This window comes from Agromyces mangrovi (genome assembly GCF_030296695.1).
GTDB lineage: Bacteria > Actinomycetota > Actinomycetes > Actinomycetales > Microbacteriaceae > Agromyces > Agromyces mangrovi.
Map to the genome: position 1 here is coordinate 1700830 of NZ_AP027737.1, position 227152 is coordinate 1927981.

210 protein-coding genes, 20 pseudogenes and 1 riboswitch (2 of these 231 running past the window's edge) are annotated in these 227152 nt (G+C 71.6%); of the genes and pseudogenes, 123 read left to right on the top strand and 107 right to left on the bottom strand.

Annotated features, from left to right (window positions below; genetic code table 11):
• The 6 genes and pseudogenes from QUE38_RS08065 to QUE38_RS08085 form a co-directional block, all read left to right on the top strand.
• Window positions 1-609 carry the end of a hypothetical protein gene (locus tag QUE38_RS08065; RefSeq protein ID WP_286311425.1) on the top strand. The gene continues 1479 nt to the left of window position 1, outside the view, so the window shows 609 of its 2088 coding nt (coding positions 1480-2088); the start codon falls outside the window, past its left edge; the stop codon is at window positions 607-609.
• Window positions 610-692: 83 nt separating this feature from the next.
• On the top strand, window positions 693-2138 hold the full coding sequence (locus tag QUE38_RS08070) for an MFS transporter (protein ID WP_286311427.1): 1446 nt from the start codon (window positions 693-695) through the stop codon (window positions 2136-2138).
• Window positions 2139-2388: 250 nt separating this feature from the next.
• Window positions 2389-4476 (top strand): glycoside hydrolase family 3 N-terminal domain-containing protein, encoded by a 2088-nt coding sequence (locus QUE38_RS08075; protein ID WP_286311428.1) that lies wholly within the window; start codon window positions 2389-2391, stop codon window positions 4474-4476.
• A pseudogene (locus tag QUE38_RS17530) lies at window positions 4473-4904 on the top strand (family 1 glycosylhydrolase); the annotation flags it as partial. The gene QUE38_RS08075 and the pseudogene QUE38_RS17530, both read left to right, overlap by 4 nt.
• 218 nt (window positions 4905-5122) lie before the next feature.
• The gene (locus QUE38_RS17535; protein WP_350227611.1) at window positions 5123-5713 is read left to right on the top strand and encodes a family 1 glycosylhydrolase; all 591 of its coding nucleotides are present in this window, start codon (window positions 5123-5125) and stop codon (window positions 5711-5713) included.
• A 7-nt stretch (window positions 5714-5720) separates the two neighbouring features.
• The gene (locus QUE38_RS08085; protein ID WP_286311429.1) at window positions 5721-6737 is read left to right on the top strand and encodes a Gfo/Idh/MocA family protein; all 1017 of its coding nucleotides are present in this window, start codon (window positions 5721-5723) and stop codon (window positions 6735-6737) included.
• Between the two features lie 81 nt (window positions 6738-6818).
• Here QUE38_RS08085 and QUE38_RS17540 read toward each other — a convergent pair.
• A pseudogene (locus tag QUE38_RS17540) lies at window positions 6819-7999 on the bottom strand (SDR family NAD(P)-dependent oxidoreductase).
• Here QUE38_RS17540 and QUE38_RS08095 point away from each other — a divergent pair.
• Window positions 7998-8579, top strand: a complete 582-nt coding sequence (locus tag QUE38_RS08095; protein WP_286311430.1) for a TetR/AcrR family transcriptional regulator — start codon at window positions 7998-8000, stop codon at window positions 8577-8579. The pseudogene QUE38_RS17540 and the gene QUE38_RS08095 overlap by 2 nt on opposite strands.
• Window positions 8580-8587: 8 nt before the next feature.
• On the opposite strand, the gene QUE38_RS08100 is transcribed toward QUE38_RS08095, so the two are convergent.
• The 4 genes from QUE38_RS08100 to QUE38_RS08115 all read right to left on the bottom strand — a co-directional run bounded on the left by QUE38_RS08100 (window position 8588) and on the right by QUE38_RS08115 (window position 12770).
• Complete coding sequence (locus QUE38_RS08100; protein ID WP_286311432.1) at window positions 8588-9514, bottom strand: siderophore-interacting protein; 927 nt, start codon at window positions 9512-9514, stop codon at window positions 8588-8590.
• Window positions 9515-9626: 112 nt separating this feature from the next.
• Entirely contained in the window at window positions 9627-10862 is a 1236-nt protein-coding gene (gene ligD, locus QUE38_RS08105; protein ID WP_286311434.1) for a non-homologous end-joining DNA ligase, read from the bottom strand.
• Window positions 10863-10966: 104 nt separating this feature from the next.
• A complete protein-coding gene (locus tag QUE38_RS08110; protein ID WP_286311436.1) occupies window positions 10967-11527 on the bottom strand; it encodes a hypothetical protein in 561 nt (186 codons plus the stop codon).
• A 232-nt stretch (window positions 11528-11759) separates the two neighbouring features.
• A complete protein-coding gene (locus QUE38_RS08115; RefSeq protein WP_286311438.1) occupies window positions 11760-12770 on the bottom strand; it encodes an MBL fold metallo-hydrolase in 1011 nt (336 codons plus the stop codon).
• A 272-nt stretch (window positions 12771-13042) separates the two neighbouring features.
• Here QUE38_RS08115 and QUE38_RS08120 point away from each other — a divergent pair, with 272 nt between their 5' ends.
• From QUE38_RS08120 to QUE38_RS08130, 3 genes are all read left to right on the top strand, one after another.
• Entirely contained in the window at window positions 13043-14125 is a 1083-nt protein-coding gene (locus tag QUE38_RS08120; protein ID WP_286311440.1) for an AI-2E family transporter, read from the top strand.
• Window positions 14126-14522: 397 nt separating this feature from the next.
• Window positions 14523-14888 (top strand): DUF2316 family protein, encoded by a 366-nt coding sequence (locus QUE38_RS08125; protein ID WP_286311441.1) that lies wholly within the window; start codon window positions 14523-14525, stop codon window positions 14886-14888.
• A 59-nt stretch (window positions 14889-14947) separates the two neighbouring features.
• On the top strand, window positions 14948-15442 hold the full coding sequence (locus tag QUE38_RS08130) for a GNAT family N-acetyltransferase (protein ID WP_286311443.1): 495 nt from the start codon (window positions 14948-14950) through the stop codon (window positions 15440-15442).
• A 183-nt stretch (window positions 15443-15625) separates the two neighbouring features.
• Here QUE38_RS08130 and QUE38_RS08135 read toward each other — a convergent pair whose 3' ends face one another.
• From QUE38_RS08135 to nirD, 6 genes and pseudogenes are all read right to left on the bottom strand, one after another.
• Window positions 15626-15892: a DUF6457 domain-containing protein gene (locus tag QUE38_RS08135; protein WP_286311445.1), complete on the bottom strand. Its 267-nt coding sequence runs from the start codon at window positions 15890-15892 to the stop codon at window positions 15626-15628.
• A 287-nt stretch (window positions 15893-16179) separates the two neighbouring features.
• Window positions 16180-16680 (bottom strand): annotated as a pseudogene (gene mobA, locus QUE38_RS17545) (molybdenum cofactor guanylyltransferase); the annotation flags it as partial.
• A 73-nt stretch (window positions 16681-16753) separates the two neighbouring features.
• Window positions 16754-18445, bottom strand: a complete 1692-nt coding sequence (locus QUE38_RS08145) for an FAD-dependent oxidoreductase (protein WP_286311447.1) — start codon at window positions 18443-18445, stop codon at window positions 16754-16756.
• Window positions 18442-20595: a molybdopterin oxidoreductase family protein gene (locus tag QUE38_RS08150; protein ID WP_286311450.1), complete on the bottom strand. Its 2154-nt coding sequence runs from the start codon at window positions 20593-20595 to the stop codon at window positions 18442-18444. Before QUE38_RS08150 ends, QUE38_RS08145 begins: the two co-directional genes overlap by 4 nt.
• Window positions 20596-20694: 99 nt before the next feature.
• Window positions 20695-22119: an MFS transporter gene (locus QUE38_RS08155; RefSeq protein WP_286311452.1), complete on the bottom strand. Its 1425-nt coding sequence runs from the start codon at window positions 22117-22119 to the stop codon at window positions 20695-20697.
• A 104-nt stretch (window positions 22120-22223) separates the two neighbouring features.
• Window positions 22224-23321, bottom strand: coding sequence for a nitrite reductase small subunit NirD (nirD, locus tag QUE38_RS08160; RefSeq protein ID WP_433996961.1), 1098 nt, complete (start codon window positions 23319-23321; stop codon window positions 22224-22226).
• Between the two features lie 347 nt (window positions 23322-23668).
• Between nirD and nirB the strand changes: the two genes are divergently transcribed.
• From nirB to QUE38_RS08185, 4 genes are read left to right on the top strand one after another with little or no spacing between them, the layout of a single operon-like run.
• Complete coding sequence (gene nirB, locus QUE38_RS08170) at window positions 23669-26353, top strand: nitrite reductase large subunit NirB (RefSeq protein WP_286311453.1); 2685 nt, start codon at window positions 23669-23671, stop codon at window positions 26351-26353.
• A 1-nt stretch (window position 26354) separates the two neighbouring features.
• Window positions 26355-26645: a hypothetical protein gene (locus tag QUE38_RS08175; RefSeq protein WP_286311454.1), complete on the top strand. Its 291-nt coding sequence runs from the start codon at window positions 26355-26357 to the stop codon at window positions 26643-26645.
• Window positions 26642-27415, top strand: a complete 774-nt coding sequence (gene cobA / locus QUE38_RS08180; RefSeq protein ID WP_433996962.1) for a uroporphyrinogen-III C-methyltransferase — start codon at window positions 26642-26644, stop codon at window positions 27413-27415. The genes QUE38_RS08175 and cobA overlap by 4 nt, the downstream gene beginning before the upstream one ends.
• Window positions 27416-27432: 17 nt before the next feature.
• Window positions 27433-28674, top strand: a complete 1242-nt coding sequence (locus QUE38_RS08185; RefSeq protein ID WP_286311456.1) for a uroporphyrinogen-III synthase — start codon at window positions 27433-27435, stop codon at window positions 28672-28674.
• A 48-nt stretch (window positions 28675-28722) separates the two neighbouring features.
• Here the strand turns inward: QUE38_RS08185 and QUE38_RS08190 are convergent, their stop codons facing one another.
• From QUE38_RS08190 to QUE38_RS08200, 3 genes are read right to left on the bottom strand one after another with little or no spacing between them, the layout of a single operon-like run.
• Entirely contained in the window at window positions 28723-29127 is a 405-nt protein-coding gene (locus tag QUE38_RS08190; protein ID WP_286311457.1) for a VOC family protein, read from the bottom strand.
• Window positions 29128-29131: 4 nt separating this feature from the next.
• Window positions 29132-29620, bottom strand: a complete 489-nt coding sequence (locus QUE38_RS08195; protein ID WP_286311459.1) for a helix-turn-helix transcriptional regulator — start codon at window positions 29618-29620, stop codon at window positions 29132-29134.
• Between the two features lie 9 nt (window positions 29621-29629).
• The gene (locus QUE38_RS08200) at window positions 29630-30019 is read right to left on the bottom strand and encodes a DUF1294 domain-containing protein (protein WP_286311460.1); all 390 of its coding nucleotides are present in this window, start codon (window positions 30017-30019) and stop codon (window positions 29630-29632) included.
• Between the two features lie 44 nt (window positions 30020-30063).
• On the opposite strand from QUE38_RS08200, the gene QUE38_RS08205 reads away from it, so the two are divergent.
• From QUE38_RS08205 to QUE38_RS08215, 3 genes are all read left to right on the top strand, one after another.
• On the top strand, window positions 30064-30984 hold the full coding sequence (locus QUE38_RS08205; RefSeq protein WP_286311461.1) for an EamA family transporter: 921 nt from the start codon (window positions 30064-30066) through the stop codon (window positions 30982-30984).
• Between the two features lie 102 nt (window positions 30985-31086).
• Entirely contained in the window at window positions 31087-31695 is a 609-nt protein-coding gene (locus QUE38_RS08210) for a DUF2087 domain-containing protein (protein ID WP_286311463.1), read from the top strand.
• Window positions 31692-32507 carry a maleylpyruvate isomerase N-terminal domain-containing protein gene (locus QUE38_RS08215; protein WP_286311465.1) on the top strand — a complete coding sequence of 272 codons (816 nt, stop codon included), beginning with the start codon at window positions 31692-31694 and terminating at the stop codon, window positions 32505-32507. Before QUE38_RS08210 ends, QUE38_RS08215 begins: the two co-directional genes overlap by 4 nt.
• A gap of 61 nt (window positions 32508-32568) precedes the next feature.
• On the opposite strand, the gene QUE38_RS08220 is transcribed toward QUE38_RS08215, so the two are convergent.
• Together QUE38_RS08220 and QUE38_RS08225 are read right to left on the bottom strand one after the other, a co-directional pair.
• On the bottom strand, window positions 32569-33735 hold the full coding sequence (locus QUE38_RS08220; RefSeq protein ID WP_350227638.1) for a leucyl aminopeptidase family protein: 1167 nt from the start codon (window positions 33733-33735) through the stop codon (window positions 32569-32571).
• The gene (locus tag QUE38_RS08225; RefSeq protein WP_286311467.1) at window positions 33639-34085 is read right to left on the bottom strand and encodes a M17 family peptidase N-terminal domain-containing protein; all 447 of its coding nucleotides are present in this window, start codon (window positions 34083-34085) and stop codon (window positions 33639-33641) included. The genes QUE38_RS08220 and QUE38_RS08225 overlap by 97 nt, the downstream gene beginning before the upstream one ends.
• Window positions 34086-34189: 104 nt before the next feature.
• Between QUE38_RS08225 and QUE38_RS08230 the strand changes: the two genes are divergently transcribed.
• The 3 genes and pseudogenes from QUE38_RS08230 to QUE38_RS17550 form a co-directional block, all read left to right on the top strand.
• Window positions 34190-35755, top strand: coding sequence for an SLC13 family permease (locus tag QUE38_RS08230; RefSeq protein WP_286311469.1), 1566 nt, complete (start codon window positions 34190-34192; stop codon window positions 35753-35755).
• 3 nt (window positions 35756-35758) lie between these two features.
• Window positions 35759-36382: a DUF2510 domain-containing protein gene (locus QUE38_RS08235; RefSeq protein ID WP_286311470.1), complete on the top strand. Its 624-nt coding sequence runs from the start codon at window positions 35759-35761 to the stop codon at window positions 36380-36382.
• A gap of 28 nt (window positions 36383-36410) precedes the next feature.
• Window positions 36411-37157, top strand: a pseudogene (locus QUE38_RS17550) (oxygenase MpaB family protein); the annotation flags it as partial.
• A 173-nt stretch (window positions 37158-37330) separates the two neighbouring features.
• Here the strand turns inward: QUE38_RS17550 and QUE38_RS17555 are convergent.
• From QUE38_RS17555 to QUE38_RS08250, 3 genes and pseudogenes are all read right to left on the bottom strand, one after another.
• Window positions 37331-37885, bottom strand: coding sequence for a GNAT family N-acetyltransferase (locus QUE38_RS17555; RefSeq protein WP_350227613.1), 555 nt, complete (start codon window positions 37883-37885; stop codon window positions 37331-37333).
• A 1-nt stretch (window position 37886) separates the two neighbouring features.
• A complete protein-coding gene (locus QUE38_RS08245; protein ID WP_286311474.1) occupies window positions 37887-38846 on the bottom strand; it encodes an AI-2E family transporter in 960 nt (319 codons plus the stop codon).
• A gap of 345 nt (window positions 38847-39191) precedes the next feature.
• A pseudogene (locus QUE38_RS08250) lies at window positions 39192-41317 on the bottom strand (S9 family peptidase).
• A gap of 98 nt (window positions 41318-41415) precedes the next feature.
• Here QUE38_RS08250 and QUE38_RS08255 point away from each other — a divergent pair.
• The gene (locus QUE38_RS08255) at window positions 41416-41835 is read left to right on the top strand and encodes a VOC family protein (protein WP_286311476.1); all 420 of its coding nucleotides are present in this window, start codon (window positions 41416-41418) and stop codon (window positions 41833-41835) included.
• Window positions 41836-41862: 27 nt separating this feature from the next.
• On the opposite strand, the gene QUE38_RS08260 is transcribed toward QUE38_RS08255, so the two are convergent.
• The 3 genes from QUE38_RS08260 to QUE38_RS08270 all read right to left on the bottom strand — a co-directional run bounded on the left by QUE38_RS08260 (window position 41863) and on the right by QUE38_RS08270 (window position 44645).
• Entirely contained in the window at window positions 41863-42546 is a 684-nt protein-coding gene (locus QUE38_RS08260; protein WP_286311478.1) for an HAD hydrolase-like protein, read from the bottom strand.
• 86 nt (window positions 42547-42632) lie between these two features.
• Window positions 42633-43328, bottom strand: a complete 696-nt coding sequence (gene nucS / locus QUE38_RS08265) for an endonuclease NucS (RefSeq protein ID WP_286311480.1) — start codon at window positions 43326-43328, stop codon at window positions 42633-42635.
• Between the two features lie 9 nt (window positions 43329-43337).
• Entirely contained in the window at window positions 43338-44645 is a 1308-nt protein-coding gene (locus QUE38_RS08270; protein ID WP_286311482.1) for an MFS transporter, read from the bottom strand.
• A 183-nt stretch (window positions 44646-44828) separates the two neighbouring features.
• On the opposite strand from QUE38_RS08270, the gene QUE38_RS08275 reads away from it, so the two are divergent.
• Together QUE38_RS08275 and QUE38_RS08280 are read left to right on the top strand one after the other, a co-directional pair.
• Window positions 44829-45902 (top strand): LacI family DNA-binding transcriptional regulator, encoded by a 1074-nt coding sequence (locus QUE38_RS08275; RefSeq protein ID WP_286311485.1) that lies wholly within the window; start codon window positions 44829-44831, stop codon window positions 45900-45902.
• Window positions 45903-46368: 466 nt separating this feature from the next.
• The gene (locus QUE38_RS08280; protein WP_286311487.1) at window positions 46369-47592 is read left to right on the top strand and encodes an amidohydrolase; all 1224 of its coding nucleotides are present in this window, start codon (window positions 46369-46371) and stop codon (window positions 47590-47592) included.
• Window positions 47593-47889: 297 nt separating this feature from the next.
• Here QUE38_RS08280 and QUE38_RS08285 read toward each other — a convergent pair whose 3' ends face one another.
• The 3 genes from QUE38_RS08285 to QUE38_RS08295 form a co-directional block, all read right to left on the bottom strand.
• Window positions 47890-48369 carry a 2'-5' RNA ligase family protein gene (locus QUE38_RS08285; RefSeq protein WP_286311489.1) on the bottom strand — a complete coding sequence of 160 codons (480 nt, stop codon included), beginning with the start codon at window positions 48367-48369 and terminating at the stop codon, window positions 47890-47892.
• Between the two features lie 290 nt (window positions 48370-48659).
• Window positions 48660-49898: an MATE family efflux transporter gene (locus QUE38_RS08290; RefSeq protein WP_350227640.1), complete on the bottom strand. Its 1239-nt coding sequence runs from the start codon at window positions 49896-49898 to the stop codon at window positions 48660-48662.
• Between the two features lie 292 nt (window positions 49899-50190).
• On the bottom strand, window positions 50191-50565 hold the full coding sequence (locus QUE38_RS08295) for a YccF domain-containing protein (protein WP_286311491.1): 375 nt from the start codon (window positions 50563-50565) through the stop codon (window positions 50191-50193).
• Window positions 50566-50708: 143 nt separating this feature from the next.
• On the opposite strand from QUE38_RS08295, the gene QUE38_RS08300 reads away from it, so the two are divergent.
• Together QUE38_RS08300 and QUE38_RS08305 are read left to right on the top strand one after the other, a co-directional pair.
• Complete coding sequence (locus tag QUE38_RS08300) at window positions 50709-52715, top strand: M13 family metallopeptidase (RefSeq protein ID WP_286311492.1); 2007 nt, start codon at window positions 50709-50711, stop codon at window positions 52713-52715.
• Window positions 52716-52803: 88 nt separating this feature from the next.
• Complete coding sequence (locus QUE38_RS08305) at window positions 52804-53709, top strand: serine hydrolase (RefSeq protein ID WP_286311496.1); 906 nt, start codon at window positions 52804-52806, stop codon at window positions 53707-53709.
• On the opposite strand, the gene QUE38_RS08310 is transcribed toward QUE38_RS08305, so the two are convergent.
• From QUE38_RS08310 to QUE38_RS08325, 4 genes are all read right to left on the bottom strand, one after another.
• Window positions 53710-54501: an esterase/lipase family protein gene (locus tag QUE38_RS08310; RefSeq protein WP_286311498.1), complete on the bottom strand. Its 792-nt coding sequence runs from the start codon at window positions 54499-54501 to the stop codon at window positions 53710-53712.
• Window positions 54501-55055, bottom strand: a complete 555-nt coding sequence (locus QUE38_RS08315; protein ID WP_286311500.1) for a hypothetical protein — start codon at window positions 55053-55055, stop codon at window positions 54501-54503. Before QUE38_RS08315 ends, QUE38_RS08310 begins: the two co-directional genes overlap by 1 nt.
• 90 nt (window positions 55056-55145) lie before the next feature.
• On the bottom strand, window positions 55146-55580 hold the full coding sequence (locus QUE38_RS08320; protein ID WP_286311502.1) for an NUDIX domain-containing protein: 435 nt from the start codon (window positions 55578-55580) through the stop codon (window positions 55146-55148).
• A complete protein-coding gene (locus QUE38_RS08325; RefSeq protein WP_286311506.1) occupies window positions 55577-58156 on the bottom strand; it encodes a bifunctional lysylphosphatidylglycerol flippase/synthetase MprF in 2580 nt (859 codons plus the stop codon). The genes QUE38_RS08320 and QUE38_RS08325 overlap by 4 nt, the downstream gene beginning before the upstream one ends.
• Before the next feature lie 130 nt (window positions 58157-58286).
• Here QUE38_RS08325 and QUE38_RS08330 point away from each other — a divergent pair, with 130 nt between their 5' ends.
• Window positions 58287-59672, top strand: a complete 1386-nt coding sequence (locus QUE38_RS08330) for a glycine--tRNA ligase (RefSeq protein ID WP_286311508.1) — start codon at window positions 58287-58289, stop codon at window positions 59670-59672.
• A 138-nt stretch (window positions 59673-59810) separates the two neighbouring features.
• On the top strand, window positions 59811-60959 hold the full coding sequence (locus QUE38_RS08335; RefSeq protein WP_286311511.1) for a carbohydrate-binding domain-containing protein: 1149 nt from the start codon (window positions 59811-59813) through the stop codon (window positions 60957-60959).
• Window positions 60960-61077: 118 nt separating this feature from the next.
• Here QUE38_RS08335 and QUE38_RS08340 read toward each other — a convergent pair whose 3' ends face one another.
• Window positions 61078-62310 carry an ATP-binding protein gene (locus QUE38_RS08340; RefSeq protein WP_286311512.1) on the bottom strand — a complete coding sequence of 411 codons (1233 nt, stop codon included), beginning with the start codon at window positions 62308-62310 and terminating at the stop codon, window positions 61078-61080.
• Between the two features lie 234 nt (window positions 62311-62544).
• Between QUE38_RS08340 and QUE38_RS08345 the strand changes: the two genes are divergently transcribed.
• The 3 genes and pseudogenes from QUE38_RS08345 to QUE38_RS08350 form a co-directional block, all read left to right on the top strand.
• Window positions 62545-62862 carry a lipocalin-like domain-containing protein gene (locus QUE38_RS08345; protein WP_350227615.1) on the top strand — a complete coding sequence of 106 codons (318 nt, stop codon included), beginning with the start codon at window positions 62545-62547 and terminating at the stop codon, window positions 62860-62862.
• 8 nt (window positions 62863-62870) lie between these two features.
• Window positions 62871-63008, top strand: a complete 138-nt coding sequence (locus QUE38_RS17560) for a hypothetical protein (protein ID WP_350227616.1) — start codon at window positions 62871-62873, stop codon at window positions 63006-63008.
• Between the two features lie 43 nt (window positions 63009-63051).
• Window positions 63052-63249, top strand: a pseudogene (locus QUE38_RS08350) (serine hydrolase); the annotation flags it as partial.
• Between the two features lie 113 nt (window positions 63250-63362).
• Here the strand turns inward: QUE38_RS08350 and QUE38_RS08355 are convergent.
• Both QUE38_RS08355 and QUE38_RS17565 read right to left on the bottom strand, forming a co-directional pair.
• A complete protein-coding gene (locus QUE38_RS08355) occupies window positions 63363-63818 on the bottom strand; it encodes a hypothetical protein (protein ID WP_286311899.1) in 456 nt (151 codons plus the stop codon).
• Between the two features lie 51 nt (window positions 63819-63869).
• A pseudogene (locus tag QUE38_RS17565) lies at window positions 63870-64010 on the bottom strand (hypothetical protein); the annotation flags it as partial.
• A gap of 176 nt (window positions 64011-64186) precedes the next feature.
• Between QUE38_RS17565 and QUE38_RS08360 the strand changes: the two are divergent.
• The 3 genes from QUE38_RS08360 (at window position 64187) to QUE38_RS08370 (ending at window position 68891) form a co-directional block, all read left to right on the top strand.
• A complete protein-coding gene (locus QUE38_RS08360) occupies window positions 64187-65716 on the top strand; it encodes an ABC transporter substrate-binding protein (protein WP_286311513.1) in 1530 nt (509 codons plus the stop codon).
• 946 nt (window positions 65717-66662) lie between these two features.
• Complete coding sequence (locus tag QUE38_RS08365) at window positions 66663-67916, top strand: hypothetical protein (protein ID WP_286311516.1); 1254 nt, start codon at window positions 66663-66665, stop codon at window positions 67914-67916.
• Window positions 67917-67961: 45 nt separating this feature from the next.
• On the top strand, window positions 67962-68891 hold the full coding sequence (locus QUE38_RS08370; protein ID WP_286311518.1) for an alpha/beta hydrolase: 930 nt from the start codon (window positions 67962-67964) through the stop codon (window positions 68889-68891).
• Window positions 68892-69053: 162 nt separating this feature from the next.
• Here the strand turns inward: QUE38_RS08370 and QUE38_RS08375 are convergent, their stop codons facing one another.
• The gene (locus tag QUE38_RS08375) at window positions 69054-70034 is read right to left on the bottom strand and encodes an alpha/beta hydrolase (RefSeq protein ID WP_286311519.1); all 981 of its coding nucleotides are present in this window, start codon (window positions 70032-70034) and stop codon (window positions 69054-69056) included.
• Window positions 70035-70464: 430 nt separating this feature from the next.
• Between QUE38_RS08375 and QUE38_RS17570 the strand changes: the two are divergent.
• The 3 genes and pseudogenes from QUE38_RS17570 to QUE38_RS08385 all read left to right on the top strand — a co-directional run.
• Window positions 70465-70854: pseudogene (locus QUE38_RS17570) on the top strand (hypothetical protein); the annotation flags it as partial.
• A 488-nt stretch (window positions 70855-71342) separates the two neighbouring features.
• Window positions 71343-71735 carry a hypothetical protein gene (locus QUE38_RS08380; protein ID WP_286311521.1) on the top strand — a complete coding sequence of 131 codons (393 nt, stop codon included), beginning with the start codon at window positions 71343-71345 and terminating at the stop codon, window positions 71733-71735.
• Window positions 71736-71820: 85 nt separating this feature from the next.
• Window positions 71821-72723 carry an AlbA family DNA-binding domain-containing protein gene (locus QUE38_RS08385; RefSeq protein WP_286311522.1) on the top strand — a complete coding sequence of 301 codons (903 nt, stop codon included), beginning with the start codon at window positions 71821-71823 and terminating at the stop codon, window positions 72721-72723.
• A gap of 4 nt (window positions 72724-72727) precedes the next feature.
• On the opposite strand, the gene QUE38_RS08390 is transcribed toward QUE38_RS08385, so the two are convergent.
• Both QUE38_RS08390 and QUE38_RS08395 read right to left on the bottom strand, forming a co-directional pair.
• A complete protein-coding gene (locus QUE38_RS08390; RefSeq protein WP_286311524.1) occupies window positions 72728-73585 on the bottom strand; it encodes an aldo/keto reductase in 858 nt (285 codons plus the stop codon).
• Between the two features lie 107 nt (window positions 73586-73692).
• A complete protein-coding gene (locus QUE38_RS08395; RefSeq protein ID WP_286311525.1) occupies window positions 73693-74607 on the bottom strand; it encodes a hypothetical protein in 915 nt (304 codons plus the stop codon).
• 181 nt (window positions 74608-74788) lie between these two features.
• On the opposite strand from QUE38_RS08395, the gene QUE38_RS08400 reads away from it, so the two are divergent.
• The 7 genes from QUE38_RS08400 to QUE38_RS08430 all read left to right on the top strand — a co-directional run bounded on the left by QUE38_RS08400 (window position 74789) and on the right by QUE38_RS08430 (window position 82913).
• Window positions 74789-75556 carry a hypothetical protein gene (locus QUE38_RS08400; RefSeq protein WP_286311526.1) on the top strand — a complete coding sequence of 256 codons (768 nt, stop codon included), beginning with the start codon at window positions 74789-74791 and terminating at the stop codon, window positions 75554-75556.
• A gap of 52 nt (window positions 75557-75608) precedes the next feature.
• Window positions 75609-76202 (top strand): Fic family protein, encoded by a 594-nt coding sequence (locus QUE38_RS08405; RefSeq protein WP_286311527.1) that lies wholly within the window; start codon window positions 75609-75611, stop codon window positions 76200-76202.
• A complete protein-coding gene (locus QUE38_RS08410) occupies window positions 76202-76837 on the top strand; it encodes a Fic family protein (protein ID WP_286311529.1) in 636 nt (211 codons plus the stop codon). The genes QUE38_RS08405 and QUE38_RS08410 overlap by 1 nt, the downstream gene beginning before the upstream one ends.
• Window positions 76834-79218, top strand: coding sequence for a beta-galactosidase (locus tag QUE38_RS08415; protein WP_286311531.1), 2385 nt, complete (start codon window positions 76834-76836; stop codon window positions 79216-79218). Before QUE38_RS08410 ends, QUE38_RS08415 begins: the two co-directional genes overlap by 4 nt.
• Before the next feature lie 208 nt (window positions 79219-79426).
• A complete protein-coding gene (locus tag QUE38_RS08420) occupies window positions 79427-80242 on the top strand; it encodes a glycosyl hydrolase family 2 protein (RefSeq protein ID WP_286311533.1) in 816 nt (271 codons plus the stop codon).
• Window positions 80224-82368, top strand: coding sequence for a glycosyl hydrolase (locus tag QUE38_RS08425; RefSeq protein ID WP_286311535.1), 2145 nt, complete (start codon window positions 80224-80226; stop codon window positions 82366-82368). The genes QUE38_RS08420 and QUE38_RS08425 overlap by 19 nt, the downstream gene beginning before the upstream one ends.
• Window positions 82369-82421: 53 nt before the next feature.
• Complete coding sequence (locus QUE38_RS08430) at window positions 82422-82913, top strand: MarR family winged helix-turn-helix transcriptional regulator (RefSeq protein WP_286311537.1); 492 nt, start codon at window positions 82422-82424, stop codon at window positions 82911-82913.
• 30 nt (window positions 82914-82943) lie between these two features.
• Here QUE38_RS08430 and QUE38_RS08435 read toward each other — a convergent pair whose 3' ends face one another.
• Entirely contained in the window at window positions 82944-83726 is a 783-nt protein-coding gene (locus tag QUE38_RS08435) for a GntR family transcriptional regulator (protein WP_286311539.1), read from the bottom strand.
• Between the two features lie 150 nt (window positions 83727-83876).
• Here QUE38_RS08435 and QUE38_RS08440 point away from each other — a divergent pair, with 150 nt between their 5' ends.
• From QUE38_RS08440 to QUE38_RS08495, 13 genes and pseudogenes are all read left to right on the top strand, one after another.
• A complete protein-coding gene (locus QUE38_RS08440) occupies window positions 83877-84956 on the top strand; it encodes a substrate-binding domain-containing protein (protein WP_286311541.1) in 1080 nt (359 codons plus the stop codon).
• Between the two features lie 32 nt (window positions 84957-84988).
• Complete coding sequence (locus tag QUE38_RS08445) at window positions 84989-86002, top strand: ABC transporter permease (protein WP_286311543.1); 1014 nt, start codon at window positions 84989-84991, stop codon at window positions 86000-86002.
• The gene (locus QUE38_RS08450; protein ID WP_286311544.1) at window positions 85999-86766 is read left to right on the top strand and encodes an ATP-binding cassette domain-containing protein; all 768 of its coding nucleotides are present in this window, start codon (window positions 85999-86001) and stop codon (window positions 86764-86766) included. Before QUE38_RS08445 ends, QUE38_RS08450 begins: the two co-directional genes overlap by 4 nt.
• A gap of 141 nt (window positions 86767-86907) precedes the next feature.
• Window positions 86908-87816, top strand: coding sequence for an alcohol dehydrogenase catalytic domain-containing protein (locus tag QUE38_RS08455; RefSeq protein WP_286311546.1), 909 nt, complete (start codon window positions 86908-86910; stop codon window positions 87814-87816).
• Window positions 87809-88831 carry a class II fructose-bisphosphatase gene (gene glpX / locus QUE38_RS08460; RefSeq protein WP_286311547.1) on the top strand — a complete coding sequence of 341 codons (1023 nt, stop codon included), beginning with the start codon at window positions 87809-87811 and terminating at the stop codon, window positions 88829-88831. The genes QUE38_RS08455 and glpX overlap by 8 nt, the downstream gene beginning before the upstream one ends.
• Window positions 88832-88940: 109 nt before the next feature.
• A complete protein-coding gene (locus QUE38_RS08465; protein WP_286311549.1) occupies window positions 88941-90296 on the top strand; it encodes an MFS transporter in 1356 nt (451 codons plus the stop codon).
• Window positions 90297-90324: 28 nt separating this feature from the next.
• Window positions 90325-91173 (top strand): class II fructose-bisphosphate aldolase, encoded by an 849-nt coding sequence (locus QUE38_RS08470; RefSeq protein ID WP_286311551.1) that lies wholly within the window; start codon window positions 90325-90327, stop codon window positions 91171-91173.
• 11 nt (window positions 91174-91184) lie between these two features.
• Window positions 91185-92630 (top strand): FGGY-family carbohydrate kinase, encoded by a 1446-nt coding sequence (locus QUE38_RS08475; protein WP_286311553.1) that lies wholly within the window; start codon window positions 91185-91187, stop codon window positions 92628-92630.
• Window positions 92627-94075, top strand: a complete 1449-nt coding sequence (locus tag QUE38_RS08480; RefSeq protein ID WP_286311555.1) for an FGGY family carbohydrate kinase — start codon at window positions 92627-92629, stop codon at window positions 94073-94075. Before QUE38_RS08475 ends, QUE38_RS08480 begins: the two co-directional genes overlap by 4 nt.
• 111 nt (window positions 94076-94186) lie before the next feature.
• The gene (locus QUE38_RS08485; RefSeq protein WP_286311556.1) at window positions 94187-95527 is read left to right on the top strand and encodes an FGGY-family carbohydrate kinase; all 1341 of its coding nucleotides are present in this window, start codon (window positions 94187-94189) and stop codon (window positions 95525-95527) included.
• A 148-nt stretch (window positions 95528-95675) separates the two neighbouring features.
• A pseudogene (locus tag QUE38_RS17575) lies at window positions 95676-95876 on the top strand (sulfatase-like hydrolase/transferase); the annotation flags it as partial.
• A 56-nt stretch (window positions 95877-95932) separates the two neighbouring features.
• Complete coding sequence (locus QUE38_RS08490) at window positions 95933-97159, top strand: sulfatase-like hydrolase/transferase (protein ID WP_286311558.1); 1227 nt, start codon at window positions 95933-95935, stop codon at window positions 97157-97159.
• Window positions 97160-97222: 63 nt separating this feature from the next.
• On the top strand, window positions 97223-97927 hold the full coding sequence (locus QUE38_RS08495; RefSeq protein WP_286311560.1) for a carbohydrate ABC transporter permease: 705 nt from the start codon (window positions 97223-97225) through the stop codon (window positions 97925-97927).
• Here QUE38_RS08495 and QUE38_RS08500 read toward each other — a convergent pair.
• Window positions 97918-98052 carry a hypothetical protein gene (locus tag QUE38_RS08500; protein WP_286311563.1) on the bottom strand — a complete coding sequence of 45 codons (135 nt, stop codon included), beginning with the start codon at window positions 98050-98052 and terminating at the stop codon, window positions 97918-97920. The two genes, QUE38_RS08495 and QUE38_RS08500, sit on opposite strands and share 10 nt — an antisense overlap.
• Window positions 98053-98054: 2 nt before the next feature.
• On the opposite strand from QUE38_RS08500, the gene QUE38_RS08505 reads away from it, so the two are divergent.
• Window positions 98055-98867: a carbohydrate ABC transporter permease gene (locus QUE38_RS08505; RefSeq protein ID WP_286311564.1), complete on the top strand. Its 813-nt coding sequence runs from the start codon at window positions 98055-98057 to the stop codon at window positions 98865-98867.
• 65 nt (window positions 98868-98932) lie between these two features.
• The gene (locus QUE38_RS08510; RefSeq protein WP_286311566.1) at window positions 98933-100213 is read left to right on the top strand and encodes an ABC transporter substrate-binding protein; all 1281 of its coding nucleotides are present in this window, start codon (window positions 98933-98935) and stop codon (window positions 100211-100213) included.
• A gap of 79 nt (window positions 100214-100292) precedes the next feature.
• Here QUE38_RS08510 and QUE38_RS08515 read toward each other — a convergent pair whose 3' ends face one another.
• Window positions 100293-101324: a LacI family DNA-binding transcriptional regulator gene (locus tag QUE38_RS08515; RefSeq protein ID WP_286311568.1), complete on the bottom strand. Its 1032-nt coding sequence runs from the start codon at window positions 101322-101324 to the stop codon at window positions 100293-100295.
• A gap of 42 nt (window positions 101325-101366) precedes the next feature.
• Window positions 101367-101840: a DUF6069 family protein gene (locus QUE38_RS08520; protein ID WP_286311570.1), complete on the bottom strand. Its 474-nt coding sequence runs from the start codon at window positions 101838-101840 to the stop codon at window positions 101367-101369.
• Window positions 101841-102266: 426 nt separating this feature from the next.
• On the opposite strand from QUE38_RS08520, the gene QUE38_RS08525 reads away from it, so the two are divergent.
• Window positions 102267-102449, top strand: a complete 183-nt coding sequence (locus QUE38_RS08525; protein WP_286311573.1) for a helix-turn-helix domain-containing protein — start codon at window positions 102267-102269, stop codon at window positions 102447-102449.
• Here QUE38_RS08525 and QUE38_RS08530 read toward each other — a convergent pair.
• Entirely contained in the window at window positions 102420-102887 is a 468-nt protein-coding gene (locus QUE38_RS08530; protein WP_286311574.1) for a nitroreductase/quinone reductase family protein, read from the bottom strand. The two genes, QUE38_RS08525 and QUE38_RS08530, sit on opposite strands and share 30 nt — an antisense overlap.
• Before the next feature lie 72 nt (window positions 102888-102959).
• Window positions 102960-103691, bottom strand: coding sequence for a sulfite exporter TauE/SafE family protein (locus QUE38_RS08535; protein WP_286311576.1), 732 nt, complete (start codon window positions 103689-103691; stop codon window positions 102960-102962).
• A 149-nt stretch (window positions 103692-103840) separates the two neighbouring features.
• Here QUE38_RS08535 and QUE38_RS08540 point away from each other — a divergent pair, with 149 nt between their 5' ends.
• Window positions 103841-104569, top strand: a complete 729-nt coding sequence (locus QUE38_RS08540) for an SDR family NAD(P)-dependent oxidoreductase (protein ID WP_286311577.1) — start codon at window positions 103841-103843, stop codon at window positions 104567-104569.
• A gap of 12 nt (window positions 104570-104581) precedes the next feature.
• On the opposite strand, the gene QUE38_RS08545 is transcribed toward QUE38_RS08540, so the two are convergent.
• Entirely contained in the window at window positions 104582-104902 is a 321-nt protein-coding gene (locus tag QUE38_RS08545) for a DMT family transporter (RefSeq protein ID WP_286311579.1), read from the bottom strand.
• A gap of 9 nt (window positions 104903-104911) precedes the next feature.
• A riboswitch (guanidine-III (ykkC-III) riboswitch) is annotated at window positions 104912-104976 on the bottom strand.
• Between the two features lie 165 nt (window positions 104977-105141).
• Here QUE38_RS08545 and QUE38_RS08550 point away from each other — a divergent pair.
• The gene (locus QUE38_RS08550) at window positions 105142-105492 is read left to right on the top strand and encodes a hypothetical protein (protein ID WP_286311581.1); all 351 of its coding nucleotides are present in this window, start codon (window positions 105142-105144) and stop codon (window positions 105490-105492) included.
• 107 nt (window positions 105493-105599) lie between these two features.
• Here the strand turns inward: QUE38_RS08550 and QUE38_RS08555 are convergent, their stop codons facing one another.
• The 4 genes and pseudogenes from QUE38_RS08555 to QUE38_RS08570 all read right to left on the bottom strand — a co-directional run bounded on the left by QUE38_RS08555 (window position 105600) and on the right by QUE38_RS08570 (window position 108842).
• The gene (locus QUE38_RS08555) at window positions 105600-106673 is read right to left on the bottom strand and encodes a hypothetical protein (RefSeq protein WP_286311584.1); all 1074 of its coding nucleotides are present in this window, start codon (window positions 106671-106673) and stop codon (window positions 105600-105602) included.
• An 8-nt stretch (window positions 106674-106681) separates the two neighbouring features.
• The gene (locus QUE38_RS08560; protein WP_286311730.1) at window positions 106682-107656 is read right to left on the bottom strand and encodes a glutamyl-tRNA reductase; all 975 of its coding nucleotides are present in this window, start codon (window positions 107654-107656) and stop codon (window positions 106682-106684) included.
• Window positions 107657-107721: 65 nt separating this feature from the next.
• Window positions 107722-108225, bottom strand: a pseudogene (locus tag QUE38_RS08565) (hypothetical protein); the annotation flags it as partial.
• Window positions 108147-108842 carry a hypothetical protein gene (locus QUE38_RS08570; protein WP_286307384.1) on the bottom strand — a complete coding sequence of 232 codons (696 nt, stop codon included), beginning with the start codon at window positions 108840-108842 and terminating at the stop codon, window positions 108147-108149. The gene QUE38_RS08570 and the pseudogene QUE38_RS08565, both read right to left, overlap by 79 nt.
• A 151-nt stretch (window positions 108843-108993) precedes the next feature.
• On the opposite strand from QUE38_RS08570, the gene hemE reads away from it, so the two are divergent.
• The 10 genes from hemE (at window position 108994) to QUE38_RS08620 (ending at window position 117983) form a co-directional block, all read left to right on the top strand.
• Window positions 108994-110103, top strand: a complete 1110-nt coding sequence (gene hemE, locus QUE38_RS08575) for a uroporphyrinogen decarboxylase (RefSeq protein WP_433996888.1) — start codon at window positions 108994-108996, stop codon at window positions 110101-110103.
• Window positions 110091-111716: a protoporphyrinogen/coproporphyrinogen oxidase gene (locus QUE38_RS08580; RefSeq protein WP_286307386.1), complete on the top strand. Its 1626-nt coding sequence runs from the start codon at window positions 110091-110093 to the stop codon at window positions 111714-111716. The genes hemE and QUE38_RS08580 overlap by 13 nt, the downstream gene beginning before the upstream one ends.
• 100 nt (window positions 111717-111816) lie before the next feature.
• Window positions 111817-112221, top strand: coding sequence for a YtxH domain-containing protein (locus tag QUE38_RS08585; protein ID WP_286307387.1), 405 nt, complete (start codon window positions 111817-111819; stop codon window positions 112219-112221).
• A 16-nt stretch (window positions 112222-112237) separates the two neighbouring features.
• Window positions 112238-112645 carry a phage holin family protein gene (locus QUE38_RS08590; protein WP_286307388.1) on the top strand — a complete coding sequence of 136 codons (408 nt, stop codon included), beginning with the start codon at window positions 112238-112240 and terminating at the stop codon, window positions 112643-112645.
• A complete protein-coding gene (locus tag QUE38_RS08595; protein WP_286307389.1) occupies window positions 112635-112925 on the top strand; it encodes a DUF3618 domain-containing protein in 291 nt (96 codons plus the stop codon). Before QUE38_RS08590 ends, QUE38_RS08595 begins: the two co-directional genes overlap by 11 nt.
• Window positions 112926-112968: 43 nt before the next feature.
• Complete coding sequence (locus QUE38_RS08600; protein WP_286307390.1) at window positions 112969-114078, top strand: class I SAM-dependent methyltransferase; 1110 nt, start codon at window positions 112969-112971, stop codon at window positions 114076-114078.
• A 156-nt stretch (window positions 114079-114234) separates the two neighbouring features.
• Window positions 114235-114963 carry a hydrogen peroxide-dependent heme synthase gene (gene hemQ / locus QUE38_RS08605; RefSeq protein ID WP_286307391.1) on the top strand — a complete coding sequence of 243 codons (729 nt, stop codon included), beginning with the start codon at window positions 114235-114237 and terminating at the stop codon, window positions 114961-114963.
• Between the two features lie 109 nt (window positions 114964-115072).
• Window positions 115073-116224, top strand: coding sequence for a ferrochelatase (locus QUE38_RS08610; RefSeq protein ID WP_286307392.1), 1152 nt, complete (start codon window positions 115073-115075; stop codon window positions 116222-116224).
• Window positions 116221-117171: a hydroxymethylbilane synthase gene (gene hemC / locus QUE38_RS08615; RefSeq protein ID WP_286307393.1), complete on the top strand. Its 951-nt coding sequence runs from the start codon at window positions 116221-116223 to the stop codon at window positions 117169-117171. Before QUE38_RS08610 ends, hemC begins: the two co-directional genes overlap by 4 nt.
• Complete coding sequence (locus tag QUE38_RS08620; RefSeq protein WP_286307394.1) at window positions 117168-117983, top strand: uroporphyrinogen-III synthase; 816 nt, start codon at window positions 117168-117170, stop codon at window positions 117981-117983. Before hemC ends, QUE38_RS08620 begins: the two co-directional genes overlap by 4 nt.
• Window positions 117984-118031: 48 nt before the next feature.
• Here QUE38_RS08620 and QUE38_RS08625 read toward each other — a convergent pair whose 3' ends face one another.
• A complete protein-coding gene (locus tag QUE38_RS08625) occupies window positions 118032-118949 on the bottom strand; it encodes an SDR family NAD(P)-dependent oxidoreductase (RefSeq protein WP_286307395.1) in 918 nt (305 codons plus the stop codon).
• Window positions 118950-119070: 121 nt separating this feature from the next.
• Between QUE38_RS08625 and hemB the strand changes: the two genes are divergently transcribed.
• From hemB to QUE38_RS08640, 3 genes are all read left to right on the top strand, one after another.
• The gene (gene hemB, locus QUE38_RS08630) at window positions 119071-120069 is read left to right on the top strand and encodes a porphobilinogen synthase (protein ID WP_286307396.1); all 999 of its coding nucleotides are present in this window, start codon (window positions 119071-119073) and stop codon (window positions 120067-120069) included.
• Window positions 120066-121454 (top strand): glutamate-1-semialdehyde 2,1-aminomutase, encoded by a 1389-nt coding sequence (hemL, locus tag QUE38_RS08635; RefSeq protein WP_286307397.1) that lies wholly within the window; start codon window positions 120066-120068, stop codon window positions 121452-121454. The genes hemB and hemL overlap by 4 nt, the downstream gene beginning before the upstream one ends.
• Window positions 121455-121603: 149 nt before the next feature.
• The gene (locus tag QUE38_RS08640) at window positions 121604-121972 is read left to right on the top strand and encodes a hypothetical protein (protein WP_286307399.1); all 369 of its coding nucleotides are present in this window, start codon (window positions 121604-121606) and stop codon (window positions 121970-121972) included.
• Window positions 121973-122020: 48 nt separating this feature from the next.
• On the opposite strand, the gene QUE38_RS08645 is transcribed toward QUE38_RS08640, so the two are convergent.
• Window positions 122021-122401, bottom strand: a complete 381-nt coding sequence (locus QUE38_RS08645) for a DUF1304 domain-containing protein (RefSeq protein WP_286307401.1) — start codon at window positions 122399-122401, stop codon at window positions 122021-122023.
• Between the two features lie 197 nt (window positions 122402-122598).
• Between QUE38_RS08645 and QUE38_RS08650 the strand changes: the two genes are divergently transcribed.
• From QUE38_RS08650 to QUE38_RS08660, 3 genes are read left to right on the top strand one after another with little or no spacing between them, the layout of a single operon-like run.
• Entirely contained in the window at window positions 122599-124047 is a 1449-nt protein-coding gene (locus tag QUE38_RS08650) for an aldehyde dehydrogenase family protein (RefSeq protein WP_286307403.1), read from the top strand.
• Window positions 124047-125255: an L-2-hydroxyglutarate oxidase gene (gene lhgO / locus QUE38_RS08655; RefSeq protein ID WP_286307406.1), complete on the top strand. Its 1209-nt coding sequence runs from the start codon at window positions 124047-124049 to the stop codon at window positions 125253-125255. The genes QUE38_RS08650 and lhgO overlap by 1 nt, the downstream gene beginning before the upstream one ends.
• Window positions 125256-125259: 4 nt before the next feature.
• Window positions 125260-125706: a flavodoxin family protein gene (locus QUE38_RS08660; protein ID WP_286307408.1), complete on the top strand. Its 447-nt coding sequence runs from the start codon at window positions 125260-125262 to the stop codon at window positions 125704-125706.
• A 111-nt stretch (window positions 125707-125817) separates the two neighbouring features.
• On the opposite strand, the gene QUE38_RS08665 is transcribed toward QUE38_RS08660, so the two are convergent.
• From QUE38_RS08665 to QUE38_RS08705, 9 genes are all read right to left on the bottom strand, one after another.
• A complete protein-coding gene (locus QUE38_RS08665; RefSeq protein ID WP_286307410.1) occupies window positions 125818-126105 on the bottom strand; it encodes a putative quinol monooxygenase in 288 nt (95 codons plus the stop codon).
• Complete coding sequence (locus QUE38_RS08670) at window positions 126102-127157, bottom strand: uroporphyrinogen decarboxylase/cobalamine-independent methonine synthase family protein (RefSeq protein ID WP_286307413.1); 1056 nt, start codon at window positions 127155-127157, stop codon at window positions 126102-126104. The genes QUE38_RS08665 and QUE38_RS08670 overlap by 4 nt, the downstream gene beginning before the upstream one ends.
• 14 nt (window positions 127158-127171) lie before the next feature.
• On the bottom strand, window positions 127172-127636 hold the full coding sequence (locus tag QUE38_RS08675; RefSeq protein WP_286307415.1) for a GlcG/HbpS family heme-binding protein: 465 nt from the start codon (window positions 127634-127636) through the stop codon (window positions 127172-127174).
• Window positions 127636-128421 (bottom strand): alpha/beta fold hydrolase, encoded by a 786-nt coding sequence (locus QUE38_RS08680; RefSeq protein ID WP_286307418.1) that lies wholly within the window; start codon window positions 128419-128421, stop codon window positions 127636-127638. The genes QUE38_RS08675 and QUE38_RS08680 overlap by 1 nt, the downstream gene beginning before the upstream one ends.
• Window positions 128422-128489: 68 nt before the next feature.
• Window positions 128490-128939: a VOC family protein gene (locus QUE38_RS08685; protein ID WP_286307421.1), complete on the bottom strand. Its 450-nt coding sequence runs from the start codon at window positions 128937-128939 to the stop codon at window positions 128490-128492.
• A complete protein-coding gene (locus QUE38_RS08690; RefSeq protein WP_286307423.1) occupies window positions 128936-129745 on the bottom strand; it encodes a fumarylacetoacetate hydrolase family protein in 810 nt (269 codons plus the stop codon). The genes QUE38_RS08685 and QUE38_RS08690 overlap by 4 nt, the downstream gene beginning before the upstream one ends.
• Window positions 129746-129764: 19 nt before the next feature.
• A complete protein-coding gene (locus QUE38_RS08695) occupies window positions 129765-131243 on the bottom strand; it encodes an NAD-dependent succinate-semialdehyde dehydrogenase (RefSeq protein ID WP_286307425.1) in 1479 nt (492 codons plus the stop codon).
• Window positions 131240-132226, bottom strand: a complete 987-nt coding sequence (locus QUE38_RS08700) for a VOC family protein (protein ID WP_286307427.1) — start codon at window positions 132224-132226, stop codon at window positions 131240-131242. Before QUE38_RS08700 ends, QUE38_RS08695 begins: the two co-directional genes overlap by 4 nt.
• Before the next feature lie 14 nt (window positions 132227-132240).
• A complete protein-coding gene (locus tag QUE38_RS08705) occupies window positions 132241-132711 on the bottom strand; it encodes a MarR family winged helix-turn-helix transcriptional regulator (protein WP_286307429.1) in 471 nt (156 codons plus the stop codon).
• A 157-nt stretch (window positions 132712-132868) separates the two neighbouring features.
• Between QUE38_RS08705 and QUE38_RS08710 the strand changes: the two genes are divergently transcribed.
• On the top strand, window positions 132869-134434 hold the full coding sequence (locus tag QUE38_RS08710; protein WP_286307431.1) for an arylsulfatase: 1566 nt from the start codon (window positions 132869-132871) through the stop codon (window positions 134432-134434).
• A 99-nt stretch (window positions 134435-134533) separates the two neighbouring features.
• Here the strand turns inward: QUE38_RS08710 and QUE38_RS17580 are convergent, their stop codons facing one another.
• The 5 genes and pseudogenes from QUE38_RS17580 to QUE38_RS08730 form a co-directional block, all read right to left on the bottom strand.
• The gene (locus QUE38_RS17580; protein WP_350227641.1) at window positions 134534-134890 is read right to left on the bottom strand and encodes an ABC transporter ATP-binding protein; all 357 of its coding nucleotides are present in this window, start codon (window positions 134888-134890) and stop codon (window positions 134534-134536) included.
• A 21-nt stretch (window positions 134891-134911) separates the two neighbouring features.
• Window positions 134912-135444: pseudogene (locus QUE38_RS17585) on the bottom strand (ATP-binding cassette domain-containing protein); the annotation flags it as partial.
• Window positions 135441-137525, bottom strand: coding sequence for a dipeptide/oligopeptide/nickel ABC transporter permease/ATP-binding protein (locus tag QUE38_RS08720; protein WP_286307433.1), 2085 nt, complete (start codon window positions 137523-137525; stop codon window positions 135441-135443). The gene QUE38_RS08720 and the pseudogene QUE38_RS17585, both read right to left, overlap by 4 nt.
• On the bottom strand, window positions 137522-138466 hold the full coding sequence (locus tag QUE38_RS08725; protein ID WP_286307436.1) for an ABC transporter permease: 945 nt from the start codon (window positions 138464-138466) through the stop codon (window positions 137522-137524). The genes QUE38_RS08720 and QUE38_RS08725 overlap by 4 nt, the downstream gene beginning before the upstream one ends.
• 56 nt (window positions 138467-138522) lie before the next feature.
• Window positions 138523-140040 carry an ABC transporter substrate-binding protein gene (locus tag QUE38_RS08730; RefSeq protein ID WP_286307438.1) on the bottom strand — a complete coding sequence of 506 codons (1518 nt, stop codon included), beginning with the start codon at window positions 140038-140040 and terminating at the stop codon, window positions 138523-138525.
• Window positions 140041-140325: 285 nt separating this feature from the next.
• Between QUE38_RS08730 and QUE38_RS08735 the strand changes: the two genes are divergently transcribed.
• Complete coding sequence (locus tag QUE38_RS08735) at window positions 140326-141228, top strand: LysR family transcriptional regulator (protein WP_286307440.1); 903 nt, start codon at window positions 140326-140328, stop codon at window positions 141226-141228.
• A gap of 25 nt (window positions 141229-141253) precedes the next feature.
• Here QUE38_RS08735 and QUE38_RS08740 read toward each other — a convergent pair whose 3' ends face one another.
• Window positions 141254-141838: a carboxymuconolactone decarboxylase family protein gene (locus tag QUE38_RS08740; RefSeq protein ID WP_286307442.1), complete on the bottom strand. Its 585-nt coding sequence runs from the start codon at window positions 141836-141838 to the stop codon at window positions 141254-141256.
• A gap of 141 nt (window positions 141839-141979) precedes the next feature.
• Here QUE38_RS08740 and QUE38_RS08745 point away from each other — a divergent pair, with 141 nt between their 5' ends.
• Together QUE38_RS08745 and QUE38_RS08750 are read left to right on the top strand one after the other, a co-directional pair.
• Window positions 141980-144799 (top strand): glycoside hydrolase family 78 protein, encoded by a 2820-nt coding sequence (locus QUE38_RS08745; RefSeq protein WP_286307444.1) that lies wholly within the window; start codon window positions 141980-141982, stop codon window positions 144797-144799.
• On the top strand, window positions 144796-145221 hold the full coding sequence (locus tag QUE38_RS08750) for a cupin domain-containing protein (protein WP_286307447.1): 426 nt from the start codon (window positions 144796-144798) through the stop codon (window positions 145219-145221). Before QUE38_RS08745 ends, QUE38_RS08750 begins: the two co-directional genes overlap by 4 nt.
• Before the next feature lie 96 nt (window positions 145222-145317).
• On the opposite strand, the gene QUE38_RS08755 is transcribed toward QUE38_RS08750, so the two are convergent.
• Genes QUE38_RS08755 through QUE38_RS08770 form a run of 4 tightly spaced genes read right to left on the bottom strand, consistent with a single transcriptional unit; the run spans window position 145318 to window position 149927 of the window.
• Window positions 145318-146259: an NADP-dependent oxidoreductase gene (locus QUE38_RS08755; RefSeq protein WP_286307449.1), complete on the bottom strand. Its 942-nt coding sequence runs from the start codon at window positions 146257-146259 to the stop codon at window positions 145318-145320.
• A 1-nt stretch (window position 146260) separates the two neighbouring features.
• Window positions 146261-147298 carry an Ldh family oxidoreductase gene (locus tag QUE38_RS08760; RefSeq protein WP_286307451.1) on the bottom strand — a complete coding sequence of 346 codons (1038 nt, stop codon included), beginning with the start codon at window positions 147296-147298 and terminating at the stop codon, window positions 146261-146263.
• Between the two features lie 23 nt (window positions 147299-147321).
• Complete coding sequence (locus QUE38_RS08765; protein WP_286307454.1) at window positions 147322-149022, bottom strand: thiamine pyrophosphate-dependent enzyme; 1701 nt, start codon at window positions 149020-149022, stop codon at window positions 147322-147324.
• Between the two features lie 5 nt (window positions 149023-149027).
• Entirely contained in the window at window positions 149028-149927 is a 900-nt protein-coding gene (locus QUE38_RS08770; protein ID WP_286307456.1) for an amidohydrolase family protein, read from the bottom strand.
• 220 nt (window positions 149928-150147) lie between these two features.
• Between QUE38_RS08770 and QUE38_RS08775 the strand changes: the two genes are divergently transcribed.
• The gene (locus QUE38_RS08775) at window positions 150148-151026 is read left to right on the top strand and encodes a siderophore-interacting protein (protein WP_286307458.1); all 879 of its coding nucleotides are present in this window, start codon (window positions 150148-150150) and stop codon (window positions 151024-151026) included.
• Between the two features lie 24 nt (window positions 151027-151050).
• The gene (locus QUE38_RS08780) at window positions 151051-151266 is read left to right on the top strand and encodes a tautomerase family protein (protein WP_286307460.1); all 216 of its coding nucleotides are present in this window, start codon (window positions 151051-151053) and stop codon (window positions 151264-151266) included.
• Window positions 151267-151287: 21 nt separating this feature from the next.
• Here the strand turns inward: QUE38_RS08780 and QUE38_RS08785 are convergent, their stop codons facing one another.
• The 3 genes from QUE38_RS08785 to QUE38_RS08795 all read right to left on the bottom strand — a co-directional run bounded on the left by QUE38_RS08785 (window position 151288) and on the right by QUE38_RS08795 (window position 153904).
• Window positions 151288-152118 (bottom strand): ABC transporter permease, encoded by an 831-nt coding sequence (locus QUE38_RS08785; RefSeq protein WP_286307462.1) that lies wholly within the window; start codon window positions 152116-152118, stop codon window positions 151288-151290.
• A complete protein-coding gene (locus tag QUE38_RS08790; protein WP_286307464.1) occupies window positions 152118-153152 on the bottom strand; it encodes an ABC transporter ATP-binding protein in 1035 nt (344 codons plus the stop codon). The genes QUE38_RS08785 and QUE38_RS08790 overlap by 1 nt, the downstream gene beginning before the upstream one ends.
• Before the next feature lie 62 nt (window positions 153153-153214).
• On the bottom strand, window positions 153215-153904 hold the full coding sequence (locus QUE38_RS08795; RefSeq protein ID WP_286307465.1) for a siderophore-interacting protein: 690 nt from the start codon (window positions 153902-153904) through the stop codon (window positions 153215-153217).
• A 266-nt stretch (window positions 153905-154170) separates the two neighbouring features.
• Between QUE38_RS08795 and QUE38_RS08800 the strand changes: the two genes are divergently transcribed.
• The 10 genes and pseudogenes from QUE38_RS08800 to QUE38_RS08845 all read left to right on the top strand — a co-directional run bounded on the left by QUE38_RS08800 (window position 154171) and on the right by QUE38_RS08845 (window position 161998).
• Entirely contained in the window at window positions 154171-155190 is a 1020-nt protein-coding gene (locus QUE38_RS08800; protein WP_286307466.1) for a siderophore ABC transporter substrate-binding protein, read from the top strand.
• Between the two features lie 27 nt (window positions 155191-155217).
• On the top strand, window positions 155218-156237 hold the full coding sequence (locus QUE38_RS08805; protein ID WP_286307467.1) for an ABC transporter permease: 1020 nt from the start codon (window positions 155218-155220) through the stop codon (window positions 156235-156237).
• Between the two features lie 193 nt (window positions 156238-156430).
• Window positions 156431-156817: pseudogene (locus QUE38_RS08810) on the top strand (iron chelate uptake ABC transporter family permease subunit); the annotation flags it as partial.
• A 47-nt stretch (window positions 156818-156864) separates the two neighbouring features.
• A complete protein-coding gene (locus QUE38_RS08815; RefSeq protein ID WP_286307469.1) occupies window positions 156865-157248 on the top strand; it encodes an iron chelate uptake ABC transporter family permease subunit in 384 nt (127 codons plus the stop codon).
• On the top strand, window positions 157245-158003 hold the full coding sequence (locus QUE38_RS08820; RefSeq protein WP_286307471.1) for an iron ABC transporter ATP-binding protein: 759 nt from the start codon (window positions 157245-157247) through the stop codon (window positions 158001-158003). The genes QUE38_RS08815 and QUE38_RS08820 overlap by 4 nt, the downstream gene beginning before the upstream one ends.
• 160 nt (window positions 158004-158163) lie before the next feature.
• A complete protein-coding gene (locus QUE38_RS08825; protein WP_286307475.1) occupies window positions 158164-159777 on the top strand; it encodes a sodium-dependent transporter in 1614 nt (537 codons plus the stop codon).
• Window positions 159774-159941 carry a methionine/alanine import family NSS transporter small subunit gene (locus QUE38_RS08830; RefSeq protein WP_286307477.1) on the top strand — a complete coding sequence of 56 codons (168 nt, stop codon included), beginning with the start codon at window positions 159774-159776 and terminating at the stop codon, window positions 159939-159941. Before QUE38_RS08825 ends, QUE38_RS08830 begins: the two co-directional genes overlap by 4 nt.
• Window positions 159942-159983: 42 nt before the next feature.
• Window positions 159984-160886 (top strand): LssY C-terminal domain-containing protein, encoded by a 903-nt coding sequence (locus QUE38_RS08835; protein ID WP_286307478.1) that lies wholly within the window; start codon window positions 159984-159986, stop codon window positions 160884-160886.
• The gene (locus QUE38_RS08840; RefSeq protein ID WP_286307481.1) at window positions 160886-161425 is read left to right on the top strand and encodes a hypothetical protein; all 540 of its coding nucleotides are present in this window, start codon (window positions 160886-160888) and stop codon (window positions 161423-161425) included. The genes QUE38_RS08835 and QUE38_RS08840 overlap by 1 nt, the downstream gene beginning before the upstream one ends.
• A 39-nt stretch (window positions 161426-161464) precedes the next feature.
• A complete protein-coding gene (locus QUE38_RS08845; protein WP_286307484.1) occupies window positions 161465-161998 on the top strand; it encodes a YbhB/YbcL family Raf kinase inhibitor-like protein in 534 nt (177 codons plus the stop codon).
• Window positions 161999-162022: 24 nt separating this feature from the next.
• Here QUE38_RS08845 and QUE38_RS08850 read toward each other — a convergent pair whose 3' ends face one another.
• Both QUE38_RS08850 and trhO read right to left on the bottom strand, forming a co-directional pair.
• On the bottom strand, window positions 162023-162580 hold the full coding sequence (locus QUE38_RS08850) for a GNAT family N-acetyltransferase (RefSeq protein WP_286307486.1): 558 nt from the start codon (window positions 162578-162580) through the stop codon (window positions 162023-162025).
• On the bottom strand, window positions 162577-163530 hold the full coding sequence (gene trhO / locus QUE38_RS08855; protein WP_286307488.1) for an oxygen-dependent tRNA uridine(34) hydroxylase TrhO: 954 nt from the start codon (window positions 163528-163530) through the stop codon (window positions 162577-162579). The genes QUE38_RS08850 and trhO overlap by 4 nt, the downstream gene beginning before the upstream one ends.
• A 166-nt stretch (window positions 163531-163696) precedes the next feature.
• On the opposite strand from trhO, the pseudogene QUE38_RS08860 reads away from it, so the two are divergent.
• Window positions 163697-164727: pseudogene (locus QUE38_RS08860) on the top strand (enoyl-CoA hydratase/isomerase family protein).
• 19 nt (window positions 164728-164746) lie between these two features.
• Here QUE38_RS08860 and QUE38_RS08865 read toward each other — a convergent pair.
• Both QUE38_RS08865 and QUE38_RS08870 read right to left on the bottom strand, forming a co-directional pair.
• Complete coding sequence (locus QUE38_RS08865; protein WP_286307490.1) at window positions 164747-166183, bottom strand: HipA domain-containing protein; 1437 nt, start codon at window positions 166181-166183, stop codon at window positions 164747-164749.
• Window positions 166180-166437: a helix-turn-helix transcriptional regulator gene (locus QUE38_RS08870; RefSeq protein ID WP_286307492.1), complete on the bottom strand. Its 258-nt coding sequence runs from the start codon at window positions 166435-166437 to the stop codon at window positions 166180-166182. Before QUE38_RS08870 ends, QUE38_RS08865 begins: the two co-directional genes overlap by 4 nt.
• A gap of 143 nt (window positions 166438-166580) precedes the next feature.
• Between QUE38_RS08870 and QUE38_RS08875 the strand changes: the two genes are divergently transcribed.
• The 7 genes and pseudogenes from QUE38_RS08875 to QUE38_RS08905 all read left to right on the top strand — a co-directional run bounded on the left by QUE38_RS08875 (window position 166581) and on the right by QUE38_RS08905 (window position 172381).
• Complete coding sequence (locus QUE38_RS08875; protein ID WP_286307493.1) at window positions 166581-166949, top strand: ArsR/SmtB family transcription factor; 369 nt, start codon at window positions 166581-166583, stop codon at window positions 166947-166949.
• On the top strand, window positions 166946-167401 hold the full coding sequence (locus tag QUE38_RS08880; protein WP_286307495.1) for an SRPBCC family protein: 456 nt from the start codon (window positions 166946-166948) through the stop codon (window positions 167399-167401). Before QUE38_RS08875 ends, QUE38_RS08880 begins: the two co-directional genes overlap by 4 nt.
• Before the next feature lie 57 nt (window positions 167402-167458).
• Window positions 167459-167797, top strand: a complete 339-nt coding sequence (locus tag QUE38_RS08885) for a YciI family protein (protein WP_286307497.1) — start codon at window positions 167459-167461, stop codon at window positions 167795-167797.
• A 26-nt stretch (window positions 167798-167823) separates the two neighbouring features.
• Window positions 167824-169362 carry an MmgE/PrpD family protein gene (locus QUE38_RS08890; protein WP_286307500.1) on the top strand — a complete coding sequence of 513 codons (1539 nt, stop codon included), beginning with the start codon at window positions 167824-167826 and terminating at the stop codon, window positions 169360-169362.
• Between the two features lie 49 nt (window positions 169363-169411).
• Window positions 169412-170309 (top strand): annotated as a pseudogene (prpB, locus tag QUE38_RS08895) (methylisocitrate lyase).
• 92 nt (window positions 170310-170401) lie between these two features.
• The gene (locus tag QUE38_RS08900) at window positions 170402-171532 is read left to right on the top strand and encodes a bifunctional 2-methylcitrate synthase/citrate synthase (RefSeq protein ID WP_286307502.1); all 1131 of its coding nucleotides are present in this window, start codon (window positions 170402-170404) and stop codon (window positions 171530-171532) included.
• Window positions 171533-171820: 288 nt separating this feature from the next.
• Entirely contained in the window at window positions 171821-172381 is a 561-nt protein-coding gene (locus QUE38_RS08905; RefSeq protein ID WP_350227462.1) for a thioesterase family protein, read from the top strand.
• Window positions 172382-172438: 57 nt separating this feature from the next.
• On the opposite strand, the gene QUE38_RS08910 is transcribed toward QUE38_RS08905, so the two are convergent.
• Window positions 172439-173560, bottom strand: coding sequence for an AI-2E family transporter (locus tag QUE38_RS08910; RefSeq protein WP_286307504.1), 1122 nt, complete (start codon window positions 173558-173560; stop codon window positions 172439-172441).
• 20 nt (window positions 173561-173580) lie between these two features.
• Window positions 173581-174084, bottom strand: a complete 504-nt coding sequence (locus tag QUE38_RS08915; protein WP_286307506.1) for an SRPBCC domain-containing protein — start codon at window positions 174082-174084, stop codon at window positions 173581-173583.
• Window positions 174085-174205: 121 nt separating this feature from the next.
• On the opposite strand from QUE38_RS08915, the gene QUE38_RS08920 reads away from it, so the two are divergent.
• Complete coding sequence (locus QUE38_RS08920; RefSeq protein ID WP_286307508.1) at window positions 174206-174568, top strand: hypothetical protein; 363 nt, start codon at window positions 174206-174208, stop codon at window positions 174566-174568.
• Here the strand turns inward: QUE38_RS08920 and QUE38_RS08925 are convergent.
• Window positions 174565-176120, bottom strand: a pseudogene (locus QUE38_RS08925) (phytoene desaturase family protein). The gene QUE38_RS08920 and the pseudogene QUE38_RS08925 overlap by 4 nt on opposite strands.
• Window positions 176121-176166: 46 nt before the next feature.
• A complete protein-coding gene (locus tag QUE38_RS08930) occupies window positions 176167-176598 on the bottom strand; it encodes a winged helix-turn-helix transcriptional regulator (protein WP_286307510.1) in 432 nt (143 codons plus the stop codon).
• 111 nt (window positions 176599-176709) lie between these two features.
• Between QUE38_RS08930 and QUE38_RS08935 the strand changes: the two genes are divergently transcribed.
• The 4 genes from QUE38_RS08935 to QUE38_RS08950 all read left to right on the top strand — a co-directional run bounded on the left by QUE38_RS08935 (window position 176710) and on the right by QUE38_RS08950 (window position 178517).
• Entirely contained in the window at window positions 176710-177075 is a 366-nt protein-coding gene (locus QUE38_RS08935) for a DoxX family protein (protein ID WP_286307512.1), read from the top strand.
• A gap of 83 nt (window positions 177076-177158) precedes the next feature.
• Window positions 177159-177614 carry a hypothetical protein gene (locus QUE38_RS08940; protein WP_286307514.1) on the top strand — a complete coding sequence of 152 codons (456 nt, stop codon included), beginning with the start codon at window positions 177159-177161 and terminating at the stop codon, window positions 177612-177614.
• A 4-nt stretch (window positions 177615-177618) separates the two neighbouring features.
• Window positions 177619-178152 carry a putative immunity protein gene (locus QUE38_RS08945; RefSeq protein WP_286307517.1) on the top strand — a complete coding sequence of 178 codons (534 nt, stop codon included), beginning with the start codon at window positions 177619-177621 and terminating at the stop codon, window positions 178150-178152.
• 209 nt (window positions 178153-178361) lie between these two features.
• Window positions 178362-178517, top strand: coding sequence for a hypothetical protein (locus QUE38_RS08950; protein ID WP_286307519.1), 156 nt, complete (start codon window positions 178362-178364; stop codon window positions 178515-178517).
• 7 nt (window positions 178518-178524) lie between these two features.
• On the opposite strand, the gene QUE38_RS08955 is transcribed toward QUE38_RS08950, so the two are convergent.
• The 3 genes and pseudogenes from QUE38_RS08955 to QUE38_RS08965 form a co-directional block, all read right to left on the bottom strand.
• A complete protein-coding gene (locus QUE38_RS08955; protein ID WP_286307521.1) occupies window positions 178525-179004 on the bottom strand; it encodes an RNA polymerase sigma factor in 480 nt (159 codons plus the stop codon).
• A 38-nt stretch (window positions 179005-179042) separates the two neighbouring features.
• Entirely contained in the window at window positions 179043-179693 is a 651-nt protein-coding gene (locus QUE38_RS08960; protein WP_286307524.1) for a hypothetical protein, read from the bottom strand.
• A 100-nt stretch (window positions 179694-179793) separates the two neighbouring features.
• Window positions 179794-180785 (bottom strand): annotated as a pseudogene (locus tag QUE38_RS08965) (LysR family transcriptional regulator).
• Between the two features lie 215 nt (window positions 180786-181000).
• Between QUE38_RS08965 and QUE38_RS08970 the strand changes: the two are divergent.
• Window positions 181001-184615 (top strand): bifunctional proline dehydrogenase/L-glutamate gamma-semialdehyde dehydrogenase, encoded by a 3615-nt coding sequence (locus tag QUE38_RS08970; protein WP_286307525.1) that lies wholly within the window; start codon window positions 181001-181003, stop codon window positions 184613-184615.
• A 105-nt stretch (window positions 184616-184720) separates the two neighbouring features.
• On the opposite strand, the gene QUE38_RS08975 is transcribed toward QUE38_RS08970, so the two are convergent.
• The 3 genes from QUE38_RS08975 to QUE38_RS08985 form a co-directional block, all read right to left on the bottom strand.
• The gene (locus tag QUE38_RS08975) at window positions 184721-185086 is read right to left on the bottom strand and encodes a GntR family transcriptional regulator (RefSeq protein ID WP_286307527.1); all 366 of its coding nucleotides are present in this window, start codon (window positions 185084-185086) and stop codon (window positions 184721-184723) included.
• A gap of 26 nt (window positions 185087-185112) precedes the next feature.
• Window positions 185113-185550 carry an Lrp/AsnC family transcriptional regulator gene (locus QUE38_RS08980; protein ID WP_281883235.1) on the bottom strand — a complete coding sequence of 146 codons (438 nt, stop codon included), beginning with the start codon at window positions 185548-185550 and terminating at the stop codon, window positions 185113-185115.
• Window positions 185551-185655: 105 nt separating this feature from the next.
• Window positions 185656-185913 carry a hypothetical protein gene (locus QUE38_RS08985; RefSeq protein ID WP_286307536.1) on the bottom strand — a complete coding sequence of 86 codons (258 nt, stop codon included), beginning with the start codon at window positions 185911-185913 and terminating at the stop codon, window positions 185656-185658.
• 482 nt (window positions 185914-186395) lie between these two features.
• Between QUE38_RS08985 and QUE38_RS08990 the strand changes: the two genes are divergently transcribed.
• The 4 genes from QUE38_RS08990 (at window position 186396) to rocD (ending at window position 190034) form a co-directional block, all read left to right on the top strand.
• Window positions 186396-186653 (top strand): hypothetical protein, encoded by a 258-nt coding sequence (locus QUE38_RS08990; RefSeq protein WP_286307538.1) that lies wholly within the window; start codon window positions 186396-186398, stop codon window positions 186651-186653.
• A gap of 122 nt (window positions 186654-186775) precedes the next feature.
• Window positions 186776-187570 carry an LLM class F420-dependent oxidoreductase gene (locus QUE38_RS08995; RefSeq protein WP_286307540.1) on the top strand — a complete coding sequence of 265 codons (795 nt, stop codon included), beginning with the start codon at window positions 186776-186778 and terminating at the stop codon, window positions 187568-187570.
• 359 nt (window positions 187571-187929) lie between these two features.
• A complete protein-coding gene (gene ddaH, locus QUE38_RS09000; RefSeq protein ID WP_286311733.1) occupies window positions 187930-188715 on the top strand; it encodes a dimethylargininase in 786 nt (261 codons plus the stop codon).
• Window positions 188712-190034 (top strand): ornithine--oxo-acid transaminase, encoded by a 1323-nt coding sequence (gene rocD / locus QUE38_RS09005; RefSeq protein ID WP_286307543.1) that lies wholly within the window; start codon window positions 188712-188714, stop codon window positions 190032-190034. Before ddaH ends, rocD begins: the two co-directional genes overlap by 4 nt.
• Window positions 190035-190054: 20 nt before the next feature.
• On the opposite strand, the gene QUE38_RS09010 is transcribed toward rocD, so the two are convergent.
• Window positions 190055-191326 carry an MFS transporter gene (locus QUE38_RS09010; protein ID WP_286307544.1) on the bottom strand — a complete coding sequence of 424 codons (1272 nt, stop codon included), beginning with the start codon at window positions 191324-191326 and terminating at the stop codon, window positions 190055-190057.
• 101 nt (window positions 191327-191427) lie between these two features.
• On the opposite strand from QUE38_RS09010, the gene QUE38_RS09015 reads away from it, so the two are divergent.
• Together QUE38_RS09015 and QUE38_RS09020 are read left to right on the top strand one after the other, a co-directional pair.
• Window positions 191428-192945, top strand: a complete 1518-nt coding sequence (locus QUE38_RS09015) for a peptide MFS transporter (RefSeq protein WP_459076948.1) — start codon at window positions 191428-191430, stop codon at window positions 192943-192945.
• 20 nt (window positions 192946-192965) lie between these two features.
• A complete protein-coding gene (locus QUE38_RS09020) occupies window positions 192966-193793 on the top strand; it encodes a polyprenol monophosphomannose synthase (protein WP_286307547.1) in 828 nt (275 codons plus the stop codon).
• On the opposite strand, the gene QUE38_RS09025 is transcribed toward QUE38_RS09020, so the two are convergent.
• Both QUE38_RS09025 and QUE38_RS09030 read right to left on the bottom strand, forming a co-directional pair.
• Complete coding sequence (locus QUE38_RS09025) at window positions 193728-194927, bottom strand: ROK family protein (RefSeq protein WP_286307548.1); 1200 nt, start codon at window positions 194925-194927, stop codon at window positions 193728-193730. The two genes, QUE38_RS09020 and QUE38_RS09025, sit on opposite strands and share 66 nt — an antisense overlap.
• Window positions 194928-195012: 85 nt before the next feature.
• The gene (locus QUE38_RS09030) at window positions 195013-195612 is read right to left on the bottom strand and encodes a TetR/AcrR family transcriptional regulator (RefSeq protein ID WP_286307552.1); all 600 of its coding nucleotides are present in this window, start codon (window positions 195610-195612) and stop codon (window positions 195013-195015) included.
• A 141-nt stretch (window positions 195613-195753) separates the two neighbouring features.
• Between QUE38_RS09030 and QUE38_RS09035 the strand changes: the two genes are divergently transcribed.
• Window positions 195754-198009 (top strand): glycoside hydrolase family 3 C-terminal domain-containing protein, encoded by a 2256-nt coding sequence (locus tag QUE38_RS09035; RefSeq protein WP_286307554.1) that lies wholly within the window; start codon window positions 195754-195756, stop codon window positions 198007-198009.
• A gap of 53 nt (window positions 198010-198062) precedes the next feature.
• On the opposite strand, the gene QUE38_RS09040 is transcribed toward QUE38_RS09035, so the two are convergent.
• Together QUE38_RS09040 and QUE38_RS09045 are read right to left on the bottom strand one after the other, a co-directional pair.
• Window positions 198063-198680 carry a TetR/AcrR family transcriptional regulator gene (locus QUE38_RS09040; RefSeq protein ID WP_286307557.1) on the bottom strand — a complete coding sequence of 206 codons (618 nt, stop codon included), beginning with the start codon at window positions 198678-198680 and terminating at the stop codon, window positions 198063-198065.
• Window positions 198681-198802: 122 nt separating this feature from the next.
• On the bottom strand, window positions 198803-199171 hold the full coding sequence (locus tag QUE38_RS09045) for a DUF2255 family protein (protein WP_286307559.1): 369 nt from the start codon (window positions 199169-199171) through the stop codon (window positions 198803-198805).
• Window positions 199172-199355: 184 nt separating this feature from the next.
• On the opposite strand from QUE38_RS09045, the gene QUE38_RS09050 reads away from it, so the two are divergent.
• The gene (locus QUE38_RS09050; RefSeq protein ID WP_286307561.1) at window positions 199356-200405 is read left to right on the top strand and encodes a zinc-binding dehydrogenase; all 1050 of its coding nucleotides are present in this window, start codon (window positions 199356-199358) and stop codon (window positions 200403-200405) included.
• On the top strand, window positions 200405-201391 hold the full coding sequence (locus QUE38_RS09055) for an aldo/keto reductase (protein ID WP_286307563.1): 987 nt from the start codon (window positions 200405-200407) through the stop codon (window positions 201389-201391). Before QUE38_RS09050 ends, QUE38_RS09055 begins: the two co-directional genes overlap by 1 nt.
• A 185-nt stretch (window positions 201392-201576) precedes the next feature.
• Here the strand turns inward: QUE38_RS09055 and QUE38_RS09060 are convergent, their stop codons facing one another.
• Window positions 201577-202443, bottom strand: coding sequence for a helix-turn-helix transcriptional regulator (locus tag QUE38_RS09060; RefSeq protein WP_286307565.1), 867 nt, complete (start codon window positions 202441-202443; stop codon window positions 201577-201579).
• 60 nt (window positions 202444-202503) lie between these two features.
• The gene (nhaA, locus tag QUE38_RS09065) at window positions 202504-204372 is read right to left on the bottom strand and encodes a Na+/H+ antiporter NhaA (protein ID WP_286307567.1); all 1869 of its coding nucleotides are present in this window, start codon (window positions 204370-204372) and stop codon (window positions 202504-202506) included.
• 171 nt (window positions 204373-204543) lie between these two features.
• Here nhaA and QUE38_RS09070 point away from each other — a divergent pair, with 171 nt between their 5' ends.
• Entirely contained in the window at window positions 204544-205068 is a 525-nt protein-coding gene (locus tag QUE38_RS09070) for a hypothetical protein (protein ID WP_286307569.1), read from the top strand.
• A gap of 319 nt (window positions 205069-205387) precedes the next feature.
• Here the strand turns inward: QUE38_RS09070 and QUE38_RS09075 are convergent.
• The 5 genes and pseudogenes from QUE38_RS09075 to QUE38_RS09095 form a co-directional block, all read right to left on the bottom strand.
• Window positions 205388-206635: pseudogene (locus QUE38_RS09075) on the bottom strand (alpha-hydroxy acid oxidase); the annotation flags it as partial.
• 52 nt (window positions 206636-206687) lie between these two features.
• Window positions 206688-207515, bottom strand: coding sequence for a FadR/GntR family transcriptional regulator (locus tag QUE38_RS09080; protein ID WP_286307570.1), 828 nt, complete (start codon window positions 207513-207515; stop codon window positions 206688-206690).
• Window positions 207516-207711: 196 nt separating this feature from the next.
• The gene (locus QUE38_RS09085) at window positions 207712-208287 is read right to left on the bottom strand and encodes a hypothetical protein (protein ID WP_286307572.1); all 576 of its coding nucleotides are present in this window, start codon (window positions 208285-208287) and stop codon (window positions 207712-207714) included.
• A gap of 66 nt (window positions 208288-208353) precedes the next feature.
• Window positions 208354-209049, bottom strand: a complete 696-nt coding sequence (locus QUE38_RS09090; RefSeq protein WP_286307573.1) for a response regulator — start codon at window positions 209047-209049, stop codon at window positions 208354-208356.
• Window positions 209046-210176, bottom strand: coding sequence for a sensor histidine kinase (locus QUE38_RS09095; protein WP_286307575.1), 1131 nt, complete (start codon window positions 210174-210176; stop codon window positions 209046-209048). Before QUE38_RS09095 ends, QUE38_RS09090 begins: the two co-directional genes overlap by 4 nt.
• Window positions 210177-210377: 201 nt before the next feature.
• Between QUE38_RS09095 and QUE38_RS09100 the strand changes: the two genes are divergently transcribed.
• On the top strand, window positions 210378-211040 hold the full coding sequence (locus QUE38_RS09100) for a hypothetical protein (RefSeq protein ID WP_286307578.1): 663 nt from the start codon (window positions 210378-210380) through the stop codon (window positions 211038-211040).
• Between the two features lie 87 nt (window positions 211041-211127).
• On the opposite strand, the pseudogene QUE38_RS09105 reads toward QUE38_RS09100, so the two are convergent.
• Together QUE38_RS09105 and QUE38_RS09110 are read right to left on the bottom strand one after the other, a co-directional pair.
• A pseudogene (locus QUE38_RS09105) lies at window positions 211128-212047 on the bottom strand (2-hydroxyacid dehydrogenase).
• Window positions 212048-212087: 40 nt separating this feature from the next.
• Window positions 212088-213053 (bottom strand): NYN domain-containing protein, encoded by a 966-nt coding sequence (locus tag QUE38_RS09110; RefSeq protein ID WP_286307580.1) that lies wholly within the window; start codon window positions 213051-213053, stop codon window positions 212088-212090.
• Window positions 213054-213182: 129 nt separating this feature from the next.
• Between QUE38_RS09110 and QUE38_RS09115 the strand changes: the two genes are divergently transcribed.
• Together QUE38_RS09115 and QUE38_RS09120 are read left to right on the top strand one after the other, a co-directional pair.
• Window positions 213183-214148: an aldo/keto reductase gene (locus QUE38_RS09115; protein ID WP_286307581.1), complete on the top strand. Its 966-nt coding sequence runs from the start codon at window positions 213183-213185 to the stop codon at window positions 214146-214148.
• Between the two features lie 69 nt (window positions 214149-214217).
• Complete coding sequence (locus QUE38_RS09120) at window positions 214218-214886, top strand: TetR/AcrR family transcriptional regulator (protein ID WP_286307583.1); 669 nt, start codon at window positions 214218-214220, stop codon at window positions 214884-214886.
• Window positions 214887-214953: 67 nt separating this feature from the next.
• Here the strand turns inward: QUE38_RS09120 and QUE38_RS09125 are convergent, their stop codons facing one another.
• From QUE38_RS09125 to QUE38_RS09150, 6 genes and pseudogenes are all read right to left on the bottom strand, one after another.
• Window positions 214954-215922: a serine hydrolase domain-containing protein gene (locus tag QUE38_RS09125; RefSeq protein ID WP_286307585.1), complete on the bottom strand. Its 969-nt coding sequence runs from the start codon at window positions 215920-215922 to the stop codon at window positions 214954-214956.
• On the bottom strand, window positions 215919-217352 hold the full coding sequence (locus QUE38_RS09130) for a rhamnulokinase (RefSeq protein ID WP_286307587.1): 1434 nt from the start codon (window positions 217350-217352) through the stop codon (window positions 215919-215921). Before QUE38_RS09130 ends, QUE38_RS09125 begins: the two co-directional genes overlap by 4 nt.
• A complete protein-coding gene (locus tag QUE38_RS09135; RefSeq protein ID WP_286307589.1) occupies window positions 217349-219385 on the bottom strand; it encodes a bifunctional aldolase/short-chain dehydrogenase in 2037 nt (678 codons plus the stop codon). The genes QUE38_RS09130 and QUE38_RS09135 overlap by 4 nt, the downstream gene beginning before the upstream one ends.
• Before the next feature lie 11 nt (window positions 219386-219396).
• Window positions 219397-220314: an alpha/beta hydrolase fold domain-containing protein gene (locus QUE38_RS09140; protein WP_286307592.1), complete on the bottom strand. Its 918-nt coding sequence runs from the start codon at window positions 220312-220314 to the stop codon at window positions 219397-219399.
• A gap of 180 nt (window positions 220315-220494) precedes the next feature.
• Window positions 220495-221660 (bottom strand): annotated as a pseudogene (gene rhaI, locus QUE38_RS09145) (L-rhamnose isomerase).
• A 29-nt stretch (window positions 221661-221689) separates the two neighbouring features.
• Window positions 221690-222079: an L-rhamnose mutarotase gene (locus tag QUE38_RS09150; protein WP_286307594.1), complete on the bottom strand. Its 390-nt coding sequence runs from the start codon at window positions 222077-222079 to the stop codon at window positions 221690-221692.
• 122 nt (window positions 222080-222201) lie between these two features.
• Here QUE38_RS09150 and QUE38_RS09155 point away from each other — a divergent pair, with 122 nt between their 5' ends.
• Window positions 222202-222984: a nucleotidyltransferase domain-containing protein gene (locus QUE38_RS09155; protein WP_286307596.1), complete on the top strand. Its 783-nt coding sequence runs from the start codon at window positions 222202-222204 to the stop codon at window positions 222982-222984.
• 12 nt (window positions 222985-222996) lie between these two features.
• On the opposite strand, the gene QUE38_RS09160 is transcribed toward QUE38_RS09155, so the two are convergent.
• The 3 genes from QUE38_RS09160 to QUE38_RS09170 form a co-directional block, all read right to left on the bottom strand.
• Window positions 222997-223902, bottom strand: coding sequence for a carbohydrate ABC transporter permease (locus QUE38_RS09160; RefSeq protein ID WP_286307597.1), 906 nt, complete (start codon window positions 223900-223902; stop codon window positions 222997-222999).
• Window positions 223899-224831 (bottom strand): carbohydrate ABC transporter permease, encoded by a 933-nt coding sequence (locus tag QUE38_RS09165; protein ID WP_286307599.1) that lies wholly within the window; start codon window positions 224829-224831, stop codon window positions 223899-223901. The genes QUE38_RS09160 and QUE38_RS09165 overlap by 4 nt, the downstream gene beginning before the upstream one ends.
• A gap of 104 nt (window positions 224832-224935) precedes the next feature.
• On the bottom strand, window positions 224936-226258 hold the full coding sequence (locus QUE38_RS09170) for an ABC transporter substrate-binding protein (RefSeq protein ID WP_286307601.1): 1323 nt from the start codon (window positions 226256-226258) through the stop codon (window positions 224936-224938).
• Between the two features lie 262 nt (window positions 226259-226520).
• Between QUE38_RS09170 and QUE38_RS17905 the strand changes: the two genes are divergently transcribed.
• Together QUE38_RS17905 and QUE38_RS09175 are read left to right on the top strand one after the other, a co-directional pair.
• Window positions 226521-227021, top strand: coding sequence for a glycoside hydrolase family 78 protein (locus QUE38_RS17905; protein WP_459076949.1), 501 nt, complete (start codon window positions 226521-226523; stop codon window positions 227019-227021).
• Window positions 226937-227152, top strand: a pseudogene (locus QUE38_RS09175) (family 78 glycoside hydrolase catalytic domain) (its annotated part continues 834 nt past the right edge of the window); the annotation flags it as partial. The gene QUE38_RS17905 and the pseudogene QUE38_RS09175, both read left to right, overlap by 85 nt.

A 227152-nucleotide genomic window follows, 5' to 3' on the forward strand; every position in this document is an offset into this window, starting at 1 on the left:
CTGCACCTCGGCCCGCCCATCATGCCCGCCCAGGAGTTCTACGACTCCCGGACCACGACCGATCCGACCTACGAACTGGCCTACTGGTGGTGGGGGCTCGAGATCGCGCAGCGCTGGCGCGAGCGGGCCGGGCGCCGACGGGACGAGGCCTGGACCGACGTGCAGCGCCGCCTCGCGACGCCGAAGGTGGTCGACGGATGCTACGTCGCCGTCGCCACCGACGAGCCGATGCGCCGAGACGACCATCCGTCGCTGCTCATGGCGCTCGGCTTCGTGCCGGAGACGCCGATCATCGACCCCGAGATCATGTCGGCGACGCTCGACGACGTCTGGGACGACTGGCAGTGGCCGACCGCCTGGGGCTGGGACTTCCCGGTCATCGCCATGACCGCGACCCGGCTCGGACGCGGAGGGCTCGCCTTCGACGCGCTCCTGCGCGACGAGGTGAAGAACACCGTCACCCCGGTCGGCCACAACCCCCAGATGGGCGCGATCCTGCCGCTCTACCTGCCCGGCAACGGCTCGCTGCTCGCCGCGGTCGCGCTGATCGCGCAGACCGGAACCGCCGCGCCCGGATGGACCGTGCGCGCGGAGGGCTTCCCCGCCTGACGGCCCCCGCCGCGGACCACGACCCCGACCGAACCCGAACCGCACCACCCGCAGTCACACCCCGCTCGATCAAGGAGGATCACATGACCGACCACACCACCCCCGGCGCCGACCCGGGCGCCGCCGGCGCCACCGTCGTCGACGTCGCACCGCCGCCCACGACACCGACGAAGGCGGACGGCGCGCTGCCCAGGGCCTTCTCACTGCGATTCTCGACGCGCGGCATCTCGCTCGCGGTCGACGTGATCGTGATGATGCAGCTCACGTTCTACGCCACCGACATCGTGGGACTGCCGGCGGCGCTCGTCGGAGGCATCTTCCTCGCGGCGAAGCTCTTCGACGGGTTCACCGACCTGTTCGTGGGATTCGTGATCGACCGCACCAAGAGCCGCTGGGGCAAGGCGCGCCCGTACGAGCTGTTCATCATCCCGGCGTGGCTGCTGACGGTGGCGATCTTCTCCACGCCGGACATGGACACGTTCTGGCAGGCCGCGTACCTGTTCGTCATGTACGCGCTCATCCAGTCGGTGTGCCACACCGTGCTGAACGGATCGGAGGGCGTCTACCTCAAGCGCTCGCTGAAGGGTGAGGTGCGCTACGCCAAGGTGCTGGCGCGCCAGGGCGTGTTCATCATCCTGGTCGCCGGAGTCGCGAGTGTGATCCTGCCGATGCTCATGGCCACGTGGGGGACGGAGCCGGGCGGCTGGACCCGCATCGCGCTCGTCTACGCGGTGCCCATGATGATCCTCGGCCTGGTGCGCTTCTTCACGGTGAAGGAGCTGCCCGAGGACGAAGTCGACGCCGCGACCGAGCAGCGCGTGAGCGTGAAGGATGCCCTGAAGGCGCTGGTACGCAACAAGTACATCTTCATCATCGCGGCGATGGTGCTGCTCTCGAACATCATCGCCAACATGAACACGATCGTGGGGGCGTACTTCTTCAAGTACGTCCTCGGCGACCTCGCCCTGCTCTCGATCGTCGCGCTCGCCGGGCTCATCATGCCGGTGATCTACCTGCTCTTCCCGTTGGCAGTACGCACCATCGGCGCCGTGAACTTCCTGCGCGTCGGACTCGCCCTGGCGATGGTCGGCTTCGCGCTCGTCGCGTTCTTCCCGACCTCCCTCGTGGCGGTCGCGGCGGGACAGCTGCTCGGCTCGTTCACGTCCATCGTGACGCTGCTGGTCGGGTTCTTCGTGATCCAGGCCATGAGGTACGGCGAGTGGAAGACCGGGCGACGCATCGACGCCGTGACGAACTCGGTGACCAGCTTCACCTCCAAGATCGGGTCGGGCCTCGCATCGGCGGGCGTGGGCCTCATGATGGGCATCGTCGGCTACAACGGTCTCGCCGCCTCCCAGACCGCGGAGGCAGAGGGGATGATCGTCGGCCTCTACTCCTGGGTGCCGTTCGTCCTCACCGCGGGGATGCTGGCCATCTCGTTCACCTACAAGCTCGACCGCCACACCGGGGCGATTGAGACCGACCTGGCCGCCGGCATCCACGCCGACACCAGCGAGCTGAAGCTCTAGCCCGACCCACCCGACCCCCGAACACGCACCGAGAGGACCAGAGAATCGTGTCGATGCTCGCACAGGAGCGCTCCCAGGATCCCGCCGCCGACATCGGCGCACGAGTCGAGGACCTGCTGTCGCAGATGACCCTCGAGGAGAAGGCCGGCCAGTTGAGCCAGTACTTCTACTTCGGGTTCGGCGAGGTGCCCGCCGACCTCGACATCGATGCGCTCCCCCGGAGCAGCAGGCGTACGTACGCCAGCCGCAGATGGTCGAGGCGGCCGTCGCGGCCGGCGGCGCGGGGTCGGTGCTGTTCGTCAAGGAGCCGGGTCTCGCCAACCGGCTCCAGCGGCTCGCGGTCGAGGAGAGCCGTCTCGGGATCCCGCTCATGTTCGGGTTCGACGTGATCCACGGGCTGCGGACCGTGTTTCCCGTGCCCGTCGCTCTCGCGGCGTCGTGGGATCCCGAGACGATCGAGCGCTCCCAGGCGGTCGCGGCACGCGAGGCCCGGGCCGCGGGCATCCAGTGGACGTTCGCGCCGATGGTCGACGTCACGCGGGACGCGCGCTGGGGCCGCATCATCGAGGGCGCCGGCGAGGACCCGTACCTCGGCTCCGCCGTCGCCGCGGCGCAGGTGCGCGGGTTCCAGGGCGACCTCGGACCCGACCGCGTGCTCGCCGGGCCCAAGCACCTCGCGGGCTACGGCGCATCCCAGGGCGGGCGCGACTACGACGAGGCCGAGATCTCCGACTCGGAGCTGCGCAACGTATACCTCCCGCCGTTCCGGGCGGCGGTGGATGCGGGCGCCGGCACCGTGATGAGCGCGTACATGGACCTGAACGGCGTGCCGGCCAGCGGCAACCGCTGGCTGCTCACCGAAGTCCTCCGCGACGAGCTCGGCTTCGACGGGTTCGTGGTGTCCGACGCGAACGCGGTGAAGTCGCTCGAGACGCAGCACTTCGCCGCCTCGCCGACGGATGCCGCGGTCCGTGCCGTCTCGGCGGGACTCGACATGGAGATGTGCATGTTCGACCCGGCGTTCCGCACCCTGCCGCAGGCGGTCGCCGACGGCCTCGTCGACGAGGAGGTCATCGACCGGGCCGTGCGACGGGTGCTCGCCGCGAAGTTCCGGCTCGGCCTCTTCGAGCAGCCGTACGTCGACGAGGGTGCGGCGGATGCGCTGCTCGGCGCGCCCGCGCACCGGGCGGCGGCCCGGGAGGCGGCGGAGCGCTCTGTCGTACTGCTGAAGAACGACGGGGCACTGCCGCTCGAGGCATCCGCCCTCGGCTCGATCGCCGTGATCGGGCAGCTGGCCGACAGCAAGCGGGACACGCTCGGACCGTGGGTGTTCGACCACGTCACCGACGATGCCGTCACCGTGCTGGAGGGCGTGCGCTCGCGCGTCGGTGACGACGTACGGGTCGTGCACGCGCCCGGGGCGGGCATCCCGGGGCGGATGTTCCCGTCGATGTTCGACCGGATGGACCCGACCGTCGAGCACACCCCGGACGACCACGACGACGAGGCCGAGATCGCCCGTGCGGTCGCGCTCGCCGAGGCATCCGACCTCGCCCTCGTGGTCGTCGGCGAACGGCAGAACCAGGTCGGCGAGAACGCATCGCGAGCCACGCTCGACCTGCCCGGCCGCCAGCTCGAGCAGCTCCAGCGCATCGCCGCCACCGGAACCCCGGTCGTGCTCGTCGTGATGTCGGGCCGGCCGCTCGACCTGCGCTGGGCCGACGAGGAACTGCCCGCGATCGTGCAGGCCTGGTACCCCGGCACGAGCGGCGGCGACGCGGTCGCGGCCGTGCTCTTCGGCGACGTCTCGCCTGCGGGGCGGCTGCCGTTCACCTGGCCGCGTCACGTCGGCCACGTGCCCATGCACTACGCGCACCTGCGCACCTTCGACCCCGAGCAGCAGGGCCGGCGGTACTGGGAGGAGCCGTCGACACCCCTGTACCCGTTCGGGCACGGCCTCGGGTATGCGACGTTCGCGTACTCGGGACTGCGGCTCGACCGCGAGCGGATCCGCGTGGGCGAGCAGGTGCAGGTGCGGGTGGATGTCACGAACGAATCCGGACGCGACGCCGACGAGGTCGTCCAGCTCTACGTGCACCAGCGGCACGGGCGAGCATCGCGGCCGGTGCGCGAGCTCAAGGGCTTCCGTCGCATCCGACTCGCCGCCGGCGAGACCCGCACGGTCGGGTTCGACCTCGGCCCCGACGAGCTCCGGTACTGGAGTGCGTCCGACCGCGACTGGGTGCAGGACGCCACGACCGTCGACGTCTGGGTCGGTGGCGACTCGACCGCGGACCTCGCCACCGCATTCACCGTCACCGAAGGAGCCGACCGATGACCGCAGCCGCATTCCCGGAATCGTTCCTCTGGGGAGCGTCGACCGCCCCGCACCAGATCGAGGGCAACAACGTCAACAGCGACTGGTGGGCACGCGAGGGCATGATGCCCGGCATGGAGCCGAGCGGCGACGCCTGCGACAGCTACCACCGGTACGCCGAGGACATGCGCCTGCTCGCCGACGCCGGGCTGAACGCCTACCGCTTCGGCATCGAGTGGGCCCGGATCGAACCCCGCCCGGGGCAGTTCTCGCGGGCGGAGCTCGCCCACTACCGGCGGATGATCGAGACCGCGCAGTCGTTCGGACTGACGCCTGTGGTGACCCTGCACCACTTCAGCAGCCCGCGCTGGTTCGCCGAGGCGGGCGGCTGGGGCGGGCCGGAGGCGATCGACCGGTTCGCGGCGTACGTGACCGAGGTGACCGGCATCCTCGACGGCGTGGAGTGGGTGGCGACCATGAACGAGCCGAACATGCTCGCCATGATGCTGATGATGGAGGAGGCGATGCGCTCGGGCCGGCTGGAGGAGTGGCAGAGCCCGACCGTCGACGGCGAACCCGATCGCGACCGGATCGCCGCGTCGCTGCCGGTGCCGACCCCGAGCACGGCCGCCGCTTCGTGGAGGCGCACCACGCGGGACGCGACATCGTGCGCGCCCGAACCGGCGCCCGGGTGGGCTGGACGATCGCCAACCAGGCGTTCACCGCCACGCCCGGCAACGAGGGGAAGCTCGTCGAGGTTCGCCACGACTGGGAGGACCTGTACCTCGACGCGTCGGCGGGCGACGACTTCATCGGCGTGCAGTCGTACTCGACGCAGCAGGTCGACGAGAACGGCGTCGTGCCGCACCCGGAGCACCCCGACAACACGCTGGTGGGCACCGCGTACCGGCCGGACGCCCTCGGCATGGCGGTGCGCCACGCGTGGGAGCGCACCGGCCTTCCGGTGCTCGTCACCGAGAACGGCATCGCCACCGCCGACGACGCGCGGCGCATCGCCTACACGCGCGAGGCGCTCGCAGGCTTGGCGGATGCCATGGCGGACGGCGCCGACGTGCGGGGATACCTGCACTGGTCGGCGCTCGACAACTACGAGTGGGGTCACTGGACGCCCACCTTCGGACTGATCGCGGTCGATCGCGAGACGTTCGTGCGCACGCCGAAGCCGAGCCTCGCCTGGCTCGGCGGTGTGGCGCGGTCGCACGGGGCCGGCCTCCTCGAGGCGGCGTCCACGGCATGATGGGCGCATGAACGCCCCATCCGACCCCGATCCGGATGCCGCGCCGGGCGCGCCCGTGCGCATCGGCGTGCTCGGCGCGGCGCGCATCGTGAGGAGTGCGCTGCTCGAGCCCGCACGCGGGGTCGACGGCGTGCGGGTCGCCGCGGTCGCCGCACGTGATCGCTCGCGGGCCGAGGCGTACGCCGCCGAGCGCGGCATCGCGACCGTGCACGGGTCGTACGAGGCGCTGCTCGCCGATCCCGACCTCGATGCGGTCTACGTGCCGTTGCCGGCGGCGCTCCACGCGGACTGGACGCTCGCCGCGGTCGCCGCCGGCAGGCACGTGCTCTGCGAGAAGCCGTTCACGAGCAACGCGGCGGCGGCGGAGCACGTCGCCGCCGTCACCGCCGGTTCGGGTCGCGTGGTGATGGAGGCGTACCACTCGCACTTCCATCCGCTGTACGGGCGATTGCGGGAGATCATCGCATCGGGCGAGCTCGGACGCGTGGAGTCGGCGCGGGCGGGGTTCTGCGTCCCGATCCCGCCCGGTCGGGACATCCGCTGGAACCTCGCGCTCGGCGGGGGCGGCCTGCTCGACGTGGGCACCTACGCAGTGCGCGTGCTCACCGAGCTGTTCGGGGAGTCGCCCGAGGTGCGCGATGCCCGTGCCTGGCTCAGGGACGGCGTCGACCGGCGGCTCGACGCCACGCTCGCGTTCGACGGCGGCGTGACCGGAGAGGTCGTCTCGTCGATGTGGTCCCGGCGGCTCCTGGCGATGTCGCTCGAGGTGCGCGGGGACGCGGGCCGCATGCGCGTGAGCTTCCCCTACCACCCGCAGATGGGCACCCGCATCCGCGTCTCCGGCAGGTCGGGCCGTCGCGTCGAACGCACCGACCGGCGCTCGACCTACGCGTTCCAGCTCGAGGCGTTCCGCGACGCGGTGCGCGGCACGCGACCGGTGGAGACGGATGCCTCGGCGGCGGTCGCCCACCTGCGCACGCTCGACGCGATCCACGCGGCCGCGGGGATGGCGCCCCGCCCGTAGGCGGACGACGACGGGCCGGTGGGATGCTCCGACGCATCCGACCGGCCCGTCAGGGGCGCACCCGTGCGCGGGCGCAGCGGATCAGGTCGCCGACCAGCCGCCGTCCGATGCGAGCACGACGCCGTTGATGTTCACGCCGTCGTCGCTCAGCAGGAACGTGATCGAGGCGGCGAGAGCCTCGGCCTCGGCGGCATCCGGCAGCACCGCCATCGCCTGGCGCACGCGCTGGGCACCGAGCGGCGACGCGAACGTGGCCTCGATGTTGGTGATGGTCGGGCCGGGGGCCACGGCGTTCACGCGCAGGCCGGACGGGCCGTACATGAACGCGGTCGACTTGGTGAGGCCGACGACCGCGTGCTTCGACGCGGTGTAGGCGACGCCCGCGGCGGAACCGCGCAGTGCGGCCTCGGAGGCGGTGTTCACGATCGAGCCCTTGCCCTGCGACAGCATCGTGGGGATGACCGCGCGCGAGAGCTTCATGGTGCCGTCGACGTTCACGCGCATGACGCGCTCCCAGACGGCGTCGGTGAGCTCGCCGAGGGGGTCATGTCGTCCATGATCCCGGCGATGTTGGCGAGGCCGTCGATGCGCTCGCCCGCGGCGGCGACGATCTCGGCGACCTTCGCGTCGTCGGTGATGTCGGCGACGAGGGTGACGATGTCGGCGTCGGGGAACTCGGCGGCGAACTCGTCGAGGCGCTCCTGCGAGACGTCGACGGCGATCACGCGGCCGCCCTCGCGCGCGACGCGCGACGCGGTCGCACGGCCGATGCCCGAGCCGGCGCCGGTGACGATGATGGTCTTGCCGCTGAAGCGGCCCTGGTCGATGCGCTCCTCCCACTCGGGGATCTCGACCTCGGGCACGGATGCCTCGTCGGCGTCGTCCTCCTCGGTGGCCTCGGGTGCCGCGGGGGCGCCCTCGGGCACGTCGCCGGCGGCGGCGCGCGCGACGAGCTCGGCGACCAGCTCATCGCTGAACTGGCCCTTGCTCAGCTTGACGAGCCGCTTCAGCGCGAGACGGCTGACGGGCTTCAGCACGTCGGCGCTCTGGCCGGACTGCGCGAGCAGGTCGCGCATGATCGGCCCGCCGACTGGGTGCGCCAGCCAGGTCTTGATGGAGTCGTTGGCGGTGAGTTCCTTGGGGGTGCTCATGGGGGAGTTTCCTTCACTTGAGGCGTCGTCGATGTCGCACGAGTCGGCATCCGGGGGCATCCGATGGCGCTTCCACCGGACATCCTTGTCCGGTAGTAGTCTAACTCGCATGCCGACCGACGGGGAAGGGTTCGCCCAGGGCCGAAAGGCCAACCGCGGGCCGAGCGCTGGCCCGGAGAATCGGCGGGCCCTCGTCGCCGCCGCGCGCGAGGTGTTCGCCGAGCAGGGGCTGACCGCGCCGCTGTCGGCCGTGGCCCGCCGCGCCGGCGTCGGGCAGGGGAGCCTCTACCGGCACTTCCCCGACCGGGTGGCGCTCGCGCTCGCCGTGTTCGACGAGAACCTCGACGCGCTCGAGGCCGTCGTCGCCCCGCCCGACTCGACGCTCGACGACCTGATCGAGCTCGTCATCGCGCAGGCGATGGTGTCGACCGCGATCATCGAGCTGCTCCGGTCGCAGCGGCACGACGAGCGCGTCGCCGAGCTGGGGGACCGCCTGCACGCGGTCGTCGCGACCGCGCTCGACCGCGAGCACGACGCCGGCCGCATCGGCGCGCATGTCACGGTCGACGACGTCGAGCTCGCGATCAGCATGCTCGCCCAGGTGCTGCCGGGCACGGATGCCGCGGAGCGGCGCGCGATCGCGACGCGCGCGTGGGCCCTGTTCCACGCGGCCTTCGCGCCGCGCGGCTGACGCGTCGGCTAGTTGCCGACCGGCACGCGCGGGCCGCCGGGTCGCCCGCCGCCGGGTCGACCGCCGCCGGGTCGACCACCGCCGCGCGGCGGCTCGCCCTCGGCTTCCGCGAGCTCGGCCTTCCACTTCCGGAACCCGTCCTCGGTGCGACCCCGCCGCCAGTACCCCGAGATCGAGACCTGGTCGCGGGTGAGGCCGCGCTCGCGCATGAGGTACGGGCGCAGGCTGTGCATCGTCTCGCCCGCCTCGCCGTGCACGAACGCCTGGACGCGACCGTCGGGCCAGTCGAGGTCGCGCACGGCCGCGAGGAGCGGGCCGCCGCCGGACGCGTCGGCATCGGGCTCGCTCGCGCCGTCGGCGTCGTGGGTGGCCGCCGACGACTCGCGGTGCACGTACGTGACCGTCGCGCCTGCCGGGAGGTCGAGGGCCGGCTCGCCGTCGGCCGCATCGACCAGCAGCACGATGCGCGCGACCGCATCTGCGGGCAGCACGTCGATTGCCGCCATGATCGCCGGCATCGCCGACTCGTCGCCGACGAGCAGGTGCCAGTCGGCGTCGGGGTCGGGCGCGTACGCGCCGCCGGGGCCGTTCACGAGCAGCGTGTCGCCGGGCTCGGCGGCCGCCGCCCACGGGCCGGCGACGCCCTCGTCGCCGTGGATCACGAAGTCGATGGCGAGCGTGCCCGCGGTCACGTCGGGGAAGAGCGCCGTGTACGTGCGCACGTCGGGCAGTTCCTCGGGCGGCACGGTGCCGCGCAGCGCGCGCAGGTGGAGCGGTTCGGGCAGCGGCACGCCCGGCTTCGGGAAGACGAGCTTCACGTAGCGGTCGGTGAAGCGGCTCTCGGCGAAGGCCGACAGGTCGTCGCTGTGGAAGTACAGGCGACGCACGTCGAGCGTCACCCAGGTGCTGCCGGTGACGGTCAGGCGAGTCGGCACGTGGTCTCCTTCGGTGGCGGATGCGGCCAGCATCCGACTCTGCCACAGTCGTCGCCGGTTCCCGCCATCGTCGGGTGCACGGTCAGCCTGCACGATCGGCAGGGTCGTGCGGTCACGGGTCGTCGGGGCGGCGCCCGGCCCATGGGTCGTAGTCGACCTCGAGCGGCTCCTGCTCGGGCCGCTCGGCCTCCGGGACGTGCTGGAGGTTGACGCGGATGCGGTACCAGAGCGAACTCGACCCCCGCATGCCGTCGACGAGCACATCGGCCGGATGCAGCTGGGCGACCACGCCCGCGTGCCGCGCCTTCCACCGCTCGAGCCCGTCGCGGGCCTCCTCCTTCGTCTTCGCCCGGGCGATCTCGACGAGCGGCATGGTTGAGGCGCGCCGACCCGAACCGTCGCCGCGGCGGGGCGGCTTCTCGGCCGGGCCGAGGCGCTCGGCGAGCTCGAGCAGCGGGCCGAGGCTGCCCGCCGCGTCGTCGATGCCCGCCCACGGGTCGCCGCGGTCGGCGAACCGCTCGAGCACGGTCGGCACGGTGAACGCCTCCGGACGCGAGCCCGGGACCTCGCTCCAGTCGAGCGGCGTCGAGACACGGGCATCCGCCGTCGGCCGCACTGAGTACGCCGACGCGACCGTGCGATCCTTCGCGTTCTGGTTGAAATCGACGAACACGCTCTCGCCGCGCTCCTCCTTCCACCAGCGGGCGGTCGCGAGGCCCGGTGCGCGGTCGGCGATCTCGCGGGCGAGCGCCTCGGCGGCGAGCCGCACCTCGTGGAAGTCGTGCCGCGGCCCGATGCGGGCGTAGACGTGCATGCCGCGCGAGCCCGACGTCTTCGGCCACCCGATGAGGCCGTGCTCGGCGAGGACCTCGTTGGCGAGCATCGCGACGTCGACGATCTGCCGCCAGTCGACCCCGGGCATCGGGTCGAGGTCGACGCGCAGCTCGTCGGGGTGGTCGAGGTCGGTCGCACGCACCGGATGCGGGTTGAGGTCGACGCACCCCAGGTTCACGACCCACGCGAGCCCCGCGGCATCCGTCACCACGGCTTCCTCGGCCGACGTGCCCGAGGCGTAGTGCAGCGTCGCCGAGCCGACGAAGTCGGGGCGATGCTCGGGCACGCGCTTCTGGAAGAACGCCTCGCGGTCGATGCCCTTCACGAAGCGCTTGAGCACCATCGGGCGGTCGCGCACGCCGCGGAGCGCGCCGTCGGCGACCGCGACGTAGTAGCGCACGAGGTCGAGCTTGGTCAGCCCGGCGTCGTGGAAGACGACGCGATCGGGACTCGAGACGCGCACCTCATGGCCCGCGACCTCGAGCAGTTCCTGCTTCCTCGCCGGGGAGGCCACGGGATCAGCGTATTGCCAGCGGCTGGCGCGCGGGAGGGTTGCGCCCCCGGACAAGCGGAACGCCCACGTCAGCGTGCGACGTGGGCGTTCCGTGAATGCGTTCCCTACAGGACGAAGAGCGCGAGGCAGTCCTTCTCCGCGGTCGAGAAGGCCCGGCAGACCGCGCCGTTGATCGGCGGGGTGACCGGCACCGCAGCCGAGATGTCCTCGTTGCCGCCGGGGCCACCGGTGATGGTGTAGTTCGCCGTCAGGGTGTTGTTCTGGCTGTTCTGGGCATCGGCGGTGAGCACGACCAGGTTGTCGAGCGTGGTCATCGCCGGGATCACGCCCGACACGCCGATCTCGGTGCAGGTGTCGAGGTTGATGATTGTGAACGGCGCGAGGCTCGAACCGCCCAGCGCGATGCTGTTGATCGTCACCGTGATCGGCACGTTGAACGGGTTGGTGGCGATGATGCCGAACGCGTAGCCCTTGTAGGTGTCGTTCGAGTTGCCGGGCAGCTTGCAGGCGCGGCCGTCGAGCGTGATGATGCCGGGCGATGCGGCGTAGGCGGGAACCGATGCCGCGACGGCAACGGCGGGAACCGACCAGGCCATGGCCTTGGTCACGGTGCGGCGACTGATGCCCTTGGGCTGGTCGACACCAGAGTTGTCGAACTCGGTCATGTGGATGTGCCCCTCGATGAATGTGGTCTGCGAATGCGCTGGGTGCGGCTCGGGTTGCGCTGTGCGGCGAGCATATCGCAGGCGAGCACACGGCGTCACCACATTTTTCACCCCCGTACGCGGGGTAGGTGAGCAGAGGGTCCCATCACACTACCTCATGACCTTCGGAATTCGGCGGAAGGATGCCGATGAGAGCGTTTCCCCGAGTCGAGCAACACTCGCTTTCAATCGGTCACGCGGGGGCCGAACGATCCGCCGCCGTCTGCACGAAGTCGATGTGCATGGCCGTCTGCGCGAGGGCCGACATGAGGAAGAAGCCCTGCAGGTTCGGCCAGCCGGCCGACCAGGTGAGCTCGGATGCCACCTCCCACACGCTGTGCGCGCGGTCGCGCTGGAGCACGGCGTGCACCTCTCGCGAACGGCGGAGATGGTGCTCGGCGGTGCTCGCGCAGCGCGCGGCGATGCCGTGGAAGCGGTACTCGTGGCCCGGCGCGGCCACGTCGTCGAAGCGGGAGATGCGCCTGAGCGAGGCGAGGTAGTCGGCCAGCGGGTTCGCATCGCCGTGCGCGCCGAGGCCGACGCCCGGATGGATGGTCGGCAGCAGCAGGTCGCCCGTGAACAGCACGCCCGCGTCTTCGTCGCGCAGGCAGATGTGCCCGGTGGTGTGGCCGGGGGTGTGGACCACGCGGATGCGCCGACCGGGGATCGGCAGCAGGTCGCCGTCGTCGACCACCTGGTCGGCCTCCGGCCGGTCGACGCGCTCGTCGGCGTGCAGGTCGAGCTCGGGCCGCCGGTCGGCGGGCACCTCCCAGCGGTCGATGGCGTCGGATGCCGCGTGGGCAGGCCGCCGCCCCGCCATCTCGCGCACCGCGCGATCCTCCTCGCGGTGCAGCAGGACCTGCGCGCCCGAGGCCGCGCGCAGGTCGCCCGCGCCGCCGAGGTGGTCGGTGTGCAAGTGGGTCGCCGTGATCGTGCGGACCGCGGCGAGGTCGGCGCCCATGCGGGCGAGCCCGTCGGCGAGGGTGTCGAGGTGCCCGGTCGTCGGCCAGCCCGGGTCGATCAGGTGCACACCTCCCTCGTCGTCGCGCACCGCGTAGCAGAGGTTGTACGGGATGTGCCCGCCAGGCATCGGCACGGGGATCGACCACCATCCGTCCGCGAACTCGTCGGGTTCGGGTACCCGCCCGGCGCTCGCGGCCGCGTGCTGCGTCGGCGAGGTTGGCGCGAAGGGACGCGTCGTCACTCTCCCCACCGTACGGGACGCGTTCGCTTCGTACACTTCTCGCGAGCGCCGAACCGCTACGGTGATCTCGAACGGGTGACGTCGAGTCCGGATCATCCGCACGACGCCGCCCCACGGGGCCCGCACGGGTCCGATCGGTGGGAGGGGTCGTGATGCGCTGGGGAAGGTCGTCCGGTCGAACCGGACAGGAGCAGGCACCGGTAGCGGCAGCGCCACCAGGCGGAGGGGGCCGCCCCGGGGCATCCGTCGCCATACCGCGATCGCTCGCGATCGTGCTCGGGCTCGCAGCGGCAACGGTCGCGGCCATCGGCATGAGCGGCATCTCGGGCATCCTCGCGCCGGTGCTGCTCGCGCTCATCCTCACCATCTGCGCGAATCCCGTGCGCACATGGCTCGAGCGCAACGGCGTGAACCGCGGCGTCGCGACGCTCGCCGTGGCGCTCACGACCTTCGCCCTGCTCGCGGCGTTCGTCTACGCGCTGGTCATCGCCGTCGCGCAGTTCAGTGCCCTGCTGCCCGACTACGCCGACCAGATCGCCGCGATCGGCGCGAACATCTCCTCGTGGCTCAGCAGCATCGGGTTCGGGCCCGACCAGGTCGCGGCGATCGAGCAGGGGCTCGACCCGAACAACCTCGTCGCATTCTTCAGCGGACTCGTCGGCAGCGTCTTCGGCCTGATCGGGATGCTCGTGGTGTTGCTCACCATGCTCATCCTCATGCCCGCCGACGCCGCATACGCGCCGACCGTGCTGCGCCAGCTCGAGCCGCGGCGACCGCACCTCGTCTCGGCCGTGCGCGACTACGCACGCGACGTGCGCCGCTACATGGTGGTCACCACCGTGCTCGGTCTCGTGCAGGGCGCGATCAACGGCGTCGCACTGGTGATCATGGGCGTGCCCGCGGCGTTCCTCTGGGCGCTGCTGTCGTTCCTCTGCAGCTTCATCCCGAACGTCGGCTACTTCATCGCCATCGTGCCGCCGCTGGTGTTCGGCTACTTCCAGGGCGGCTGGCCGATCGTGATCGCGATCATCGTCGTCTACGGTCTCGTGAACGCGGTGGTGCAGTCGATCGTGCAGCCGAAGGTCGTGGGCAATGCGGTCGCCCTCAGCCAGACCCTCACCTTCTTCTCGGTGCTGTTCTGGGCGATCATCCTCGGGCCGATCGGCGCGATCCTCGCGGTGCCGCTGACCCTGCTCGTGCGGATGCTGCTCGTCGACTCGGACCCGGGCACGCGCTGGTGGCGTACCGCACTGGGCGAGCTCACCGAGACGAAGTCGATCATGAAGGCGGAGGACGACGCCGCCCACGAGGCGCGCGCGGAGCGTCGCGCCTCGAACCGCGAGCGCCGGGACTGACGCGGAAGTCGAACGGAACGCGGCGTGTCGTGCGGCCGCCCGACGCGAACACGCCGGATCCGGGGCATCCGCGCACGAATCGTTCGTCCTGGCCCGTCGGGACGCACGTCGACCCATTGCGTGCGCGCCCCCGAAATCGAACGTTTCACGGGTTTCACGTATCCTCGACCGCACTGACGCGCTCACCCCCGCGACGCACGTCGCGCTGGGGCCGGCAGGGATGCCGGGTGAGTCGCGAGTGATGACGGCGCAGCGGATGCCGCGCGGGTCGTCGCCGTCTCCGGGGCGCGAGCCGGTGGCACCGAGCCGCCGGAAGCGGTGGGTTGCGCCCGACGGCCCACCGGGAGTCCGCACGCGGACACCGCCGCACCAGCTGCGGCGGGAAGGAACATCTCCGATGTCACTCAGCCCGGAGGAATCGCGCCGCACGAGCGCCGAACTGCACGCCAACCTCGACCGCTGCGGGCTCGGCCCCGGCGAGATCCGCGCCGACCTCGGCATGAGCGCGCACCAGCTGACCGAGACGCTCGCCGTCTCGGACGACTCGCGCCCCACCGACGTCTGGCTCGTGCGCGACTACCTGGAGAAGCTCGTCGCGGCACGCGGCGGCACGCCGGTGCCGTACACGGTGCTCACCGAGCGGATGCGACGGGTCGCCGCCACCTGGTACCCGCTGCGCACCGCGCCGACGCCCGTCATCCGGTCGCACGAGGCGGATGCCGCGGGCGGCACGCGCGCCGCCGCGCTCGCGCACTCGGGCTGAGCGCCCACACCCTCCACCGCGCGACGAGGTCGCCCGCGCCGGACGGCTAGCATCGGCGCATGCCGCACGCCCCCGTGATCCGCGCCCCCGAGCCGCGCGAAGCCGAGGTGCTCGCGCGGCTGCACGTCGAGACCTGGCGTGAGACGTACGCGGGCCAGCTGCCCGACGAGTACTTCGGCGAGCGGATGCTGGAGCATCGGCGCACGATGTGGACGCGCCTCGTTGCGGACCGCCGCGACGACCTGCGCCTCGCGGTCGCCGAGGCCGACGGCTGCCTGGTCGGCTTCGCGTGCAGTGGGCGGCCGCAGGACCCGGAGCATCCGCCCCGCCTGCGCCAGCTCTACATGGTCTACGTCTCGCGCACGCACCACGGCACCGGTGCCGGACAGGCGCTGCTCGACGCGGTGCTGGGCGACGAGCCCGCGTACCTCTGGGTGGCGAAGGAGAACCCGCGGGCGCAGGCCTTCTACGCGCGCAACGGATTCGCGTTCGACGGCGCCGAGCACCCGGACGAGCGCGTCGAGTCCTTCATCGAGGCGCGCATGGTGCGCTGACGCCCTCGCGTCGAGTGCAGCACCCGCGCGCGGGGGCTACGCCTTGACGAACGCCCAGAGCGAGGCGACGAGCCCTGCGCCGCCGACGAGCGCGATCAGACCGATGACACTCCAGAGGATCGTTTCGACCATGGGGCCATCCTGCCGCGCGGCCACGCCCGGGTCAATGGTTCGCGGAGGCGGTCAGTCGGCGGCGGAATCGCGGGCCGATGCCAGCTCGCGCGCGGTCGCGACGGCGCGCCCGAGCGCCTCGGTGTCGCCGCCGGCACGCGCGGCCGCGTAGCCCACGAGGAACGTCGTGAGCGGGGCGGCCGGCCGCACGACCCGGTGCGCGGCGTCACCGGCGAGCGAGAGGAGCTCGGCGATGTCGCCCGGCGCGTCCTCCACGCCGAGCGCCGCGGCGAGCTCGGTCCACCACTGGTCGAGGATCTCGGGAGCGTCGTCAGCCATGTGCGCCATTGTCCTCCGGTGGGCGGCGCGCGTCCACGGCGCGCGTGATCGGGCCGGGTCAGGGCGACGGATGCCCCGGAGGGAGGTCCACGCCGAGCTCGGCCGCATCCGCGGCGGTGTCGAGGTCGCGCACCCGGTCGGCGGGCAGCGGCAGCTCGCGCAGGTCGAGGGGGCGATGAGGCGGCGGAGGGGAGGCCGTCGAGGGGACTGCTCGTGGCGAGGTCGGTGACAGCGTGGCGGAGGGTAGGCCTGTCGTAGATCGCGAGGAGGGGCTGGCGGCGGCCGTCGGGGTCGACGGCGATCACACCGTCCGCGCGGGGCGCGGCGCCCGTCGTGCGGTGCTCGGCCAGGAGCGCGACGATCGCCGCCGCCGGGTCGACCAGGTCGGCGGCGAGCAGGAGGATCGGCGTGTCGCTCGGCGGCAGCGCGGCGAGACCGGCGGCGATGGCGGGGACGGGGCCGCCGAGGGGCGGGTCCTCGCGCACGAGCGGGTGGCCGCGCGTGTGCGCAGCGAGCGTCGGCGGGCCGACGACGACGATGTGCGAGGCATCCGTCACCGCGTCGAGGACGCCGTCGAGCAGGGTGCGACCGCCGCGAACGAGCAGGGGCTTGTCGACCCCGCCGAGCCGCGAGCCGCGACCGCCCGCGAGCACGATCGCGTCGTACGTCCCCACCTCGCTCATGCCGCCACCATATTCGCGCTGGAGCGGGCACCTTTCAGGAGTGCTCCGGCTCGACGGCGCCGGTGCACGCAGATGCTGCGGCAGATCGGCGGTCGGGTGCAGCATCGATGAGGGGAGACGGTTCGGGTGCAGCTGCTGCGAGGCCGTGCTGGGCCGCTCCTGAAAAGTGACGCCTCCCTCAGGGGACGGGGACGGGCGGCGACGCCTCGGGGGTGCGGGCGATCAGCTCGGTGATGCGGCCCTTGCAGCTGCCGCAGCCGGTGCCGGCGCGGGTGGAGCGGCCGACGCACTCGACCGTGCGGTCGCCCGCGGCGGCGGCCTCGGTGATGCGCTCGACCGAGACGCCGTTGCACCAGCAGACGGTCGCGTCCGGGGCGAACGGGTCGGCCGTCGACACCACGCCGGCGTCGTCGGAGTCGAGGCGGAGCAGCACGCTGCGGTCGGCGGGCAGCTCGTTGCCGCGCTCGAACAGCAGGGTGAGCTCGGCGCCGGTGCGGGGCATTCCGACGGCGACGAAGCCCTCGAGCACCCCGCCGCGGGTGACCATCTTCGCGTAGGCGCCGTGCGCGGGGTCGGCCCAGACGGTGACCTCGCGGGCGGGTGCGCCGTGCACCGCGCAGCCGGCGGCGTGCTCGGGTTCGGCACCGGATGCCTCGGGCTCGTCGAACGGGTCGGCCGACACGTCGCCGCCGGAGACCACGTCGACGCCCTCCGCCTTGAGCATCACGACGGCGGGACGCTCCTCGGCGAGCGGCGCGACCGACGTGTCTGCGCCGGAGGCCTCCGCCGCGAGCCGCGCGGCCAGCGCGTCGGCCTGCCGCCAGCCCGGGCCGATGAGGCCCGCGGGGCCGCCGCCGACGCGGCCGTCGGGCCCGGCCGAGCCGCGCGCCGCGACGTGGGCGCAGTCGCCGATCGCGAAGACGGCGGGGTCGGTCCAGCTGCGCAGCTCCTCGTCGACGAGCACGCCGCGCTCGATCGCGAGGTCGCACGACGCCGCGAGCTCGACGCGGGGCGCGACGCCGCACGAGAGCACGAGCAGGTCGCCCGCGACCTGCTTGCCGTCGGCGCACTGCAGCGCCTCGAAGATGCGCTCGCCGCGCTCGCCGTGGCGGAACAGCACCTCCTCCGCGCGCGAGTGCGGCAGCGTCTCGGTGCCGCCGGCGCGCGCCGCGCGCGCGAGCAGGCGCCCGGCGCCGTGGTCGAGGTTGCGTTCCATGGGCACGTCGCCGTGGTGCACGACCACGACCTCCGCACCCTGCTCGCTCGCGGCCAGCGCGGCCTCCATGCCGAGCACGCCCGCGCCGAGCACGACGATGCGCTTGCGGCCGGCGACGGCCGCGCGTACGGTCTCGGCGTCGTCGAGGTCGCGCAGGGCGACGACGCCCTCGGGCAGCGCGCGCTCGCCGCGGTCGAGGGCGCCTGCGGTCGTGGCGCGCGCGAGGCGATGGCGGGTGGTGCGTTCGAGCCCGACGAGCGTGGGCACGTTGGCCCGGGCGCCGGTCGCGAAGACGAGCCGGTCGTACGGCACTCGGGTGTCGGCGTCGGTGCGCACGACCTGGCGCGACCGGTCGATGCCGACCACGGCCTCGCCGAGGCGCACGTCGACGCCGGCGGCCCGCGCGGCGCCCGTGTCGATCACGTCGAGCCGCTCGCGCGAGGCGCGGCCGACGGCGTACTCGCCGACCAGCACGCGGTTGTACGCGTCGTGCGTCTCGGCGCCGAGCACGGTGAGGGCCACGGCGCCGGATGCCACGGCGGGCAGCAGCTCCTCGACGAAGCGGGCGCCGACCGGGCCGTAGCCGATCAGCACGATACGGGCGGGCCCGGCGTGGGCCGGAGCGGCGCCGGCGGGCGAGACGTGGGCGTTCATGCGGGGACGACCTCCTGCGTGGCATCCGCTCGTGTCACGGTGACGAGCGTGCGCTTGAACTCGGGCATGGACGAGACGGGATCCACCGCGCGCTCGGTGAGCAGGTTGGCGCACTGCTCGCCGGCGAAGTGGAAGGGGAGGAAGACGGTGTCGAGGCGGATGCCGGTGGTGACCTCCGCCCGCGCGCGCACGAGGCCGCGGGTGTTCGCGACCTCGATCGGGTCGCCCTCGGCGATGCCGAGCCGCGACGCGGTGGCGGGGTGCAGCTGCGCGGTCACGTGCGGGCGGGCGCCGAGCAGCTCGGGCACGCGGCGGGTCTGCGCACCCGACTGGTAGTGCTCCAGCAGGCGGCCGGTCACGAGTGTCAACTCGCCGCCGTGCTGGCCGAGCGGCTCGCGCACGCGCGGCGACACGGCGACCATGCGGGCGAGGCCGTCGGGGTGGGCGAAGCGCTCGCCGAACATGCGCGGCGTGCCCTCGGAGCCGGCCGGGAACGGCCAGTGCGCGGCGATGCCCGTGTCGAGCAGCGCGTGCGAGAGGCCCGAGTAGTCGGCCTTGCCGCCGGCCGACGCGCGTGCGAGCTCGTCGAAGACCTCCGCGGGCTCGGTCGACCAGGTGCCGGGCGCGCCGAGGCGCTCGGCCAGCTCGCGCATGATCCAGAGCTCGCTGCGCGCCTCGCCCGGCGGGTCGATCGCCCGCCGCCGCCGGATGACGCGCCCCTCGAGCGAGGTCATCGTGCCCTCCTCCTCGGCCCACTGCGTGACCGGCAGCACGATGTCGGCGAGCCGCGCGGTCTCCGACAGCACGAAGTCGCTCACGACGAGCAGGTCGAGCGAGCGCAGTCCGGCCCGCACGGCGTCGACGTCGGGCGCCGAGACCACGACGTTCGACCCGTGCACGAACAGGCAGCGGATGCCCCCGGGTCGACCGAGCTCGTCGAGCAGCGCGACCGCGGGCACGCCCGGGCCGGGGATGATCGACGGGTCGACGCCCCACACGCCGGCGACGTGCGCGCGGGCGGCGGGGTCGGTGATCATGCGGTAACCGGGGAGCTGGTCGGACTTCTGCCCGTGCTCGCGGCCGCCCTGGCCGTTGCCCTGGCCGGTGAGCGTGCCGTAGCCCGAGCCCGGCTTGCCGACGAGCCCGAGCACGAGCGCGAGGTTGATGGCCGCGGTGGCGGTGTCGGTGCCGTCGACGTGCTGCTCGACGCCGCGGCCGGTGAGGATGTAGGTTCCCCGGCCGTCGGCGAGGCGGCGCGCCACCTCGCGGAGCTGCGCGATCGGCACCCCGGTGACCTGCTGCACACGCTCGGGCCACCACGCGTTTGCGCTGCGGCGCACCGCGTCGAACCCGGTCGTGCGGGCTTCGAGGTAGTCGAGATCGGCGAGCCCCTCGGTGATGACGATGTGGGTGAGCCCGAGCAGCACGATCAGGTCGGTGCCGGGCGCGGGCGCGAGGTGGATGCCCTGGCCCTCGTCGGTGAGGCGCGCGGTCTCCGAGCGCCGGGGGTCGACGACGATGAGCCCGCCGTCGCCGCGGGCGCCCTGCAGGTGGCCGATGAACGGCGGCATGGTCGCCGCGACGTTCGAGCCGAGCATGAGGATGGTCGCGGCGCCGTCGAGGTCCTCGACCGGGAACGGCAGGCCGCGGTCGAGGCCGAACGCCCGGTTGCCCGCAGCGGCGGCCGACGACATGCAGAAGCGGCCGTTGTAGTCGATGCGGCTCGTGCCGAGCGCGATGCGCGCGAACTTGCCGAGCTGGTAGGCCTTCTCGTTGGTGAGGCCGCCGCCGCCGAACACGCCGACCGAGTCGGCGCCGAAGCGGGTCCGGCTGTCGCGCACGGTGTCGGCGATGCGGTCGAGCACCGTCTCCCAGGCGGCGGGGGCGAACGAGCCGTCGGCCTGCCGGACGAGCGGGCGGGTGACGCGATCGTCCACGTCGAGGAGCTCCGCAGACGTCCAGCCCTTCTTGCAGAGGCCGCCGCGGTTGGTCGGGAAGTCGCGACCGGCGACGGTGAGCGGCAGGCGACGGGCGCCGGCCGGTGCGGCGATGTCGATGGGCGCGGTGCCGCTCGAGGCATCCGTCGGCGTCAGGGTCATCGCGCACTGCAACGCGCAGTAGGGGCAGTGGCTGTCGCGCGAATCGGTCACGACCTCCCCTTCCGTCGAGTGCTGCGGATGCTACGTGGCGATGGTTTCGTCGGGGTTTCGGCGGGTCGGGCGGGGGCGGACCGCCCGACCCGCCGGGTCTCAGATGCGGGTGCCCTGCTTGCGTGCGCCGTAGACGTACACGACGGCGGTGAGCACGAGCATCGCGGCGTAGAACCACACGAACCAGCTGAGGCCGGTGGTGTACTCGCCGAAGTTGGTCTTCGACGCGCCGAGCAGCTGCGGGATGGCGAAGCCGCCGTACGCGCCGACCGACGAGATGATGCCGAGCGCGGCCGCGGCCTTCCGCTGCGAGCTGATGTCGCCGGCGGAGTTGTGCGCGTCGGTCGAGCCCGCCCGGAGGGCGAACACGGTCGGGATCATGCGGTACGTCGAGCCGTTGCCCACGCCCGAGGCGGTGAACAGCACCAGGAACAGGCCGAGGAACAGCCAGAAGTTGTTCAGCGGCAGGGTCCAGATGACCGCGAGGGCGCCGAGGGCCATCACCGCGAACGACACGATCGTGATCGACGCGCCGCCGAACCGGTCGGCGAGCTTGCCGCCGTAGGGGCGGGCGAGCGAGCCGACGAGGGCGCCCATGAACGCCAGCGACAGCGTGGCCGACCCGACCGCGAAGGTCGAGTAGTCGGGGAACTGGTCGGCGATGAGCTTCGGGAAGACGCCGGCGAAGCCGATGAACGAGCCGAAGGTGCCGATGTAGAGCACCGAGAGGATCCACAGGTGCGGCTCGCGCAGCACCGCCAGGGTCGCCTTGAGGTCGGCCTTGGCGCTCGAGATGTTGTCCATGCGGTAGTACGCACCGGCGATCGCCACGAGGATGAGCGGCACCCAGATCCAGCCCGCGAGCGGAAGGTTGAGCGTGACGCCCGCGCCGATGGTGATGACGATCGGCACGACCAGCTGGGCGACTGCGGCGCCGAGGTTGCCGCCGGCCGCGTTCAGGCCGAGCGCGTACCCCTTCTCCCGCTGCGGGTAGAAGTAGGTGATGTTCGACATGGAGCTGGCGAAGTTGCCGCCGCCGAAGCCGGCGAGTGCCGCGATGAACAGCATCACGCCGAAGGGCGTCTCGGGGTTGCCGACCGCCAGGGCGAGGCCGATGGCCGGGATGAGCAGCAGCGCGGCCGAGATGATCGTCCAATTGCGGCCGCCGATCTTCGGCACCATGAACGTGTACGGGATGCGCAGGGTCGCGCCGACCAGTGCCGGCATCGAGATGAGCCAGAAGATCTGGCCCGTCTCGAACGAGAAGCCGGCCGCGGGCAGCGACACGACGACGATCGACCAGAGCTGCCAGACGCAGAACCCGAGGAACTCGGCGAAGATCGACCAGCGCAGGTTGCGCGACGCGATCGCCTTGCCCCCGTTGTTCCACTGGTCGGTGTCCTCCGGGTTCCAGCCGTCGATCCAACGGCCGGGGCGGTGGGTGAGTTCGGCGCCCGCGGTGGGCGTCTCGACGGCGGGCGCTGCGCTCTCGGGGGAGAGCGTGCCCTGGGCGGGTGCGTTCATGATGGGTCTCCTGAGCGAATCTGGTGGTGCCGGATGCGTGGTGGTGGTGTGGTGACGGTGGTGCGCGTGGTGCGGGGTGACGGGGGTAGGGGCCCGTCGCCCGGTCAGGCCGGGCTCGCGGCGTCGAAGCGTTCGGCGACGATCGCGACCAGCTCGGCGGGTGGGGCGTCGCCGTCGGTGAGGAGCGGCGAGCTCGTGGCATCCGCCCCCGCCTCGGCGGCGAGGGTGGCGAAGGTGCCGGGCGCGAGCAGGTAGCTCGCGACGACGACGCGGCCGGAGGCCGTGGCGCGTGCGGCGGCGACGGCGTCGGGCACGCGGGGCTCGGCGGCCGAGATGAACGAGACGGTGACGTCGCGGCCGATGCGCTCGGCGAGCAGCGCGCCGGTGGCGTGGCAGTCGTCGACCGCGCGGGCGTCGCTCGAGCCGGCGGCGGCGAGCACGACCGTGTCGTCCTCGGCGAGGCCGATCTCGTCGAGGCGGCGGGCGAGCACGTCGGCCAGCCGCGGGTCGGGGCCGAGGGCGGCGGAGACGGCGACATCGCGCGGGCCGGTGCCGGCGGCGGGTGCGCCGACCGCGGCGTCCGCCGTCTCGGCCAGGTCGTGGAACACGTGGTAGCCGGCCGAGAGCAGCAGCGGCACGATCGTCACGTCCTGGTCGCCGTGCACGCCCTCGATCACGGCCGGCACGTCGGGCTCCTGCACGTCGACGAACGCGTCGGCCACGACGAGCTCGGGGCGGGCGGCGCGCACCGACTCGACGAGGGCGGCGACCGCGCGCTGGCCCGCGGCATCCGAGGTGCCGTGCGACGCGGCGACGAGTGCACGGGTCGGGGCGACGGCGATGACGTGGTCGGCGTCCTCCTGCACCCGCCAGGTCGGCAGGCGCAGGTCGGGGTTGGTGAGGCACTCGCCCGTGGCGAGGTCGAAGACGTCCTTGTGCAGCGGCGACGCGATGGTCGGGCGGCCGCCGCGCGAACCGACGATGCCGCGCGAGATGACGTGCGAGCCGGTCGCCGGGTCCTGGTTCGAGACGGCGAAGAGCCGGCCGTCGGGCAGCAGGAAGAGTGCGACCTGACGGCCCTGCACGAGGGCGGCCTCGCCCCAGAGCGGGGTCAGGTCGACGCGGCGGCAGACCGGGGTCCACAGGGTCGGAGTGGCAGGGCGCGACGGTGCGGCCGCGGTGTGCAGGTCGGTGATGGTCACGGTCGTCTCCCTCCTGGTGATCGCCGTCCGGCGGGCGCCGGATCGTTCGGTGCGATGGCGTCAACCGTAAGAACCTCATGTTTCGGGCGTTCGCGCACCGACGTGAACGCCTGTGACGAAGTGCTCACCGGGCGCGGAGGGCCGTGTGAGGTCGCCGTCACCGTGTGTCGCGGGGCTCACAGCGGGCCTCGTGCCGCGTGAGGAAAGCGTCACGAGTCGTTACGCGAGGGCAATCCCGGTGGAACGCGCGAAACGTAGCGTCGCTGACACGACGCGCCACCTCGGCGCCGTCTCGACCGCAGTTCCGACCGGTACCGATTCCGTTCCGACGCACGTGAGGAGCCACCATGGCCCAGGCAGATTCCGCCGGCGACGCACCCCGTCACGTCGTCGTCGTGGGCGGCGGACCGGCCGCCCACCGCTTCACAGAGGCGCTCGGCTCCCGGCTCGACGCCGCTGCCCCCGAGCTGCGCATCACCGTGCTTGCCGAGGAGGTGCACCGCCCGTACGACCGCGTCGCGCTGTCGAAGCGCCTCGACGACGGGGAGGTCGACCTGACCCTCGGCGAGGCCGACTTCTGGGACCGCCCCGGCGTGACGCTGCGCACCGGGTCGCCGGTGACCGAGATCGACACGGATGCCCGTGAGGTGGCGCTCGCCGACGGCGCGCGCATCGCCTACGACGAGCTCGTGCTCGCGACGGGGTCGAGCGCGACCGTGCCGCCGATCGAGAACGCGCACGCGGGTCGCGTGTACCGCACCCTCGAGGACGTCGCCGAGCTCGTCGCCGAGATCGGCGAGTTCGCCGAGCGCCGCGGGCGCCCCGCCAACGTCGCCGTCGTCGGCGGCGGGCTGCTCGGCCTCGAGGCCGCAGGCGGCGCCGCGCGGCTCGGGGCGCGCGCCTCGGTCGTGCACTCGGGCAGGTGGCTCATGTCGGCGCAGCTCGACGAGGGCGCCGGGCAGGCGCTCGGTCGCATCATCCACGGCTCCGGTATCGAGCTGCACCTCGGCCAGCGTCCGTCGTCCGTGCTCACCTCGCCGACCGGCACCGTGCTCGGCCTCGCCCTGCCCGACGGCAGCGCCGTGAACGCCGACATCGTCGTCTTCTCGATCGGCATCACCGCGCGCGACGAGCTCGCCCGCGCGGCCGGCCTCGACATCGCCCCGCGCGGCGGCATCGTCGTCGACGACCACTGCGCGACGAGCGCCCCGAACGTCTGGGCGATCGGCGAGGTCGCCGCGATCGACGGCCGCTGCGTGGGCCTCGTCGCCCCCGCGAACACCATGGCCGAGGTCGTCGCCGACCGCATCTGGGGCGGCGAGGCCGTCTTCCCCGGCGTCGACGACGCGACCAAGCTCAAGCTCGCCGGCGTCGACGTCGCCAGCTTCGGCGACGCCCTCGCCCGCACCGAGGGGGCGCTCGAGGTCGTCTACGCCGACCCGGCGCGCGGCCTCTACCAGAAGCTCGTCGTGAGCGAGGACGCCAAGACCCTGCTCGGCGGCATGTTCGTCGGCGACGCCGAGCCGTACACCGCGCTCCGCCCCATGCTCGGGCGCGAACTGGGCGCCGAGCCGGGCGCCTACCTCTCTGCGGCGGGCGCCGAGGCACCGGCATCCGCCGAACTGCCCGACGACGCACAGGTCTGCTCGTGCAACAACGTCAGCGCCGGGCACATCCGCGGCGTCATCGCGGGCGACGAGGGCGAGGCCTGCACCGACCTCGGCTCGCTCAAGGCCTGCTCGCGCGCCGGCACCCAGTGCGGGTCATGCGTGCCGCTGGTCAAGAAGATCCTCGAGACCGAGCTCGAGAAGTCGGGCATCGAGGTCTCGAAGGCGCTCTGCGAGCACATCGAGCTGAGCCGCGCCGAGCTGTTCGAGTCGGTGCGCATCCTCGGCCTGCGCACCGCCGACCAGGTCATGGAGCGCTTCGGCACCGGCCTCGGCTGCGACATCTGCAAGCCCGTCATCGCGTCGGTGCTCGCGTCGCAGACGAACCGGTACATCCTCGACGACGACACCGGGCCCATGCAGGACACCAACGACCGGGCCCTGGCGAACATGCAGAAGGACGGCACGTACTCGGTCGTCCCGCGCATCCCCGGCGGCGAGATCACCCCGGCGAAGCTCAAGGTCATCGCCGAGGTCGCCGAGGACTTCGGGCTCTACACGAAGATCACCGGCGGCCAGCGCATCGACCTGTTCGGCGCGCGCCTCGACCAGCTGCCCGACATCTGGCGCCGGCTCGTCGACGCGGGCATGGAGTCGGGCCAGGCGTACGGGAAGAGCCTCCGCACCGTGAAGAGCTGCGTCGGGTCGACCTGGTGCCGCTACGGCGTGCAGGACTCGGTCGGCATGGCCGTGTTCCTCGAGGAGCGCTACCGGGGCCTCCGCTCGCCGCACAAGTTCAAGCTCGGCGTCTCGGGCTGCGCGCGCGAGTGCGCCGAGGCCCGCTCGAAGGACATCGGCGTGATCGCCACCGAGCTCGGCTGGAACCTCTACGTCGGCGGCAACGGCGGCTACCAGCCCGCGCACGCGCAGCTGCTCGCCGGCGACCTCGACGACGAGACCCTCGTGCGCTACATCGACCGCTACGTCATGTACTACGTCCGCACGGCCGACCGCCTGCAGCGCACCGCCCGCTGGCAGGAGGACCTGCCGGGCGGGCTCGACCACGTGCGCGAGGTCGTCTGCGACGACTCGCTGGGCATCGCCGCCGAGCTCGAAGCGGCCATGGCCACGCACGTCGGCACCTACCGCGACGAGTGGGCCGCGACTCTCGCCGACCCCGAGAAGCTCAGGCGCTTCCGCCCGTTCGTGAACGCCCCCGAGACCGGCGACCCGTCGGTGCTGCGGGTGCCCGAGCGCGGCCAGTCGCGGCCCGCCACTCCAGAGGAGCGCCGCACGCTGATCGCGGGGGCGTCGATCCCCGTGCGTCCTCATGTGACGGACGCGGATGGGCCCGAGGCATCCGCCGTGCCTACCATCGACACCGTTCCCGCGCCGGCTGACGGCGCCATCACCGGAGGGCGTTGAGATGCACGTCGAACTCGACCTGGCGGGCCTGACCGTGCTCGTCGTCGGGCGCGCCGACCGCACCCGCCGCGCTCGCGCCCGCTACGCCGCCGCCGGTGCCCGCGTGCTCGAGGTGCTCGGCGAGCACGCCGCCGCCCGGCTCGCGCAGCCGCTCGACGCGGCGCACGTCGACGCCCTCGCCTGGGTCGACGGCACCGATGCCGAGCGTTCGGAGACCGTGGCCCTGGCGCGGTCGATGCGACTGCCGGTGCTGGCGGATGCCCCGGTCGAGCCGACCCCCGCGGGCACGTGACCCTGGTCGGCGGGGGCCCCGGCGACGCCGAGCTGATCACGCTCGCCGGCCGCCGCGCGCTCGCCGAGGCCGACGTCGTGCTGCACGACCGGCTCGGCCCGACCGACCGCATCGACGAGTGGGCGCCGGGCGCCGAGCTCATCGACGTCGGCAAGACGCCCGGACATCACGCCGTGCCGCAGCGCGAGATCGAGCGGCTGCTCGTCGCGCGCGCCCAGGAGGGCCTGCGCGTCGTGCGACTCAAGGGCGGCGACCCGTTCGTGTTCGGCCGCGGTGGCGAGGAGGTGGCTGCCTGCCGTGCCGCGGGCGTGCCCGTGACCGTCGTGCCGGGCGTCACGAGCGCCGTGTCGGTGCCGGGCGCCGCGGGCATCCCGGTCACGCACCGCGAGGTGAGCCGCGCGTTCACCGTCGTCTCCGGGCACGTGCCGTTCTCCGAGGAGGAGCTCGGCCACCTCGTCGGCCTCGGCGGCACGCTCGTCGTGCTCATGGGCGTCGGCACGCTGCCGCACTTCGTCGCGGGGCTCCGCCGTCACGGCATGGCCGCCGACATGCCGATCGCGATCGTCGAGCGCGGCTTCAGCCCGTCGCAGCGCACGACCACGTCCGACCTGGGAGGCATCCTGCACCGCATCGCAGAGGTGCGCCCCGCCTCGCCCGCCGTGATCGTGGTCGGCGAGGTCGTTCGCGTGCCCGAAACATTCGCGTGCGAGGATGGCCGCCCTGAAGCATCCGATGCCATCGCGAGCGTGATCGCGCAGCTCGGCACCTGACACCGGAGGGCGCGCCCATGAACGACGCACCTGTCACGCCCGCTGCCGCAACGCCCGACGAGCCGCCCACCTGGGAGGACTCGCACGGCCGGGCCCGCCCCGACGCACCCGACCTCGCGGCACCCGGCGGCACCGACACCGGACCCGTCGCGGCGTTCCGCGCCGACCAGCTCGACGGCTTCCGCATCGGCGTGACGAGCGACCGCCGGTCGGCCGAGCTGGTCGCGGCGCTCGAGCGCCGCGGGGCATCCGTGCTGCACGCGCCCACCATCCGCATGACCGGCGCGCGCGACGACGCCGTCGTCGTCGAGGAGACCGGGGCGATCATCGCCGCGCGGCCGTCGGTGCTGCTCGCGACCACGTCGTACGGCATGCGCCGCTGGTTCGAGGCGGCGGACGCCGCGGGGCTCGGCGACGAGGTGCTCGACGTGCTGGGGGAGGCGCGCATCCTCGTGCGCGGTCCGAAGGCGCGCGGGGCGATCCGGGCCGCCGACCTCGACGACCACGGCATGAGCGAGCGCGAGACGACCGCGTCGCTCATCGACCTCGTGCTGCGCGACGACGTCGACGGGCAGGCCATCGCCGTGCAGCTGCACGGCTACACCGACAAGGCGCAGCTCGAGCGGCTGACGGCGGCAGGCGCGACCGTCTACCCGGTGGCGCCGTACCGCTGGCAGGCGCACGAGGACCAGGCGCGCGTGGCGAAGCTCGTCGAGGCGATCTGCACCGAGGCGCTCGACGCCGTGACGTTCACGAGCGCGCCCGCGGTGGAGGCGCTGTTCGAGGCCGCCGACGGCTTGGGGCGCTACGACGCGCTGCTCGCCGGCTTCCGCGACTCGGTCGTGGCGGCGGCCGTCGGGCCGGTCACCGCGCAGCCGCTCGTCGAGGCGGGCATCCTGCCGATCGCGCCCGACCGCTTCCGCATGGGCGCCCTCATCCGCCTCGTCTGCGAGCACCTCGAGCAGAAGAACGTGCTGCGCCTGCCGACCGAGGTCGGCGAGGTCGAGCTGCGCGGCCGGCTCGTCGTGCTCGACGGGGAGCGCATCGAGCTGAGTCCGGTCGGGCTGGCGCTCTTCCGCACCCTCATGCGCGCCGAGGGGCGCACGGTCTCGCGGGCCGACCTCGCGCGCTCGACCCCGGAGCCGCTCGACGACCACGCGGTCGACGTGGCGCTCAGCCGGCTGCGGCAGGCGCTGCCGCGCCCCGGCGTCGTCGCGACCGTGATCAAGCGCGGCTACCGCATCTCGGTGCCGGTCTGAGCTGGGCCCACCTGACCCAGCCCCCGCGCCCCTGTCGGGGGAGTTCGCTCAGACGGCCTGGGCGATGCGGATCGTGTTGCCCGACGGGTCGCGGAACGCGCAGTCGCGCGGCCCCCAGCCCTGGTCCATCGGCTCCTGCAGCACCTCGGCGCCCGACGCGCGCACGCGCTCGAACGCCGCATCGACGTCGTCGTCGGCGAGCACGACCCCGTGCAGCACGCCCTTCGTGAGCAGCGCCTGCAGCATGTCTCCGTCGGCCTGCGACCGGCCGGCGTGCGGGTCGGAGAGCACGATCTCGAGGCCCGGCTGCTTCGGCGAGCCGAGCGTGATCCAGTGGTGCCCGCCCGACTCGACGTCGTTGCGCACCTCGAACCCGAGCGCGTCCCGGTAGAACGACAGCGACTCGACCGGGTCGTTCACGGTGATGTCCACGTACTTGACTGCGATGCCCATGCGGTCACCGTACGCCCGGTGCGGCCGGGGTGCCTTCTCCGATCGTGCTCGGGTCGGGCGAGGGGCGGGCAGCGGATGCCGCCGCAGGCGGAGACGGGGCACGCTGCGGGCGCGTGGTGAACATCGCCACGCACGTCGGCATCGACTGCTCGGCCGGGTGGTCGCGCCGCCGGTACGCGCTCGGCGTCTCGCCGACGATCTCGGTGAAGCGGCTGCTGAACGAGCCCAGCGAGGTCGCACCGACGGCCATGCAGGCATCCGTCACGCTCGCCCCGTCACGCAGCAGCGCCATGGCCCGCTCGATGCGGCGGGTCATGAGGTACGCGTGGGGCGTCTCGCCGTAGGCCGCGCGGAACCGGCGCGAGAAGTGCGCGGGAGACATGAGCGCGGCCGCCGCCATGGACGGCACGTCGAGCGGGCGGTCGTACTCGCGGTCGATCAGGTCGCGTGCCCGGCGCAGGTGCGCGAGCTCGGCGAGCTCGTCGGGTGACATGGCTCGACGCTAGCCGAGCAGCACGCACACCGCGACGAACGCGAGCACGTTGACCACGACGGTGATCCAGAACGGCACCCGGAACTCGCGCTTCACGGTCTTGTGCCGCAGCGCCTGCTGGGCGACGATCGCGCCCGGCCAGCCGCCCACGAGCCCCGCGGTGAGCAGCGTCGACTCGGGCGTGCGACGGCGCCCGGCGCCCGCGGCCCGCTTGTCGACCGCGTAGAGCACGAAGGCGACGACGGATGCCACGGCGTAGACGATCCCGAGCCAGGCCGGCGTGCCGACGGTCAGCGCGAGCACCACCCACAGCACGGCGAACAGCGCGATGGGGAGGAACGCGGCGGGCTGCACGCCGTTGCGGCGTCTCTGCTGCGGGCGGCGGGTCGAGTTCGGCACCCGTGCATCGTAGCCGCGGGGCGCGGGCGGCGTATCGTCGATCCGTGAGCACGGGGGAGACGACGGATGCCGCGCTGCGGCGCAGGCGCCTCGCCGGAGCGGGCACGCAGCTCGGCACCGAGGTGTCCATCAACTTCGGCTCGTCGCTCGCGGGCCTCGTGATCCCCGTGGTCGGCTCGTTCGTGGTGGTCGCGGTGCGGCAGCTCGTGATGGTCGCCGTGGTGCTGCCGTTCTACCGCCCGCGCCGCGCCTCGCTCACCTGGCGCCGACTGTGGCCCGCGATCGCGCTCGGCGTGGTGCTCGCGGTCATGAACCTCGCGTTCTACGAATCGGTGCACCTGCTCGGGCTCGGCATCGCCGCGACGATCGAGTTCCTCGGGCCGCTCGGGCTCGCGCTGGTCACCTCGCGCCGCTGGCTCGACGTCGCGTGCGCGCTCGCCGCGGGTGCGGGTGTCGTGCTGCTCATCGGCCCCGGAGCATCCGCCGCCGGTGAGATCGACCCGTGGGGCGTTGCGCTCGCGCTGACCGCCGCCGTCAGCTGGGCGCTCTACATCGTGCTGACGCGCCGGGTCGCGCACGGCCTGCCGGGGCTCGAGGGGCTGACCGTCGCGAGCATCGTGAGCCTCGCGCTGCTGCTGCCGTTCGCGGTCGTCACGTTCGACGCCGGCGCGATCGACTGGCGCGTGCTCGGGCTGCTGCTCGGCGTCGGCGTGCTCTCGTCGGCGCTGCCGTACAGCCTCGACACGTACATTCTGCGGCGCATCACCCCGCGCCTGTACGCGATCATCACGAGCTTCGGCCCGGTCATCGCGGCCGGGTTCGGCTGGCTCGTGCTGTCGGAGACGTTCACGGCGCTCGAGGTCGTGGCGATCGTGGTGGTGTGCGGGGCGGCGGGCACCGCGATCGCGACGCAGCGCGACCGGCCGAAGTCGACGCTCGAGCGCACGGCCGAGACGATTCCGTAGCGGGTCGGGCGTCGGAGGCGGTGGGCGCGGACCGTGGCGTCGGTGCCGCGAAGCGCCGGGCGAGGTCGCGGATGCCGGTGGGCGCGGGTGCAGACTGGGCGCATGATCGTCGGAAGCCCGGACTGGCGTCGCGTCGTGGCGATGCTCGTGGAGGATGACCGACGCACCGCGTTCGCGATGGCGGTGCTCGGCACGACGCGGGCGGAGGTGGAGGCGCGCCTGGGCGGCAGACGCGCGGGTCGGGCACTGCACGCGCTCGCCGAGGTCGCGCTCGTGACGGAGGACGCGGACGGCGTGCTCTCGGCCGACGGCGCGGTGTTCCACGACCTGCTGCACGGGTCGGCGACGGCGCGCGCGACCCGCGGCCCCGAGCGCTTCCTGCGCGGCGGTCGCATCGCGCAGTACCCGGCCGGCGCCGACGACCGGCGGGCGCTGCTCGAGCTCGTCGTCGACCGCGCGATCGGCACGGGCGAGGTGCTCGACGAGGGCCGCGTGAACGAGCGGCTCGGCGACTTCACGGACGACGTGGCGATGCTGCGCCGCGCGCTGGTCGACGCCGGCCTGCTCGAGCGCACCCGCTCGGGGTCGGAGTACGCGCGACCCGACGCCGACGTGCCGGGAGACGCGCGCACCGCCGGTGCGGAGGTGGCGGATGCCGCGCCGACCGACCCCGCCACGCCGACCGACCCCGCCCGCGCCCGCACGACATGAGCGGCGTGCTGCGACTCGCGATCGAACCCGACGCGGCCCCCGCGTTCGCGCGCGCGACCCGGGCCATGTCGGAGGCGTTCGCCGCCGAGGCCGCGGCGATCGCCCCCGGGGCGTCCGTCGCGTCGTCGATCTGGCCGACCGCGGGCGAGCTGGTCGACCACCTGGGGCAGATTCAGCGCTGGGCCACGCAGGTCGTGCGCACCGGCGAGGCGGCCGACCGGCGCGAGCACGCCCGCCCCGAGGCATCCGACCGCATCGCGTGGTACGCCGAGGGTGCCGCCGGCCTCGCCGACGCGCTCGACGGGACCGACCCGGCGCGACGGTGCTGGACGTTCCTCGGCGAGGGGACCACCGCGTTCTGGAGCCGGCGCATGGCGCACGAGGCGCGCAAGCACCTCTGGGACCTGCGCTCGGCCGTCGGGCCGGCGCCGCGCGCACCCGACCAGGGCGGCCCCGCGATGCTCGCCGACGCGATCGACGAGCTCTACGCGGTGTTCCTCACCCGCACGCTGCGCACGACCGGGCTCGACCCGCTGCCGCGTGCGCTCGTGCTGCGCTCGACCGACGTACCCGCCGCCTGGACCATCACGCCCGACTGGACGGTCACGCGGCACGCGACCGCAGAGGCGACCGCCGTCGGCGAGGCCGCGGGCGAGGGGCCGGATGCCCCGACGATCGTGCGCGCGGCACTCGGCGACGTGCTGCTCTTCGTGTGGGAGCGCGCCCGCCCGAGCTCGCTGCCCGACCGGTTCCGCATTCTCGGCGACCCCGCGACGGTCACCGCCTACCTGTCGTCCCCCGTCCACCCCTGACGGCGGTGAGCCGAAGCGACGGATGCCTCGGGCGAACGCGCCGCACGAGGCATCCGCTCGGCTACTTCGCGGGCGGGGTGAAGGTGCGTGCGACCTCGACGAGGGTGCGCGTGCCGAAGCCGGTCGCGCCCTTCGAACGCCACGACTCGTCGGAGTCGACCGCCATGGTGCCCGCGATGTCGACGTGCGCCCACGGCGTCTCGCCCGCGAACTCCGCGAGGAACAGCGCCGCGGTCGTCGCACCGGCGTAGCGGTTCGCGCCGACGTTCGACAGGTCGGCGATGTCGGAGTCGAGGAGCTTGCGGTACTTCTGCTCGAGCGGCAGCTGCCAGAGCGGCTCGTCGGTGGTGCCGGACGCTTCGAGCAGCGAGTCGACGACGGCCTGCGAGGTGCCGAGCACGGCCGCGCGCGACTGGCCGAGCGCCATGAGCGCGGCGCCGGTGAGCGTGGCGATGTCGATGATCGCATCGACGCCGTCCTCGACCGCGAGCGCGATGGCGTCCATCATGACCAGGCGCCCCTCGGCGTCGGTGTTCTTCACCTCGACGGTCGTGCCGCCGCGCGCGGTGAGCACGTCGCCGAGCTTCGTGGCCGAGCCCGACGGCATGTTGTCGGTGCACATCATCCAGCCCGTGACGGCGGCGGATGCCCCGAGCTCGCGCAGCGCGGTGAATGCGCCGAGCACGTTCGCGGCGCCGCCCATGTCCATCTTCATGAGGGCGTGCATGCCGTCGGACGGCTTCAGGCTGATGCCGCCCGAGTCGTACGTGATGCCCTTGCCGACGAGGCCGAGGTGGCCGGTCGACTCGCCCTCGGGCATGTAGGTGAGCTTCACCATGCGCGGCTCGACGGTCGAGCCGGCGTTCACGCCGAGGAGGCCCCCGCAGCCGAGCTCGATGAGCGCGGCCTTGTCGAAGACCTCGACGCCGAAGCCGAAGCGCTCGCCCAGTTCGACCGCGACGTCGGCCAGGTCGGGCGCCGTCAGGTGCGCGGGCGGGGCGTTGGTCAGGTCGCGGGCGACGGATGCCGCGCGCGCGGCGGCGATGCCGGTGCCGACGCCCGCCGTGCCGGCGTCGAGGCCGTCGGCGGCGAGCTGGAGGCGCTCGATCGCGACCTCCTTGGGCTTCGCCTTCAGCGCGGCGAAGCGGTAGCGCGCGAGCAGTGCGCCCTCGACGAGCGCGCGGGCCGCGGTCTCGGCCTCGACGCCCGCGAGCGATGCGACGCGGATGCCGAGGAGGCCTGCTTGGGCACGGCGCGCACGAAGGCGGCGGCGGCGTCGCGCAGCGAGGCATCCGTCTGCTCGTCTGCGGCGCCCGCGCCGACGGCCACGAGAGTGGGGCCGGTCGGCTGGGGGAGCACGAGGGTCTGGCCGGGCTTGGCCTCGAAGCCCACGCGGGCGAGCGCCTCGCGGTCGAGCGCCACCTCGGGCACGTCGCCCTCGGTGTGCACGATCACGCCGATCGCGTCGAGGTCGTGGCCGAGCTCGTCGACGACCTGGACGTCGGCGGCGTCGAGCTGCGCGAGCGAGGGGACGGGGGTGAAGTCGGCGGGGATGAGCCGAATCGGGTCACGGGTCATGTGGGGTCCTCCATCGCGCCCGTCGCGGCGGTTCCACGCGGGCGACCATGACACCCTAGTCGGGGACGCTGTGCGAGCGCGCTGCCGCTCGCTACGCTCTCACCATGGACCCGGTCGCATGGACCATGATCATCCTGGCCGCCGCGGTGGTCGCCTTCGTCACGAACCGGGTGCCCATCGTCGTCGTCGCGTTCGGCGTCGCCCTCTCGCTCTGGGCGACGGGCGTGCTGACGCTGAACCAGTCGCTCGCCGGGTTCGGCGACCCGACCGTGCTCTTCATCGCGTCGCTGTTCGTGGTCGGCGAGGCGCTCGACACGACCGGCGTGACGGCGTGGGCCGGACAGCAGGTGATCGGCCGCGCCGGCCGGAGCCCGGTGCGCCTGATGGTCGTGGTGTCGGCGCTCGCCGCGGTCATGTCGGCCCTCATCAGCGTGAACGGCGCGACCGCGGCGCTCCTGCCGCTCGTGGTGGTCGTCGCCGCTCGTGCCGGGCTGGTCTCGTCGAAGATGCTCATCCCGCTCGCGTTCGCGGCCAGCGCCGGGTCGATGCTCGCGCTCACCGGCACGCCCGTGAACATCATCGTCTCCGACGCCGCCGAGGCCGCCGGCGAGCGGCAGTTCGGGTACTTCGAGTTCGCGCTCGTCGGCATCCCGCTCGTGCTCGGCACGATCCTCATCATGGTGCTGCTGCGGAACGTCCTGCCCGAGCGGCATCCGCAATCGATGGCGAAGGACCTCGGCGACTACGCCGCGACCATCAAGCAGCACTACGACCTGCGCACCGGCGCGATCGACATGCCGCTGCTCGGCGCCGCGCACGGCGCGGTCGAGGTGATCGTCTCGCCGCGGTCGTCGCTGATCGGCGCGCGCGTGTTCCCCGGCATGACGATGCCCGACGGCGACGTCGTCGTGGTGGCGGTGCGCCGCGGGGCCGATGACCTCGGCACGACCGACGAGGCGCTGCGCGCGGGCGACACGCTGCTGCTGCGCGGCGGCTGGCGGGAGCTGCGCGACCTCAGCCGCGGGGGCGACCTCGTGGCGGTCGACTCGCCCGACCTGATCCGCCGCACGGTCGCGCTCGGCACGGGCGCGAAGCGCGCGATCGGCATCCTCGCCGCGATGGTGCTCGTGCTCGCCACCGGGCTGATCCCCGCGGCGGCCGCAGGGCTCCTCGCGGCGGGCGCGGCGATCCTGCTCAAGGTCGTGAGCGTGCCGCAGGCGTTCCGCAGCATCTCGTGGACCACGGTCGTGCTCGTCGCGGGCATGATCCCCCTCGCGACCGCCTTCACCGAGACCGGCGCCGCCGACATGGTCGCCGACGGCGTGCTCGCCCTCGTGGGCGACGCCGGGCCGCAGCTCGCCCTGCTCGTGCTGTGCGTGCTCACCTTCGTGATGAGCCAGCTCATCTCGAACGCGGCGACCGTGCTGGTGGTCATCCCGATCGCCACCTCGATCGCCACGTCCTACGACGTGTCGGTGCTGCCGTTCATGATGGCGCTGACGGTCGCGGGCGCCGCGGCCTTCCTCACCCCGGTCGCGACGCCGGCGAACGCCATGGTGCTCGAGCCCGGCGGCTACAAGTTCGGGGATTACTGGAAACTCGGACTCCCGCTCTCGGTATTCTTCGTCGCGATGGCCGTGCTGTACGTGCCCCTGATCTGGAGGTTCTGACCCGTGAGCGAACCGACCCGCGTGCTGCCGAAGCCCGGCTGGTACCCCGACCCGAACGGCAGCGGTCGCCGGCGCTGGTGGACCGGCCTCGGCTGGAGCGACCGGTTCGCCGAACCGGGGCAGATCGCCGGCCTCTCGCGCAGCGGCTCGACCTCGAACGAGTCGCTGTACGGCGAGTGGATCTGGCTCGTGCTGGTGCTGCCGTACGTGCCGGCACTCGGGATGTTCTTCATCGACTGGCAGCGGTTCATCGCCCTGCTGACCTCGCCGAACCCCGACATGGTCGAACTCGCTCCGCTGCAGTTGATCCTCGACCCCGCCTACCTCTTCGTCGTCATCGGCGGGTGGGTGTCGTACTTCCTGGTGATCGCGTTCGCGGCGGCCGACCGGGCGCGGCTGAAGCGGGTCGGCGTCGATCGACCGTTCCACTGGGCGTTCGCGATCATCTCGGCCAACATCTACGTGATCGGGCGCAGCATCGTCGTGAACCGACGCGCCGGGGCGGGCGGGCTCGCACCGATCTGGGTGCTGCTCGGGCTGATCGCCCTGTCGTCCGTCGTGGGGGCGCTCGTCGGCGTCTGGATCGGCCGCGAGTTCTTCGAGACGGTGTACGCGGTCTACGGCTGATCGTCAGCCGATCGGGGTACCGTCAGGTATGGCCGGTCACCGCGGCGACGACGCGTCCGGCGGGTCGACCAGGTGGCGCCCCGGGCGCACCGGTCGGCGCAACCCGCCGACATGGAGCCGTGCGCTCGCCGAGGGCGACGACGCCGGGTTCTTCGGGCCGGGCAGTGCCGTGTGGGCGGTCAACGGCGCGCTGCCGACGCTGGTCGCGGGCATCCGCGCCCTGCTGCTCCAGACGCTCCACCCCGGCGCGATGGCGGGCGTGGCCGACTGGTCGCGCTACCACGAGGACCCGCTCGGCCGGCTCGACGGCACGGTGCGCTGGATCGCGGTCACGACGTTCGGCGATCGACGGGCGGCGACGGATGCCTCGGCCTTCGTCTCGCGCCTGCACGAGCGCGTGCGCGGCACGTACGTCGACGCGTCCGGTGTCGAACGCGAGTACTCGGCCGGCGACGAGCACCTGCTGCGCTGGGTGCACGACGCCTTCACCGAGGCGTTCATCGGCGCCCACCTCACCTGGGGCGGGCCGATCCCGGGCGGACCGGACGCGTACGTGCGCGAGTGGGCGACGGCCGGCCGGCTCATGGGCGTGACCGACCCGCCCGAGTCGCTCGCGGCGCTGCGCGCCGAGCTCGACGCGTTCGCGGCCGAGTCGAAGTACGACGAGCGGGTCGCCCACGCGGTCGGCTGGCTGCGGCACCCGAAGCTGCCGGGTCTCACCGGCGCGCTCTACCCGATCTTCTTCGGCGGTGCGGTGGCATCGCTCACCGACGAGCAGCGGCGGATGCTCCGCCTGCGGCGCCCGCGCTGGCCCGCGATCACCGCGACGCGGTTCCTGCTGTGGGGTCTGCGCATGACGGCGGGGAAGTCGCCGAGCGAGGAGGCGGCCAGGCAGCGAGTGGCCCGCCTGGAGGCATCCGCCCCCTGCACTCGGCGGAGACGTAGCCCCTACGCGTCGACGGCCTTCGCGGGCACGTCGCGCAGGTCGACCGACCAGGCGCGCACGCGCACGGTGCCGCCGCGGCGCCCGGGGTACTCCTGCTCGCCCTCGTCGCGGAAGCCGAGCCGACGGCAGAGCGCGTTCGACGGCAGGTTCTCGACCATCGGGAACGCCACGAGCAGCGCGCGCTCGGGGGTGCGGTGCGCCGCCGCATCCGCCACCAGCAGCCGCATCGCGCGGGTCGCGTACCCGCGGTCCTGGTACGGCGTGTGCACGCTCCAGCCCGACTCGAACACCGGCCGGCCGTGCCACTCGTCCTCCCAGTAGCCGACCGAACCCACGGGGTCGGGCACGCCCTCGACCTCGATGCGGAACATGCGGGCGTCGCCCGTCTCCCACGACCGCAGGTAGCGGGCGTGCCGCTTCAGCAGGGCCGCGTGCGACTCGGGGCCGCCGAGGTACTGCGTCATGCGCCGCGTGTTGCTGTGCACGAGCACGGGGAGGTCGTCGGTCGACCAGCGTTCGAGGCTGAGGACCGGATCCCGGTGCGGCGCCGCGGGCATGTCAGCGGCCCTCGGTGCCCGCTTCGCCGGGTGCAGCGGGTGCAGCGGATGCCTCGGGGTCGGGCGGCGGCGCGTCCGCGACCGGCTCCGGTGGGGCGTCCGACGCGTTCCAGGTCTTGATGATCGCCCACGACACGGCCGCGATCGGCACCGACAGGATGGCGCCGATGATGCCGCCGAGGATGGTGCCCGCGGTCAGCGCGACCAGGATGACCAGCGGGTGCAGCTTCAGCGACTGCGCCATCACGACCGGCTGGAGGAAGTTGCCCTCGAGCTGGTTGACGCCGATGACGATCGCGATCACGATGAGCGCCGCGACCGGGCCGTTGGCGACCAGCGCGATGAGCGCCGCGAGCGCGCCGGCGACCGTCGCACCCACGAGCGGCACGAACGCGCCGATGAACACGATCACGCTGAGCGGCAGCCAGAGCGGCACCTGCAGGATCGCGAGGCCCACGCCGATGCCGATCGCATCGACCGCGGCGATGATCGCCGTGCCGCGGATGTACCCGCCCAGCACCGTCACGCCGGTGCGGCCGACCCGGCGCCCGCGCGCGAGCGCCGCGCCGCGGAACGGCGTCAGGAAGAACTCCCAGATGACGTCGCCGTCCTTCAGGAAGAAGAACAGGATGACGACGCCGAGCACGAGCCCGGTGGCGACCTGCGCCGCCGCCGAGACGCCCGCGATGGCGCCCGATCCGAACTGCGCGCTCGTGAGGAAGTCGATGACCCAGTCGATCGAGTCGTCGATGAGCCCTTGGTCGATGGGGAACGGCCCGTCGAGCACCCACACGCGCAGCTCCTCGAACCCCTCGAGCGCCGACTCGTAGAGCTCGTCCCACTGGTCGCGCACGGCGAACACGATGGCCGTGACGAGGCCGCCGAAGACGAGGATGCCGCCGAGCAGCGTGACCCACGCCGCGAGGATCGGCGACAGCCCGAGCCGGCGCAGCCAGCCCACCAGGGGGCCGCTGCCGCCGCGATGATGATCGCGAGCAGCACCGGGATCACGACGAGCTTCAGCTGCACCCCCGCGATCACCACGAGCGACACGATCGCGACGATCGCGAGCAGCTGCACCGCGCGGATCGACCAGCGGCCGAGATGGTCGGTCCAGAGTTCGCTCAGGGTGGGCCGGTGAGCGGATGCGTCGTGGTCGGCGCCGCGCTCAGGGGCATCCGCTCGCCCTGCCGCCCTCGCAGGGGTCGTCGTATCGTCGTCGCTCATCGGGCCTCCCTCGTGCGGCGCGGTCGCCTTCCCCCATCACACCCGAGCCGGGCCCGTGAGGGAAGGGGGTGGACGGATGCTACTCGCCCGACGGGTGCGCGCCCGCCGCGTCGATCACCCAGGCGTAGGAGAACGCGCGCTCGCGCCACGCCTTGTACCGCCCCGAGACGCCGCCGTGCCCCGCGGCCATCTCGATCTTCAGCTGCGCGTCGGCGCCGACGTCGCGCAGGCGCGCGACCCACTTCGCCGGCTCGACGTAGAGCACGCGCGTGTCGTTCAGGCTCGTCACAGCGAGGATCGGCGGGTAGTGCGTCTCGTGCACGTTCTCGTACGGGGTGTACGACTTCATGTAGCGGTACACCTCGGGGTCGTGCAGCGGGTCGCCCCACTCGTCCCACTCGATGACGGTGAGCGGCAGGTCGGGGTCGAGGATGCTGGTCAGCGCATCGACGAACGGCACCTCGGCGAGGATGCCCGAGAACAGCTTCGGTGCGAGGTTCGCGACCGCGCCCATCAGCAGCCCGCCGGCGCTGCCGCCCTGCGCGACCAGGCGGTCGGGCGCGGTCCAGTCGTCGTCGATGAGCTGCTCGGCGCACGCCACGAAGTCGGTGAACGTGTTGCGCTTGTGCAGCTGCTTGCCGTGCTCGTACCAGAGCCGACCCATCTCGCCGCCGCCGCGCACGTGCGCGACCGCGAAGATCATGCCGCGGTCGAGGAGGCTCAGGCGCGGGATGCCGAAGCCCGGATCGATCGAGTGCTCGTACGAGCCGTAGCCGTAGAGCAGGGTGGGCGCCGGGGTGCCGGGCGTGACGAGGTCGCGCCGGTAGACGAGCGAGATCGGGATGCGCGTGCCGTCGTCGGCCGTCGCCCAGACGCGCCGCTGCTCGTAGTCGGCCGGGTCGTACCCGCCCAGCACGGGCTGCTGCTTGCGCAGCTTCAGCTCGCCGGTCTCGACGACGTAGTCGGAGACGGTCGCGGGGGTCACGAAGCTCGTGTACCCGATGCGGAGCGTCGGCTGCGTCCACTCGGGGTTGCCGCGCACGCCCACCGAGAACAGCTCCTCGTCGAAGGTCAGCTCGTGCGGGGTGTCGTCGTGGTTCGCGCCCTGCGGCACGCGTGCGACGGCGACGCGGGGGAGCCCCTCGCGGCGGTACTCGACGGCGACGAAGTCGCGGAACGCGTCGACGCCCTCGAGCCGGATGCGGTCGCTGTGCGGCACGAGCATGCGCCGCTCGCCCTGCGGGTCGTCGGCGTCGACGCTCACGAGCTCGAAGTTCACGGCGCCGTCGTTGTGGAGGATGAGCAGACGGTCGTGCCCGCGCGCGACGGCGTGCTCGATCTCGTACTCGACGCCGCGCACGCGCGGCCACACGACGCGGAACTCGCCGGTCGGGTCGGAGGCGTCCAGCAGGTGCGCCTCGCTCGTGATGTTCGAGCCCGCCTCGATGACCAGGTACTTGCGGCTGCGGGTGAGGCCCACGCCGATCCAGAACTGCTCGTCGGGCTCGTGGAACACCTGCACGTCATCGGATGCCGCGGAGCCGACCTCGTGCCGCCAGATCGTGTCCGGGCGCCAGGCGTCGTCGACGGTCGCGTAGAACACGTAGCGCCCGCTCGGGTCGAAGAGGGCGCCGCCCGCGGTGTTCGGGATCTCGTCGGCGAACTCGTCGCCCGTGGCATCCGACCGCAGCGACCGCAGGCGGATCGTGTAGCGCTCGTCGCCCTCGGTGTCGGTCGCGTAGAGCAGGGTGTCGCCGTCCTCGCTCACGTCGAAGCTGCCGAGCGAGAAGAAGTCGTGGCCCTCGGCCTCGACGTTGGCGTCGAGCAGCACCTGCTCGCCGGGCAGCGAGCCGCCGTCCTCGGGCAGCTGCGGCGGGTCCCAGTCGTCGGGGCCGGTCGCGGGCACCCGGCAGTGGATGCCGTACTGCTGCCCCTCGACCGTGCGCGAGTAGTACCACCACGCTCCCTCGCGCGCGGGCACCGACAGGTCGGTCTCCTTGGTGCGGTGCCTGATCTCCTCGAACAACTGCTCCTGCAGCAGCGTCAGGTGCTCGTTGCGCGCCTTCGTGTAGGCGTTCTCCTCGTGCAGGTGCGCGAGCACCTCGGGGAGTCCTTGTCGCGCAGCCACTCGTACGGATCGTGGAACGTGTCGCCGTGGTGCGTGCGTTCGGTCGGGCGCTTCGGAGTGTCGGGCGGAGTGAGCACGGGTTCAGCGTACGTCGTGGGGTGCGGCCCGGCGAGGGTCGGGGCTCGGCGGGGGCTGCCCGGCCCGGGCCGGCCCGGCGAGGAGTAGCGTCGGAGCCATGACGCAGGGGGAGAGCGGAACGGGGCGCGTGCGGCAGCTGCGGCTGGTCGTCGAGGCCGAGGACTTCGAGGAGGCGCTCGCGTTCTACCGCGACGTGCTGGGCATGCCCGAGCAGGAGGCGTACGAGGCCGACGGCGGCGCGAGGGTCGTGATCCTCGACGCCGGGCGCGCGACGCTCGAGCTCGCGAACCCGGCGCAGACGCGCATGATCGACGACGTCGAGGTGGGCCGGAAGGTGGCCGGGCACCTGCGCGTCGCCTTCGAGGTGTCGGATGCGGCTGAGGTGGCATCCGACCTGTCCGATGCGGGGGCGACCGTCGTGGCCCCGCCGACCGAGACGCCGTGGCGCTCGCTGAACGCGCGCTTCGACGGCCCGGCCGGGCTGCACCTCACGGTGTTCCAGGAGCTCGACGACTGAGACGCCGTGCCCGTGCCGCGGCTCGGGTCAGCCCAGCAGGCGGGCGCGCAGCTGCTCGATCGAGTGCACGACCGCCATCGCCTCGCCCGCCTCGAGCGGCGAGCCGTAGCCCCACTCGACCATGATCGTCGGCACGTCGTTCACGGCCGCGCCGAGCGCGTCGTAGCCGCGGTCGCCGACCATGACGGGGTTCGACACGTCGACGCCCCGCTCGCGCAGGCGGCGCAGCGCCTCGGCGACGATGTCGCTCTTGGCCGAGCGCGTCTCGTCTTCGCTCGCGCCGACGATCACGTCGAAGTGCTGCGCGAGGCCGTGGTGCTCGAGGATCTTCGTGGCCAGCAGCTCGGGCTTGCTCGTGGCCAGCGAGAGCGGGATGTCGCTCATGCCGAGCGCCTCGATGAGGCCCGCCATGCCGGGGAAGACCGGCGCGTGCAGCGCGTGCCCCGCGTAGTGGTCGCGGTAGACGTCGATGGCGTGCATGGTCTGCTCGTCGTTGAAGCCGCCGTGCATGCGCATGGTGTCGGTCAGGGGAGGGCCGACGAACAGGGTGAGCTCGTCGTCGTTCGGAACGGGGAGGCCGAGCGTGGTGAAGGTGTGCTTCAGCGAGTCGATGATGCCCGGCGCCGAGTCGGTGACGGTGCCGTCGAGGTCGAGGAGCACGGCCGACCAGCTTCGGGTCGCGGTCGGCGTGGGGGAAATGGATTCGGACACGGCGGCCATGGTACGCCCGAACGCTGAAAACGCTCTCACCGCGTTCGGGGGTACCCCGCGGCTATCCGGGTGCGTGCCCGGCCGGGTCAGAAGAGCGTCGGCCGCCCGCTGTCGACGCCCTTCATGGCGTCGTAGTCGAGCACGACGCAGCGGATGCCGCGGTCCTCGGCGAGCGTGCGCGCCTGCGGCTTGATCTCCTGCGCGGCGAACACGCCCTGCACCGGTGCGAGCAGCGGGTCGCGGTTCATCAGCTCGAGGTAGCGGGTGAGCTGCTCGACGCCGTCGATGTCGCCGCGGCGCTTCAGCTCGACTGCGACCGATGCGCCCGAGGCATCCGTCGCCAGGATGTCGACCGGCCCGATCGCGGTCATGTACTCGCGGCGCACGAGGCGGTAGCCGTCGCCGAGGAGGTCGATCTGCTCGGCGAGCAGCGCCTGCAGGTGCGACTCGACGCCGTCCTTCTGCAGGCCCGGGTCGACGCCGAGCTCGTGCGCCGAGTCGTGCAGCACCTCGTGCACCGACACGATGAGCTGGTCGTCGGTCTTCGCGTGGGTCACGCGCCAGCGCTCGGTGATGCCGGCGGCGGCCTGCTCGTCGTCGGGCGCCTCGACCGCGAGCGCGCACGGCGGGCTCATCCAGTTCAGCGGCTTGTAGCTGCCGCCGTCGGAGTGCACGAGCACGCTGCCGTCGGCCTTCAGCACGAGCAGCCGCGTGGCGAGCGGCAGGTGCGCCGAGAGACGGCCGGCGTAGTCGACGGAGCAGCGGGCGATGACGAGGCGCACCGTGCGATTCTACGGGCCGGTGACGGATGCCTCCGGCTCGCCCGCGGCCGTGCGCGAGCGCTCGCGCGCGGCGGGCGCCGCGAGGCCCGAGAGCACCATGAGCCCGAGCACGACGAGCAGCCCGTTGAGGATGCCGAACGCCTCGCCGAGGAACCCGATGAGCGGCGGGCCGACGAGGAACGCCATGTAGCCGATGATCGCCACGGCGCTCACGCGGGCGGCCGACTGCGTCGGGTGGTCGGCCGCGGCCGACATGCCGACGGGGAAGCCGAGCGACGCGCCGAGGCCCCAGAGCACGGCGCCGGCCACGAGCATCCAGGTCTCGGTGCCGAAGATGAACAGCGCGAGGCCCGATACGGCGATGACCGCGAGCGCCCGCAGCACGGGCACGCGACCGAACCGGTCGAGCACCGGCCCGCCGAGCACGCGGCCGGCCGTCATCGCGACCATGAACGCGGTGAGCATGAGCGCGCCCGCCGTCTCGTCGAAGCCGTGGCCGTCGACGGTCGCGATGGCGATCCAGTCGTTCGCCGACCCCTCGGCGAACGCCATGCCGAGCACGACCACGCCGATGAGCAGCAGGCGGGGGTCGCCCCAGACGCTGAGCCCCGCGCGCAGGCGATCCGACCAGGGCCGGCGCCCCGGGGCATCCGTCGCCTCGTCGTCGTGCGGGGCCGGGTCGCCGACCTCGTCGCGACGCGGCACGAAGCGCACGGCGATGACCACGCCGACCACGACGACGACCGCGACCGCGCCGAGGTGCACGGCGACCGACGTGCCGAACGAGGTGAGCGCCGCCGCGAGCGCGGCGCCGGCGACCGTGCCGAAGCTGAAGAACGCGTGCATGAGCGGCATGATCGTGCGGCCGATCTCTCGCTCCGCCTCAGCGGCGTCGACGTTCATCATCACGTCGACCGCGCCGTTGCCGAGCCCGAACAGGGCCAGGCCGATCGCGACCAGGGGCAGCGAGCCGAAGAGCGTCGAGCCGATGCCGATCGCGACGAGGCCGAGGGCCGCGGTCGACAGGCCGGTCACCATGCCCGCGCGGGCGCCCATGCGGGCGAGCACGGGCGGCGCGATGATGAGGCCGACGACGGATGCCCCGGAGCCGGCGAGCAGCACGAGCCCGACCGACGCGGTCGAGAGGCCGACGTCGTCGCGGATCGCGGGCAGGCGAGCGACCCAGGCGGCGAGGCCGAAGCCCGCCAGGAAGAACGTGGCGAACATGGCGTTGCGCCACGCGGCGAGCTCGCGGCGATCGCGCGTGCTGCCGGAGGGCACGAAGGTGGGCTGCGTCTGCGGGGCGGGGCTGGTCATCGAATCTCGCTGGAGTGGGGATGGTTCGCCCCGAGCGGGGTCGAATCGATTCGACTAGACTACCCTGTGCACGGAGAACGGGACAAGCGCCGCGATGGCGCACCATGGGTGGACGCCGTCCCGAGGCATCCGCCCCGCTCGCCGCCGTGACTCGCGACCACCACCGCAACCCCCGAGGACCGAATGCCCACCGACGCCACCACCGTCGAGCAGCCCACGCGCTGCACGCTCGCGGACGTCGCGGCGCGCGCCGGGGTCTCCGCCTCGACCGCGTCGCTCGCGTTCTCGGGCTCGGGCCCGGTGTCGGATGCCACGAAGGAGCGCGTCCTCGCCGCCGCATCCGAACTCGGCTACGCCGGGCCCGACCCCCGCGCCCGCTCGCTGCGGCGCGGCCGCTCGGGCATCGTCGGCGTCGTGCTCGAGGAGCGCGTGCGCTCGGCGTTCCTCGACCCCGTGAAGATCCAGATGCTCGACGGCATCTCCGACGCGATCGCGCCGCTCGGCGCCGGCGTGCTGCTGCTCACCGAGACCGGGCGCGGCGCGAACGCCGTGTCGATCGAGGACGCCCCGCTCGACGCCGTCGTGCTCGTCGGCTGCAGCCCGCGCCTCGGCGAGTCGGTCGAGGTGCTGCGTCGACGGGGCATCCCGGCCGTCGCGATCGAGGGCGACCCGGGCGACGACGTCGTCGAGATCGGCATCGACAACCGCGAGGCGACGCGCGCCGGCGCGGAGTACCTGCGGTCGCTGGGGCACACGGATGTCGCGATCGTGACGCTGCCCTTCGACGCCGCCCGCACGCGCGGACCGCTCACCGCCGACCTCGAGCACGCCGGCACCGCCGACACCGCGAGCGAGCGGCTGCGCGGCGCGCGCGACGTGTTCCCGTCGATCGGAGGGCGCGTGGCCGGCGGATCATCGATCGAGGAGGGTCTCGAGGCCGCGCGCGAGCTGCTGCGCGACCCGGCCGGCCGGCCGACCGCGGTCATCGCGCAGAGCGACCTGCTCGCGGCCGGCGTGATCCGCGCGGCCGAGGAGCTCGGCATCCGCGTGCCCGAGGAACTGAGCGTGCTCGGCTTCGACGGCATCCGCCCCGACGGCCTCCAGGCCGACCTCACCACGCTCGTGCAGCCGTCGGTCGCGAAGGGCCGCGCCGCCGGCGAGGCGATCGTGCGCATGCTCGCGGGCGAGCGCCCCGAGTCGGTGCGCTTCACGAGCGAGCTGCACGTCGGCGACACGACGGCGCCGCCGCGCGCCTGACCGCGCTGCCGCCTGACCGCGCTGCCGCCTGACCGCGCTGCCGCCTGACCGCGCCGCCGCCTGACCGCGCTGCCGCCTGACCGCGCCGACCGGGTGAGACGCGGCCCCGAGGCATCCGCTCGACCGCCTGCCGTGCGCTCGCGTAGCGAAAACATGCAGATCTGATGCATGGCGGCGAAAACATGCAACGAGGCGGCGTGCCGCACGGAGTTGCATGTTCTCGCTACGGGCGCAGCGGGCCCCGTGGCATCCGCTCGATCGCCCCGGCGGTGCTCCCGCCGTCCTTCGCCGCGGGAGAACATGCAGATTCGGCGCATCCGCCGCGAACACATGCAACGAGGCGGCGTGTCGCACGGAGTTGCATGTTTTCGCGCGGTGGCGGGTCTGCCCGTGGCATCCGCTCGCCTCGACCCGGGGGACGCGCCGCCCCTGTTCCCGCGCGGCGCCCGCCCCTAGGCTGACGACCATGGCGATCGACCTCGAGGCGTTGTACTTCGACCTGCACGAGCATCCGGAGCTCTCGTTCGCGGAGCATCGCACCGCGGCCGTCGTCGCCGAGCGCATGACCGACCTCGGGCTCGAGGTGTTCGCGGGCATCGCGGGCACCGGCGTCGCCGCGGTGCTGCGCAACGGCGACGGCCCGACCGTGCTGCTGCGCGCCGACATGGACGGCCTACCCGTGCACGAGGAGACCGGCCTGCCGTACGCGAGCGAGGCGCGCGGCGTCGACCCGATGGGGCGCGACGTGCCCGTGATGCACGCGTGCGGGCACGACGTGCACATGACGTGCCTCGTCGGTGCGGTCGAGCGGCTCGTCGACGAGAAGGCGCAGTGGCGCGGCACGCTCATCGCGGTGTTCCAGCCGTCGGAGGAGCGCGACGGCGGGGCGAAGGCGATGGTCGAGGACGGCCTGTACGACAAGGTGCCGACGCCCGACGTGGTGCTCGGGCAGCACGTCTCGGGCTTCCCGGCGGGTACCGTCGTGGTGCACTCCGGGCCGGCGATGGCCGCCGTGAACGCCATCACCGCGCGCATGTTCGGCCAGGGCGGCCACGGATCGCGCCCGGAGACAGCGATCGACCCGGTCGTGATGGCGGCGGCCGCCGTGATGCGCCTGCAGACGGTCGTGTCGCGCGAGATCTCGCCGAAGCAGACGGCGGTCGTGTCGGTCGGCGCGATCCACGCCGGCACGAAGAGCAACATCATCCCGGCCGAGGCGACGCTCGAGATCTCGCTGCGCAGCTTCGACCCCGACGTGCGGGCGAAGCTGCTCGCGTCGGTCGAGCGCATCATCCGGGCCGAATCGGATGCCTCTGCCGCGCCCCGACCGCCCGAGTTCACGTACGGCGAGGACTACCCCGTCACGTTCAACGATCCCGACGCGACCGAGCGCACGGCCGGCGCCCTGCGGGCGGCGCTCGGCGATGCACACGTCGGCGACCCCGGCCAGATCACGGGCAGCGAGGACGTCGGCATCCTCGCATCCGCCGTCGGCGCGCCGCTCGTGTACTGGTTCCTCGGCGGGTTCGCGCCCGAGCTGTTCACGGGCCCGCTCGGCACGATCGAGCCGACGCTGCCGGCGAACCACTCGCCCCTGTTCGCCCCGCTGCCGCAGCCGACGATCGACACCGGCGTGACCGCGCTCGTGGCGGCCGCGCGCGAGTGGCTCGGCGCGCCCGGCGGCGCCTGACGTTGCGGCCGCCTCGCCCCGGCACGTCGTGATCGTTCTGGCACGTCGAACTCGGCGTGCCGGAACGAGTTCGACGTGCCCGTGCGACTGGCACGTGCCGGTCCGGCAGCGCCACCCGGCGCCGGCCCGTCGAAATCACACGGGCCCGTGCTGGAGCGTGTGCCCGTGTGACTCGGACGGGCCCGTGCGATCGGCACGTGCCGGTGCAGGCGTGGGAGGGCGAGCGGGTGCGGTCGGCGTGCCGCGGGCGAGCGGGTGGTGCGGTCGGCGCTGGGCGGGCCGGGGTGAGCTCCCGCCTCAGCGCTCGGGGAGGTCGCGCACCCAGGCGACGCGGCGGCCGCCGCCGGGCGGGCGCATGTCGACGAGCGCGAGCTGGCGCAGCACGAGGCGGTCGCCCTGCTCGGTGCGGGCGTCGGGCTGGTGCGTGATGTGCGGGCGATGGCCCGCGCCCACGTGATCGAGCGCATCGGGCCGCACGGCGACGCGCACGAGCGCGTCGAGCAGGTGCACGTGCAGCGCCATCTCGACGCCGTCGGGGTCCTCGACGAGGCGCACCGGCACGTCGTGCCTCCGGCCGAACATCGCGTCGGCGCCGAGGCGCACGGGCAGGGCGGATGCCTCGGCCGACGCATCCGTGAGCACGGCCGCGACCTCGTCGGCGTCCGCCGGCGCGCGGAACGGCGGAATCACGGTCAGGTGCAGCGGCCACGTGCCGACCGGGAACTCGTCGCCCACCCGCATCCGCTCGACCGGCAGCACCACCACGAAGTACCCCATCCGCACACGCTAGCCGCCGACTGCGTCCGCCGCTGGTGCGCAACCTGTGGTCGACGGGCCCCGATCCCACGATTCGCGCACCAGCGGCTCTCGCGCCGGAGCGCTGCTGGTGCGCACGTCGTGGCGAACGGGCGTCGAAACCACGTCTTGCGCACCAGCGGCGGGCGGTGGTCGTTGGGGGAAGGGGCCGGAGAGGCGGAGGGGTGGCGCGGGGGAGCGGCAGCGCGTGAGGGGGTGGCGCGGGGGAGGTGCGGCGCGGGGCGAGCGAAGGGACGTGGCGAGCGCGCGCGTCAGCGGGCGCCGAGGACCATCCAGCGGGTGCCGCGGGCGCGGAACGACAGGGTGACCGCGCGGGCGGCGAGGTAGCCGAGCGCGAAGGCGGCCATGAGCAGGGCGAGCGTCGCGGCGCCGGGGAGGCCGGCCACGGCATCCGCCCACCAGACGACCGCGAGGGCGAGCGGCACGAAGGCCGCGAGATTCACGAGGCCGGTCCAGGCGAGGTAGCGCGCGTCGCCGGCGCCGATGAGCACGCCGTCGAGCACGAACACGAGCCCCGCGAGCGGGGTCGAGACGCCCAGGACGACGAGCGTCCACGGCAGCAGGTCGATGACCGCCTGCGACGAGGTGAACAGCCCCGGCAGCACCCACGCGGTCGCGACGACGACCGCCCCGAGCACCATGCCGGCGCCGATGCCCCACTCGAGGCATCGCCGCAGCACCGCGCGCACTCCCGACGCGTCGCCCGCGCCGAGCCCCTTGCCCACCAGCGCCTGTGCCGCGATCGCGAGCGCGTCGAGCGCGAACGCCAGCGTCGCGTACAGCGTCATCGCCACCTGGAACGCGGCCAGCTCGTCGGTGCCGAGCACCGTCGCCGCCCACACGGCGAGCAGCATCGCCGCCCGCAGGCTGAGCGTGCGCAGGAAGAGCCACCCACCCGACGCGGCCCCCTGCAGCACGCCGACGTGACGCGGCAGCCAGCTCGCGCCCACCCGACGCGCGTGCCGCGCGATCACCACGAGGTAGACGACGACCATGCCCCACTGCGCCACGACCGTGCCGATCGCCGACCCCGCGATGCCCCAGCCGGCCACGTAGATGAAGAGGTAGTTCAGCACGATGTTCGCGCCGAATCCGAGGCCGGCGACCCACAGCGGGGTGCGCGTGTCCTGCAGGCCGCGCAGCAGTCCGGTCGCGGCGAACACCAGCAGCATGGCGGGCAGCCCGGCCATCGAGATCGAGAGGTAGACGGATGCCTCTGCAGCGACCGCGCCCGACGCCCCGAACGCGCCGACGAGCAGCGGGGTCGCGAACCACCCGGCGACCGCGATCACCACGCCGAGGCCGGTCGCGAGCCAGAGCCCGTCGACGCCCGACGAGACGGCGCCGCGCAGGTCGCCCGCGCCGAGCCTGCGGGCGACGGCCGGGGTCGTGGCGTAGGCGAGGAACACCATCAGGCCGATGATCGTCTGGAGCAGGGCGCTCGCCAGCCCGAGGCCCGCGAGCGGCGTGGCGCCGAGGTGGCCGACCATGGCGGTGTCGGCGAGGAGGAACAGGGGCTCGGCGATGAGGGCGCCGAGCGCGGGCACGGCCAGCCGGAGGATGTCGCGGTCGACCGTGCGGCGGTCCGCGAGGACCGGGTCGCGTGGCGATGCGTCATCCCGCCGGACGGGTGAGCGCGACCCGGAGGCGCCCCCGGCCGCGGGAGCGCGCGGGGACTCGTCGCCGCGGGCATCGGAGCCGCCGCCACGGGAGGCGTCGGGCGCGTCGGCCGGGTCGCCCGTCACGAGCGGTGCGGGCGGCGGCTCAGGGGCATCCGCTCGCTCACCGGATGTCGACGATGTCCTTGCCGAGGGGCATCAGCGAGACGGGCACGAGCTTGAAGTTCGCGATGCCGAGCGGGATGCCGATGATCGTGATGCAGAGCAGGAGGCCCGTCACGATGTGCCCGATCGCGAGCCACCAGCCGGCGAGGATCACCCAGACCACGTTGCCGAGGAACGAGCCGACGCCGGCGGTCGGCTTGTCGACGATCGTCTTGCCGAACGGCCAGAGGGCGTAGACGCCGACGCGCCACGCGGCGATGCCCCAGGGGATCGTCAGGATCAGCACGAACATCACGAGCGCGGCGACCGCGTAGCCGAGGAAGAGCCAGAAGCCCGAGAGCACCAGCCAGATGATGTTGAGCAGCGTATTCATGAGGAATCCAGTATGCGCGACGGCCGCTGGGGAACGCGGATCGGGGCGGAGTCGGGCGCCCGATCGCATGACGGAACCTCACCTCGTTCGGCCCGCGGAACCGACCCGCCGAAACGCCGCCGCGAGCGCTTAGGCTGGAGCCCATGACCCAGGCCCCCATCGCAGAGACCCCCGACGCGACCCTCGGCTCCGGCATCATCCTCGACGAACTCGACGATGCCGTGCGCCCGCAGGACGACCTGTTCGCACACGTCAACGGCAAGTGGATCGCCCGCACCGAGATTCCCGAGGACAAGGCGCGCTACGGCTCGTTCCACGTGCTCAACGACGAGGCCGAGCAGGCGGTGCGCGCCATCATCGAGGAGGCGCAGACCGCGGAGCCCGGCACCGAGGCCCGCAAGGTCGGCGACCTCTACACGAGCTTCATGGACGAGGCACGCGTCGAGGAGCTCGGCGCCACGCCGATCGCCGGGCCGCTGGAAGAGGCCGCCGAGGTGGCATCCGTCGCCGACCTGCTCACGACCATCGGCAGCCTCGAGCGCCGCGGCATGGGCGGGTTCTACCAGCTGTTCATCGACAACGACCCGGGCAACCCCGAGCGCTACCTCGTGCTCGTGGAGCAGGGCGGCATCGGCCTGCCCGACGAGAGCTACTACCGCGAGGAGCGCTTCGCCGGCGTGCGCGACGCGTACGTCGCCCACCTCGAGCGCATGTTCGCGCTCGCCGCGCTCGACGACGCCGCCGGTCGCGCCGCCCGCGTGTTCGAGCTCGAGACCGCGATCGCCGCGAGCCACTGGGACAACGTCGCGACCCGCGACAGCCAGAAGACCTACAACCTGCGCACCTGGGCCGACGTCGCCGGGGTGTTCGCGGCGACGGTGACGGATGCTCCGCTGGAGCTGTGGCGCGACGGCATGGGCGTGCCCGACGGGGCGTTCGACGAGCTCGTGCTGCGCGAGCCGTCGTTCACCGAGGGGCTGGCCGCGCTCCTCACCGACGACCGGCTCCCCGCCTGGCGCGACTGGCTGGCCTGGCAGGTGATCCGCGCGAATGCGGCCTACCTGTCGGACGCCTTCGTCGAGGCGAACTTCGACTTCTACGGCCGCACCCTCACCGGCACCCCGCAGATGCGCGAGCGGTGGAAGCGCGGCGTCTCGCTCGTCGAGCGCGTCATGGGCGAGGCCGTCGGCCGCATCTACGTCGAGCGGCACTTCCCGCCGGCCGCGAAGGTCGCGATGGACGAGCTCGTCGCCAACCTGGTCGAGGCGTACCGGCAGTCGATCGGCTCGCTCGACTGGATGGGCGAGGAGACGCGCGAGCGCGCACTCGACAAGCTCGCGAAGTTCACGCCGAAGATCGGCTACCCCGTGAAGTGGCGCGACTACTCGAACCTCGAGATCTCGGCCGACGACCTGGCGGGCAACGTGGCCGCGGGCACCGAGTTCGAGTTCCTGCGCGAGCTCGGCAAGATCGGCTCGCCGATCGACCGCGACGAGTGGTTCATGACCCCGCAGACGATCAACGCGTACTACAACCCGGGCTTCAACGAGATCGTCTTCCCGGCCGCCATCCTGCAGTTCCCGTTCTTCGACGAGACCCGCGACCCGGCCGCGAACTACGGCGCGATCGGCGCCGTGATCGGCCACGAGATCGGCCACGGATTCGACGACCAGGGCTCGCGCTACGACGGCGACGGCCGCCTCACCGACTGGTGGACCGAGGCCGACCGCGCCGCGTTCGAGGAGCGCACGGGCGCGCTCATCGCGCAGTACGAGGCGCTGGTGCCCGCGCAGCTCGACGGCGACGAGCACCACGTGAACGGCGCGCTCACGATCGGCGAGAACATCGGCGACCTGGGCGGCCTCGCGATCGCGTGGAAGGCGTACGTGCTCTCCCTCGGCGGCGAGGAGCCGCCCGTGATCGACGGCCTCACCGGCGCGCAGCGGTTCTTCCTCTCCTGGGCGCAGGCGTGGCAGCAGAAGGGGCGCGACGAGGAGGTCATCCGGCTGCTGGCCATCGACCCGCACTCGCCGAACGAGTTCCGCTGCAACCAGATCGTCCGCAACATCGACGAGTACTACGCCACGTTCGGGGTCACGCCCGACGACGCGGCCTGGCTCGACCCATCAGAGCGGGTCTCCATCTGGTGACCCGACCCACGCACACCTGACCGAACATCTCGTGCGCGCCGCGTGACGCGGCGGGGAGCGCCGACCGAACAGAGAGCAGCGAACACCCGTGGTGACGTCGCAGGAGTCGGAGCGCCGTTCGCGGCGCGCCGAGCGCCGGCAGGGTCGTCGTCGCGCCGACGAGCCGAACGACAACTTCACCCGGGGGTTCGCGGCGCTCGGGGAGCTGTCGCTCGCGGGCGTGCAGGTGTCGGCGCGGGCCACCGACCTCGCGTCGGGTCGCGTGCTGTTCTCGGTCGACGACGACGTGATCATGCCGACCGCGTCGATCGGCAAGGTGCTGCTGCTGGTGGAGGTCGCCTCGCAGCTCTCGGGGCCGGGCATGGACGGCTTCCGCATCCTCGACCGCGAGCCGCTCGATGCGGTCGCCGACTCGGGCATCTGGCAGCACCTGCAGGCGCCGTCGCTGCCGGTCGCCGACCTCGCCGCGCTGGTCGGCGCGACGAGCGACAACCTCGCGACCAACGTGCTGCTGCGCGAGATCGGCCTCGAGGCGGTGCGCGCCCGCACCGAGTCGCTCGGCCTCACCCGCACCGCGCTGCTCGACCTCGTGCGCGACCACCGTGGCCCCGACGACGCGCCGCAGCTGTCGATCGGCTCGACGCGCGAGCTCACCTGGCTGTTCGCGGCCCTCGCGCGCGGCGAGATCGTCACGCCCGAGGTGTCGCGGCGGGTCGTCGGGTGGCTGTCGCTCAACTCGGACCTCTCGCTCGTGGCATCCGCCTACGGCCTCGACCCCCTCGCTCACCGCGAGCCCGACCACGGCCTGCTGCTCATAAACAAGACCGGCACCGACCGCGGTGTGCGCTCGGAGGTCGGCGTGCTGCGCGGCCCGCGCGCGGGCGTCGCCTACGCGGTCTCGATGTACTTCGCCGACACCGGCCTGCCCGCGCGCCTTTCGGTGCTCGACGGCATGCGCGCGATGGGCCTCGACCTGCTCGAGTACGTCTTCTAGCTACTCCGAGGCAGGGGCGGCGGATGCCGCGAGGCGGTCGATCGCGTCGCGCACGGCGTCGACCGTGGCCGGCGCCCGCATGACGAGGAAGTGGCCGGCGACCGGCACCTCGACGTTGTGCGCGCCGTCGAGCTCGCTGCCGTTCGGCACGTGCGGGTCCCACACCGGGTGGATCGACGCGATGCGGGAGTTGACGGATGCCGCGGCGCGCAGGGCGGCGATGACCGGGTCGTCGGGCCGCAGCGCACGGATGCTCGGGTCCTGCTGCAGCAGCCAGGCGCGCGTCGACCCGCCGAACGGGGTGGCGATGCCGACGACGCCGATGATGCCGAGGGGGCCGCGTGCGATGGCTTCCGGCCCCGGGGCATCCGCTCGCCCCGCCCCCGCGAGGTCGGCCACCAGCAGGTGCTTGCCGATGAGCCCGCCCTTGCTGTGCCCGACGATGACGCGGCCGGCCGCGGGCGTGCGCCGCCGCGCGAGCGCCCGGCCGAGCTTCTCCGACGTCCCCGCGATGTCGGCTCGGTTCGCGCCCATGCCGTGCACGGCCAGCACCCGGTACCCCGCCGCGTTGAGCGCGTCGCCCATGGGGCGCACGAACGACCAGTGCTCGTAGATGCCGGGCAGCAGCACCACCTCGGGCAGCGTCGGGTCGCCGCGCAGCCACCGACGCGGCGCGCGGCCGTCCCACAGCAGCGCGGCCTGGCGCCAGCCGGCGTAGACGTAGTCGAGCGACCACCACCACCACTTCGCGAGCCGCGACAGCGGAGCGCCCACGCCGATTCGCTGCACCATCAGGCCACCTGGTTCAGGTAGACGACGAAGATGAAGCCGAACGGCGCCAGCCAGTTCGCGACGCGGATGACCGCCTCGCACACGACGAGCACGCGACCCGTGCGACCGGCGCGCTCGACCGCGGCACCGCGCACCGCCCAGGTCCAGCGGATCGCCCGGTACGCGCTCGTCACGTGCAGCACGTCGCGGAAGCGCCGCCAGCGCGACTCGGCCGAGGTGCCCGGCGTCCACGCCCGTCCGCTGAGCGGCAGTGCGACGAGCAGCGCAACCCACCCGACCGCGAAGTGGATCACGATCGCCGCGACGATGCCGATCAGCGGCGACAGTGCCGCGCGGATGAACTCGCCCGGGCTCGTGAGGCGCGCGACGGCCTCCTCGGTGAGGTTGCCCGTCACGAACGCCAGCGACGCGCCCGCGCACAGCAGCGTGATGAAGCTGACCTTCAGGCAGCGCAGCACGAGCAGCGTGATCGCGTCGGCCCGGCCGGGGCGCAGGAACGTCTCCGGGTGCAGCACGCGGGCGGGTCCGTTCACGTCGCCGAGATCGGATGCCACCGCGCCCCCTCTCGCTGACCCGAGCGTCGAACCCGCGGCGTCCCGCCACGCTCCGCACAGGCTACCCGAGCGGATGCCACGGGCCGGCCGTCAGTCGATCAGCCCCGCCGCCCCGAGCAGCCGCAGCACCTCCGCGCCCGCGGGCGGGCAGCGCCACGCGTCGTCGGTCGCCGCCCAGTGCACCGCGTCGATCTCGGCGGAGGGATGCGGCGAGGCATCCGTCACTGCCCGGAAGACCCGCATGCGCACGAGCCGCCCGTCGGGCTCGCCGTGCGCCTGGGTCGCGACCTCGAAGAGCTCGTCGAGGCGAGCGGGGTCGAGCTCGAGCGCGACCTCCTCGCGCGCCTCGCGCGCGGCGGCATCCGCCCCGCCCTCGCCCCGGTCGACCTTGCCGCCCGGCATGAACCACACGTCGCGGCCGCGCGCGGTGACCATGAGCACGCGGCGGTCGCGCACGAGGGCGATCGCCGCGACCGGGATGTCGGCGAGGGCTGCGCCGCCGGGCCCGGAAGCGGCGCCCGTCACCGCACCACCGTGCGGGTCAGCGCGACAGCCTGCTTCGGCGTCACCCGCGGCAGGTACGCGCGCGAGAGCGCCACCGCGATGGCCGGCAGCGCGGCCGGGTCGGCGTAGGTCAGCCAGAGCGTGTCGTACTGCGGGTTGAACTTCGCCTTGAAGCGGAACAGCGACGCGAACCCGTAGGCGGGCTCGAGCGTGCGGGCGAGGAAGGCGAGCACGTGGTCGATCGCGGTCGGCTCGGGCGGGGTCTCGCCCTCGGGCACCGGCTTCGTCGCGAGCGGGGCGCCCGAGAGGCTCAGCACGGTGAGCCCCTCCTCCTTCATGTGCAGCGCCGCCGAGGCGATGAGGAACTCCATGACGCCGGGCATCGCGTCGTCGGAGCGGCGCATGAAGTCGATCGTCCAGCCCACGAGGCGTCCATCGCTGTGCACCGGCAGCCAGCTCGTCACGCCGTGCACGTGCTCGTCGGCGTCGACCGCGAGCATGAGCCGCACGCTCGGGTCGCGCACCTCGTCCATGCCGCCGAGCGTGAACCCCATCTCGGGCAGCGCCTTCTCCGACACCCACTGCTCCGAGATCGCCGAGACCCGGCCCTGCACCGGCAGCGGCAGGTCGCGCCACGAGCTCCACACGGTCGTGAGGCCCTCGCGGATGCCCCGGTTGAGCGGCTGCCGCACCTTCGCCCACGCCTTGCCGCGGAACGCCACGACGGTCGGGTCGATGCGCGTCTCCTCGCCGACCGAGATCGCGTGCCAGCCGAGGCGGTCGGTCGCCGCGCGCGTCGCCTCGTGCGCGCTGTAGAACACGGGCGTCCAGCCGTGTCGGTCGCAGTAGTCGACGAAGCCGGCCACCACCTCGTCGAGGCGCTCCGGCGCGCACACCGGATCGGAGATCGCGAGGGCGACCCCGTTCTCGAGCCGGAACGAGACGCCCGCGTCGAGGTCGTCTGCGAACCAGTACGACGTGCCGTGCCAGGTGCCGAGGTAGCCGAGGGTGCCGCCGCCGTGCCGCTCGAGCAGCGTGTGCATGAGGCGCTGGTCGGTGAGCGAGCTGCGCGAATCGGTGCGGCGCAGCAGGGCGACGGATGCGACGGCGAACACCGCCCAGAACAGCACGCCCACCCACTGGTGCGCGATGAACGCGACGGTGCCCGACGGCAGCATCAGCGGATCGATGGTCGCCACGATGTGCGGCGGCAGGAAGCGCTTGACCGTGTCGATCGCGAGGTCGCCGATGCTCGCGTCGGGCACGAACGAGCTGAGCGCCGTGAACCCGAGCATGAAGTAGATGGCCGAGAGCACGCCGCCCGTCAGCAGCACGACGCTCAGGAACTGCACGACGCCGCCGCGCGGGCTCGGCAGCGCGACCCTGCGGCGCAGCGCGATGAGCAGCACGGCGATGGCCACGGGCAGCGCGCACGCCGCGACGACCCACACGATGAGTTCGCCGTAGTCCACGTCGGCGGCCTGGAACTCGGCGACGGCTTCGGCGACGTCGAACGCGACGAACGCGGAGAGCGCGATCGAGAGGTTCACGACGATCGCGAGCCACAGCGCGAATCGCCGCCCCCGGTTGATGCCCCAGGCGGCGATGAGCAGCAGCGCGACCGGCACCATCGTGAGCAGGAACGGTCCGACGCCCGAGGTGCTCGCGACGATGATCGCCTCGTCGCACGCGGCCGACGAGAAGCGGTCGCAGCGCGCGCCGATGCGGTCGGCGTCGATCGCCGGGTCGAGGTTCGCCGACAGCAGCGAGAACGGCGTGAACGCGCCGGGGTTCATGACGGCGACGACGGGGCCGAGGGCGCCCGCGGCGACGACGGTGGCGAGCAGCGCGCGCACCTCGCGGTAGGAGGCACGCCGGGGCCGGAGCGACGAGGGATTGCCCTGGAACACCGCGCCGAGCAGCAGGCCCACGAGGGCCGCGAACAGGCGGTACAGGTGCTGCGGGTCGCCCGAGTACAGCACGAAGACCAGCACGACCGTGAGCACGGCGACGCGGGTGCGGGTCGCCCAGAGTCGCTGCATGTAGGCGCTCGACGCCATGAGCGCGCCGAGGATGCCGGGCAGGGGGTCGACCGTCACGACGTCCGCCGTCGCGAGCGCCCACCACTCGCCGGCCCACGCGCCCGCCGCCTGGATCGCGATGCCGATGCCGTAGCCGGCCGCTCCCGTGACGATGCCGGCGACCAGCGTTCGGAACGTGCCCATCACGCGCTCGGCCGCGCCGAGCAGCAGCAGTGCGGCCACGATGCCGACGAGCGCCTCGATCGGGCCCGACGCGAACCCCGACGCCGTGAGCACCGTCCACCAGCGGGCGTCCTCGAGCGTCGGCACGACACCGGCGCCGAACTGCTCGAGCAGCGCGTCGTCGATGGGGGCGAGCGGATGCCCCTGGAGCACGTGGTTCACCGCGAGCAGCGCCGCGAGGGCGACGCTGAGCGGCGCGCGCACGAGGAAGCGCAGCAGCCGGCCGAACGCCGACCCGAAGCGGGACTCGGTGCGCCGGGAGAGTTCGGTGTCGGTGGCCTCCTCGGGCGGGGGCATCCGATACTTCGTCGCCCGACCGACCCGATCCGCCATCGCAGCCCCTCCCGCTCGTGGTGCTCCCAACCTACGGGCAGTTCGGGCGTCTCGTCGCCCGTAGGATAGGGAGTCGTACGTTTTCGGGCGCATCCGCCCGACCCCCTCCCGAAGGACCATTGGAGCCACCGTGGCCGCACCCAGCCGACTCGATTCCGTCATCACCCTCGCCCAGCACCGCGGGTTCGTCTTCCAGGCGGGGGAGATCTACGGCGGATCCCGGTCTGCGTGGGACTACGGCCCCCTCGGCGTGGAGCTCAAGGAGAACATCAAGCGCCAGTGGTGGAAGACCATGGTGCAGGGCCGCGACGACGTCGTCGGCCTCGACTCGTCGGTGATCCTGCCGAAGCAGGTGTGGGAGGCATCCGGCCATGTCGAGGTGTTCTCCGACCCGCTCGTCGAGTGCCAGCAGTGCCACAAGCGGTACCGCGAGGACCACCTCATCGAGGAGTTCGAGAACAAGAAGGGCCGCGCGCCCGTGGGTGGCCTCGACGAGGTCGTCTGCGCGAACTGCGGCACCCGTGGCCGCTGGACCGAACCGCGCGCGTTCTCGGGGCTGCTGAAGACCTTCCTCGGCCCGGTCGACGACGAGGCCGGCCTGCACTACCTGCGCCCCGAGACCGCCCAGGGCATCTTCGTGAACTTCGCCAACGTGCTGCAGGCGGCGCGCATGAAGCCGCCGTTCGGCATCGGCCAGATCGGCAAGTCGTTCCGCAACGAGATCACGCCCGGCAACTTCATCTTCCGCACCCGCGAGTTCGAGCAGATGGAGATGGAGTTCTTCGTCGAGCCCGGCACCGACGACGAGTGGTTCGAGTACTGGCTCGACACCCGCTGGAACTGGTACACCGACCTCGGCATCGACCCCGAGAACCTGCGCCGCTACGAGCACGCGCAGGAGAAGCTGTCGCACTACTCCAAGCGCACCGTCGACATCGAGTACCGCTTCGGCTTCGCCGGCGGCGACTGGGGCGAGCTCGAGGGCGTCGCCAACCGCACCGACTTCGACCTCGGCACGCACACCAAGCACTCCGGCAAGGACCTCTCGTACTTCGACCAGTCGAAGAATGAGCGCTGGACGCCGTACGTCATCGAGCCCGCGGCGGGCCTGACCCGCTCGCTCATGGCCTTCCTGGTGGACGCGTACCACCAGGAAGAAGTGCAGAACGCCAAGGGCGGCACCGACACCCGCACCGTGCTGAAGCTCGACCCGCGCCTCGCGCCGGTCAAGGCCGCCGTGCTGCCGCTGTCGCGCAACGAGAAGCTCTCGCCGATCGCCCGCGAGGTCGCCTCGTCGCTGCGCGAGCAGTGGAACGTCGACTTCGACGACGCCGGCGCCATCGGCCGCCGCTACCGCCGCCAGGACGAGATCGGCACCCCGTTCTGCGTCACGGTCGACTTCGACTCGCTCGACGACCGCGCCGTCACCGTGCGCGACCGCGACACGATGGGCCAGGAGCGCGTCTCGCTCGACCGCCTGTTCGGGTACCTGGCGGAGCGGCTCAAGGGGGCGTAGGGACGCGGCGCGGGCTATCGCGGCCTCCGGGTCTTCGCGGCGGCGCCAAGGTTTCGGCATAGGAGGCGCATAGGAACCGGATAGGCGCGGATGGTGTCGTCGGAGTCAGACCACGAGACTCCGACCCGAGGACCCATCATGAGACGACTCACCCTCACCACTGCCGCCCTGCTCACCTCCGCGCTGCTCTTCACCGGCTGCACGACGACACTTGCGGACTCGACCGCGGACACCTCCGCTACGACATCCAGTTCCGCGTCGGCCGAGACGACCACCGTCGAGACGAGCACGGTCAGCGGCGACATCGACTGGAGCGGGCTGCCGACGACGGAGGTCGATCTCACCGACGACGGGCTCACCATCGCCGAGGCGGGCACCTACGTCGTCAGCGGCTCGACGACCGGGCAGGTCGTCGTCGACACCGACGGGGACGTGCGCATCATCCTCGACGGCGTGACCATCGACAGCGCCGACGGCGCGGCCATCCAGGTCGACAGCGCCGAGACGACCGTCATCGAGCTGGCCGACGGCACGACCAACACCGTCTCCGACTCGTCCACCCGCAGCGACGAGGAGATCGATGGCGCCGTCTACTCCGCCGACGACCTGATCGTCACCGGCACCGGGACGCTGGACGTCACCGCCGAGTTCGCCGACGGGATCGTCGGCAAGGACGACCTGTCGATCGAGTCGGGCACGATCACGGTGACGAGCGCCGACGACGGGATCCGTGGGAAGGACTCGCTGACCATCAGCGGCGGCACGATCACGATCGACGCGGCCGGCGACGGCCTCAAGTCCAGCAACGACACCGACGCCGGCGAGGGTCAGCTCATCATCACCGATGGCGACATCACGATCACCACGGGCGACGACGCGGTGAAGGCCGAGCAGCAGGTGACGATCACGGGAGGCACGATCGACATCGTCTCCTCGGTCGAGGGCATCGAAGCGCCCGTCATCGTGATCGACGACGGCGACATCACCGTGAACGCTTCCGACGACGGCATCAACGCGGCAGCATCCGCCATCGTGACGAGCGGACTGAGCATCACCGTCAACGGCGGCGAGATCACCGTGGTGATGGGCTCGGGCGACACCGACGCGTTCGACAGCAACGGCGACCTCACGATCACCGGCGGATCGATCGACGTCACCGCGCAGTCCGCGTTCGACTTCGACGGCACGGGCACCCTCACCGGAGGCACCGTCGTCGTCAACGGCTCGCAGATCACCGCCCTGACCAACCAGATGATGGGCGGAGGCGGCGGCGGCGGTCGGCCCTGAGGGCCGGCGTCGCTCGTGGTGTGTGCCCTTGCGGGTCGATCATGTCGTCGACGGCGCACGGCAGCTCGCACCGCCCAGCGCGCCGCAGTGAGGGCGGATGCAGCTGAGGTCACGCCGTCTACGGACCGAGCGAGCCGATCGCGACGACGTTGACCCCGTCGGCCCGTCGGTAGGACGCGCCCATTCCCGTGATCACCGTGAGCACAGGTGCACGATCGCCCCTGACATTGTCGGCGAACGCGGCAAGGGAGGCAGCGGCGGTATCGACCGCCTCGGCGCTCGCACCGAGCTTGACCTCGAAGCCCGCCCATGACCCGTCGCGCAGCTGCACGATCGCGTCGACCTCGCGACCTGTGGAGTCCCGCGCGTGGAAGACTGCGCCGCCGAGCGGCTGGGAGAGCACCCGCAGGTCATGCACCGCGAGTGACTCGAACAGTTGACCGGCGTACCGCAGGTCTCCTCTCAGTGCGGTAGCGTCGCCGCCGACCAGCGAGAGCGCGAGCGAGGGATCGCAGAAGTGTCGCTTTGGCTCCTGTCGGAGTGTGGCCGAGGAGCGCAGGTGCGCCGACCAGGCGGGTTGGTCCTCGATGACGAAGATGCGGGACAGCGCGTCGAGGTACTCGCGAACCGCATCACGAGACAGCGACGCCTCGTCGCGCGCGAGGGTCGAGACGGTCACCTCGGTGGCAACGTTGCGCGCGAGGGCGACCATGAGCCTGCGCACCCGCGCGGAGTCACGGACCTTCCCCGCTGAGTCCACGTCGACGTTCGCGACGGTGTCCGCGTAGTCCTGGATGCTCTCGACGGTCTCGTGCTCATCGAGGCCGACGAAGCCGGGCCAGCCGCCGTTGGCGATGCATCGCAGCAGATCGTCGAAGCCGAGTCCTGACTCGCTCGCCCGCGGTGGCTCTCCGGTGAGCAGCGCCTCGAGCGAGACGCGCCCGTCGGAGTGCCCGGACTCCCAGAGCGACATGGTGCGCATCCGGAGCCGCGCGAAGCGGCCCGCCCCGGAGTGGCGGATGGCGTCGCCGGTCGGTGCCGTGGAACCGGTGAGGATGAACCGACCGCGCTCGTGCGCGTCGTCCACTGCGTGTCGCACGGCGTTCCAGAGCGTCGGATACAACTGCCACTCGTCGAGAAGCCGGGGGGACGGCCCCTCGAGTACGAGCGCCGGGTCGACGGCGACCTGGGCGGCAATGGATGGATCGGAATCGAGTCTGACCGTACTCGCGGCTCGTCGACCAGCCGTGACCGACTTTCCGCAAGCCCTTGGGCCTTCGACGAGAACAGCCCCCGCACGCCTGAGCGCCCGGTCGAGCTCGCCATCTGCGACGCGCTCGATGTACCGCATGGTCTTCCCAACTGTTCCGATCGTCAGATTGTACGCCTTTGAGTCGTCAATTTGCGGAGAAATCAGTCGTCAGATCGCGTGCGCGCGAGTCGTCGATCGGCAGACTCGGGGCGGCCTCGTGCCCACGCCGACGAGTCGATGCGGGTCGTGCGTCCGTCCGGCCGACTCCGGGTACGACGCAGCAGCGCGCTGCCTGCGCCACGGATTCGGCCGGACAGGCGTACCCTAGCCCGCATGACGCTCGCGGCGGATCTGATCGGCACGTGGCGTCTGCACTCGCGGGTCGACCACGTGGAGGACGGGTCCGTCGTTCCGGAGCCGAGCCTCGGGGCCGACCCCCTCGGCCTGCTGACCTACGATCGCGGGGGCAACTTTGCCGCCCAGTTCATGCGTCGAGACCGAGACGTCGCCGACTCCGGGGAGCGGCCGCCGTCGCCGCGCGGCAGGCGGGCCGGATCTCGTCGAACAACAGCACGGCGGTCGGCGGCTACGACGCGTACTTCGGTACGTACGTCGTCGATGAGGGGACGAGCGAGGTCACGCAGACGCTGACGGCCGCGTTGAGCCCGAGCGACGTCGGCGGCATCGTCACCCGCGAGATGCACATCATCGACGGCGAGCTCGTGATCCGCATCCCGTTGACCACCGCCGAGGGTGTTGCCGTCGTCCGCACGCTGCGCTGGTCGCGCGCTGCGTGACTCCAGGTCATCGGGCTCGACTCATCGACGGAGCGGGGGACGCATGTTCTCGATCGATCTCGACACGCTCGACTCGGCCCCATCCCAACGCCCCTTCTCCGGGGTCGTCGCGGTCGACGTCGGCGATGTGCGCGTCGTCGAGCGCACCTACGGCTTCGCGCATCGCGCGCTGCGGGTGCCCATCAGCGCCGAGATGCAGTTCGGCACTGCCAGCGGCAGCAAGATGTTCACCGCGTTCGCGGCGATGCGGTTGATCGAGGACGGGCGGATGCGGCGCGAGCAGCCGGTGCGGGAGATCCTCGGCGCCGGAGTTCGCAGCCCTGGGTGTGTCGCGAAAACTCACAAACACTCAGATCAGTTGCCCGCCGAGGCCGGGTCTCCGTCGGACTCGTGTGGCGACTCGGGAGTGAGGTCGTTCGCCCGCGTGATCGCGTTCATCGCCGCGGTGAGCTGCTCGCGGATGTCGAACGACGGGTCGATCAACCACTGCGCCTGGAGCCCGTCCCAAACGGCCACGATCTGTCGCGCCGCCTGGGTCGCGTCGACCGAGGGGTGGGCGAGGCCGCGTTCCTGTCGTTCGCGGATGTCACGTGCCAGGATCGCCACGCTTGCCGCGTTGTGTCGGAGGAACCACTCGTGTGCCGGATGTTCCGGGTCTGCCGCCTCCGCCGCCATCGCCACGAATAGCCTGCTGTAGTTCAGGTGGGCGACGCCCATCGCCGCATGTTCCGGAGCGATGTCGTACAGGCGGACGCCGCTATCCGCGATGCGCGCCATCGGATGGCGCTCGGCGTGCTGCATCGCGGCCACGAGGAGGTCCTCGCGCGTCGGGAAATGGTAGAGCACGGTCGACTCGTTCATCTCAGCACGCCGTGCGACCTGCAGCGAGGTGACGGCCCGGTGGCCGCGCTCGTTCACGAGGTCGAGGGCCGCTTGGCCGATCGCGAGCCTCCTGGCCGCGCTCTTCGCGTAGCTGCCCCGCGGTGCTGCCCGTCTGCTCATCCTCGGAATTCTAGCTCGGTGGATCGAGCGTTCGGTTGTGCCGAACGCCCGGACCGGGACGGGAGGTCAGGCGAGGGCGTCGCTAGAAACACATACATACTCAGAATTCGTGATAGCTTCTGTTCCTACCGGCGATCCGCAGTGGTGTCGCCCCGAAGATCAAAGAGGACTCGACGATGATCCGATGGAAGATGGCCGCGGCCACCGCAGCGCTCGCCGTCTCGACGGCTCTGGCCGTCAGTGCGTGCTCGGCAGGCACTGAGAACGCAGATGCGGGCGGTGGGCGCCTCACGCTCGGAGCCGTCGGTGCGCCCACAACCTTCGACCCCGCAGGTTCCCAGTGGGGCAACGCCTCTCCGTTCTACCAAGCGGTGTTCGATACGCTCCTGCTCGCCACGCCAGAGGGTGAGATCGAGCCTTGGCTCGCGACCGACTGGTCGTACAACGAGGACAACACGCAACTGACGCTCACCCTGCGCGACGATGTGACGTTCACGGACGGGTCGAAGCTGACCGGCGATGTCGTGGTCACGAATCTGCAGCGATTCAAGGACGGGACCGGTCCGGATGCCGGCTACCTCGCCAACGTCTCCACCTTCGAGGCTCCGGACGACGCCACCGTGGTGATCACCCTGAGCGCACCGGATCCCGCCCTGGTCAGCTACTTGACGCGGGACGCTGGACTCGTGGGTGCCTCGGACTCCCTCGACACCCCGGACACCGCGACGACGCCGGTGGGGTCCGGGCCGTACATGCTCGACACGGGCGCCACTGTCACCGGAACGACCTACGTGTACACGAAGAATCCGGACTACTGGAATCCGGACGTCCAGCACTACGACGAGCTCGTGATCAACGTACTCTCGGATGGCACGGCAGCGCTCAACGCCATTCTCGCCGGGGAGGCGAACGGTGTACGCCTGGCGGGCAACGACGCGCTCGACCAGATCGAGGGAGCGGGATGGACGATCAACGCGAACGAGCTCGATTTCCAGGGCCTGCTGCTGCTCGACCGTGCCGGGTCGATGAACCCCGCGCTGGGGGACGTGCGCGTTCGCCAGGCGATCAACTACGCGTTCGACCGTGCTGGGATGCTGGAGGCGGTCGGGCTGGGATACGGCACCGTCACCACTCAGGTGTTCCCCACGACATCGGACGCGTACGACGAGTCGCTGGACAGCTTCTACGAGTACGACCCGGCCATGGCGAGGGAGTTGCTTGCGGAGGCAGGCTACGACGACGGGCTGACGATCTCGATGCCGTCGCTATCGGTTTTCCCTGAGTCGATCTACGCACTCATCGCACAGCAGTTGGCCGAGGTGGGCATCACCGTGGAGCAGACCGACGTCCCCGCCGGGAACTTTATCGCCGACCTGCTTGCGCCGAAGTACCCTGCGTCCTTCATGGCTCTGGAACAGAATCCGGACTGGCAGCTGATCCAGTTCATGATCGCGCCGACGGCCACGTTCAATCCGTTCCGCTCCAGCGACGCGACGGTCGACGAGCTCATCGCAGAGATCCAGGTCGGCGACGCGGCAGCCCAGGCTTCCGCAGTCCAGGAGCTGAACACCCACATCGTCGAGCAGGCGTGGTTCGCACCCTTCTATCGGGTGCAGGGCAGCTTCGCCACCGACGCCGAGACGGCTGTCGAGGTGCTTCCCACGAACGCATTCCCGAATATCTACGACTTCCAGCCGAAGTCCTAGGCACTTCGCCCGATCTGCCCGGCCGGTCTGAACGGTCGGGCAGGTCGGGCGATCCGACACAGAGGAGGCGAGAGCGCTCACCGTGAATCGCAGCACGAAAGGTGCGATCGACAGACGTGCGCTCGTCGATCGTCACTCCGTACGACTGACCGCACACGACGCCCGAAACCCCCTCACGGTGGGAAATGGCGACTTCGCATACACCGCCGACATCACCGGGATGCAGACGTTCCGGGACTCGCATGATCCGCGGGTGGCGGTGCGTACGGGGGCGCTCGTCGTGGACACCGGAACGATGGCCACGTGGGGCTGGCACAGCATGCCGAACCCGCACGGGTACGTCCTCTCGGATGCGATGTCGACGTACCGGACCGCACGTGGCGAGGCCACGTACCCGGACAAGCTCGACATTCCGACGATCCTCGGGCAGACGGCCGTGACGGACGACACGCGCGCGGCGATGTGGCTGCACGTCAATCCCCAGCGCATCGACCTCGGCCGGATCGGACTTCGGCTCTCCTCCGAGCGGGGTGGGGCGCCGGAGTCCGACCCCGCGGTCCTCTCGGGCATTCGACAGGAACTGGACCTCTGGACCGGAACGATCAGGAGTCGGTTCGAGTACCTCGGCGTCGAGGTGCGAGTCACCACGGTCGTCGATCCCGAGGCGTCCACGGTCGCCTTCCGTGTCCACTCGCCGCTTCTCGCCGATGGCCGGCTTGCCATCGGGTTCTCGTTCCCGTACGCGAGCGAGGACTTCGCGCCCGCGAGCGACTGGGCGTCGCCCGAGCGCCACCGCACCGAGCTGCGGGTCGTGGACGACGGCGCCGTGTTCGCACGGACGCTCGACGACACCGAGTACGTGGTTCGCGCGAACTGGAACTCGGGGACCATCGAACCGTTGGCGACTCACGAGTTCGTGCTCGCGTCGGAACGAGAGTCGCTCGAGTTGACGGTCGAGTTCGCTCCGGGCTCGGGCGCGGCCTCGGCCTCCGCGGGATCCGTGCATGCGACCGAGCAGCGATCCGCCGACTGGTGGGAAGCGTTCTGGACGCGGGGCGCAGCAGTTGAACTCGTCGACAGTGCGGACCCGCGGGCGCTCGAACTCGAGCGACGCATCGTGCTGTCACAGTACCTCACGGCCGTCAACTGCTCGGGCCACCAGCCTCCGCAGGAGACCGGTCTCGTGACGAATTCCTGGCAAGGGAAGTTCCACCTCGAGATGCACTGGTGGCATGCCGCGCACTTCGCCGCCTGGGGGCGCCCCGACCTGCTCTCGCGCAGCATCAGCTGGTACGAGTCGGTGATCGGGGTCGCTCGTGATACCGCACGGCGGCAGGGATACGCCGGCGCTCGGTGGCCGAAGCAGACCGGTCCGGACGGGAGGGAGAGCCCGACCGACATCGGGTCCTTCCTGGTCTGGCAGCAGCCGCACGTGATCTACTTCGCGGAACTGCTCCACCGGGCGGGCATCGACGACGAGCTGCGGAGTCGGCTTGACGTGCTCGTTGAAGAGACGGCCACGTTCATGTCCTCATTCGCCGCGTCGCGCGACGACGGGTTCCACCTCGAAGCGCCCATCATGCCGGCCCAGGAGTTCTACGATCCTCACACCACCGAGGACCCGACCTTCGAGCTCGCGTACTGGTGGTGGGGGTTGCACACCGCGCAGCTGTGGCGCGAACGATCCGGCCGCCCGCGGCTCGCTGCATGGGACGACCAGCTTGCTCGTCTCGCTCGCCCGGCGACACGAGACGGAATCTACACCGCCATCGCCACCGAACCATTCACCCGGGTCGACGACCACCCGTCCATGCTCGCGGCGCTCGGAGTCGTTCCGACCACCGCACTCGTCGATCCGTCGACGCAACATCGCACGCTCGAGTGGGTCAACGCGCACTGGGATTGGGACACAGCATGGGGGTGGGACTTCCCCATGCTCGCCATGGCCGCGACGCGCACCGGCGACCCGAATGCCGCCGTCGATGCGCTGCTGCGAGACGCCGCGAAGAACACCTACCTCGCGAATGGGCACAATCCGCAAATGGGGAACATGCTTCCCATCTACCTCCCCGGCAACGGTGGACTACTCGCAGCGGTCTCGCTGATGTGCGCAGGGTGGGGCGAGCGCGCATCGGACGCGCCAGGCTTCCCACTCGAGGGGTGGGTGGTCCGCCATGAGGGCTTCATACCGTGGCCGTAGTGGACCGAGTCGGCACGCCGACAGCAGATGCGACAGGACCGAATCATGAGTGAAGATCGCCAGCCGAATGTATCCGACTTCATCCGAGCGCTGGAAGCGGGGACCAACCCCGAGACCCGGACGGAAATCGACGACGCGTCGATCCGCCGGCGCTTTCCTCACCTCGCCGGCGTAGAGGTCGTCGATGCGCCGATCCGGGGAAGAGGTGGCCCCGTCCCCACCCGCAGATACATGGCAGCCGAGGCGGAGCGCGCTGCGCTCGTCTGGATTCACGGGGGCGCCTTCCTCACCGGTGACCTCGACATGCCCGAGTCGCACTGGGTGGCGCTCGAGCTCGCGTCACGTGGCGTAGCGGTCACCACGCTGGACTATCGCAAGGCCCTCCACGGCGTCACCTTCCCCGCGGCATCAGATGATGCGCTGGACGGCTGGACTGCGGCAGTGGCGACGGCGGTGGAGTGGTGCGGGATCCCGACCCGGGGGATTCACATCGGTGGTGCAAGCGCCGGCGCGAACCTCGCGGCGGGGGTGTGCCTGCGACTTCGGCACAGCGGGCGACCGCTCCCTGCGGGCATCGTCCTGGCCTACCCGTTCGTCCATCCGGAGGTTCCGCCGAGCCATCGCGAGATCCCAGTCGACGTCCCGCGATTCCTTCCTGAGACCGTCCGAGCGCTCAACGCAAACTACCTCGGCGATGGCGGCAGGCGCGATGATCCGATCGCATTTCCCGGGATGTCCGACCCGGCCGGGTTGCCGCCGGTGCTCATCGTGAACTCGGAGCACGACGACCTGCGAGCGTCGGGCGAGCTCTTCGCCCGGCAGCTCTCGGATGCCGGTGTGGACACCTCAGTCACGGTCGAACCCGGAACGGCGCACGGGCACCTCGACCAGCCGGGTGCTCCGGCAGCACTCCGCACCATCACGACATTCGCGGAGTGGCTCATCGACCGAACGCAGGTGCAGGTCCTCGGTTGAGGCCATCGCCGGAGTTCGAGGTCGGATCCGGCTGCGTCGCGCTCGCCTCGACGCGTACCCGCCCACTCCATTTCGGTGCAGCCCACTGATGTAGGGGGCGCCGCCCGGGAACGCTCCCGGGCGGCGCCTCTCTATGCCCACTTGGCAGGGCGCCACCACAGATCAGTCGAAGAACGACTTCAGCCCGCCGAACAGTGCGAGCCGACCCGCCTCGTCGTCGTGACCGATGCCCGGAATGGCCTCGAATGTCGGCGTCTCGATGCCGGCCTCGGTGGCGAGGAAGTCGGCCGTGGCCTGGAGGTTGGGGCCGGCGAGGAAGTCGTCTGCCCCCACTCGCGCCTCGAGGTACCTGGTGCCGTGCTCGAGTCGGGGACTCTCCAGGGTGGCGGCAAGCGCCGGGTCGGTCGCGAACGACTCGAGCGTCGACGGGAACCAACCCGTGCTCCAGAGCCCGATCTCGGAGAACGCGCCCGGGTACTGGATCAGGGTGTTGAGCACCTGGATCCCACCGCACGAGTTGCCGGCGAGGGCCCGGTGCCGTCCGTTCGGGATGGTCGCGTAGTGCGCGTCGACGAACGGCACCACGCTGTCGACGAGCTCGGTCGGGAACGGGTCGGCCAACGGACTCTCGAACAGGTCGCTTCCCACAGAACCGTTGACACTGACGATGATCATCGGTTCGGCATCGCCGGAATGGAAGACCGCGTCGAGCGATTCGGCGTCGACACCGGGGATCGTGAACCAGTGCTCCTCGTCTCGGCACCCACCGGGTGCGATGTACAGCACGGGGAGAGGCCTGCGTGCGTCGTACTGGGGAGGTGTGTAGACCACGACACCGCTCTCGGCGCCAAGATTCTCGGAGAAGTACCGGTGGTGCGCGACGCTGCCACCGACTTCCTCCGACGTGGGCGGCGACGCCATCGCGGTCGTGGGGGCGAGTGTCATGGCGACGACGCCGGCCAGTGCGGCGGCGATCGACCCTGCGCGGTGCCGCGCAGATCTGGATGGGTGCTTCATTGCGCTCCTTCTCATGTGCCGCGCGATCGAGCCGACCGCGCGCAAGCCAGATCGTAGCGTGAAAACTGAGTAAATGCGATGATTCATGGAGACACGCGGGCCGGACATGAAAGGCATGTTGCTCATGCGGGGTACAAAGAAACTGAGCGTGGAGGAGTGTCCGAATCGGGATGAGCCCGGAGGGATCAGATCGGGAGGTGCGGTACATCGACGTCTTCCGGCGTAAACGAGTGGATGGCATCCTCGTGACTCCTCCGGGCCGCCCTCGAGCGGAGGCCCCGTCTCTCCGCAGAGATCATTGCGCCCCGCAGGGGAGCGGCCGGACGCCCCGTTCGTCGCCAACGACCTTGTCGTCGTCGGCGTTGTCGGCGCATGTCCATCGACACGAGACCCTGGTCCCCGAGTTGGTCGTTCGCGACTCCGGTGAGCGGAGCGGAGTAGTGCGCGCCGCAACCCGCAACCGCAGCCACGATCGCCACCGCGCGCTCCGATCAGGCGGTTCGCGGACCCATGCCGTCGACGCGGGTGGGGGACCGGTGCTGCCCCGCCACACCACGTGACTCACCGGCAGGACGAACTCCGGCGGATCGACGTCCCGGATCGTGCAGAGCAATCGGGCCATCGCGCGCCGTCCGACCTCGCCATAGTCGACACTCACAGTGGTCAGGGGCGGAGGCGCGTCGCACTGGACTTCCACCTCAGCACGCCGGGTGCCCACCTCCTCGAGGTTCATCGGTTGCCGACGCTGGACTCAACCGGTCGAATCCGCGTTGGAGTGAGTGTCGATGATCATCCTGCAGTGGTGCTGGAGAGCTATACCTCGGATGAGCGCTGCGGGACGTGGAGTACGAACATCATGGACAATATCGAGCGACTCCGCATCGGCTTGCCGTGGCTGGATGCCGGCCCGCATCGTCTCCGGCTCCACGCGATCGATGCGCATTTCACGATGTCGAAGGCGGTCGTGTACACGGGGGAACCCCGACCGACGAACCTGGGCCCGGAACGCAGCACCCGGTCGCTCAGCACTGCAGACGTACTCGATCCAGACCCGGCTGCGATCTCCCCGGAGGATGTCGATCGCACCTCGCAATCGCTCTACGGACTCGACCCGAGGGAACTCTCGCTACCCGCCCAGGTCTATGCGGATCGCAGCTTCTGGGAGGACCGACGACGTCCCGCAGCCTCCGGTCGATCCCGCAGTCTGCGCCGGCGAGGTCCTTCGACCGGTTTGGCACGGATGGCCGGAAGGACATCGTCGCCTCGATCGGATCGGGCAGCATCCTCGAGTGCGATGGCATCCTCGCCCGCGAGGCAGAGTACGCGCTCGGGGACACCGAGCACGCCTGGCGAACCGCGGCCACTGTCGACGTCGCCGAGTCGTGGACGCACACGTCTGCCGAGACCGCCGCTGGGGCCGGCTTGGCAATGCACGTGTCTACCCGCGGGCTGCGATGGGAGGACCCCGCCGCAGCGCCCGGCCTGCACTACCGGATCCGGGTCGAACTTCCGGGGAGCTATCGCGTCTGGCTGCTCGCGAAGTTCGACGACAACCGCGACGACTCCTGCCTGATCGCGGTCGACGGTGTTCCCCAACCGCTCTCGGCGCAGCACGCTCAGGGCGACCTCTGCACGTACGGACTGCGGCAGCGCTGGGTCTGGCTACATCTTTCGGATGTCGACCTGACTCCGGGTGCGCACGAATTCGCACTGCTCGCTCGGAAGTCCGGGCTGCGCGTCGATCGAATATACCTCACCCTCGGCGACGAGCTTCCACCCGTCGACGCCTTGTGGCTGCCAAGCGAACGGGGCGTACATCACGAATGATCGACTCCTACGAAAGCGAGTCGTTGCGGTGAACCGATCCGGTGTCCGAGTCGGAGCATCGGACAGGTCGGGCTAGGGTCGACGGGTGTCCGGAAACGTCCTCTTCGACGCCCCGCCGTGGGCGGTGGCCGTGGTCATCCTCGCCGCGGTGCTCGTCGCGCTCGCCTTCTCGGGCATCGCTCGCTTGATCCTTCGCCGTCGGGCCAAGCTCCGAGCGTCGACGGCGATTCTGCTGTCGCTGTCGGGCATCGTCGTGGGCCTGCTGCTGACGGAGCTGATCGGGTCGGACCCGAACCTGGGCAGCCCGCTCGTGCTGATCACCACGCTCGGCATGGCCGTGCTGTTCATCGGCGTCTACGGCGCGATCGCCGCACACCTGCAGCGCCCGACCCGCGCGAGTATCGAGCAGCTCATGCGTGCCGGTGAGTCCGACCAGATCGAGTTCAAGTCGACCGCCCGCATCAACCTGCGCACGGGCGAGAAGGACGCGCGCATGGAGCAGGTCATCGCGAAGACCGTCGCCGCCTTCCTGAACGGCGACGGCGGCGCGCTGCTGATCGGCGTCGACGACGCCGGCACCGCGCTGGGCCTCGACGCCGACCTCGCGACCCTGCGCACGCCCGACCTCGACCGCTACGAGCTCTGGCTGCGCGACCTCATGACCACCTCGCTCGGCACCGCCGCCACCTCCCTCGTGCGGGTCGACTTCGCCGAGGTGCCCAACGGCCACGAGGCGGCCACCGACGGGACGGCCACCGATGGGACGGCCACCGTGTGCCGCGTCGAGATGACCGCGTCGCCGCGCCCGGTGTACCTGCGCCCGGGCAAGTCGGCCGACCCCGAGCTCTGGGTGCGCGCGGGCAACTCCACCCGCAAGCTCGCCGTCGACGAGGCGGCGACCTACGTCATGCACCGCTGGCCCCTCGGCGTCGGGTCCAACGTGGCGGCGCAGTTCCGCGCGGCGGTGCGGTTCTCCGAGGATCGGTAGCGGCTCAGCGCAACTGCGGCGGCGTGCCCAGCCGCGCGAGGGCGGACAGCGCCCAACGGGGCGCCCGGTACATCGGCCGCGACCTGCCGAGGGCGTCGATCGCGGCCATCTCCGCCGGCTCGAGCTCGAAGTCGAAGATGTCGAGGTTCGCCGCGATGTGCGCGGGGTTGGTCGACTTGGGCAGCGCGATGATCCCGGATTGGACGTGCCAGCGCAGCACCACCTGCACGGGGCTCCTGCCGGTGCGCTCGGCGGGTCGGGTCACCGCGGGCTCGGCGAGGAGCTCCGTCGAGCCATGGCCGAGCGGGTACCAGGCCTGCGGCACGATGCCCTCCGCTGCGAGGAACGGCAGGAGGTCGGGCTGCCGCCAGTAGGGGTGCAGTTCGACCTGGTCGACGGCGGGGCGAACACGAGCGGATGCGAGGAGCGGACGCAGGTCCTCGGCGGTGAAGTTGCTCACGCCGATCGAGCCCACGTCGCCGCGGTCGACCGCATCCTCCATCGCGGCCCAGGCTCCTGCGACGTCGCCGACCGGCTGATGGAGCAGCAGCAGGTCGATGCGACCGGTGCCGAGGCGGTCGAGTGAACGCTCGATCGCGGCGCGTGTCCTGCGCGCCCCGTAGTCGGACGGCCAGATCTTCGTCGTGACGACGATCTGGTCGCGGGGCACTCCGGACGCACGGATGCCGCGACCCACCGCACGCTCGTTGCGGTAGACGGTCGCGGTGTCGATCAGTCTGTAGCCCGAATCGATGGCCTGCGTGACGCTGGCCTCGCAGATATCGACGTCGGTGACGAGGTAGACGCCCAGGCCGATCTGCGGCAGCTCGGTGCCGTCGTTCAGCGAGATGGTGTGGTGCACGGTGCCGTCCTGGGGGAGTGGTGGACTGCGGGCGCGCCGGTGGGAACGCTCACTGGCAGCGTAGGGCCCGCCCGCGGACGTCGTAGCGCCCGGTCGCGTCGGCGCGGCTACACCGCCGCCGAGACCTGCGCTCGCACCGCCTCGGCGACCGCGTGCTCGTCGTGGATCGGCGTCGACCGCGGGTAGTTCGTCGTGAGGAAGTGCTGCGCGTAGGGGAAGCACGCGACCTCGAACGGGGCATCCGCTCGCCACTCCGCACCGAACGTGTTCGCCTCGACCTGCGCGGCGTCCAGCGGAATCCGCAGCGCCTGCGCCATCTCGGCCGGGTCGAAGACGAGCCCGAACGGCTCCGAACCCTCGTGCGCGAGCCGCCCGCCGTAGTCGACCGACAGGTTGCCCTCCACCCAGAGCCGCTGGTCGAGCGGGTGCATCGTGCCGGCCGGCACCGAGGCCGTGGCCGCGACGGCGTTCGGCCGCTCCGCGCTGCGCACGTCGACGATCACGTCGCCGGTGTGCGCCGTCGTCACGATCGCGCGTTCGGTGGTCGCGGCGGAGAATCCCTCGCCCGGGTCGTAGTTGATCGTGTTCGACTCGTAATCGCAGATGACCCACGTCAGCAGGCCCGTGCGGATGCTCTCGGCGATCACGTACAACTCGACGCGTGCGCCCTGGAACACGGATGCACGCACGTTGAACGCACCCAGGATCGCGCAGTGCCGCGGGGCCTCGTCGGCGAACATCGCCGTCGGTACCAGGCGGTAGCCCTCGGGCAGGAGGCGCTCAGCGGCATCCGTGTCGGTGATCTCGTAGGCGAGGAAGAAGGCGTACGGCTCGACGATGAAGCCCATGTACTCGTCGGCGCTGCTGCTCGCGCGGTCGACGATCCAGCGCTGGAGCGACTGCGGCATGCGCGCGAGCATCTCGGCGCGGCCGTAGAGGCCCGCGACCCCCTTGGGCGTGACGCTGCCCTCAGTGTGCGTGATGAAGCTGCGCAGCTCGGCGGGGGTGATAGCGGTCGGCATGAGCCGATTCTACAAGTTCATGCGTTTGCATGATTCAGATGATCCACACAGCGGCGCATGCCTACGCTGGGAAGCGCAGCGCAGCGGAACGGAGGACGCACCGATGAGCACGCGGCGACCGTGGCACGGTCCTCCGGGCCGGCCCGAGCACTACCCCTGGGCCCCGTCCCCCGCGAACCGGATGCTGCTCGAGGCAGGCGTGCATCCGCTGCGCCCCGAAGCCGGGCGCGGCATCCACGTCGCGCGAGTGCACGGTCGGGCCGGCGTCACGACCGTGGAACGGCTCCTCGCCAGGGAGGGGGCGGCTCCCATCGCCGAGCGGACGCTGGTGGTCGCCATCGGCTCCAACGCGTCGCCCGAGGTGATCGCGGGCAAGTACGCGAACGCGGCGAGCGGATGCCACTGGGCGACGCCGTTCCTGACCGGCGTGCTCCACGGCGTCGGCGTCGGCTACTCCGCGCACGTCACCCCGCGTGGCTACATCCCCGCCGCGCCCCACGCCAGCCCGCACGCCGTCACGCCCGTGGTCGCCGCGTGGTTCGACGACGCGCAGCTCGACGTCGTCGACGCGACGGAACGCAACTACGACCGCGTCGAGCTCGATGCCCGGTGGCATCCGCTCGTGCTCGACTCGGGGAGCGCCCGCGGTCGTACTCGGCCTACGTCTCGCGACACGGCCTCATCGGCGCCGCCGAATCACCCGGTCCGGTCGCGTTCGACACGCAGCAGGCGATCCATGACCATCTCGCGCATGAGACGCGTGACCGGTCGTTCGCGGGCGTCGCCGCCGACGTCTGCGACCTCCTCGCGCAGCCCGACGGGGCGGCGCGCGCGACCGCGGCGCTGCACGCCGGCCCCGTCGTCGCCCATGGCCTGGAGGTCCGGAGGGGGCCCGGCGGCTAGTCGTCGCCCTCCCACTCGCGCCGCAGGAACCCGAACTACGCGTTGAGTTAGTTCGGGTTTTAGTTGATAAACTGAACTAACGATGCCACTATTTCGGGATGAACGCCGATCTCGAGGTGCCCCTGTGGCCTGCGCACGGGACGGAGACCCTTCCCTGGCAGCAGCGTTCGCGCGGGGGCGCTCGTGACGACCGCATGATGAGAGCGGTCGACGCGAGCATCCCGCCGTTGATCGCCGGGCTCGATTTCAGTGCGCCGCCTGCGATGTTCACGGCGTCGGAGGAAGCGCTCGTCGCCGTCGGGCGGGCGGACTCCAGCGCAGCGGTGCATTCCGCGGCGCTCGGTCGATTCCTGATCCGCACGGAGTCCGTCGCGTCGTCGAAGATCGAGCGCATCTCCGCCAGCGCCGACGACTACGCACGTGCGCTCGCCGGCAGTCGCGGAAACTCCTCGGCGGTGAGCATGGTCGCTGCGACCGCCGCCTTGCAGGGGCTCGTCGACGTCGTCGGCGGACGGGGCGAGGTGCTCGTGGACGATGTGCTCGAGGCGCACCACGCGTTGATGCGTGACGATCCGGTCGAGCGGGACCACGCGGGACGCTTCCGAGACATGCAGAACTGGATCGGTGGGTCGGACTACTCGCCAAGGGGGCACTGTACGTCCCGCCCGCCCCCAGCCGCGTCGAGGGGCTGATGCGCGATCTCGTCGAGTACCTCAACCGCGACGACATGCCGGCGCTCATTCAGGCGTCGATCGCCCACGCGCAGTTCGAGTCGATCCATCCGTTCACCGACGGCAACGGCCGCATCGGCAGGGCGCTCGTGTCGGCCGCATTGCGCCGAAGAGGAGTGACCAGGCACACCGTGGTCCCACTGGCGTCGGGCATCCTGGCTCGACGTGACGAGTACTTCGACTCCCTCGGTGCGTACCGCGCCGGGGAGCCGGGGTCGATCGTCGGTCTCTTCGTCCGATCCGCCGAGGTCGCAGCGACCGAAGCCCGGGAGTCCATCGAGCGCATCACCGACCTCCCCTCCGAATGGGCGGCTGACCTGCGGCCGCGCGCGGGCTCGGCGATCGCACGGCTGCTACCGCTGCTGTTCGACCACCCCGCGCTCGACGCAGACGAGGTGGAGCGGCTCTCGGGCGTGGGCCCGGTGCAGACGTACGCCGCGATCGATCGCTTGGTCGAAGCGGGCATCATGCGAGAGATCACGGGGCGGAAGCGAGATCGGGTATGGGTGGCATCCGCACTGCTCGCCGAGCTCGACGATCTCGATCGACGCATCCAGGCGGGGATGCGGGCGCCGGAGGAGAATGGCTCACGATGACCCAGCACCACCGCGACCTCAACCTGCGCGTCGCCGACGAGCGCACCGCGCCGACACGACCGCGCCTGGCGAACGACGAGGACGCCCGCCCCGGACTCGAGCTGACGAGCGCCGGCATCCTCCGCGCCGGTCGCCCGTGGATCCCCGTCTCGGGTGAGCTGCACTACTCGCGCGTGCCCCGCGACCGGTGGGAAGAGCGCCTGCGCCTGATGGTCGCGGGCGGCATCAGCGTGGTCTCGAGCTACGTGCCCTGGCTGCATCACGCGCCCGACGGCCCCGAGGCATCCTTCGCCGGCAACCTCGACCTCGCCGCGTTCGTCGACCTCGCCCGCGCGCAGGGGCTCGAGGTCGTGCTGCGCATCGGCCCGTGGGTGCACGCCGAGATGCGCAACGGCGGGTTTCCCGACTGGGTGCAGGAGGCATCCGTCGCCCACCGCACCGACGACCCCGCCTACCTCGCCCTGGTGCTCGAGTGGTGGCGGCAGCTCGGCGATCACCTCGACGGGCGCTGCACGCCGGCCACCGTGCTCGGCATCCAGCTCGAGAACGAGCTCTACGACCAGCCCGGCCACCTCGTCACGCTCAAGCGGCTCGCGCGCGAGTGCGGCATGTCGGCGCCGTTCTGGACCGCGACCGCGTGGGGCGGGGCCGAGCTGCCGCCCGGCGAGGTGTTCCCGCTGTACGGCGGGTACGCCGACGGGTTCTGGGTCGATGCGGATGCCCCGTGGGACCCGACGTTCCGCGAGCACTTCTTCCATTCCGACGTGTGGGACGACCCGGGTATCGGGGCCGACGTGCGCGACGGCGAGGCCAAGCCCGAGCGCTCCACGTTCGACACGGCCTTCCCGCCCGCGACCTGCGAGCTGGGCGGCGGCATGGCGACCGCCTACCACCGCAGGCCATTGCCGAGCGGGCGCGACGTGGCGGCCGTCGCCCACTGCAAGATCGGCAACGGATCGGCCTGGCAGGGCTTCTTCATGTACGTCGGCGGCACGAACCCGCGGCGCGGGCTCCAGGAGTCGCAGGCGACCGGCTACCCGAACGACCTGCCGCAGCTCGGCTACGACTTCCACGCACCGGTCGGGGAGGCGGGCCGCCTGGGCGACGGGCACGCCGAGCTGCGCGTGCAGCACGCGTTCCTCGCGGCGTTCGCCGACGTGCTGGGCCAGTCGCACCTGCCCGACGTGCGTCCCGACGGCGTCGAGGACGGCGAGACGCTCCGCTGGGCCTACCGAGGCGGTCGCGACGGCGGGTTCGTCTTCGTCGTGTGGCACCAGCCGCACGTGCCGCTGCCGACGTACCGGGGCGCGTCGTTCGCGCTCGACCTCGGGCCGCGCGGGGTGGTGCGGTTCCCGGCGACACCGCTCGACATCCCGGCGGGCACGCTCGCGCGCTGGCCCGTGCGCCTGCCCGTCGGCGGCGTGCGCATCGAGTGGCTCACCGCGTCGGCGCTGACGGTGCTCGGCGGCGGGGCGTCCGGCGGTGCTCCGGCCGGCGCGGTGCCGACGCTGGTCGCGATCGCCGAGCGCGGCGTGCCGGTCGAGCTCGGGCTGGGCGCGGATGCCACCCTGGCGAGCGGCGTCCGCGCGACCGCCGGCGTTGCGCCCAGCGGCGCCGCTGCACCCGCGACGACCGCCTTCGAGATCGAGCCCTCGCGCGACCCGATCCGCATCACCGCGCCGGACGGCGCGCTCGACCTGCTCGTACTGCCGGCCGGCGACGCCCGTCGCGTCTGGGTGCAGCGCGATGCCGAGGGCGGGGCGACACGGATGCTCCTCGCCGACGACGCACTCACCTGGAGCGTCGACGGCCGCATCGAGGCACGCCCCGAGCACCCCGGCGCGCCTGCCGAGCGCCCCGAGGTGCTCGCCTACGACTCCGCTACGCGTTCGTTCGCGCCGCTGCCGATGCAGTACGTCGCGCGCGGCGCGTTCGCGGGCACCGTCGGCGTCACCCCGCTGCATCCGCCCCGCCCCGGTCGACCGCACGGCTACGGCTCGCGTGACGGGCGGGCCGCCGCCCCGGGCGACGACGTGATGGCCGCGCACGCGGCCGAGTTCCGCATCGAGCTGCCGCCCGAGGCATCCGACCCCGACGCCTGCCTCGAGATCACGTGGGCCGGCGACGTCGGCGAGGTGCTCGTGGACGGCGTCGTCGTGGCCGACCGGTTTTGGGATGCATCCGACTGGCGTGTCAACTGCGCGGATGCCGGCCTCGTGCCCGGGAGCGACGTGACCCTCCGCATCCTGCCGCTCGCGCCCGACGTAGCGGTGCACGTACCGGCGCCCGCCCAGGCGCACCGCGACGCAACCGACGGCGACCTCGTCGCCCTCGACGGCGTGCGCCTGACCGTGCGGGGCCTCTGGCGCGAGGTCCGCTGAGCGCGCGTTCGCCTGGCGCTGGTGCCGCCTCTTGATCCCGCTTGAGTGCCGTTCGTGGAGCCGAGGGCTGAAGCTTCAGCCCTCGGGCTGGGGAATCGCCCTCAGCCGGCGTGGGAGGCGCGAAGGGGTTGCGGGATATTTCACTGCGGACAATACTTAGGCGAGACGCCGGGCCGAGCCCGGAAGCGACCACGTTCGAAGGAGAACCATGTCCGCCGCGTTCGACGCCCACCGCGAGCCGCTCGCGCATCCGCCCATCGAGTACCGCCCCGAGCAGCGCTGGTGGCTCGCCGAGGGCCTGCACACCGACGAGACGATCCGGCGCGAGATCGAGGCGGCGCATCGCCTGGGCTTCGGCGGCATGGAGTTCCTCGCCATGGACGAGCAGGCCATCGACCACTCGCGCTACGGCTGGGGTGCGGAGGAGTGGGTGCACGACTCGGCGATCGTCGTCGAGGAGACGACGGCGCGCGGCATGTCGTTCAGCTTCACGTCGGGCACCAACTGGTCGAACGCGAACCTGCCGACGATCGACCCCGACCACCCCGCGGCCGCGCAGGAGCTGAACTACATCGTCGAGGCGGTGGGCGCGGGCGGCCGCAGCGGCGCGCTGCCGCTCATCGACCTGCACGAGCAGCGCGGCGGGCACATCCTGCCCGGCGAGCGGGTGGCCCCGACGAAGCAGCCGCTCGTCGCGGTGCTCGCGGTGCCCACGATCGCGGGCGGCGACGGCACCACCCTCGCCATCGAGCGCGTCGAAGACCTCACCGCGCAGGTCGTCGACGACGCCCTCGACTGGACCCCGCTGACCGACGACGACTGGCGCCTGTTCACGTTCCGTGCGCACGGCACGGGCCAGACGGCATCCCCCTCGGCCACCGTCAACTACACGGTGAACTACCTCGAGCGCGCGGGCGTCGACGCGGTCATCGACTACTGGCGCGACGTGGTGCTGACGCCCGAGCTGCGCGAGCAGATCGCGAAGAACCCCGCGCGCAGATGTACATGGACTCCCTCGAGCTGAACGTCTGGGGCCGGGGCGGCATGTTCTGGGGCCCGAACGTCGCCGCCGAGTTCGGCGCCCGCCGCGGGTACGAGATCACCCCGTGGCTGCCGGTGCTCGTGCGGCAGTCGGAGCTCATGGCCTCGTCGACGACGTACACCTACGAGGCCGACGCCGCCCACCGCATCGAGGTCGAGAAGGTGCGGCACGACTACGTCGAGACGCTCACCGACCTCTACATCGAGCACATGCTGCGCCCGTTCGCCGAGTTCCTGCACGACAACGGCATCCTGCTGCGCTCCGAGATCAGCTACGGCCTGCCGTTCGAGCTGACCCGCCCCGGCCCCGAGGTCGACGGCATCGAGACCGAGTCGCTCGAGTTCGGCTCGCAGATCGACGCGTACCGGCTGCTCGCAGGCCCGGCGCACCTCTTCGGCAAGCAGTACTCGTCGGAGACGGGCGCGACCACGCGCAACCACATGCTCGACCACCGCTTCTATGACCAGATCATCGCGACCCAGCTCGCTGCGGGCGTCACGAAGACGGTGCTGCACGGCTGGGCGAGCGTCGCCGGTGCCGAGGGCGCCACCGAGTGGCCCGGACACGAGGGCATGTGGTCGATGTTCTCCGAGCGATTCGACCTGCGCCAGCCGGCATCCGAGTTCTACCCGCTCTGGAACGACGCCGTCGGCCGCGTGCAGTACCTGCTGCGCCAGGGCCGCCCGCGCATCGACGTGGGCATCCTCCGCACCGACCACTTCGTCGACAACACCTCGGGCATGATCCTCACCACGCCCGACGGCGAGCGCATCCCCGACGAGGTCGCCTACGGGCGCATGTGGATGCGCGATCGGCAGAACCACTGGTGGCGCGACCTCGGCATGCAGGATGCCGGTTGGAGCTACGAGTTCCTCGACGGGGCACTGCTGCGGCACGACGACGTCTCGTTCGCCGACGGCCTCGTGCAGCCCGACGGGCCCGGCTACCAGGCGCTCATCGTCTACCAGCAGACGCTCGACGCCGACGTCGCGGCGCTGCTGCTCGACTGGGCGCGCAAGGGGCTGCGCCTGCTCATCGTGAACGGTGCGAGCGACCTGAAGCAGCTCGCAACGGGCGAGTACACGCACCACGAGCGCGCCGCCGCACGCACCCCGGGCCGCGACGGCCGCGACGACGAGCTCGCCGCCACCCTCGCTGAGCTCCGCGAGCAGCCCACCGTCGCCGAGATCGACGACCCCGCTGAGACAGTCGACGCGTTGCGCGGCCTCGGCGTCGTCGGCCGTGCCGAGTTCACCGCCGACAACCGCAACGTGCTCGGCTACCTCCGCGAAGAGGGCGACCTGCTGCACGTCTACGCGTACCACTTCCTCTACGAGACGGGCGAGGACACCACCGTCGAGATCGCGCTGCCGGGCACGGGGCGGATGCACCGCATCGACGCCTGGACCGGCGAGGTGCGCGAGCACCGGGGCATCCGTGTCGAGGGTGACCGCACGATCGTCACGCTCAGCCTCGCGCCCGGCGAGATCGCCCTGCTCACCCTCGACCGGTCGGAGCCGGCGACCCAGTCCGCGGTGGCGAGTCGAGAGGTGCTGGCGGATGCCTCGGAGTGGCGCATCGCGGTCGAGAGCTGGGATGCGGGCGAGACGACCGTCATCGAGGAGGACCGCGGGCTCGGCTACGTGACCCGCGAGGTGCGCCCGGAGACCGAGGTCACGCGCCTCGAGTCGCCCTCGACCTCGCTCGCGCCGTGGGTCGAGTTGCCCGGCGTCGGACCAGAGGTGTCGGGCGTGGGGGAGTACCGCACAACGATCACGCTTGACCGCCTGCCGGCCGACGGCGAGCGGTTCGTGCTCGAGCTCGGCTCGACGAACGGCGGGTTGGGGTCGGTGTCGGTGAACGGCGGGGCGCCGGTCGGGTTCGACACGTCGCATCCGACCGTCGACGTGACCGACGCCGTCGTCACGGGTGCGAACGACATCGTCGTGCGCACCGCGAGCTCGCTCAACAACCGGCTGATCGCACGCGGGTACTACGACGAGCTGCCCGACATCGTGCTGGCGATCGGCGGGCGCGAGGGCACGCATCAGGTGTCGGTGCGGCCGTACGGCCTCGTCGGGCCGGTGCGCATCGTGGCCGACGGGTAGCCTGCCGGAACCCGGCCCGCCCGCAACTCAGCCCCGGGACGAGAGGACGACGGATGCCCCGGCCACCCGCCACCCAGCTGGCGCACGTCGACGCCGTCGACCTCTCGCCCGTCGCGTCGACCGACCCCGACGACCTGCTCGGCATCCTCGAGCGGATGATCCGCCAGGCGAACAGTTCCCGTCTGCGCCGCGACCTCATGGCGGAGGTCGGCTTCCCGATCGACGACATCCCGACGTTCCTCGCGCTCAACCAGCTCTCGCTGCACGGCGCGATGCGCCCGACCGACCTCGCCGAGGGCCTCGAGACGGGGCGCGCGAACGTGACGAAGATCGTCGCGCGGCTGGTGGGCGTCGGCCTGGTCGAGCGGGTGGCCGACCCGGCCGACCAGCGCGGGGTGATCCTCGCGCTGACCGGGTCCGGTCGCGAGCTGGCCGCCCGGGTCGTCGCCGCGCAGGAGCGCTCGATCGCCGAGACGATCGCCGACTGGCCGGCCGCCGACGTGGCGGCGTTTCAGGCGCTGACCCGGCGGTGGGTGGAGGGGTAGCCTGCTAGGTCGACGACCGGCGAGCTGCGATCAGCTTGCTGCGATGTTGACTTCGAGCGGCACGACGTCCGTCAATACCCAGGTCTCGTAGTAGTCGAAGCGGAGATCGTTCTGGTCCCAGGAGAGGGAACGGACACGGAGGATGGGGCGCCCTTCCTCGATGCCGAGGTGGCTCGCGACATCGCTCGGAGCAGGCAGCGACTCGACGACTCGACGGGCGCCGGCGATGGAGAAGCCCGCCTCGCGAAGGGTGCTGTTGACCGAGCCGCTGCCGTCGAGCACGTCGTCCGCAGCCGCGATGACGCGTCCGGCGTCACCCGGGAACCAGTTGGTGCTGAACATCGCGAGCTGGCCGTCCATCGAGCGCACGCGCTCGAGCGTGAACACCTCCTCTGTTGCTGCGAGGCGCATCGCGTCGGCTACGTGTTCGGGTGCGGAGGCGAACCGCGCCGACGAAACCGTCGTCTTCACCCCGGTGTGCCCGTGGCGCAGCTGGAGCTCGAGGAAGCCCTGGGTGTCCTGGATCGTCCACCCCGCCGACTCTTCGGGCGTAGAGGCGAAGACTCCGCGTCGTGCGACCCGTCGCGCATACCCCTCGGACTCCAGCTTGGACAGCGTCTGCCTCACCGTCGCGCGCGAGAGTCCGAACTCGCGGCAGAGCTCATGCTCGCTGGGAAGGCGCTCGTCGGTGGCGAACGCGCCCCTGACGATGCGGTCCTTGAGTATGCCGAACAGCTGCTCGTAGTAGGGAACCGGCGAGTCCCGCTCGATCATCTCAGCCATCGACACACTCCTTTGCGCGCAATCGTACAAGCCGACCGCATTGTCGAATCATCACGGCTTGTACGTACAGACTAGACAGAACGGACAGAGTGCGCTAGCTTGATCGCAAGCCGAGACCCGATCGGCGCATCGCACTCGGCACCGAGAGCGAGCACGGCACTCAAACAAGGAGGTTTGCGCGTGGCGCACTGGAACTGGAAGAAGACGGCAGCGGTCACGGGAGTGGTCAGCCTGGCCGTGGGACTCTCCGCATGTGGTGGGAGCGCCGGCGACGGCGAAGCGGCGACGACGGATGACACGGTGAACGTGACGCTCGTCCTGAAGGACCTCGTGAACCCGTTCTTCGTTGCGCTCGAGGAGGGCGCGCAGGAGCAGGCGGCGATCGACAACGTCTCGATCACGGTCGAGGCCGGCTCCAAGGACGGCGACGAGCAGGGACAGATCCAAGCGATCGAGAACGCCATCACCCGAGGCGACGACGGTATCCTCATCCTCCCGAGCGGTCCGGGCGTCTACGACGCCATCGAGCGGGCGCGCGATGCCGGCCTCGTCGTCATCGGACTCGACACGCCGACCGACCCAGCCGACGTGGTCGACCTCACCTTCGCGACGGACAACTTCGCTGCGGGCGAGCAGATCGGCGAGTGGGCGGCAGCCGCGCTAGACGGCGAGCACGCGGTGATCGCCCTGCTCGATCAGTTCAACGACCGGGTCATCCAGACCGACCTGAACCGCGATCAGGGCTTCCTGACCGGGATGGGCATCGACATCGCCGACCCCGGCGTGAACGGTGACGAAGCGCAGAGCGGCGACTACTCGGGCGGAACGTACGAGATCGCCTGCCAGGAGCCCACGACGGGCGCCGAGGACGGTGGGCGTTCCGCGATGGAGAACTGCCTGAGCGGCAACTCCGACATCAACCTCGTCTACACGATCAACGAGCCGGCCGCGGCCGGAGCGTACGCGGCGATCGAGGCCGCCGGTCTGCAGGACCAGATCACCATCGTGTCGATCGACGGCGCCTGCGCGGGCGTCGATCTCGTCGCGAACGGCCAGCTCGGTGCCACGTCGATGCAGTTCCCCGTGGTGATGGCCCAGATGGGCGTGGAGGCTGTGGCGGCCGTCGTTCGCGGTGGTGAGCTCCCGGGCACGTCTGACGGTCTGGAGTTCTTCAACACCGGTACGGAGCTCGTCGCGGCCGACGGATTCGACCTCGAGTTCACGACACCCGACGCCGCCGGCAGCACCTGCTGGGGCTGACGCCTCCATCCATTCCGCCTAGGAGAAACGACATGTTCGACTCAACCGCAATCAAGACGGTCGACACGTCGTGGAGACGGCCCGGGGCGGCGGTGCAGCGCCTGCTGCACCGCCACCCGGCGCTGAGCCCGGCGATCATCCTCGCGCTGATCGTCGTCGCCTTCACGATCGCGAACCCGAGATTCGCCAACCCGCAGACGCTCTCGCTGCTGCTGCAGCAGACCGCGGTCGTGGCCGCGCTCGCTGTAGGCCAGACGCTCATCATCCTGACCGCGGGCATCGACCTCTCCGTCGGTGCCGTGGCCATCCTCTCGTCACTGGTCATGGCGCAGGTGAGCGTCGAGTTCGGCATGCCGGGCTGGGCGGCACTTCTGGTCGGCGTAGTGGTCGGCGCCGCAGCGGGTGCCGCGAACGGTGCCCTGGTCACACGCCTCTCGCTCCCACCATTCATCGTCACGCTCGGCACGCTGAGCATCTTCACGGCGATCGGACTCCTCCTCTCCGGCGCTCAGAGCACGTCCGCCACCGAGATGCCCGCACTGCTGTCCTGGACGGGCCAGACGATCTCCCTCGGCAGCTTCACGATCACCACCGGTGTGCTGCTGGTGCTGGTCATGTACATCGTCATCGGCTACGCGCTGACGCGCACCGCGTGGGGTACGCACGTGTACGCAGTCGGCGGTGACGCGGAGGCGGCCCGATTGGCCGGTATCCGGGTGCGTCGCGTCGTGCTCAGCGTGTACCTCGTCGCCGGCATCACCTATGCGATCGCGGCCTGGGTGCTCATCGGTCGGGCGAATGCGGCGACGCCGAACGGCATCGTCGACGGCAACCTGCAGAGCATCACGGCAGTCGTCATCGGCGGCACGAGCCTCTTCGGTGGTCGTGGCGGCGTGATCGGCACGCTCATCGGTGCAGTGATCGTGCAGTCGCTCACCGTCGGCCTCTCGCTGGCGGGCGTGGATGCGCAGTATCGCCTGCTCGCCGTCGGCGTGCTCGTGCTCTTCGCCGTCGCCCTCGACCAGTGGATCAGGAAGTCACGATGAACACCGAGAACACACCAGTCCTGTCCGCGACCGCGCTGACGAAGCGGTTCGGCCACGTCGTCGGGCTCGACGGCGTCGACGTCGAGTTGGACCGTGGCGAGATCCTCGCGATCATCGGCGACAACGGCGCCGGCAAGTCCACGCTCATCAAGTGCCTCACGGGAGCGCTCATCCCCGACTCGGGCGAGATCTATGTCGACGGCAAGCGGGTCGACTTCCGGCGCCCGCAGGACGCCCAGCACCACGGCATCGAGACGGTCTACCAGAACCTCGCCGTCGTGCCCGCGCTCGACATCGCCCGGAACATGTACCTCGGGCGTGAGGTGCGTCGGAAGGGCTTCCTCGGTTCCGTTCTCCGGATGACGGATCGGAAGGGGATGCGCACGCAGGCGAAGGAGCGGATCGACGAACTCGGCATCAGGACGATTCAGGACCCGGACGTCGCGGTCGAGAATCTCTCAGGTGGGCAGCGGCAGGCGGTCGCGGTCGCGCGCGCAGCCTTCTTCGGCTCGCGCGTGGTCATCCTCGACGAGCCCACTGCGGCGCTCGGCGTTCGCGAGTCGGGCCAGGTGCTCGACCTGATCAAGCAGCTGCGTGACGCGGGACTCGGCATCATCCTCATCAGCCACAACATGCCGCACGTCTGGGAGCTCGCGGACCGCATCCAGGTCCAGCGGCTCGGCCGCCGGGCGGCAGTGATCACGCCTGAATCGCACTCGATGACCGACGGGGTCGCGCTGATGACCGGCGCAGCCAAGAATTGAGCAATGGCGGGTCCATCTCGATGGGCCTGCGAGGGGAGAGGTCACCATGACCGATCGCACCATGCGCGCCGCCGTCCTCGACGGCAGCGGCGGAATCGACATCGCCGAGATCCCGATCCCGGTCGCCGGGGAGGGGAGGTCGTGATCGCCCCCGTCGGCACCGGGGTCTGCGGCACTGACCTGCACCTCGCCTCGGGCGACTATCCGCACGGGAGGTTTCCGGTTGTACCCGGTCACGAGTTCGCCGGATACGTATCGCACGTCGGGCCCGGCGTCGCGGGTTTCTCGGAGGGCGACTACGTCGGCGTGAATCCGAACGTCTCCTGCGGGCAGTGCCGCTGGTGCGCGCGCGGCGCCACCAACCTCTGCATCGACCTGCGGCCGGTCGGCGTCGCCGTGGACGGCTCGGTCGCCGAGTTCGTGTCCGTTCCGGCTCGCATCGCGCACCGCCTCGACTCGCGCATCACCCACCGAGCGGCGCCGCTCATCGAGCCGTTCGCGTGCGTGCTTCATGCCCTGGAGCGGGTGCCCGACTGGCGTGACCAGGAGCTCGTGATCTTCGGCGCCGGCTCGATCGGCCTGATGGCGATCATCCTCGGTCGGGCGGAGGGCGCCACGGGCATCCGCGTCGTCGAGCCCAACCCGACCCGTCGCAGCGCCGCGGCCGCGCTCGGAGCCGTGCAGGCGGTCGCGGCGGCCGAGGAACTGCATGCGAGCGAGTTCGACCTCGCACTCGATGCGAGTGGACACCCGGTGGCGATAGGCCAGGCCATCGACGCGCTCGGGCCTCGTGGTCGCCTGGTGCAGATGGGCGTCGCCTCTCCGGCCGCGACCGTCGCGCTTCGCCCCTATGACGTGTTCGCCAAGGAGATCAGCATCATCGGTTCCAACTCGCTCGCCGAGAAGTATGCGGAGTCGGCCGAGCGCATGGTCGACCTGCAGGACGAGCTCAGCCGCCTCGTCACCTCCACGTTCCCCCTCGAGGAGTACGCCGACGCGATGGCCGCGGCGACGAGCCCCGAGCAGATCAAGGTGCAGGTCGTTGCCTGACGTGGCGCAGGGCACGACGGTCGCGCCGCCCGATGAGCACGCCGCGCTCTACCGGCATCCCGATCGGAACATCGCACTCGAACTCGTCCGCGCGACGGAGGCCGCCGCGATCCGCGCGAGTCCGTTCGTCGGCCATGGCGACAAGATCGCGGCCGACCGCGCGGCCGTCGACGCCATGCGGAAGTTCCTCGGCACGGTCAACGTCGCCGGCACGGTGGTCATCGGGGAGGGCGAGAAGGACGAGGCCCCGATGCTCTACAACGGGGAGGTCGTGGGCAACGGCCTCGGGCCCGTGTGCGACATCGCCGTCGACCCGATCGATGGCACTTCGCTCACCGCTGCCGGGCGGCGCAACGCGATCTCGATGATCGCCGCCTCGGACGGCGGCACCATGCTCGATGCCTCGAGCGTGTTCTACATGGAGAAGCTCGTCGCAGGTCCGGAGGCGATCGGCCTCGTCGACATCCGCCAGCCGATCGAGGAGAACCTCCGCGCACTCGCTGCAGCGTCGGGCCGGCGACCGTCCGACCTGACCGTCGGCGTCCTCGACCGTCCGCGCCACGCGGAACTGATCGCTCGCATCCGCGAGGCCGGCGCGGCGACCCGACTGCTGCTCGACGGCGACGTCGCAGGTGGAATCGATGCCGCCAGCGAGGAGGGCCGGCTCGACCTCTGCGTCGGCACGGGCGGCAGCCCCGAGGGGGTCGCGACAGCGTGCGCCGTGAAGGCGCTGGGCGGGCTCATCCAGGCGCGGCTCGCGCCGACCAGCGATACCGAAGCGCAGCGCGGATCGGATGCCGGCCTTCGGATCGATCACGTGTACGAGGCCGACGACCTCGTCGCGGGCGACAACACGTTCTTCGTCGCGACCGGAGTCACCGACGGCAGTCTCGTGAACGGGGTGCGGCGACTCGGCCGGATCATCCGCACCGAGAGCATCGTGCTCCGCGCCCGGTCGGGCACGATCCGCCGCGTCATCGCCGATCACCTCGCCGAGAAGTGGCTCGAGGAGTAGGCAGCCCCGCCGGTTGACGGCAGCCAGTCGCACTGGTGCACCCCGCACACGTCTGGTACAGTCTGTACGTACAAACCGAACAACACATACAACGGTGAGGACTCGGCCAATGTCGACGACGACGAACATCCGCTCCCTGGGGGGCGAACCGAACGGCCTCATCGGGCGGATGGGCCTGCCGCGCCCACTCGTGTGGGGGTTCGTCGGCCTGCTGCTGTTCATGATCGGCGACGGGGTCGAATCCGGGTACATCGCTCCGTACCTCGCACAGAACGGTGCCGGCTCCGAGACGAACGCCGCACTGATCATCTCCGTGTACGGGCTCATGGTCGCGCTCGGCTCATGGCTGTCCGGCGCACTGTCGGACGTGTGGGGGCCCAGACATGTGATGCTCATCGGCCTCGTGCTGTGGTCGATACTGCAGGTGCTCTTCCTCTCGGTGGCGCTGCCCACCGAGAACTTCAACCTCATGCTCGTCATCTACGGGCTGCGGGGGATCGCCTATCCGTTCTTCGCCTACGGCTTCCTCGTGTGGGTTCTCGGCGAGAGCCCTGCGAATCGACTCGGCTCGGCAGTGGGGTGGTTCTACTTCGCCTTCACCGGCGGGCTGCCCACACTCGGCTCGCTCGTGGCGAGCGGCACCGAGCCCCTCATCGGCCAGTACCCGACGTTCTGGGTCTCCCTCGCACTCGTCGTCGTCGGCGGGGCGGTCGCGCTCATCGGACTCCGGAAGGCGCACGGCGGTGGGCGCCTCGCCCCGCCCGAGGTCACCACCCGTCGGAGCCTCTTCAACAGCGTCGCGATCGCGTTCACGAACCCGAGGGTGGGGCTCGGATGCCTCGTGCGCGTGGTCAACACCGCGCCGCAGTTCGGGCTCTTCGTCTTCTTCCCGGTGATCTTCTCCGAGGATCTCGACTACGGCATCCCTGGATGGTTGCAGCTGGTGTTCATCCTCGGCGCCTCGAACATCTTCGCGAACCTCTTCTTCGGGGTGCTGAGCGATCGCATCGGCTGGCACCGCACGCTGCGCTGGTACGGCTGTATCGGCTCGGCGATCACCATCACCCTGTTCTACTTCCTGCCGCAGCACGTCGACGGCTACTGGGTCGCCGCTCTCTGCGCCGCGCTGTTCGGCATCACGCTCGCGGGCTTCACCCCGATCTCGGTGCTGATGTCGCTCATGGCACCGGGCCAGAAGGGCAACTCGATCGCGGTGCTGAATCTCGGTGCCGGCGCCGCGACGTTCGTCGGGCCGCTGATCGTGACGATCTTCCTCGCCCCGCTCGGTGCAGCCGGGGTGACGCTCATCTTCGCCGCCCTCTACGTGCTCGCCGGCATCTCGGTGCGCTGGCTGCGCGTGCCCGACGACGCCCGGCGTGCGGTCGAGGAGGGCGTGAGCCTCGACGAACTCGTCGAGCACGAACGTGCCGACGACATCGCCCGCACGACCACCCGACAGGGCTGACGCAGCCCGCAACTGAAAGGCCGGAAACATGCCCCTGGTCAGTGGCCACGACATCATCCGCGAATGCACGACCCGAGGCCTCGTCGCCGGAGCGTTCAACACCACCAACATCGAGACGACGATGGGGATCATCGCTGCAGTCGAGCGCACCGGCATCCCCACGTTCATCCAGTGCGCGCCCACGAACGCGGCGCTCTCAGGCTTCGAGTACATCCACGACATGGTGAGCAGGCGACTCGAGACCTGCGACGTGCCCGTCGCGTTGCATCTGGACCACGGCAAGAACCTGCAGGCCGTCGAGGACGCCCTCGCGGCACGGTTCACCTCGGTCATGATCGACGCGTCCGAGGAGCCGTACGAGGAGAACGTCGCGACGTCGGCGGAAGCGCGCCGCATGGCCGGACCTGACATCGCGGTCGAGGCCGAGCTGGGGTCGATCGGTGGCAAGGAGGACGAGATGGGTCCGGACGAGGCCACCGGTACCGATCCGAGCCAGGTCGGCGACTTCGTCGCACGCAGCGGATGCGACATGCTCGCCGTCTCCGTCGGGAACGTGCATGGATACGCGCCCGATGCGCGCATCGACTTCGACCTGCTCGACAGGGTGCGCAACGCCAGCCCCGTACCACTGGTCATCCACGGCGGATCGGGGCTCCCGGTGGAGCAGTTCGCTCGCCTGCACGAGTACGGCGTCGTGAAGGTGAACATCGCCAGCGATCTCCGCAACGCGATGATCCGCACGTTCGGCGAGGCGTTCGCGGCCAACCCGAACGAGAACTCGCTCATCCGCGTCTCGAAGGACTCGGTGTCCTCGATCGCGGAAGTGGTCGAGCGTCGCATCCGACAGTTCAATCCCTCCATCACCGCGACGATCTGACCGGACCGGCGATGCGCACCACGATCACCGTCGACGTCGGCACGACCAGTATCAAGCTGAGCGTGTTCGATGCGGACGCCGACCTCGTCGCGTCGCACCGCATCTCCACCCCCACGATGCGCGACGCCGCGGGCGAGATCTACGACGCCCGAGCGTTGCGGGCCGCAGTCGTGGAGTTCGTCGCCCGGCTCGCGCCCGCCCAGCGCCAAGGCGTGGAGCGTGTCGCGATCACCGGCGTCGGCGAGTCGGGTGGCCTCGTACGTGCCGACCTCTCCCTCGCTTCACCGCTGATCCTGTGGCACGACCAACGGGGCGCACCGCTGCTCTCAGGCCTCGGGCGGCGCGAGCGCACCCGCATCTACGAGGTCACGGGCCTGCCCGTGAGCGGAAACTACGGTCTGTCGAAGGCCGCGTGGGCCGCGCGGGAGGCCGGCCCGGAGGCATCCGATGCCCAATGGCTGAACGTCGCCGAATACCTGGCCGCGGTCATGACCGGCGAACGCTGGTCGGAGCCGTCGCTGGCGAGCCGCACCATGGCGCTCGACCTCACGAGCGGCACGTGGTCGGATGAGGTGTGCGACCTGTTCGGGCTCCGAGCCGACGTGTTCCCCAGGCTCCGCGCCGCTGCCGACGGGGTGCGGATCTCCCAGGAGTTCGCATCGAGCGTCGGCCTGTCGTCCGACGTGGTCGTGCACGTCGCCGGGCACGACCACATGGTCGGCGGCGTCGGCGCAGAACTGCAGCCCGGCGAGCTGCTCAATTCGACGGGGACCACCGAGGGCCTGCTGTTCCTGCGGGACGCGCCGACCCTCGACGAGCACGCCGAGCGCGCGAAGCTCGCGAATGGACTCTCATGTGCCGGGGACGGCTACACGCTGTTCGCGTCGATTCCCACGGGCGGGTCCGCGTTCGCGACCTTGCAGCACCTGACCGGGCTCGACGCGAGCGAGCTGGGCGCGCGCACCGACCGGCTCCACGAACGCTACCTCGACGGGGCGCTCGATCCTATGGATGCACCGATCGTGCTCCCGCGCTTCCGCGGCAGCCCGCCGCCGACCAAGGACGCCTCGGCGCGCGGGATCGTCGCGGGGCTGCGCGCGGACACCGGCGTGGACGACCTCGTCTTCGGCTGCTTCCTCGGCATGGCGCTGCAGTTCCGTGATGTCCTCGACCTGTTCCCGCTGCATGCCGACCGGATCAAGGTCATCGGGCCGGCATCCGGCAACCTGCTGTGGCAGCAGCTCAAGGCAGACCTGCTGGGGGTGGCCCTGACGTCGTCGCGCGACCCGCAGGTCGTGTCGCAGGGCGCGCAGGCACTGGCATCCGACCACCTGCCCGCGTGGGCGTCGACCGATCCCTACGACACCCCGGCGGATGCCGACCGCCACGCGCGACTCACGGGATGGGCGGACGCGATCGCCTCCCGGTGGGAGTACCTGAAGGGAATGCCGTCGTGAGCGGGCGGACCCTCGTCGCAGGCATCGACTCGTCGACGCAGAGCTGCAAGGTGAGCGTGCGCGACCTCGTGACGGGCCGGCAGGTGCGCGAGGGGAAGGCCGTCCACCCAGCGGAGACGATCGTGCACCCAGACGCGTGGTGGGACGCGCTCCTGACGGCCGTGGCGCGCGCGGGAGGGCTCGACGACGTCGCAGCCATCTCCGTCAGCGGCCAGCAGCACACGCCGATCTTCCTCGACCAGTCCGGCTCGGTCGTCTGCGAGTCCCCGTTGTGGAACGACACCGGTTCGCACGCGCACATGGTCGCGCTCAACGCCGAGCTGGGCCGCGAGGAGTGGATCCGCCGGACCGGGCTGCCGCTGACGCTGTCGGACACGGTGACCAAGCTGCGCTGGCTCCGCGACACCGACCCGCGCTCCGCCGCCACGACCGACGCCGTCGCGGTGGTGCACGACTGGCTCACATGGCGCCTGATGGGCTACGGCTCCGGCGACGGTGCCCTCGATCGCCTGACCACGGATCGGTCGGAGGCGAGCGGTACCGCCTATTGGTCGCCGGACACCGGCGACTACACGCTCGACCTGTTCGAGCACGCGTTCGGCAGGACCGCGTTGCTCCCGCGGGTGCTCGGACCGCTCGAACAGGCCGGGGTCACCGGTGCAGGGATACCCGGTATCCCTCCGGGCATCCCGATCGGGGTCGGCAGCGGAGACAACGCAGCCGCGGCCCTCGCGTTGGACGTGACCGTCGGGGACGTCGTGCTGTCCCTCGGCACCTCGGGCGTGGTCTACACGCGCTCTGCGACGCCCGTGCACGACACCGCCGGGTACGTGTGCAACTACGCCGACGCAACCGGGCAACACCTTCCGCTCGTCGCCACGTTGAACGCCGCACGCAACTTCGACGCCGGGACGGCGATGCTCGGCTGCAGCTACGAGGAGCTCTCGGACCTCGCGCTCCAGGCCGAGCCCGGAGCAGGTGGGCTCACGCTCCTGCCGTTCTTCGAAGGCGAGCGAACCCCCGATCTGCCGCACGCCCGCGCCTCCCTGCACGGTGCCTCGCTTTCGAACTTCACGCGCTCCAACTTCGCTCGCGCTGTCATCGAGGGCACGCTCGCGAGCCAGGTGGCGATGCTCGACGCGCTCGCCGATCGCGGTCTGCCGGTGGACCGGCTCCTGCTCATCGGCGGCGCTGCGCGCAGCGCAGCGGTGCAGACGATCCTCGGACAGGCGGTGCAGGTTCCGGTCGTCATCCCCGCAGTGGACGAGTACGTGACCAAGGGGGCCGCGATGCAGGCCGCGTCGACGCTCACCGGTGCGTTCCCGGAGTGGCACGTGGATCGCATGGAACTCCCTCCCGCCCGGTTCGAGGGGTGCATCGGCCGACAGCACGACGAGGCCATGCGCGCGCTGGCGTACGCGGTCGCGGCACCCACGGTCGCCTGAGCGGTAGGTTGGCAGCGCACTCCGGTTGCGGGCGCGGAGGCCCGCCGATTCCGCCCCGGTCTCGGTGGTCGAATGGTGCCGGGTGCCACGACGGATCCGATGGAGGTGTCCGTGAGCACAGTCAGACGCACGCCGGTGGCCTGCGGCATCGACGTGGGGACGACCAATACGAAGGCCGTCGCGATCGACGAGGAGGGCGTCGTCGTCGCCCGAGCGTCCCGCCCGACACCGCGAGATGCCCAAGGCCTCTTCATCGACGCCGGGGTCCTCCTCGAGTCGATCGAAGATCTGGTCGCGCGCGTGTGCGGCGACGCCTACCAGCTCCACGCGGTGAGCGCGGCCGGCATGGGCGAGGACGGTGTGCTCGTCGACGCAGAGATGCGTCCGCTCACCGCTGCGTTGCCATGGTTCGATCCCAGGCGGCGCGGCATCTTCCGAGATCTCCGGCCCGATCTCCACGACGACGCGTCGTTCGACGTGGACAGCGATGCGGCCCGCACGCTCGTGGGTTGGAGGTGGACGCGCGACCAGGTGGCCCCCGGCGCACACCGTTGGCTGGCGCTCGCGGATCTCTCGATCGCCTCGTGGTCGGGCCGGCCGTTCATGAGCGACACGATCGCCTCGAGGACCGCCGCGTGGCGATCGATCGATCGGGAGTGGGACTCGGGTCGCGTGGAGCTCGCGCTCGGAGACCCTGAGCTGCTTCCCGAGGTGAGGCGCGCCGGGGACGTGCTTGGTCCGCTGGCCCGGCAGGCCTCGTGGGCACGCGACGCGATCTCGCCGGATGCGATCACGGTCGTGGGCGGGCATGACCATCCGATCGGCGCGTGGGGTGTTCGCCAGCTGGTTCCGGGCGCAGTCCTCGACTCCATGGGGACCGCCGAGGTCGTGGTCGCATCACGCGCCGTCGCAGCGACCGCCCGGCGCGTTGAGGACGTCGACCATGCGCCGGCGATCGGCGCCGAGGGGGTCGTGCGACTTCGCGTCGAGGAGCTCGCGCGGAATGTCGAGTGGGCGGCGCAGGACCCGATGGTCGCGGCGCACATCCGCGGCCTGCTCGCAGGGAGCGAGCGGCCCGATGATCTGCTCGACTCCTCGTACTTCACCCCGGGACGCCGGGGCGGCGGCCGCCCGTCGTACTCGCAGGATGCGCCGGCGAGTCCCCGCGCTCGGGCCTCCGCGGTGCTCGGGGCGCTCGCGCACGCGGGCAAGAGCGCGGTCGAGGCTGTGGCGGGGGAGTTCGAGCCCACAGACATCCGATTGGCCGGGGGCTGGATCCGCAGCCCCGGCTGGATCGAGATCAAGGCCGCCGTGACCGGCCAGCGCGTCGCGGCCATCCTCGAGCCGGAGGTGACGGCCGTCGGGGCAGCTATCCTCGCCGCGCACGCGCGCGGATGGCGCCCCGATCCGACCGTCGCGCTCGCCGGGCTGTCGGCCCTCTCGTCGCGCTGAGCCCGCGCGGGCCGGCAGTAACCGGGCGGATGTCGGCTTCGATGTGATCCCACTCTTGACGGCCCCGCAGGGCAGTGCATATGCTATGGATCGATCCACGGTGGATCGATCCACGAAGCTCTCGAAGTACTACAAAGGTGTAACACGCATGGCGTCAGCCGCATCAGGGGTCCTTGGCCCAGGGAAGCAGCCGAACATTCTGCTCATCGTCTCCGATCAGCACCGCCAGGACTCCCTCGGTGCGAGCGGCGCCTACCCGTTCGTCACACCGCACCTCGATGGCTTGGCGCGGGAGGGGGCGACCTTCCGGTCGGCCTTCACGCCCATCCCGCTCTGCACGCCTGCTCGTCAGTCCCTCTTGACAGGCCGTCGGCCCGAGTCCAACGGGGGTTGTGGAACTATGACATGGGACCCGTCACCCGGCCGCTCGACCCGAACACCTACTCATGGCCACGTGAGCTCGGTCGAGCGGGATACCGTTCGCAGTACGTGGGCAAATGGCACGTCCATCCAGTGCACGATCCGACCTCGTACGGCTACGACGAGTACGTCCCGCTGGAGTCGTACACGGAGTGGCGGGCGAGCCGACACCCGAGCAAGCCCATCCCCGACGACTGGTTCGGCGCCGTTGACACGGTTCCGACGGCCGACAGTCGCACTCACTGGCTTGCGGCACGCACGAGCGACTTCATCCGCGAGGCGAGTGCGTCCGACCAGCCGTGGCATGCGCGGCTCGATCTCCTCGAACCGCACCTTCCGTGCCAGCCGGTGCAGGAGTTCGCAGATCGCCACTCGGCTGAGAACATCCCACCCTGGCGTGACTTCGCGGACCCTCTCGTCGGCAAGCCGTACATCCAACGACAGCAACTCACCACTTGGGGAGTCGAAGACTACGCGTGGGAGGACTGGGCGCCGATCGTTGCACGGTACTACGCGGTGATCGAGCAACTCGACGACGCGATCGGAACCGTCCTCGCGGCGCTCGACGAGTCAGGAGTCGCCGAAGACACCCTCGTGATCTATACGACCGATCACGGCGACATGGGCGGTGCGCATCGAATGATGGACAAGCACTTCGTCATGTACGACGACGTCGTGCGAGTGCCGCTGCTCATGCGCTGGCCCGATCGAATTCCCCAGGGGACGGTCGTCGATGCGTTCACCTACAACACTCTCGACCTGCCGCCGACCATCAGCGCCATCACCGGAATCGCGCCTCCTGATGAGCCTCACGGTGCGTCCTTGCTTGGAGAAGTCCTCCCCGGTCACGGGACGTCCGTTTCGGTAGGTGAGCGCGAGCACGTTGTCGCCACCTACAACGGGCAGCAGTTCGGTCTGTTCACGCAGCGGATGATCCGGACCCGAACGTGGAAGTACGTCTGGAACCCGACCGACATCGACGAGCTGTACGGCCTGCAGGACGACCCTGAGGAGTTCTTCAACCGCATCGACGACCCGCAGTGCGCCGACGAGCTGAAGGCTCTGCGGGAGTCGCTGTACCAACAGCTCGCTGCCGACGGCGATGCGATCATCAGCACCGACTGGATGGTGCGTCAACTACGAGAAGGGCGAAAGCTCGGAGCCCGCGACCTCCCGCACGGCGTGCATCCGGAAATGAGCAACCATGTCTAGCCGCATCTCTCGGAATCGGAAGCAGACGGTCTCGGGTCTCCTCGGTCGGTCCTGCTCTTCGCAGTGCCAGCTCTCGCCCTCTATGCGTTCGTCCTGCTGGTGCCCACCGCACGGGGCACCGTCTACGCGTTCACCGACTGGGATGGCTTGAGTCAGACCTTCGACTTCGTCGGCATCCGCAATTTCGAGGCGATCTTCGCCAGCCCGGACGCGGTGAAGGCGATCGTGAACACGCTCCTGATCGCTTTCATCACAACAGCCGTGGCCAACGTCATCGGGCTCTTGCTCGCAGTGGCACTCAACGCGGCGATCAAGTCCAGGAACGTACTGCGAGTCTTGTTCTTCGCGCCCGCAGTGCTCACGCCAGTCGTCACGGCATACCTGTTCCAGTACATCTTCGCGCCTCTGGGGCCGCTGAATGGCGTGTTCGACGCGGCGGGCCTTCCGATGCTGAAGCAAGATTGGCTCGGCGATGCGAACCTGGCGCTCGTCTCCATCATGATCGTGATCGTGTGGCAGCAGTCCGGCTACGCGATGGTGATCTACCTCGCCGGCCTGCAAGGTATTCCGGCCGAGCTGCTGGAAGCCGGCGCCGTCGACGGCGCGGGACCGATCCGGCGCTTCTGGCACATCACGCGGCCGCTCCTGGCTCCCGCGATCACCATCAGCGTGATGCTCATCCTCATTCACGGGCTCAAGGTGTTCGCGGAGGTCTGGGTCATGACCGGGGAGGTCCGGGCAACGCGACTCACTCCCTCTCAACCCTGATCTACAAGAACGCCTTCCAGTTCGGACTCTTCGGTTCGAGCATCGCGATGGCGCTGGTACTCCTCGTGCTCGTCGCTGTCATCTCCGCGCTCCAGTACCGGGCGCTCCTCTTCCAGGGTGGTCACAAGTGACGCGTTACACATGGCGCACGGGCGTTCTCGAGGCACTCATGCTCGTAGTCGCGATCGTCTTCGCCTTCCCGTTCTACGTGCTGGTCAATCTGTCTGTGCGTCAGGTGAACGACCCCACGTCTCCGCTCGTGCCGACGCTGACACCCACGTTCGAGAACTTCGTGGCTGCGTGGAACGAAGCCGACCTCGCCTCGGCCATCTTCAACAGCCTGACCGTCACCGTATTCAGCGTCGTGATCGTCGTCGCGGTGTCGGCGATGGCTTCGTTCCCACTCGTGCGGATGACGACGCGACTCTCGCGCACCACCTATTGGCTCGTGATGTTCGGACTCCTGCTCCCGTTCCAGGTCGCGCTGATCCCGCTCTACACGACCATCCGCGATCTGCATCTGCTCGGCACGACGTGGTCGTTGGTGATCTTCTACGCAGGTCTCCAGGTCCCGTTCTCCGTATTCCTCTACACGGGATTCCTGCGGGCGCTTCCGCGTGACTACGAGGAGGCCGCGCAAGTCGATGGCGCTGGCCCATTCACGACGTTCTGGCGAGTCGTGTTCCCCATGATGCGACCAGTGACCGGAACCGTGATCATTCTCAATGCGATCTTCGTCTGGAACGACTTCATGACGCCGTTGCTCTACCTGAGCGGTTCGGGAAGTCAGACGATACCTGTCGCGCTCTTCAGCTTCGTGGGGGAGTACGCCGCCAACTGGCCGGTCGTCTTCGCCGGCCTGATCATCGGCATCGCCCCGATCCTCTTCATTTACTTCCTCCTTCAGAAGTCCATCATTCAGGGCTTCACCGGGGGTTGAAGGGCTGAGCCCCATCGGCCCGTTTCGTTCAAATTCACCAGTCCCGACACAAAGGAGTAGTTCGCATGACATTGAAGAACCTGGGCGTGGGTGTCGTAGCCGCGTCCCTTCTGGTCGGAGCGGTCGGCTGTGCCACCGAGCCGACGACGACCGAGATCGACGAAGACGCTCCCCTCAGTGGCACGCTCGCGATCGGCGCCTACGCCACGGCGAAGCCGGCGCTCGATCCACTGATCGCTGAGTTCGAGGAGGCGAATCCAGGGTTGACGGTCACCGCGACCTATGCCGACAACCAGCCGTATCAGGCGGCGATTCGTACACAGCTCTCTTCCGGAACGGCGCCTGACCTCTTCACCGTCTGGCCGGGAAATGGCAATCCGGGCGCGATGGAGGTTCTCGCACCGACCGGTTACCTTCTGGATCTCTCCACGATAGATGGGCTGCCTGCCCTGCCGGATGGTCTGCAATCCGTCACCGAGGTGGACGGAGCGCAGTACGTGTTCCCGCTCACCGTCGCCGGAATCGGTGGTGTCTACAACGAACAGGCGGTGGATGAGGCCGGCGCGACGATCCCGACCACTTGGGAGGAGGTCCTCGAGTTCTGTGAAGCGGCGAAGAACGACGGCCGAGTCGCGTTCTCGCTCGGCCTGCAGTCGCTCTTCGTCACTCAGCTCATCAACTACTCGCTTGTTTCGACGCTGGTCTACGCGGAGGATCCTGACTTCGAGGCGCAGGTTGCCGATGGGGAGACATCCTTCTCCGACTCGGCATGGAGCGAGGCGTTCGAGATGTACATGGAGATGGACGACGCCGGATGCTTCACGGCCAACCCACTCGGCACTACGAACGACATCGCGCAGGGTGATGTCGCGATCGGACGTGCGCTCGCGACAGTAACGCTGACGACGACGATCTCGCAGATCGAGGCGCAGTCACCCGACGGAACCACCTTCGGGATGTTCGCGCTACCCGCGTCGGACGACCCCGACGCGACATGGATGCCTGCTGCGGCGTTCGACGGGTTCGGGATCAACGCCAACGCGAAGAACCCCGCTGCTGCCGCCGCGTTCTTGCGGTTCCTTGCAGAGCCTGAGTCGATGGCGTCGTACGCGACGGTCGCAGGCTCGCTTCCATCGATCTCGACCGAGGCGTTCGAGCTGTCGCCAACCCTCACCTCCTTCGACGCCTTGTGGAGCGACGGACGGACGTACCCGTTCCCCGATCAGCTCTGGCCGAATCCGCTCGTCGCGTCTGCCCACAAGGAGGGTGTGCAGAAGGTGTTCGGTGGCCAAGCGACGATCGAGGACATCCTCGCCGCAATGGACGCTGCGTACGTGACTCAATAGCTTCCGGATGCCACGGGCCCGAGCCGGCACCTGCCGTGCTCGGGCCCGTGGCAGTACGCGAACTCACGCCATCAGTTCGTCAGTGTGCAACGCACCCACACGACTGGCGGGCGACGAAATGTGGACGTGGAACGGCCACCTTCTCAGATTCGTTGCCGAGCCGTGTGAGGAGCTGATCCGCGGCGGCGCGACCGATCTGGAACGCATCCACTGAGATGCTGCTCAGCGACGGGTTGGCGAAGGCAGCGTCCGGGACGTCGTCAGTGCCGAGCACCCGGCAGCGGTCGATGTCGATGGCGCTCTCTCGCAGGGCTCGAAGTACCCCGAATGCGACCTCGTCGCTGTGGCAGTGGACGCCCTCGGGTACGACTCCCGTCCCGATGACTCGAAGCGCGTTCTCGTATCCCGACTGTGCGGTTGGCAGGCTTGGCACCGACCACGAGTCGTTGACCTCGGCGCCGCCGAGCTCGGCCCTTCGACGGAACTCATAGCTCCTGGTGACGCGCGGCGCGGCGAGCGCGGGGCCGCCGAAGTACGCCACCGTACGGCACCCATGCACTTCCACCAAGTGCTCCGCCCCGAGTTCTCCGACGGCCGAGTCATCCGGCCCGACTTGTGCGATCCCTGCGGCATCCACATCGCGATTGAGCAGCACGGCAGGCAGATTGTTGACATCGCGCTTCAGTGTGTCGGCGTCCGTCGCGATCGCCGGAAGGAGCAGGAATCCATCTACACGGTGCTCGGCAAGTGTGCGTAGTACTTCTGTCTGGCGATCGAGCCGATCGCCGGTGTTCGCCGTGACGACAAGGTATCCCCGTGCTGTCATGAGGTCCTGCACGCCGAGAACCGCCTGAGCGATGAACGGGTTGGAGAGATCCGGGATTACCAAGCCGATCAGGTGGGACTGGCGCATACGGAAGCTCGCCGCGCCTCGGTCGTACACGTAGCCGAGGTGCTCCGCGGCGCGCAGAACGCGTTCCCGCATCTCCGGGTCGACGGATTGTCGGTCCTGCATCACGTTCGAGACCGTCGATCTCGACACCCCCGCGGCCGCAGCGACGTCGAGCATCTTGACCGGGCGTCGCCTTCGGGGCGGCGCATCGTCGGTCATGGAGACAGGATAGATGCAGCAACCGGCCGCACGGTCAACTTCCTACCGGGTGTCTTGGATCGATCCACCAACCATTCGTGCATCGTTCGTCGCCTTCGGCTCCGCGGCCGAGATCATCAGCGCGGCGAACCATGCGGCGCCGGCGATGACGTGCATGCTGGCGAGCGACCAGCCGGTGACGGCGTCTCCGGTCGCGATGAGCGACATCGGCACTGTTGCGACGCCGAAGGCAAGCCCCGCCCACGCGAACCAGGTGCGGAGCATGGGCCACCGTCGGGCGAGTGGCCACGCGACGAGACCGGCGGCGACGAGCGGGATGATCGATGCTCCGACGACGGGCCCGAGCGTGACGGTCATCGGACTGCCCTGCATGTCGACGGTCATGGTTGCGCCGGCGGACGTCGCCAGCGCGTAGACGGCGACGTTGAGCGCGGCTGCGACGCCGGCGGCGATGAGAGCGCCCAGCCAGATGGCGGCTCGGCGGGTCGCTTCCCGTTCGGGGATGGTGGTGGTCATGTGAGGTGCTCCGTTCGTGTATCGGTGTGTCAAGGGGATGCGGGTGCGAGACTGGTGTCCACTCGAGATCCCCTCGGGTTGTTACCCGGCATAACATTAGCCGACTTACTATTATTCCGGAGTCATGAATGCGCGTCACGTCGTCGCCTGATTCAGACCGGTCGCGCCGACAACCAGGCCAGATCAGCCCGCTCATCCCGGCGCTCGCAAGAGCGCATCGTGCGAAGGCGCACGAACTGCTCGCCGGCACGGGCCTGAGCTCGGGCCAGGAGCTGCTGATCATGCGCCTGTACGAGTCGCCGGGGCAGTCGCAGGCGGCGATCACGCGCTGGCTCGGGATCGAGCCCCCGACGACAGCGAAGATGCTCACCCGACTCGAGAAGGGGGATCGTCGAGCGCATCCGTTCCGACGAGGATCGACGGGTCGTGCTGGTCAGCCTGACGGAGCGAGGCCGCGCGCTCTACGAGCGGGTCGGCGAGGTCTGGGGCGAGCTCGATCGCATCACCACCGCGGGACTCGACGAGGAGGAGCGCGCTCGACTCGACCAGCTGCTGCGAAAGGTGCTGGCGAACCTCGGATCAGGCGGTTCGGGCTCCGCCGAGTGCTGAGGCGCCTCTGTCTGCCGGGGTCGCCCGACGCGTGAGTCGAACCACCGGGATCACCCGATCCGTCCGCTGCTCGTACTGCGCGAACCCCGGGCTCGCGCTCGTGAAGCGCGTCCACGCGGCGTCGCGCTCCTCGCCGCGCAGCGTGGTGGCGTGCACCGCCACCACGCCCTCGCCGGGGGCCTCGATCATGACGTCGGGGTGCGCGACGAGGTTGTGGTACCAGGCGGGGTTGTCGTGGGCACCGGCCTTGGACGCGGCGACCAGCCATGAATCGACACCCTCGCGGATGCTCATCACCGGCGCGATGCGCTCGGTGCCCGATCGTGCGCCGATGTGATGCACCAGCACGAGGCTGCGTCCGAAGCGTGCGACGGTGCCGGCGTTGGCCCGGAACTCGGCGATGATGCCGTCGTTGAATTGCGAGTAGGTGTTGGTCATGGGTGCCCCTCGTGCCGATTCGAAATAGTAAGCCGACTAATGATACCCCTCGCTCCACATCCGCTGAGCCATTCATGCAAACGACTCGAAGGCTGCGCGCGCGACGAGCGCCGCCCCGGACACCAGCGAGAGCACCAGCGTCGCGGTGCGGACCGCGGGCGCGGGGAGCCGGGGCACCAGTGGCATCGCGAGGAGCATGCCGACGACGATCGCGGGCACGAGCACGGCGGCGCGGACCAGTTCGGCACCCGCATCCGTCGTGCCCGACAGCAGCAGGGTCACGGCCGAGACCGCCGAGCCGAACGCGAAGAACGCCGAGAGCGTGGTGCGCATCCGTCGCACGTCGTCGGGCCGGTAGACGATCGCCATCGGCGGGCCGGGCAGCGCGGCGACGGGGGTGAGGATGCCGGCGAGGACCGACCCCGTGACGAGCGACGTGCGCCCGGCCGGCGCCCGCCAGCCCGCCATCGAGACCAGCGAGCCGGCGATCACGATCGCGCCGATCGCGAGGTGCGTCGCCCGCAGCGGCAGCACCGCGGCGAGCCAGGTGCCGACGGCGACACCGGGCAGCGAGGCGAGGGAGGCGATCGCGAGCACGCGACGGTCGAGTGCGTCCCGCTCGGCCCAGGCCACCGCGACCATGACCAGCACCGTGAGCACGAGCACGGCGAACGTGCCGACGTCGGGTGCGATGAGCGCGAGCAGCGGCACCGCGACGATGCCGAAGCCCATGCCGGTGAGCCGCTGCACGATCGTCGCCACCACGATCACGACGCCCGCGGCGAGGCCGACGGCGACGCTCACGGCGTGCAGGTCGCGCGCGAGTGCGGCACGGGTGGGACGGACACGCTGATCATTCTCGCCCGGATCGCAAGCCCCGATTTCCGGCACGGGCCCGGTGGGGCGACGATGGAGTCCGGGCGCCGATCGGCGCCCCGGAGGAGGAGCACCACATGACCCGCACCGCAGTCGTCACCGGAGCGTCGAGCGGCATCGGCGCGGCGACCGCGCGCCAGCTCGCCGAGCAGGGGTGGGACGTCGTCATCGGCGCCCGGCGCGTCGACCGCCTGCAGGCGCTCGCCGACGAGATCGGTGCACGCGCGCTGCCGCTGGACGTCACCGACCAGGCATCCGTCGACGCGTTCTGCGCCGAGCTGGAGCGCTGCGACCTCCTCGTGAACAACGCCGGTGGCGCGCTCGGCGCGGCCCCCATCGCCGAGTCCGACGACGCCGAGTGGCAGGCCATGTTCGACAGCAACGTGCTCGGCACGCTGCGCATGACGCGCGCGCTGCTGCCGAAGCTCATCGCCTCGGGCGACGGCATGGTCATCAACATCGGCTCGATCGCGGCCCGCGAGCCCTACCGCGGCGGCGGCGGGTACAACGCCGCGAAGCACGCGGTCGCGGCCCTCACCCGGGTGCTCCGCATCGAGCTGCTCGGCCAGCCCGTGCGCGTCACCGAGATCGACCCCGGACTCGTGCAGACCGAGTTCGCCACGGTGCGCTTCGGCGGCGACGAGGAGAAGGCCGCGAAGGTCTACGAGGGCATGACCCCGATGCGCGGCGAGGACATCGCCGAGGCGATCGTCTGGGTGGCATCCCGCCCCTCGCACGTGAACATCGACACGATGCTCATGCTGGCCCGCGACCAGACGTCGGCCCAGGTCGTGCACCGCTCCTGAGCCGCGCAGCGGCTACTCGTGCCCGACGAGCTTCAGGCCGACGACGCAGCCGACGAGGCCGATGATCAGCAGCATCCGCACGATCGAGAACGCCTCGTCGCCGGAGAGCATCGCGTAGCCGACGGTCAGCGAGACGCCGACGCCGACCCAGACCGCGTAGGCCGTGCCGGTCGAGATGTCGCGCATGGCCCAGGCGAGGCCGGCCATGCTCGCGACGAGCGCGACGCCGAAGGTGACGCTCGGCCAGAGCTTGGTGAAGCCCTCGGACTTGCCGAGTGCGGTGGCCCAGACGGCCTCGAGGACGCCGGATGCGATGAGGATGATCCACGACATGACTGTGCTCCTGGCCAGTCTTGTCGCGTTCCGGGTACTGATCCGTCGTCCGGGGATCCGGTCGTGGATCCGCTGATGAGCGTAGCCGGGGTGCCTGTGCAACCTCTGGGCAGTGCGCGCGACACGCGCCGATCGAACCGTTGCCGCCGCACCTCGGGCTCGGCCATGCTGAGGGTGGGCGCCGGGATCACGCACCCCCAGAGGCGAGGCGAAGGCGCACGTCCCCCAGGAGGCACTGCATGTCCACCGCTCGTCCGTTCGGCGTCACCCTCGTCGCGATCCTCGCGTGGCTCACCGGCCTGTTCCAGATCATCCCCGGCGTCATCGCGCTCTTCGGCGGCGACCTCACCTACGCGATCGTCGCCATCCTCGTCGGCCTCATCACGATCTTCGTGAGCCTCGGCCTCTTCCGCGGCAGCAACGGCGCGCGCATCGTGGTCACGATCGTGTTCGTGCTGAACATCGCCGCGTCGCTCTACGTGGTCTTCGCGATCGACGGCGGGTTCTGGACCGCGATCTGGAGCATCCTGTTCCCCGCGATCGGCCTGATCCTGCTCTACACGAGCAAGGCGAACGCGTTCTTCCGCTGATCAGTCGTCGTTCGATGCCCGGGTGAGCGGATGCCTCGCCCGGGCATCGTCGTGATCGCAGGTGTGGCGATATCCACACATCGTGCGATGTGCGCTTATGCCAACACTCAGCCGGAGACGGCGTCGCGGTCGGCCGGGGCGGTCTCGCCGGCATCCGCCCCGAGCGTCTCGACGCTGCGGATGAAGAGGATGATCCACGTGAACACGAGGATGCCCGCGACGAGTTCGACCGCCGTCAGCGTGTACCAGCCGACCGCGTAGTACACCGCGAGCAGCACGATCACGGCCATGAACGTCCAGCCGATGACGAGGAACGTGCGCGAGAGGCCCGGCACCCACGTGCGCAGCCGGATCACGAGCACGAAGAAGCTGATCGCCATGCCCGACGCGACCGCGGTGTGCAGCCAGAAGCTCACGTCGACCGGCACGATGCCGACGCAGGCGAGCAGCACGCCGACGAGCACGAGGCAGATGCGCACGTTGCGCCGCCCGCGCGGATGCGACGAGGGGAGGTCGACCGTGACGCGGCGCACGAGCGTGGTGACGAGGAAGCCGGCGACGATGAGCGTGAGGTTGAACGCGCGCGCCGAGACGTTCTCCGACATGCCGAGCGCGCTCAGGTGCTCCTGCCACCAGAACGGGTCGGTGGCCGTGAGCATGCTCGCCAGCATCCCCTCGACGAGGAACACGGCGAGCACGACCGCGAGCAGCGAGAGGTCCATGATCACGGCGGAGGAGAACGCGACGTAGCCGGACAGCGCTCCGGCCGCGCCGGCGATCACCAGCAGCGGCAGCGCGAACACCTCGGCGCCGATGAACGCGTCGGCGAGCAGCACCGACGCGAGCGTCCAGGTCAGCAGCGCGATGGCGCCGTGGGCGAGCGCGATCGCGGCGAGGTCGAGCACGTCGAGCACCCGCATGCGCAGCCCGCCCTCGCGCGCGGAGACGATGAGGCGTCCCGCCACGAACGCGATGATCGCGACCACGCCGCACGCGATCGCCGAGTACTGGCCGATCGAGTCGGGCCCCGAGATGGGTGCGTCCTCGAGCCCGAACACCGGGATGGCGATCGCCCCCACGAGCGCGAACGACACGATGCCCGCGGTCAGCGCGAGCGACTCGAGCGTGCGGCCGCGCGACCCGATCAGCCGCTCGAACGTCTCGGACGCGGCTTCGGACATGGCGTGCCTCAGGCGGTCGCGGAGTCGGCGTCGGTCGTGCCGGCGTCGCCCGCTCCGGCGGGTTCGGCCGCGGCGGGGGCGTCGGCGGATGCCTCGGGCACGATGCCGAACAGCGCCTCGAGCCCGTCCATCCAGGCGCGCTGCTCGCCCGCCCGGGCGTACTCGCGCGAGCGCACCATCGGCGTGTGCAGCAGCACGCCCGCCATGTGGCGCAGCGCCTGCTCGGTGCGGCCGTCGTCGTCGCCGCGGGCCTTGGCCCGGGCGATCTCGTCGTCGAGCACGTCGAACACGTGCGAGCGCAGCGCGACCACGGCGGGCGCGAGGTCGAGCTCCTCGCCGTGCGCCGAGAACTCGCGCGCGGCGCGGTTGACGATCGTGCGCGCCGCGTCGGTCGCGTTGAGCTCCTCGATCGGTGCGTGGATGCGGATCGTCTCGAGGTCGAGCAGCTCGACGCCGTCGACGGATGCCACGTCGGGGTCGATGTTGCGCGGCAGGCCGAGGTCGATCAGGAGCTGGCGCGCGGCGGTCGCGTGCGCGTCGTCGGCGGGCACCAGCGCGAGGTGCGGTCGCTCGACGGGCGCCTGCCCCGCGGCATCCGCCCGGCCCTGCCGGAGCAGCGCGGCGTCGATGACGTGGTGGTCGACGGTGGTGCAGGTGATGATGACGTCGGCGGCGGATGCCTCGGCGGCGAGGTCGCCCGGCCGAACGGCGGCGATGTCGTGGGTGCGGGCGAAGCGCGTCGCGCGGCCCGACGGGGAGAAGACGCGCACGTCGGATGCCCCGCGGTCGCGCACGGCCGCGAGCGACGCGCCGGCGTACTGCCCGGTGCCGATGAGCAGGATGCGCGTGGCGGCCCAGTCGGTGATGCGGCTCTCGGCGAGGTCGAGCGCGAGGCGCACGAGCGAGCGGCCGGCCGAGCCGACGCCCGTGCGGTTCTTGACCGACCGCGAGACGCGGGCGGCGCGCTGGAAGACGCGCTCGATCTCGGGGTGGTCGTGCCGCCCCTGCGGGCGGTCTCGAGCGAGCGCTTCACCTGGCCGGAGATCTCACCCTCGCCGACGACGACCGACTCGAGGCCGGATGCCACCGCGAACAGGTGCTCGGCGACCGCGTTGCCGTGCACGAGCTCGACGGTCGAACGCAGCGTGCGCGGGTCGACGCCGGTCGCGCCGCCCACCTCGCGGAGCGCCGCCTGAATCGCGGGGACGGGCGAGGTGCCGTACGGCTCATCGAGGTCGAGGTACGCCTCGAACCGGTTGCAGGTCGCGACGATCACCGAGCCGCCGAGCGAATCGTGGCTGCCGACGATGCGTGCTCCGAGGTCGCCCGGCGCCACCGACAGCTTCTCCAGGAGATCGAAGTCGGCGTTCTTGTGACTCGCGGACAGACAGATGAGCACTCGACGATTGTAATGGACGCGGAAAGCGCCCCCGTCAGGGCATTCGCTGAGGTGCGGACACCCCGGCCGCCGCGTCAGTTCGCGGGCTGCAGCTGCTCGGGGCGGATGATCGGGATGGAGCCCGTGGTCGCGGCGATCTCGGCGCGGTGCCACGACTTGATCTGGCGCAGGCGGGCGAAGAAGTCGGCGCCGCCGAGCGTGAGTGCGGCCGCGCGGCCGGTGCCGAGCGCGATCGGCAGCTCGGCGCTCGTGCCGCCGCGGCGGATGCGCAGCACCATGACCGAGACCTCGCGGTCGCCCACGACGATCGAGTCGGCGCGGATCGTGCGCACCTCGTTCCACGGGGCGCTCGCGACGAGCCGCGGCTTCCGGCCGCCGCTCCAGATGCTCACGCCCTCGAGGTCGGCGAGCACCGCGATGCGCGAGCCGACGCGAGGCAGGCCAGTGCCGAACAGCGTGCGCAGCCCGCTCACGAGCATGGGGTTGCGCAGCGCGGGCGTGACCACGCCGTCGGTCGCGCGCTCGAGGGCGCGCACGCGGCGCGAGCTGCGCGCCATCGACGCGAGCCGGGTCGCGAGCACCGTGACCATGACGAGGCCTGCGGCGCCGAGGATCGCGAGGATGATGCGCTCGTCGAACGACACCTCGGGCAGGCGGGGGATGATGCGGGCGATCGTGCCGTCGCCCACGACCGCGGCGGCCACGGCGACCAGTGCGGCGAAGACGAGCAGCCACTTGACGATGCGGTACGCGGTCGGTGGGGGTGCCATTCGTCGATTCGCCTCCGGGGGTGCGTGGTGGATCACAGCGAGTCCCCCGGTCCGCCGCGCGCCATGGTACGCGAGGTCCCTGAATCGTGCAGCCGCAGTCCACAGCGCACGGGACGCGCGTCCGGCGGCCGCCCAGCCGCGGTGGGCGACAATGGTGCGCGTGATCCTTCCCGACCGGCATCCGCTCACCGCCGCCCGCACCAGCTCGTCGCGCCTCGTTCGCGCCTACCGGGGCGAGCGCCCCGACGCCACCCCGGTGTGGTTCATGCGGCAGGCCGGCCGTTCGCTGCCCGAGTACCGCGAGCTGCGCGTCGGCACGCGCATGCTCGACGCCTGCCTCGATCCCGCGCTCGCGAGCGAGATCACGCTGCAGCCGGTGCGCCGCCACGGCGTCGACGCGGGCATCTTCTTCAGCGACATCGTCGTGCCGCTGCGCCTGGTCGGCGTCGAGGTGGAGATCCAGCCCGGCCGTGGCCCGGTGTTCGGCCGTGCCTACGGCGATGCGGCCGCCGTCGCCGAGCTCACCGCGATCGACCCGGCGACCCTCGACGACGCGGCCGGCCCCATCACCGAGGCGGTGCGCCGCACCGTCGAGGCGCTCGGCGACACCCCGCTCATCGGCTTCGCCGGCGCGCCCTTCACGCTCGCCGCCTACCTCGCCGAGGGCGGCCCCTCGAAGGACCACCTCGCCGCCCGCACGCTCATGCACGCCGACCCCGGCGCGTGGGCCGCGCTCATGTCGTGGTCGGCCGAGGTGACCGGCCGGTTCCTGCGCACGCAGGTGCTGGCAGGGGCATCCGCCGCCCAGCTCTTCGACTCGTGGGCCGGTGCGCTCTCGCTCGCCGACTACGAGACGCACGTGGCGCCCGCCTCGGCGCGCGCGCTCGAGTTCGTGCACGACCTCGCGTACCCGCTCGACGGCGCGGAGGCGCGCGTGCCGGTCGTGCACTTCGGCGTCGGCACCGGCGAGCTGCTGCGCGCCATGCGCGAGGTCGGCGCCGACACGGTGGGCGTCGACTACCGCGTGCCGCTCGACGTCGCCGCCGACCGCGTCGGTGCGGGCGTGCCGCTGCAGGGCAACCTCGACCCGGCGCTGCTCGCCGCCCCCGCGGACGTGCTCGAGCGTGCCGTGCACGACGTGCTCGAACGCGGCCGCTCGGCGCCCGCGCACGTCTTCAACCTCGGCCACGGCGTGCCGCCCTCGACCGACCCCGACGCGCTCACCCGCATCGTCGAGCTCGTGCACGCGTGGGAGGCCTGAGCCAGATGAACGCAGCGGATGCCCCCGAGCCGGCCCCCGCACCCGACCGCGAGCGCCTCGACGTCGACGTGGTGGTCGTCGGCGGTGGTGTTGCGGGGCTTGTTGCCGCGCGCCAGTGCCTGCACGTCGGCCTGTCGGTGCTCGTGCTCGAGGCGCGCGACGAGGTCGGCGGGGTCGTCGGCGGTACCGTGATCGGCGCGACCGAGGCGAGCGGGGCGGATGCCGCGGGCGAGCCTGCAGACGGACTGCGCGTCGACACCGGCGCGGAGTCGTTCGCGACGCGCAACGACTCCGTCGCGACCCTCGCGACCGAGCTCGGCCTCGCCGAGGCCATCGTGACGCCGAACCCCGCGGGCGCCTGGCTCGCCCTGCCCGGCGACGCGACCGGGCCGAAGCTGCTGCCCATGCCGAAGACCGGCGTGCTCGGCATCCCCGCGAACCCCTTCGCGGAGGACGTGCGCGCCGTCATCGGCTGGAGCGGTGCGTGGCGCGCCTACCGCGACCGGCTGCAGCCCATCCTCCGCATCGGCCGGGCCACCAGCCTCGGGCAGCTCGTACGCAGCCGCATGGGCGACGCCGTGCTCGACCGGCTCGTCACGCCCATCTCGGCGGGCGTCTACTCGGCCGACCCCGACGCGCTCGACGTCGACCGCGTCGCGCCTGGCCTCAACCAGGCCATGACCCGCACCGGGTCGCTCCAGGGCGGCGTCGCGCAGCTCGCGGCCGAGCGGCGCGCCGGCGGCGCTATCCGCGGGCTCCGCGGCGGCATGCGCGGCCTCGTCGAGGCGCTCGCCGCCGACCTCTCCTACTACGCGGGCGACGTGCGCACCGGCCTCAGCGCGACCGGGCTCGCCGCCGTCGACGGCGGCGGGTGGGTCGTGCGCGCCGACCCGACGCACCCGGAACCGCAGGACGGCCGCGTGCTCGTCGCGGGCGCCGAAGCGCCGGACGCGCCGACGGGCGTCGAGGCGCACGCGCGCTACATCGTGCTCGCGGCCCCTGCCGAGGCATCCGTGCCACTGCTCGCGGGCGCCCGCGACGAGTGGGCCGGCCTCGCCGACCTCGACTGGCCGGCCGGCACCGCGCTCGACATCGTCACGCTGCTGCTCGACGCGCCCGAGCTCGACGCCGCACCGCGCGGCACCGGGGTGCTCGTCGCGCCCGGTACGCCCGGGGTCACCGCGAAGGCGCTCACCCACTCGACGTCGAAGTGGTCGTGGCTGGCGGATGCCGCGGGGCGAGGCCGCCACCTCGTGCGCCTGTCGTACGGGCGGGCCGGTTCGGCGGGCGTCGCGGAGCTCGACGACGAGGCGCTGACCGACCTCGCGCTGGCTGACGCGTCCGCGCTGCTCGGCACGCCGCTCACCCGCGACGAGCTGCTCGACTCGGTGCGCACGAGCTGGCGCGACGCCCCGTCGCACGCGCTGATCGGCCGCGACGACCGGGTCGCACGGCTCGACGATGCGCTCGCCGAGACGACCGACCTCGTGGTCACCGGCTCGTGGGTCTCGGGCACCGGACTGGCGTCCGTCGTGCCGCACGCGATCGATGCCGCGGCCCGCATCCGTCGTGATGCCGTCGACGCGACCGCGGAGGCCCCGACCGACGCCTGACGTATGGCGAAACCGGTATGGATCGGAGCGCAACCCCTTGCGCCGGTCGGGTCGGGGTCTACGCTGGGTTCTGACTCGCTCGCACGCAGAAGGGGAACGCATGAAGGGCAAGCTCCTGTTCGTCGTCGGTCTCGCGACCGGATACGTGCTCGGAACTCGCGCGGGGCGCGAACGGTACGAGCAGATCAAGTCGGCCGCCGAGAGGGTGTGGAACCAGCCGTCCGTGCAGCAGGGCGTCGACACCGCGAAGGAATTCGCGCTCGCACGCGTCGGCGACGTGAGCGACAAGGTGCTCGACGGCACGAAGAAGCTCGTCCGCCAGGCCACGAAGGCCGCGTCGAGCGTGCAGGAGGCCGCTGCCGAGGGCGCCTCCGAGGCGAAGACCGCCGCGAAGACGTCGGCCGCCAAGAAGCCGGCCGCGAAGAAGCCGGCCGCCAAGTCCTCGACGACGAAGTCGGGTGCGAAGACCACGTCGAAGTCGTCGTCGGACACGTCCGACAGCTGACCTGAGGAGGGCCGGCATGGCTGCACCCACGGACAAGGATCGCTCGCTCTTCACGCTCGTCGGCGACGTGCCGGCGCAGGTACAGGCACTCGTCCAGGCCGAGATCGCGCACATCAAGGCCGAACTCGCCTACAAGGCGAAGCACTTCGGCATCGGCGCCGGGCTCATGGTCGCCGCGGCGTTCGTGGCGATCTTCCTGCTCGGCACGCTGATCGCCACGGGCATCCTGGCGCTCTCGCTGGTACTGCCCGGCTGGGCGGCGGCGCTGATCGTGTCGGGCATCCTGCTGCTCATCATCGCCGTGCTCGTCGGCATCGGCATCGTGATGTTCCAGCGCGGGGCCGAGCCTCCGGGCGACGATGCATCCGACAGCGTGAAGAAGGACTTCGACGCGATCAAGGGAGTGGGCGACTATGAGCGCTGAGACCCGTGACGCCGCCAAGGCGAAGCGCAACCTGTCGCGCGTCGAGGCGCGCGCCGAGGCCGCGGTGGCCCGCGCCGACCTCGCCGCGACCCTCGACCTGCTGGAAGACAAGCTGAACGTGCCCAAGCAGGCCGCGCTCGCGAAGGACCGGGCGATGGCCCGCTTCCGCCGCATGCGCGCCGACTCGCCCGGCACCCTGATCGGCATCGGGCTCGGTGCCGTCGCGGTGGTCGCGGCGGGCGTGCTGCTCGTGGTGCGCGCGCTGGGCGACGACGACTGACGCGGGCCGGCGCAGGGCCGGCGGCGAACACCCGGGGGCGACGATGTCGACGGGGGAGCAGGGCGGGGCGGATGCCCCTGAGACCGACGTCGATGCGTTCGCCGATCGCGTCTTCGGGTCGGTGCTCGGCGCGTTCGAGACGCTGAGCATCCACGTCGGCGACCGGCTCGGCTGGTACGACGTGCTCACACGCGAGCCGTGCACCGCCGGTGAGCTCGCCGCGGCGACCGGCACCGACGCGCGCTACGCCCGCGAGTGGCTCGAGCAACAGGCCGCCTCCGGCATCCTCGAGGCCAGCACGGAGACCGGCCCCGAGGCATCCGCCACCCGCCGTTTCACGCTGCCGCCCGCCCACGCCGAGGTGCTCGCCGACCGCCACTCGCTCGCGTACTCGGCCCCGCTCGCGCGCATGTTCGCCGCCGCGGCGCGCGCCATCGACCCGCTGCTCGACGCCTACCGGGGCGGCGGCGGGGTGTCGTGGGCCGAGCTCGGCGACGATGCCCGCGAAGCGCAGGGCGATGTCAACCGGCCCTGGTTCGAGCACCGGCTCGCGCCCGACCTCGCGAGCGTGCCCTGGCTGCACGACCTGCTCTCCCGGCCCGGCGCGCGCATCGCCGACGTGGGCTGCGGGCACGGCTGGTCGTCGGTCGCCCTCGCGCACGCCTACCCCGAGGCGCGCATCGACGGGCACGACGTCGACGTGCCCTCGCTCGAGTCCGCGCGCGACCACGCCCGCGAGTCGGGCGTCGACGACCGGGTCGCGTTCTTCCGCGCGGGCGGCGAGGAGCTCGCGGCGCCCGGTACCTACGACGTGGCCTTCGTGTTCGAGGCGCTGCACGACATGCCGTTCCCGGTCGACGTGCTCCGGTCGATCCGCGAAGCGCTCGTGCCCGACGGCGTGGTCGTCGTGATGGACGAGGCGGTGGGGGAGTCGTTCACCGCCCCGGCCGACGACGTCGACCGCATCATGTACGGCTACAGCCTGTTCATCTGCCTGCCCGACGGGCGCTCGACGCCCGGCTCGGTCGGCACCGGCACGGTCATGCGGCAGTCGACGCTCGAGGGGTACGCGCACGAGGCGGGCTTCGGCCGGGTCGAGGTGCTGCCGATCGAGGGTTTCGCGTCGTTCCGCTTCAGCGCCCTGCGTCGGTAGTGCACTCCGGTCGCCGCGCCCGAATCGCGGCGGCGAGGAGTTGAAACGTTCCGCCTCCCGTCCGTCGCATAACGCTCGGGTAACGGTCGTGGCGTGAGGCGCGCTCTCACGCGACACGGCTTTTGGCGGTTCGCGTGGTCGGGGGAGGATAGTGCTATGTCAGACCCCGCTGCCGAAGCGGCAGCCGACGCGAACCAGTCCGATTCCGCCGCTCCGCAGGGCTACACCCTGTTCGCGGTCCTGCGCACCGATCCGGCGCGCCCCGACGACTTCGACGGCCACGACGTGCCGCGGGTCGTGGGGCAGCTCGACGACGTCGTCGCCGTCGTCGAGGCCGAGGGCATCACGGTGCGCGGCTTCTACGACGTCTCCGGCCTGCGTGCCGACGCCGACGTCATGATCTGGATGCACGGCCCCGACGCCGAGGGCCTGCAGTGGGCGCTTCGCGAGCTGCGTCGCTCGCGCCTGCTGAAGGCGCTGCTGCCGACGTGGAACGCCATGGGCGTGCACCGCGACGCGGAGTTCAACCGCGCCCACGTGCCCGGGTTCCTGCGCGGCGAGGAGCCGCGCTCGTGGCTCACGGTCTACCCGTTCGTGCGCAGCTACGAGTGGTACCTGCTCGACTCCGAGGAGCGCGGGCGCATGCTCGCCGAGCACGGGCGCAAGGGCGCCGCCTTCCGCGGCGTCGTCGCGAACACCGTCGCCTCGTTCGCCCTCGGCGACTACGAGTGGCTGCTGCCGCTGGAGGCCGACGAGCTCACCGACCTGGTCGACCTCATGCGCGACCTCCGCGCGACCGACGCGCGACGGCACGTGCGCGAGGAGGTGCCGTTCTACACCGGCCGACGCATCACCACGGCCGAGATCGTCGAGGTGCTGCAGTAATGGCCGCCGCCAACCTCGGCTCCACCGGGGCGGAGGATGCCGGCCGGGACGTCGCCCGCGGCCGGAAGCCCGGCCCCGCGGCATCCGCCCCCGCGCCGTCGGCGCGATCGTGCCCGGCGCGACGCCGGCCGCGCAGCAGGGTCCCGAGCACGTCACCGAGCCGGTCGAGTACGACGCGATCCTGCTCGCCGGCTTCGGCGGGCCCGAGGGGCAGGACGACGTCATCCCGTTCCTGCGCAACGTCACGAGCGGCCGCGGCATCCCCGACGAGCGGCTCGAGGAGGTGGCGCACCACTACCGCCACTTCGGCGGCGTCAGCCCGATCAACCAGCAGAACCGCGACCTGAAGGCCGCGCTCGAGGCCGAGCTCGCCGGCCGCGGCGTCGACCTGCCCGTCATCTGGGGCAACCGCAACTGGGACCCGTACCTGAACGACGCGCTGCGCGAGGCGGCGGATGCGGGTGCGACGCGCCTCATCGCCATCGCGACGAGCGCCTACAGCTCCTACTCGAGCTGCCGCCAGTACCGCGAGGACTTCGCCGACGCGCTCGCCGACACCGGCCTCGGCGACACGGTGCAGATCGACAAGGTCGGCCAGTTCTTCGACCACCCCGGGTTCGTCACGCCGTTCGTCGAGGGCGTGCGCGACGGGCTCGCGAAGCTGCTCGCCGACGACCCGGAGCTCTCCCGCGACCAGGTCGAGGTGCTGTTCGCGACCCACTCGATCCCGTCGACCGACGCGGCGAAGTCGGGTCCCGCCGAGCGGGGCTTCGGCGAGGGCGGCGCCTACGCGGCCCAGCACTTCGCGGTCGCCGAGGTCGTGATGCGCGAGGCCGGGGCATCCGACGTGCCCTGGCAGCTCGTGTACCAGTCCCGCTCGGGGCCGCCGTCGATGCCGTGGCTCGAGCCCGACATCAACGACGCCATCGCGGAGCTGCCCGCGGCCGGCCGCCGCGCGATCGTGATCGTGCCGCTCGGCTTCGTGAGCGACCACATGGAGGTGCTCTGGGACCTCGACAACGAGGCGCTCGAGACCGCCGAGGAGCATTCGCTCGCCGCGGTGCGCGTGCCGACGCCCGGCACCCACCCGGCCTACGTCGCGGGGCTCGTCGACCTCGTGCTCGAGCGCGTGCAGGGCACGCCCGCCGCCGAGCGGCCGCGCGTGACCGAGCTCGGCCCCTGGTACGACGTCTGCCGGCCCGGCTGCTGCGAGAACGTGCGCCTCGGATTCCGGCCCGCACTGGCGGGGATCGCGCCGTGACCGTCATCCGCGTCGGCACCCGCGGCAGCGCACTCGCGCTGGCGCAGACGCGTCAGGTCGCCGAGCGCCTGGCCAAGGCGGCCGGGGCGGAGATCGAGTACGTCACCGTCACGACCGAGGGCGACGTCTCGCGCGCCTCGCTCGCGTCGCTCGGCGGCACCGGGGTCTTCGCGACCGCGCTGCGCGAGTCGCTGCTGGCGGGGGAGTGCGACGTCGTCGTGCACTCGCTGAAGGACCTTCCGACCGCCGAGCACGACGGGCTGCGCCTCGGCGCCGTGCCCAAGCGCGCCGACGCGCGCGACGCGCTCTGCGCGGCCGACGGGCGCACGCTCGAGACGCTGCCCGAGGGCGCGCGCATCGGCACCGGGTCGCCCCGCCGCATCGCGCAGCTCGGCGCCGCGCGGCCCGACCTCGTGGCCGTCGACATCCGCGGCAACATCGACACCCGCCTCGGCAAGGTCGCCGACGGCGAGCTCGACGCGGTGCTGCTCGCGGCCGCGGGCCTCGGCCGTCTGGGGCGGTCGGATGCCGCGACCGACCTGCTCTCGATCGACGACTGGCCCACCGCGCCGGGGCAGGGCGCCCTCGCGCTCGAGGTGCGTGCCGAGCGTGCGTCGCGCGAGCTCGAGCGCGGACTCCGCTCCGTCGACCACGGCACGACCCGCGCGACGGTGCTCGCGGAGCGTCTCGTACTGGCCGGCCTGGAGGCCGGATGTTCCGCACCGATCGCGGCCCATTCCTTTGTGGACGACGACCTGATCTTCCTCACGGCCACTGTGTACAGTGGCGATGGAACGCAGCGGGTGACCAGCTCGCACGCGGCCACACCCGAGAGCCGCCAGGCGTCGCACCTCGCCGATGCCGCCCGAGAGGTCGCCGCGCGTGCGGTCGAAGAGCTCCTCGGCAACGGTGCCGCCGAACTCGCACCGAAGGAGGAGGCACCGTGAGCGAATACGAGCCGGTCACCGGCGCCATCAACCTCCCCAACCCGCGGCCCGACAAGCCGCTCACCGGCTGGCGCGTGCTCGTGCCCCGCGGTGGGCCCTGGGGCGACAGCGTCGCCGCGAGCCTGCGCATGCGCGGCGCCTCGCCGATCATCGCCCCCATGATCAACTTCGCGGCAACCGACGACGCACCCGCGCTCGAAGCCGCGCTCGGCCGGCTCGCCGCCGGCGCGTTCGACTGGGTCACCGTGACGAGCGCCACCACGGTCGACGTGCTGAGCTCGCACCGCGCCGTCATCCCGCCCACCACCAAGGTCGCCGCCGTCGGCGAGTCGACCGCCGCCGCGCTCATCGCGGCCGGCTACCGGGCCGACCTCGTGCCGTCGGAGGACAACTCGGCCAAGGGCCTGCTCGACGAGTGGAGCGCGGCGACCGAGGGCGCGTTCCCGCTGCGCGTGCTCGCCCTGCGCTCGGCCATCGCGAAGCAGGTGCTGAGCATCGGCCTCGCCGCCATCGGGCACCACGTCGAGGCCGTCGTCGCGTATCGCACCGTCGGCGTGCCGGTCGCCCAGAGCGTCATCGACGACGTGCGCGCCGGCAACGTGCGCGCACTGCTTGTGACCTCGGGCAGCGTCGCCGAGCAGGTGCACCAGCAGTTCGGCCCGATTCCCGAGCACACGCTCGTCGCGGCCATCGGCCCGCAGACCATGCACGACGCGGAGGACCTCGGCCTGCGGGTCGACGTCGTCGCCTCCGAGCGCAGCGCCGAGTCGCTCATCGAGGCCGTCGTGAAGGCCGCGACCCAGCAGGTCTGACGGTCGGCCCGGTCAGGGCACGGGCGAGCGGATGCCCGGGGCATCCGCTCAGTTCGCGGCGGCGCTCGCCGTCGACGCCGTGTCGCCGGCCTTCGCGACGATGCCACGCATGACCGACCAGTAGCCGACCGGCGCGACGCGCGTGACGAGGTCGCTGAGTCGCGCGTCGCGCCCCACGAAGATGCGCGGGCGGCGCCGCTCGATGCCGGCGACGATGGTCTCGGCGGCCTGCTCGGGCGTCGTCTTGTACAGCGCGGCCTGCGCGTCGGCGGCGCGCGAGGCCACGTCGGCGTCGACGGTCGCCGCGACGCGCGCGTGGTGGATGATGCCGGTGCGCACGCCGCCCGGGTACACGGCCGAGACGGTCACGTCGGTGCGCTCGAGCTCGTGCCGCAGCGCGTCGGTGAACCCGCGCACGGCGAACTTCGAGGTGACGTACGGCACGCGTCCGGCGGGCGCGGCGAGGCCGTACAGGCTCGACACGTTGGCGAGGTGCGCGGCGGGCCGCTCGCGCAGCAGCGGCAGGAACGCCTTCGCGAGCGCGACCGTGCCCCACAGGTTCACGTCGACCACCCAGCGGAACTCGTCGAGCGTGAGCTGCTCGAAGGTGCCGAGCATCGAGACGCCCGCGCAGTGCAGCAGCACGTCTACGTGGTCGTGGTGGGCGAGCACCGCGTCGGGCAGGGCGGCGACCGCGTCGAGGTCGGTGAGGTCGACGACATGGGCGGATGCCTCGGTGCCGGCCGCCCGCAACTCCTCGACCAGCTCCGCGAGCACGTCGGCGTTGCGGTCGACCAGGGCGAGGCGCGCACCGCGCCGGGCCAGCAGCCGCGCCGACTCGAGCCCCATGCCGCTCGCCGCGCCCGTCACGACGCACACCGCGCCGTCGAGCCGGAGCCGGCGTCGCCGTCGGCGGGCGACCGGTTCGTTCGCGGGTGCAGGGCTGGGCTGGGGGGTCGTGCGCATGGGGGTCCTCGGGTTCCGCCCGCGGCTTCCTCGCCGCCGGTCGTCGCAGGACGCTAACACGTCGCCCCGCCCGCCCCCGAATCCCGGGGACCGCTCAGCGACGCCCGCGTAGGCTGGTCGGGTGAGTGCCGCGCCCCGCCCCCGCATCCGTCCCCGCCGGCTCCGCCAGTCGCCCGCGTTCCGCCGCCTCGTCGCGGAGACGCGCGTGCACCCGGCCGACCTGGTGCTGCCGATCTTCGTCCGCGAGGGGCTGACCGAGCCCATGCCGATCGTGTCGATGCCGGGCGTGATGCAGCACAGCCTCGACTCGGTGCGGCGGGCGGTGACGGATGCCGCCGAGGCCGGCGTCGGCGGCGTCATGCTGTTCGGCGTGCCCGAGGTGCGCGACGCCCGCGGTTCGGGAGCGACCGATCCCGAGGGCATCCTCAACGTCGCGACCCGCGTCGTGCGCGAGGAGGCCGGCGACGCGCTGGTCGTGCAGACCGACCTGTGCCTCGACGAGTTCACCGACCACGGCCACTGCGGCCTGCTCGACGCGAACGGCGTCGTCGACAACGACGCGACCCTCGAGCGCTACGCCGAGATGGGGCTGCAGCAGGCGCGCGCCGGCTCCCAGCTGCTCGGCCTCTCGGGCATGATGGACGGCCAGGTCGCCGCCGTGCGCGAGGCGCTCGACACCGCCGGCCACACCGACACCGCGCTGCTCGCCTACTCGGGCAAGTACGCGTCGGCGTTCTACGGCCCGTTCCGCGACGCGGTCGAGTCGACGCTCGACGGCGACCGCCGCACGTACCAGCTCGACCCGGCCAACCGCCGCGAGGGTGCGCGCGAGGCGGTGCTCGACATCGAGGAGGGCGCCGACGTCGTCATGGTCAAGCCCGCCGGCACGTATCTCGACGTGCTCGCCGACGTGGCGGCCACGAGCGAGGTGCCTGTCTGGGCGTACCAGGTGTCGGGCGAGTACGCCATGATCGAGGCGGCCGCCGCGCACGGCTGGATCGACCGGCGCCGCGCCGTCGCGGAATCCGTGCTCGGCATCCGTCGCGCCGGCGCCGACGCCGTGCTCACCTACTGGGCGACCGAGCTCGCCCGCTGGATCACCGCAGGAGACACCGAATGACCGACCTCAGCACCCAGCAGGCCACGGGCGTCGCGCACGTCGACGTCAACGCCGAGCTGTTCGACCGCGCCCGCCGCGCGATCCCCGGCGGCGTGAACTCGCCCGTGCGCGCATTCGGGTCGGTCGGCGGCACGCCCCGCTTCCTGGTCGAGGCGCGCGGCGCGACCGTGACCGACGTCGAGGGGCGCGAGTACGTCGACCTCGTCGCCGGGTGGGGGCCCGCGATCCTGGGCCACGCCGATCCGCGGGTGATCGAGGCGGTGCAGGATGCCGCGAGCCGCGGCCTCTCGTTCGGCGCATCGACCCCGGTCGAGACCGAGCTGGCCGAGCTCATCGAGGAGCGCGTCTCGCCCGTCGAGCGCCTGCGCCTGGTCTCCACAGGCACCGAGGCGACCATGAGCGCGATCCGTCTCGCGCGCGGCTTCACCGGCCGCGACGTGATCGTGAAGTTCGCCGGCCATTACCACGGCCACTCCGACGGGCTGCTCGCCGAGGCGGGCTCGGGCCTCGCGACCTTCGCGCTGCCGGCGTCGGCCGGCGTGCCCGCCGATGTCACCGCGCTCACGCTCGTGCTGCCGTACAACGACCTCGACGCGGTGCGCGAGGCGTTCGCGGCGCACGGCGAGCGCATCGCGGCCGTCATCACCGAGGCGGCCGCTGCGAACATGGGCGTCGTGCCGCCCGAGCCGGGCTTCAACGCCGCGCTCATCGAGCTCGCGCACCAGCACGGCGCGCTCGTCATCTCCGACGAGGTGCTCACGGGCTTCCGCGTCTCGGCCGGCGGTTGGTGGGGCCTCGAGAACGCGACCGAGGGGCCGTCGGTGTTCGCGAACCCGGGCGACCAGTACCTGCCCGACCTCATGACCTTCGGCAAGGTCATCGGCGGTGGCATGCCGGTCGCCGCGCTCGGCGGTCGCGCCGACGTGATGGACCTGCTCGCGCCGTCGGGCCCGGTGTACCAGGCGGGCACGCTGTCGGGGAACCCGGTGGCGGTCGCGGCGGGACTCGCGACGCTGCGCGCGGCCGACGACGACGTGTACGCACGGCTCGACGAGGCGGCATCCGTCATCTCGAGCGAGGTGTCGCGTCACCTCGCGGCCGAGGGCGTCGCGCACGCCGTGCAGCGGGCGGGCAACCTGTTCAGCTTCGCGTTCGGCGAGGAGGTCGCGGGCGGCGTCCGCGACTACGCGGGCGTGCAGCGGCAGGAGACGTGGCGGTACGCACCGTTCTTCCACGCGATGCTGGGCGCCGGCGTCTCGCTGCCGCCGTCGGTGTTCGAGGCGTGGTTCGTCACGGCCGCGCACGACGAGTCGATCATCGACCGCATCGTCGCCGCGCTGCCCGAAGCGGCGAAGGCGGCCGCTGCGGCGACGCCCGCCGACTGACCCGAGCGGGCGGGCGCTCCCGGCATCCGCTCGCCTCGCAGCCCCGCCCGCAGCGGGCCACCCGGATTCGTGGTTTCGTGCACAGCCCGCCTCGGGCTTTGTGCGCGTCCGATACCGGATCCGGCATACGAGTCGGGCACACTGGGTGCATGGCCAACCTCCGCGTCCACTCCGATCGGCTCGAGCTGCAGCTCACCGCCGCGGAGAAGGCGCTGTCGTTCCGCCGTTCCGACGTGGTCGTGCAGCGCGAGGACATCCGCTCGGCGATCATCACCGAGGACCCGTGGATCTGGGTGCGCGGCATCCGCCACCGCGGCTCGGTCGTGCCGCTCGTCGTCGCGGTCGGGGAGTGGAAGTCGCACGGCGGCATCGACTTCGTGCTCGTCAAGGGCAAGCGCCAGGCCGTCGTGCTCGACGTCGCGGGCGAGGAGTACGCGCGCCTCGTCGTCAGCACCAACCGGGCCGTCGAGCTCATCGAGTCGCTGAAGCTCGCCGACGCGGCGACGCCCGACGAGTAGCCGGCTCCCGCCCCGGCGGGGCATCCGCCCCACAGCCGAACCCGCAGCTCAGGCGAACAGGAACAGCACGAACCCCGCGAGCGGCAGCGTGCCCTGGATCAGCGCGGGCCGCAGGTACCCGCGCCCGGTCGTCACCAGCACGGTCGCCGCGAGCACCATGCACGCGGTCGTGAAGAGCACGAGCGCGGTGCCCGCCGCGGTGAGGCCGACCCAGTAGAGCACCAGCCCGAGCCCGGCCCCGAGGCCGAGGAACAGGTTGTAGAAGCCCTGGTTGTACGCCATCGGCCGCAGCGTGTCGGCGTCCTCCTGACTGCGCACGCCGAAGATGCGCCACGTCGAGGGCCTCGACCACCGCACGCTCTCGAGCACGAAGATGTACGCGTGCAGCAGGGCGGCGAGGGCGACGACGATGCTCGCGATGACGGCCATGGGCGCCAGCGTACTCGCGGCCGGTCGCGGCGCGGGCGGGGGCGCGCGACACCGTGTGGGTGAGGGCGACGGATGCCTCGTGAATGCCCGGCAAGATATGCGTGCGCGTCGGTGCATTGTCGTCGTCGCTCCCGCCGCGCATGCTGGTGGGGTGCCCGCCGTCTGCGCGGGCGCGCCGGAGTACCAGGAGGTCATCGATGACGACGAGCACGCTGCCGAACCTCATCGGGGGTGAGTTCGTCGATGCGGCACCGGATGCCTCGATCGACGTGACCAATCCCGCCGACGGCTCGATCGTGGGCGCCGTGCCGGCGATGACCGCGGCCGACCTCGGCGCGGTGTTCGACGCCGCCGAGGCGGGCGCCCGCACCTGGCGCGCCGCCGGACCGCTCGGGCGCGGACGCATCCTGCTCGACGCCGCCGGCCTCATCCGCGAGGAGGCGACCGAGCTCGTCGAGCTCATCGTGGCCGAGATGGGCAAGACCCGCGCCGAGGCGACGATCGAGGTCGCGAAGTCGGCCGAGTTCTTCGAGTACTACGGCGGACTCGGCCGCCAGCCGTTCGGCGAGCTGGTGCCCGACGGGCGCCCCGGCACGTTCGCCATGCAGACCCGCGAGCCGGTCGGCATCGTCGTGCTCATCACGCCGTGGAACGACCCGCTGCTCACGCCGGCCCGCAAGCTCGCACCGGCGCTGATCTCTGGCAACGCGGTCGTCATCAAGCCCGCGACCGAGACGCCGCTCATCACGCTGCGCCTCGCGGAGATCCTGCACCGGGCCGGCCTGCCCGCCGGCGCGCTCGGCACGGTGACCGGCCGCGGCTCGCAGATCGGCGACGCGCTGGTCGCCGACCCGCGCATCGCGGCGGTGTCGTTCACCGGGTCGACCGAGGTGGGCCTCGGCCTGCAGCGTGCGATGGCGGGGCGCAGCGTGCGGGTGCAGACCGAGATGGGCGGCAAGAACGCCGCCGTCGTGCTGGCCGACGCCGACCTCGACCTCGCCGTGCCGGTGCTCGTCGCGGGCAGCTTCGGCCAGGCCGGCCAGCGGTGCACGGCGACCAGCCGGCTCATCGTCGAGCGCGCGGTCGCCGACGAGGTGCGCACCCGCCTCGCCGAGGCGGTCGGAGCGTTGCGCGTCGGCGCCGGCGGAGCCGAGGGCACGCAGATGGGCCCGGTCGTGAGCCGGTCCGCGCAGGACGACATCCGCCGCCGGGTCGCCGCCGGCATCGCCGAGGGGGCCGAGGTCATCGGCCGTGCACCGGTCGACCCGGCGCTGCTCGAGTCGGGCTGCTTCGTCGAACCGCTGCTCGTCACGGCGGAACAGGGCAACAGCCTGTGGCGCGAGGAGATCTTCGGGCCGGTGCTCACGATGCTCGTGGTCGACTCGCTCGACGAGGCGATCGCCGCGGTCAACGACTCGGCGTACGGGCTGTCGAGCGCGGTGTTCACCCGCAGCCTCGACACCGCGTTCCACTTCGTCGATGCCGTCGACACCGGCCAGGTCTCGGTCAACCAGCCGACCAGCGGGTGGGACATCCACCACGCGTTCGGCGGCTTCAAGGAGTCGGGCTCGCCGTTCAAGGAGCAGGGCACCGAGGCGCTGCGGTTCTACACGCGGGTCAAGACCGCCGCGGTCCGGACCCACTGATGGCGGGCACGACCGGCATCGTCGGCGGCGGCATCGTCGGCATCGCGCTCGCCCGCGCGCTCGCGCAGCGCGGCGACGAGGTCACGGTGTTCGAGAAGGAGGGCCGCCTCGCCCAGCACCAGACGGGCCACAACTCCGGCGTCGTGCACGCAGGGCTCTACTACAAGCCGGGTTCGCTCAAGGCGACCCTCTGCGCCGCGGGCCGCGCGTCGATCCGCGACTTCTGCCTCGAGAAGGGGCTGCCCTACCGGGAGGTCGGCAAGCTCGTCGTCGCGGTCGACGAGACCGAACTCGACGCGCTCGCCGAGATCGAGCGCCGCTCGCACGAGAACGGCGTGCCCGACCTCACCCGCATCGACGACGTGGGGCGCCTGCGCGAGATCGAGCCGCACGTCGCCGGCGTCGCCGCCGTGCACTCCCCGCACACCGCGGTCGTCGACTACGCGTCGATCACGGAGGCCATGGCGCAGGACGTGCGGGCGGCAGGCGGCAGCATCCGTCTCGGCCACGAGGTCACCGGCCTCACCGTCGAGCAGGGTCGCGTGCGCGTCGTCACGCCGGTCTCCGAGGACGTCTTCGACCGCCTCATCGTGTGCGCGGGCCTGCAGTCCGACGTGGTCGCCAAGCTCGTCGGCGGCGACCCGTCGCCCAAGATCCTGCCGTTCCGCGGGGAGTACTGGGAGCTCGCGTCCGAGCGCACCGACCTCGTGAACGGCATGATCTACCCCGTGCCCGACCCGCGCTTCCCGTTCCTCGGCGTGCACTTCACGCGCGGCGTGTACGACAACGTGCACGTCGGCCCGAACGCCGTGCCGGCCCTGCGCCGCGAGGGCTACAACTGGCTGCAGTGGTCGGCGAAGGACACCTGGGAGTCGCTGCGCTGGCCGGGCGCCTGGCCGCTCGCGAAGCAGCACTGGCGCATGGGCGTCGACGAGATCTCGAGCTCGCTCATCAAGCCGCTCTGGTTCCGCAAGGCGCGCCGGTTCGTGCCCGAGCTCACCATGGGCGACCTGACCCACAAGTCGGGTGCCGGCGTGCGCGCGCAGGCGTGGGGCCGCGCGGGCGAGCTGCTCGACGACTTCGCGGTCGACCGGGTGGGCCCCGTGACGCTGCTGCGCAACGCGCCGTCGCCGGCGGCGACCAGCTCGATCGCGATCGCCGAGTACGTCGTCGAGCACTACCTGGGCGAGCACGCGAACGCAGACTAGACCCATGAAGATCACCGCGCTGTTCGGAACCGAGTCGGGCCACGCCGAGGAGGTCGCGTTCGCGATCCGTGCCGCACTGGGCGACCACGAGGTCGAGGCGGTGAACATGGCGGATGCCGGCACCGACGTCTTCGCCCGCGACACGCTGTACCTCATCGCGTGCGCGACGCACGGCGGCGGCGAGCTGCCCGGGTTCGCGCAGTTCCTGCACGACGACCTGCTCGACCTCCAGCCCGACCTCACGGGCGTGCGCTACGCGATGTTCGGCCTCGGCGACTCCTCGTACGGCGAGCGCTACAACCGCGGGGCGAAGCAGTTCGACGAGCTGCTCGCCGGCCTCGGCGCCGAACGCGTCGGTCCGTTCGGTGCGCACGACGAGCTCTCCCGCGAGGACCCGGGCCCCCTCGGCGTCGCCTGGGCCAACGAGGTGCTCGCCATCCTCACCCCCTGACCGTTCCCATCGGGAGAGCGACGCCGAGTGTGCCCGAAACGACGGCCCGCCCGGTCGAAACCGGGCGGGCTGGTGTCAGTTCGAGCACACTCGGCGGGTGTGCGGTGCTCGTCAGAGGGCGACGGCGACGGTGACCTCGGCGGGAGCGGTCGTGAGGCCGTCGAGGCCGTCGCGGAGGACCTGCACGGGCGCTCCGGTGCTGTGCGCGTCCAGCGCCTCGCGCGAGGCCCAGCGCTCGACGATGAGGAACGAGCCGTCGTCGGCGAGGTGCGGGTCGTACTGGAGGCATCCGTCTTCTGCCCGGATGCCGGCGAGTGCCGCCCGCACCGCGGCCGACGCCTGCTCGATCGACTCGGGAGCGGGGTGCAGCCGTGCGACGACCGTGACCGCTGTGCTCATGCTTCGTTCCCCCAGATCATCGTGGCGAAGGTCTCGACGTGCTCGAGCTTCTTGCGCTGCTGCTCGATGGTGAGCGCGGCCGGCAGGTAGTGCGCCTGCTGGAAGCCCTTCTGCGGAAGCAGCCCGATGCGATCGTAGTCGTGCACCTCGACGACGTCCTCGATGCGGCGCACGACCGTGTCGACGTCCTCGAGCTCGGCGACCGTCGCGTCGACGACGCCGATGCCGACCTGCTTGCCCTCGGGCATGTGCCGGGGCAGGTCCTGCGCGACCGCTGCCTCGTTGTGGAACGGCACCGTGAACTTGTCGTAGTCGGTGCCGAACAGGCGCTGCACGCGGTCGACGTCGACCGTGCCGTCGAGGTCGTCGCCCCAGCCGACGGTGAGGCCGACCTTCTGGTCCTCCTCGCGCTCGAGGCCCGCCACGACCGCCTGGTCGATGCTCACGGCCTCGTCGAAGGTGAGGAGCGGGCTGCCGCCGCCCACCAGGTATGCGGAGTAGTCGGGGTTGTCGAGCTGCACGAACTTCACGCCGATCTCGAACAGGTGCTCGATCTCGTCGTGCAACAGCTCGGCGATCGCGTCGCCGAGGGCCGCGGCACCCGGGTAGGCGCGCACGGTCTTCTGCTCGTCGTAGCACTGGGCCGCGAGGTGCGCGGCCGAGGGGAGCTTCACCTTCGCCGGGAATCCGGTCTGCTCGAGCAGGAACGTGGCGTCGTCGCTCGCGATCGGCTTCTTCAGCTTGAGCGGTGCCTCGACCACCCAGGTGCCGAACCCGCCCGGGCCCATGCGGTCGGGGTCGCGCGTGAAGCCGGCCACCGAGTGCAGCACGGGGCTGCGGTAGTCGCCGTTGCGGAACCCGCCGTCGGTGAGGCACGAGAGGGTGAGGTGGCGCTGGGCCTTCACCCAGGCGATGATCGCCTCGTCCTCCGCCTGACGCAGCTCGTCGGCGGTGATCTCGCCCGCCCGCGCCGCCTTGCGGGCCAGCTGCAGGTCGTTCGGGCGGATGTCGTCGCCGTGGTTGTCGATCCGGTACGTGTAGTAGTTCGCCATCGTCGGCGCCTCTCTCAGTCGGTGCCGGCGGCGGGCTTCTTCGCGCCCGCCCACTCGGCGAAGTCGGTGTCGTATCCGAGCTCGGTCAGGATGGCCTGCGCGAGCTGCTCGTCCTCCTGCGGCGTGCCGCCCGAGACGCCCACGCCGCCGATGAACTCGCCGTCGCGCTTGAGGGTGACGCCGCCGCCGGTCGCGACGATGGGGAAGTGGCCCATCGTGGAGACCTGGCTGAAGAACGCCGGGTCGGAGTTCGACCAGGGCTTCAGCATGGCGCTCGGGCGCTGCATGACGGCCGACGTGTACGCCTTCGACAGCGCGATCATCGGGGTCATCGGGCGGGCGCCGTCGAAGCGGCGGATGCTCACGATGAACCCGCCCGAGTCGACGACCGCGATCGAGAGTCCCTTGCCCAGGCGCAGGGCCTCCCGCTCGGCGATCTCCATGATCGCCTCGGCGCCCTCCTGCATGACGTTGGCCATCAGGCCACCTCCTCCTTCTGACGCGCGAGCGCGTCGACGAGCTGCTTCACTGCGGTGTTGAACTTCTCGGGCGCCTCCCAGTACATGGAGTGCGGCGCGCCCGGCACGACCTCGAGCAGCGACCCGGGCACGAGCTCGTGCGCCGCGGTCACCGTCGCGGGGCTGATGACGGCGTCCTTCTCGCCGGCGAGGAACGCGACCGACAGGCCCGAGGCCGCGATGTCGGCGGGGGTCGGACCGTCGGTGGCGAGGTTGCGCAGGTCCTGCATGCGGGCCGTGTTGAAGGTGCCCTGCTGCGTGAACAGGAACGTCTTCGCCGGCTGCTCCGCGCGGAACGCCTTCGTGAGCAGCCGGTCGATGACCGGCAGCTTCTCGGCCTCGGCACGGTCGGCCTGCACGAGCGGCGTCACCTCGGGTGCGTCGATGCCGCCGAGCGAGTGGGCGAGGATGACGCCCCGGATGCGCTGGGGCACGCGCAGCGCCGCCTTCAGCGCGGCCGCCGCGCCGATCGACTGGCCCACGAGCACCGCGTCGGTGAGGTCGGCGTCCTCGAGCACGGCGACGATGTCGCCCGGGAAGTTCAGGCTGTCGTAGGTCTCGTCGGAGTCGGAGTTCCCGAACCCCCGCAGGTCGAGGGTCACGACCGTGTGCGCGTCGCGCAGGGCGACGACCTGCTGCCACCACGCCGCGTGGTGTCCGCCGGAACCGTGCACGAACACGATCGGCGAACCCTCGCCGTGCACCTGGTAGTAGATGGATGTGCCGTCGTTGTCGACTCTGGGCATGAGCGTCCTTGCTGTGCTGCGGGCGCGCGTGGGCGCACCCGTGTCGGGTGTGGTGGGTCGGGCCGGCTCTACGCGGGGCGCTTGCCGTGGAAGACGAGCTCGATCATCGTGTGGTCGGGGTCGTGGATGTAGCAGAACTTCGACTGGTTCTCGGGCCGCTCGACCTCGCGCGTGTGGCGGATGCCGAGGTTGTCGAGGTGGCCCAGGAAGCCCTCCCAGTCCTCGACCTCGACCGCGAAGTGGTACGGCGCCATGCGGTCCATCTCCTCGACCGGCGTGAAGTGCAGGTCGAACCGGCCCTTGGTCATGAGGACGACACGGGTGTTGGACTTCGGCATGACGCGCTTCAGGCCGAAGACCTTGGAGTACCACTCGACCGTGCGGTCGACGTTGGTCGTGGGGAAGTTCACGTGGTGGATGTACTTGGGCTCGATGCTGCGGCCCTGGTCGTCGAACTTCGGCTCGGGGAGCTGGAAGCCCTTCTCGACGTGCTTCGGAGCGGTGTCGGTGATGCTCATGATGCGAGTCCTTCCTGGTGGGTGGTGTCGCCGGGTGCGCCGACGACGGTGTTGGTGAGGGTGCCGATGCCGGAGATCTCGATGTCGATGACATCGCCCACGGACATCTGCGTGTTGCCGTCCGCCCCCATCCACAGCACGTCGCCGGGGTGGAGGGTGATCGTCTTCGTCATCTCGACGATGAAGTCGTACGGGTCGAAGATCATGTCGCCGGTCGCGAACGACGCCTCGACCGATCCGTTGCGGCGCACGGTCGTGGTCGAGCCGAGCGGGTCGACGTGGGTCTCGATCCACGGCCCCATGGGCTTGAACGTGTCGGAGTTCTTGGCCCGGTAGAAGGTGCGGTCGGCGTGCTGCCACTCGCGTGCGCTGACGTCGTTGCCGATCGTCCAGCCGAAGATCGCGTCCTCGGCCTGGGCGCGCGTCGCCCGGGTCAGGGTGCGCCCGATGACCGCGACCACCTCGGCCTCGGTCTCGAACCGCCCCTCGATGCCGACGTGCTTCACGATCGCGTCGCCGTGTGCGACGAGCGCGCTCTGCGCCCGGTACCCGACCTGCGGGCGGTCGCCCACCTGCACGGGGTCGTAGCCGAGGTCGGCGTGGTGCCGGTTGTGCGCCCGGTAGTTGAACCCGGCGGCGTAGAAGGTCGGCGGCACCACGGGCGGCAGCAGGCGAACCGAAGCGAGCGGATGCTGCGCTCCGCGCACGTGCGTGCGCCACGGGGCATCCGAGATCTCGACGACCTCGTCACCCTCGACGAGCGCGAAGGTCTCGCGCTCGTCGATCGCGCACCGTGCGTACCGCATGTGTTCGTCGACCTCCCGCTCAGCGCAGCTTGTGGCTGACGCGCTTGGTCTGGAGGTACGCCTGCACGCCCTCGGGGCCCGACTCGCGGCCGATGCCGCTCTCCTTGAACCCGCCCGACGGCGCCTCGGTGACCGAGCCGCCGCAGTGGTTGATGGAGAGGATGCCGGCCTCGAACCCGCGCGCGAGGATGTCCGCGGTCGACGCCGACTCGGTGAAGCCGTACGCGGCGAGGCCGAACGGCAGCGAGTTCGCGATGCGGATCGCTTCGTCGACGTCGGTGAACGTCGTGATCGGGGCGATGGGGCCGAACGGCTCCTCGCTCATGACCTCGGCGTCGAGCGGCACGTTCGTCAGCACCGTGGGTGCGTAGAACTGGCCGCGCTCGCCGAGGCGGGTGCCGCCGAAGGCGACCGTCGCGCCGTGCGCGACGGCGTCCTTGACGAGGTGGTCGGTCGACTCGACGCGCTTGGCGTTGATGAGCGAGCCCATCGTGGTCTCGGGGTCGAGCGGGTCGCCGACCACGAGCTCGGACGCGACGCGCACCATCTCGGCGATGAACGCCTCGGCGATCGACTCGTGCACGAAGATGCGGCTGGGGGAGGTGCAGACCTGCCCCGCGTTGGCCCACTTCGCTGCCGACGTGCGGCGTGCGGCCTGGATCGGGTCGGCGTCGGCCGCGATGATCACGGGGGCGTGGCCGCCGAGTTCCATGATGGTCGGCTTCATGAGGGCGCCCGCGCGTGCGTTGAGCTCCTTGCCGACGGGCACCGAGCCCGTGAACGCGATGAGTCGCGTCTGCGGGGCGTCGATGAGGCGCTCCGCGGTCTCGGCGCCGCGGCCGAAGACGAGGTTGAGCACGCCCTTGGGGAGCCCGGCGTCGTGGAAGACCTCGGCCAGGGCGCACGCGGTCGCGGGCACCTCCTGCGAGGCCTTGATGACCAGGGCGCAGCCGGCGGCGATGGCGGCCGACATCTTGCGCATGGGCGAGCCGGCCGGGAAGTTCCACGGCACGATCGCGCCGACGACGCCCACAGGCTCGTAGCGCACGGTCAGGTCGGTGTCGACGTCGGCGGGGATCACGCGGCCGTAGATGCGGCGCGTCTCCTGCGCGCACCACTCGAGCGTGCCCGAGACGCGGCGCACCTCGGTGACGGCGGCCTCGAGCGGCTTGCCCTGCTCGATGGCCATGAGCTCGCCGATGCGCTCGGCGCGCTCGCGCAGCAGCGTCACGGCCCTCATGAGGATGCGGCTCTTCTCGAACGGCGAGGTGTCGCGCCAGAGCGGGAAGGCCCGCTCGGCGGCGGCCAGCGCGTCGTCGATGTCGCTCGCCTCGGCGCGTGCGACGTGCCCGACGACCTCGTCGGTCGCGGGGTTCAGCACGTCGAAGCCGCGACCGGCGGCGCCCTCGCGCCACTCGCCGTCGATGTAGAGCCCGAGCCGGGCGGTCGAGTAGACCTCGGCGGCGTGGCTGCGGGTGGTGGGTTCGATGAGCGTCATGATCGGTCTCCTCGCGGGGTGGCGGGTTCGGGTGCGGAGGGCTCGTGGACGCCCTCCCGGCCGGGGAAGGTGCCGCGCTCGGCGTCGCGGTTGGTCTCGAGCACCCAGATGTGGTGCGGCGGGGTGGTCTCGTGCACGTTGGGGCCGTAGCTGTCGTCGACCCGATCCATGTCGGCGGCGTACTCGACGCGGCCGCCGGCGGGGCAGTGCACGAAGCGGAAGACGTTCGAGCCGACGGTGTGGCGACCGAGGCGGCGGGCCTCGCGCCAGCCCTTCTCGATCATGTGGTTGCCGCCCTCGATCACGTCGTCGAAGCCCGAGACCTCGTACGACGTGTGGTTCGTGCCGGCCCGGTCGGGGCGGTGGCAGAGCAGGAAGTTGTGCTGGTCGTCGTCGCCCTCGATCTGCATGAAGACGCCCATGGGCTTCACGATGTCGGTGGCGCGGAAGTTGAGGCGGTCGGTGTAGAAGTGCATCGCCTCCCAGCGCCCCTCCTTCGGGATGTTGAGCGCCACGTGGCAGATGCGGATCGGGCGGATCTGCGGGATCGCCTGGTGGGACTCGTTCCAGCGCTCCACGCGACCGCGGCTGTTGTACCTGCGCACGTCGAAGTCGAGGTGCTCCGGCTCGGTGACGGCGAGCCCGACGCCGTAGCCGGTCTCGTCGACCGTGTGGGCCACGCCGTCGGCGTCGACCGAAACCTCGCGGTCGGAGCGGAGGCCCTCGACGAGCGCGTCGAGCGCCTCCTGCGAGTCGACGCCCCAGACCACCTCGCGGATGCCCGGGTTGCCCGGCTCGACCGAGGCGGGCAGGCCGGGGTCGCCGATGGGCCGCAGCACCACGGTCTGCCCGACCTGCGTCGTGAGCACGGCGCGCTCGGGCGCGTGCTCGCGCAGCGTCAGGCCGAAGTCGCTGAAGAAGCGCACGCACTCGTCGATGTCGTCGACGCCGTACGTGACGGACTCGATGCGCTCGATCGCCATTGCAGTGGGCCCTTTCAGCGGGTGGGGAGCGAGAGGTCGGCGTCGGCCACCGCGGTGAGGCGGTCGCGGAGGGCCGTGAGGGTGCGGGTCGCGCGGGCGAGCGCGTCGGGGTCGCCGTCCCAGGCATCGGCGAGCACGGCGGCCCAGCCCGAGCGGAGCGAGGCGAGGGTGTCGTCCGCGGCCCGGGTCGAGAAGATGCGCACGACGCGGCGGTCGTGCTCGTCGGGCACCGACTCCACGAAGCCGCGCTCGCGCAGTTCCTTGAGTGCGGTGCTGACGTTCGCCCGCTGGAGCCCGGTGCGGGTGGCGATCTGCGAGGGGGTGCTGCCGGGCGCGCCGTGCACGCAACTCATGATGTGGCTGAGGTTCTGCGTGAGCGGGGCATCCGTGCCGGTCGCCGCACTGCGCACGCGCATCTCGCGGACGATGTCGTTGGCGACCGCCGCGAGTTCGACGAACGTCGCGTCGACGTCGGTGTCGTCCATGTGGCCTCCTCGCCGAAGTGGTTATCGATTCATAATCGTATGTCGCCCCGCCGACCTCGGCAAGGGGAGCGTGCGCGACCGGCGTCGGCATTGCTTGCGACTCGTGCACGGCTGCAGGCCCGAGACTGGGACGGACTGCAACGCCCGAAGGAGAGCTGTGCCCGCACCAACGCCCCGCCCCGACGTGATCGTGATCCTCGCCGACGACCTCGGGTTCTCCGACCTCGCGTCGTACGGCGGCGAGATCCCGACGCCGAACCTCGACCGACTCGCGGCGCGGGGCGCGCGCCTGTCGAGCTTCACCACGACGCCGCGGTGCAGCCCCACGCGCGCCTCCCTGCTCACCGGCCGCCACTCGCACGAGGTCGGCATCGGCGTGCTCACGCGCACGGTCGGCTACCGCGGGTCGCTCGACCCGGAGGTGCCGACCGTCGCCGGACTGCTCGCCGACGCCGGCTACCTGACGAGCCTCACCGGCAAGTGGCACCTCTCGGCAGACGTGCGCGAGCCGAACGAGACCTGGCCGACCCGGCGCGGCTTCGAGGACTTCTTCGGCATCATGGGCGGCGGCACCAGCTACTTCAACCCGAAGGCGTTCTACCGCGGCGAGGAGCCCGTCGACGTTCCGGCCGACGACGCCTTCCACCTCACCGACGCGCTCACCGACCACGCGCTGGAGGTCGTCGACCGGGCCGCGCGCGAAGAGCGCCCGTACTTCCTGTACCTCGCGTACACCGCACCGCACTGGCCGCTGCAGGCGCGCGAGGACGACATCGCGCCGCACCGGGGCCGCTATGCCGAGGGGTGGGATGCCGCGCGCGAGGCCCGCGAGCGCCGCCAGGCCGAGCTCGGGCTGTTCCCCGCCCCGTTCCCCGCGTCGCCGCGCGACCCCGAAGAGCCGGCGTGGGAGGACGCCGCCGACCGCGACTGGCAGCAGCGCCGCATGGAGGTCTTCGCCGCACAGGTCACCGCGCTCGATCGCGGGGTCGGGCGCCTCCTCGACGACCTCGAGGCGCGCGGCCGGCTCGACGACACGCTCGTGCTCTTCCTCTCCGACAACGGGGCCGAGGCCGAGGAGCTCCGCGTCGGGCGCTTCCTCTCGCCGCACGTCACGCCCGCGACCACGCGCGACGGCCGCGACGTCGCGATCGGCAACGACCCGTCGATCGAGCCCGGCCGCGAGGACACCTTCACGAGCTACGGCCGCCCTTGGGCGAACCTGTCGAACACGCCCTTCCGCCGCTACAAGAAGTGGGTGCACGAGGGCGGCATCGCGGCCCCGCTCATCGCGTCCTGGCCGGCGGGCGGCATCCCGCAGGGCTCACTCGTGCACGCGCCCGCCCACGTGACCGACCTGCTGCCGACGATCGCGGCGGCGACGGGCACGGATGCCCCCTCCGGCATCGCGGGCACGGACGTGCTCGACGTGCTGCGCGGCGGCGAGGCATCCGACCGCCCCCTCTACTGGGAGCACGTCGGCAACGCCGCGATCCGCGTCGGCCGGTACAAGCTCGCCCGCGAGTTCGGCGCGCCGTGGGAGCTCTACGACCTCGAGGTCGACCGCGCAGAGCTGCACGACCTCGCCGCGGAGCATCCGGAGCTCGTGGAGTCCCTCGCCGCGCAGTGGCAGGAGTGGGCCGACGCGCACGGGGTCATCCCGTTCGCGGAGCTGCAGGACCTCTACGAGGCGCGCGGCCTGCCCAGGTGGCAGGCACAGAGCTGATCGGATGCCGGTGCGCCGGTGTGCCGCACCCGTCGGGCCGGCCACCGGTGCAGACGCGAGGGCGCCCGTGCCGACTCGACACGGGCGCCCTCGCTGCAGTCAGGCGAGCTGCGTCTCGGCCTCGTGGATCTGCCGGAACGCCTCGCGCCTGGCCCGCCGCTCCTCGCGACCCTCCGGCTTCGCCGCCGGGCTCGCTCCGAGGAGCTTGCGCGTGTAGGGGTGCTGCGGATTCGTGAACAGTTCCTCGGCCTCGCCGATCTCGACGAGGTGCCCGCGCTGCATGACCGCGATGCGGTCGGAGATGTGACGGACGATGCCGAGGTCGTGCGCGATGAACAGGTAGCTCACGCCCGTGATCGCCTGCAGGTCGGCCAGCAGGTTGATGATCTGGCCCTGCGTGGAGAGGTCGAGCGCGCTCACCGCCTCGTCGCAGACGACCAGCTTCGGCTCGAGCACGAGCGCGCGGGCGATCGCGACGCGCTGCTGCTGGCCCCCGACAGCTCGGCCGGGAACCGGTGCATGTGGTCGGTCGACAGGCCCACCTGGTCGAACGCCTGCTCAGCGCGCGCGCGGCGCTCGCCGGGGTCGGTCACGCCGTGCGTGCGCAGCGTGTCGTCGACGCACCGCCCCACCACGTGGCGCGGGTTCAGCGACGAGTTCGGGTCCTGGAAGATCGCCTGCACGTCGCGCCGGTACGACAGCGGCGTGCGGCGGCCCAGCGTCGTCACCTCGGTGCCCTGGAACCGGATCGACCCGGCGGCCGCGTCGTTCAGGCGCAGGATCGCGCGGCCGGTCGTGCTCTTGCCCGAGCCCGACTCGCCGACGAGGCCCAGCGTCTCGCCCGGGTGGATCTCGAAGCTCACGCCGTCGATCGCGCGCGAGACCTTGCGGCGCCACGGCACCGCACCGGCGGACTCGTACTCGACCGCGAGGTCCTCCACGACGAGCAGGGGCTCGTCCGTGCGGGACGCCTCGGTCGCATCCGAGGTGTTCGGGGTGGTCGTGGTCATCGGGGCACCGCCTCGAGGGTCAGCTCGTCGGCCCGCACGCAGCGCACCTGGTCGACGATGGGGACGGGGGCCGACGTGCACGCCTCGGTCGCGAACGCGCAGCGGTTGGCGAAGTGGCATCCGACCGGCCACTCACCGGCGAGCGGCACGCGGCCGGAGATCGTCGGGAGACGGTCGACCTGCGCGTCGGACGCGGGGTTCGCGGCCAGCAGCGCCGACGTGTACGGGTGACGCGGCGCGTGGAACAGGTCGGTCGTGGTGCCGACCTCGACGATCTCGCCCGCGTACATGATGGCTGCCCGGTCGCACGTCTCGGCGACGACGCCGAGGTCGTGCGTGATGAGCAGCACGCCCATGCCGTACTCGTCGCGGAGGTCGAGGATCAGGTCGAGCACCTGCGCCTGCGTGGTCACGTCGAGCGCCGAGGTCGCCTCGTCGGCGATGAGCAGCTTCGGGTCGGCGGCCAGCGCCATCGCGATCGCGACGCGCTGGGCCATGCCGCCCGAGAACTGGTGCGGGTAGTGGTCGAGACGGCTGCGCGCCTCGGTCACGCCCACCCGGTCGAGCAGCTCGACCGCGCGCTCCTTCGCCTGGGCGACCGACATGCCCTTGTGCTCGCGCAGCGGCTCGATGAGCTGCTTGCCCACGGTGTGCACGGGCGAGAGGGCCGACAGCGGGTCCTGGAAGACCACGCCGATGCCCGCGCCGCGCACCGCGCGCAGCGCCTTCTGGGACTGGAACGCGATCTGGTCACCGTCGAACATGATGGAGCCGGCCGACAGGCGCGTCCGCGGCGGGAGCAGCCCCATGACCGCCTTCGCGAACATCGACTTGCCCGACCCGGACTCGCCGAGCAGGCCCACGATCTCGCCGGGCTCGATCGACAGGTTGGCACCCGAGACGAGCGGCACGACGTCGCCCTCGGGGCGCTCGAGCGAGACCGACAGGCCGCGCACGTCGAGCACCGCCCCCTCGACCGGGTCGGGGAGCGTCTCGGTCGCACCGGTTGGCGTGCGGATCTCGTCGGCGCGCGAGTCCCACGGGCTCGTCGCGTCGGGCGCGGCCGCCGCGGCATCCTGGGCCCCCATCGAGTAGGTCTGGCCGGGAAGCGTGGCCGCCGACGCGGTCGGGGCGTTGCTCATGCCGGGCAGTTCGGCCGTCGTCAGCTTCTTGCGCGGCGACTTGCGCACGCCGCCCGTGATGGCGTCGTTCAGTCCATCGCCGAAGAGGTTGAACGCGAGCACCGTGATGATGATCGCGATGCCCGGAGCGAACGCGAGGAAGGGCTGCTGCGCCTGGTGCTCGACCGCGCCGCTCAGCATGCCACCCCAGGTGGGGGTGTCGCGGTCGAGGCCGACGCCGAGGAAGCTGAGGCCCGACTCGATCATGATCGCCGAGCCGAAGAACACGGCGGCCTGGATGATGATCGGGCCGACCAGGTTCGGCAGCACCTGCCGGAAGATGATCACGCGCTCCTTCATGCCGACCACGTGCGCCGACTCGACGTAGAGCTTGTGGCGCTCGGTCAGCGTGACCGCACGGGTCAGCCTCGCGAAGCCCATCGTGAAGATGAGGCCGATGGCGAACATCAGCGTCCAGAGGCTGCGGCCGAGGATCGCGATGACCGCGAGGGCCACGAGGATGCCCGGGAGCGCCTGCGCCACGTCGACGAGCCGCGAGCCCAGGCGATCGGTCCAGCCGCCGCGGTAGCCGAGCAGCAGGCCGATCGGCACGCCGAGCATGGCGGCGATGAGCACCGAGCCGAGTGCGACCACGAGCGCCACGCGGGTGCCGTAGAGCAGCCGGCTGAGCTCGTCCTGGCCGAGGTCGTTGGTGCCGAGCCAATGCGCCGAGGTCGGGCCCGACAGCAGGGTCGAGTAGTCCGACTGGTTCGGGTCGTACGGCGCGATCAGCGGGGCGAAGATCGCCACCAGCGCGAGGAACACGATCACGAAGAACGCGGTCACGGTCAGCGGCTGGCGACGCACGCGGTCGAAGATGCGCTTCGCGCTCGACGGGGACTTCGTCCCCTTCTCCGGCTTCGGTGCGCGGGCGAGGTTGATGCTGTAGGTGTCGGTCATTCGGGGCGCGCCTTCGGGTTGAGCAGGCCGTAGCAGATGTCGAGGACGAGGTTCACCGCGATCACGATCACCGCGATCATGAGCACGCCGCCCTGCACGACCGGGAAGTCCTTGCCGATGACGCTGCGGAGCATGAGGTCGCCGATGCCGGGGAAGGCGAACACCTGGCCGACGACGAAGCTCGCGCCGATCAGGATGCTCACCGTGAGGCCGGTCGAGGCGAGCACGGGGATGAGCGCGTTCTTCAGGCCGTACCGGAAGATCACGCGGCGGCGCGACATGCCGGTCGCGGTGAGGGTGTCCACCCAGCGCGCCGAGAGCGTCTCCGCCATCGACGTGCGCATGGAGCGCGCGATGAGCGCGGCCGAGCCGACGCCGAGCGCGATGGACGGCAGGATGAGCCCCTGCGCCCACCGGAGCGGATCGACCTCGATCGGGGTGTAGGCGAGCACCGGCACCCACCCGAGCTGCACCGAGAAGACGAGCAGCAGGATGATGCCGAGCCAGAACTCGGGGATCGCGACCGTGATCGCGGTGATGGTCGTCGTCACCCGGTCGGTGGTCGAGCCGGGTCGGGTGCCGCCGAGCAGGCCGAGCGTGAGCCCGATCAGCACGGCGACCACGAGGCCGCCGAAGACGAGCGACAGCGTCGCCGGCATGCGCTCGAGGAGCATGTCGGTGACCGGTCGGCCGACGGCGTACGAGTTGCCGAGGTCGCCCTGGATGGCGGAGCCGAACCACGTGAACAGCCGGGTGAAGAACGGCTGGTCGAGGCCGAGCTGCGCCTCGACGGCGGCGACCCGCTCGGGGTTCGCCGACGTGCCGAGGATGGCCGCTGCGGGGCTTCCGGGCACCAGGTAGGTCATGAGGAACACGACCAGGGCGACCAGGATGAGCTGGGGGACCGCAAGGGCGAGGCGGAAGGAGATGAGCTTGCCCATCAGTCCTCCCACCTCGCCGTGTACTGCATGTGTATCACTGGTATCCGTGTGTCGAATCAGCCCGCGGGAGTGATCTCACGAAGGTTGAGGTTGTTCGCCTCGAACGGGTACGCCGGGGCGTTCACGTTCGTGACGGTGTCGGAGTTGTACGCGATGACCTCGAAGCCGCGAGCGTGAGCGCAGGTGAGCGCCTCGTCCGCGATGATCTTCGTGACCTCGGCCCACAGCTCGTCGGCTTCCTCGGAGTCGCCGGCCGCGATGGCCGCGTCGGCGGCCGACTTCAGCTCGTCGCTCTCGACGCCGGACGGGTTGCCGCCGGCATCCGCTGCGAACCATGCGCTGTACCACTCGAACGGGGTGAGCTCGTCGTTCGAGCCCAGGCCGATCGGGTAGGTGCCGCTGTTCCAGCCCTGGAACCACTCGGGCGGGGGAACCGTCGAGACCGAGATGCCGAAGCCCTCGAGCTGGCTCGCCTGGTCCATGTAGATGGTCGACTGCGTCGTGGTGAACGGCGCGGCGATCATCTCACCGTCGATGGTCGGGCTGCCGGCCGAGCTCCAGAGCGAGTTCGCCTCGTCGACGTCGGTCGGGTACCCGGTGATGTCGGGGTTGTAGCCCTGCGTGCCCTCGAGGAAGTGCTGCGTCGCAGCCTCGCCGCCGTTCACGTCGACCATCTGCTGCACGTCGAACGTGTAGCAGATCGCCTGGCGCACCTCGACGTCCTCGAACAGGCCGCCGGGGCCACGGTCGAAGAACATCACGTTGTTGCGGATGGCGGGGTACTCGAACGTCTCGACCGTGGTGCCGTCGTAACGGGGGAGCACCTCCTCCTCGGTGTCGGTCACGTCGATCTCGCCGTTCACGACGGCTGCGGCCGCGGCCTCGTCGTCGGGGATGGCGTAGAGCTCGATGTTCTCGAACCCGGGGGCGTCGCCCCAGTAGTCGTCGAACTGGGTGAAGCTCATGACGGTGCCGGCGGTGGAGCCCTCGGCGTCGTACGCCCAGGGTGCGGTGCCGATCGGGTCGGTCGCGATGCTGCCGTCCTCGATCGCGGCCGGGCTGCCGATGGGCAGCACGCGCGTCGAGAGCGTCACCGGCATCGACGGGGTCGGGCCCGCGAAGTTCAGCACGACCGTGTTCTCGTCGGGGGTGTCGACCGAGTCGATGACCGCGAGCTGCGCACCGAACGGACCGGGGGTGTTCTTGACGGTGTCGATGTTCACCGCCACAGCCTCCGAGTCGAACGGCTCCCCGTCGTGGAAGACGACGCCCTCGCGGAGGTTCAGGGTGAGCGACGTGGAGTCGTCGCTCAGCTCCCAGCTCTCCGCGAGACCCGGGGCGAGCTCGCCCGCGTCGTCTCGGGTGATGAGGTTCTCGTAGACGATCCGCATGGGACCGCCCTCGAACTCGTACCCGGGGGTCCAGGTCTCGGGGAATGCGCCGAAGTTCAGGCGCAGTGTGCCGGATGCCTCTGCTGCGGTCTCTTCCGGGGTCTCATCGGTCGACGTGCAACCGGTGAGGAGGAGTGCGGCGATTCCCAGCGGGACCGCCGCCCTCAGTGCGATGGACTTCATGATGCTCTGACGCCTCCTTGCGTAGTGACCCGTTCTCACGCGGGTCGAGCGTGTTCATGCGATGCGCCCTGCGGGTTGGTCGGGCTCACCGGTGGTGCTGTGCCCACACGCTACGTATCTGCGCCGATGCCAGATATACCCAGAGCCGCAAGCTAATGGTGCAAGCTCGTGCGGCTGCCTCCATCCTCGCATCGGCGGCCGTGCACGACCGACCGCCCGTGGATGCTCGGGCTACGCTGGTCACCGGTGCCGGCGCCGTCCACGTCGGCGTGGAGGAGGCAGCACATGGACCGCCTGGTCGTCATGCGCACGTTCGTCACCGTCGCGCGGTCGTCGAGCTTCAGCGGCGCCGCGCGCGAGCTCAGCATCTCGGGCTCGCTCGTCTCGCGCCACGTCGCCGACCTCGAGAAGCAGGTCGGCGTCCGTCTCGTGAACCGCACGGCACGCTCGGTGAGCCTGACCGAGGCCGGCCAGCAGTACGCCGAGTTCGCCGAGCGCATCCTCGACGAGATCGACGACGAGGACCACAAGCTCTCGCATTCGCAGGATGCCCCGGAGGGGCCGATCTCCGTGATCTGCCCGAAGTGGATCGGCACGCTCGACCTCGGCACCGCGATCGCGGCGTTCGTGCGGGAGCATCCGAAGATCCACGTGAAGTTCGAGCTGGGCGGCATGTCCGACCGCAACTACGACTTCCTCGACCGCGGCTACGACGTGGCGTTCCACACGCGCGACCTGCGCGACTCGAACGTGCTGATCCGCCGCGTCTCCGAGCTGCCGTTCCTGCTCGTGGCGTCGGAGGACTACGTACGGAGGAAGGGCCGGCCCGCGACGGTCGCCGACCTCGCGGAATTCGACTGCATCCTGCATCCGAACGACCCGGTCTGGCGCCTGGGCTCCGGCTCGGAGACCATCCACCACAAGGTGCAGAACCCGGCGGTGGTCGCGAACTCGTACCTCGTGATCGAGAAGCTCGTCGAGGCGGGGTGCGGCATCGCGCTCATCCCGCGGCGACCCGCGGTGCAGCGCCTCGAGGAGGGGTCGCTCGTCGAGCTGCTGCCCGAGCACGCTCCGCCGGCGCGGTCGCTCTACGCCGTGCACGGCCCGGGCGGTCGCACGCCCGAGCGGGTCAAGGTGTTCCTCGACTTCATGACGGACTGGTTCCGCAGGCAGCCCGCCGACGCCTGAGCGACGGCGGGCGGATGCACCGGGGTCACGCCTCCGCGGGCGCGACCTTCGCGTAGCCGCGCACGTCGGGGAACGGCGGGGTGCGGTCGGCCTGCAGGTCGACCTGGAACGTGTTGAGGCACATCGACAGCATCGTGAAGTTGCCGAGCAGGCCGATAGCGTCGACGAGCTGCTGGTCGGTGAACAGCTCCTTCAGGCGCGCGAAGGTGGCGTCGGAGACGAAGTGGGTCGTGAGCAGCTCGACGGCGAAGTCGTGGAACGCGGCCAGCTCGGCGTCGTCGCCGAAGTCGGGCTCGCCCCAGTTCGCGAGCGCCTCGATCGCCTCGGCCGGCACGCCGGTCTCGATGGCCTTGTCGACGTGCGCGTTCCAGGAGAACTGGGCGTCGAAGTAGCGGGCGGCGACGAGCAGGCTGTACTCGCGGATGCGCTCGGGCATGCTGCAGTCGAAGCGCACGAACGCGCCGAGCGACTCGGTGCGGTCGCAGAGCTCCGGGCTGTGCAGCCAGACCTTGAACGGGCCGCCGATCTTGCCGCGCTTGGCGATGATGCGGTCGGCGAGCTCGCGCTGCCGGTCGGTCATGTCGTCGTAGGGCGTGACGTCGAGTCGCATGGGTCCTCCTGGGTGGCGCGTGGGCGCGTCGATGCGCTGGTGATGGGGCCGAGCGTAGGCGGCGCGACCGCTCGCGGGGAGGGCGCGGGCGGCAACCTCAGCGTGCATCGCACGAACCGTGCGCGCGCGTAGCGTGATCTGGTGCCCCACCTGATCTCCGCGTTCACCGCCGAGCTGCGCTCCGACTCGTCGGCCGTCGCCGCCCCCGAGCCGCGCCTGTCGTGGACGGTCGCGGCCGGCACCCCCGGCTGGCTCCAGGCGTGGGCCGAGCTGCGCCGCGGTGACGAGGTGCACCGCATCGACGGTCGGGACAGCGTGCTGGTCGACTGGCCCTTCGCACCGCTCGCCCCCGGCGAGCACGCCGAGGTGTCGGTGCGGGCGGCGTCGACGGCAGGCGCCGTGACCGACTGGAGCGCCCCGCTCGACGTGTGGGCGGCCTTCCCCGACGCCTGGGTGGCCCGGCCGATCGCGCTGCCCGACCCCGCCCGGCCGGGCGAGCCGTCGCTGCTGCGCCGGGAGTTCGTCGTCGACGGCAGGCTCGTGCGCGCGACGCTGTATTGGACCGCGCTCGGTGTGGTGGACGTCGCCCTCAACGGCGCCGAGGTGGGCGACGCGGTGCTCACCCCCGGCTGGACGAGCTATCGCGATCGAGTGGTGCACGAGACGGCGGATGTCACGAGCGACGTTCGATCCGGTGCCAACGCCCTCGGCGCGATGCTCGGCGGCGGCTGGTTCACCGAGGAGTACCACGTGCTCACCGCGCCGAAGCGCTTCCACGGCGACCAGCCGCGCTTCGCCGCGCAGCTCGAGCTCGAGTACCGCGACGGGCGCCGCGAGGTGATCGCGACCGACGAACGCTGGCGTGCGAGCCGCGGACCGGTCGTGTCGAGCAGCCTGTACGACGGCGAGCAGGTCGATGCGCGGCGCCTCCCCACCGACTGGGACCTGCCGGGCTTCGACGACTCCGCCTGGCCCGCAGCGGTCGTGACCGACGACTCGCTCGCCGGCGTCGAGGCGCGCATGGCGCCGCCGGTGCGACGCATCGAGACCCGCGCGCCCGTCGCGGTCACGCGCACGCCGAGCGGCCGCATCCTGCTCGACTTCGGCCAGAACCTCGTCGGCCGCCTGCGCCTGCGCGTCACCGGCCCCGAGGGCACGACCATCACCGCCCGCCACGCCGAGGTGCTCGACGACGGCGAGCTCGCGCTGCGCCCGTTGCGACGGGCGAAGGCGACCGACTCGTTCACGCTCGCCGGCACCGGCGAGGAGGTCTTCGAGCCGCGGTTCACGTTCCACGGCTTCCGCTATGCCGACCTCGACGGCTGGCCGGGCGAGTTCGACGAGACGGCCGTCGAGGCGGTCGTGCTCGGCAGCGACCTGCGCCGCACCGGGTGGTTCGAGAGCTCGGATGCCACGCTCGACCGGTTCCACGAGAACGTCGTCTGGACGGTGCGCGGCAACTACCTCGCCGTGCCGCAGGACTGCCCGCAGCGCGACGAGCGCCTCGGCTGGACCGGCGACACCCAGCTGTTCGCGCCCACCGCGGCGTTCCTCGTCGACTGCCATGCGTTCCTGCGCTCCTGGCTGCGCGACCTCGCGATCGAGCAGCGCCGCCTCGGCGGGCTCGTGCCCCTGTTCGCGCCCGACGTCGTGCCCGGGTTCTCCGACCGCGGGCCAGTCGCCGCGTGGGGCGACGCCATCACGATCGTGCCGCGCGTGCTCGCCGACGCCTCGGGCGACCCGACGATCCTCTCCGAGTTCTACCCGGGCATGCGCGCCTGGCTCGACCTCGTGCTCGGCCGGCGCGACGACGAGGGGCTCTGGACGAGCGGCCGCCAGCTCGCCGACTGGCTCGACCCGAACGCCCCGCCCAACGCCCCGTCGCGCGGCCGCACCGACACCGACATCGTGGCGACGGCCTACCTCGCGCGCACCGCGCAGCTCACCGCCGAGATCGCGGCGGCGCTGGGCGAGATCGACGACGCGACCCGGTTCGCCGACGCGGCTGCCGCTGCCCGCCGGGCGTTCGTCGACGCGTTCGTCTCGCCGTCGGGCCGCATGATGTGCGACACCCAGACCGCGTACGCGCTCGCGATCGCCTTCGACCTCGTCGACGACCCCGCGCTCCGCCGGCGCGTCGGCGACCGGCTCGCGCACGTCGTGCGCCGCGACGGCTACCGCATCGCCACCGGCCTCGTCGGCACGTCGGTCATCGCCCAGGCGCTCGCCGCGGCCGGGCACGTCGACGCCGCCGAGCGCCTGCTGTTCCAGACCGAGGCGCCGTCGTGGCTGTACCCCGTCACCGTCGGCGCGACCACGGTGTGGGAGCGGTGGGACGGCCTGCGCCAGGACGGCACGCTGAACCCCGGCGCCATGGTGAGCTTCAACCACGTCGCCCTCGGCTCGGTCGCCGACTGGCTGCACACCGCGGTGGCCGGGCTCGCGCCCGACGCTCCGGGCTACCGTCGCATCCGCATCGCCCCGCACCCCCTCACCCGGCTGGTGCACGCGAACGCCAGCCACCTCACGCCGTACGGACCGGCCGCGTCGGGCTGGGAGCGCATCGGCGACCGCGTGCGAGTGTTCGCCGAGGTGCCTGCGAACACCACTGCCGTGGTCGAACTTCCCGACGGCGCCCGGCACGAGGTCGGCTCGGGCAGCCACGAGTGGTGGTGCGAGACGGATGCCGCCCAGGCCGCGCCGACCGTCGACCTCGACGGGTCGCTGGCCGACCTCGCCGACGCACCCGAGGCGTACCGCGCGTTCCACGCCACGTTGGCCGAACGACCGAACCGGTTCCTCGCGAACGCGGTGCGGGCGAACGCCCTGTACACGCCCGGCCGCAGCATCCGCGACGCCCTGATCTTCGCCGACGAGGCGACCCTCGCCGCAGTGTCCGATGCGCTGCGCGACGCCCAGACCGACCCCGCACCACAGCCCCACCCAGGAGGACCCCGATGACCACGATCCGCATCTTCTCCGAGATCGAGGTGCTCGACCGCGGCGGCGCGGTCAGGACCTGGCCGCTCATCACGAAGGACACCGCCGGCGGCGACAACGACGTGACGACCGGCATCAGCGTGTACCCGGTGGGCGCGGGCGCGCCGCTGCACTCGCACAACTGCGGCGAGCAGGTGCTGATCCTCGACGGGCAGGGCTTCGTCGAGGTGCACGACCCCGAGGAGGGGCTGATCCGTCGCGACCTCGTGAAGGACGACACCGCGTACGTGCCCGCCGACGTGTTCCACCGCTACCAGAACACGGGCGACGTGCCGATGCGCATCCTCTGGATCTACCCGGGTGCCTACGTCACCCGCACCTTCGCCGACACCGGCAAGACCGTCGAGCACCTCACCGCGGAAGACCAGATGGGCGGCCGCTGACCGTAGCGAACACGCAGTCGTCCCCCGGAGCCTCGCGGCTGCCGGGGGACGACTGTTTCAGGGGAACGCGCGCACCTGGCCGCGCGGGTCGTGCGCTCAGGGGGTGAGCACGACCTTGCCGCCCGGATGGCCGGATGCGACGAGCCGGAGCGCGTCCTGGGCCTCGACGAGCGGGTAGGTGGCCGCGACCGGGAGCGTGATCGCTCCCTCGGCGGCGAGCCCGAGGATCACGGCGCGCAGGGGGCCGCGTCGGGCGATGGACTCGGGGCGCATGCCGGCGGAGATGTGCACGCCGGCCTCCTGCGCCGGCTTGCCGGGTGCGAGGGTCGCGATGCGGGCGGGGTCGCCCACCAGGGCGAGCGAGACCTCGAGCGCCTCGGCCGTGCCCGCCGCGTCGACCGCGGCGTCGACGCCGCCCGGGGCGAGGGCGGTCACGCGATCGGCGAGCCCGTCGCCGTAGACCACGGGCTCCGCGCCGAACGAGGCGACCTTGTCGCGGTTCGCCTCCGACGCGGTGCCGATCACGCGCACGCCGGCGCGGCGCGCGAGCTGCACGACGAGCACGCCCACCGAGCCGGAGGCGCCGTGCACGAGCAGGGTCTCGTCCGCGCTCGCGCCCGAGAGCTCGAGCAGCTCGGCGGCGACGACGCCGACGTGCAGCAGGCCCGCGGCGGTGGTGTCGTCGACCGAGTCGGGCAGGGCGAACACGTCCTTCGCGGCGACCGTGACCTCGTCGGCGAAGGCGCCCGAGATCTTGAACGCCACGACGCGGTCGCCGACCGACACCGGTCCGGTCGCGATCTCGGTGTCAGGCCCGATCGCCGCCACCGCGCCTGCCGCTTCCTGGCCGACCGGGAGCGGGAGCTTCGACGGGTCGGCGTTCCAGCCGCCCGCGAGGGACTTCGCGTCCGACGGGTTCACGCCCACCGCGGTCAGGCGAATGGCGACCTCGCCGGTCGCGGGGGTCGCGACCTCGGCCGGGACGAACTCGAGCGCGTCGATGCCGCCGTACTCGGGCAGCTGCCAGCGCTGCGCCATTTCAGCCCACCTCCGGCACGGTGACGCCGAGCGAGCCGGCGACCTCGACGAGCTCGGTCCAGAGCTTGTCGCCGACGGGGATGCCGTCGGCCGAACGGCCCGCGGCCGTGGCCGCGCTCCGCTCGCCGGGGACGAGGATGCGCTCGACGCCGTCTGCCTTCGGCAGGTCGTGGATCGTGTCGACGGTCGCGTCGACGCCCTCGGCGAACGCCTCGGCGCCGCCGAACGCGGCGGGGTCGAGCACGATGAGCGTGGCGTTCTGACGGTGCTTCTTCTGCCCGCCGTGGTACGGCGTGAGGATCGGCGCGGCGACGAGCACGCTCGTCAGCAGCTCGAACATGAGCGACAGCCCGGATCCCTTGGCGCCGCCGAGCGGCGTCGGCACCTTGGCGAGCTCGGGATCGGTCGTGGGCGTGCCGTCCGCGGTGGTGGCGGAGCCCTCGGGCAGCGGCGTGCCGGTGCGCTTCGCCTGGGCGATCTTGCCCATCGCGATGAGCGAGCTCGCCATGTCGAGCACGACCGGCGGCTTGGCACCGGTGCCCGGCACGGCGATCGCGAGCGGGCTGGTCGCGACGGATGCGCCGACGGCGCCCTCGTACGACATCATCGGCGACCCGGCGGCGATGCCGACGCCCACGAGCCCCTGCTCGGCGACGAGGGAGACGTAGTAGCCGATGGCACCGGTGTGCACGGTGTTGCGCACCGACACGACCGCGGCGCCCTGGGTCTTCGCCTTGGCGACGGCGATCTCGACGGCTCGCGTGAGGGCCACGGGGCCCGGTGCGAAGTCGGCGTCGATCACCGAGACCGCGGGCGCGGAGTCGTCGACGGTGAGGTTCGGCGTCGGGTTCGCGACGCCCTTCTCGAACATCTCCACGTAGCGGGGCACGCGCGAGACGCCGTGGGAGTCGACGCCGCGCAGGCTCGCCCAGACGAACGACGGCGCGGCGGCGGCCGCGTCCTCCGCGGACACGCCGACGGCCTCGAAGATGTCGCGGATGAACCCCTCGAAGACAGCGGGGGAGACGGTGACTGGCATGTGGTGTGGAGCCTTTCCCGGTCTCAGCGAGAGACCGCGACGTTGACGACCGCGGTCGTCCCGGAGATGACGGCGTCGGTCGCCTCGCGGAGCACGCGAGGCAGCTCCGCGGGGTCGTCGACGGCGGCGTGGTACATGTCGAACGGCGCGGCGAAGGCGCTCAGTTCGGGCTGGGTCGACAGGTCGACGCCGAGGTGGTCGTCCTCCTGCACGGCGGAGCCCTCGGGGTAGAAGCGCAGGTGGTTCATCTTCATCGACAGGTACTTCTTGTTGTTGAAGATGACGATGAGCACCGGCAGGCCGAGGTCCTTCGCGGTCATGAGCGACTGCACGATCGGGTTGTAGAGGAACGCCCCGTCGCCGACGGTGAAGATCACGACGCCGTCCTGCACCGCGAGCTTCACGCCGAGCGCGACCGCGATGCCCTGGCCGAGGCCGCCCTGCACGTAGAAGTAGGCGTCGGGGCGGTCCCAGCCGACGTGCCGCTGCACGACCCGGCTGTGCGTGATCGTCTCGTCGACGACGGTCGCGCCGGTCTCCCGCACGATCTCGCGCAGGTGCTTCGCGAGCAGCACGGGCTCGATGACGCCGGATGCACCGGCCGAACCCTCGGCCGACTCGGTCTTCGCCGCCCACGCGTCGTGGCCCGGCGCGTACGTGGCGGCCCGCGCGCGGAAGCGCTCGGCGTCGCCCGCCGCGAGGGTCGCCTCGCGCAGCTGCGCGAGCGTCTCGGGCAGTGCGCCCTCGAGGTAGTGGTCGGCGTTCAGCACCTGGTACACGATGTGCGGGCGCTGCGGCACCTCGTCGACGACGACCGTCTTGGCCTTCGCGGGCTTGCGGCTGGGCGGGTAGTAGGGCGCCCGGCAGTTCACCAGCAGGATCAGGTCGGCCTCGTCGACGTACGGGTCGAGCTCGCCGCCGAGGTGCAGCGGATGCCCCTTGGGGAAGTTCGCGCACACCGCGGAGCTCGGCTCGATGACGCCCACGCCGAGCGCCTCGCACAGCTCGAGCAGCGCGTCGTACCCGCCCTCCTCGCGGCCGGCCGTCTCGGTGATGACGATCGGCCGTTCGGCGGCGGCGAGCAACTCGGCCACCTCGGCGACGTCCTCCGGCGCGCTGACGCGGCGGCCGCGCGCGACGACCTCCTTGCGCTGCACGGGCGGCGGGGTCTCCTCGAGCAGGATCTCGAGCGGCACGTTCAGGTACACCGGGCCCGCGGGCTGGCGGGCGGAGAGCTCGCCGGCGCGCTTCACGAGCTCGTAGAGCACGCTCACCGACCCGACCTGCTGCGACCACTTGGTCCACGGCTCGGCCACGGGGTGCGTGCCCCCGACGATCGAGAGGTTGCGGTACCACTGGCCGCCCGGGTCCTGCCCGGGGCCGTCGCCGTAGGTGGTCGACTCCGAGGAGGCGACCACCATCGGCACGCCCGCGAGCAGCGCGCCGTGCACGGCCATCGAGCCCTGGAGGAGGCCCGGCGTCGCGTGCAGCAGCACCGCCTGGGTGCGGCGGGTCACGAGGCCGTAGCCGGTGGCCATGCCCACGGCCACGGTCTCGTGGGTCAGGTCGAGGTAGCGGGGCGCGGGCTCACCGGCGGCTCGGCGACGAGCGAACGCCTCCCACGCCGGGGCCCACTCGGACCCCGATGAGCAGAAGACGACGTCGACGCCGAGGTCGGTGAACGCGTCGATGAGCAGCTCACCGCCGTCGTACGTCTGCGTCATGTGCGTCAGTTCCCCGCCGTCGCCGCGGCGACGCCGACCTTCTCCGTCTCCGGGATGTCCCAGTCGAGCACCTTGCAGATGCCCTTGCCCATGATCCACTCGAGTTCCTCGGCCGAGAAGCTGAAGTACTTGGTGAACTGCTCGATCGTGTCGGTCCAGGTGAGGCCGTGGCCGAGCAGGCGGGTGATGTCGGTACCCCAGTGTGCGCGCTCCGGGCCCATCTTGTCGACGACCTCGCGCACGTACTTCTCGATGTTGAGGTTCGGGAACGGGGCGGTCGAGTAGCCGGGGATGGCCGAGACCTTGACCGAGATGTTCGGGTAGACGTGCAGGTCGGCGGTCTCCTGCACCCAGTAGCCGATCGCGTCGTCGACGCAGCGGGCCATGATGCCCATGTGGTCGATGATGATCTTCAGGTCGGGGTGCTTCTCGGCGATCTGGCCGAGCTCGCGCTTCCAGATGGGCGCGTGCACCATCGTGGGGATGCCGAGCTTCTCGGCGATCGGCCAGTACCAGTCGTTGGTGCCGTCGATCATCCAGTTGCGGTCCTGCGGACGGTGGAAGGTCAGGCGCGTGCCGAGGATGTGCGGGTTGTCCTTGATCTCGTGCAGCAGGCGCTCGCCCTCCTCGGGGTCGTTCTGCGGGATGCGCGCCATGATGCCGAACCGGCCCGGGTACTGCTCCGACGCCTCGAGGGCGTAGTCGATGCGGTCGCCCTCCCACGACGGGGGCAGGATGAGGGCCCGGTTGACGCCGGCCTCGTCCATGAGCGACACGGCCTCCTCGGCGAGGAAGGCCTCCTCCCGGTGGCCGTTGAGACGGATGCGCTCACGCGCGCCGGGGACCCAGGGACGGTCCGGGGTCTCTTCCTTCCAGAGGTGGATCTGTGAATCGACGATGAACAACGGTATTCCTCACGTTCGAGTGCTGCGTGCCGGCGGCGGTCGTCGGCGACCGGTCTTCGGCGAGCCACGGCGGCTCCAGTGCAAGCGACGCTAACCCCGGGTCCGGAGCCCGGGCCAGCCGTACGGGCGCACGTTTAGGTTGACGGATCGTGCACGGTTGCCCCGGAGGCCGCGTGGTTGGCTGGGGACGGGGCCCCGCGCGGGGCCCGTGAGAGGTGCCATGACCGACCGAACCGCACGCGCAGACCAGGCGACGGCGCCCGGCCCGTTCCACCGGGAGGGCGCGCGCCATCGGTTCACCGCGCGCCGGGTGCACGTCGTCGACGTCGCGCAGGTCGCACCGGAGATGGCGCGGGTGCGGCTGGCCGGCTCCGATCTCGACGACTTCGCGAGCTTCGGGCCCACCGACCACATGCGCGTGTTCTTCCCCGACCCCGAGACGGGCGCACTCGTCGCCCCGGAGCCGGTCGGGCCGGGCGAGGACGGCATCGTGCGCCCCGAGGCGCCGACCCACGCACGCGACTTCACGCCGCTGCCGGCGACCGGCTGGGCCGGACCCGGCCGCGCGGTGGACGTGGACTTCTACCTGCATCCGTCGCCCGGACCCGCCTCGCGGTGGGCCGCAGGTGCCCGCCACGGCGACGAGCTGGTCGTGGTGGGGCCGCGCGGGTCGAAGCGCGCGCCGCAGGGCGCGTCGCGCGTGCTGCTCGCGTGCGACGAGACCGCGCTGCCCGCGGCCACGCGCTGGGCGGCCGAGGTGCCCAACGCCACCGCCGTGCACGTCATCGCCGTCGCGAACGACGACGGCGCCTGGATCCCGGACTACCTCGCCGAGACCTCCGGCCGCGCCGACCTCACGATCGAGCACGTGCCCGCGGGCGACGCCGACGCGGTCGTCGCCGCGATCGACGCGGCCGGCGTCGACGACGGCACCTACGTGTTCGCCGCGGGCGAGGCATCCGCCCTCGTGCCCCTGCGCCGGCACCTGCGGCGCGAGCTCGGCCTGCCCGCCGACCGGGTCGCGCTCAGCGGCTACTGGAAGCGCGGCGCCACCGCCTTCGACCACCATTCGCCCGTCGATCCGTCCGACCCGGACTGATCGACCCCATCCCCAGGAGGAACCATGCCGCTCATCCAGATCTCCATCGGCGAGGGCCGCACCGACGACCAGGTGCGCACGCTCGTCACCGAGCTGACCGACGCGACCGTGCGCGCCATCGGTGCTCGTCGCGAGGCGGTCAGCGTGATCGTCACGCCCGTGCCCGCGTCGCACTGGGCCAACGGCGGCACGACCATCGCCGACAAGCGCGCCGCGCGCGAGGCCGCCGCGTCGAGCTGATCCGGGCGGGCGCCCGCGGCGTCAGGTGACGTCGCGGCGCCAGCTCGTGACGTAGCCGATCAGGGTCGTCACGACCGCGATGGCGGCGAGCACGAGTCCGCCCTGCCACCACTCGAGTACGGCGCCCGACCCCATCGCGGCGATCGAGTAGAAGGATGCGCCGACGAGCGCGTCGCTCGCCGCACCCGGCAGGTACTTCCCGATCTCGGCGGTCACGTCGTTGAGCGTGGCGACGAGCCGCAGGATCGGCTCGACGAACTGGGTGAACGCGATCACGATCACGATCGCGGCGACCTGGTTCGGCACGAGTGCGCCGAGGCCCACGCCGACGGCCGCCCAGAGGGCCATGGCGAGGATGCCGCGGCCGACCATCGCCCACGTGTCGGGGTCGTCGAGCGCCGGGTCGAGGTCCGACAGCGCCAGCGCGCCCGCGGCCGGCCCGATCGAGGCCGCCCAGCCGACCACGCCGAACACGACGCCGCCGACCACGAACAGCGCGGCGAACTTCGCCCACAGCACGACCGCGCGGTGCGGGTTCGCCAGGAACGTGGGCGTGAGCGTCTGGTGTCGGAATTCGCTCGTGACTGCGAGCGCGCCGAGCAGCACGGGGAAGACGTAGCCCACCGACGTGGCGAAGCTGTACATGAGGCCGGCCAGGTCGGCCTCCGGCGGGATCGCCGTCGCGCCGCCCGCGCCGCTCTGTTCCGGGTTGGCGACGGTCCAGCCGAAGAACGCCGCCAGGCCGCCCGCGAGCAACCCGATGTAGACCAACAGGATGAGCGCGAGCACCCACCACATGCGGGTGGTGAAGATCTTCGCGAACTCGGCGTTGACGGCGGGGAAGAAGCGCATCACTCGGCTCCCTTCCCATCGGTCTGTGCGGGTTCGTCGGGCGGTGACGGATGCTCCGCAGCGGCGTCGTCCGCGGCGTCGATCGCCTCGGTGGCATTCGTCGGTTCAGGGGCATCCGCCCCGCCGTCGTCTGCGGAGACCCCCTGCTCGCCGACGAGGTTGAGGAACGAGTCCTCGAGGGCCGACTTCTGGCGGGCCAGCGCGTGCAGCTCGACGCCCGCGACGAACGCGAGGTGCCCGATGCGCGCCGGGTCGGGCTCGTCGACGATGAGGCCCTGTCGGCCCGTCGTGAACTCGAGACCCTCCGCCTCGAGCGCGGCGGCGAGCGCGGTGCGGTCGGGCGAGTCGACGACCACGCGCGGCAGCGAGTCGGTCTCGAGCTCGGCGAGCGTGCCCTCGTGCACGAGTCGGCCCTTGGCGATGATCACGACGCGGTCGACGCTCTGCTGCACCTCGCTCAGCAGGTGCGAGCTCACGAGCACGGTGCGGCCCTCGCCCGCGAGCTGCTGGAGGAACCCGCGGATCCAGCGGATGCCCTCGGGGTCGAGCCCGTTGATCGGCTCGTCGAGCACGAGCACGCCCGGGTCGCCGAGCAGGGTGTTGGCGAGGCCGAGGCGCTGGCGCATGCCCATCGAGAACCCGCCGACGCGACGGTCGGCGTACGGGGTCATGCCGACGAGGTCGAGCACCTCGCCGACGCGCGAGCGCGAGACGCCGCCGGCCGTCGCCGAGATCGCGAGGTGGTTGCGGGCCGTGCGGCCGGGGTGGAAGCTCGCCGCCTCGAGCGCGGCACCGACCGTCTCGAGCGGCCGCTCGAGCTCGCGGTAGCGCTGCCCGCCGAAGGTCGCGGTGCCCTGCGAGGCGCGCACGAGGCCGAGCAGCACGCGCAGCGTCGTGGTCTTGCCGGCCCCGTTCGGGCCGAGGAACCCGGTCACGCGGCCCGGTTGCACGGTGAAGCTCAGGTCGTCGACGGCCGTCACGCCGCCGAAGTGCTTGGACAGCCCGTCGATCTCGATCGGCACGCCGGTCGGCATCAGGCACACCCCTCTCGTCGCACTCAGACTAGCGAGCGCCGTCGGCCCGGACTCGCAGCGACTCAGTGCGGCGCGTGGTACTCCGCGTCGCCGCCCTTCCAGTACCCCTTCACGGTCGACTGGTCGGCGCCGACGCCCCAGCGGTCGTGCACGAGGGCGCGCCCCGGCTTCACGACCGCCTGCTCGGCGGCGACGAACGCGAACAGGTCGCCCTCCGGCCGGTCGTCGGGTCCGAGGGCGTCGAGCGCGGCGATGAGCGCGGTGGTGCGGGCGGCCGCGTCGGCACCGCGGTGCACCCAGTCGACGCGCACGCCGGCGGGCGCGGACAGGTCGAGCTCGTGCGCGGCATCGGGCACCTCGACGAGCACGCGGCCCCGGGCGTCGGCGCCCGCGATCGCGAGGAATCGCCGGATCGCGGGCACCGCGGTCTCGTCGCCCGCGAGGAACCACGAATCGGGGGACCCGTCGAACACGGCCGACCCGCGCGGGCCTCCGACGGCGACGGGCGCGCCGATCGGGGCATCCGCCGCCCATCGACCCGCGATGCCGTGATCGCCGTGCAGCACGAACTCGAGGTCGAGCGTGCCGGCCTCCGCGTCCCACACGAGCGGCGTGTACTCGCGGCTCGGCGACTCGCGGTACGCCTCGATCGTCTCCGGCTCGGCACCGCCGGGGAAGAAGACGCGGATGTGGTCGTCGGCGCCCGGTGAGTCGAAGCCGCGCAGGTCGGGCCCCTCGAGGCGGAGGCGCACGTAGTTCGGCGACAGCTGCGTGCGCCCGGCGAGGCGGGCACGCCGGAATCGCAGGTCCAGGGGCGCCGCTCGCGGCGGAAGACCGTGTCGGTGGCGGGCGAGGGGCTCGTGGTGGACGGTTGCATAAGGTTAGGCTAACCTACATTCGTCCGAGGCCACGCGCTGTGCGAACGGCCTCACCACACGAGATCGACGGCGTCGTCGGTGGCGATTCCGCATGCCCGCGAACGCCGCTTCGTGCTGTCCGAAACCAGGAGATCACACACATGACCGTGAAGTTGACCAGGCCCCTGTTCGCGGCCCCGATCGCACTCGTCGCTGCCCTCGCGCTCGCGAGCTGCGCCACCGCGGGCGACGCGGGAACGGATGCCGCGGAGGAGACGACCGACGCGACCGTCTCGTTCTCGTGGGACCGCAACATCGCCGGTGAGGACGAGGACCCGGAGTACGAGGCGACCACCGTCGAGGTGCCCGTCGACCCCGAGACCATCGTGGTCTTCGACATCGCGAGCCTCGACACCATCGGCGCGCTCGGCGGCGAGGTCGCCGGTGCCCCGCTCGAGAACGTGCCCGACTACCTCGAGGGCTACCTCGCCGACGACGCGTTCAACGCAGGCACGCTGTTCGAGGCCGACCTCATCGAGATCGAGGCGCAGCAGCCCGACCTGATCGTCATCGGCGGTCGCTCGGCCGGCCTCTGGGAGGACCTCAACGAGATCGCCCCGACCGTCGACCTCAGCCTCACCGGCACGTTCCTCGAGACCCTCGAGCGCAACACCACGTTCCTGGGCGAGGTGCTCGGCGCCGAGGACGAGGCGGCGGCCGCGATCGTCGAGCTCGAGGCGGGCATCGCCGAGGCGCAGGCCGCCACGGCCGACGCCGGCACCGGCCTCGGCATCATGGTGACCGGCGGCGAGCTCCGTGCGCTCGCGCCGTCGGAGGGCGCCGGCGCCCGCGAGGCCCGCGGCGGCCTCATCTACGACGTCTTCGGCGTGGACCCGGTCGTGGAGGACGTCGCCGCGGCCACCCACGGCGAGCCGGTCTCGTTCGAGTTCCTGGTCGAGCACGACCCCGACTTCCTCTGGGTCGTCGACCGCGACGCCGCCACCGGCGCCGAGGACGCGCAGCCTGCTGCCGAGGTGCTCGACAACGAGCTCGTGCAGCAGACCACGGCGTACGAGCAGGGCCAGATCGTCTACCTCGACCCGGTGGCCTGGTACATCGTCTTCGGCGGCATCGACACGACGCAGATCATGATCGACGACGTGCTCGCGATCGCCGAGTGAGCGACCTGGCCTGACGCGCACCACGCAGTGACCGCTCTCGCAGCAGACGCCACGGGCACCCCCACCCGCATCCGCCCCCGGCGGACGTGGGTGGGGGTGCTCATCGGCGTCGCCTTCCCCGTGCTCGCCGCCCTGAGCCTCTTCATCGGCGTCTCCGACGTCTCGCCCGCCGCGCTCATCGCGGGCGGACCCGACGGCGACGCGGCATCCCTCCTGCTCGTCAGCCGGGTGCCGCGCACGGTGAGCGCGATCCTCGTGGGTGCATCGCTCGCGATCGCCGGGCTCATCATGCAGATGCTGGTGCGCAATCGGTTCGTCGAGCCGGGCACGACGGGGGTCACCGAGTTCGCCACGCTCGGCATGCTCGTGGCGCTCATCTGCTGGCCGGCGATGCCGGTGTTCGGCAAGATGGGGGTCGCCGCGGTGTTCGGCCTGGTGGGCACCTGGGTGTTCCTCCGCGTCATCCGCCAGGTGCCGGTGCGCCAGCTCGTGCTGGTGCCGCTCGTCGGCATCATGCTCGGCGGCATCGTGGGTGCGGTCACCGCGTTCGTCGCCTACCGGCTCGACCTGCTGCAGTCGCTCTCGCAGTGGTCGCTCGGCAGCTTCGCGACGATCATGCAGGGCCGCTACGAGTACGTCTGGATCGCCGCGGTCATGGTCGTGGTCGCCTGGGTGGCGGCCGACCGGTTCAGCGTCATCGGCATGGGCGAGGAGTTCGCGACGAACCTCGGGCTCGACTACCGGCGCGTGGTCGCGATCGGCATGGTCGTCATCGCAGTCATCACCGCTGCGGTGCTCGTGACGGCGGGCATGATCCCGTTCCTCGGGCTCGTGGTGCCGAACATCGTGAGCCTCATCATCGGCGACAACGTGCGCCGGTCCATCCCGTGGGTCGCGGGCCTCGGCGCGGTGTTCGTGCTCGCCTGCGACATCCTCGCCCGCACCCTGCGGTTCCCGTACGAGATCCCGCTCGGGGTCGTCGTCGGCATCGTCGGCGCCGGGCTGTTCCTCTGGCTGCTGCTGCGGAGGGGGAGTCGTGCGCACTGAGCTCGAGACCAGGGCGACGGATGCCTCCAGCCGGCCCGCGCCCGAATCCCGCCGTCTCGCCTGGGCCGACCCGCGGGTGCGCCTCGGGGTGCTCGCCGCGGTCGTCGGCGTGCTCGTCGCGGTCTACTTCTTCACCGACGTGCCCGGGTCGCTCGCGTTCGCCCTGCAGGTGCGCGGGCTCACGGTCGCCGCGATGCTCGTCGTGGCGATCGCGGTGGGCGTGTCGACCGTCGTGTTCCACACCATCACGCAGAACCGCATCCTCACGCCGTCGATCATGGGCTTCGACGCGCTGTACCTGCTCATCGCCACCGCCCTCGTGTTCGTGTTCGGCGCGACCGCGTTCCTCCGGGCCGACCCGCTGGTGCTCTGGGCGGGCCAGCTCGTCGTGATGATCGGGTTCAGCATGCTGCTGTTCACGTGGCTGTTCGGCGGCAGGCGCCGGTCGATCCACCTCATGCTGCTCGTCGGCATCGTTCTCGGCACGTTCTTCCGCAGCCTGACCTCCTGGATGCAGGCCATGCTCGACCCCCTCGAGTTCCAGGTGCTGACCGACACCGCGTTCGCGTCGCTCACCCGTCCTGACGAGACGCTGCTGGTGCTGAGCGCGGTGCTCGTGCTCGGCGCGTGCGCGGCGATCGTGCCCTCCTCGGCACGCTCGACGTGCTCACGCTCGGCGAGCCCGCCGCAGTCGGCCTCGGCGTGCGCCACCGCCGGGTGGTCATGGTGCTCTTCCTGCTGGTCTCGGTCATGGTCGCTGCGTCGACCGCGCTGGTCGGGCCCATCCTCTTCTTCGGGCTCATCGTGGCGAACCTCGCGTACTCGTACGCCGGCTCGTTCCGGCACGTCTGGACCCTCCCGGCTGCCGCGCTCATCGGCGTGGTCTGCCTGCTGGCCGGGCAGCTCGTGCTCGAGCAGCTGCTCGGCTTCGGCGGCAGCCTCTCGATGGTCATCGAGTTCGCCGGCGGCCTCTTCTTCCTGTATCTCGTGCTGCGAAAGGGGGCGCGATGATCGCGCTCGACGGCGCCACCAAGCGCTACAACGGTCAGGCGGTGCTCGACGACGTGTCGCTCGAGCTGGGCGACGTGGGCGTGACCGCCCTCATCGGCCCGAACGGTGCGGGCAAGTCGACGCTGTTCGGGCTCGTCGGCCGGCTCATCCGCCCCGACGCGGGCACCGTGCGCGTCGACGGCGTGGACGTCGACCGGGCGCCGAGCCGCGAGCTCGCGAAGACGCTCGCCGTGCTCCGGCAGGACAACCACATCGCGGCCCGCCTGACGGTGCAGGACCTCGTCGAGTTCGGCCGGTTCCCGCACTCGGGCGGCCGCCTGACCCAGGACGACCGCGAGCAGATCGACCGCGCCATCGCGTACCTCGACCTCGAGGACTTCCGCGGGCGCTTCCTCGACGAGCTCTCGGGTGGCCAGCGCCAGCGCGCGTTCATCGCGATGGTGCTCGCACAGGACACGCGCTACCTGCTGCTCGACGAGCCGCTCAACAACCTGGACCTCCGCCATGCGATCGACATCATGCGCCTGCTGCGCCGCGCGGCCGACGAGCTCGGCAAGCGCATCGTGGTCGTCATGCACGACATCAACTTCGCGTCGGTGCACGCCGACCGCATCGTCGCGCTCCGCGACGGCCGGGTGATCGCGCACGGCACGCCCGCCGAGGTGATGCGCCCCGACGTGCTCGCCGCCGTGTACGACGTCGACATCGACGTGCGCGAGGTCGACGGCGCGCTGCTCGGGTACTACTACCGCTGAGGTCGCCGCGCGGCATCGTCGGCATCCGCGTCGCCGCCCGCCGGTCCTCGAGGGGGCGGATGCACCCCTCGCGCGGGTCGCGCGCCGAGTGCTAGCGTGCGGGGTGACGGCCCTCGCGACGCTGCGGCGGCGAGGCATCCGTCGGCGCCGGAGGGGACGCATGGCGAACCAGGCACAGCGAGTGGGCGCAGGCCGCCCGCGCGAACAGTGGACCGGACAGGTCGGCTTCATCCTCGCGGCCATCGGCTCGGCCGTCGGGCTCGGCAACATCTGGCGCTTCCCCGGGGTCGCGTACGAGAACGGCGGCGGGGCGTTCCTCATCCCGTACCTCGTGGCGCTGATCACGGCGGGCATCCCGATCCTCTTCCTCGACTACGCGATCGGCCACCGCTTCCGCGGGGCGGCGCCCACTGCGTTCCGTCGGCTCGGCGGGCGCTGGCTCGAGGGGCTCGGCTGGTTCCAGGTCATGATCGCGTTCGTGATCGGCCTCTACTACACGGCCGTCATCGCGTGGGCGCTCAGCTACTTCGTCTTCTCGTTCGACCTGCGCTGGGGCGACGACCCGGCCGGGTTCTTCGTGGGCGACTACCTCCAGGTCAGCGATCCCGGGTTCAGCCTCCAGTTCGTGCCGAGCGTGCTCATCCCGCTCGTGATCGTGTGGCTGCTGGCGCTCATCGTGCTGGGCGCGGGCATCGCGAAGGGCGTGCAGCGCGCGAACGTCGTCTTCCTGCCGCTGCTGGTCGTCGCGTTCCTCATCCTCGTGGTGCGCGCGCTGTTCCTCGACGGCGCAGCCGACGGCCTGAACGCGTTCTTCACCCCGAACTGGGCGGCGCTCGGCGACCCGAACGTGTGGATCGCCGCGTACAGCCAGATCTTCTTCTCGCTGTCGATCGCGTTCGGCATCATGATCACCTACGCGTCGTACCGCAAGCGCCGGGCGAACCTCACCGGCCCGGGCCTCGTGGTGGCGTTCTCGAACTCGTCGTTCGAGATCCTCGCGGGCATCGGCGTGTTCGCCACGCTCGGCTTCTTCGCGTTCCAGCAGGGCGTCGCGGTCGACCAGCTCGAGGGCCTCACCGGCGTCGGGCTGTCGTTCATCACGTTCCCGGCGATCGTGTCGCAGATGCCGGGCGGGCCGATCTTCGGCGTGCTGTTCTTCGGGTCGCTGACGATGGCGGGCTTCACGTCGCTGCTGTCGGTGCTGCAGGTCGTCTCGGCGGGCTTCCAGGAGAAGTTCGGCCTGAACCCGCGGCAGGCGGCCGTGCGGGTCGGCGCGGTCTCGGCGCTGCTGTCGGTGCTGCTGTTCTCGACGACGACGGGGCTGCTCGCGCTCGACGTGGCCGACCAGTGGGCGAACAACGTCGGCATCGTGGCATCCGCCGTGCTGACGACCGTGCTCGTCATCTGGGTGCTGCGCAAGGGATCCGAGCTGCGCTACCACCTCAATGCGGTGTCGACGTTCAAGCTCGGCGGGCTCTGGATCGTGCTGGTCGGCGTGCTCGCGCCGGTGGTGCTCGGGTACATGCTCATCCAGCGCATCGTGTCGCTCATCGTCGACGGCTACGGCGACCTGCCGAGCTGGTACCTGGTCGTGTTCGGGTGGGGCACCATCGCGGTCATCCTGCTCGGTGCGCTCGTGCTGACCGTGGTGCGCTGGGGCTTCGACCCGGAGCGGTTCCTGGTCTGGCCGCCGTATCCCGCGGCGGGGGCGGGTGAGCGGATGCCTCGTGCCGACGCGCCCGACGGCCCGGCCGGGAAGGAGGATCGCACATGACCGGCATCGCGATCGCGTTCCTGATCATCGCACTGCTCGTGGTGTGGGGCGGCCTCGTGGCGAGCATCCTGTACCTCCGGCGCAGGCCGGAGGCGGGCGAGTACCCGCCCGGCGGCGAGGACGACCACCGTGAGGACGAGGCGCCGATCGAGCACGACACCTGAGGGCTGCGCGTCGTGGCCTGATGGCGTCGGTATGGTGAGCGCATGACGGGCTCCGCGGCCGACCGCGCGCCGTCGGCGAGGCGCTTCTCGGTGAACGCCCTGCTCGACGGGTTCTTCTTCGTGTTCGCCGGCCTCGCCGCGGTCTGGCTCGCGTGGCTGCTGCTCGACGAGTCGTTCCAGTGGGGCTGGTGGGGCCTGCTGCTCGCGATCGCGTTCTGGGTCGTGCTCGCCTACCTGGTGCTGCCGCGGCTGCACCGCATCCTCACCTCGATCTACGTGCCCGACTACTTCATCGGCCGCGCGCGCACGAGCGACGGACTCCTCGGCGACCCGGTGAACGTCGCCGTGCTCGGCAGCGAGGACCAGTTGCACGCGGCGCTCGCCGCAGCGCGCTGGACCCGCGCCGACGACATCACGCTCGGCTCGACCTGGCGCATCATCGCCTCGACGCTCACGCGTCGGTCGTACGACGAGGCGCCCGTGAGCCCGCTCTTCCTGTTCGGGCGCATGCAGGACTTCGCCTACCAGCAGGAGGTCGAGGGCAACCCGGCCAAGCGCCACCACGTGCGGTTCTGGCGGTGCCCCGACGGCTGGCTGCTGCCGGGAGGCTACCGGGTCGACTGGCTCGCGGCCGGCACCTTCGACCGCGCCGTCGGGCTCTCGCTGTTCACGCTGCAGATCACGCACAAGATCGACGCCGACACCGACATCGAGCGCGACCACATCGTCGCGACCCTCGCGGGCGCCGACCCCGCCGTGCGGGTGACCGTGATCCGCGACTTCGCGACCGGCTACCACTCGCGCAACGGCGGCGGCGACACCATCCACACCGACGGCGACCTGCCGATCGTCGACGTGCGGCGCCTGCTGCGCAACGGCGAGCCGCTCCCGGCCGACGAGATCGACCGCTCGGTGCCGATCACCGAGCTCTCGGGCGGCGTGTGATGGAGGAGCCGGCGAAGCGCGCGGCGTTCGAGCCGACCCCGGAGCTGGTCCGGCCGGTTCCGGGGCCGGCGCCGACCAGGCGTCCTCTCACCACGTCGCTCGGCGCGGTGCTCGTCGTGCTCCGCGTGCTCGCGGGCTTCGCGTGGCTCGGCGGTCTCGCTCTGCTCTGGCCCGAGCTCACCGCCGACGTCGAGCTCGACCTCACGGTCGACGACCCGGCGGCGTTCACGGTGGCGCTCGTCATGATCCTCGCCGTCGGCGCGCTGGTGCTGGTCTTCGAGCTGGGCGTCGCCTGGTTCGTCTACCGGGGCGCGAACTGGGCGCGCATCGTCGTGATGGTCGTCGCGACCCTGAGCGTCACGGGGTCGGCGATCGAGTACTTCACGGGCGACCAGGACATCCGGCTCGACACGACGCTGCTGACCCTGGCGCTCGACATCCTCATCCTGCTCGCGCTCTCGAGCCGTTCGGCGCGCGACTACGCCCGCCGCGACCGGTCGCTCGAGTGGCGGGTTCCCCCGAAGCGGTCGGATTCCTAGGCTGGAGTCGACTCCGTCCGACGCCGCAAGGAGGCCACGATGCTCGATGTCGACCCGTACGCCGCACTCCAGCGCTTCGCGCCGCTGCCCTCGTTCGAGGTGACGAGCGACGACTTCCCAGACGGCGGCGAGATCCCGCTGCGGCACCGTGCCGACGGATGCGGCGGGGACGACCTCTCGCCCCACCTCGCCTGGTCGGGTTTCCCAACCGAGACGCGTGGGTTCATCGTCACGTGCCTCGACCCGGACGCGCCGACGGGTGCCGGCTGGTGGCACTGGGCGGTGAACGGGCTCGGCATGGCGACCGAGCTCCCGACCGGTGCGGGATCGTACGGCGGTGCCGCACTGCCCGAGGGTGCGTTCATGATCTGCAACGAGAGTCGCGAGCCCGCCTACGCGGGGCCGAACCCGCCCGACGGCACCGGCGTGCACCGCTACGTCTTCGTGGTCACCGCGCTCGACGAGGAACGCCTGCACACGAAGGCCGACGAGACGCCGAGCGCGCTGGCGTTCCAGGCGTACTTCCACGGCATCGCGCGGGGCGTGCTCGTCGGCACGGTGACCGCCGACTGATCGCGGTCGACCCGGCGGGCGCCGCTACAGCGCCAGCCGGTACCCGTAGACGTGCAACGTGCCCGGCGTGAAGTCGAGTTCGGGAGACGCCGCGAAGCCCAGCCGCTCGTACATCGCACGGGCGACGCGCATGGGCTCGGTCGAGTGCAGCACGATCTGGTCGAGGCCCGCCGCACGGGCGCGGAGCACGCATGCCTCGATCAGCATGCGACCGATTCCGCGGCCCTGCGCGTCGGGCGAGACGCCCAGCAGCCGGATGCCTCCTGCACGATCGAGGCCCGGCCACTCGGCGCGCACCCCGTACTCGTCCATGTCGCCGAACGAGACGACGCCGCCCAGCACCGCGCCGGCCGCGTCGACCGCGACGAGCACTGCGACGCCCGGGCGCTCGGCGAAGGCGCCGACGTTCGCGAGCGTGCGGTAGTAGTCGGGCGACTCCTCGGGCGAGGCGAAGCCGTCGAGGCTCGAGTAGGCGGCGACGAGCACGCGGCCGAGCTCGATCAGCTCGGCGGCGGTCGCCTCGCGCACGGTCGGGTCGCCGTGCGACGCGGCGGGCGCGAGCCCGGTCGCGGTCTCGGTCATCGTGCGACCTCCGGCGTGGCATCCGCTCGGCTCGTCGCGGCGGCCGCACCGAGGGCGGGTGCGCCCGCGTGCTCGGGACAGGCGACCGCGTCGCACGCGGTGCAGGCGACGATGCGCGTGCGGCACGCGGCATCCGTGCAGTTGGCGACCCGGTCGGTGGGCGCGCCGCAACCGGCGCAACGGCCCAGCACCTCGGCGTGGTCGCTGAACGTGACCGCGCCGCGCCCGTCGAAGACGTAGAGCGAGCCGTCCCACAGCCCGTCGTCGCCGTAGCGCTCGCCGTAGCGCACGATGCCGCCGTCGAGCTGGTAGACCTCGCCGAAGCCGCGGTTCGCCATGAGGCTCGAGAGCACCTCGCAGCGGATGCCGCCGGTGCAGTACGTCACGACCGGCCGGCCCTTGAGGTGGTCGTAGGCGCCCGAGTCGAGCAGCTCGACGAAGTCGCGCGTGGTCGTCGCGTCGGGCACGATCGCGCCGCGGAAGCGCCCGATCTCGGCCTCGAACGCGTTGCGCCCGTCGAAGAACGCGACCTCGTCGCCGCGCTCGGCGACCAGCGCGTGCAGCGACTCGGGGTCGAGGCGCGTGCCGCCGCCGACCACGCCGCCGTCATCGACGCGCAGTTCGCCGGGGGCTCCGAAGCTCACGACCTCGTCGCGCACCTTCACGCTGAGCTTGGGGAAGTCGAGGCTCAGCCCGTCGGCGTCGAGGCCGGTGCCGTCGCTCCACTTGAGGTCGGCGTCGCGGAACGCCGCGTACTCGCGGAACTTCCGGCGCCAGCGCTTCAGCGCGTCCATCTCGCCCCCGAGCGTGCCGTTGATGCCGTGCTCCGAGACGAGGATGCGCCCGCGGAGGCCCAGCGACTCGCACAGGTCGCGCTGCCAGAGGCGCACGGCCTCGGGGTCGGCGACCGGCGCGAACCGGTAGAACAGGAGGATCTTGGCGACGGGCACCGGGCGATGCTACCGGCCGCGGCTGGGCGCACGCCGTGCGGCCCGCGCTAGCGTGGCATCCGTGACCCTCGCCACAGACGCCGACCACGTCCGCATCCGCGTCGCCGACGGCCTCGGGCACGTCACGCTCGATCGGCCGGAGGCGCTGAACGCGCTGAACCACGCCATGATCCGGCGCCTGACCGACATCTTCACGGCCTGGCGCGACGACACCGAGGTCTCGATCGTGCTGCTCGACGGCGCGGGGGAGCGGGGGTTCTGCGCGGGCGGCGACATCCGCGAGATGTACGAGGGCGTGACCGCCGACCGCCACGACGACGTGCGCGGGTTCTTCCGCGACGAGTACCGGCTGGACGCCATGATCGCCGAGTGTCCGAAGCCGGTCGTGACCCTGCTCGACGGCATCACCATGGGCGGCGGCATCGGCATCGGCGGGCATGCGACGATCCGCATCGTGACCGAGCGGTCGCGCCTCGCGATGCCCGAGACGCGCATCGGCTTCACGCCCGACGTCGGTGGCGCGCTGCTGCTCGGCCGCGCCCCGGGTCGGCTGGGGAGTACCTCGCGCTCACCTCCGAGTCGATGACGGATGCCTCGGCCATCGACGCCGGGTTCGCCGACTTCCTCGTGCCGAGCGCGTCGCTGCCGGCGCTCGTGCAGGCGCTCGAGGAGCGCGCCGACCCGGGCACGCCGAGCGAGATCGTGCTGCTCTTCGACGAGACGCCCGAGCCGTCGCCGTTGCAGGCGAAGCGCCACTGGATCGACGACGCGTTCGCCGCCGACGACGTGCCGGGCGTGCTGACCCGGCTGCGCGAGCTCGCCGACGGCACCCGGCCGGCGCGCACGCGCGCGGGTGCGCCCGAGTTCCCGGTGGTGCCGCTCGACGCGGCTTCGCGAGCCGAGGCGGCGGCGACGGCGGATGCCCTCGCCGAGCGCTCGCCCACGGCGCTCGCCGTGACCCTGCACGCCGTGCGCTCCGCGCGTGCGATGAACGCCCTCCGCCCGGTGCTCGAGCAGGACGCCCGGCTGGTGTCGTGGTTCCTCGAGCAGCCCGACCTCGCCGAGGGCATCCGCGCCCAGGTCATCGACAAGGACCGTTCGCCCCGGTGGGATCCGCCGGCGCTCGACGCGCTCGAGGCCGACGTGGTCGCGGCCGCCATGGGGCATCCGCTGCCCTTCGCCCTCTGGGAGGACTGAGCGGTCGGGTGCCGTTGCCTCAGCGCGAGTTGCGACTCCGATAGCGCCCGGTGACCCACCGGTCGCCGCGCCACCGGCCCGGCTCCCACACCCGACTCGCGCCCGGTCGGCCGATTGCGGTGGCGCCGGTGAACGGCGGAACGGCGTCTCGACCCGTGTCCTCCTTCCGCGCGCGGTCGACGAGTTCGCGCGCGAACGTTGCGATCCGGTCCGGCATCCGCGCGACCTTCTCGGTGACCAGGCCCGAGGGCAACTCGGAGACCGCGGCCTCGATCGCGCCGGGAAGGCCCGTCGCGAGTCGGTCCATCTGCTCGAGGAACTCGGTTCGGGGCATGCGAAGCACGTCGGCGGTGCGCGCGACGTTGCGGCCGCTGATTCTGCGATACCTCCGTTCCTCCCCGTAGCGCACCGCTGCGGCGGACTTGAAGGCGATCCGGTCGGCGCTCCAGATTCCATGCGCCGAGATCAGGTCGTACGCCGGTGCCAGGCGGGATCTGCCTCCGACGTGCAGCATGCTGTGATTCTTCGCGTGGGCGTCGACCCCCGCCGTGAGCAGATCGAACGCGAAGAGGTCTCCCAGCGCGGTCAGGTCGTCCGCGCGGTACGACGGCGACGACGTGTCGGCGACCAGCTTCACCATGTCGGCCATCGTCGGACCGCCGTCCTCCTCGTACTTTCGCGACGGGAAGACGCCGAGCGCCTGGCAGAAGTCCTCTTGGTGGATTCGTGCAATGCTGCCGTCGCTCGCCACCCGACGGTCGAAGCGGGTGGTGACGAAGGCAGGGATGCCTGCGAAGTCGAGGATCTCGACGGTCGCGGCGCGGATGCCGAGCGCCCGGGCGGAGCGCATGGTCACGAACTCGACGGCCTGCACGTCATCGTCGGTCCCGGTGGCGAGTGCCATGCCCGGTTTGACGATATGGGTGCTGGGAGCCCGGCCGTTCGGCTCGAACCAGTCGCCGTCGATCCGGGCGAGTGCGAACTTCCCCTGGCTTCCTCCCAACGAGAAGCGGCTCTCGTCCTCGTCCGTGTCGTCGACCCAGTGATCGGGGTCATTCAGGATGGCGCGCACTCGTCGTGCGATCTCGTGGGCAGAGAGCGGCGACACGGCGCCCGCATCCCTCGGTACCACGCCCACCGGGACGATCTGCACCGAGCCCGGGGCGTCTTCGCCCATGTGGGCGAGCAACGTGAACGGGTCGGCTCGGCGTTCGCCGAACTTCGCGGCCCAGCGGTTGCGCACGGCCTCCGCGTCGGGGAGCAGGTTCGACAACCAGGGCATGACCATGTCCGGACCGTGGCCGACTGCGGACTTCGGCATGCTCGCAGACAGCGGCGTCGTGCCCGCCTCGGTGCGGTACTCCTCCTCGTAGAGGAACTCGACCCGTTCCTGCTCGCCGCGCATGAGGCGGCCTGCGTGCCGGCCGTCGAGCCAGACGTCGAGCGCGTCCCTCATTCGAGGTTCTCGAAGATCTCGTCGAGGATGTCCGAACGCTCGCTGCGCTCGATCGAGAGCGCGAAACCGAGCGTGGCGGCGACCTCGATCGCAGCGCTCAATGACGGGGTGACCTTGTCGGACTCCAGATCGTGCACCCAACGTCGGCTCTTGCGCACGGCCCTGGCTAGTTCGTCCTGCGTCATGTTCGTTCTGAGCCGGTTCTCGCGAACGAACGCGGCGAACGCCGAGGTGGATTGCAGAGGAACGTTCACGCGATCTCCAAGTGCAGTATAGTTCCCATTGGGCGATGTGGGAAGTTTACTGCACATTTGATCGAATGGGAAGTATGGTTCCCGTTCGAGGCAGCGCAATGGAGGGGTTGCGCGGGCAGCGCGGGGCGACGATACTAAACCACATGGTTTACGGTTCCGGGGTGGCGGACGCGGCCGCCGACGACCGCCTCGACGCGGTCTTCGCCGCCCTCGCGCACCCCGTGCGCCGCGAGCTCGTGCAGAGCCTCGCGCGCGCCGACGCGCCGCTCACCATGGGGCGCGCCGCCGCCGCCCACGGGCTCTCGCCGCAGCTGCTCAACAAGCACGCCGCCGCGCTCGAACGCGCCGGCGTCGTGCGCCGCGTGCCGCGCGGTCGCGAGAAGGTGCTCGTGCTCGACGCCGCGGCCCTCGCCGCCGCACAGCACTGGATCGGCGAGGCGCGCGCCTTCTGGGAGCAGCGCTTCGACGCCCTCGACCAGTACATCGCCGACCTGGAGGACGAATCCGCATGACCGAGCTGCGCGCCGACATCGCCCGCACCTTCCCCGTCGACCGGGAGCGCATGTGGGCGCTCTGGACCGAGGCCCGTCACCTCGAACGGTGGATGCGACCTTCGATGACCGCCTACGGCGAGACCCGTGCCGAGGTCGACGCGCGAGCCGGCGGCCGGTACCGCTTCGAGCTCGAGGGGCCCGACGGCCCGCTCGCCATGTCGGGCACGTTCGTCGCCTTCGAGCCGCACGACCGGCTCGCCTACACCTGGCAGTGGGACGGCAGCAAGGAGGAGACCCTCGTCGAGATCGCCTTCACGGACGGCGACGGGGGCGGAACGCTCGTGCAGCTCACCCACTCGCGATTCACGACCGCCGAGTCGGCCGCGCGCCACGGCGACGGCTGGCGCGGCTGCCTCGATTCGATGTCGGCGCTGGTCGCCGAGCAGGTCGGCGTGCCGAGCGCCGACTGACACCGACTCCGGGTCGCCGACCGGCGCTCCGGACCGCAAGGAGACAGGGAGCAGATCATGGCGAAGTTCGTCTTCATCTACCACGCGCCGATGCCGCCGGCCGACGCCACCCCGCCGTCGCAGGAGGAGATCGACCAGGTCATGGGCGCCTGGATGAGCTGGGCCGGCCAGGTCGGCGACGACATGGTCGACTTCGGCACGCCGCTCGCGGAGGGCGTGCGCGTGATGCCCGGCGGCCTCACCGCGCCGAGCGAGCGCGAGGTCACCGGCTACACGATCATCGAGGCATCCGACCTCGATGCCGCGGTCGAACTGGCGAAGGTGCACCCGCACCTGAACATGCCCGGCGGCTGCGAGATCGAGGTGCACGCGGCGCAGGCCGTTCCCGGGAGTTGAGGCGGGCGCGGGTTACGGTGGAGCACGTGAAGATCCACCACCTGCGCACCCACCGAAGCGACGAGCACCTGGCCCGCGAGGGCCAGCTCGCCTGGCAGTTCGCGGGCCTCGCGCTCGACCCGGTCGAGGTCGAGGCCGAGGTCTCCGACATGGTCGTGAACCGCGTCATCGACAACGCGGCGGTCGCGGCGGCGTCGCTCACCCGCGCACCCGTCGTCTCGGCGCGCAGCCAGGCCCTGTCGCATCCGGTCTCCATCGGCGGCGCCGGCGCCACCGTCTTCGGCGCCGACGCTGCACGGCGCACCTCGCCCGAGTGGGCCGCCTGGGCGAACGGCGTCGCCGTGCGCGAGCTCGACTTCCACGACACCTTCCTCGCCGCCGACTACTCGCACCCGGGCGACAACATCCCGCCGATCCTCGCGGTCGCGCAGCACCTCGCCGCGCACCGCGGCATCACGGGCCGCGACGTCGTGCGTGCCATCGCGACGGCGTACGAGGTGCAGATCGACCTCGTCAAGGCCGTCTCGCTGCACAGGCACAAGATCGACCACGTCGCCCACCTCGGGCCGAGCGCGGCGGCCGGCATCGGCACGCTGCTCGGGCTCGACCAGGAGACGATCTTCCAGGCCATCGGCCAGGCGCTGCACACGACCACCGCGACCCGGCAGTCGCGCAAGGGCGAGATCTCGACGTGGAAGGCGCACGCGCCGGCGTTCGCCGGGAAGATGGCGATCGAGGCCGTCGACCGCGCCATGCGCGGCCAGACCAGCCCGGTGCCGATCTGGGAGGGCGAGGACGGCGTCATCGCGTGGCTGCTCGACGGCCCCGACGGATCGTACGAGGTGCCGCTGCCCGAGCTCGGCGAGCCGAAGCGGGCCATCCTCGACTCGTACACCAAGGAGCACTCGGCCGAGTACCAGGCGCAGGCGTGGATCGACCTCGCCCGCAAGCTCCACGACGAGTACCCCCTGCTGCTCGACGACCCCGCGCGCATCGAGTCGATCGTGCTCGAGACGAGCCACCACACGCACTACGTGATCGGCTCGGGCGCGAACGACCCGCAGAAGTACGACCCGACCGCGTCGCGCGAGACGCTCGACCACTCGATCCCGTACATCTTCACGGTCGCGCTGCAGGACGGCTCCTGGCACCACGTCGACTCGTACGCCCCCGAGCGCGCGCAGCGTCCCGACACCGTGGAGCTCTGGCGGAAGGTCAGCACGGTCGAGGACGCGGAGTGGACTCGCCGCTACCACTCGCTCGACATCTCGGAGAAGGCGTTCGGCGGCCGCGTGGTCATCCGCCTCGCCGACGGCGGTGAGATCACCGACGAGATCGCGGTGGCCGACGCGCACCCGCTGGGCGCCCGGCCGTTCGGGCGCGACGATTACGTGCAGAAGTTCCGCACGCTCGCCGAGCGCTCGCTCGAGGCAGCCGAGATCGACCGCTTCCTCGACCTGGCCGTGCGCCTGCCCGAGCTCGCCCCCGACGAGCTCGGCGCGCTCACCTTCACGGCCGCGCCGGGCCTGCTCACCGCGATCGAGACCCCCGAGGGCCTCTTCTAGGGCGGGGGCGGCGGGCGGATGCCACGGGGCGCCGCCGTAGGCTGGGCGCATGCTCTACGCACAGACCTCGCCCGCCGAGAAGCGCCGCCGGTTCCGCGAACGACTCGCCTCGGGTGAGCTGCTCCGCTTCCCGGGCGCGTTCAACCCGCTGAGCGCCCGGCTCATCGAGCGCAAGGGCTTCGACGGCGTCTACATCTCGGGCGCCGTGCTCTCCGCCGACCTCGGCCTGCCCGACATCGGGCTCACCACGCTCACCGAGGTCGCGGGACGCGCGAAGCAGATCGCCCGCATGACCGAGCTGCCCGCGATCGTCGACGCCGACACCGGATTCGGCGAGCCCATGAACGTCGCCCGCACCGTGCAGGAGATGGAGGACGCCGGCCTCGCGGGCCTCCACATCGAGGACCAGGTCAACCCCAAGCGCTGCGGCCACCTCGACGGCAAGCAGGTCGTCGACGAGCACACCGCGCTCCAGCGCATCCGTGCGGCCGCCGACGCCCGGCGCGACGAGAACTTCCTGATCATGGCGCGCACCGACATCCGGGCGGTCGAGGGCTTCGAGGCATCCGTCGACCGTGCCAAGGCGCTCGTCGACGCCGGCGCCGACGCGATCTTCCCCGAGGCGATGGCCTCCTCGACGAGTTCGCTGCAATGCGCGCCGCGGTCGACGTGCCGCTGCTGGCGAACATGACCGAGTTCGGCAAGGGGAGCTGCACACGGCGCAGCAGCTCGCCGACGTGGGCATGAACATCGTCATCTGGCCGGTGTCGCTGCTGCGCCTCGCCATGGGCGCCGCCGAGGCGGGACTCGACGAACTCGAGGCATCCGGCAACCTGGTCGGCAAGCTCGACGACATGCAGCACCGCGCCGAGCTGTACGACCTCATCGACTACGAGGGGTACAACCGCTTCGACTCGTCGATCTTCAACTTCCGCGTCGCGCGCTGAGCGCGGCCCGTGCGGGCAGGGCAGGGCGAGCGGATGCCCCCGGGCAGCCCCCACCAATAGGCTGGGGTTCCAGCCGACGTGACGGGGGCGCCATGACCGAGCAGCAGACCGAGCCCGAGATCCGCAAGGGCCTCGCGGGGGTGTACGTCGACACGACGGCCATCTCGAAGGTGAACCCCGAGACGAACTCGCTGCTGTACCGCGGGTACCCCGTGCAGGAGCTCGCCGCGTCGGTGACGTTCGAGGAGGTCGCGTACCTGCTCTGGAACGGTGAGCTGCCCGACGAGCGCCAGCTCGCCGCGTTCGAGCAGCGGGAGCGCTCGCTGCGCGGGCTCGACCACACCGTGAAGCGCGTCATCGACGAGCTGCCGCTCACGGCGCATCCCATGGACGTCGTGCGCACCGCCGTCAGCGTCATCGGCGCCCGCGACCCGAAGGCCCGCGAGTCGTCGCCCGACGTGAACCTCGACATCGCGATGCGGCTGTTCGCCCAGCTGCCGTCGATCGTCGCGTACGACCAGCGCCGCCGGCACGAGCTCGACATGGTCGAGCCGCGCGACGACCTCGGCTACTCGGCGAACTTCCTCTTCATGACGTTCGGCGAGCTGCCTGAGCTGCCGGTCGTGAGCGCATTCGACGTGTCGATGATCCTGTACGCCGAGCACTCGTTCAACGCGTCGACGTTCACGGCCCGCGTGATCACGTCGACGCTGTCGGACATCTACTCCGCGGTCGTCGGCGCGATCGGTGCGCTGAAGGGTCCGCTGCACGGCGGGGCGAACGAGGCGGTCATGCACGCGTTCGGCGAGATCGGGTCGGCCGACCGTGCCGAGGCCTGGCTCGACGAGGCGCTGGCCGCCAAGCGCAAGGTCATGGGCTTCGGGCACCGCGTCTACAAGCACGGCGACTCGCGCGTGCCGACCATGCGCGACGCGATGGAGCGCATGCTCGAGCACTACGACCGTCAGGACCTGTACGACCTCTACGTCACGCTCGAGCAGGCGATGGACGAGCGCAAGGGCATCAAGCCGAACCTCGACTACCCGGCCGGCCCGACGTACCACGTGATGGGCTTCGACACGGAGACGTTCACGCCCCTGTTCGTCGCCAGCCGCGTCGTCGGCTGGACCGCGCACATCATGGAGCAACTCGACGGCAACTCGCTGATCCGCCCGCTCTCGGTCTACGACGGCACCGACGAGCGGCACGTGCCCAACCGCTGACCGCGCCCCGCGGCCCGCCCACCCGCTCCGCACCGGCCCGCCGAACTCACACGGGCACGCGCTGCAGCGCGGGCCGGTGCGATCGGCACGTGCCGGTGGTTACGGCACGTCGAACTCAGCGTGCCGAACCGACTTCGACGTGCCGAACCCACGGGCACGTGCCCGACGGGCCCGGCCGAGGGTGGCGGAAGCGCACAAGGGGGCGCGGCGCCGCGGCGGGCGGGCTTGTGCGAGAGCGCCAACGGATGCCCCGGGGCATCCACCCTGTCCTACAGTGCACCCGTGCACATGTTCTTCAGAACCCTCCTCCACCTCGTCTGGTTCTCGCGCCGCAAGCAGGGCCTCGGACACTACGACGTCGCCCGCACGAACTTCATCACGCTGCCGACCGACCTCGACATCAACCGGCACATGAACAACGGCGTCTACTTCTCGATCATGGACGTCGCCCGCTTCGACATGCTCGTGCGCAACGGCGTCTGGAAGCTCTTCCGCGCGCGCGGCTGGTACCCGGTCGTCGTCGCCGAGACGCTGTCGTTCCGCAAGTCGCTGAACCTCTGGCAGCGCTTCACGATCGAGTCGCGCATCCTCGGCTTCGACGACAAGGCCGTGTACGTCGAGCAGCGCTTCGTGCGCCCCGACGCCGACGGCGAGCCCGAGGTGTACGCGAAGGGCTACATCCGCGGCCGGTTCCTCAAGCAGGGCGGCGGCACCGTGTCGGTCGCCGAGCTCATCGAGGCGATCGGCGAGGTGCCCGAGGAGATGGTCGTTCCCGAGCGGCTGCTCGAGTGGGGCCAGGGCGTGTCGCTGCCGGCCACGCGCGCGGCGGCCCCGTCGGTCTGGAGCTGACGCCGGTGACGCGAGCGGATGCCCCGGGGCATCCGCTCGCCTCGACCTGAGCGAGAGCTAGCTGACCGCCTTCTTCGGCACCACGACCTCGCGGATGATGAGGAGGATGCCCGCGGCGATCGGGATCGCGACCAGCGCGCCCGGCAGGCCGGCGAGCGTGCCACCGGCGAGGGCGGCGATCAGCACGAGCGAACCCGGCACCGAGACCGCCTTGCTCATCACGCGCGGGGTGAGGATGTACGCCTCGACCTGCATGTAGATGAGCATGAAGATCAGCACGATGATCGCGGCCGTCGGCGAGACGAACAGCGCCACGATCGTCATGGCGATCGTGGTGAGCACGGTACCGATGAGCGGGATCAGCGTGATCAGGAACGCGACCGATGCGATGACGATGGCGTACGGCACGCCGACGATGATCAGCAGGATGAGGCTGTAGGTGGCGTTGAAGAACGCCAGGATCACCATGCCGCTGAGGTAGCGCCCGATGGAGTCCATGATCCGCTCGGCGTAGCCGACGACCGTCTCGCGGTGCGAGGCCGAGATGAGGGAGTAGCTGGCCTTCTTCATGGTGTCGAGGGTCGCCACGAAGTAGATCGTGAGGATGAAGATGAAGAACCCGCTCGAGATGGCGTTCACGACCGTGCCCGCGACCGCGAGCGCGCCGCCGCCGACGGTCGCCCACGTGTTCGGGTCGGTCACGAGGTCGAGCAGCCAGTCGTAGAGGCCCGAGATCGCGCCGCCGGTGAAGTCCTCGACCGCGAGGTACCAGTCCTGCTGCTGGATGTCGGCGACCGCCTGGGGCAGGCCCTGGATGAACTCGACGGCCTGCGTGACGATCAGCGGGATGACCAGCAGCAGCATGCCGACGACCACGCCGACGAAGAGCAGGATGACCGTGACGATCGCCCAGCCGCGCTTCATGCCGCGCCGCTGGAACCAGCGGATCAGCGGGTCGAGCCCGAGCGAGATGAACAGCGCGGCGAACACCGCGAAGATCACCGACGACAGCCCGAGCGCCGCCTGCGCGAGGAACAGCGCGAGCAGCACGCCGAGCGTGGCGACGAACGCCCACCGGAACGGGTGGTTGCTCATCAGGCTCACGATGGGTCGTGGCGCACGCTCCGCCGGCTCGGTGACGTCACTGGCATCGGTGGCGCGGCGCGATGACCTCTTCATGGCGCCAGTCTAGGGGTGGGTCACGCGGATGCCGCGGGAACGACGAGCCCCTTGTAGTAGTCGACGTACGTGTCGCCGTAGTGGCTCCACTTCGGGCGTTCGCCGCCGGCGACCGCGACCTGCAGCGCGTCGAGGTAGTGGTCCCAGACCGGGCCGACGCGCGCGGCGTCCTTCGGGTCGCGCAGTCGCTGCCCGAGCGTGAGCGCGGTGCGGCCGCCCTTCTCGGTGAGGTGGCAGTACACGCGCACCTCGTCGGCGCCCTCGCCCACGTCGGCCGTGAACCGGTGCGGCGCCTCGAACTCGAGCACGCTGGCGTACTCCCACTCGGAGTTCTGGCCGCCCGACAGGACGAACTTGACGCCGCCGGTGCGCGGATTGCCCGTGTAGGTGCCGATCCACTTCTTCATCTCGCCCGGGGCGGTGAGCGTGAACCAGACCTTCTCGATGGGCGCCGCGAACAGCCGATCGAACAGCAGGTACAGGCCGTCGGGCCGGTTCGCGTAGTGGCCGGTGGGGTTCGTCATGATGACCTCCAGTCGAGACCTCTGCGTCGATTCCAGCCTATTCCCGCGCGGCCCGCGGGGCCAGCACGACGCCCCCGATCGTGGTCGGTTCCGGGGCCCGGCGACCGCTAGGATCTTGGGCATGAGCCAGCGCAAGGACACCGAAGAGCACGCCCTCGACATCACGGGCGACCGCTCCGGATGGTGGGGCGCCTTCGCCGGCGTCATCGCCATGGTCTTCGTGGCCGTGCCGATCTCGGCGGCCATCGGCCTCGCGACCCACCCTGCGACGCAGACGCTGTTCAGCGGCGAGCGCATCTCGGAGGCGTCGCAGTTCGGCTACTCGGCGTTCTGGTGGATCGTCGCGCTCGTGCTGATCGCCCTCCCGTTCGGCATCGGCTTCCTCATCGCGAAGGCCTCGACCCGCGCGCTGCAGATCGTCGGCGCGATCGTCGTGCTGTTCGTCATCGCGGTCATCGTGCTCGGGCAGCTCTTCGTCTTCTAGGCGAGCGACTCCACCACGGCCATGGCGGCGTTGTGCCCGCCGATGCCCGACACCGCGCCCCCGCGCACCGCGCCCGACCCGCACATGAGGATGCGCGGGTGCGCCGTGGCCACGCCCCAGCGCTCGGCCGGCGTCTCGGCGGGGTCGCCCGCCTCGCGCCACGGCCACGACAGCGGCCCGTGGAAGATGTTGCCGCCGGGCATCGCGAGGGCGCGCTCGAGGTCGCGCGTCGTCTTCGTCTCGATGCACGGCCGGCCCGAGGCATCCGTCGCCAGCAGCGACTCGATCGGCTCGGCGAGCACGGAGTCGAGCGAGTCGAGCACCGCCCGCTCGGCGGCGCGGCGCAGCTCGTCGTCGCCGAGCGCGTCGACCAGGCGGTCGGGCACGTGCAGGGCGAAGACGGTGAGCGTGTGCGAGCCCGACGCGGTGAGCTCGGGGAGAGGATGCTCGGGTCGCTCAGCGTGTGGCAGTAGACCTCGCACGGCATGGGGTCGGGCAGGCGCCCGGCGCTGGCGGCTGCGTAGGCGGCCTCGAGCTGCGACGCGGTCTCGTTCACGTGCAGCGTGCCGCCGAACGCGGCCTCGGGTGAGACCGACGTGTCGCGCAGGCGCGGCAGGCGGGTGAGCAGCAGGTTGACCTTGAGCTGGGCGCCCTCGGGGCGCGGCGCGGAGTCGGGCTCGCCGAGCAGACGGGCGAGCACGTGCGGGGCGACGCCCGAGAGCACGGTCGTTGCGCTGACGGTGTGCTCGACGCCGCCCCGGGTGTAGCGCACCTCGCCATCGGGCGTGATGCTCGTGACATCCGCCCCCGTCACCAGCGTCGCGCCGGCCGTGCGTGCGGCCCTCGCCAGCTCGCCGCTGACCGCGCCCATGCCGCCGACCGGCACGTCCCAGTCGCCGGTGCCGCCGCCGATCACGTGGTACAGGAAGCAGCGGTTCGCGTCGAGCGCCGGGTCGCTCGTGCGCGTGAACGTGCCGATGAGCCCGTCGGTCTCGACGACGCCGCGCACGAGGTCGTTCGAGAACCGCGCGGCGACGGCTTCGCCGAGCGGGCGACGCACGAACTCGTCCCAGACGCGGGCGTCGTCGACCATGCGACGCACCTCGTCGCGCGTCGGCAGCGGCTCGGTGAGCGTCGGGAAGATCGCCTCGGCGAGACGCACGGTGTCGTCGCCGAAGGAGCCCCAGGCGAGGGCGTCGGATGCCGCGCCGATGCGCTCGAACGCGCCGTAGCCGGCACCGTCGCGTTCGATCAGCAGCCCACGCGTCGGGTCGTGCGGGTCGGGCGTATAGGAGGAATGTGCGCGGCGCACCAGCCGCAGGTCGAGGCCGAGGTCGTCGATGATGCGCTTCGGCAGCAGGCTGACGAGGTAGGAGTAGCGGCTGAGCCGCGCCTCGACGCCCTCGAACGCGGGGGCGGAGATCGCCGCGCCGCCGAGGTGGTCGTCGCGCTCGAGCAGCAGCACGTCGAGGCCCGCGCGGGCCAGGTAGGCGGCGGCGGTCAGCCCGTTGTGTCCGCCGCCGACGATCACGACATCGTGTTCCACAGGCATGGGTCGAGGGTACCCGGGGGCTGCGCGGACTCGGGTCGCGGGTGGCTCAGCGCTGGTGCGCGGCGTCGTAGGCCGCTCGCGAGTCCTCGATGCGCGGGTGGTTCGTGATCGCCCAGTCGGCAAGTGCCATGGCCATGTCGATGAGCGTGCCGCCGAGCTCGGTGAGCTCGTACTCGACGCGCGGGGGCACCTCGGCGTGCACCGTGCGCGTCACCAGGCCGTCGCGTTCGAGCTGCCGGAGCGTGAGGGTCAGCATCCGCTGCGAGATGCCCGGAATGTGCCGCTGCAGCTCGGTGAACCGCAGGCGCTCCTCGCGCAGCGTGCCGATCACGAGCAGCGACCACTTGTCGCCGACGCGGTCGAGCACGTCGCGGATGGCGCGACCGTGCTCCCCGCCGGGCGGTGCGCCCGCGCAGGAGCGCTCGTAGTCGGTCGGTGCCGGCTCGACCGGTCGTTCGACGGTGAGGGGCTTCGCCATCGCGTGTCACCTACTTACTCGGATGTGCCTTTTGCACGCCTTGATCCGATCACAGATCATGGGGTTGCTTACCAACAGTAACAAACCCCACGATCACTCCCTGGAGACCCCATGCTCATCGCCCTCTGGATCCTCAACGCCGTGCTCGCGCTCGCCTTCGTCGCCGCTGGCACCATGAAGCTCGCGCGCCCGAAGCCCGCACTCGTCGCGAGCGGCCTGGCCTGGGCCGACGACTTCGCCGACCCGACCGTGAAGCTCATCGGCGCGGCCGAGCTCGCCGGCGGCATCGGACTCGTGCTCCCGCTGCTCACGGGCATCGCGCCCATCCTCACCCCGATCGCCGCCGCCGCGCTCGCCGTCGTGATGGTCGGCGCCGTCGTCGTGCACATCCGCCGCTCGGAGAACGCGACCCCGTCGATCGTGCTCGGTGTGCTGTCGGCCGCGAGCGCGGTGCTCGGCTTCCTCGTGGTGCTCTGACGGCGTCGGCGCCGCTCGTCGATCCATCCGCTCGCGCGCGCGGGGTGGCTACGGTGGGATGCATGGATCGGCGCTCACTCCGAATGCCGCTGCTGCTCGCGCTGCCGGTCGGGGCGGCCGGCGGGGTGGTCCTGGCCCTGGGCCTGTACCTGGCGAGCAACCCGGACTTCCGGTTGCTCGGAGGGTGGGGTGCGTTCGGGTCACTGGTCGGGGCCGGCGCGCTCCTCGGCGGAATGACGGCGCTCGCGGCGATGATCGGCGCGCTGATCGCCGTGCTCGTGGTTCGTGGTTCTCGAGCCATCCGCGGGCGGGTGCTCACCGGCGCGGCGTTCGGCGCGGCCGCCATGTGGCTCGGTATCGCGGCCGTCAACGCGTTCGTCACGCCCGGAGGGGAGTTGTGGTTCCCGCTCGCGATCATGATCGCGGGTGGCGCGGCGCTCGTGGCGGTCGCACTGGCGGCGTTGCTGTTGGCCGTGGCGCCGATGCCCGGGCGGTCGCGCGCTGCGGCGCCATCCGGCCTACCCGGGTCGTCGGGGTGAGCGTGTGACCTCGACCCAGACGCTGAGCCTGGAGGATCGCCGCGCGGTCGCGGCGTGGGCCGCCGACTGCGCCGAGCGGGTGCTGCCGCTGTTCGAAGCGGATGCCCCGGACGACGACCGGCCACGCGACGCGATCGCGCGGGCGCGGGCGTTCTCGCGCGGCGAGCTCGACGCGGCCGGCGAGATCCGCCGCCGGTTCGTCGCCGGCCGCGCGGCGCACGGCGCGAGTGCGCCGGCGGCAGTGGCGGCGGCACGATCGGCCGCGCAGGCAGCAGGTGTCGCCCACATGGGCGCGCATGCGCTCGGTGCCGCAGCGTACGCCGTGCGCGCGGTGGGTCTTGCCGAGCCCGATGGCGACGCGCGTGCCGCGGAGCTCGACTGGCAGGTGGGGCGCCTCTCGGAACCGGCGCGGCACGCGCTGCTGCTGCTCCCGCCGGTCGGCTCCGACCGGTCCGGCCCGCTCGGCGCCGGGCTGCTGGCGACCGGCGAGCTGGGCTCGATCATCCGCGACCTGCAGGCGGCGATCGCAACCTCGTGAGACTGTTCAACTGAGTGGTCAGTCCCCGCGACTGTTCAGAATACTGAACAGTCATGGGTGGCAACGGCGACGTCGAACGGTTCGAGCGAGATTCCGTGTGAACCTGCCCGTCATCATCTGGAATGCCGCGAAGCTGGAGGGATTCGGAGGCGCACGGAGCGCCTGTGGAGGACGCCGAACGCTGCGCGACCGCCCCATAGGCTCAGCCCATGTTCGTCTCCGGATTCAACGGCCTGCTGGTGCTCGCCATCTACCTCGTGATCATCGCCGTCATCGCCGCGGTGCTCTACTTCGTCGTGCGCCTGGCGGTGCTGCATGCCCTGCAGGCCCATACCCGCTGGGTCGAGGGACGCCTGACCGAATAGGGAGCCGTCACGCGCGCCGGGAGGGTTCGTAGTCGCGGAGCCGCGCGCGAAGGCTGGTCCGCGCGCGCTGGAAGCGGCCGCGTGCGGTCGACTCGCTGACGCCCACGATGACCGCGGCCTGTGCAACGGTGAACCCGTCCCAGAGAACGAGTCGCACCAGCTCCGCCTGGTCGGCGGGGATGGCCGTCAGCGCGGCCCGCACGTCGAGAGCGCGGTCGCCGATCTGCTCGGGCGGGAGCGCGGCCAGATGGTCGGCGAGAGCGGCGGTGAAGCGATGTCGGCGCCTCGCCCCACGGGTTGCATTCGCGAGCACGTTCCGAGCGACGCCGAACAACCACATCCGCGCCTCGGTCTCGTCATCCGGCAGGCGGGATCGGCGTCTCGTGGCGACCAAGAATGTCTCGCTGAGCAGGTCGGACGCATCAGCGGGCACCTCGACGCGGCGGCCGAAGAAGTTGAGGAGATCCGCCGCATTGGCGATGTACACGGATGCGAGTCGCTGGTCGTCGGCCCTCCGATGGCGCGTCACTCGCCGGCCCCGGACTCGCCCGTGCATGGTCCGGCCGCCGACTCGAGGGCGACCCCGGGCTGCAGGTAGCCGGCGCGATCGAGTTCCTGGCTGACTCGCATCGAGATCAGCCGCGTCGCGGCCCCGGACAGCGTCGCCGGCGGCGGGGTCATCGTCTCGGTAGTGGCTGCCTCGCGCTGCTCCTGGTCGCGAGTGAGCTCGTTCTGGATCTCCGCAGCGGTGATCGAGGCGATCAGCGGGTCCCAGTCGTGGTCGGTCAGGAAGACGCGTGCGGCCTCGGTGCGGCGGTCGACCTCGTCGTCGGTCACGTCACGGCTGTAATCGGGAATGACCCGCATGTAGACCTCGCACAGCCCGAGCGTCGGCCCGCCCTCGAGATCGAACGTGCGCTGCGCGACGATGTCGGGGGTCCATCCCAGCCAGTCGACCACCACCGGTGCAGCCGCGGCGGCACCGACGCCGACCGCCAGCACACCGATTCCGATCCCGAGCCCGCCGGCGACCTTCCGCATCCCGGAGCGTCTCGAGGTCGCGTTCGCCTCAGCGACGGCTGACAGTGCAATGCTCTCGGCCAACGCCTTCGCTCCCACGGTCGCGCCGAGTTCGCGCGGCGTCGCGTCTCGCACGACATCGTCCAACCAGTCCATCGACTGCCTCCTCGTCGTCCACCTTCACGTAGGACATGTCCGAATCGCCGCGCGATGCAACAGCTGTGGGGAAGTTCCGCGGGGTCGGGCGCCCGGCCCCTCATTCCGACGGCGCCGCGACCGCGGACGCAGCCGCGCGGAGCGCCTCGCGCACGGCGATGACGCCGGGGCGGTCGGCCGCGGCAAGGCGGGTCGCCGTGAAGATCTCGCGCGAGGGGCGGCCGGGCAGGTCGTGCAGGCGCACCGAGGGCGCGTCGCCCGCCCAGACGAGGTCGGGCAGCAGCGCGGCGGCGTTGCCGGTGCGCACGAGGCGGATGTGCGCGACCAGGTCGGTCGTCACGTAGCGCACGTCGGGCTCGAAGCCGGCCGCGCGGCACTGCTGCAGCGCCCACTGGCGGGCGGCGCTGCCCTCGGGCTCCATCACCCAGGGCAGCGCGGCGGCGCTGCGCAGGCGGGCGAGCGCGTCGCGCTCGGCGGCGGGGAGGGCCCCGGGTCGGCGTCGGCCAGGTCGGGCAGGGCGGCGGATGCCTCTGAGTCGCGCCCGTCGGAGGCATCCGTCACCGGTGGCAGCGCCAGCCGGATCGGGTCGCTCGCGAGGCGCACCCGGTCGAGGCCCTCGTGGTGCGGGCGGGTGTGGCCGGGGTACTGCTCGGCGATGACGAGGTCGGCGTCGCGCGCGACGGTATCGAAGAGGCCCTGCTCGGGCGGGCGCTCGACGAGCTCGACGCGCAGCTCGGGGTGCGTGCGGGCGAGGCGCGCGAGGGCGTCGGGCATGAGCGCGTGCGCGGCCGACTGGAACACCGCCACGCGCACGGTGCCGGCGATCGTGGTGAGCGAGGCGGCGACGTCGGACTCGGCGCGCTCGAGGCGGTCGAGCACCACGCGCGCGTGTTCGACGAGCAGCAGCGCCTGCGGGGTGAGGCGCACGCGGCGGCCGGCGGGCTCGAGCAGCGGCACGCCCGCCTCGCGCGCGAGCTGGTCGAGTTGCTGGGAGACCGACGACGGACTGTACGAGAGGGCGTCCGCGACCGCGGCGAGCGTGCCACGCTGGGAGAGCTCGACCAGCAGGCGAAGGCGTCTCACGTCAAGCACGGCACCTCCCGGGGCATCCGCTCATTCATCGGTTGACCTGATCAGTATCCGTCAGAATCATTCGCTGTACCGAACGGACACGGCGACGCAGACTGGAGACGCACGGCGCCCCTACGCCCGGCAACGCCCGCTCGGAAGGACACTGACCACATGGCCACCTCGATCGAGACCCCCGCGCCGTCCACGGCGACCTCGCCAACCGCGCGATCTCCCTCGTGCAGCGCTGGCTCGCCGAGAGCGCGGACGTGCCGGTCGAGCCTGCGGCGCGCAACCTCGCGGGCGTGCTCGAGGACCCGAAGGGCCTCGACTTCACGGTCGGCTTCGTCGACGGCGTCATGCGGCCGGAGGACCTGCGGGTCGCGGCGCGCGCCCTGCAGCGAGTCAGCGAGCACACGCCGAAGTTCCTGCCCTGGTACCTGCGCTGGGCGGTGCAGCTGGGCGGCGCGTTCGCGCCCGTGTTCCCGTGGCCGATCGTGCCGATCGCCCGCCGCGTGCTGCGTGACATGGTCGGCCACCTCGTGCTCGACGCGACCCCCGACAAGCTCGGCCCCGCGATCGCGCACCTGCGCGAGTCGGGCAACCGGCTGAACTTGAACCTGCTCGGCGAGGCCGTGCTCGGCGAGCAGGAGGCCGCCCGTCGCCTCAAGGGCACGACCGAGTTCCTCGCCCGCCCCGACGTCGACTACGTGTCGATCAAGGTGTCGAGCGTCGTCAGCCAGCTCTCGATGTGGTCGTTCGACGAGGCCGTCGACCGCGTGGTCGAGCGGCTCACGCCGCTGTACGAGCTCGCCGCGTCGAGCCCCACGCCGAAGTTCATCAACCTCGACATGGAGGAGTACCACGACCTCGACCTGACGATCGCGGTCTTCACCAAGCTGCTCGACCAGCACCGCCTGCGCCGCCTCGAGGCCGGCATCGTGCTGCAGGCCTACCTGCCCGACGCGCTCGGCGCGCTGCAGGAGCTCACCGCGTGGTCGAAGCGGCGCCGAGCCGCGGGCGGCGCGCCGATCAAGGTGCGCGTCGTGAAGGGCGCGAACCTCGCCATGGAGCGCGTCGACGCCGCCGTGCACGGCTGGCCGCTCGCCACCTACGGCAGCAAGCAGGACTCCGACACCAACTACAAGCGCGTGCTCGACTTCGCACTCACCCCCGAGCACACCGATGCCGTGAAGATCGGCGTCGCCGGCCACAACCTGTTCGACCTCGCGTACGCGTGGCTGCTCGCGAACGACCGCGGCGTCGCCGACCGCATCGACATCGAGATGCTGCTCGGCATGGCCACCGGCCAGGCCGCCGCGATCACCCGGGACGTCGGCCGGCTGCTGCTCTACACGCCCGTCGTGAACCCCGCCGAGTTCGACGTCGCCATCGCCTACCTCGTGCGTCGCCTCGAGGAGAACGCCAGCTCGGAGAACTTCATGTCGGCCGTGTTCGACCTCGCGTCGAACCGCAGCCTGTTCGAGCGCGAGCGCGACCGCTTCCTCCGCTCACTCGCCGCACTCGACCAGGCCGTGCCGCAGCCCAACCGCACCCAGGATCGGCACACCGAGTGGGAGCACAAGCAGGTCGAGCCGGTCACGCCGCGACTGCCGATGAGCGAGACGGATGCCCCTGAGGCCGACGCCTCACTCACCGCCGAGGTGCTCGGTCTGACCCGCGGGTCCGACGGGGTCGACGCGCTCGCCGAGGCGGGCGGCGCGGCCGCTGCTGGCACCGCGGCCGGCACGGGCAGCGACCGCGCCCCGCTCACCGCGGCGCTGCAGGTGCCGGGCGACGCCGGCCCGGGGGCATCCGACGCCTTCTCGAACGAGCCCGACACCGACCCGTCGCTGCCGGCGAACCGGCTGTGGGGTCGGCGCATCCTCGAGCGGGTGCCCGGCTCGCCGCTCGGCATCGACACGATTGACGCGTCGCGCATCGGCGACGGCGACACCCTCGAGCGCGTGGTCGCGACCGTGACCGCCGCGGGCAGCGCTTGGGGCGAGCTGCCCGGTGCCGAGCGCGCCGCCGTGCTGCACCGTGCGGGGCTCGCGCTCGCCGCGAACCGCGACCGGCTGATCGAGGTCATGGCCGCTGAGACCGGCAAGACCATCGCCGAGGCCGACCCCGAGGTGAGCGAGGCGATCGACTTCGCGCACTACTACGCCGAGCGCGCCCGCGAGCTCGACCACGTGCAGGGCGCGATCTTCGTGCCGTCGAAGCTCACGGTCGTCACGCCGCCGTGGAACTTCCCGGTCGCGATCCCGGCCGGCGGGGTGCTCGCGGCGCTCGCCGCAGGCTCGGGCGTCATCATCAAGCCGGCCGCGCTGTCGCGCCGCAGCGGCGCCGTCATGGTCGAGGCGCTCTGGGAGGCAGGCGTGCCGCGCGAGCTGCTCGCGCTCGTGCAGCTCGACGACCGCGAGCTCGGCAAGCAGCTCGTCGCGCACCCGTCGGTCGACCGGGTGATCCTCACCGGCGCGTACGAGACCGCCAAGCTGTTCCGCTCGTTCCGCCCCGACCTGCCGCTGCTCGCCGAGACGAGCGGCAAGAACGCGATCATCGTCACGCCGAGCGCGGACCTCGACCTCGCGGCATCCGATGTCGCGAAGAGCGCGTTCGGGCACGCCGGCCAGAAGTGCTCGGCCGCGTCGCTCGTGATCCTCGTCGGGTCGGTCGGCAGCTCGAAGCGCTTCCTGAACCAGCTCGTCGACGCGACCCGGTCGATGCGCGTCGGCTACCCCGAGGACCCGGCGACGCAGATCGGGCCGGTGGTCGAGCCCGTGCACGGCAAGCTGCTGCACGCGCTCACGCAGCTCGACCCGGGCGAGCGGTGGCTCGTGGAGCCGAAGCGCCTCGACGACACCGGTCGCCTGTGGTCGCCCGGCATCCGCGACCACGTCAAGGCCGGATCGTACGTGCACCTCACCGAGTTCTTCGGGCCGATGCTCGGCATCATGCGCGCGCGCGACCTCGACGAGGCCATCGAGATGCAGAACGCGGTCGACTACGGGCTGACCGCCGGCATCCACACCCTCGACTCCGACGAGCTCGCGACCTGGCTCGACCGCGTCGAGGCAGGCAACCTGTACGTCAACCGCGGCATCACGGGCGCGATCGTGCAGCGGCAGCCGTTCGGCGGCTGGAAGCGCTCGGCCGTCGGCGCGGGCGCGAAGGCCGGCGGACCGAACTACCTCTTCGGCCTCGGCGACTGGATGCCCGCGCGGTCGAGCACGCAGAGCTCGACGCTGCACCTGCGCGGCCTCGACGGCCGGGTCTCGACGCTCATCGAGCACGCCCAGCCCGCGCTGTCGTTCGAGGAGTTCGAGCTGCTGCGCCGGTCGGCGCTGTCGGACGCGATCGCGTACCGCGACGAGTACGGCGTCGCGCGCGACGTGACCGGGCTCGGCGTCGAGCGCAACGTCTTCCGCTACCGGCCGACGCCGGTCACGGTGCGCATCTCCGAGGGCGCGAGCCTCGGCGAGGGCCTGCGCGTGATCGCGGCCGCGCTGCTCGCGCGCTCGCCGATCGAGGTGTCGACCGCGATCGAACTGCCCGTGGGGGTGGTCACGGTGCTGCACGCCGCCGATGCGCCGGTCGAGGTCGAATCGGATGCCGCGTGGCTGGAGCGCGCCCACCGGGGCGGCATCGAGACGGCGCGCGTGCGCCTGGTCGGCGGCGACGCGTCGGCGCTCGCCGGGGCGCTCGCCGGCACGCCCGACGTCGCGGTCTGGTCGCACGCCGTCACCCCGTCGGGCCGCGTCGAGCTGCTGCCGTTCCTGCACGAGCAGGCCGTGTCGATCACGAACCACCGCTTCGGCAACCCGACGACGATCTCCGACGGCGTGATCTAGCGTCGCGCGTCGACGCTCCCGATTCGGGCACGTCGAGATCGTTCGGGCACGCCTACTCGGCGTGCCGGAGCGATTTCGACGTGCCGGACAGCGGGCGGGCGAGCGTCAGCGGTCGGCGCGGAGGGCGGCGCGGGCGTAGGCGAGCGCGGAGGCCTCGTCGACGCCGAGCTGGGACATGCGATCGGCGAAGGCCGTCGCCGCGAGCTGGGCCTGCTGCTCGGTGGGGTCGCCCGTTGCCGAGACGAAGGTGCCGTTGCGGCCGCGCGTCTCGATGACCGCGTCGGACTCGAGTGCGCGGTACGCCTTCGCGACCGTGTTCACGGCGACGCCGAGGTCGGCGGCCAGTGCGCGCACGGTGGGGAGTTTCGTGCCGGCGGCGAGGTCACCGGAGCGGACGGCGTCGCGCACCCGCATCCGGATCTGCTCGAACGGCGGGGTGGACGACTCGGGGTCGACGGTGATCGCGAGCACGGGGCATCCGCTCGATTCTGCCGAGGTCAGTCGCGCGGCCGGTTGACCAGGCGCGAGAAGACGATGGCGCTGCGCGTGTGGTCGACGTTCGGGGCGACGCGCAGGCGCTCGAGCGCGTCTTCGAGGCTCGTGATGTCGCGGGCGCGCATCTGCACGATCGCGTCGGCGCTGCCCGTGACGGTGCCGGCGTAGACGACCTCGGGCACGTTCTGCAGGATGCGCTGGAGCTCCTCGGGCGCGACCGTGCCGCGGCAGAACAGTTCGACGTACGCCTCGGTGCTCATGCCGTCGACGGTCGGGTCGACCTGGATCGTGAACGCGCGGATCACACCGTCGGCGACGAGTCGGTCGACGCGGCGCTTCACGGCCGAGGCGGACAGCCCGACGGTCGAGCCGATGTCGCCGTAGCTCGCGCGGGCGTTCTCGCGCAGGAGGTCGAGGATGCTGCGGTCGAGGTTGTCCATGCGTTGGGAGTGTAGGGCGGATCGTTGCGTCTGTGGAGCCCGTGACGCCGTATCTCGTGCGCTCGTGATCGAATCGATGCGGAATGCGCCGGACGCGAGTCGCCGCTACCGCCGGTGACGCCGGTGCACGGCGGCGAGGACGAGCGCTCCGGCCCCGATGGCCATGGTCGCGCTCGCCACCTTCGCCATCACCTCGATCCACAACGGTGGCGGACCGGTGAGTGCGCCCTCGACCGTCTCCGAGGCGTTGTAGTCGATCGCGGAGAACGCGATGGCGAGCACGAGTCCGACGACGCCGAGCACCAGAGCCCAGGCGCCGAAGGGCACGAGTCGGATGCCTCGCGGCTTCGTCGCTGCGCTCACACACCGTCCTTCCGTCTGATGCAGCGCACTATCGTCCGGATCGGGACCCGGAGTCTTGTCGCCGGCCGCATCGCGGTGAGGGCCGCCGTGCCTGGGGAGCACCTCGCCTTCGTGCGTATCGAGTTCGCGACGCACAAGCGCTGGACGGCTCCTCCACAACCCCGCAGTTCTGCCCGCCCTCCGCGTCAATAGGATGTTGACACTCGCCCCAGGGTTTGTCGTCATTACATTGACGTCGTGGAGATCAGGTCCAGCGCCCGCACACACGGCATCGTCGATGCGGACATCCGACACGCGATCAGGCATCCACGCGTGTACCGGGAGGTGGAACGAGATGGCGACCTGCAGATCCTCGTGCTCGGCCCGGCCCAGGACGGGCGATTCCTCAGATCGTGCTCGTGCCCGCACCCGATCCGATGCGCGTCATCCACGCAGATGAGCTCCGCCCGAACTGGTACGACCTGCTCTGAGAGGTGATCAGCATGACAAAGACGAAGGCCAGCACGGAGGAGTGGCTCGACGAGCTCCGGCTCGAGAAGTCGGATATGCGCGACGGCGCGCACCTCGCGCGGATCGGCGTCGCGCTCGACGCGATCGAGGCGGCGGAGCGGGAACTCGTCGCCGCCGTCGCCGCGGCCCACGCGGCCGGCGACTCGTGGGCCGCGATCGGGGCGGTGCTCGGCACGAGCCGGCAGGCGGCGCATCGACGGTTCGCGTCGCAGATCGACACGCAGGGCTGAGGCGGCGACGGCAGCGAGCGGATGCGACTGGGCGCGCGGCGGCCCTGAGGCATCCGCCCGCCCTTCTCCCCAGTTCTCGAATCGATTCGGTGATCTCGCCCGGTCGGCCTAGCGTGGAACCCATGCTCACCGACACCCCCGTACGCCTCGGCGTCCAACTCCACCCCCAGCACGCCACGGCCCAGAACATGCGCGACGCGGTGATGCGTTGCGAGGATCTCGGCGTCGACATCGTCTTCAACTGGGACCACTTCTTCCCGCTCTACGGCGAGGCCGACGGCCAGCACTTCGAGTCGTGGACCCTGCTCGCCGCCTGGGCCGAGCAGACCGAGCGCGTCGAGCTCGGCGCGCTCGTGAACTGCAACAGCTACCGCAACCCCGACCTGCAGGCCGACATGGCCCGCACGATCGACCACATCAGCGCCAAGGGCGGCGAGGGCCGGTTCATCTTCGGCACCGGCTCCGGCTGGTTCGAGCGCGACTACGACGAGTACGGCTACGACTTCGGCACCGTCGGCTCGCGGCTCGACGACCTCGCCGAGGCGATGCCGCGCATCGAGGCGCGCTGGGCGAAGCTCAACCCGGCGCCGACTCGCCGCATCCCCGTGCTCATCGGCGGCAAGGGCGAGCAGAAGACGCTGAAGCTCGTGGCCAAGCACGCCGACGTGTGGCACAGCTTCGTCAAGCCCGAGGAGATCGCGCACAAGGTGTCGGTCATCGACGCCTGGGGCGAGAAGGTCGGGCGCGACACGTCGGACATCGTCGTGTCGAACGAGCTCGCCCGGGCCGACGACGAGAAGGCGAACGCGTACTACGACGCGGGCGTGCGCATGTTCACGCTCGGCCTCAACGGCCCCGACTACGACATGATCCAGGTCTCGCGCTGGCTCGCCTGGCGCGACGCCAAGAACTCCTGACACCAGGGCGCTGAAGCGCACGGATGCTGCGTGCCGACGCTGAGCACGCAGCATCCGTGCGTCTCAATCGGTATCGCGCCGCGCTCGGGCATGTGACACTGGAAGCGGCGTCCCGCACCGCCTGCGGGGCTCGAGGAGAGTGACCTGGTCCGCCGACACCCTGCGGCGTCGCCGCGGCTGCCGGTCCTCGCCGGCACCGTCGCACCGCCGCCCCGAGTGAAGGAGGCGCGATGTCGATCGCTACCGACCACCCCACCGACGACCGGACCCTGACCGCCGCCGAGTCGGTCGGCCCGACCGCCGAGACCGCGACCACCACCGACCGCCCCGAGCGCACCGCCGTGCGCAAGTCGGTGCTGATGTGCCGCCCCGAGCACTTCACGGTCGTGTACCGCATCAACCCGTGGATGAACCCCGCACTGCCGACCGACACGACCCTCGCCGTGCAGCAGTGGGAGGCCCTCTACGAGACCTACCTGCAGCTCGGGTACGACGTGCAGCTCATCGACCCGGTCGAGGGCCTGCCCGACATGGTCTACGCCGCGAACGGCGGCTTCGTGCTCGACGGCATCGCCTACGGCGCGAGCTTCACCCACCCCGAGCGCCAGGCCGAGGGCCCCGCCTACATGGACTGGTTCGGCGACGCCGGCTTCGACGTACGCCGCCCGCTCGAGATCAACGAGGGCGAGGGCGACTTCCTGCTCGTCGGCGACGCGATCCTCGCGGGCACCGGGTTCCGCAGCGACTCGCGTTCGCACGAGGAGATCGGGCGCGTGTTCGGCCGCGAGGTCGTCACCCTCCGCCTCATCAACCCCAGCTACTACCACCTCGACACCGCGCTCGCCGTGCTCGACCCGACGCCCGGCCGCGAGCACATCGCCTACCTGCCGAGCGCGTTCGACGAGGCATCCCGCACCCTGCTCGAGGCCCGCTACCCCGACGCGATCATCGTGTCGGAGGAGGACGCGGCGATCCTCGGCCTCAACTCGTTCAGCGACAACCGCAACGTCGTGATCGCGTCGCGCGCCACCGGCTTCGCCGAGCAGCTGCGCGCCAACGGCTACACCCCGATCGGCGTCGACCTCTCCGAGCTGCTGCTCGGCGGCGGCGGCGTCAAGTGCTGCACCCTGGAGCTGCGCCGATGACCACCAACCAGACATCCCGCGCCGCCGAGACCCCCGAGTTCGGAGTGGCATCCGAGGTCCCCGGGTTCGGTGGGCATCCTTGGGCAGGGACCTCGGATGCCACTCCGAACCCCACGGACAACGCCATCGCCCTCGAGGAGGCGCACGCGGCGCACAACTACCACCCGCTCCCGGTCGTCGTCGCATCCGGCGAGGGCGCCTGGGTCACGGATGTCGAGGGGCGACGCTACCTCGACTGCCTCGCCGCCTACTCGGCGGTGAATTTCGGCCACGGGCATCCGCAGCTGCTCGCCGCCGCGCACGAGCAGCTGGACCGCATCACGCTCACGAGCCGCGCGTTCCACAACGACCGGCTCGGGCCGTTCGTGACCGAGCTCGCCGAGCTCGTCGGCATGGACATGGTGCTGCCGATGAACACGGGCGCCGAGGCGGTCGAGTCGGCGATCAAGGTCGCTCGCGCGTGGGGGTACCGGGTCAAGGGCGTGGCGCCGGATGCCGCGAACATCGTCGTGATGGCCGGCAACTTCCACGGCCGCACCACCACGATCGTCTCGTTCAGCGACGACCCCGACGCGCGCGCCGACTTCGGTCCGTTCACGCCGGGCTTCCGGGCGGTGCCGTACGGCGACGCCGACGCGGTGGCCGACGCGATCGACGCGAACACGGTCGCGGTGCTCGTCGAGCCGATCCAGGGCGAGGCGGGCATCGTCGTGCCGCCGGTCGACTTCCTGCCGCGGGTGCGAGAACTGTGCGACGCGCGCCACGTGCTGCTCATCGCCGACGAGATCCAGTCGGGGCTCGGCCGCACCGGCTCGACGCTCGCGTGCGAGCTCGTCGACGTGCGCCCCGACCTCGTGACGCTCGGCAAGGCGCTCGGCGGCGGCATCGTGCCGGTGTCGGCCGTCGTCGGCGGCAGCGAGGTGCTCGGCGTGCTCCGGCCGGGCGAGCACGGCTCGACGTTCGGCGGCAACCCGCTGGCGGCCGCCGTGGGCCTCGAGGTGGTGCGGATGCTCGCGAGCGGCGAGCCGCAGGCCCGGGCGCGCGAACTGGGTGCGCGGCTGCGCGCGCGGCTCGACGCGATCGTCGGCCGGGGCGTGGTCGCCGTGCGTGGCGCCGGTCTCTGGGCGGGCATCGACATCGACCCCGTGCTCGGCACGGGCCGCGAGGTCTGCGAGGCGCTCATGCGCCGTGGCGTACTGGCGAAGGACACCCACGGGTCGACGATCCGCCTCGCGCCGCCGATCGTCGTCGAGGCATCCGACCTCGACTGGGCCGTCGACCAGCTGGAGGCCGTGCTCGCCGAGCTCGCCGCCCGCTGAGCTCGCCGCCCGCCGACGGCTCAGCGCCGGCGCTCGGCCACGCGGGTCGCGGTGACGGCGAGCACGAGGAACGTCGTCGTGCTGCCCACGAGCACCGCGATCGGCAGGGTCCAGCCCGACGTCGCCTCGTGCAGCGCACCGAGCACGGGCGGACTGAGCGCGGCGATCAGGTAGCCGCCGCCCTGCACGATGGCCGACATGCCACCGGCCTCGCGGTCGGTCCGCGCATGCCGCACGATCAGCGTGAAGATCACCACGAACCCGCCGCCCTGGGCGATTCCGCCGAGGAACTCCCAGACGAGGTAGGCCTCGGGTGCCAGCAGCAGCCCGACCGGCAGGCTCACCCAGAGCGAGCCGACGACGGCCGCCGGCACCCACTGCGGCGCGCGGGCGCCGAGCAGCGGCACGCCGAGCGCCCCGATGATCGCCGCGACCTGGAAGATGGACGAGGCGGCGCCGGCCGCGATCTCGCCGATGCCGCGCAGGTCGGCGAGCATGGTCGGCAGCCAGCTCGTGACCCCGTAGTACCCCCAGGCCTGCGCCGCGAAGGCGGCCGTCAGCACCCAGGTGAGCGGGTTGCGCCAGGCCGAGACGGATGCCCCGGGGCCGGAGCCCGGACCGCCGCGGTCATCGATGACCGCGATCCCGCCGGTCAGCAGCTCCGTCGTGGTGAGCGACGGGTCGCTGTCGGCTGCCGCCGCTCCGACGCGTCGCCGCCGACGCAGGTACGCGCCCCAGACGACGAGCGCGGCGAGCACGAACACGCCCCAGGCCGCCGTCGCGATCCGCCACCCGACGAGGTCGGCGAGCGGCGCGGTCGCGAGCGAGGTGATCATCGTGCCGACGTTGAGCATGGCGGTGTAGACGCCGGTCACGAGCGCGGCGCGCTCGGGCGGCACGTCGCGCCGGATGACGACCGGGATGACCACGTTGCCGATCGTGATGGAGACGCCGATCACGAGCATGCCGGCGAACGCGGCGGGCACACCGCCGGCCGAGCGCAGCACGGTGCCGGCGAGCACCCCGAGCAGCGCGATGAGCACCGCGCGCTCGGCGCCGCTCAGGCGGATGACGAGCGCCGCGACGGGCGTGGCGAGCGCGAAGCACAGCACCGCGAGGGTGGTGAGCAGCCCCGCCGTGGCGGGCGTCAGGCCGAGATCGGCCTCGATGCGCTCGAGCACCGGCGCGAGCGCCACGATCGGGGCGCGCAGGTTGAGCGCGACGAGCATGATGCCCGCCGTGAGCAGCCACGGGAACGCGCGGGCCGCGGCGTCCCGGGATGGAGGTGTCACTGCGCTCGATCGTACGCGGTGGCGTCGGCGCCGCGCCGGGCTCGTGGCATCCGTCGCCCTCGCTCTCGACCCGCGGGGCACGACGGGCATAGCATGACGCCATGAGCGACGACGTCGCGAAGCCGGCGCCGGGGGACGCGAGTCCGTCGGAGGGGGAGCCGAGACTGCCGGGGGTCGGCACGCAGGACGACCACGGGTTCTTCGGCCAGCCCCGCGCGCTCGCGAACATCTTCGGCGTGGAGATGTGGGAGCGCTTCAGCTTCTACGGCATGCAGGGCATCCTGCTGCTCTACCTCTACTACTCCGCGTCCGAGGGCGGCCTCGGCATGGAGCAGTCGACGGCGGCGGGCATCGTCGGCGCGTACGGCGGCGCGGTCTACCTGTCGACCGTGCTCGGCGCGTGGATCGCCGACCGGCTGTTCGGCTCCGAGCGCGTGCTCTTCTGGAGCGCCGTGGTCATCATGCTCGGTCACATCGCGCTCGCGCTGCTGCCCGGGTTCTGGGGCGTCGGCGTCGGGCTGATCCTCGTCGCGCTCGGCAGCGGCGGACTGAAGGCGAACGCCACGGCCGTCGTCGGCACGCTCTATCGGCCCGAGGACCCGCGCCGCGACGCGGGGTTCTCGCTGTTCTACCTGGGCATCAACCTCGGCGCGTTCCTCGGGCCGCTGCTGACCGGCCTGCTGCAGTCCAACCTCGGCTTCCACTGGGGCTTCGGGCTCGCGGCGGTCGGCATGGCGATCGGGCTCATCCAGTACTCGTTCGGTCGCCGTCGCATCCCCGACATCGCGCGCGAGGTGCCGAACCCGCTGCCGCGGGATCGCCGCATCATCGCGGTCGTCATCGCCGCGATCGCGATCGTGCTGGTCGTCGTCGGCGTGCTGCTCGGCCTCATCACGGCCGACAACCTCGTGACCCTCGTCATCGCGGGCACCGTGATCGCCGCGATCGCGTACTTCGCCGTGATCCTCACGTCGCAGCGCATCACCGGCACCGAGCGATCGCGCGTGTACGGATTCATCCCGCTGTTCATCACGAGCGTCGGGTTCTGGTCGCTGTACCAGCAGCAGTTCACCGTGCTCACGATCTACTCCGACGAGCAGCTCGACCGCACCATCCTCGGCTGGGAGATGCCGGTGCCGTGGGTGCAGGCGATCAACCCGATCTTCATCATCATCCTGTCCGGCGTGTTCGCCGCGCTCTGGACGAAGCTCGGCACCCGCCAGCCGTCCACGCCGGTGAAGTTCGCACTCGGCACGGTCGTCATGGGCGTGGCGTTCCTGCTCTTCCTGCCGTTCGCCGACGGCGGGAAGAACTCCACGCCGCTGCTCTGGATGGTGCTCATCCTCTTCACCTTCACGGTCGCCGAGCTGCTGCTCTCCCCGGTCGGGCTGTCGGTGGCGACCAAGCTCGCGCCCGCGATCTTCCGCACCCAGATGGTGGCGCTGTTCTTCCTGTCGATCGCACTCGGCACGTCGATCGCGGGCCTGCTCGCCGAGTTCTACACGAGCGTGAACGAGGCGACGTACTTCGGCGTGCTCGGACTGATCGCGATCGCGATCGGCGCCTCCCTGTTCCTGGCGGTGCGGCCGGTACTCACACTCATGCGCGGGGTGCGCTGACCCGCGGATACGATGACGGGATGACGCTCCCGCTCGTGGTGATCCCCACGTACGACGAGCGCGACAACATCGGCCCGATCATCGCGCGCGTCCGTGCCGCGGTGCCCGAGGCATCCGTGCTCGTGGTCGATGACGCGTCACCCGACGGCACCGGCGAGCTCGCCGACGAGATCGCCGCGACCGACGCCGCCGTGCACGTGCTGCACCGCACGGGCAAGCAGGGCCTCGGCGCCGCCTACCTCGCGGCCTTCGATTGGGCGCTCGAGCGCCGCTTCGACCCGATCGTGCAGCTGGACGCCGACGGGTCGCACCTGCCCGAGGAGCTGCCGCGACTGCTGGCACGGCTCGAGGCGACGGATGCCTCCCAGGCGGCCCCCGACCTCGTCGTGGGGTCGCGCTGGGTCGACGGCGGCTCCGTGGAGAACTGGCCGGCGTATCGGCAGGCGATCTCGCGCGTCGGCAGCGCGTACGCGCACCTCATGCTGCGGCTGCCCGCACGCGATGCGACCGCGGGGTACCGCGTCTTCCGTGCCGACGCGCTGCGGCGCATCGACCTGGCCGACGTGCACACCCGCGGGTACGGGTTCCAGGTCGACGTGCTCTGGCACGCGCACCGGGCCGGCCTCGTCGTGGTCGAGGAGCCCGTGCGGTTCGTCGAGCGCGAGCGGGGTGCGTCGAAGATGAGCGTCGGCATCGCGGTGGAGGCGGCGGCCCGGGTCACGTGGTGGGCGATCCGCGCGCCGTGGACGCGTCGGCCCGCCGATGCGGGCTCGGCCGGTCGGTCAGACCGCCAGGTGCAGCGGGTCGGCGAGCAGCCGCGTCCGGGCGGTGGCGAACCCGCCGAGTAGCGCCGCGTCGGGCCCGGCGGCGCCGGCGACCACGAGCGGCGCCTGCTCGGTGTCGGCCGCGAGGAAGCCGTCGGTCGCGACCGCGTCGGCGATGTCGCCGACCAGGTCGCCCCAGTAGCCGCCGATCACGATGACCTCGGGGTCGAGCACCGCGTCGAGGGCGCGCAGCGCGCGGCCGATCCAGAGCACGGCGTCGTTCCACGACCACACGGCGGGCTGGTCGTTCGCCGCGATCTGCTCGCGCAGCTCGTCGAGCGCGGCGGCGAGCCCGTGCTCGCGGCGGAGTTCGGTCAGGCCGGCACGCTCGAGCACGATCTCGGGGCCGGCGATGGTGACGAGGCATCCGAGTTGCCCGCATCGGCACGGCACCCCGGTCGGGTCGATCGCGATGTGGCCGAAGGAGCCTGCGGAGGCGTGCGCGCCCGCGGCGGGAACGCCGCCTGCGACGATCGCGCCGGCGAGGCCGGTGTGGCCGGAGAGGTAGAGGAAGTCGTCGAGGCCGTCGAGCGCGTCGCGCTCGGCACGTGCCGCCGCGGCGCCCTCGCCGATCAGCGCGACACCATTCGGCAGCGCGGGCTCGAGCTCGCCCAGCCGGGGCAGGCGCTCGCGCAGCCCGCCGAGGACGTCGACGTCGCGCCAGCCGAGCTCGTGGTCGACGCGCACGACCGCGGGTGCGCCACCGACGACGCCGGGTACGACCACGGAGACCGCGCCGACCCTCCGGTCGCGGCTGTCGGCGCCGCCGATCGCCGCGTCGAGTACGGGTGCCAGCACGTCGAGCACGCGATCCGGGTCTTCGAGCGGGCCGCCGTGTCGGGCGGTGAAGCGGGCGAGCTCGTCACCGGAGATGCCGTGCAGCACCGCGACCGCCGTGTCGGCGTCGATGCGCGCGGTGACGATGGCGAGGTCGTCGGTCGCGAGCCGGAGCACCGTCCGGGGCCTGCCGGAGCCGTCGCCGCCGACCGTTGCCTCTCGCACGACACCCGCGTCGATGAGCGTGGTCGTCAGCGTGCGTATCGACCCCTTGGCGATGCCCGTCTCGCGTGCGAGCTCGGTGCGCGACGACGGCCCGTCGGCCGCGAGGCGCCCCACGACGAGTGCGAGGTTGCGCGTGCGCTCGTCCGGATCGGCCATGCGGGTGGCGTGCTGCTGGTCCCCGGTCCGTTCCCCTCGGATCATGTCGCCAGCATGGCACAGGGGTGCGCCCGTGCGGCAGACCCTACCCGGCGGCGCGCGACCCCTGTCCGGGGGTGGCGAGCAGCCCGACGAGGTACTCGAGGTGCGCGGCCATGTCGAGCTCGGGCTCGAGCAGCCACTGCACCTGGAGGCCGTCGGCAGCGGCGGCGAGCAGCGCGGCGGCGCGCTCTGCATCGAGGTCGGCGGGCAGCTCGCCCGCGTCGCGGCGGGCGCGGAGCAGCTCCGCCATCGTCGCGCGGAACAGGCGGTACCGCTCGACGAAGTAGTCGTGGGCGGGGTGCGACGGGTCGGCCGCCTCGATCGAGAGCTGCGCGTAGAGCTGCACGAGCCCGGGTACGGACGCGTTGCCGCGCACGACGTCGACGAATCCCGTGAGCGGCGCGCCGCGATACGGCTCGGCAGCCTCCTCGTCTCGGCGGTCGCGGGTGCGGAGGACCTCGACGAAGAGGTCCTCCTTGGTGCCGAAGTAGTGCAGCAGGCCGGCCTGGCTGAGGCCGACGGCATCGGCGAGCTCCTTGACGGATGCTCCGCGGTAGCCGTTGCGCGCGATCACGTCGAGCGCGGTGGAGAGGATCTCCTCGCGTTTCGCGATGCCCTTCGCGTACGAGCCCCTGCGTGCCATGCGCCTGATCGTAGCGGGCGGCATCCGCTCCCCACCAAAACCGAGCGGGGACTTGAGAATCAAAACCGAGCGTTATATGGTGTTCGCACCGCGTCGCCGCGCCCGCATCCTGCGACCCGGTTCTCAGGACGAAGGAGCATGATGACCGACACGCTGACCCCGGCCGCGGCGAACGGCGACGCGACCGTCGCAGACCTCACCCTCGAGGAGAAGGCATCGCTCACGAGCGGCGCGAGCTTCTGGACGACGAAGGCGATCGACCGGGTCGGCATCCCGTCGATCATGCTCACCGACGGCCCCCACGGCGTCCGCAAGCAGCGCGCGGGCGCCGATCACCTCGGCATCGGCGACAGCGTGCCCGCCACCTGCTTCCCGCCCGCGGTCGCCCTCGGCTCGTCGTTCGACCCCGCGCTGCTCGAGCGCGTCGGCGCCGCCCTCGGTGCGGAGTCGCTCGCCGAGGGCGTGGGCGTGCTGCTCGGCCCGGGCATCAACATCAAGCGATCGCCGCTGTGCGGCCGCAACTTCGAGTACCTCTCCGAAGACCCGCTGGTCTCCGGCGTCATGGGCGCGGCCCTCGTGCGCGGACTCCAGTCGCAGGGCGTCGGCGCGTCGCTGAAGCACTTCGCGGCCAACAACCAGGAGGCCGACCGCATGCGCGTCTCGGCCGACATCGACGAGCGGCCACTCCGCGAGATCTACCTCCGCGGCTTCCAGCGCGTCGTGCAGGACGCCAAGCCGTGGACCGTCATGTGCTCGTACAACCGGCTCAACGGCGTCTACACCTCCGAGGATCCCTGGCTGCTGACGACGGTGCTCCGCGACGAGTGGGGCTTCGAGGGCCTCGTCGTCTCCGACTGGGGCGCCGTGAACGAGCGGGTCACGGGACTCGTCGCCGGCCTCGACCTCGAGATGCCCTCGAGCGGGGGACGCACCGACGCGCAGCTCGTCGCCGCGGTCCGCACGGGCGAGCTCGACGAGTCGGCGCTCGACCTGGCCGCGCAGCGCAACCTCGATCTCGTCCGCAAGGCCGTGGCCGGAGCGAGGGCGGATGCCTCCTACGACGTCGACGCCCACCACGCGCTCGCTCGCGAGGTCGCCGCCGCGAGCATCGTGCTGCTGCGCAACGAGGGCGGCGCGCTGCCGCTCGCGCCCGGGGCATCCGTCGCCGTCGTCGGCGAACTGGCCCGCACCCCGCGCTACCAGGGCGCGGGCTCGTCGCTCATCAACCCGACGAAGCTCGACGACGCGCTCACCGAGATCCGCGCGATCGCCGGTGCCGACGTGCCGTTCGCGGCCGGCTACGCCGCCGACGGCACGGTCGACGACGGCCTCGTGGACGAGGCCGTGGCCGCCGCATCCGCCGCCGGCACCGTGCTGCTCTTCCTCGGCGTGCCCGCCGAGCTCGAGTCGGAGGGCTTCGACCGCGACGACATCGAGCTGCCCGCCGCGCAGCTCGAACTCGCCGAGCGCGTGATCGCGGCCAACCCGAACACGGTCGTCGTACTCTCCAACGGCGGCGTAGTGCGCCTGCCGTTCGCCGACCGGGTCGCCGCGATCGTCGAGGGCTGGCTGCTCGGCCAGGCCGGCGGCGGTGCCGTGGCCGACGTGCTCTACGGCCGGGTCAACCCGTCCGGCCGCCTCGCCGAGACGATCCCGCACCGCCTCGAGGACAGCCCCGCGTTCCTCGACTTCCCGGGCGAGCACTCGCACGTGCGGTACGGCGAGGGCCTGTTCGTCGGCTACCGCTGGTATGACGCGCGCGCCATCGACGTGGCGTTCCCGTTCGGGCACGGCCTGTCGTACACGAGCTTCGGCTACTCGGATGCCTCGGCCGAGGCGACCGTCGACGGCATCGTCGTGCGCGTGACCGTGACCAACACCGGCGACCGCGACGGCGCCGAGGTCGTGCAGGTCTACTCGGCGCTGCCGGGCTCCGGTGTGGTGCGCGCCCCGCGCGAGCTCAAGGGGTTCGCGAAGGTGTTCGTGCCGGCGGGCGAGTCGCGCGTCGCCGAGGTGCGGGTGCGCCGCGAGGACCTCGCCTACTGGGACACGCGCGCCGACGCGTGGATCGTCGAGGGCGGCGCGTACGAGGTGTCGATCGGGGCATCCAGCCGCGACCTGCGCGCCGTCGTCTCGGTCGAGGTGGCGGGCGACGACGTCCGCGCCCCGCTCACCATGGACTCGTCCATCGGCGAGATCGTCGCGCACCCCGTGGCCGGTCCGATCGTGATGCAGGCGTTGGCGGGCGACGGCGACACCGGCGCGCTGGTCTCCGACCCGGGCATGTTCAAGATGATGGCGTCCTTCCCGATCGGACGGCTGGCCTCCTTCCCGGGCATGCCGATCGGCCGCGACGACGTGGAGCAGCTCCTCGCGGCGGCGAACGCCGGCGCGTAGCATCCGCTCGCTGTCGTGGGGTCGGGCCGTCGTGCTCGGCCCCACGCGCAGGTTCAGCCCGTGAAGTCGACGACCTCGTGCAGGAACCGGCGCACCTCGGCGGCCATGTCCACCGACCCCGGGTCGAGCAGCCACTGCACCTGGAGGCCGTCCATGAGGGCGACCGTGCGGCGGGCGGCCGAATCGGGCGACGTGCCGTTGCGCAGCCGGCCCTGCGCGGCGCAGCCGTCGAACGCCGATGCGAGGCGTTCGACGGTCTCCGCGTACCTGCGCACGAAGTAGTCGTGGGCCGGATGCCCCGGATCGGTCGCCTCGGCCGACAGCGTGCAGTACAGCGCGACCACGCCGGGCACCGAGGCGTTGTAGCGTGCGAGGCCGACGAGGCTCTCGAGGGTCGCGAGCGGGTCGGAGTCGTCCTTCGGGACCACGTCGAGCGCGCGCTGGTCGCGCAGCTCGAGGACGGCCGCGAGCAGGGCGCCCTTGTTCGGGAAGTGGTGCAGCAGGCCCGCCTCGCTCATGCCCACCGCGGTCGCGATGTCGCGGATCGAGCCCGAGCGGAAGCCGCCGCGGGCGAACACGTCGAGGGCGGCGTCGAGGATGGCCGCGCGCGTCGCCTTCGTCTTCGCGTAGGGACCGCGCTTGCGCGTGGTCGCAGCGACCCGGTCGGCCATGCTCGCGCCTCCTGCCTCGTCGCAGACGAGCGTACCGGTGAGGCGCTGCCCTCGTGGGCTCCAGACCCGTCGACAGCCTGCGCTCTGAGCGCTGGGAACGCAGGAATTCGACGGGTCTCGGGTCAGGCGGCGGGTTCGACGCGGAGGGTGGTCGCGACCGCAGACGGCACGACCATCGCGCGGGTCGGGCCGGTGTCGCCGTACTTGTCGAAGAACGCCGCGTCGATCTCGTCGTCGTGCGCGTGGTCGGTCGCGTAGACGACGTCGCGCGCCGTTCCGGTCCAGTCGATCGCGCCGGCGAGGGTGCGCAGCACTCCCTGGTACCACTTGCCGTCGGCGCCCTTGTAGGAGCGCACGTACAGCGCGCCGTCGACGACGACGGCCCACACGATCGTGAGCGGGCGGAGCGACCCGTCCTTCCGGCGGCCGGCGACGCGGATCTCCTGCGTGCGGTCGAGCGAGTCGAGTTCCTCGGGGGTCCACGTGGGCATGGTGCTTCCTCTCGTCATGGACGGTGACTCCTACTCTGCGCCATCGGGTGCCGCTGAGACAGGCACCGCCGGTACCTGTCTCGGCAGACACTCCCGCGCGCACGGCGCGTGGTGTGCAATGGGATCACCGCGGGGGTTCCTGCGCCCGCGGTGACTCGCTTCGCGAAGGAGAACCAGAGACCTCATGAGAGCCACCCTGATGTACGGCGCCGGCGACGTGCGCGTCGAGACCGTCCCCAACCCCGTGATCGCCCAGCCCACCGATGCGATCGTCCGCACCGTGCGGGCGTGCGTCTGCGGCAGCGACCTCCACCCCTTCCACTCCCTGCCGCACTCGGAGCACGGCACCCCGATGGGCCACGAGCTCATCGGCGTGGTCGAGGAGGTCGGCTCGGCCGTGACGACCCTGAAGCCCGGCGACTTCGCCATCGCCCCGTTCGCGTTCCAGGACAACGCCTGCGTGTTCTGCCGCGAGGGCGTGCACACCTCCTGCCTGCACGGCGGCTTCTACGGCAATCGCCGCGTCGGCGGCCTCCAGGCCGAGTACGCGCGCATCCCGCAGGCCGACGGCTCGCTCGTGCGGGTGCCCGATGTCGACCCGGCGACGGCCGAGACCGGCCTGCTCGCGTCGCTCCTCACGCTCTCCGACGTCTACCTCACCGGCTACCACGCCGCCTACATGGGCCGCGTCGAGCCCGGCAAGACCGTCACCGTGATCGGCGACGGCGCGGTCGGCCTCTCGGCCGTGCTCGCGGCTCGCACCATGGGCGCCGAGCAGATCATCCTCATGGGCCGCCACACCGCGCGTACCGACCTCGGCCGCGAGTGGGGCGCCACCGACGTGGTCGCCGAGCGCGGCGCGGAGGGCGTCGCGACGGTCATGGACCTGACCGGCGGCGAGGGCAGTCACGTGGTGCTCGAGGCGGTCGGCCACATGCCGGCGTACGAGCAGGCCGTCGGCGTCGTGCGCCCGGGCGGGGTCATCTCGCGCGTGGGCGTGCCGCAGTACGAGGAGGCCCCCGTCGGCTTCGGGTCGCTGTTCGGGAAGAACGTCACCCTCACGGGCGGCCCCGCCCCGGTGCGCGCCTACCTCGAGCCCGCCATCCGCCAGGTGCTCGACGGCGAGATCGACCCGGGCCGCGTGTTCGACCGCACGGTCGCCATCGACGACGTGCCGGCCGCGTACGCGGCGATGGACGCGCGCGAGGCGCTCAAGGTGATGGTGGCGTTCTGATGCACACGAGGATGCTGGGCCAGGGCCTCGAGGTGTCCGCCGTCGGGCTGGGCGCCATGGGCATGTCGATGAGCTACGGGGCCAACCCGGGCGACCGCGACGACATGATCGGCGTGCTCCGCTACGCCGTCGACCATGGCGTCTCGTTCATCGACACGGCCGAGGTGTACGGGCCGTACGACAACGAGGAACTCGTCGGCGAGGCGATCGCCCCGCTGCGCGACCGCGTCGTGGTGGCGACGAAGTTCGGCTTCCACATCGCCGACGGGCGGATGCAGGGGCTCGACTCGACCCCCGAGCAGATCCGTCGCGTCGCCGACGCCTCCCTGCGGCGGCTCGGCGTCGACCGCATCGACCTGATCTACCAGCACCGCGTCGACCCCGACGTGCCGATCGAGGACGTCGCGGGAGCCGTCGGCGAACTCGTCGAGGCCGGCAAGGTCGCGCACTTCGGCCTCTCCGAGGCGGCGGCCGGCACGATCCGTCGGGCGCACGCGGTCCATCCGGTGACGGCGGTGCAGAGCGAGTACTCCCTGTGGACGCGCGACCCGGAGACCGAGGTGCTGCCGGCGTGCATCGAGCTCGGCATCGGCTTCGTGCCGTTCAGTCCGCTCGGCAAGGGCTTCCTCACCGGCACGGTGGGTGCCGACGCGAGCTTCGCGGAGGGCGAGATCCGCTCGCGCGTTCCCCGGTTCGCCCCCGAGAACCTCGCCGCCAACCAGGCGCTCGTCGACCACGTGCGCGCGCTCGCCGAGCAGCGCGGCGCCACGCCCGGCCAGGTCGCACTGGCGTGGTTGCTGGCGCAGCATCCGTCGATCGTGCCGATTCCGGGCACCCGCCGCCGCGAGCGCATCGACGAGAACGCGGCCGCGACGTCGGTGGCGCTCTCGGCCGACGACGTCTCAGACCTCGACGCGCTCGTCGAGCGCATCGGGGTCGCCGGCAACCGATACGACGACGACCTCCTGGGCACGGTCGGTCGCTGAGCGACCGGCCCGCCCCCGACCCCGACCCCGGCCCGGCCCCGACCCCGGCCCGACCCCGGCCCGGCCCCGACCCCGGCCCGGCCCCGACCCTCATCGCCGAGTGTGCTCGATCTCGTGCGGATCTCCCCGGAATCGGGGCATCCGAGTGTGAATCGGGCACACTCGGCGTGTTGGGGGACGGCGAGTCAGGCGGGGGTGAACTCGTCCTCGTGGGTGGCCGCCCAGGAGGCCAGCACGCGCAGCGCGTCGGCCGACGGTGAACCGGCCGGCGCGGTGTACACGTTCAGCACCAGCCCCGGCTCGCTCGGCAGCTCCATCGACTCGTAGTCCAGGTCGAGGTCGCCGACCACGGGGTGGCGCAGGCGCTTGCGCCCGCTGCGGTGGAACTTCACGTCGCGCGACGCCCAGCGCTCGCGGAACAGCTCGCTCTGCGTCGACAGCTCGCCGACCAGGCGGATGAGCTCCGGGTCATGCGGGTTGCGGCCGGCCTCGAGGCGCAGCATCGCCGCCGCGTCGTGCGTGATCTGGTCGTAGTCGCGCCAGAACTCGCGCGCGGCCGGGTTCAGGTACGCGAAGCGCGTCGTGTTCACGGGCCGGTGCGGGTCGTCGAAGACGGGCGAATAGAGCGCGCGACCGAGCAGGTTCGCCGCGAGGATGTCGTGCCGTGCGTTGCGCACCCAGGCGGGGGCATCCGCCACCGCATCGAGCACCTGCTGCACCGCGGGGCGGACGACGGGCTTCGCGCGAGGCGGCCGCGCCCGACCGGGACCGGCGGCGCGGGCGAGGTCGAAGAGGTACTGCCGCTCGGCCTCGTCGAGCCGGAGGGTGCTGGCGAGGGCGTCGAGCACGCTGTCGGATGCCCCGGAGAGGTTGCCGCGCTCGAGCCGCACGTAGTAGTCGACGGAGACGCCCGCCAGCATCGCGACCTCCTCGCGGCGCAGGCCCTTCACCCGGCGGTTGCCGCCGTAGGCGGGCAGTCCCGCCTGCTCGGGCGTGATGCGGGCGCGACGGGAGCTCAGGAACTCCTTGATCTCGTCGCGCAGGTCGGCCATGACTCCACGCTATGCCCGTCGGCCCGGGGAGGGAGGCCCTGCGAGTGCCTGCCTCCCGGGTCACGCGGAGCGGTCGCGGGACGCGCGCAGCGCCTCGACCAGCGTCGCGGCGTCGTAGTGCCCCTTGTGGCGCTGCTCGCCGATGAAGAACGTGGGCGTCGAGTGCAGGTCCATCACCTCGGCGTCGAGGGCGTCGTCGGTGACGCGGTTCGCGACCTCGGTCGAGTTGAAGTCGTCGAGGAACCGCTCCGCGTCGAGCCCGAGCTGGTCGGCGTAGGCGCAGAGGTCGTCGACCTCGAGCTTGTTCTGGTTGGCGAACAGCAGCTGGCCCATCTCGAAGAACGCGCCCTGCTTGGCCGCCGCCTCGGCGGCGCGCGCCGCGTCGACCGCATGGTCGTGCACCTCGGTGAGCGGCAGGTGGCGCCACACGTAGCGCAGCTCGTCGCCGAGCACCGAGCGCACGTGGTCGATCGACCCCGTCGCACGGCTGCAGAACGGGCACTCGAAGTCGCCGTACTCGACCAGCGTGAGGGGTGCGTCGACCGGGCCGCGGATGTGGTCGCGCTCCGGGTCGACCGGCCTGGCCAGGGTGCCGCCGACGGGCACCGGCGGCTGCAGCTTGTCGCTCACCCGGAACACGCACCACGCGAGTCCGAAGGCGAGGGCGGATGCCACGAGCACGCCGAATCTCGCCTCCGCCTGCGCGAGCGGGTCGTCGATCGCCACGTCGACGATGAACAGCGAGATCGTGAACCCGATGCCCGACAGGGCGGCGCCGCCGGCGACGCGCGCGAGGGTCAGGCCCGGTGCGAGCGTGCCGAGCCCGCTCGCGCGCACGACCGCGGTCGTCGCCGTGATGCCCACGAACTTGCCGACCACGAGTCCCGCGACGATGCCCCAGAAGAGCAACGAGCCCAGCGCCGCGCCGACCGTCTCGGCGTCGAGGCGCACCCCTGCGTTCGCGAGTGCGAAGAGCGGGAGCACGATGTAGGTGACGTACGGCGAGAACGTGGTCTGCATCCGCTCGTTCTCGGAGATCGAGGCGCGCAGCCCGCGGGTCGCCGCCGCTGCGTACTCCGAGCTCGGGGACTGGCGGAACGCGGTCGTCAGCTCCATCGCGCGCTCGACGTCGCGCCGCCGCGGCGGGAACACCGGGATCATGAGCGCGACCGCGACGCCGGCGAGGGTCGGATGCACCCCCGACGCGTACATCGCGACCCAGGCCGCGATCGAGAGCACGGCGTACGCGGGGCCGCGCCCGACCGGCAGGTAGCGCACGAAGAAGATGGCCGCGAGGAACGCGATCGACAGGAGCAGCGGCCAGACCTGGATGTCGTCGCTGTAGAAGATGGCGATCGCGCCGAGCGCGCCGACGTCGTCGACGACCGCGAGCGTGAGGAGGAAGATGCGCAGGCGCGCCGGGAACTTCGGGCCGATGACCGCGAGTGCCCCGACGAGGAACGCGGTGTCGGTGGAGATGACGACGCCCCAGGCGTGCGCCTGCTCGGTGGTGCCGGCCACCGCGAGGAAGAGCAGCGCGGGCACGACGAGCCCGGCGATCGCCGCGATCACCGGCACCATGGCCCGCGAGCGGTCGGTGAGCTCGCCGATCGTGATCTCGCGCTTGACCTCGAGGCCGATGGCGAAGAAGAACAGCGTCATGATGCCGTCGTTCACGAGGTGGCGCAGGCTGATGTGCGCCTCGAACGACCCCACTGCCAGCTCGATCTCGGTCGACCAGAATTCGTCGTATGTGGCGCTCCACGGCGAATTGGCCCAGAGGATCGCCGCGAGCGTCGCGAGCAGCAGCAGGCCGGCGGCGGTGCGTTCGGTCGAGCCGCCACTGAACCGCGGCCGGCGCGAGCGGCCGAGTCGCATCCGGCGCGCCGGGCGCGCGGGCGCCGTGCTGAGCTCGATCGGTTCGCTCATGCCGCCACCCTCCACGCGCTTGCCTCACGCTAGCGGCGCAGGGCGCTGCGATTCCACCCGCGTTCAGGGGCCCGAACCGGACGGTCACCTCGCTCCCGTGGCCAGCCGGCCGCCGCGGTGCCAGACTGGAACGGCACGCACGGCACCCGCGCGTGCGGGGAGGGGAGCAGGATGGCCGGCTCGAAGGGCACCCGCGAGCGCATCTCGAAGCGCGCGAAGGCGCAGCGCGCGGCCTCGACGCGGAAGGCGCGGGCCGCGGCCGAGCGCACCGCTCAGGCGACGAAGCGCGCACGACGCGAGGCGGCCGACGCGGCCGACCAGGCGGTGCAGGCCGCGCGCGAGGCATCCGCGTTCGCCGCCTCGCTCCCGCGCAAGGCGGGCCGCAAGGTCGACGCGGCCGTCGCCCGTGCGCAGGACGTCGCCCGGGGAGTGCGCCGGGAGGCGAAGCAGGCGCCCGGGCGCGCGACGAGGTCGGCGCGTAAGGCGAAGCGCCGCGTCGAGCGGTCCGCCGATCGCGCCGAGCGTCGCACGACCCGTGCCGCACGGCGCATCCAGAAGAAGAACGCCGCGATGAAGCGCAAGGCGATCAAGCAGCGGCGCAAGCAGCTGAAGGCCGTGCAGAAGATGGCGAGTGCGGCGTCGCTGTCGGTGACGACCGCGTCGCTCGCGGCCCGGTCGAGCTCGCGGGCCGACTGACGCCCGGAGGCATCCGGCCGGCCCGCGAGCCCGAGCCGGCCTAGGAGGTCGGCTCGCCCGTCGCAGCCGTCGAGCCGGAGCCCGTCGTCGTGGTCGCCTTCTTCGCCGTGCGTGCGCCGGCGGTCGAGGACTTCGTCGCGGCCGAACGCGTGCCGGTCGCCTTCTTCGCCACGGGAGTCTTCGCGGTCGCCGTCTTCGCGCCGCCCGACTTCGCCGCCGCGGTCTTCGCCGCGGTCTTCGCCGCGCCCGCCTTCGCCGCGCCACTCGTCGCCCGGTTCGCCCGCACGGTCGTGGGCTTCGACGCGGACGCGAGCTCAGCGGCATCCGTCACCGTCTTGGCCACGGGCACCAGGCGCGACAGCTGGGTCACGTGCTGCGGGCCGAGCTCGTCGAGCGTCGACACCTCGAGCAGCTTCATGGTGCGCTCGATCTCGGTGCGGAGGATCGAGATGGTCTTGTCGACGCCGCGGCGGCCGCCGGCCATGAGGCCGTAGAGGTACGCGCGGCCGATGAGCGTGAAGCGGGCGCCGAGGGCGATCGACGCGACGATGTCGGCGCCGTTCATGATGCCCGTGTCGATGTGCACCTCCATGTCGTCGCCGACCTCGCGGACGACGTCGGGGAGGAGGTGGAAGGGGATCGGCGCGCGGTCGAGCTGGCGGCCGCCGTGGTTGGAGAGCACGATGCCGTCGACGCCGCGGCCCGCGAGGAGCTTGGCGTCCTCGACGGTCTGCACGCCCTTCACGACGATCTTGCCGGGCCACATCTCGCGGATCACGTCGAGGTCGTCGAACGAGATCGTCGGGTCCATGGCCGAGTCGAGCAGCTCGCCGACGGTGCCGCCGGTCGACGACAGCGACGCGAACTCGAGCGGCGGGGTGGTGAGGAAGTTGATCCACCACGCCGGGCGGGGGATCGCGTTGATCACGGTGCCGAGCGTGAGCTGCGGCGGGATCGAGAAGCCGTTGCGCTTGTCGCGCAGGCGGGCGCCCGCGACCGGGGTGTCGACCGTGAAGAAGAGCGTGTCGAAGCCCGCGGCGGCGGCGCGGTGCACGAGGCCGTACGAGATCTCGCGCTGGCGCATCACGTACAGCTGGAACCAGTTGCGGCCGTTCGGGTTCGCGGCCTTGACGCCCTCGATCGAGGTGGTGCCGAGCGTCGACAGGGTGAACGGGATGCCCGCGGCGCCCGCGGCACCGGCGCCGGCCTCTTCGCCCTCGGTCTGCATGAGGCGCGTGAACCCGGTCGGCGCGATGCCGAACGGCAGGGCGCTGCGCTCGCCGAGCACCTCGCGGCTCGTGTCGACGACCGGCACGTTGCGCAGGATCGACGGGTGGAACTCGACGTCCTGGAACGCCTGGCGGGCGCGGGCCAGCGACAGCTCGCCCTCGGCGGCGCCCTCGGTGTAGTCGAACGGCGCCTTCGGGGTGCGGCGCTTCGCGATCGCGCGCAGGTCGGCGATCGTGAGGGCCTGCTCGAGCCGGCGGTCGGTCGGGTTCAGGGTCGGGGTCTTGAACCGCATGAGCTGCGCGAGCTCCTTGGGGTTCGGCATCTGTCGCTGCACCATGTTTGTCTTCCTATCTGTGCGTGCCCGGTCGCCGAGTCGTCATGAAGTGTCGCTATCGCGCGGGCGAAGCGACAGTTCGTGACGACTCGCGGCCCGGGGCGGGGTCGGGGGTCGGGGTGGGGGAAGGCTGGGCGGGGGAGGTCTGGTCGGGTGTCGGGAGCAGGGACTCCGCGTAGTACCCGGCGATGTGGTCGCGGATGCGCGCCTCGGCGTCGGCCGAATCGCCGCGCTCGATGGCGTGGAGGATCTCGCGGTGCTCGTGCCGCAGCCGGTCTGCCGTCTCGCCCCAGTCGCGGATGTGCGGCACGCCCTCGAGCACGTACCCTTCGATCGCGCTGCGCAGGCCGGCCATCATCGCGGTGATCACCTGGTTGCCGGATGCCTCGGCCAGCGCCACGTGGAACTGCGCGTCGAGCACGAGGAACTCGTCGGGGTCGAGCCCCGGGGGCTCCATCGCCTCGAGCAGCTGGAGCGCGTCGGAGAGGTCGTGGTCGTGCACCGCGGCGGCGAGCTCGGCGGCGACGGATGCCTCGAGCAGCAGCCTCGCGCGCACGACGTCGTCGACCGGGAAGCCCTGTGCCGCCACCTGCAGGCGCATGAGCGCCGACATGCCGCCGCGCGGGGTGGCGACGATGATCGCGCCGGCGTTCGGGCCCGAGCCGGACCGGGTGCGGATGAGCCCGAGCACCTCGAGCACGCGGAACGCCTCGCGCACGCTCGACCGGCCGACGCCGAGGTCGGTCGAGAGCTGACGCTCCCCGGGGAGCCGGTCGCCGGGCTGGAGCGATCCGTCGAGGAGTGCGCGCTCGACGTGCTCGAGCACGGTCTTCCAGGCGCGCGGCGATTCCGTCTCTGGCGGGGTGCCGGGCGTCGTCGTCACGGGTGCTCCTCGGGTGTGGTCCGACCATGGTACACCGAGGTCAGACCACACACCACCCTCGGCCGCCATGTGCCGGGAACTCGGTTGCCGGGTGGCGCGGGTGCGCAGTAGAGTTGCCGCGAGGCCAGATCATCGCGGTGAGTCTGGAAGTGAGCCCGGGAGTTCCTGCAGATTGCGGGGCCCGGGCTTCGCGCTGTCAGTAGCCCTTGTTCGTGGGGACCAGCTGGATCTGATGCCGCAATGTCTCGAAGTACGACTCGTCTCCACGGTCGCGTTCGTTGACTGCTCCGCTCACCGCGTCGGGGATCCAGAGCATCGCTTCCTCGGGGCCCGGCAAGTGATCGACCTTCAGCGGCGACTGCAGCACCCTTCGCGATCGCAAGGCATCGAACATCCGACGGTCGCGATTGTCGTCTGCGGGACCGCGTGACTCGAACATGGCCGCGTCCACGAGCTGCAGGCCCTGCAGCTCCCAGGCGAGCATTTCGATGCAGCTCCGCCTCACGCGTTCCGGGCTCTCTCCTGCCGTCGAGTCCTGGTAGACGATCCAATGCATCAGATCGAGTCGGCCGATCATGTCGATCAGGTCGCGTCGTGCGGAGGCGACCGATTCGTTCCAGTGGAGCTTGCTGCGGTTCTTCGGGAGCAGCCGCAACAGCTCCTCCCGCATCGGGTCGCAGTCAGCGGAGAACGGGATTGTGGCGGTCAGCATGAACCTGAGCCCGCTCCCGGTGCCGCCGAGCTGGGACTCGTCGATGAACGCAGTGACCACGCCGCAATGCTCCCAGTGGCGCACGACATGGCGGCGTGAGAGCGCTGCCCTGCGGGAAGCGTGGCGCTACCAGCCCCCGTGGGCGAGTCCGGTCTCGTAGGCGATGATGACCGCCTGCACGCGGTCGCGAGCGCCGAGCTTGGCGAGGAGGCGACCGATGTGGGTCTTCACCGTCGTCTCCGAGACGTAGAGCTCGCGTGCGATCTCGCCGTTGGTGCGGCCGCGCGCCACGAGCGCGAGCACCTCGCGTTCGCGATCGGTCAGCGACGCGAGCACCGAGGGCGACGCCGTCGCGCGCGGGCGAGCGACGAACGTCTCGATCATGCGTCGCGTGACGGCCGGCGCGAGGAGCGAGTCGCCTGCGTGCACGGCCCGGATGCCTGCGACGAGCAGCTCGGGTGGCACGTCCTTCAGGAGGAATCCGCTCGCACCCGCCTGCAGCGCGTCGTACACGTACTCGTCCAGGTCGAACGTCGTGAGCATCACGACGCGGCCGGTCGCGACGGGATCGTCGGTGATCGCGCGGGTCGCCGAGATGCCGTCCATCCGTGGCATCCGCACGTCCATCAGCACCACGTCGGGCGCGAGTGCGTGCGCCGCCTCGACCGCCTGCGCGCCGTCGACCACCTCGCCGACCACCTCGAGGTCGGGTTCGATCTCGAGGATCATCCGGAACCCGGTGCGCACGAGCGCCTGGTCGTCGGCGATGAGTACGCGGATCGGGCCCTCGTCGCGGGGCATCGGGCCGCTGCCCGGAGTCATGGCGCCGACCAGGGCAGCTCGGCGCGCAGCTCGCACCCGCCCTCGGCCCCGGGCCCGAACGTCAGTGTTCCCGAGTGGAGTGCCACGCGTTCGCGCAGGCCCGCGAGGCCGGCCCCGAACGCCTGCGCGTCGACCGGCCCAGCCCCGTCGTCGCGGACGAGCAGCGTGAGCGCATGCTCGCCGTAGTCGACCTCCACCGCCGCACGCGTCGCACCGGTGGCGTGGCGCATGGCGTTCGTGAGGCCCTCCTGCACGACCCGGAACGCCGCGATGTCGAGCGCGACGGGGAGGTCGCGGGCCGCTCCCGTCGTGCGGATCGTGACCGGCAGGCCGGCGGCCGTCACCCGGTCGGCCACCCGGCCGACCGTGTCGAGACCCGGCGGCGGCTCACGGGTGGCTGCCTCGTCGGTGCGGAGCACGCCCACGAGTCGCCGCATCTCCGCCAGCGACTCGCGCCCGACCGCCTCGACCGCTTCCAACGCGGTGCGCTCCGTCGTCTGCTCGGGCTCGAGCCGGCGGCGCACGGCCGCGGCCTGCACGGTCATCACCGAGAGGCCGTGTCCGACGACGTCGTGCAGCTCGCGGGCGATGCGGTTCCGCTCCTCCGCGACGGCGCGCGCCTCTCGTTCGGCGCGCTCGGTCCGCCGCTGGTCGCGGACCGTGACGGTCGTCCGCACCAGTGCCCCGACCAGCCAGGCGATGACGCACGGTGCGAACCAGACCAGCGCGGAGAGCCGGTCGTCGAGCGTCGCGTTCAGCGGGTCGGTCCACGCCCACCCCGCCCAGAACGCGCCGCCGATCGCGAGCCCCCAGAGCGACGCGGGCATGGGCGTGAGCCGCCCGACGGTGTAGATCGCGACCATCGGAACGAGCACGATCGCGTAGCCCTCCGGGGCTCCGAACAGTGCGAACTCGGCGAGCAGCACGCCGGCGACGGCGGCGAGCACGGCGAGCGGGTGCCTCCGGCGAACGACCAGCAGGAGCGCGGCGGCGCCGAACGCGGTGGCGCGCGCCCAGTCGGGGCCCGGCGCGCTGATCGCACCGATCCCGGCCCACGCCTCGAGCTGCCCGAGCAGGAGCAGGATCGCGGCGATCGCGACGTCGAGGGTGCGGATTCGGGGCCTCACGAACGGATGCTACGCCCGCCGTGCCGGGCCGCACATCCTCCCACGGGAGGACACGCCGGTTCCGCCCATGGTCCACGGGTTCCGTGCCCCCGGACGACGACCGGTCGCATCCGCCTTCCTAGCCTCGGTGCCGACACCACATCGCACCACCCCATCGAGTACGAACCATTCGACGAGCAGGAACCGACAAGGAGCATCGACATGATCACCGACACCATCACCGCCGAGCGGCCCGCCACCCGGCCGGTCGCCCCGCGCCGCGCGCGCCTGATCGCGACCCTCGCCTGGGTCTTCGCCGCGATCGGCACGGTCGCCGGGCAGCTCCACGCGCTGAGCCGTGCGGCCGCCCACCCCGAGGACCTCGCCTCCCCGTTGCTCGCGGCGTGGGCGGTGCCCGCGATGGATGCGCTGCGGCCGCTCCTCGCGTGGGGCGACCCGAACTTCGTCTACTGGACCTACGGCAAGATCTGGCTGCCCGTGTGCCTCGCATTCGTGGCGGCCGCCGTGCTCGCCTTCCGTGCCCGCGGCCCCGTCGGCGCAGAGCGTGTGCTCTGGATCGTGCAGCTCGGCGCGTACGTGCTGCTCACGATCTCGCTGACCGGCGACTACTACACGCCCTGGACCGACGCCTTCTTCCTCGTCGGGCTGGTGGCCGCGTTCGTGATCGGCCTCGGCGGCATCGCGCTCGGCATCGTGCTGCTCCGTCGCGGGTTCCGTCCGCGCACGACGGCGTGGCTGCTCATCGCGTTCCTGCCGGGCTTCTTCGTCATCACCGAGGTCACGTCGATGGGCAGCGTCATGCTGCCGCTGATGTGGGGCTGGGCGCTCGCCGCCGAGTCCGTCGCCCGCCGCTCGGCCCCCTGACCGCGGGTCCGCGAGTCGTCATGGACTGTCGCTTCGGAGTGCGCCGAGGCGACAGTTCGTCACGACTCGACGAAGGGGGCAGCGCCGTCAGGTGCGCAGCACCACGTTCTCGGGCTCCTCGCCCGCGAGCAGGTGCGCCACCTGGCGGCGCACGAGCGCGGCCATGCGGGGCAGCATCGCGCTCGACGCGCCGCCGACGTGCGGGCTGAGCAGCACGTCGGGTGATGCGAAGAGCGGATGCCCGTCGGGCAGCGGCTCCGGATCGACGACGTCGAGCGCGAAGCGCAGCCGGCCGGCGTGCGCGAGGATCGCGTCGGTGTCGGCGACCGGTCCGCGGCCGACGTTCACGACGAGCGCGTCGTCGGGCAGCGCGCCGAGGAACGCGTCGTCGACGAGGCCCCCGTCGCATCCGACAGTGGCAGCCCGACGATGACGATCTCGGCGTCGGGCAGCAGCTCGTGCAGGTCGTCGATGCCGTGCACGTACCCGCGTTCGGTCTCGCGTGCGCGGCTCGCGACGCGCGTGACCCGCGCCTCGAACGGCAGCAGGCGGTCCTCGATGGCGACGCCGACGCCGCCGTACCCGACGAGCAGCACGCGCCGGTCGGCGAGGCTCGGCAGGGCGACCGGCGCCCAACGGCCCTCGGCGGCGGCTCGCACGAACCGGGGGATGCCGCGCTGCGCGGCGAGCACGAGGGCGAGCGCGAGCTCGGCGGTCGAGGTCTCGTGCACGGTCGTCGCGTTGGCGAACACGTGACCGGCCGGCAGCACGTCGGCGACCCCGTCGTAGCCGATCGACTGGCTCTGCACGAGGCGCACGGGCACCCCGTCGAGCGCGGCGAGCACCGCGTTGCCACCCATGTACGGCGGCACGACGAGGTCGAGCCCGTCCGCCGGGGGCGGCCCGGTGAAGTCCCACTCGAGCACCCCCACCCCCTCGGGCAGTGGGCCCAGCGCATCGCGCAGGGTGGCGTCGGGCACGGTCACGGTGAGTACGGCGTCGGTCACCCGGCCATTCTCCCGCAGCCGTCGGCGGTGCGGCCCGCGCTCAGCCCTTGCGCGGCCGGATGCGCACGCGGTTCTGGCCGGTCGTCTCGTCGAGCTCGACCACGCCGCCGCGCGACTTCAGGAAGTCGGTGAACGACCCGAAGCCGAGTCGCCGCTCCTGGAACCCGGGGTCCATGCGCAGCATCTGGTTCTTCACCGCGCCGGACGGCTGCCACTCCTCGTCGTTCTTCGCGCGCAGCAGCTCGAGCGCCTTGATCAGCAGGCGGCCCGGGTTGCGGGTCGACGGGGTCGATCCGTCATCGGATGCCCCGGAGTCGTCGTCGCCCGACGATGCGGCGCCCTTCTTCCGGCCGTTGCCCGTGCCGCCCGTGGCATCCTTCGACCCCTTCGACGTCTTCGCCGCCGCAGCCTCCTCCTCGGCCGCCCGCTCGTCCTCGTCGACGTCGGCGTCGGTCTGGAGCAGCGCGTCGTAGTCGGCGAACTCGTCGCACGCGGCCGTCAGCGCCCGGCTCGTGCCGCCGGCGACGCCGATGCCGACGACGTAGCGGCTGAGGCGCTTGCAGCGCTGCGCGAGCGCGACGTAGTCGGAGTCGCCGGCGACGATGACCACGTGGGTGAGGTCGTCGAGGCGGAACAGGTCTTCCACGGCGTCGACCGCGAGGCGGATGTCGGCGCCGTTCTTCGTCGCCGACAGGGGGAAGAGCTGCACGAGGTCGACGGCGCGGTCGATGAGCTGGCTGCGGTAGCTGGCGTTGACCGGGTTCGACCAGTCGGCGTAGGCGCGCGCGACGGCGATGGTGCCGAAGGTGGCGGCGAAGTCGAGCACGGCGTCGACGTCGACCGTGGCGGCCTCGAGCTTCGTCGCGGTCTCGGCCTTCGCGGTCGACGAGCGCCTGCCGGTGTCGCGCCGGTAGGACATGTCGCCGTGCAGCTGGTCGTACCGCGAGATGACGATGTTGTCGAAGTCGAGGTAGATGGCGACGCGGGGTTCTGCGGTGGTGGGCATGGAGGCCTTTCGTCGCGTGCGGGCTCGTCCCCGAGCCTACGCGCCCGCGGCGACCCTTTCGCCCGGGAATACCCGTGGCGCGCCGACGTTGCCGAAGGGGACGCACGACGTTCGACACGAGGGAGTTCCATGACCGAGACCGCGCAGGCCACCCGCATCCGCATCGCCGACTCCGACCTCGAGGTGTTCCCGCTGAACCTCGGTGGAAACGTCTTCGGCTGGACCGCCGATGTCGCGGCGTCCGAGGCGGTGCTCGACGGCTACGTCGCGGCGGGCGGCAACTTCGTCGACACGGCGGACGCGTACTCGGCCTGGGCGCCCGGACACACCGGCGGCGAGAGCGAGACGGTCATCGGCGACTGGATGCGCACCCGCGGCAACCGCGACGACGTGGTCGTCGCGACCAAGCTCAGCCAGCACCCCGAGTTCCGCGGGCTCGCCGCCGACAACGTGCGCGCAGCCGCCGACGCGTCGCTGCAGCGCCTCGGCACCGACCGCATCGACCTCTACTACGCGCACTACGACGACGCATCCGTGCCGCTCGAGGAGACGGTCGGCGCGCTCTCTGCGCTGGTCGACGCCGGCAAGGTGCGCGCGATCGGCATCTCGAACTACACGCCGGAGCGCATCGACGAGTGGTTCGAGGTCACCGCGGCGAACGGCTTCCACCGCGCCGTGGCGCTGCAGCCGCACTACAACCTCGTCGAGCGCGACTTCGAGCACGGCCTGCGCGAGCGCGCCGAGCGAGAAGGCCTCGCCGTGTTCACCTACTTCTCGCTCGCGAAGGGCTTCCTCGCGGGCACGTACCGCACTGCGTCGGACGCCGCCGCGCCCGGCGCCAGCCCGCGCGCCGCCGCCGCGGCGTCGTACCTCGACGACCGCGGGGCACGCGTGCTCGCCGCGCTCGACCGCATCGCCGCCGTGCACGGCGTGCCCGTGGCATCCGTCGCCCTCGCCTGGCTGCGCGTGCAGCCGACCGTGGTCGCGCCGATCGCGAGCGCGCGGAACACGGCGCAGCTGCCCGCGCTCGTCGCATCGGCGACGCTCGAGCTGGGCGCCGACGAGCTGGCCGAGCTGTCGGCGGCGACGGCGTAGGGGTACCGCGGGGAGGGTGGCCGCGTCAACCGGCCACGCTCGACACCTGTCGGGTAATAGACTGAGGATGTGTCAGCACCTACCCGACCGCTGCGCCGCGATGCCGCCCTGAACCGCGAACGCCTCCTCGACGAGGCCGAGCGGTACTTCGCCGAGGCCGGCATCGACGCGTCGCTGCACGAACTCGCCGAACGCACGGGCGTGGGCATCGGCACCCTGTACCGGCGCTTCCCGACCTACGCCGACCTGATCCGCGCGCTCTACGATCGCGCCGCCGAGCGCATCGACGTCGTCATGACCGAGCTCGCCGACCTCGACTCGGGCTGGGACCAGGTGGTCGCCTTCCTCGACGGCAACCTCGCGATCCTCGTCGACTACCCGGCCACGCCCGCGGTGCTGCACCGCATGTCGGAGCTCGACCCCGACTACCGCCCCGGCGTGCGCTGGGAGGAGGCGGTCCGGGCCTTCGTGGCGCGCGCCCACGACGAGGGGTCGCTGCGCGAGGACGTCACGGGCACCGACCTCGGCATGCTGCCGCTCGCGATGGCGAGCGTGCTGCGCTTCCCGCAGCCGCAGCGCGGCGTCGCCCTGGCCCGCTACCGTCGCATCACGCTCGACGGCCTGCGCGCGTCGGAGGCCACCCAGCCGATGCCCACCGAGCCGTTCACGACCGACGACCTGAACACCGCGGTGCACGGGCGCACGGCCGATCACCCGACGCGCGCCGAGCGCACCTGACGCGGTCTCGGGCGGTGGCAGGGCGGCGGATGCCTCGAGCCGGACGCCGCCCGACGCACCGAGCGCCTCAGCGCGCCGTGACCACCGCGTTGTCGAGCTCGTCGAGGCTGAGCCCGAGCCGGCCCGAGGCCGCCACGTTCGTCAGCAGCACGAACGCCACGTCGTGCTCGGGGTGCACCCAGAAGTCGGTGCCCGCCCAGCCGCCGTGCCCGAAGCCGTCCGGGGCGAGCGCCGCGGGCGCCGCGTCGCGCAGGCACCAGGTGAACCCCCAGTGCGTGCCGCGCTCGGGCGGGTACGGGTCGATGGTCGGCACGTCGTCGGTGAGCGAGCGCCGCATCATGGCGCCCGTGACCGGATGCACCAGCCGGCCGTCGTCCCGCAGCAGCGAGACCGCGACCGCGAGGAGGTCCTCGGCGCGTGCGAACGCGCCCGCGCCGGGGTTGCGGTGCGACGCGAAGAGCTCCCAGTCGACGCCCTGCTCGGCGCACTCGATCGGCGCGTGACGGGTCGACTCCACGTCGAAGGTCACGCCCGTGGCATCCGCCCCCGCCAGCGTCTCGAGCACCTGCTGCTCCCACGGCGTGCCGCTCGCGTGCGCGATGAGCGCCGCGATGCCCTCGTAGGCGATCGTCGAGTAGCGCGAGATCGCACCGGCCGCGAAGTCGCGCCCGGGGGCGAGCAGCGCGGGCCGGAGACCCGCGGGCACGTCGAGTGCCGGCTCGGGGATGCCCGCCGTGTGGCTCACGAGGTGCCGCAGCCGCACGACGTCGGCGCGGTCGGCGCCGAACTCGGGCACGGCGTCGGTCAGCGGCGTCTCGAGCGTGAGGCGCCCCTGCTCGACGAGCCGCAGCGCGGCGAGGCCGACGAGGGGCTTCGTGATCGAGAACAGCGGGTAGTGGTCGCCGGTCTCGGCGTCGCCGAACGCGTCGAGCGCGACCACGCCCTCGCTCGTCGCGACGCCGAGCACCGCGCCCGGCAGGGTGCCCGCATCGACGTGACGGCGGGCCCAGTCGAACGCGTGCGAGTACGAGGTCATGCCTTGGGATCGTAGCGGCGCGGCGCGAACGCCGTGGCGACGAGGTCACGCAGCGACTCCAGGTCGCCCCCCGCGAAGCCCTGCGCGCGCGCCTGCACGAGCACGTTGCCGATCGCGGTCGCCTCGACCGGGCCGGCGAGCACGGGCAGCCCCGCGCGGTCGGCCGTGCGCTGGCAGAGCAGCTCGTTGAGCGCGCCGCCGCCGACCATGTGGATCGTCTCGACCGTGCGCCCCGACAGCTCGGCCGCGGTGCGCACCGCGTCGCCGAACGCCTCGGCGAGGCTCTCGATGATGCTGCGCGCGAACTCGGCCTGCGTCGACGGCACCGGCTGGTCGTGCTCGCGGCACCACTCGGCGATGCGCGCGGGCATGTCGCCCGGGGCCATGAAGCGCGGGTCGTTCGCGTCGAACACGGCGACCGGTGCCGTGACGGATGCCGCCGCGGCGAGCAGGTCCGAGAGCTCGACGGTCTCGCCGGCACGCTCCCACTCGCGGATCGACTCGCTCAGCAGCCACAGCCCCATCACGTTGTGCAGGAAGCGCACGCGCGAGTCGACGCCGCCCTCGTTGGTGAAGTTCGCCCGGCGCGCGGCATCCGTCAGCACCGGCTGCTCGAGCTCGAGGCCCACCAGGCCCCAGGTGCCGCACGAGATGTACGCGGCGGTCTCGGCCCGCATTGGCACGGCGACGACCGCCGACGCCGTGTCGTGCGAACCGACCGCGACGACGTCGATCGGGGCGGCCGCGCCGATCCCGTCGTTCACGTAGCCGAGCGTCGAGCCGATGCGCTCGCCGGGGTCGACGAGGCGGGGCAGCACGGATGCCGGCAGCTGGAGCCGGTCGGCGAGCTCGACGTCCCACGCGTGGGTGATCACGTCGACGAGGCCCGTGGTCGACGCGTTCGTGCGCTCGGCCACCGCCTCCCCGGTGAGGAAGTACGCGATGAGGTCGGGCACGAGCAGCAGCTGGTCGGCGAGCGACAGCAGCCCGCCGTCGCGCTCGGCGGCGAGCTGGTACACCGTGTTGAACGGCAGGAACTGCAGGCCGTTGCGGCGGTACAGCTCCTCGAACGGCGTGACCGCGTGCACGGCATCGACGCCCGCCGCTGTCCGCTCGTCGCGGTAGTGGAACGGCGTGCCGAGCATCCGCCCGCCGCGCAGCAGTGCATAGTCGACCGCCCACGAGTCCACGCCGATGCTCGCCACGTCGGGCGCCTCGGCGACGGCCGCACGCAGCCCGTCGACCGCGCCGCGGTAGAGCGCGAGCAGGTCCCAGTGCAGCCCGTTGATGGTGCGCACGGGCTGGTTCGGGAACCGGCCGACCGCGTGCAGCTCGAGCGTGTTCGGCCCGACCGAGCCGAGCATCACCCGCCCGCTGGTCGCACCGAGGTCGATCGCGGCGACGTGGCCCGCGGGGGTCGACGAGCTCATCGGATGAACGCGGCGGCGACGCCGGAGTCGACCGGGACGTGCAGGCCCGTGGTGCGGCTGAGCTCGGGGCCGGTCAGCACGAACACCGCGTCGGCGACGTTCTCGGGCACGACCTCGCGCTTGAGGATGGTGCGCTGGGCGTAGAACTTGCCCAGGTCCTTCTCCTCGACGCCGTAGGTCTTGGCGCGGTTGGCGCCCCAGCCGGCGGCGAAGATGCCCGAGCCGCGCACCACGCCGTCGGGGTTGATGCCGTTCACGCGCACGCCGTACTCTCCGAGCTCGACCGCGAGCAGGCGCACCTGGTGCGCCTGGTCGGCCTTGGTCGCCGAGTAGGCGATGTTGTTCGGGCCGGCGAACACCGAGTTCTTCGACGAGATGTAGATGATGTCGCCGCCCATCTCCTGCTCGATGAGCGCCTTCGCGGCGGCCTTCGAGACGAGGAACGAGCCCTTCGCCATGACGTCGTGCTGGAGGTCCCAGTCCTTCTCGGTGGTCTCGAGCAGCGGCTTCGACAGCGAGAGGCCGGCGTTGTTCACGACCAGGTCGATGCCGCCGAACGCGAGCACGGTGGCGTCGATCGCGGCCTGCACGCCCGCGGCATCGGCTACGTTCGCGGCCACGCCGATGGCGACGTCGGTGCCGCCGAGCTCGGCGGCGACGCCCTGCGCCTTCTCGAGATCGAGGTCGGCGACCACCACGCACGCGCCCTCGGCGGCGAGCCGGGTCGCGATGGCCTTGCCGATGCCCGAGGCGGCGCCGGTGACGAACGCGATGCGGCCCTGGTGGGTCTTGGGCTTCGGCATGCGCTGGAGCTTGGCCTCCTCGAGTGCCCAGTACTCGATGCGGAACTTCTCCGCGTCGGAGATGGGGGAGTAGGTCGAGAGCGCCTCGGCGCCGCGCATCACGTTGATGGCGTTGACGTAGAACTCGCCGGCCACGCGCGCGGTCTGCTTGTTCGCGCCGTAGCTGAACATGCCGACGCCGGGCACCAGCACGATGAGCGGGTCGGCGCCGCGGATCGCGGGGCTCGCCTCGGTCGCGTGCGCGTCGTAGTACGCCTGGTAGTCGGCGCGGTAGGCCTCGTGCAGCTCCTTCAGGCGCGCGATCGAGTCCTCGATCGACGCGTCGGCCGGCAGGTCGAGCACCATCGGCTTCACCTTGGTGCGCAGGAAGTGGTCGGGGCAGCTCGTGCCGAGCTCGGCGAGCGGGGCGAGCTTCTCCGAGGCGAGGAAGTCGAGCACGACGTCGGAGTCGGTGTAGTGGCCGACCATGGGCTTGTCGTGGCTCGCGAGGCCGCGGATCGTCGGCGCGAGCGCGGCCGCCTTGGCGTGGCGCTGGGCCTCGGGGAGGGCCTCGAAGCCGGCGACGACGCCGCCGAACGGGTCGGCCTTCCCGTGCTCGGCGATGTACGCGGCCGCGGTGTCGATGATCCAGAGCGAGTTGGCTTCCGTCTCCTCGCTCGTGTCGCCCCAGGCGGTGATGCCGTGGCCGCCGAGGATGCAGCCCACGGCCTGCGGGTTCGCCTCCTTGATCGCGGCGATGTCGAGGCCGAGCTGGAAGCCCGGGCGGCGCCACGGCACCCACACGACCTTGTCCCCGAAGATCTTCGCGGTGAGCTCCTCGCCGTCGGCCGAGGTGGCGATGGCGATGCCCGAGTCGGGGTGCAGGTGGTCGACGTGCGCGGCGTCGACGAGGCCGTGCATGGCGGTGTCGATCGAGGGGGCCGCGCCGCCCTTGCCGTGCAGTGCGTAGTCGAACGCGGCGACCATCTCGTCCTCGCGGTCGACGCCGGGGTAGACGTCGACGAGCGCCCGCATGCGGTCCATGCGCAGCACCGCGAGGCCCTGCTCCTTCAGCGTGCCGAGGTCGCCGCCCGAGCCCTTCACCCAGAGCAGCTCGACGGGCTCGCCCGTGACCGGGTCGGTCTCGGTGCCCTTGGCCGACGTGTTGCCGCCGGCGTAGTTGGTGTTCTTCGGGTCGGCGCCGAGGCGGTTCGACCGCGCGATGAGGTCGGCGGCTGCGGGGTTCGTCATGCGGGTGCTCCTTACGTGAGCGTCGGGGTCGGTCGGTCGTGCACGGCGTCGCCGGGCCGGTCGGCCTGCGGCAGCGCCGTCGTCGGGGTGATCGGGTCGGTCGGGTCGGTGGAGTCGGGGGCCGCGGCGAGCTCGTCGAACCACGCGGCGACGCGCGCGACGGTGCGCGCGGCGGCTGGGTGCTCGGGTCGGTTGAGGTGCCCGTGGTCGACGTCGGGCTCGGTCTCGCAGGTGACGTCGACGTCGGCGTCGGCGAGCATGGCGGCGAACGCCTCGCCCGAGACGCGCAGCTCGTCGAGGTCGTCGTTGACGATGAGGGTCGGCGGGAACCCGACCAGCGCCTCGCGGGTCGCGGTGCCGGGGATCGCGGCGACGGGAGCGCCGTCGACCGCGCCGCCGAGGTAGTTCTCGTACATCTCGAGCACCCGGGCCGGCCCGAAGCGGTCGGCCTCGGGGTTCGCGTCGAGCGCGGCGCGCAGGTCGGCGCCCGGGGCGGGCTGCACCGCGTGCAGCGTCGGGTAGGCGAGGAACACCGCGTCGGGCATCCGCTCGCGCACGCCCCCGGTGGAGGCCGCGAGCATGCGCAGCACCGCGCCGGTCACGATGTTGGCGCCCGCACTCGCACCGCCGATGACGATGCGGCTCGCGCCCAGGCGCTCGGCGTTCGCGACGGCCCAGCGCCAGGCGACGAGCACGTCGTCGGATGCGGCGGGGAACGTCGTGCCGGGGCCCGCGAGCCGGTAGTCGACCGAGACGACCGGCACGTCGAGGTCGGCGAAGCGCGTCGCCACCCAGTCGGCCTCGGGCATGTCGAGGTCGCCGAACGCGAACGCGCCGCCGTGCGCCCATACGAGCAGGGTGCGGTCGGTGCGCGGCTCGCCCGTGGCATCCGTCGCCTCGTAGACGCGGAGCAGGTGCGCGATGCTCATGCCCTGGCGCCCCATCGTTCCCCCCGGAAGCTCGTGAGAAGGATCCCGCGGCGCGCCACCACCACGCAACGCGCCGCGGGAAGTCGGGTGCGCCCACCGCGCGCGCCGATGGTGCGCGAGTCGTGGTCGTCCCCCCGGGAGACCACGGTTCGCGCACCGGCGCGGGCGGCGAGCGTCATGTCAGGCGCCCCAGCCGGCCTGCACGCCGCCGACGCGCTCCTCGGCGATCTTCGCGAGGTAGCCCGACTCGGCGAACGCCGCCATCGGGTCGGCGGGCAGGCCCCGGCTCTCGCGCCACTCGGCGAGTGCGGGGCGCACGTCGGTGTAGAACGCGTCCATGAAGATCGCGTTCGCGGCCAGCACGTCGCCCGCGACCTGCGCCGCACGCAGCGCCTCGTGGTCGATGAGCAGCGCGCGGGCGGTCATCTCCTGCACGTTCAGCACCGAGCGGATCTGGCCGGGGATCTTGTCCTCGACGTTGTGGCACTGGTCGAGCATGAACGCCACGTCGGGGTCGCCGTAGCCGCCGCCGCGGATGACCTCGACGATGATGCGGAACAGCTGGAACGGGTCGGCCGCGCCGACGATCAGGTCGTCGTCGGCGTAGAAGCGCGAGTTGAAGTCGAACGAGCCGAGCTTGCCGAGGCGGAGCAGCTGCATGACGATGAACTCGATGTTGGTGCCCGGCGCGTGGTGGCCGGTGTCGAGGCAGACCATCGCCCTGTCGCCGAGCGAGGCCACCTGGGCGTAGCTCGTGCCCCAGTCGGGAACATCGGTGTGGTAGAACGACGGCTCGAAGAACTTGTACTCGAGCACGAGGCGCTGCTCGTCGCCGATGCGCTCGTAGATGGTGCGGAGCGAGTCGTTCAGGCGGTCCTGTCGGCCGCGCATGTCGGTCTGGCCGGGGTAGTTCGAGCCCTCGGCGAGCCAGATCTTGAGGTCGCGCGACCCGGTCCGGTCCATGATGTCGATGCACTCGAGGTGGTGGTCGATCGCCTTCTGGCGGATGCTCGCGTCCTCGTGGGTCAGGGCGCCGAACTTGTAGTCGTCGTCCTGGAAGGTGTTCGAGTTGATCGTGCCGAGCGAGACGCCGAGGTCCTCGGCGTGCTTGCGCAGGTCGTCGTACGAGTCGACCTTGTCCCACGGGATGTGCAGGGCCACCGACGGGGAGAGGGCGGTGTACGTGTTGACTTGCGCGGCGTCGGCGATCTTCTCGTAGGGGTCGCGGGGGTGCCGGGCGTGCCGAACACCTTGAAGCGGGTGCCCGAGTTGCCGAAGGCCCAGCTGGGCAGCTCGATGGCCTGCTTGGCGAGTTCGGCCTGGATGTCTGGCGTCAGGATGCTCACTGGTCGTCGCTTTCTGTGTCGGTGCCGGTTCAGGCCGGCGGGGTCGGGCCGGGCTCGGCGTCGAGCGCGGCGAGTTGGTCCTCCAAGTGGAAGACCTCGGTCAGCTGGGGGGCGCCCTGGTCGGGGCGTGCGCCGTCGAGGGCGACGAAGAAGGGGGCCATCTCGGCCTCCCAGGCCGCGGTGCGCGGGTCGGCGGCCAGTGCGCGCTGCGCGGCCGCGTCGTCATCGGTCTCGTAGTAGCCGATGAGGAGTCCGTCGGGGCGGAGGAAGAGGGAGTAGTTGCGGCGGCCGGCGTCGGCGATCGCCTGGAGCATCTCGGGCCAGACGGCCGCGTGCCGTCGGGTGTACTCCTCGAGGCGCTCGGGGTGCACCTGGAGCTGGAAGCACACGCGCTGCGGCGTCGGGGTGCTGCTGCTCATCGTCGAGCTCCGTTCGGGTGGTCGGTGGTGAATCGTTTCAACGATAGCGCCCCCGGCGTGTCGTCCGCAACTCCCGCGGCTAGGCTCGACCTCGAGTCACTCGACGCGGAGGAGCGCCCAGCATGGAACACCAGGAACGGGCGCTCGCCGCCTTCGTCGCCGAGCAGCGCGCGGCGGGCGACGCCACCGGCGTGATCGTCGTCGGCTCCGTCGCGAGGGGCACCGAGCGCGAGGACTCCGACGTGGACGTCTACCTCGTCGTGCCCGACGAGCACTTCCGCCGCGCGCTCGCCGAGAACCGCGTCGCCTGGGTCGAGCGCGAGGGCGCCGACTACCCGGGCGGGTACGTCGACGTGAAACTCACCTGCCGCTGGTACCTGGCCGAGGCCGCGCGGCACGGCGACGACCCGACCCGCGCCTCGTTCGAGGGCGCGCGCGTGGCCTGGTCGCGCGACCCCGGGCTCGGCCGCGCGATCGAGGCGGTCGCCCGGCTCGACGAGGCGGAGTGGGACCGACGCGTCGCGTCCCACCTCGCGCAGGTGCGTCTCCACGGCGGCTACTTCCTCGACCAGGCCGTCGCGTCGGGCGACGACTTCCTCCGCGCGCACGCGACGACGCACCTCACGCTCGCGGTGGCGCGGCTCGCGCTCGCGACGGAGCGGCGGTTCCTGCGCGGGCCGAAGTACGTCACGGCCGCGATGGCCGACCTCCCCGTGCCCGGCGACGTGGCCGCCGCGTGGCGCGACGCGGTCGCGACCGGTGGGCCCGAGGCATCCGCTCGCCTGATCGCGGCCGTCGAGGCGTGGACCGGCGACGTGCTGCCGGCCGAGTCCACGCTCTCGACGTTCATCCGCGACAACGAGCTGGCATGGCTCCGGGGCACGCTCCCCGCGGAGTACGCCTGAGCCATCGGTGCATCACCCCTTGACGGCGCCGCTCGTCATGCCCGCCACGATCTGCCGGTTGAAGAAGATGTAGAGGATCAGCGGCGGGATCGTGATGATCAGGATGTTCATGAACAGCAGGTTCCACTGGTTCCCCGACTGCGACTGGAAGTTGTAGAGCGTCAGCTGCACCGTCGGCTCGCCCGGCAGGAAGTACAGGGCGTTCACGAACGTGTTGAACACCGCCACGGCCTGCACCACGATCACGGTCACGATCACGCCGCGCAGCAGCGGGAAGATGACGGTGAAGAACAGTCGCATCGACCCCGCGCCGTCGATGATCGCCGCTTCGTCGAGCTCCTTCGGGATCGACGACACGAACGCGCGGATGAGCAGCACCGTGAACGCGAGCCCGAACGTGATCTCGATCAGGATCAGGCCGATCAGCGTGCCGTAGATCTCGAGCGACTGCATGACCCACACCGTCGGCACGACCGCCGGGGGGATGATGAGGCCCGCGAGCACGAGGAGCATCACGACGCCGTTCCAGCGCGACTTCCGGCGCTGGAGCACGTAGCCGACCATCGAGCCGAGGATCACCATGATCGCGACGGATGCCACGGTGAGCACGATCGAGTTCCAGAACGCGGTCACCACCATGTAGTTGCGCGTCTCGAGCACCGCGATGAAGTTCTCCCAGAGCATCCACTGCTCCGGCGGCGCGAACTCGAAGAGCGACGCCTCCTGGCGGTCCTTGCCCGCCATGAAGAGGATGAACAGGAACGGCAGCAGGAACACGATGATCGACGCGAGGATCGCGATCGACCCCATGCCGTAGCGCTGGAGCTTGCCCTTCCAGGTGAGCTTGCGACGCTTGCGCACCTTGAGGGGCTTCTGTCCGTCCGCGAGCTGGGTCGTGACGACGCGCGTCTCGGTCACTGCTCGACCTCCCTCTTCCGGAGCCACATACTGAGGGGCACGACGATGGCCGTCACCACGAGGAACAGGATCACGTTGCCCGCGGTGGACAGGCCGTAGAAGCCGGCTTGGTACTGCTTGTAGATGACCGATGCGATCACGTCGCTCGTGAAGCCCGGTCCGCCTCTCGTCATCGCCCAGATGAGGTCGAACGATCGCAGGCCGCCGATGAGCGAGAGCAGGACGACCGTGCTGGTCGCCGGCCACGAGAGGGGCAGCGTGATGTGCCAGAAGCTGCGCCACGCGCTCGCGCCGTCGACGCGGGCCGCCTCGTAGTACTCCTGGGGAATGCCGACGATGCCGGCGATGTAGATGAGGGTGGCGAGGCCCACGCCGCGCCAGACGTCGACGAGGGCGACCGAGTACAGCGCCCAGGCCGGATCGGTGAGCCAGCCGGGCCCGTCGATGCCGAACCAGGAGAGCACCTCGTTGATGGCGCCGTCGAACGGGTCCATCAGGGCGCGGAAGGTGAAGCCGACGCCGATCACCGAGACCAGCACCGGGAAGAACACGACCGAGCGGAGGTACCCGCGGCCGATGACGCTGGAGGTGAGCAGCACGCCGAGCAGGAGGCCCAGGATGACCTTCAGGCCCGACGTCAGGAAGCCGAAGATGAACGTGTTGATGAAGCCCTGCACGAGCGCCGGCTCGCGGAAGAACTGCACGTAGTTGTCGAACCCGATGAACTCGACGTCGAAGATCGACCAACGGGTGAGGCTGAAGTAGAACGACGAGATCGTCGGCACCAGGAACAGCACCGTGAAGAGGATGCCGGCCGGGATGTAGAACCAGAGCGGGTACGGGCTCTTCGCCGGCCGTCGCTTCTGCTTGCCCTCGGGGCGAGGGGGCGGGGTGGACTTCGCCGTCGGGGGCGTCGCTGTCGCGGTCATCGAATCTCCATTGATCAGTGTTCCGCCGACGGGCGAGGGGCCGGCGGCCGGGTGGCCGCCGGCCCCTCGCTGTCGTTGGACTACACGTTACGCGTCAGGCGCGCCTACCAGTCGAGACCGAGCTGGGCGGCCTGCTTCTCCACGTCCTCGTCGTAGAGCGCGGCGCCGTCCTCGGCCGAGCGGATGCCCGAACCGACCTCGACCGTGATCTGCTCGAGGGCCGGTCCCTTGATGGGGGAGAGGAACTCGAGCGCCGGAGCGGTGCGTCCCTCGTCGAAGTAGGGCTGCATGTCCTTCACCAGCTGGGGCACGTCGTCGGGCAGCGTGCAGTTGGTCATCGAGAACGGGCCGTTGGCGCCACCCGCGGTGACCTGGATCTCGCAGCCCTCGGCGGTGACGGTGAAGGCCAGGAAGTCCTTCACGGCGTCGAGCGTCGCGCCCTCGGTGGTGTTCGGGACGTACAGGCCGCCCGGCTGCCACATGGTGAGCGTCGTGTCCGCGGCATCCTGCGCCGGCAGGGCGAAGACGCCCACGTCGTTCAGGTTGTCGGGGTACGAGTTCTGCAGCACGCCGACCGCGAAGCTCAGCATCGGGTAGACCGCCGCCTCGCCGGTCGCTACCATGCGCACGCCGTCGTCGTAGAGCGCCGACGCGAAGTCCTCGTTGAAGAGGTCCTCCTCGTAGGCGTCCTGCTGGTTGAGGAAGCCCTGCAGCGCCGGCTGGTCGACGTACTTGGCGTTGCCCGCCGTGTACTCCTCGGCCCAGCTCGGGTCCTGCGTGTCGACGTTGCCGAAGTCGCCCAGCACGAAGAGCTGGCTCGTCCAGGTGTCGCCGTAGGTCTGGGCGATCGGCACGTAGCCGGCGTCCTTGATGGCCTGGCTGTTCTCGATGAACGTGTCCCAGTCCTCGGGGATCTCGAGACCGAGCTCCTCGTAGATCGGGATGTTGTAGAGCGCGGCGCCCGCCATCGACGTGCCGATCGGGGTGCCGTACACGCCGTTGTCGGTCGAGACGACGGTCTTGAAGTCGTCGGTCAGGTCGGCGACCCAGGGCTGGTCGTCGAGGTTGGTGAGCGTCTGGTCCGGCCCGAGCGCCTGGAAGAGCGAGCCCGAGTTGTACAGGAACAGGTCGTTCATCTCGCCCGTCGCGAGGCGGGTCTTGACGATGTTGTCGCCCTCGCCGCCGCCCGGGCGCTGCTCGATGTCGAACGTGATGTTCGGGTTCGCCTCGGTGTACGCCGCGGTGAGCGCCTCGACCATCGAGACGGTCTGCTCGCCGTTGTCGATGAGGAACGAGAGCTGGATCGCCTCGTCGCCGTTCGAGTCCTCGTCGCCGCCTCCGGCGGAACATGCGGCCAGGGGAAGCGCCAGCAGGGCTGCTCCCGCCACCGCCACGGCGCGGGTGCGCCGGTTGCGTGTGATCTGCATCTTTACCTCCTTGTAAAGAGAGCGGACAGCCTCGGTGCGTGCTGTCCCGCCTCTGCTTTGAAACGGTTCAGTTGGACTGTATGCCCGTTGAGCGTCGCTCGTCAAATGTTTCTCGGTAACGATCGTGCAACGCATTGATTCGTTTCATTCGGTTTTGGGCCGAACGACCCGCACCTCGTCGTGCGAACTGGTTGACATGATGCGTGAATCGATTCACGATGACAAGTGCCCGAGCGAAGATGCTCGGAGCGGAAGGATCACGATGAGCGACCCCCGAACCGTCCGAGTCGATGCAGGGGCTCCGCGTGGCAGCGATGTCGTCGCGTTCCCGCGGCCGCGCCTGGGCTGGGCGACCGAGACGGACACCCCCGACTGGCTGCAGGCGTCGGCCGAACTGGAGCTCCACCGAGCCGGCGGCATCGAGACCGCGACCGTCGCCGGCCGCGACTCGGTCGGCGTGGACTGGCCGTTCGCCTCGCTCGCCCCACGCGAGCGGGCACAGCTGCGCGTGCGCACCACCGGCGCGGACGGCATCACCGGCCCGTGGAGCGAGCCCCGCGAGATCCGCGCCGGGTTCCTCGCCGAGGGGAGTGGGACGCCGCGCCGATCGCCCATGCGGACCCGGAGACCCACGCCCAACCCGCGCTGCTGCGCACCGAGTTCGCGCTCGACCGCCCCGTGGCATCCGCGACCCTCTACGCCACCGCGCTCGGCGCGTACCAGGTCGCGATCAACGGCGACGACGTCGACGACCAGGTGCTGAAGCCCGGTTGGACCCCCTACCGCGAGCGGCTCATCCACGAGACGACGGATGTCACGGGGCTGCTGCGCGACGGCGCCAACGCGATCGGCGTGCGGATCGCCGGCGCGTGGGCCACCGAGCGGTACGGGTTC

Coding starts and splice junctions, on each gene's coding strand:
- QUE38_RS08420 (WP_286311533.1), top strand. CDS start 79,427: ATGTCCGCCGCGTTCGACGCCCACCGCGAGCCGCTCGCGCATCCGCCC.
- QUE38_RS09130 (WP_286307587.1), bottom strand. CDS start 217,352: ATGAGCTCGTCGACCCCCGCGGGCCACGTCGCCGCGATCGACCTCGGT.
- QUE38_RS08735 (WP_286307440.1), top strand. CDS start 140,326: ATGGACCGCCTGGTCGTCATGCGCACGTTCGTCACCGTCGCGCGGTCG.
- QUE38_RS08875 (WP_286307493.1), top strand. CDS start 166,581: ATGGTTTACGGTTCCGGGGTGGCGGACGCGGCCGCCGACGACCGCCTC.
- QUE38_RS08285 (WP_286311489.1), bottom strand. CDS start 48,369: ATGGGGTACTTCGTGGTGGTGCTGCCGGTCGAGCGGATGCGGGTGGGC.
- QUE38_RS08720 (WP_286307433.1), bottom strand. CDS start 137,525: ATGACCGACACCTACAGCATCAACCTCGCCCGCGCACCGAAGCCGGAG.
- QUE38_RS08570 (WP_286307384.1), bottom strand. CDS start 108,842: ATGGCACCCCCACCGACCGCGTACCGCATCGTCAAGTGGCTGCTCGTC.
- QUE38_RS08520 (WP_286311570.1), bottom strand. CDS start 101,840: ATGACCACCACCATCCCCGAACGGGAAGCGACCCGCCGAGCCGCCATC.
- QUE38_RS09170 (WP_286307601.1), bottom strand. CDS start 226,258: ATGCAGATCACACGCAACCGGCGCACCCGCGCCGTGGCGGTGGCGGGA.
- QUE38_RS08880 (WP_286307495.1), top strand. CDS start 166,946: ATGACCGAGCTGCGCGCCGACATCGCCCGCACCTTCCCCGTCGACCGG.
- QUE38_RS08730 (WP_286307438.1), bottom strand. CDS start 140,040: ATGAAGTCCATCGCACTGAGGGCGGCGGTCCCGCTGGGAATCGCCGCA.
- QUE38_RS08755 (WP_286307449.1), bottom strand. CDS start 146,259: ATGGCGCAGCGCTGGCAGCTGCCCGAGTACGGCGGCATCGACGCGCTC.
- QUE38_RS08155 (WP_286311452.1), bottom strand. CDS start 22,119: ATGAACGCACCCGCCCAGGGCACGCTCTCCCCCGAGAGCGCAGCGCCC.
- QUE38_RS08175 (WP_286311454.1), top strand. CDS start 26,355: ATGCACGTCGAACTCGACCTGGCGGGCCTGACCGTGCTCGTCGTCGGG.
- QUE38_RS08830 (WP_286307477.1), top strand. CDS start 159,774: ATGACCGGCATCGCGATCGCGTTCCTGATCATCGCACTGCTCGTGGTG.
- QUE38_RS08980 (WP_281883235.1), bottom strand. CDS start 185,550: ATGGACAACCTCGACCGCAGCATCCTCGACCTCCTGCGCGAGAACGCC.
- QUE38_RS08345 (WP_350227615.1), top strand. CDS start 62,545: ATGACGCTCGCGGCGGATCTGATCGGCACGTGGCGTCTGCACTCGCGG.
- QUE38_RS08270 (WP_286311482.1), bottom strand. CDS start 44,645: ATGACCAGCCCCGCCCCGCAGACGCAGCCCACCTTCGTGCCCTCCGGC.
- QUE38_RS08585 (WP_286307387.1), top strand. CDS start 111,817: ATGAAGGGCAAGCTCCTGTTCGTCGTCGGTCTCGCGACCGGATACGTG.
- QUE38_RS08865 (WP_286307490.1), bottom strand. CDS start 166,183: ATGAGGGACGCGCTCGACGTCTGGCTCGACGGCCGGCACGCAGGCCGC.
- QUE38_RS08690 (WP_286307423.1), bottom strand. CDS start 129,745: ATGCGGTACGCACGGTGCGCGATCGACGAGCGCGAGACCTTCGCGCTC.
- QUE38_RS08785 (WP_286307462.1), bottom strand. CDS start 152,118: ATGCGCTTCTTCCCCGCCGTCAACGCCGAGTTCGCGAAGATCTTCACC.
- QUE38_RS08835 (WP_286307478.1), top strand. CDS start 159,984: ATGACGGGCTCCGCGGCCGACCGCGCGCCGTCGGCGAGGCGCTTCTCG.
- QUE38_RS09070 (WP_286307569.1), top strand. CDS start 204,544: ATGGCCGGCTCGAAGGGCACCCGCGAGCGCATCTCGAAGCGCGCGAAG.
- QUE38_RS08290 (WP_350227640.1), bottom strand. CDS start 49,898: ATGGTCGGCCACCTCGGCGCCACGCCGCTCGCGGGCCTCGGGCTGGCG.
- QUE38_RS08540 (WP_286311577.1), top strand. CDS start 103,841: ATGACCCGCACCGCAGTCGTCACCGGAGCGTCGAGCGGCATCGGCGCG.
- QUE38_RS08705 (WP_286307429.1), bottom strand. CDS start 132,711: ATGGACGACACCGACGTCGACGCGACGTTCGTCGAACTCGCGGCGGTC.
- QUE38_RS08640 (WP_286307399.1), top strand. CDS start 121,604: ATGGCCAACCTCCGCGTCCACTCCGATCGGCTCGAGCTGCAGCTCACC.
- QUE38_RS08740 (WP_286307442.1), bottom strand. CDS start 141,838: ATGCGACTCGACGTCACGCCCTACGACGACATGACCGACCGGCAGCGC.
- QUE38_RS08670 (WP_286307413.1), bottom strand. CDS start 127,157: ATGGCGAACTACTACACGTACCGGATCGACAACCACGGCGACGACATC.
- QUE38_RS08445 (WP_286311543.1), top strand. CDS start 84,989: ATGTTCGACTCAACCGCAATCAAGACGGTCGACACGTCGTGGAGACGG.
- QUE38_RS17555 (WP_350227613.1), bottom strand. CDS start 37,885: ATGCCCGCGGCGCCGCACCGGGATCCGGTCCTCAGCCTCGAACGCTGG.
- QUE38_RS08930 (WP_286307510.1), bottom strand. CDS start 176,598: ATGGCGAAGCCCCTCACCGTCGAACGACCGGTCGAGCCGGCACCGACC.
- QUE38_RS08725 (WP_286307436.1), bottom strand. CDS start 138,466: ATGGGCAAGCTCATCTCCTTCCGCCTCGCCCTTGCGGTCCCCCAGCTC.
- QUE38_RS08760 (WP_286307451.1), bottom strand. CDS start 147,298: ATGCCAGTCACCGTCTCCCCCGCTGTCTTCGAGGGGTTCATCCGCGAC.
- QUE38_RS09165 (WP_286307599.1), bottom strand. CDS start 224,831: ATGACCGCGACAGCGACGCCCCCGACGGCGAAGTCCACCCCGCCCCCT.
- QUE38_RS08300 (WP_286311492.1), top strand. CDS start 50,709: ATGACCCAGGCCCCCATCGCAGAGACCCCCGACGCGACCCTCGGCTCC.
- QUE38_RS08920 (WP_286307508.1), top strand. CDS start 174,206: ATGAGCCAGCGCAAGGACACCGAAGAGCACGCCCTCGACATCACGGGC.
- QUE38_RS08230 (WP_286311469.1), top strand. CDS start 34,190: ATGGACCCGGTCGCATGGACCATGATCATCCTGGCCGCCGCGGTGGTC.
- QUE38_RS08400 (WP_286311526.1), top strand. CDS start 74,789: ATGCTGCTCGAGGCAGGCGTGCATCCGCTGCGCCCCGAAGCCGGGCGC.
- QUE38_RS09060 (WP_286307565.1), bottom strand. CDS start 202,443: ATGGCCGACCTGCGCGACGAGATCAAGGAGTTCCTGAGCTCCCGTCGC.
- QUE38_RS08335 (WP_286311511.1), top strand. CDS start 59,811: ATGAGACGACTCACCCTCACCACTGCCGCCCTGCTCACCTCCGCGCTG.
- QUE38_RS09100 (WP_286307578.1), top strand. CDS start 210,378: ATGATCACCGACACCATCACCGCCGAGCGGCCCGCCACCCGGCCGGTC.
- QUE38_RS08825 (WP_286307475.1), top strand. CDS start 158,164: ATGGCGAACCAGGCACAGCGAGTGGGCGCAGGCCGCCCGCGCGAACAG.
- QUE38_RS08915 (WP_286307506.1), bottom strand. CDS start 174,084: ATGACGAACCCCACCGGCCACTACGCGAACCGGCCCGACGGCCTGTAC.
- QUE38_RS08780 (WP_286307460.1), top strand. CDS start 151,051: ATGCCGCTCATCCAGATCTCCATCGGCGAGGGCCGCACCGACGACCAG.
- QUE38_RS09140 (WP_286307592.1), bottom strand. CDS start 220,314: ATGAGCATCGCGCACCTGCTCCGCGTCTACGAGGCGACGGATGCCACG.
- QUE38_RS08685 (WP_286307421.1), bottom strand. CDS start 128,939: ATGAGCATCACCGACACCGCTCCGAAGCACGTCGAGAAGGGCTTCCAG.
- QUE38_RS08405 (WP_286311527.1), top strand. CDS start 75,609: ATGAACGCCGATCTCGAGGTGCCCCTGTGGCCTGCGCACGGGACGGAG.
- QUE38_RS08195 (WP_286311459.1), bottom strand. CDS start 29,620: ATGTCACCCGACGAGCTCGCCGAGCTCGCGCACCTGCGCCGGGCACGC.
- QUE38_RS09030 (WP_286307552.1), bottom strand. CDS start 195,612: ATGGCACGCAGGGGCTCGTACGCGAAGGGCATCGCGAAACGCGAGGAG.
- QUE38_RS08475 (WP_286311553.1), top strand. CDS start 91,185: ATGCGCACCACGATCACCGTCGACGTCGGCACGACCAGTATCAAGCTG.
- nhaA (WP_286307567.1), bottom strand. CDS start 204,372: ATGAGCGAACCGATCGAGCTCAGCACGGCGCCCGCGCGCCCGGCGCGC.
- nirB (WP_286311453.1), top strand. CDS start 23,669: ATGGCCCAGGCAGATTCCGCCGGCGACGCACCCCGTCACGTCGTCGTC.
- QUE38_RS08695 (WP_286307425.1), bottom strand. CDS start 131,243: ATGACGCTCATCGAACCCACCACCCGCAGCCACGCCGCCGAGGTCTAC.
- QUE38_RS17905 (WP_459076949.1), top strand. CDS start 226,521: ATGAGCGACCCCCGAACCGTCCGAGTCGATGCAGGGGCTCCGCGTGGC.
- QUE38_RS08625 (WP_286307395.1), bottom strand. CDS start 118,949: ATGCGCACGACCCCCCAGCCCAGCCCTGCACCCGCGAACGAACCGGTC.
- QUE38_RS08510 (WP_286311566.1), top strand. CDS start 98,933: ATGACATTGAAGAACCTGGGCGTGGGTGTCGTAGCCGCGTCCCTTCTG.
- QUE38_RS08845 (WP_286307484.1), top strand. CDS start 161,465: ATGCTCGATGTCGACCCGTACGCCGCACTCCAGCGCTTCGCGCCGCTG.
- QUE38_RS08645 (WP_286307401.1), bottom strand. CDS start 122,401: ATGGCCGTCATCGCGAGCATCGTCGTCGCCCTCGCCGCCCTGCTGCAC.
- QUE38_RS08490 (WP_286311558.1), top strand. CDS start 95,933: ATGGGACCCGTCACCCGGCCGCTCGACCCGAACACCTACTCATGGCCA.
- lhgO (WP_286307406.1), top strand. CDS start 124,047: ATGGCGGGCACGACCGGCATCGTCGGCGGCGGCATCGTCGGCATCGCG.
- QUE38_RS08375 (WP_286311519.1), bottom strand. CDS start 70,034: ATGAGCAACATGCCTTTCATGTCCGGCCCGCGTGTCTCCATGAATCAT.
- QUE38_RS08590 (WP_286307388.1), top strand. CDS start 112,238: ATGGCTGCACCCACGGACAAGGATCGCTCGCTCTTCACGCTCGTCGGC.
- QUE38_RS08960 (WP_286307524.1), bottom strand. CDS start 179,693: ATGGACTGGTTGGACGATGTCGTGCGAGACGCGACGCCGCGCGAACTC.
- rocD (WP_286307543.1), top strand. CDS start 188,712: ATGACCACCAACCAGACATCCCGCGCCGCCGAGACCCCCGAGTTCGGA.
- QUE38_RS08900 (WP_286307502.1), top strand. CDS start 170,402: ATGACCGAGCAGCAGACCGAGCCCGAGATCCGCAAGGGCCTCGCGGGG.
- QUE38_RS08395 (WP_286311525.1), bottom strand. CDS start 74,607: ATGCCGACCGCTATCACCCCCGCCGAGCTGCGCAGCTTCATCACGCAC.
- QUE38_RS08415 (WP_286311531.1), top strand. CDS start 76,834: ATGACCCAGCACCACCGCGACCTCAACCTGCGCGTCGCCGACGAGCGC.
- QUE38_RS08340 (WP_286311512.1), bottom strand. CDS start 62,310: ATGCGGTACATCGAGCGCGTCGCAGATGGCGAGCTCGACCGGGCGCTC.
- QUE38_RS08995 (WP_286307540.1), top strand. CDS start 186,776: ATGCTCACCGACACCCCCGTACGCCTCGGCGTCCAACTCCACCCCCAG.
- QUE38_RS08145 (WP_286311447.1), bottom strand. CDS start 18,445: ATGAACGCCCACGTCTCGCCCGCCGGCGCCGCTCCGGCCCACGCCGGG.
- QUE38_RS08450 (WP_286311544.1), top strand. CDS start 85,999: ATGAACACCGAGAACACACCAGTCCTGTCCGCGACCGCGCTGACGAAG.
- QUE38_RS08410 (WP_286311529.1), top strand. CDS start 76,202: ATGCGCGATCTCGTCGAGTACCTCAACCGCGACGACATGCCGGCGCTC.
- QUE38_RS09025 (WP_286307548.1), bottom strand. CDS start 194,927: ATGGCCGATCCGGACGAGCGCACGCGCAACCTCGCACTCGTCGTGGGG.
- QUE38_RS08430 (WP_286311537.1), top strand. CDS start 82,422: ATGCCCCGGCCACCCGCCACCCAGCTGGCGCACGTCGACGCCGTCGAC.
- QUE38_RS08360 (WP_286311513.1), top strand. CDS start 64,187: ATGATCCGATGGAAGATGGCCGCGGCCACCGCAGCGCTCGCCGTCTCG.
- QUE38_RS09020 (WP_286307547.1), top strand. CDS start 192,966: ATGACGCTCCCGCTCGTGGTGATCCCCACGTACGACGAGCGCGACAAC.
- ddaH (WP_286311733.1), top strand. CDS start 187,930: ATGTGCCGCCCCGAGCACTTCACGGTCGTGTACCGCATCAACCCGTGG.
- QUE38_RS08840 (WP_286307481.1), top strand. CDS start 160,886: ATGGAGGAGCCGGCGAAGCGCGCGGCGTTCGAGCCGACCCCGGAGCTG.
- QUE38_RS08190 (WP_286311457.1), bottom strand. CDS start 29,127: ATGGGCATCGCAGTCAAGTACGTGGACATCACCGTGAACGACCCGGTC.
- QUE38_RS08555 (WP_286311584.1), bottom strand. CDS start 106,673: ATGTCCGAAGCCGCGTCCGAGACGTTCGAGCGGCTGATCGGGTCGCGC.
- QUE38_RS09115 (WP_286307581.1), top strand. CDS start 213,183: ATGACCGAGACCGCGCAGGCCACCCGCATCCGCATCGCCGACTCCGAC.
- QUE38_RS08095 (WP_286311430.1), top strand. CDS start 7,998: ATGCCGACCGACGGGGAAGGGTTCGCCCAGGGCCGAAAGGCCAACCGC.
- QUE38_RS08820 (WP_286307471.1), top strand. CDS start 157,245: ATGATCGCGCTCGACGGCGCCACCAAGCGCTACAACGGTCAGGCGGTG.
- QUE38_RS08370 (WP_286311518.1), top strand. CDS start 67,962: ATGAGTGAAGATCGCCAGCCGAATGTATCCGACTTCATCCGAGCGCTG.
- QUE38_RS08905 (WP_350227462.1), top strand. CDS start 171,821: ATGTTCTTCAGAACCCTCCTCCACCTCGTCTGGTTCTCGCGCCGCAAG.
- hemE (WP_433996888.1), top strand. CDS start 108,994: ATGGTGCGCGTGATCCTTCCCGACCGGCATCCGCTCACCGCCGCCCGC.
- QUE38_RS08940 (WP_286307514.1), top strand. CDS start 177,159: ATGCCGCTGCTGCTCGCGCTGCCGGTCGGGGCGGCCGGCGGGGTGGTC.
- hemL (WP_286307397.1), top strand. CDS start 120,066: ATGACCGACCTCAGCACCCAGCAGGCCACGGGCGTCGCGCACGTCGAC.
- QUE38_RS08910 (WP_286307504.1), bottom strand. CDS start 173,560: ATGAAGAGGTCATCGCGCCGCGCCACCGATGCCAGTGACGTCACCGAG.
- QUE38_RS09035 (WP_286307554.1), top strand. CDS start 195,754: ATGACCGACACGCTGACCCCGGCCGCGGCGAACGGCGACGCGACCGTC.
- QUE38_RS08530 (WP_286311574.1), bottom strand. CDS start 102,887: ATGACCAACACCTACTCGCAATTCAACGACGGCATCATCGCCGAGTTC.
- QUE38_RS08765 (WP_286307454.1), bottom strand. CDS start 149,022: ATGACGCAGACGTACGACGGCGGTGAGCTGCTCATCGACGCGTTCACC.
- QUE38_RS08750 (WP_286307447.1), top strand. CDS start 144,796: ATGACCACGATCCGCATCTTCTCCGAGATCGAGGTGCTCGACCGCGGC.
- QUE38_RS09055 (WP_286307563.1), top strand. CDS start 200,405: ATGCACACGAGGATGCTGGGCCAGGGCCTCGAGGTGTCCGCCGTCGGG.
- QUE38_RS08775 (WP_286307458.1), top strand. CDS start 150,148: ATGACCGACCGAACCGCACGCGCAGACCAGGCGACGGCGCCCGGCCCG.
- QUE38_RS09110 (WP_286307580.1), bottom strand. CDS start 213,053: ATGCCCACCACCGCAGAACCCCGCGTCGCCATCTACCTCGACTTCGAC.
- QUE38_RS08070 (WP_286311427.1), top strand. CDS start 693: ATGACCGACCACACCACCCCCGGCGCCGACCCGGGCGCCGCCGGCGCC.
- QUE38_RS08790 (WP_286307464.1), bottom strand. CDS start 153,152: ATGCCGACCGGCGTGCCGATCGAGATCGACGGGCTGTCCAAGCACTTC.
- QUE38_RS08325 (WP_286311506.1), bottom strand. CDS start 58,156: ATGGCGGATCGGGTCGGTCGGGCGACGAAGTATCGGATGCCCCCGCCC.
- QUE38_RS08935 (WP_286307512.1), top strand. CDS start 176,710: ATGCTCATCGCCCTCTGGATCCTCAACGCCGTGCTCGCGCTCGCCTTC.
- QUE38_RS08110 (WP_286311436.1), bottom strand. CDS start 11,527: ATGACCGAGTTCGACAACTCTGGTGTCGACCAGCCCAAGGGCATCAGT.
- QUE38_RS08950 (WP_286307519.1), top strand. CDS start 178,362: ATGTTCGTCTCCGGATTCAACGGCCTGCTGGTGCTCGCCATCTACCTC.
- QUE38_RS08470 (WP_286311551.1), top strand. CDS start 90,325: ATGCCCCTGGTCAGTGGCCACGACATCATCCGCGAATGCACGACCCGA.
- QUE38_RS09050 (WP_286307561.1), top strand. CDS start 199,356: ATGAGAGCCACCCTGATGTACGGCGCCGGCGACGTGCGCGTCGAGACC.
- QUE38_RS08255 (WP_286311476.1), top strand. CDS start 41,416: ATGACGCAGGGGGAGAGCGGAACGGGGCGCGTGCGGCAGCTGCGGCTG.
- QUE38_RS08545 (WP_286311579.1), bottom strand. CDS start 104,902: ATGTCGTGGATCATCCTCATCGCATCCGGCGTCCTCGAGGCCGTCTGG.
- QUE38_RS08275 (WP_286311485.1), top strand. CDS start 44,829: ATGCCCACCGACGCCACCACCGTCGAGCAGCCCACGCGCTGCACGCTC.
- QUE38_RS08595 (WP_286307389.1), top strand. CDS start 112,635: ATGAGCGCTGAGACCCGTGACGCCGCCAAGGCGAAGCGCAACCTGTCG.
- QUE38_RS08550 (WP_286311581.1), top strand. CDS start 105,142: ATGTCCACCGCTCGTCCGTTCGGCGTCACCCTCGTCGCGATCCTCGCG.
- QUE38_RS08600 (WP_286307390.1), top strand. CDS start 112,969: ATGTCGACGGGGGAGCAGGGCGGGGCGGATGCCCCTGAGACCGACGTC.
- QUE38_RS09125 (WP_286307585.1), bottom strand. CDS start 215,922: ATGACCTCGTACTCGCACGCGTTCGACTGGGCCCGCCGTCACGTCGAT.
- QUE38_RS08125 (WP_286311441.1), top strand. CDS start 14,523: ATGTCACTCAGCCCGGAGGAATCGCGCCGCACGAGCGCCGAACTGCAC.
- QUE38_RS08215 (WP_286311465.1), top strand. CDS start 31,692: ATGAGCGGCGTGCTGCGACTCGCGATCGAACCCGACGCGGCCCCCGCG.
- QUE38_RS08295 (WP_286311491.1), bottom strand. CDS start 50,565: ATGAATACGCTGCTCAACATCATCTGGCTGGTGCTCTCGGGCTTCTGG.
- QUE38_RS09045 (WP_286307559.1), bottom strand. CDS start 199,171: ATGCCCACGTGGACCCCCGAGGAACTCGACTCGCTCGACCGCACGCAG.
- QUE38_RS08225 (WP_286311467.1), bottom strand. CDS start 34,085: ATGACCCGTGACCCGATTCGGCTCATCCCCGCCGACTTCACCCCCGTC.
- QUE38_RS09150 (WP_286307594.1), bottom strand. CDS start 222,079: ATGAGCAGCAGCACCCCGACGCCGCAGCGCGTGTGCTTCCAGCTCCAG.
- QUE38_RS08135 (WP_286311445.1), bottom strand. CDS start 15,892: ATGGCTGACGACGCTCCCGAGATCCTCGACCAGTGGTGGACCGAGCTC.
- QUE38_RS08085 (WP_286311429.1), top strand. CDS start 5,721: ATGAACGCCCCATCCGACCCCGATCCGGATGCCGCGCCGGGCGCGCCC.
- QUE38_RS08665 (WP_286307410.1), bottom strand. CDS start 126,105: ATGAGCACAGCGGTCACGGTCGTCGCACGGCTGCACCCCGCTCCCGAG.
- QUE38_RS09155 (WP_286307596.1), top strand. CDS start 222,202: ATGGAACACCAGGAACGGGCGCTCGCCGCCTTCGTCGCCGAGCAGCGC.
- QUE38_RS08310 (WP_286311498.1), bottom strand. CDS start 54,501: ATGGTGCAGCGAATCGGCGTGGGCGCTCCGCTGTCGCGGCTCGCGAAG.
- QUE38_RS08850 (WP_286307486.1), bottom strand. CDS start 162,580: ATGACCGAGACCGCGACCGGGCTCGCGCCCGCCGCGTCGCACGGCGAC.
- QUE38_RS08700 (WP_286307427.1), bottom strand. CDS start 132,226: ATGGCGATCGAGCGCATCGAGTCCGTCACGTACGGCGTCGACGACATC.
- QUE38_RS08990 (WP_286307538.1), top strand. CDS start 186,396: ATGACAAAGACGAAGGCCAGCACGGAGGAGTGGCTCGACGAGCTCCGG.
- QUE38_RS08425 (WP_286311535.1), top strand. CDS start 80,224: ATGGACTCCCTCGAGCTGAACGTCTGGGGCCGGGGCGGCATGTTCTGG.
- QUE38_RS08885 (WP_286307497.1), top strand. CDS start 167,459: ATGGCGAAGTTCGTCTTCATCTACCACGCGCCGATGCCGCCGGCCGAC.
- QUE38_RS09015 (WP_459076948.1), top strand. CDS start 191,428: ATGAGCGACGACGTCGCGAAGCCGGCGCCGGGGGACGCGAGTCCGTCG.
- QUE38_RS09135 (WP_286307589.1), bottom strand. CDS start 219,385: ATGACGAACCCCGCAGCCGCCGACCTCATCGCGCGGTCGAACCGCCTC.
- QUE38_RS08465 (WP_286311549.1), top strand. CDS start 88,941: ATGTCGACGACGACGAACATCCGCTCCCTGGGGGGCGAACCGAACGGC.
- QUE38_RS08800 (WP_286307466.1), top strand. CDS start 154,171: ATGACCGTGAAGTTGACCAGGCCCCTGTTCGCGGCCCCGATCGCACTC.
- QUE38_RS08280 (WP_286311487.1), top strand. CDS start 46,369: ATGGCGATCGACCTCGAGGCGTTGTACTTCGACCTGCACGAGCATCCG.
- QUE38_RS08650 (WP_286307403.1), top strand. CDS start 122,599: ATGACGACGAGCACGCTGCCGAACCTCATCGGGGGTGAGTTCGTCGAT.
- QUE38_RS08185 (WP_286311456.1), top strand. CDS start 27,433: ATGAACGACGCACCTGTCACGCCCGCTGCCGCAACGCCCGACGAGCCG.
- QUE38_RS08680 (WP_286307418.1), bottom strand. CDS start 128,421: ATGCCCAGAGTCGACAACGACGGCACATCCATCTACTACCAGGTGCAC.
- hemQ (WP_286307391.1), top strand. CDS start 114,235: ATGTCAGACCCCGCTGCCGAAGCGGCAGCCGACGCGAACCAGTCCGAT.
- QUE38_RS09090 (WP_286307573.1), bottom strand. CDS start 209,049: ATGACTCCGGGCAGCGGCCCGATGCCCCGCGACGAGGGCCCGATCCGC.
- QUE38_RS08075 (WP_286311428.1), top strand. CDS start 2,389: ATGGTCGAGGCGGCCGTCGCGGCCGGCGGCGCGGGGTCGGTGCTGTTC.
- QUE38_RS08130 (WP_286311443.1), top strand. CDS start 14,948: ATGCCGCACGCCCCCGTGATCCGCGCCCCCGAGCCGCGCGAAGCCGAG.
- QUE38_RS08660 (WP_286307408.1), top strand. CDS start 125,260: ATGAAGATCACCGCGCTGTTCGGAACCGAGTCGGGCCACGCCGAGGAG.
- QUE38_RS08210 (WP_286311463.1), top strand. CDS start 31,087: ATGATCGTCGGAAGCCCGGACTGGCGTCGCGTCGTGGCGATGCTCGTG.
- QUE38_RS08675 (WP_286307415.1), bottom strand. CDS start 127,636: ATGGCCAACGTCATGCAGGAGGGCGCCGAGGCGATCATGGAGATCGCC.
- QUE38_RS09040 (WP_286307557.1), bottom strand. CDS start 198,680: ATGGCCGACCGGGTCGCTGCGACCACGCGCAAGCGCGGTCCCTACGCG.
- QUE38_RS08515 (WP_286311568.1), bottom strand. CDS start 101,324: ATGACCGACGATGCGCCGCCCCGAAGGCGACGCCCGGTCAAGATGCTC.